The sequence below is a fragment of the Lelliottia sp. SL45 genome, assembly GCF_026672535.1.
GTDB lineage: Bacteria > Pseudomonadota > Gammaproteobacteria > Enterobacterales > Enterobacteriaceae > Enterobacter > Enterobacter nimipressuralis.
The window spans coordinates 1,035,676-1,261,843 of the sequence record NZ_JAPPRH010000003.1; the positions used below are offsets into that span (position 1 = coordinate 1,035,676).

At 54.8% G+C, this 226,168-nt stretch carries 243 protein-coding genes and 3 pseudogenes (2 of these 246 running past the window's edge); 157 read left to right on the plus strand and 89 right to left on the minus strand.

The window, feature by feature from the left end:
• Positions 1 to 19, minus strand: partial view of a YecR family lipoprotein gene (yecR, locus tag OVA10_RS10835; RefSeq protein WP_100779735.1) — the 5' end (the start) only. The gene continues 317 nt to the left of window position 1, outside the view; only the first 19 of its 336 coding nucleotides appear in the window; the start codon lies at positions 17 to 19; its stop codon lies beyond the left edge, outside the window.
• Between the two features lie 479 nt (positions 20 to 498).
• Between yecR and OVA10_RS10840 the strand changes: the two genes are divergently transcribed.
• Positions 499 to 1,137: an RpiB/LacA/LacB family sugar-phosphate isomerase gene (locus tag OVA10_RS10840; protein WP_100779736.1), complete on the plus strand. Its 639-nt coding sequence runs from the start codon at positions 499 to 501 to the stop codon at positions 1,135 to 1,137.
• A 39-nt stretch (positions 1,138 to 1,176) separates the two neighbouring features.
• On the opposite strand, the gene OVA10_RS10845 is transcribed toward OVA10_RS10840, so the two are convergent.
• On the minus strand, positions 1,177 to 2,595 hold the full coding sequence (locus tag OVA10_RS10845; RefSeq protein ID WP_268195907.1) for an MFS transporter: 1,419 nt from the start codon (positions 2,593 to 2,595) through the stop codon (positions 1,177 to 1,179).
• A 213-nt stretch (positions 2,596 to 2,808) separates the two neighbouring features.
• On the opposite strand from OVA10_RS10845, the gene azuC reads away from it, so the two are divergent.
• Both azuC and OVA10_RS10855 read left to right on the plus strand, forming a co-directional pair.
• Entirely contained in the window at positions 2,809 to 2,892 is an 84-nt protein-coding gene (gene azuC / locus OVA10_RS10850; RefSeq protein WP_014832437.1) for a stress response protein AzuC, read from the plus strand.
• A 108-nt stretch (positions 2,893 to 3,000) separates the two neighbouring features.
• Complete coding sequence (locus OVA10_RS10855; protein WP_015959482.1) at positions 3,001 to 3,252, plus strand: DUF2766 family protein; 252 nt, start codon at positions 3,001 to 3,003, stop codon at positions 3,250 to 3,252.
• Positions 3,253 to 3,323: 71 nt separating this feature from the next.
• Here the strand turns inward: OVA10_RS10855 and OVA10_RS10860 are convergent, their stop codons facing one another.
• Entirely contained in the window at positions 3,324 to 4,667 is a 1,344-nt protein-coding gene (locus OVA10_RS10860) for an anaerobic C4-dicarboxylate transporter (RefSeq protein WP_102104005.1), read from the minus strand.
• A 148-nt stretch (positions 4,668 to 4,815) separates the two neighbouring features.
• Positions 4,816 to 5,319: a non-heme ferritin-like protein gene (locus OVA10_RS10865; protein WP_268195908.1), complete on the minus strand. Its 504-nt coding sequence runs from the start codon at positions 5,317 to 5,319 to the stop codon at positions 4,816 to 4,818.
• A 213-nt stretch (positions 5,320 to 5,532) separates the two neighbouring features.
• On the opposite strand from OVA10_RS10865, the gene OVA10_RS10870 reads away from it, so the two are divergent.
• The 6 genes from OVA10_RS10870 to otsA all read left to right on the plus strand — a co-directional run bounded on the left by OVA10_RS10870 (position 5,533) and on the right by otsA (position 12,342).
• Positions 5,533 to 6,090, plus strand: a complete 558-nt coding sequence (locus tag OVA10_RS10870; RefSeq protein WP_107703344.1) for a DJ-1 family glyoxalase III — start codon at positions 5,533 to 5,535, stop codon at positions 6,088 to 6,090.
• A gap of 316 nt (positions 6,091 to 6,406) precedes the next feature.
• Entirely contained in the window at positions 6,407 to 7,396 is a 990-nt protein-coding gene (gene araF / locus OVA10_RS10875) for an arabinose ABC transporter substrate-binding protein AraF (RefSeq protein WP_100780856.1), read from the plus strand.
• A 66-nt stretch (positions 7,397 to 7,462) separates the two neighbouring features.
• The gene (araG, locus tag OVA10_RS10880; protein WP_268195910.1) at positions 7,463 to 8,977 is read left to right on the plus strand and encodes an L-arabinose ABC transporter ATP-binding protein AraG; all 1,515 of its coding nucleotides are present in this window, start codon (positions 7,463 to 7,465) and stop codon (positions 8,975 to 8,977) included.
• An 11-nt stretch (positions 8,978 to 8,988) separates the two neighbouring features.
• A complete protein-coding gene (gene araH / locus OVA10_RS10885; RefSeq protein ID WP_181826512.1) occupies positions 8,989 to 9,972 on the plus strand; it encodes an L-arabinose ABC transporter permease AraH in 984 nt (327 codons plus the stop codon).
• A gap of 164 nt (positions 9,973 to 10,136) precedes the next feature.
• Complete coding sequence (gene otsB / locus OVA10_RS10890) at positions 10,137 to 10,943, plus strand: trehalose-phosphatase (RefSeq protein WP_102104002.1); 807 nt, start codon at positions 10,137 to 10,139, stop codon at positions 10,941 to 10,943.
• Entirely contained in the window at positions 10,918 to 12,342 is a 1,425-nt protein-coding gene (gene otsA, locus OVA10_RS10895; protein WP_102104142.1) for an alpha,alpha-trehalose-phosphate synthase, read from the plus strand. The genes otsB and otsA overlap by 26 nt, the downstream gene beginning before the upstream one ends.
• 20 nt (positions 12,343 to 12,362) lie before the next feature.
• Here otsA and uspC read toward each other — a convergent pair whose 3' ends face one another.
• Entirely contained in the window at positions 12,363 to 12,788 is a 426-nt protein-coding gene (gene uspC / locus OVA10_RS10900; protein WP_100779743.1) for a universal stress protein UspC, read from the minus strand.
• 795 nt (positions 12,789 to 13,583) lie between these two features.
• Between uspC and flhD the strand changes: the two genes are divergently transcribed.
• The 6 genes from flhD to cheW all read left to right on the plus strand — a co-directional run bounded on the left by flhD (position 13,584) and on the right by cheW (position 19,020).
• Positions 13,584 to 13,934, plus strand: coding sequence for a flagellar transcriptional regulator FlhD (gene flhD, locus OVA10_RS10905; protein WP_181826511.1), 351 nt, complete (start codon positions 13,584 to 13,586; stop codon positions 13,932 to 13,934).
• Between the two features lie 2 nt (positions 13,935 to 13,936).
• The gene (gene flhC, locus OVA10_RS10910; RefSeq protein WP_100780858.1) at positions 13,937 to 14,515 is read left to right on the plus strand and encodes a flagellar transcriptional regulator FlhC; all 579 of its coding nucleotides are present in this window, start codon (positions 13,937 to 13,939) and stop codon (positions 14,513 to 14,515) included.
• Positions 14,516 to 14,638: 123 nt separating this feature from the next.
• On the plus strand, positions 14,639 to 15,526 hold the full coding sequence (motA, locus tag OVA10_RS10915) for a flagellar motor stator protein MotA (protein WP_100779745.1): 888 nt from the start codon (positions 14,639 to 14,641) through the stop codon (positions 15,524 to 15,526).
• On the plus strand, positions 15,523 to 16,452 hold the full coding sequence (motB, locus tag OVA10_RS10920) for a flagellar motor protein MotB (protein WP_100779746.1): 930 nt from the start codon (positions 15,523 to 15,525) through the stop codon (positions 16,450 to 16,452). The genes motA and motB overlap by 4 nt, the downstream gene beginning before the upstream one ends.
• Before the next feature lie 4 nt (positions 16,453 to 16,456).
• A complete protein-coding gene (cheA, locus tag OVA10_RS10925; RefSeq protein WP_102104000.1) occupies positions 16,457 to 18,496 on the plus strand; it encodes a chemotaxis protein CheA in 2,040 nt (679 codons plus the stop codon).
• A 20-nt stretch (positions 18,497 to 18,516) separates the two neighbouring features.
• The gene (gene cheW, locus OVA10_RS10930; protein WP_095282421.1) at positions 18,517 to 19,020 is read left to right on the plus strand and encodes a chemotaxis protein CheW; all 504 of its coding nucleotides are present in this window, start codon (positions 18,517 to 18,519) and stop codon (positions 19,018 to 19,020) included.
• A gap of 83 nt (positions 19,021 to 19,103) precedes the next feature.
• On the opposite strand, the gene OVA10_RS10935 is transcribed toward cheW, so the two are convergent.
• A complete protein-coding gene (locus tag OVA10_RS10935) occupies positions 19,104 to 20,363 on the minus strand; it encodes a dicarboxylate/amino acid:cation symporter (RefSeq protein WP_100779748.1) in 1,260 nt (419 codons plus the stop codon).
• Between the two features lie 433 nt (positions 20,364 to 20,796).
• Here OVA10_RS10935 and OVA10_RS10940 point away from each other — a divergent pair, with 433 nt between their 5' ends.
• From OVA10_RS10940 to cheZ, 11 genes are all read left to right on the plus strand, one after another.
• Positions 20,797 to 21,366, plus strand: a complete 570-nt coding sequence (locus OVA10_RS10940) for a Csu type fimbrial protein (RefSeq protein WP_100779749.1) — start codon at positions 20,797 to 20,799, stop codon at positions 21,364 to 21,366.
• Between the two features lie 14 nt (positions 21,367 to 21,380).
• Positions 21,381 to 21,929: a Csu type fimbrial protein gene (locus OVA10_RS10945; protein ID WP_268195911.1), complete on the plus strand. Its 549-nt coding sequence runs from the start codon at positions 21,381 to 21,383 to the stop codon at positions 21,927 to 21,929.
• Between the two features lie 28 nt (positions 21,930 to 21,957).
• Entirely contained in the window at positions 21,958 to 22,695 is a 738-nt protein-coding gene (locus OVA10_RS10950) for a fimbrial biogenesis chaperone (protein ID WP_416079038.1), read from the plus strand.
• Complete coding sequence (locus tag OVA10_RS10955; RefSeq protein WP_268195913.1) at positions 22,671 to 25,055, plus strand: fimbria/pilus outer membrane usher protein; 2,385 nt, start codon at positions 22,671 to 22,673, stop codon at positions 25,053 to 25,055. Before OVA10_RS10950 ends, OVA10_RS10955 begins: the two co-directional genes overlap by 25 nt.
• Before the next feature lie 29 nt (positions 25,056 to 25,084).
• On the plus strand, positions 25,085 to 26,017 hold the full coding sequence (locus tag OVA10_RS10960; protein WP_228483588.1) for a Csu type fimbrial protein: 933 nt from the start codon (positions 25,085 to 25,087) through the stop codon (positions 26,015 to 26,017).
• Positions 26,018 to 26,101: 84 nt separating this feature from the next.
• Positions 26,102 to 27,769 carry a methyl-accepting chemotaxis protein II gene (gene tar, locus OVA10_RS10965; RefSeq protein WP_100779754.1) on the plus strand — a complete coding sequence of 556 codons (1,668 nt, stop codon included), beginning with the start codon at positions 26,102 to 26,104 and terminating at the stop codon, positions 27,767 to 27,769.
• A gap of 43 nt (positions 27,770 to 27,812) precedes the next feature.
• Positions 27,813 to 29,414: a methyl-accepting chemotaxis protein IV gene (gene tap / locus OVA10_RS10970; protein WP_268195914.1), complete on the plus strand. Its 1,602-nt coding sequence runs from the start codon at positions 27,813 to 27,815 to the stop codon at positions 29,412 to 29,414.
• A gap of 20 nt (positions 29,415 to 29,434) precedes the next feature.
• Entirely contained in the window at positions 29,435 to 30,301 is an 867-nt protein-coding gene (cheR, locus tag OVA10_RS10975) for a protein-glutamate O-methyltransferase CheR (protein ID WP_100779756.1), read from the plus strand.
• Positions 30,298 to 31,347 carry a protein-glutamate methylesterase/protein-glutamine glutaminase gene (locus OVA10_RS10980; protein ID WP_100779757.1) on the plus strand — a complete coding sequence of 350 codons (1,050 nt, stop codon included), beginning with the start codon at positions 30,298 to 30,300 and terminating at the stop codon, positions 31,345 to 31,347. The genes cheR and OVA10_RS10980 overlap by 4 nt, the downstream gene beginning before the upstream one ends.
• Before the next feature lie 16 nt (positions 31,348 to 31,363).
• On the plus strand, positions 31,364 to 31,753 hold the full coding sequence (cheY, locus tag OVA10_RS10985) for a chemotaxis response regulator CheY (RefSeq protein WP_095282410.1): 390 nt from the start codon (positions 31,364 to 31,366) through the stop codon (positions 31,751 to 31,753).
• Between the two features lie 10 nt (positions 31,754 to 31,763).
• The gene (gene cheZ / locus OVA10_RS10990; RefSeq protein ID WP_100780859.1) at positions 31,764 to 32,408 is read left to right on the plus strand and encodes a protein phosphatase CheZ; all 645 of its coding nucleotides are present in this window, start codon (positions 31,764 to 31,766) and stop codon (positions 32,406 to 32,408) included.
• A gap of 44 nt (positions 32,409 to 32,452) precedes the next feature.
• On the opposite strand, the gene OVA10_RS10995 is transcribed toward cheZ, so the two are convergent.
• From OVA10_RS10995 to OVA10_RS11010, 4 genes are all read right to left on the minus strand, one after another.
• The gene (locus OVA10_RS10995; RefSeq protein WP_123427564.1) at positions 32,453 to 33,589 is read right to left on the minus strand and encodes a fimbrial protein; all 1,137 of its coding nucleotides are present in this window, start codon (positions 33,587 to 33,589) and stop codon (positions 32,453 to 32,455) included.
• On the minus strand, positions 33,579 to 36,134 hold the full coding sequence (locus tag OVA10_RS11000; RefSeq protein ID WP_268195915.1) for a fimbria/pilus outer membrane usher protein: 2,556 nt from the start codon (positions 36,132 to 36,134) through the stop codon (positions 33,579 to 33,581). The genes OVA10_RS10995 and OVA10_RS11000 overlap by 11 nt, the downstream gene beginning before the upstream one ends.
• An 8-nt stretch (positions 36,135 to 36,142) precedes the next feature.
• Positions 36,143 to 36,835: a fimbrial biogenesis chaperone gene (locus tag OVA10_RS11005; protein ID WP_268195916.1), complete on the minus strand. Its 693-nt coding sequence runs from the start codon at positions 36,833 to 36,835 to the stop codon at positions 36,143 to 36,145.
• Between the two features lie 131 nt (positions 36,836 to 36,966).
• A complete protein-coding gene (locus OVA10_RS11010; RefSeq protein WP_248858658.1) occupies positions 36,967 to 37,572 on the minus strand; it encodes a fimbrial protein in 606 nt (201 codons plus the stop codon).
• A 485-nt stretch (positions 37,573 to 38,057) separates the two neighbouring features.
• On the opposite strand from OVA10_RS11010, the gene flhB reads away from it, so the two are divergent.
• From flhB to bglB, 5 genes and pseudogenes are all read left to right on the plus strand, one after another.
• The gene (flhB, locus tag OVA10_RS11015) at positions 38,058 to 39,206 is read left to right on the plus strand and encodes a flagellar biosynthesis protein FlhB (RefSeq protein WP_100779762.1); all 1,149 of its coding nucleotides are present in this window, start codon (positions 38,058 to 38,060) and stop codon (positions 39,204 to 39,206) included.
• Positions 39,199 to 41,277, plus strand: a complete 2,079-nt coding sequence (gene flhA / locus OVA10_RS11020) for a flagellar biosynthesis protein FlhA (protein WP_123427570.1) — start codon at positions 39,199 to 39,201, stop codon at positions 41,275 to 41,277. The genes flhB and flhA overlap by 8 nt, the downstream gene beginning before the upstream one ends.
• A pseudogene (gene flhE / locus OVA10_RS11025) lies at positions 41,277 to 41,670 on the plus strand (flagellar protein FlhE). The gene flhA and the pseudogene flhE overlap by 1 nt, the downstream one beginning before the upstream one ends.
• A gap of 261 nt (positions 41,671 to 41,931) precedes the next feature.
• Complete coding sequence (locus OVA10_RS11030) at positions 41,932 to 43,515, plus strand: MFS transporter (RefSeq protein ID WP_100779765.1); 1,584 nt, start codon at positions 41,932 to 41,934, stop codon at positions 43,513 to 43,515.
• Positions 43,516 to 43,519: 4 nt separating this feature from the next.
• Positions 43,520 to 44,659 (plus strand): beta-galactosidase BglB, encoded by a 1,140-nt coding sequence (gene bglB / locus OVA10_RS11035; RefSeq protein ID WP_268195917.1) that lies wholly within the window; start codon positions 43,520 to 43,522, stop codon positions 44,657 to 44,659.
• A gap of 41 nt (positions 44,660 to 44,700) precedes the next feature.
• On the opposite strand, the gene argS is transcribed toward bglB, so the two are convergent.
• Complete coding sequence (gene argS, locus OVA10_RS11040; protein ID WP_100779767.1) at positions 44,701 to 46,434, minus strand: arginine--tRNA ligase; 1,734 nt, start codon at positions 46,432 to 46,434, stop codon at positions 44,701 to 44,703.
• Between the two features lie 239 nt (positions 46,435 to 46,673).
• Between argS and OVA10_RS11045 the strand changes: the two genes are divergently transcribed.
• Entirely contained in the window at positions 46,674 to 47,234 is a 561-nt protein-coding gene (locus OVA10_RS11045) for a VOC family protein (RefSeq protein WP_100779768.1), read from the plus strand.
• Between the two features lie 85 nt (positions 47,235 to 47,319).
• Complete coding sequence (cutC, locus tag OVA10_RS11050) at positions 47,320 to 48,063, plus strand: copper homeostasis protein CutC (protein ID WP_102103988.1); 744 nt, start codon at positions 47,320 to 47,322, stop codon at positions 48,061 to 48,063.
• Positions 48,064 to 48,232: 169 nt separating this feature from the next.
• Here cutC and cmoB read toward each other — a convergent pair whose 3' ends face one another.
• From cmoB to OVA10_RS11075, 5 genes are read right to left on the minus strand one after another with little or no spacing between them, the layout of a single operon-like run.
• Positions 48,233 to 49,204, minus strand: a complete 972-nt coding sequence (gene cmoB, locus OVA10_RS11055) for a tRNA 5-methoxyuridine(34)/uridine 5-oxyacetic acid(34) synthase CmoB (RefSeq protein WP_100779770.1) — start codon at positions 49,202 to 49,204, stop codon at positions 48,233 to 48,235.
• On the minus strand, positions 49,201 to 49,941 hold the full coding sequence (gene cmoA / locus OVA10_RS11060) for a carboxy-S-adenosyl-L-methionine synthase CmoA (RefSeq protein WP_100779771.1): 741 nt from the start codon (positions 49,939 to 49,941) through the stop codon (positions 49,201 to 49,203). Before cmoA ends, cmoB begins: the two co-directional genes overlap by 4 nt.
• A gap of 40 nt (positions 49,942 to 49,981) precedes the next feature.
• Entirely contained in the window at positions 49,982 to 50,377 is a 396-nt protein-coding gene (locus OVA10_RS11065) for an MAPEG family protein (protein ID WP_100779772.1), read from the minus strand.
• 49 nt (positions 50,378 to 50,426) lie between these two features.
• On the minus strand, positions 50,427 to 51,245 hold the full coding sequence (locus tag OVA10_RS11070; RefSeq protein ID WP_268195919.1) for a DUF72 domain-containing protein: 819 nt from the start codon (positions 51,243 to 51,245) through the stop codon (positions 50,427 to 50,429).
• Positions 51,242 to 51,808: a hydrolase gene (locus OVA10_RS11075; protein ID WP_268195920.1), complete on the minus strand. Its 567-nt coding sequence runs from the start codon at positions 51,806 to 51,808 to the stop codon at positions 51,242 to 51,244. The genes OVA10_RS11070 and OVA10_RS11075 overlap by 4 nt, the downstream gene beginning before the upstream one ends.
• Before the next feature lie 262 nt (positions 51,809 to 52,070).
• Here OVA10_RS11075 and aspS point away from each other — a divergent pair, with 262 nt between their 5' ends.
• The 6 genes from aspS (at position 52,071) to ruvB (ending at position 57,322) form a co-directional block, all read left to right on the plus strand.
• Positions 52,071 to 53,843 (plus strand): aspartate--tRNA ligase, encoded by a 1,773-nt coding sequence (gene aspS / locus OVA10_RS11080; protein ID WP_268195921.1) that lies wholly within the window; start codon positions 52,071 to 52,073, stop codon positions 53,841 to 53,843.
• A gap of 1 nt (position 53,844) precedes the next feature.
• Positions 53,845 to 54,288 (plus strand): dihydroneopterin triphosphate diphosphatase, encoded by a 444-nt coding sequence (nudB, locus tag OVA10_RS11085; RefSeq protein WP_100779776.1) that lies wholly within the window; start codon positions 53,845 to 53,847, stop codon positions 54,286 to 54,288.
• 26 nt (positions 54,289 to 54,314) lie between these two features.
• Complete coding sequence (locus tag OVA10_RS11090) at positions 54,315 to 55,055, plus strand: YebC/PmpR family DNA-binding transcriptional regulator (protein WP_100779777.1); 741 nt, start codon at positions 54,315 to 54,317, stop codon at positions 55,053 to 55,055.
• A 34-nt stretch (positions 55,056 to 55,089) separates the two neighbouring features.
• Entirely contained in the window at positions 55,090 to 55,611 is a 522-nt protein-coding gene (ruvC, locus tag OVA10_RS11095; protein WP_015964021.1) for a crossover junction endodeoxyribonuclease RuvC, read from the plus strand.
• An 80-nt stretch (positions 55,612 to 55,691) separates the two neighbouring features.
• A complete protein-coding gene (gene ruvA, locus OVA10_RS11100) occupies positions 55,692 to 56,303 on the plus strand; it encodes a Holliday junction branch migration protein RuvA (protein ID WP_102103985.1) in 612 nt (203 codons plus the stop codon).
• An 8-nt stretch (positions 56,304 to 56,311) separates the two neighbouring features.
• Positions 56,312 to 57,322, plus strand: a complete 1,011-nt coding sequence (gene ruvB, locus OVA10_RS11105) for a Holliday junction branch migration DNA helicase RuvB (protein ID WP_100779779.1) — start codon at positions 56,312 to 56,314, stop codon at positions 57,320 to 57,322.
• 101 nt (positions 57,323 to 57,423) lie between these two features.
• Here ruvB and znuB read toward each other — a convergent pair whose 3' ends face one another.
• On the minus strand, positions 57,424 to 58,209 hold the full coding sequence (znuB, locus tag OVA10_RS11110) for a zinc ABC transporter permease subunit ZnuB (protein ID WP_268195922.1): 786 nt from the start codon (positions 58,207 to 58,209) through the stop codon (positions 57,424 to 57,426).
• Positions 58,206 to 58,961: a zinc ABC transporter ATP-binding protein ZnuC gene (gene znuC / locus OVA10_RS11115; protein ID WP_100779781.1), complete on the minus strand. Its 756-nt coding sequence runs from the start codon at positions 58,959 to 58,961 to the stop codon at positions 58,206 to 58,208. The genes znuB and znuC overlap by 4 nt, the downstream gene beginning before the upstream one ends.
• A 77-nt stretch (positions 58,962 to 59,038) precedes the next feature.
• Between znuC and znuA the strand changes: the two genes are divergently transcribed.
• The 3 genes from znuA to lpxM all read left to right on the plus strand — a co-directional run bounded on the left by znuA (position 59,039) and on the right by lpxM (position 62,408).
• On the plus strand, positions 59,039 to 59,983 hold the full coding sequence (znuA, locus tag OVA10_RS11120) for a zinc ABC transporter substrate-binding protein ZnuA (protein WP_268195923.1): 945 nt from the start codon (positions 59,039 to 59,041) through the stop codon (positions 59,981 to 59,983).
• Positions 59,984 to 59,998: 15 nt separating this feature from the next.
• Positions 59,999 to 61,318, plus strand: coding sequence for a murein DD-endopeptidase MepM (mepM, locus tag OVA10_RS11125; protein WP_100779783.1), 1,320 nt, complete (start codon positions 59,999 to 60,001; stop codon positions 61,316 to 61,318).
• A 118-nt stretch (positions 61,319 to 61,436) separates the two neighbouring features.
• The gene (gene lpxM, locus OVA10_RS11130; RefSeq protein WP_268195924.1) at positions 61,437 to 62,408 is read left to right on the plus strand and encodes a lauroyl-Kdo(2)-lipid IV(A) myristoyltransferase; all 972 of its coding nucleotides are present in this window, start codon (positions 61,437 to 61,439) and stop codon (positions 62,406 to 62,408) included.
• A gap of 214 nt (positions 62,409 to 62,622) precedes the next feature.
• On the opposite strand, the gene pyk is transcribed toward lpxM, so the two are convergent.
• Positions 62,623 to 64,065 carry a pyruvate kinase gene (gene pyk, locus OVA10_RS11135; RefSeq protein WP_100779785.1) on the minus strand — a complete coding sequence of 481 codons (1,443 nt, stop codon included), beginning with the start codon at positions 64,063 to 64,065 and terminating at the stop codon, positions 62,623 to 62,625.
• A gap of 105 nt (positions 64,066 to 64,170) precedes the next feature.
• Positions 64,171 to 65,040, minus strand: coding sequence for a MurR/RpiR family transcriptional regulator (locus OVA10_RS11140; RefSeq protein ID WP_100779786.1), 870 nt, complete (start codon positions 65,038 to 65,040; stop codon positions 64,171 to 64,173).
• Between the two features lie 358 nt (positions 65,041 to 65,398).
• Here OVA10_RS11140 and zwf point away from each other — a divergent pair, with 358 nt between their 5' ends.
• The 3 genes from zwf (at position 65,399) to kdgA (ending at position 69,597) form a co-directional block, all read left to right on the plus strand.
• A complete protein-coding gene (zwf, locus tag OVA10_RS11145) occupies positions 65,399 to 66,874 on the plus strand; it encodes a glucose-6-phosphate dehydrogenase (RefSeq protein ID WP_100779787.1) in 1,476 nt (491 codons plus the stop codon).
• Between the two features lie 233 nt (positions 66,875 to 67,107).
• Entirely contained in the window at positions 67,108 to 68,919 is a 1,812-nt protein-coding gene (gene edd / locus OVA10_RS11150; protein WP_100779788.1) for a phosphogluconate dehydratase, read from the plus strand.
• A 39-nt stretch (positions 68,920 to 68,958) separates the two neighbouring features.
• A complete protein-coding gene (kdgA, locus tag OVA10_RS11155) occupies positions 68,959 to 69,597 on the plus strand; it encodes a bifunctional 4-hydroxy-2-oxoglutarate aldolase/2-dehydro-3-deoxy-phosphogluconate aldolase (RefSeq protein ID WP_102103979.1) in 639 nt (212 codons plus the stop codon).
• 79 nt (positions 69,598 to 69,676) lie between these two features.
• Here kdgA and purT read toward each other — a convergent pair whose 3' ends face one another.
• Positions 69,677 to 70,855 carry a formate-dependent phosphoribosylglycinamide formyltransferase gene (gene purT / locus OVA10_RS11160; RefSeq protein WP_268196882.1) on the minus strand — a complete coding sequence of 393 codons (1,179 nt, stop codon included), beginning with the start codon at positions 70,853 to 70,855 and terminating at the stop codon, positions 69,677 to 69,679.
• 177 nt (positions 70,856 to 71,032) lie between these two features.
• On the opposite strand from purT, the gene OVA10_RS11165 reads away from it, so the two are divergent.
• Positions 71,033 to 71,683 carry a tellurite resistance TerB family protein gene (locus tag OVA10_RS11165; RefSeq protein WP_102103977.1) on the plus strand — a complete coding sequence of 217 codons (651 nt, stop codon included), beginning with the start codon at positions 71,033 to 71,035 and terminating at the stop codon, positions 71,681 to 71,683.
• 87 nt (positions 71,684 to 71,770) lie between these two features.
• A complete protein-coding gene (gene ptrB, locus OVA10_RS11170; RefSeq protein WP_268195925.1) occupies positions 71,771 to 73,834 on the plus strand; it encodes an oligopeptidase B in 2,064 nt (687 codons plus the stop codon).
• Here the strand turns inward: ptrB and exoX are convergent.
• The 3 genes from exoX to OVA10_RS11185 all read right to left on the minus strand — a co-directional run bounded on the left by exoX (position 73,831) and on the right by OVA10_RS11185 (position 75,515).
• Positions 73,831 to 74,493 (minus strand): exodeoxyribonuclease X, encoded by a 663-nt coding sequence (exoX, locus tag OVA10_RS11175; RefSeq protein WP_194513913.1) that lies wholly within the window; start codon positions 74,491 to 74,493, stop codon positions 73,831 to 73,833. The genes ptrB and exoX overlap by 4 nt on opposite strands.
• Before the next feature lie 24 nt (positions 74,494 to 74,517).
• Positions 74,518 to 75,174 carry a carbon-nitrogen hydrolase family protein gene (locus OVA10_RS11180; RefSeq protein ID WP_268195926.1) on the minus strand — a complete coding sequence of 219 codons (657 nt, stop codon included), beginning with the start codon at positions 75,172 to 75,174 and terminating at the stop codon, positions 74,518 to 74,520.
• A 110-nt stretch (positions 75,175 to 75,284) separates the two neighbouring features.
• Positions 75,285 to 75,515, minus strand: a complete 231-nt coding sequence (locus tag OVA10_RS11185; RefSeq protein WP_100779795.1) for a DNA polymerase III subunit theta — start codon at positions 75,513 to 75,515, stop codon at positions 75,285 to 75,287.
• A gap of 137 nt (positions 75,516 to 75,652) precedes the next feature.
• On the opposite strand from OVA10_RS11185, the gene yobA reads away from it, so the two are divergent.
• From yobA to OVA10_RS11200, 3 genes are read left to right on the plus strand one after another with little or no spacing between them, the layout of a single operon-like run.
• Entirely contained in the window at positions 75,653 to 76,027 is a 375-nt protein-coding gene (gene yobA / locus OVA10_RS11190; RefSeq protein WP_100779796.1) for a CopC domain-containing protein YobA, read from the plus strand.
• Position 76,028: 1 nt separating this feature from the next.
• Positions 76,029 to 76,901, plus strand: a complete 873-nt coding sequence (gene copD, locus OVA10_RS11195; RefSeq protein ID WP_268195927.1) for a copper homeostasis membrane protein CopD — start codon at positions 76,029 to 76,031, stop codon at positions 76,899 to 76,901.
• Positions 76,902 to 76,916: 15 nt separating this feature from the next.
• Positions 76,917 to 77,255: a YebY family protein gene (locus tag OVA10_RS11200; protein WP_100779798.1), complete on the plus strand. Its 339-nt coding sequence runs from the start codon at positions 76,917 to 76,919 to the stop codon at positions 77,253 to 77,255.
• Positions 77,256 to 77,717: 462 nt separating this feature from the next.
• Here the strand turns inward: OVA10_RS11200 and OVA10_RS11205 are convergent, their stop codons facing one another.
• From OVA10_RS11205 to OVA10_RS11275, 16 genes and pseudogenes are all read right to left on the minus strand, one after another.
• Positions 77,718 to 78,017, minus strand: coding sequence for a hypothetical protein (locus OVA10_RS11205; protein ID WP_268195928.1), 300 nt, complete (start codon positions 78,015 to 78,017; stop codon positions 77,718 to 77,720).
• Positions 78,018 to 78,534: 517 nt separating this feature from the next.
• Positions 78,535 to 79,107 (minus strand): antA/AntB antirepressor family protein, encoded by a 573-nt coding sequence (locus tag OVA10_RS11210; protein WP_268196883.1) that lies wholly within the window; start codon positions 79,105 to 79,107, stop codon positions 78,535 to 78,537.
• A gap of 271 nt (positions 79,108 to 79,378) precedes the next feature.
• A complete protein-coding gene (locus OVA10_RS11220) occupies positions 79,379 to 80,458 on the minus strand; it encodes a tyrosine-type recombinase/integrase (RefSeq protein ID WP_268195929.1) in 1,080 nt (359 codons plus the stop codon).
• Positions 80,436 to 80,720, minus strand: coding sequence for an excisionase (locus OVA10_RS11225; RefSeq protein WP_326493393.1), 285 nt, complete (start codon positions 80,718 to 80,720; stop codon positions 80,436 to 80,438). The genes OVA10_RS11220 and OVA10_RS11225 overlap by 23 nt, the downstream gene beginning before the upstream one ends.
• A 130-nt stretch (positions 80,721 to 80,850) precedes the next feature.
• A complete protein-coding gene (locus tag OVA10_RS11230; protein ID WP_268196885.1) occupies positions 80,851 to 81,570 on the minus strand; it encodes a BRO-N domain-containing protein in 720 nt (239 codons plus the stop codon).
• A gap of 98 nt (positions 81,571 to 81,668) precedes the next feature.
• Entirely contained in the window at positions 81,669 to 81,848 is a 180-nt protein-coding gene (locus OVA10_RS11235) for a DUF4060 family protein (RefSeq protein ID WP_326493403.1), read from the minus strand.
• 113 nt (positions 81,849 to 81,961) lie between these two features.
• Positions 81,962 to 82,210 (minus strand): annotated as a pseudogene (locus OVA10_RS26130) (DUF7740 domain-containing protein); the annotation flags it as partial.
• The gene (locus OVA10_RS11240) at positions 82,189 to 82,416 is read right to left on the minus strand and encodes a hypothetical protein (RefSeq protein WP_268195930.1); all 228 of its coding nucleotides are present in this window, start codon (positions 82,414 to 82,416) and stop codon (positions 82,189 to 82,191) included. The pseudogene OVA10_RS26130 and the gene OVA10_RS11240, both read right to left, overlap by 22 nt.
• Positions 82,406 to 84,289 carry an exodeoxyribonuclease VIII gene (locus tag OVA10_RS11245; protein ID WP_268195931.1) on the minus strand — a complete coding sequence of 628 codons (1,884 nt, stop codon included), beginning with the start codon at positions 84,287 to 84,289 and terminating at the stop codon, positions 82,406 to 82,408. The genes OVA10_RS11240 and OVA10_RS11245 overlap by 11 nt, the downstream gene beginning before the upstream one ends.
• Positions 84,290 to 84,751: 462 nt before the next feature.
• Positions 84,752 to 85,018 carry a hypothetical protein gene (locus OVA10_RS11250; protein ID WP_268195932.1) on the minus strand — a complete coding sequence of 89 codons (267 nt, stop codon included), beginning with the start codon at positions 85,016 to 85,018 and terminating at the stop codon, positions 84,752 to 84,754.
• A gap of 77 nt (positions 85,019 to 85,095) precedes the next feature.
• Positions 85,096 to 85,257 (minus strand): DUF1482 family protein, encoded by a 162-nt coding sequence (locus OVA10_RS26135; RefSeq protein ID WP_442787941.1) that lies wholly within the window; start codon positions 85,255 to 85,257, stop codon positions 85,096 to 85,098.
• 20 nt (positions 85,258 to 85,277) lie between these two features.
• Positions 85,278 to 85,421, minus strand: coding sequence for a hypothetical protein (locus tag OVA10_RS11255; RefSeq protein WP_268195933.1), 144 nt, complete (start codon positions 85,419 to 85,421; stop codon positions 85,278 to 85,280).
• A 2-nt stretch (positions 85,422 to 85,423) separates the two neighbouring features.
• A complete protein-coding gene (locus tag OVA10_RS11260) occupies positions 85,424 to 85,624 on the minus strand; it encodes a hypothetical protein (RefSeq protein WP_268195934.1) in 201 nt (66 codons plus the stop codon).
• 251 nt (positions 85,625 to 85,875) lie between these two features.
• A complete protein-coding gene (locus OVA10_RS11265; protein WP_202713336.1) occupies positions 85,876 to 86,283 on the minus strand; it encodes a hypothetical protein in 408 nt (135 codons plus the stop codon).
• 351 nt (positions 86,284 to 86,634) lie between these two features.
• Positions 86,635 to 87,108 carry a hypothetical protein gene (locus OVA10_RS11270; RefSeq protein WP_268195935.1) on the minus strand — a complete coding sequence of 158 codons (474 nt, stop codon included), beginning with the start codon at positions 87,106 to 87,108 and terminating at the stop codon, positions 86,635 to 86,637.
• A gap of 204 nt (positions 87,109 to 87,312) precedes the next feature.
• Positions 87,313 to 87,714, minus strand: a complete 402-nt coding sequence (locus OVA10_RS11275; RefSeq protein WP_268195936.1) for a helix-turn-helix domain-containing protein — start codon at positions 87,712 to 87,714, stop codon at positions 87,313 to 87,315.
• A 78-nt stretch (positions 87,715 to 87,792) separates the two neighbouring features.
• Here OVA10_RS11275 and OVA10_RS11280 point away from each other — a divergent pair, with 78 nt between their 5' ends.
• The 10 genes from OVA10_RS11280 to OVA10_RS11325 all read left to right on the plus strand — a co-directional run bounded on the left by OVA10_RS11280 (position 87,793) and on the right by OVA10_RS11325 (position 93,153).
• On the plus strand, positions 87,793 to 88,032 hold the full coding sequence (locus OVA10_RS11280; protein WP_202770812.1) for a Cro/CI family transcriptional regulator: 240 nt from the start codon (positions 87,793 to 87,795) through the stop codon (positions 88,030 to 88,032).
• Positions 88,032 to 88,478: a toxin YdaT family protein gene (locus OVA10_RS11285; RefSeq protein WP_268195937.1), complete on the plus strand. Its 447-nt coding sequence runs from the start codon at positions 88,032 to 88,034 to the stop codon at positions 88,476 to 88,478. The genes OVA10_RS11280 and OVA10_RS11285 overlap by 1 nt, the downstream gene beginning before the upstream one ends.
• A gap of 10 nt (positions 88,479 to 88,488) precedes the next feature.
• Positions 88,489 to 89,358 carry a helix-turn-helix domain-containing protein gene (locus OVA10_RS11290; RefSeq protein ID WP_268195938.1) on the plus strand — a complete coding sequence of 290 codons (870 nt, stop codon included), beginning with the start codon at positions 88,489 to 88,491 and terminating at the stop codon, positions 89,356 to 89,358.
• On the plus strand, positions 89,358 to 90,731 hold the full coding sequence (locus tag OVA10_RS11295; RefSeq protein ID WP_268196886.1) for a replicative DNA helicase: 1,374 nt from the start codon (positions 89,358 to 89,360) through the stop codon (positions 90,729 to 90,731). Before OVA10_RS11290 ends, OVA10_RS11295 begins: the two co-directional genes overlap by 1 nt.
• Before the next feature lie 8 nt (positions 90,732 to 90,739).
• On the plus strand, positions 90,740 to 90,892 hold the full coding sequence (locus OVA10_RS11300; protein WP_202713330.1) for a hypothetical protein: 153 nt from the start codon (positions 90,740 to 90,742) through the stop codon (positions 90,890 to 90,892).
• 13 nt (positions 90,893 to 90,905) lie between these two features.
• A complete protein-coding gene (locus OVA10_RS11305; protein ID WP_268195939.1) occupies positions 90,906 to 91,574 on the plus strand; it encodes a DUF1627 domain-containing protein in 669 nt (222 codons plus the stop codon).
• 200 nt (positions 91,575 to 91,774) lie between these two features.
• A complete protein-coding gene (locus OVA10_RS11310) occupies positions 91,775 to 92,035 on the plus strand; it encodes a DUF977 family protein (protein ID WP_268195940.1) in 261 nt (86 codons plus the stop codon).
• Complete coding sequence (locus tag OVA10_RS11315) at positions 92,032 to 92,241, plus strand: hypothetical protein (protein ID WP_187212571.1); 210 nt, start codon at positions 92,032 to 92,034, stop codon at positions 92,239 to 92,241. The genes OVA10_RS11310 and OVA10_RS11315 overlap by 4 nt, the downstream gene beginning before the upstream one ends.
• 1 nt (position 92,242) lies before the next feature.
• The gene (locus OVA10_RS11320) at positions 92,243 to 92,479 is read left to right on the plus strand and encodes a hypothetical protein (RefSeq protein ID WP_268195941.1); all 237 of its coding nucleotides are present in this window, start codon (positions 92,243 to 92,245) and stop codon (positions 92,477 to 92,479) included.
• Positions 92,476 to 93,153 (plus strand): ASCH/PUA domain-containing protein, encoded by a 678-nt coding sequence (locus OVA10_RS11325; protein WP_268195942.1) that lies wholly within the window; start codon positions 92,476 to 92,478, stop codon positions 93,151 to 93,153. Before OVA10_RS11320 ends, OVA10_RS11325 begins: the two co-directional genes overlap by 4 nt.
• A 270-nt stretch (positions 93,154 to 93,423) precedes the next feature.
• Here the strand turns inward: OVA10_RS11325 and OVA10_RS11330 are convergent, their stop codons facing one another.
• Together OVA10_RS11330 and OVA10_RS11335 are read right to left on the minus strand one after the other, a co-directional pair.
• Positions 93,424 to 93,807, minus strand: coding sequence for a hypothetical protein (locus tag OVA10_RS11330; RefSeq protein ID WP_268195943.1), 384 nt, complete (start codon positions 93,805 to 93,807; stop codon positions 93,424 to 93,426).
• Entirely contained in the window at positions 93,808 to 94,275 is a 468-nt protein-coding gene (locus tag OVA10_RS11335; protein ID WP_268195944.1) for a Panacea domain-containing protein, read from the minus strand.
• Positions 94,276 to 94,758: 483 nt separating this feature from the next.
• On the opposite strand from OVA10_RS11335, the gene OVA10_RS11340 reads away from it, so the two are divergent.
• From OVA10_RS11340 to OVA10_RS11385, 10 genes are all read left to right on the plus strand, one after another.
• Positions 94,759 to 94,998 (plus strand): hypothetical protein, encoded by a 240-nt coding sequence (locus tag OVA10_RS11340; RefSeq protein WP_268195945.1) that lies wholly within the window; start codon positions 94,759 to 94,761, stop codon positions 94,996 to 94,998.
• 109 nt (positions 94,999 to 95,107) lie between these two features.
• Positions 95,108 to 95,722, plus strand: a complete 615-nt coding sequence (locus OVA10_RS11345; protein WP_268195946.1) for a recombination protein NinG — start codon at positions 95,108 to 95,110, stop codon at positions 95,720 to 95,722.
• Positions 95,723 to 95,908: 186 nt separating this feature from the next.
• Positions 95,909 to 96,409: an antiterminator Q family protein gene (locus OVA10_RS11350; protein WP_268195947.1), complete on the plus strand. Its 501-nt coding sequence runs from the start codon at positions 95,909 to 95,911 to the stop codon at positions 96,407 to 96,409.
• A 216-nt stretch (positions 96,410 to 96,625) separates the two neighbouring features.
• Positions 96,626 to 97,057 (plus strand): tellurite resistance TerB family protein, encoded by a 432-nt coding sequence (locus OVA10_RS11355; protein ID WP_268195948.1) that lies wholly within the window; start codon positions 96,626 to 96,628, stop codon positions 97,055 to 97,057.
• Positions 97,050 to 97,205 (plus strand): DUF3927 family protein, encoded by a 156-nt coding sequence (locus OVA10_RS11360; protein WP_268195949.1) that lies wholly within the window; start codon positions 97,050 to 97,052, stop codon positions 97,203 to 97,205. The genes OVA10_RS11355 and OVA10_RS11360 overlap by 8 nt, the downstream gene beginning before the upstream one ends.
• Positions 97,206 to 97,241: 36 nt before the next feature.
• Entirely contained in the window at positions 97,242 to 97,514 is a 273-nt protein-coding gene (locus tag OVA10_RS11365) for a hypothetical protein (RefSeq protein WP_268195950.1), read from the plus strand.
• 56 nt (positions 97,515 to 97,570) lie between these two features.
• Positions 97,571 to 98,173, plus strand: coding sequence for a hypothetical protein (locus tag OVA10_RS11370; protein ID WP_268195951.1), 603 nt, complete (start codon positions 97,571 to 97,573; stop codon positions 98,171 to 98,173).
• A gap of 176 nt (positions 98,174 to 98,349) precedes the next feature.
• Positions 98,350 to 98,706 carry a D-Ala-D-Ala carboxypeptidase family metallohydrolase gene (locus OVA10_RS11375; protein ID WP_268195952.1) on the plus strand — a complete coding sequence of 119 codons (357 nt, stop codon included), beginning with the start codon at positions 98,350 to 98,352 and terminating at the stop codon, positions 98,704 to 98,706.
• A 170-nt stretch (positions 98,707 to 98,876) separates the two neighbouring features.
• Positions 98,877 to 99,170 (plus strand): hypothetical protein, encoded by a 294-nt coding sequence (locus OVA10_RS11380; RefSeq protein WP_268195953.1) that lies wholly within the window; start codon positions 98,877 to 98,879, stop codon positions 99,168 to 99,170.
• Between the two features lie 121 nt (positions 99,171 to 99,291).
• Positions 99,292 to 99,921 (plus strand): protease, encoded by a 630-nt coding sequence (locus OVA10_RS11385; RefSeq protein WP_268195954.1) that lies wholly within the window; start codon positions 99,292 to 99,294, stop codon positions 99,919 to 99,921.
• A 906-nt stretch (positions 99,922 to 100,827) separates the two neighbouring features.
• Here the strand turns inward: OVA10_RS11385 and OVA10_RS26140 are convergent.
• A complete protein-coding gene (locus tag OVA10_RS26140; protein WP_442787350.1) occupies positions 100,828 to 101,292 on the minus strand; it encodes an ECs1072 family phage-associated protein in 465 nt (154 codons plus the stop codon).
• Positions 101,293 to 101,604: 312 nt separating this feature from the next.
• On the opposite strand from OVA10_RS26140, the gene OVA10_RS11395 reads away from it, so the two are divergent.
• The 27 genes from OVA10_RS11395 (at position 101,605) to OVA10_RS11525 (ending at position 122,584) form a co-directional block, all read left to right on the plus strand.
• Positions 101,605 to 102,108: a terminase small subunit gene (locus tag OVA10_RS11395; RefSeq protein ID WP_268195956.1), complete on the plus strand. Its 504-nt coding sequence runs from the start codon at positions 101,605 to 101,607 to the stop codon at positions 102,106 to 102,108.
• The gene (locus tag OVA10_RS11400) at positions 102,083 to 103,996 is read left to right on the plus strand and encodes a phage terminase large subunit family protein (RefSeq protein ID WP_268195957.1); all 1,914 of its coding nucleotides are present in this window, start codon (positions 102,083 to 102,085) and stop codon (positions 103,994 to 103,996) included. The genes OVA10_RS11395 and OVA10_RS11400 overlap by 26 nt, the downstream gene beginning before the upstream one ends.
• Positions 103,997 to 104,203 (plus strand): phage head-tail joining protein, encoded by a 207-nt coding sequence (locus OVA10_RS11405; protein ID WP_174340841.1) that lies wholly within the window; start codon positions 103,997 to 103,999, stop codon positions 104,201 to 104,203.
• The gene (locus tag OVA10_RS11410) at positions 104,200 to 105,783 is read left to right on the plus strand and encodes a phage portal protein (protein ID WP_268195958.1); all 1,584 of its coding nucleotides are present in this window, start codon (positions 104,200 to 104,202) and stop codon (positions 105,781 to 105,783) included. The genes OVA10_RS11405 and OVA10_RS11410 overlap by 4 nt, the downstream gene beginning before the upstream one ends.
• Positions 105,773 to 107,281 carry a S49 family peptidase gene (locus tag OVA10_RS11415; protein WP_268195959.1) on the plus strand — a complete coding sequence of 503 codons (1,509 nt, stop codon included), beginning with the start codon at positions 105,773 to 105,775 and terminating at the stop codon, positions 107,279 to 107,281. The genes OVA10_RS11410 and OVA10_RS11415 overlap by 11 nt, the downstream gene beginning before the upstream one ends.
• A 2-nt stretch (positions 107,282 to 107,283) precedes the next feature.
• Positions 107,284 to 107,610: a head decoration protein gene (locus OVA10_RS11420; protein WP_268195960.1), complete on the plus strand. Its 327-nt coding sequence runs from the start codon at positions 107,284 to 107,286 to the stop codon at positions 107,608 to 107,610.
• Between the two features lie 67 nt (positions 107,611 to 107,677).
• Complete coding sequence (locus tag OVA10_RS11425; protein WP_268195961.1) at positions 107,678 to 108,706, plus strand: major capsid protein; 1,029 nt, start codon at positions 107,678 to 107,680, stop codon at positions 108,704 to 108,706.
• Between the two features lie 40 nt (positions 108,707 to 108,746).
• Positions 108,747 to 109,118 (plus strand): DNA-packaging protein FI, encoded by a 372-nt coding sequence (gpFI, locus tag OVA10_RS11430; protein ID WP_202665949.1) that lies wholly within the window; start codon positions 108,747 to 108,749, stop codon positions 109,116 to 109,118.
• Between the two features lie 44 nt (positions 109,119 to 109,162).
• Entirely contained in the window at positions 109,163 to 109,528 is a 366-nt protein-coding gene (locus tag OVA10_RS11435; protein ID WP_268195962.1) for a head-tail joining protein, read from the plus strand.
• Positions 109,525 to 110,178 carry a hypothetical protein gene (locus OVA10_RS11440; RefSeq protein WP_268195963.1) on the plus strand — a complete coding sequence of 218 codons (654 nt, stop codon included), beginning with the start codon at positions 109,525 to 109,527 and terminating at the stop codon, positions 110,176 to 110,178. Before OVA10_RS11435 ends, OVA10_RS11440 begins: the two co-directional genes overlap by 4 nt.
• Positions 110,178 to 110,720, plus strand: a complete 543-nt coding sequence (locus OVA10_RS11445; RefSeq protein ID WP_268195964.1) for a hypothetical protein — start codon at positions 110,178 to 110,180, stop codon at positions 110,718 to 110,720. The genes OVA10_RS11440 and OVA10_RS11445 overlap by 1 nt, the downstream gene beginning before the upstream one ends.
• Positions 110,713 to 111,330 carry a phage baseplate assembly protein V gene (locus OVA10_RS11450; protein ID WP_268195965.1) on the plus strand — a complete coding sequence of 206 codons (618 nt, stop codon included), beginning with the start codon at positions 110,713 to 110,715 and terminating at the stop codon, positions 111,328 to 111,330. Before OVA10_RS11445 ends, OVA10_RS11450 begins: the two co-directional genes overlap by 8 nt.
• A gap of 90 nt (positions 111,331 to 111,420) precedes the next feature.
• On the plus strand, positions 111,421 to 111,765 hold the full coding sequence (locus tag OVA10_RS11455; protein WP_268195966.1) for a superinfection immunity protein: 345 nt from the start codon (positions 111,421 to 111,423) through the stop codon (positions 111,763 to 111,765).
• Positions 111,766 to 111,845: 80 nt separating this feature from the next.
• A complete protein-coding gene (locus OVA10_RS11460) occupies positions 111,846 to 112,184 on the plus strand; it encodes a GPW/gp25 family protein (RefSeq protein WP_174340830.1) in 339 nt (112 codons plus the stop codon).
• A gap of 8 nt (positions 112,185 to 112,192) precedes the next feature.
• Positions 112,193 to 113,089 (plus strand): baseplate assembly protein, encoded by an 897-nt coding sequence (locus OVA10_RS11465; protein WP_268195967.1) that lies wholly within the window; start codon positions 112,193 to 112,195, stop codon positions 113,087 to 113,089.
• Entirely contained in the window at positions 113,079 to 113,627 is a 549-nt protein-coding gene (locus tag OVA10_RS11470; RefSeq protein ID WP_268195968.1) for a phage tail protein I, read from the plus strand. Before OVA10_RS11465 ends, OVA10_RS11470 begins: the two co-directional genes overlap by 11 nt.
• A 2-nt stretch (positions 113,628 to 113,629) precedes the next feature.
• Positions 113,630 to 115,378, plus strand: coding sequence for a phage tail-collar fiber domain-containing protein (locus OVA10_RS11475; RefSeq protein WP_268195969.1), 1,749 nt, complete (start codon positions 113,630 to 113,632; stop codon positions 115,376 to 115,378).
• An 11-nt stretch (positions 115,379 to 115,389) separates the two neighbouring features.
• Entirely contained in the window at positions 115,390 to 115,782 is a 393-nt protein-coding gene (locus OVA10_RS11480; RefSeq protein WP_268195970.1) for a tail fiber assembly protein, read from the plus strand.
• Between the two features lie 43 nt (positions 115,783 to 115,825).
• Positions 115,826 to 117,301, plus strand: coding sequence for a phage tail sheath subtilisin-like domain-containing protein (locus OVA10_RS11485; RefSeq protein ID WP_268195971.1), 1,476 nt, complete (start codon positions 115,826 to 115,828; stop codon positions 117,299 to 117,301).
• Positions 117,291 to 117,800 carry a phage major tail tube protein gene (locus tag OVA10_RS11490; protein ID WP_268195972.1) on the plus strand — a complete coding sequence of 170 codons (510 nt, stop codon included), beginning with the start codon at positions 117,291 to 117,293 and terminating at the stop codon, positions 117,798 to 117,800. Before OVA10_RS11485 ends, OVA10_RS11490 begins: the two co-directional genes overlap by 11 nt.
• Before the next feature lie 61 nt (positions 117,801 to 117,861).
• A complete protein-coding gene (locus tag OVA10_RS11495) occupies positions 117,862 to 118,230 on the plus strand; it encodes a phage tail assembly protein (RefSeq protein ID WP_268195973.1) in 369 nt (122 codons plus the stop codon).
• A 100-nt stretch (positions 118,231 to 118,330) separates the two neighbouring features.
• Positions 118,331 to 119,905, plus strand: coding sequence for a hypothetical protein (locus OVA10_RS11500; RefSeq protein ID WP_268195974.1), 1,575 nt, complete (start codon positions 118,331 to 118,333; stop codon positions 119,903 to 119,905).
• 117 nt (positions 119,906 to 120,022) lie between these two features.
• Positions 120,023 to 120,199: a hypothetical protein gene (locus OVA10_RS11505; RefSeq protein WP_268195975.1), complete on the plus strand. Its 177-nt coding sequence runs from the start codon at positions 120,023 to 120,025 to the stop codon at positions 120,197 to 120,199.
• 14 nt (positions 120,200 to 120,213) lie between these two features.
• Positions 120,214 to 120,756, plus strand: coding sequence for a phage major tail tube protein (locus tag OVA10_RS11510; RefSeq protein ID WP_268195976.1), 543 nt, complete (start codon positions 120,214 to 120,216; stop codon positions 120,754 to 120,756).
• Complete coding sequence (locus tag OVA10_RS11515; protein ID WP_268195977.1) at positions 120,756 to 121,280, plus strand: phage tail protein; 525 nt, start codon at positions 120,756 to 120,758, stop codon at positions 121,278 to 121,280. Before OVA10_RS11510 ends, OVA10_RS11515 begins: the two co-directional genes overlap by 1 nt.
• The gene (locus OVA10_RS11520) at positions 121,270 to 121,443 is read left to right on the plus strand and encodes a tail protein X (RefSeq protein WP_420489092.1); all 174 of its coding nucleotides are present in this window, start codon (positions 121,270 to 121,272) and stop codon (positions 121,441 to 121,443) included. Before OVA10_RS11515 ends, OVA10_RS11520 begins: the two co-directional genes overlap by 11 nt.
• A 43-nt stretch (positions 121,444 to 121,486) precedes the next feature.
• Positions 121,487 to 122,584: a contractile injection system protein, VgrG/Pvc8 family gene (locus OVA10_RS11525; RefSeq protein WP_268195978.1), complete on the plus strand. Its 1,098-nt coding sequence runs from the start codon at positions 121,487 to 121,489 to the stop codon at positions 122,582 to 122,584.
• Positions 122,585 to 122,942: 358 nt separating this feature from the next.
• On the opposite strand, the gene OVA10_RS11530 is transcribed toward OVA10_RS11525, so the two are convergent.
• Complete coding sequence (locus OVA10_RS11530; RefSeq protein WP_100779799.1) at positions 122,943 to 123,884, minus strand: VirK/YbjX family protein; 942 nt, start codon at positions 123,882 to 123,884, stop codon at positions 122,943 to 122,945.
• A gap of 168 nt (positions 123,885 to 124,052) precedes the next feature.
• On the opposite strand from OVA10_RS11530, the gene pphA reads away from it, so the two are divergent.
• The gene (gene pphA, locus OVA10_RS11535) at positions 124,053 to 124,697 is read left to right on the plus strand and encodes a protein-serine/threonine phosphatase (RefSeq protein WP_268195979.1); all 645 of its coding nucleotides are present in this window, start codon (positions 124,053 to 124,055) and stop codon (positions 124,695 to 124,697) included.
• Here pphA and OVA10_RS11540 read toward each other — a convergent pair whose 3' ends face one another.
• The 5 genes from OVA10_RS11540 to yebS form a co-directional block, all read right to left on the minus strand.
• On the minus strand, positions 124,698 to 124,889 hold the full coding sequence (locus OVA10_RS11540; protein ID WP_100779801.1) for a YebW family protein: 192 nt from the start codon (positions 124,887 to 124,889) through the stop codon (positions 124,698 to 124,700).
• 104 nt (positions 124,890 to 124,993) lie between these two features.
• Entirely contained in the window at positions 124,994 to 125,233 is a 240-nt protein-coding gene (locus OVA10_RS11545) for a YebV family protein (protein ID WP_100779802.1), read from the minus strand.
• A gap of 104 nt (positions 125,234 to 125,337) precedes the next feature.
• Positions 125,338 to 126,780 (minus strand): 16S rRNA (cytosine(1407)-C(5))-methyltransferase RsmF, encoded by a 1,443-nt coding sequence (rsmF, locus tag OVA10_RS11550; protein WP_268195980.1) that lies wholly within the window; start codon positions 126,778 to 126,780, stop codon positions 125,338 to 125,340.
• Between the two features lie 75 nt (positions 126,781 to 126,855).
• Positions 126,856 to 129,489 carry a PqiB family protein gene (locus OVA10_RS11555; RefSeq protein ID WP_100779804.1) on the minus strand — a complete coding sequence of 878 codons (2,634 nt, stop codon included), beginning with the start codon at positions 129,487 to 129,489 and terminating at the stop codon, positions 126,856 to 126,858.
• On the minus strand, positions 129,458 to 130,741 hold the full coding sequence (gene yebS, locus OVA10_RS11560) for a membrane integrity lipid transport subunit YebS (protein ID WP_100779805.1): 1,284 nt from the start codon (positions 130,739 to 130,741) through the stop codon (positions 129,458 to 129,460). The genes OVA10_RS11555 and yebS overlap by 32 nt, the downstream gene beginning before the upstream one ends.
• A 131-nt stretch (positions 130,742 to 130,872) precedes the next feature.
• Between yebS and OVA10_RS11565 the strand changes: the two genes are divergently transcribed.
• From OVA10_RS11565 to htpX, 4 genes are all read left to right on the plus strand, one after another.
• The gene (locus OVA10_RS11565; protein WP_100779806.1) at positions 130,873 to 131,370 is read left to right on the plus strand and encodes a GAF domain-containing protein; all 498 of its coding nucleotides are present in this window, start codon (positions 130,873 to 130,875) and stop codon (positions 131,368 to 131,370) included.
• Between the two features lie 97 nt (positions 131,371 to 131,467).
• A complete protein-coding gene (proQ, locus tag OVA10_RS11570) occupies positions 131,468 to 132,154 on the plus strand; it encodes an RNA chaperone ProQ (RefSeq protein WP_100779807.1) in 687 nt (228 codons plus the stop codon).
• A gap of 19 nt (positions 132,155 to 132,173) precedes the next feature.
• On the plus strand, positions 132,174 to 134,222 hold the full coding sequence (prc, locus tag OVA10_RS11575; protein ID WP_100779808.1) for a carboxy terminal-processing peptidase: 2,049 nt from the start codon (positions 132,174 to 132,176) through the stop codon (positions 134,220 to 134,222).
• A gap of 193 nt (positions 134,223 to 134,415) precedes the next feature.
• Positions 134,416 to 135,297, plus strand: a complete 882-nt coding sequence (gene htpX, locus OVA10_RS11580; protein ID WP_100779809.1) for a protease HtpX — start codon at positions 134,416 to 134,418, stop codon at positions 135,295 to 135,297.
• Positions 135,298 to 135,351: 54 nt separating this feature from the next.
• Here the strand turns inward: htpX and OVA10_RS11585 are convergent, their stop codons facing one another.
• Positions 135,352 to 136,725: an MFS transporter gene (locus OVA10_RS11585; RefSeq protein ID WP_100779810.1), complete on the minus strand. Its 1,374-nt coding sequence runs from the start codon at positions 136,723 to 136,725 to the stop codon at positions 135,352 to 135,354.
• Between the two features lie 178 nt (positions 136,726 to 136,903).
• Between OVA10_RS11585 and kdgR the strand changes: the two genes are divergently transcribed.
• Entirely contained in the window at positions 136,904 to 137,695 is a 792-nt protein-coding gene (gene kdgR, locus OVA10_RS11590; RefSeq protein WP_100779811.1) for a DNA-binding transcriptional regulator KdgR, read from the plus strand.
• A 60-nt stretch (positions 137,696 to 137,755) separates the two neighbouring features.
• On the opposite strand, the gene OVA10_RS11595 is transcribed toward kdgR, so the two are convergent.
• Positions 137,756 to 137,995, minus strand: coding sequence for a YobH family protein (locus tag OVA10_RS11595; RefSeq protein ID WP_102103968.1), 240 nt, complete (start codon positions 137,993 to 137,995; stop codon positions 137,756 to 137,758).
• A 160-nt stretch (positions 137,996 to 138,155) separates the two neighbouring features.
• Between OVA10_RS11595 and mgrB the strand changes: the two genes are divergently transcribed.
• The 3 genes from mgrB (at position 138,156) to OVA10_RS11610 (ending at position 139,675) form a co-directional block, all read left to right on the plus strand.
• On the plus strand, positions 138,156 to 138,299 hold the full coding sequence (gene mgrB, locus OVA10_RS11600) for a PhoP/PhoQ regulator MgrB (RefSeq protein WP_100779813.1): 144 nt from the start codon (positions 138,156 to 138,158) through the stop codon (positions 138,297 to 138,299).
• Between the two features lie 73 nt (positions 138,300 to 138,372).
• Positions 138,373 to 138,663 carry a YebO family protein gene (locus OVA10_RS11605; protein WP_107703371.1) on the plus strand — a complete coding sequence of 97 codons (291 nt, stop codon included), beginning with the start codon at positions 138,373 to 138,375 and terminating at the stop codon, positions 138,661 to 138,663.
• A gap of 22 nt (positions 138,664 to 138,685) precedes the next feature.
• The gene (locus OVA10_RS11610; protein WP_268195981.1) at positions 138,686 to 139,675 is read left to right on the plus strand and encodes an MBL fold metallo-hydrolase; all 990 of its coding nucleotides are present in this window, start codon (positions 138,686 to 138,688) and stop codon (positions 139,673 to 139,675) included.
• Positions 139,676 to 139,872: 197 nt separating this feature from the next.
• Here OVA10_RS11610 and OVA10_RS11615 read toward each other — a convergent pair whose 3' ends face one another.
• Positions 139,873 to 140,235, minus strand: a complete 363-nt coding sequence (locus OVA10_RS11615) for a hypothetical protein (RefSeq protein WP_268196926.1) — start codon at positions 140,233 to 140,235, stop codon at positions 139,873 to 139,875.
• Here OVA10_RS11615 and OVA10_RS11620 point away from each other — a divergent pair.
• The 4 genes and pseudogenes from OVA10_RS11620 to rlmA all read left to right on the plus strand — a co-directional run bounded on the left by OVA10_RS11620 (position 140,197) and on the right by rlmA (position 143,383).
• Positions 140,197 to 140,341, plus strand: a pseudogene (locus tag OVA10_RS11620) (DUF2627 domain-containing protein). The gene OVA10_RS11615 and the pseudogene OVA10_RS11620 overlap by 39 nt on opposite strands.
• A 12-nt stretch (positions 140,342 to 140,353) precedes the next feature.
• Positions 140,354 to 140,563, plus strand: coding sequence for a transcription antiterminator/RNA stability regulator CspE (gene cspE / locus OVA10_RS11625; RefSeq protein WP_001062678.1), 210 nt, complete (start codon positions 140,354 to 140,356; stop codon positions 140,561 to 140,563).
• A 219-nt stretch (positions 140,564 to 140,782) separates the two neighbouring features.
• Positions 140,783 to 142,501 carry a peptidoglycan glycosyltransferase FtsI gene (gene ftsI, locus OVA10_RS11630; protein WP_268195982.1) on the plus strand — a complete coding sequence of 573 codons (1,719 nt, stop codon included), beginning with the start codon at positions 140,783 to 140,785 and terminating at the stop codon, positions 142,499 to 142,501.
• 66 nt (positions 142,502 to 142,567) lie between these two features.
• Positions 142,568 to 143,383, plus strand: a complete 816-nt coding sequence (gene rlmA, locus OVA10_RS11635) for a 23S rRNA (guanine(745)-N(1))-methyltransferase (protein WP_123427605.1) — start codon at positions 142,568 to 142,570, stop codon at positions 143,381 to 143,383.
• On the opposite strand, the gene mntP is transcribed toward rlmA, so the two are convergent.
• From mntP to manX, 5 genes are all read right to left on the minus strand, one after another.
• Positions 143,380 to 143,946, minus strand: a complete 567-nt coding sequence (mntP, locus tag OVA10_RS11640; RefSeq protein ID WP_102103963.1) for a manganese efflux pump MntP — start codon at positions 143,944 to 143,946, stop codon at positions 143,380 to 143,382. The two genes, rlmA and mntP, sit on opposite strands and share 4 nt — an antisense overlap.
• A 402-nt stretch (positions 143,947 to 144,348) precedes the next feature.
• On the minus strand, positions 144,349 to 144,807 hold the full coding sequence (locus tag OVA10_RS11645) for a DUF986 family protein (RefSeq protein ID WP_100779819.1): 459 nt from the start codon (positions 144,805 to 144,807) through the stop codon (positions 144,349 to 144,351).
• Positions 144,808 to 144,861: 54 nt separating this feature from the next.
• Complete coding sequence (locus OVA10_RS11650) at positions 144,862 to 145,713, minus strand: PTS mannose transporter subunit IID (RefSeq protein WP_154125742.1); 852 nt, start codon at positions 145,711 to 145,713, stop codon at positions 144,862 to 144,864.
• Positions 145,714 to 145,725: 12 nt separating this feature from the next.
• The gene (gene manY, locus OVA10_RS11655) at positions 145,726 to 146,526 is read right to left on the minus strand and encodes a PTS mannose transporter subunit IIC (RefSeq protein ID WP_022648448.1); all 801 of its coding nucleotides are present in this window, start codon (positions 146,524 to 146,526) and stop codon (positions 145,726 to 145,728) included.
• A gap of 48 nt (positions 146,527 to 146,574) precedes the next feature.
• Positions 146,575 to 147,537, minus strand: coding sequence for a PTS mannose transporter subunit IIAB (manX, locus tag OVA10_RS11660; protein WP_102103961.1), 963 nt, complete (start codon positions 147,535 to 147,537; stop codon positions 146,575 to 146,577).
• A gap of 317 nt (positions 147,538 to 147,854) precedes the next feature.
• On the opposite strand from manX, the gene OVA10_RS26145 reads away from it, so the two are divergent.
• Together OVA10_RS26145 and yoaE are read left to right on the plus strand one after the other, a co-directional pair.
• Positions 147,855 to 148,013, plus strand: coding sequence for a protein YoaL (locus OVA10_RS26145; RefSeq protein ID WP_371923348.1), 159 nt, complete (start codon positions 147,855 to 147,857; stop codon positions 148,011 to 148,013).
• Positions 148,001 to 149,560, plus strand: a complete 1,560-nt coding sequence (gene yoaE / locus OVA10_RS11665; protein WP_268195983.1) for a CNNM family cation transport protein YoaE — start codon at positions 148,001 to 148,003, stop codon at positions 149,558 to 149,560. Before OVA10_RS26145 ends, yoaE begins: the two co-directional genes overlap by 13 nt.
• A gap of 6 nt (positions 149,561 to 149,566) precedes the next feature.
• Here yoaE and OVA10_RS11670 read toward each other — a convergent pair whose 3' ends face one another.
• The 4 genes from OVA10_RS11670 to pabB all read right to left on the minus strand — a co-directional run bounded on the left by OVA10_RS11670 (position 149,567) and on the right by pabB (position 154,843).
• Positions 149,567 to 151,165 (minus strand): EAL domain-containing protein, encoded by a 1,599-nt coding sequence (locus tag OVA10_RS11670; RefSeq protein WP_102103959.1) that lies wholly within the window; start codon positions 151,163 to 151,165, stop codon positions 149,567 to 149,569.
• A gap of 189 nt (positions 151,166 to 151,354) precedes the next feature.
• Entirely contained in the window at positions 151,355 to 152,719 is a 1,365-nt protein-coding gene (sdaA, locus tag OVA10_RS11675; protein WP_100779824.1) for an L-serine ammonia-lyase, read from the minus strand.
• A gap of 183 nt (positions 152,720 to 152,902) precedes the next feature.
• Entirely contained in the window at positions 152,903 to 153,481 is a 579-nt protein-coding gene (locus tag OVA10_RS11680) for a CoA pyrophosphatase (protein ID WP_102103958.1), read from the minus strand.
• 3 nt (positions 153,482 to 153,484) lie between these two features.
• The gene (pabB, locus tag OVA10_RS11685) at positions 153,485 to 154,843 is read right to left on the minus strand and encodes an aminodeoxychorismate synthase component 1 (protein WP_268195984.1); all 1,359 of its coding nucleotides are present in this window, start codon (positions 154,841 to 154,843) and stop codon (positions 153,485 to 153,487) included.
• Positions 154,844 to 154,904: 61 nt separating this feature from the next.
• Here pabB and OVA10_RS11690 point away from each other — a divergent pair, with 61 nt between their 5' ends.
• The gene (locus OVA10_RS11690; RefSeq protein WP_100779827.1) at positions 154,905 to 155,090 is read left to right on the plus strand and encodes a YoaH family protein; all 186 of its coding nucleotides are present in this window, start codon (positions 154,905 to 154,907) and stop codon (positions 155,088 to 155,090) included.
• Positions 155,091 to 155,095: 5 nt separating this feature from the next.
• Here the strand turns inward: OVA10_RS11690 and OVA10_RS11695 are convergent, their stop codons facing one another.
• The gene (locus OVA10_RS11695) at positions 155,096 to 155,440 is read right to left on the minus strand and encodes a RidA family protein (RefSeq protein ID WP_107703380.1); all 345 of its coding nucleotides are present in this window, start codon (positions 155,438 to 155,440) and stop codon (positions 155,096 to 155,098) included.
• Positions 155,441 to 155,567: 127 nt separating this feature from the next.
• Between OVA10_RS11695 and OVA10_RS11700 the strand changes: the two genes are divergently transcribed.
• The 5 genes from OVA10_RS11700 (at position 155,568) to rnd (ending at position 161,950) form a co-directional block, all read left to right on the plus strand.
• A complete protein-coding gene (locus tag OVA10_RS11700; RefSeq protein ID WP_268195985.1) occupies positions 155,568 to 157,478 on the plus strand; it encodes an ATP-dependent DNA helicase in 1,911 nt (636 codons plus the stop codon).
• Positions 157,479 to 157,543: 65 nt separating this feature from the next.
• A complete protein-coding gene (gene tsaB / locus OVA10_RS11705; RefSeq protein ID WP_268195987.1) occupies positions 157,544 to 158,239 on the plus strand; it encodes a tRNA (adenosine(37)-N6)-threonylcarbamoyltransferase complex dimerization subunit type 1 TsaB in 696 nt (231 codons plus the stop codon).
• Positions 158,240 to 158,276: 37 nt separating this feature from the next.
• The gene (locus tag OVA10_RS11710; RefSeq protein WP_100779831.1) at positions 158,277 to 158,861 is read left to right on the plus strand and encodes a Slp family lipoprotein; all 585 of its coding nucleotides are present in this window, start codon (positions 158,277 to 158,279) and stop codon (positions 158,859 to 158,861) included.
• 203 nt (positions 158,862 to 159,064) lie between these two features.
• Positions 159,065 to 160,750, plus strand: coding sequence for a long-chain-fatty-acid--CoA ligase FadD (fadD, locus tag OVA10_RS11715; RefSeq protein WP_268195989.1), 1,686 nt, complete (start codon positions 159,065 to 159,067; stop codon positions 160,748 to 160,750).
• A 72-nt stretch (positions 160,751 to 160,822) separates the two neighbouring features.
• Complete coding sequence (rnd, locus tag OVA10_RS11720; RefSeq protein ID WP_100780862.1) at positions 160,823 to 161,950, plus strand: ribonuclease D; 1,128 nt, start codon at positions 160,823 to 160,825, stop codon at positions 161,948 to 161,950.
• 51 nt (positions 161,951 to 162,001) lie between these two features.
• Here rnd and minE read toward each other — a convergent pair whose 3' ends face one another.
• The 3 genes from minE to minC are packed head-to-tail and all read right to left on the minus strand — an operon-like array spanning position 162,002 to position 163,818.
• The gene (gene minE / locus OVA10_RS11725; protein ID WP_010432714.1) at positions 162,002 to 162,271 is read right to left on the minus strand and encodes a cell division topological specificity factor MinE; all 270 of its coding nucleotides are present in this window, start codon (positions 162,269 to 162,271) and stop codon (positions 162,002 to 162,004) included.
• Positions 162,272 to 162,274: 3 nt separating this feature from the next.
• Entirely contained in the window at positions 162,275 to 163,087 is an 813-nt protein-coding gene (gene minD / locus OVA10_RS11730; RefSeq protein WP_100779834.1) for a septum site-determining protein MinD, read from the minus strand.
• 23 nt (positions 163,088 to 163,110) lie between these two features.
• Positions 163,111 to 163,818, minus strand: a complete 708-nt coding sequence (minC, locus tag OVA10_RS11735; RefSeq protein ID WP_102103953.1) for a septum site-determining protein MinC — start codon at positions 163,816 to 163,818, stop codon at positions 163,111 to 163,113.
• Positions 163,819 to 163,941: 123 nt separating this feature from the next.
• On the opposite strand from minC, the gene OVA10_RS11740 reads away from it, so the two are divergent.
• The 3 genes from OVA10_RS11740 (at position 163,942) to OVA10_RS11750 (ending at position 165,461) form a co-directional block, all read left to right on the plus strand.
• Entirely contained in the window at positions 163,942 to 164,217 is a 276-nt protein-coding gene (locus OVA10_RS11740; RefSeq protein WP_123427625.1) for a YcgL domain-containing protein, read from the plus strand.
• Between the two features lie 47 nt (positions 164,218 to 164,264).
• Positions 164,265 to 164,924 (plus strand): fumarylacetoacetate hydrolase family protein, encoded by a 660-nt coding sequence (locus tag OVA10_RS11745; protein WP_100779837.1) that lies wholly within the window; start codon positions 164,265 to 164,267, stop codon positions 164,922 to 164,924.
• Positions 164,925 to 165,017: 93 nt separating this feature from the next.
• Positions 165,018 to 165,461 carry a YcgN family cysteine cluster protein gene (locus OVA10_RS11750; protein WP_100779838.1) on the plus strand — a complete coding sequence of 148 codons (444 nt, stop codon included), beginning with the start codon at positions 165,018 to 165,020 and terminating at the stop codon, positions 165,459 to 165,461.
• A 43-nt stretch (positions 165,462 to 165,504) separates the two neighbouring features.
• Here OVA10_RS11750 and dsbB read toward each other — a convergent pair whose 3' ends face one another.
• Together dsbB and nhaB are read right to left on the minus strand one after the other, a co-directional pair.
• Positions 165,505 to 166,035 (minus strand): disulfide bond formation protein DsbB, encoded by a 531-nt coding sequence (dsbB, locus tag OVA10_RS11755; RefSeq protein WP_100779839.1) that lies wholly within the window; start codon positions 166,033 to 166,035, stop codon positions 165,505 to 165,507.
• A gap of 144 nt (positions 166,036 to 166,179) precedes the next feature.
• Complete coding sequence (gene nhaB / locus OVA10_RS11760) at positions 166,180 to 167,718, minus strand: Na(+)/H(+) antiporter NhaB (RefSeq protein ID WP_268195990.1); 1,539 nt, start codon at positions 167,716 to 167,718, stop codon at positions 166,180 to 166,182.
• Positions 167,719 to 167,919: 201 nt separating this feature from the next.
• On the opposite strand from nhaB, the gene fadR reads away from it, so the two are divergent.
• Positions 167,920 to 168,639 (plus strand): fatty acid metabolism transcriptional regulator FadR, encoded by a 720-nt coding sequence (fadR, locus tag OVA10_RS11765; RefSeq protein ID WP_100779841.1) that lies wholly within the window; start codon positions 167,920 to 167,922, stop codon positions 168,637 to 168,639.
• Between the two features lie 104 nt (positions 168,640 to 168,743).
• Here the strand turns inward: fadR and OVA10_RS11770 are convergent, their stop codons facing one another.
• A complete protein-coding gene (locus OVA10_RS11770; protein WP_268195991.1) occupies positions 168,744 to 170,276 on the minus strand; it encodes a SpoVR family protein in 1,533 nt (510 codons plus the stop codon).
• A 323-nt stretch (positions 170,277 to 170,599) separates the two neighbouring features.
• Here OVA10_RS11770 and OVA10_RS11775 point away from each other — a divergent pair, with 323 nt between their 5' ends.
• Positions 170,600 to 171,898 (plus strand): D-amino acid dehydrogenase, encoded by a 1,299-nt coding sequence (locus tag OVA10_RS11775; protein WP_268195992.1) that lies wholly within the window; start codon positions 170,600 to 170,602, stop codon positions 171,896 to 171,898.
• 12 nt (positions 171,899 to 171,910) lie between these two features.
• Positions 171,911 to 172,981, plus strand: coding sequence for a catabolic alanine racemase DadX (gene dadX, locus OVA10_RS11780; RefSeq protein WP_268195993.1), 1,071 nt, complete (start codon positions 171,911 to 171,913; stop codon positions 172,979 to 172,981).
• Between the two features lie 41 nt (positions 172,982 to 173,022).
• Here dadX and OVA10_RS11785 read toward each other — a convergent pair whose 3' ends face one another.
• Both OVA10_RS11785 and ldcA read right to left on the minus strand, forming a co-directional pair.
• Positions 173,023 to 174,759: a potassium/proton antiporter gene (locus OVA10_RS11785; protein WP_100779845.1), complete on the minus strand. Its 1,737-nt coding sequence runs from the start codon at positions 174,757 to 174,759 to the stop codon at positions 173,023 to 173,025.
• Between the two features lie 97 nt (positions 174,760 to 174,856).
• Entirely contained in the window at positions 174,857 to 175,771 is a 915-nt protein-coding gene (ldcA, locus tag OVA10_RS11790; RefSeq protein ID WP_123427632.1) for a muramoyltetrapeptide carboxypeptidase, read from the minus strand.
• A gap of 111 nt (positions 175,772 to 175,882) precedes the next feature.
• Here ldcA and emtA point away from each other — a divergent pair, with 111 nt between their 5' ends.
• A complete protein-coding gene (gene emtA, locus OVA10_RS11795) occupies positions 175,883 to 176,494 on the plus strand; it encodes a membrane-bound lytic murein transglycosylase EmtA (RefSeq protein WP_100779847.1) in 612 nt (203 codons plus the stop codon).
• A gap of 36 nt (positions 176,495 to 176,530) precedes the next feature.
• On the opposite strand, the gene ycgR is transcribed toward emtA, so the two are convergent.
• Positions 176,531 to 177,262, minus strand: a complete 732-nt coding sequence (gene ycgR / locus OVA10_RS11800) for a flagellar brake protein YcgR (RefSeq protein WP_100779848.1) — start codon at positions 177,260 to 177,262, stop codon at positions 176,531 to 176,533.
• Positions 177,263 to 177,469: 207 nt separating this feature from the next.
• Between ycgR and OVA10_RS11805 the strand changes: the two genes are divergently transcribed.
• Both OVA10_RS11805 and OVA10_RS11810 read left to right on the plus strand, forming a co-directional pair.
• The gene (locus OVA10_RS11805) at positions 177,470 to 177,724 is read left to right on the plus strand and encodes a GlsB/YeaQ/YmgE family stress response membrane protein (RefSeq protein ID WP_100779849.1); all 255 of its coding nucleotides are present in this window, start codon (positions 177,470 to 177,472) and stop codon (positions 177,722 to 177,724) included.
• Positions 177,725 to 177,842: 118 nt separating this feature from the next.
• A complete protein-coding gene (locus OVA10_RS11810; protein ID WP_268195994.1) occupies positions 177,843 to 179,945 on the plus strand; it encodes a TonB-dependent siderophore receptor in 2,103 nt (700 codons plus the stop codon).
• 60 nt (positions 179,946 to 180,005) lie between these two features.
• Here the strand turns inward: OVA10_RS11810 and OVA10_RS11815 are convergent, their stop codons facing one another.
• A complete protein-coding gene (locus OVA10_RS11815) occupies positions 180,006 to 181,703 on the minus strand; it encodes an alpha,alpha-trehalase (RefSeq protein ID WP_268195995.1) in 1,698 nt (565 codons plus the stop codon).
• A gap of 415 nt (positions 181,704 to 182,118) precedes the next feature.
• On the opposite strand from OVA10_RS11815, the gene OVA10_RS11820 reads away from it, so the two are divergent.
• Positions 182,119 to 183,501 (plus strand): carbohydrate porin, encoded by a 1,383-nt coding sequence (locus OVA10_RS11820; RefSeq protein ID WP_268195996.1) that lies wholly within the window; start codon positions 182,119 to 182,121, stop codon positions 183,499 to 183,501.
• An 11-nt stretch (positions 183,502 to 183,512) separates the two neighbouring features.
• Here OVA10_RS11820 and OVA10_RS11825 read toward each other — a convergent pair whose 3' ends face one another.
• Positions 183,513 to 184,469 (minus strand): AraC family transcriptional regulator, encoded by a 957-nt coding sequence (locus tag OVA10_RS11825; protein WP_268195997.1) that lies wholly within the window; start codon positions 184,467 to 184,469, stop codon positions 183,513 to 183,515.
• Between the two features lie 116 nt (positions 184,470 to 184,585).
• Here OVA10_RS11825 and OVA10_RS11830 point away from each other — a divergent pair, with 116 nt between their 5' ends.
• Positions 184,586 to 185,773, plus strand: a complete 1,188-nt coding sequence (locus OVA10_RS11830; RefSeq protein ID WP_268195998.1) for an MFS transporter — start codon at positions 184,586 to 184,588, stop codon at positions 185,771 to 185,773.
• A 45-nt stretch (positions 185,774 to 185,818) separates the two neighbouring features.
• Here the strand turns inward: OVA10_RS11830 and gap are convergent, their stop codons facing one another.
• From gap to hpaX, 3 genes are all read right to left on the minus strand, one after another.
• Positions 185,819 to 186,829: a type I glyceraldehyde-3-phosphate dehydrogenase gene (gap, locus tag OVA10_RS11835; RefSeq protein WP_107703389.1), complete on the minus strand. Its 1,011-nt coding sequence runs from the start codon at positions 186,827 to 186,829 to the stop codon at positions 185,819 to 185,821.
• A 78-nt stretch (positions 186,830 to 186,907) separates the two neighbouring features.
• Positions 186,908 to 187,888, minus strand: a complete 981-nt coding sequence (locus OVA10_RS11840; protein WP_181826483.1) for a GlxA family transcriptional regulator — start codon at positions 187,886 to 187,888, stop codon at positions 186,908 to 186,910.
• Positions 187,889 to 187,919: 31 nt separating this feature from the next.
• Positions 187,920 to 189,284 carry a 4-hydroxyphenylacetate permease gene (gene hpaX / locus OVA10_RS11845; protein ID WP_268196887.1) on the minus strand — a complete coding sequence of 455 codons (1,365 nt, stop codon included), beginning with the start codon at positions 189,282 to 189,284 and terminating at the stop codon, positions 187,920 to 187,922.
• A gap of 268 nt (positions 189,285 to 189,552) precedes the next feature.
• Here hpaX and OVA10_RS11850 point away from each other — a divergent pair, with 268 nt between their 5' ends.
• The 19 genes from OVA10_RS11850 (at position 189,553) to OVA10_RS11940 (ending at position 205,323) form a co-directional block, all read left to right on the plus strand.
• Complete coding sequence (locus OVA10_RS11850; protein ID WP_100779858.1) at positions 189,553 to 190,026, plus strand: MarR family winged helix-turn-helix transcriptional regulator; 474 nt, start codon at positions 189,553 to 189,555, stop codon at positions 190,024 to 190,026.
• A 333-nt stretch (positions 190,027 to 190,359) separates the two neighbouring features.
• The gene (locus OVA10_RS11855; RefSeq protein WP_268195999.1) at positions 190,360 to 191,484 is read left to right on the plus strand and encodes an amidase; all 1,125 of its coding nucleotides are present in this window, start codon (positions 190,360 to 190,362) and stop codon (positions 191,482 to 191,484) included.
• A 96-nt stretch (positions 191,485 to 191,580) separates the two neighbouring features.
• Entirely contained in the window at positions 191,581 to 192,708 is a 1,128-nt protein-coding gene (locus OVA10_RS11860) for an acyl-CoA dehydrogenase family protein (RefSeq protein ID WP_268196000.1), read from the plus strand.
• Between the two features lie 22 nt (positions 192,709 to 192,730).
• Entirely contained in the window at positions 192,731 to 193,090 is a 360-nt protein-coding gene (locus OVA10_RS11865; protein ID WP_100779861.1) for an IacB protein, read from the plus strand.
• 4 nt (positions 193,091 to 193,094) lie between these two features.
• Positions 193,095 to 193,625 carry a nuclear transport factor 2 family protein gene (locus OVA10_RS11870; RefSeq protein WP_107703394.1) on the plus strand — a complete coding sequence of 177 codons (531 nt, stop codon included), beginning with the start codon at positions 193,095 to 193,097 and terminating at the stop codon, positions 193,623 to 193,625.
• 2 nt (positions 193,626 to 193,627) lie between these two features.
• Entirely contained in the window at positions 193,628 to 194,941 is a 1,314-nt protein-coding gene (locus OVA10_RS11875; RefSeq protein ID WP_268196001.1) for an aromatic ring-hydroxylating oxygenase subunit alpha, read from the plus strand.
• Entirely contained in the window at positions 194,941 to 195,420 is a 480-nt protein-coding gene (locus OVA10_RS11880) for an aromatic-ring-hydroxylating dioxygenase subunit beta (RefSeq protein ID WP_100780863.1), read from the plus strand. The genes OVA10_RS11875 and OVA10_RS11880 overlap by 1 nt, the downstream gene beginning before the upstream one ends.
• A gap of 10 nt (positions 195,421 to 195,430) precedes the next feature.
• Positions 195,431 to 196,165 (plus strand): SDR family NAD(P)-dependent oxidoreductase, encoded by a 735-nt coding sequence (locus tag OVA10_RS11885; RefSeq protein WP_268196002.1) that lies wholly within the window; start codon positions 195,431 to 195,433, stop codon positions 196,163 to 196,165.
• Between the two features lie 9 nt (positions 196,166 to 196,174).
• Complete coding sequence (locus OVA10_RS11890) at positions 196,175 to 197,107, plus strand: PDR/VanB family oxidoreductase (protein WP_268196003.1); 933 nt, start codon at positions 196,175 to 196,177, stop codon at positions 197,105 to 197,107.
• 10 nt (positions 197,108 to 197,117) lie between these two features.
• The gene (locus tag OVA10_RS11895; RefSeq protein ID WP_100779866.1) at positions 197,118 to 197,612 is read left to right on the plus strand and encodes a flavin reductase; all 495 of its coding nucleotides are present in this window, start codon (positions 197,118 to 197,120) and stop codon (positions 197,610 to 197,612) included.
• Between the two features lie 92 nt (positions 197,613 to 197,704).
• Positions 197,705 to 198,961: an MFS transporter gene (locus tag OVA10_RS11900; RefSeq protein ID WP_164971771.1), complete on the plus strand. Its 1,257-nt coding sequence runs from the start codon at positions 197,705 to 197,707 to the stop codon at positions 198,959 to 198,961.
• Positions 198,958 to 199,644: a 3-oxoacid CoA-transferase subunit A gene (locus tag OVA10_RS11905; protein WP_268196004.1), complete on the plus strand. Its 687-nt coding sequence runs from the start codon at positions 198,958 to 198,960 to the stop codon at positions 199,642 to 199,644. Before OVA10_RS11900 ends, OVA10_RS11905 begins: the two co-directional genes overlap by 4 nt.
• On the plus strand, positions 199,641 to 200,303 hold the full coding sequence (locus tag OVA10_RS11910; protein ID WP_268196005.1) for a 3-oxoacid CoA-transferase subunit B: 663 nt from the start codon (positions 199,641 to 199,643) through the stop codon (positions 200,301 to 200,303). Before OVA10_RS11905 ends, OVA10_RS11910 begins: the two co-directional genes overlap by 4 nt.
• Before the next feature lie 10 nt (positions 200,304 to 200,313).
• Positions 200,314 to 201,093: a 3-oxoadipate enol-lactonase gene (pcaD, locus tag OVA10_RS11915; RefSeq protein ID WP_268196006.1), complete on the plus strand. Its 780-nt coding sequence runs from the start codon at positions 200,314 to 200,316 to the stop codon at positions 201,091 to 201,093.
• Positions 201,077 to 202,192 carry a muconate cycloisomerase family protein gene (locus OVA10_RS11920; protein WP_268196007.1) on the plus strand — a complete coding sequence of 372 codons (1,116 nt, stop codon included), beginning with the start codon at positions 201,077 to 201,079 and terminating at the stop codon, positions 202,190 to 202,192. Before pcaD ends, OVA10_RS11920 begins: the two co-directional genes overlap by 17 nt.
• A gap of 11 nt (positions 202,193 to 202,203) precedes the next feature.
• On the plus strand, positions 202,204 to 202,494 hold the full coding sequence (catC, locus tag OVA10_RS11925; RefSeq protein WP_123427662.1) for a muconolactone Delta-isomerase: 291 nt from the start codon (positions 202,204 to 202,206) through the stop codon (positions 202,492 to 202,494).
• 38 nt (positions 202,495 to 202,532) lie between these two features.
• Positions 202,533 to 203,459: a catechol 1,2-dioxygenase gene (gene catA, locus OVA10_RS11930; protein ID WP_268196008.1), complete on the plus strand. Its 927-nt coding sequence runs from the start codon at positions 202,533 to 202,535 to the stop codon at positions 203,457 to 203,459.
• Positions 203,460 to 203,579: 120 nt separating this feature from the next.
• The gene (locus OVA10_RS11935; protein WP_268196009.1) at positions 203,580 to 204,542 is read left to right on the plus strand and encodes a fatty acid desaturase; all 963 of its coding nucleotides are present in this window, start codon (positions 203,580 to 203,582) and stop codon (positions 204,540 to 204,542) included.
• The gene (locus OVA10_RS11940; RefSeq protein ID WP_268196888.1) at positions 204,535 to 205,323 is read left to right on the plus strand and encodes a phosphate/phosphite/phosphonate ABC transporter substrate-binding protein; all 789 of its coding nucleotides are present in this window, start codon (positions 204,535 to 204,537) and stop codon (positions 205,321 to 205,323) included. The genes OVA10_RS11935 and OVA10_RS11940 overlap by 8 nt, the downstream gene beginning before the upstream one ends.
• 7 nt (positions 205,324 to 205,330) lie before the next feature.
• Here OVA10_RS11940 and OVA10_RS11945 read toward each other — a convergent pair whose 3' ends face one another.
• The 4 genes from OVA10_RS11945 to OVA10_RS11960 all read right to left on the minus strand — a co-directional run bounded on the left by OVA10_RS11945 (position 205,331) and on the right by OVA10_RS11960 (position 209,663).
• Complete coding sequence (locus OVA10_RS11945) at positions 205,331 to 205,651, minus strand: AzlD domain-containing protein (protein ID WP_100779875.1); 321 nt, start codon at positions 205,649 to 205,651, stop codon at positions 205,331 to 205,333.
• On the minus strand, positions 205,651 to 206,391 hold the full coding sequence (locus OVA10_RS11950) for an AzlC family ABC transporter permease (RefSeq protein ID WP_102103928.1): 741 nt from the start codon (positions 206,389 to 206,391) through the stop codon (positions 205,651 to 205,653). The genes OVA10_RS11945 and OVA10_RS11950 overlap by 1 nt, the downstream gene beginning before the upstream one ends.
• 13 nt (positions 206,392 to 206,404) lie before the next feature.
• On the minus strand, positions 206,405 to 208,681 hold the full coding sequence (locus OVA10_RS11955; protein ID WP_268196010.1) for an FdhF/YdeP family oxidoreductase: 2,277 nt from the start codon (positions 208,679 to 208,681) through the stop codon (positions 206,405 to 206,407).
• Positions 208,682 to 208,826: 145 nt separating this feature from the next.
• On the minus strand, positions 208,827 to 209,663 hold the full coding sequence (locus tag OVA10_RS11960; protein ID WP_102103926.1) for an alpha/beta fold hydrolase: 837 nt from the start codon (positions 209,661 to 209,663) through the stop codon (positions 208,827 to 208,829).
• 278 nt (positions 209,664 to 209,941) lie between these two features.
• Here OVA10_RS11960 and OVA10_RS11965 point away from each other — a divergent pair, with 278 nt between their 5' ends.
• Positions 209,942 to 210,247 carry a cupin domain-containing protein gene (locus tag OVA10_RS11965; RefSeq protein ID WP_107703405.1) on the plus strand — a complete coding sequence of 102 codons (306 nt, stop codon included), beginning with the start codon at positions 209,942 to 209,944 and terminating at the stop codon, positions 210,245 to 210,247.
• 22 nt (positions 210,248 to 210,269) lie between these two features.
• Here OVA10_RS11965 and OVA10_RS11970 read toward each other — a convergent pair whose 3' ends face one another.
• Both OVA10_RS11970 and OVA10_RS11975 read right to left on the minus strand, forming a co-directional pair.
• A complete protein-coding gene (locus OVA10_RS11970; protein WP_268196011.1) occupies positions 210,270 to 211,160 on the minus strand; it encodes an oxidoreductase in 891 nt (296 codons plus the stop codon).
• 142 nt (positions 211,161 to 211,302) lie between these two features.
• Complete coding sequence (locus OVA10_RS11975; RefSeq protein WP_268196012.1) at positions 211,303 to 211,788, minus strand: DUF2938 domain-containing protein; 486 nt, start codon at positions 211,786 to 211,788, stop codon at positions 211,303 to 211,305.
• A 71-nt stretch (positions 211,789 to 211,859) separates the two neighbouring features.
• Here OVA10_RS11975 and OVA10_RS11980 point away from each other — a divergent pair, with 71 nt between their 5' ends.
• Positions 211,860 to 212,270, plus strand: coding sequence for a helix-turn-helix domain-containing protein (locus OVA10_RS11980; protein WP_268196013.1), 411 nt, complete (start codon positions 211,860 to 211,862; stop codon positions 212,268 to 212,270).
• Positions 212,271 to 212,295: 25 nt separating this feature from the next.
• Positions 212,296 to 212,706, plus strand: a complete 411-nt coding sequence (locus OVA10_RS11985) for an ASCH domain-containing protein (RefSeq protein ID WP_268196014.1) — start codon at positions 212,296 to 212,298, stop codon at positions 212,704 to 212,706.
• Here the strand turns inward: OVA10_RS11985 and OVA10_RS11990 are convergent.
• The gene (locus tag OVA10_RS11990) at positions 212,699 to 213,232 is read right to left on the minus strand and encodes a GNAT family N-acetyltransferase (protein ID WP_268196015.1); all 534 of its coding nucleotides are present in this window, start codon (positions 213,230 to 213,232) and stop codon (positions 212,699 to 212,701) included. The genes OVA10_RS11985 and OVA10_RS11990 overlap by 8 nt on opposite strands.
• 292 nt (positions 213,233 to 213,524) lie before the next feature.
• Between OVA10_RS11990 and OVA10_RS11995 the strand changes: the two genes are divergently transcribed.
• A complete protein-coding gene (locus OVA10_RS11995; protein WP_268196016.1) occupies positions 213,525 to 213,974 on the plus strand; it encodes a GNAT family N-acetyltransferase in 450 nt (149 codons plus the stop codon).
• 140 nt (positions 213,975 to 214,114) lie between these two features.
• Here the strand turns inward: OVA10_RS11995 and OVA10_RS12000 are convergent, their stop codons facing one another.
• From OVA10_RS12000 to OVA10_RS12010, 3 genes are all read right to left on the minus strand, one after another.
• A complete protein-coding gene (locus OVA10_RS12000) occupies positions 214,115 to 214,567 on the minus strand; it encodes an acyltransferase (protein WP_103946465.1) in 453 nt (150 codons plus the stop codon).
• 143 nt (positions 214,568 to 214,710) lie between these two features.
• The gene (locus OVA10_RS12005) at positions 214,711 to 215,772 is read right to left on the minus strand and encodes a membrane-associated sensor domain-containing protein (protein WP_442787944.1); all 1,062 of its coding nucleotides are present in this window, start codon (positions 215,770 to 215,772) and stop codon (positions 214,711 to 214,713) included.
• A gap of 616 nt (positions 215,773 to 216,388) precedes the next feature.
• The gene (locus OVA10_RS12010) at positions 216,389 to 217,249 is read right to left on the minus strand and encodes a LysR family transcriptional regulator (RefSeq protein WP_268196018.1); all 861 of its coding nucleotides are present in this window, start codon (positions 217,247 to 217,249) and stop codon (positions 216,389 to 216,391) included.
• 97 nt (positions 217,250 to 217,346) lie between these two features.
• Between OVA10_RS12010 and OVA10_RS12015 the strand changes: the two genes are divergently transcribed.
• On the plus strand, positions 217,347 to 217,853 hold the full coding sequence (locus OVA10_RS12015) for a phenolic acid decarboxylase (protein WP_102103914.1): 507 nt from the start codon (positions 217,347 to 217,349) through the stop codon (positions 217,851 to 217,853).
• 73 nt (positions 217,854 to 217,926) lie between these two features.
• On the opposite strand, the gene OVA10_RS12020 is transcribed toward OVA10_RS12015, so the two are convergent.
• Positions 217,927 to 218,418, minus strand: coding sequence for a DMT family transporter (locus tag OVA10_RS12020; protein ID WP_100779897.1), 492 nt, complete (start codon positions 218,416 to 218,418; stop codon positions 217,927 to 217,929).
• Between the two features lie 9 nt (positions 218,419 to 218,427).
• Positions 218,428 to 218,862 (minus strand): DMT family transporter, encoded by a 435-nt coding sequence (locus OVA10_RS12025; protein ID WP_268196019.1) that lies wholly within the window; start codon positions 218,860 to 218,862, stop codon positions 218,428 to 218,430.
• A 99-nt stretch (positions 218,863 to 218,961) separates the two neighbouring features.
• Here OVA10_RS12025 and OVA10_RS12030 point away from each other — a divergent pair, with 99 nt between their 5' ends.
• Both OVA10_RS12030 and OVA10_RS12035 read left to right on the plus strand, forming a co-directional pair.
• On the plus strand, positions 218,962 to 219,900 hold the full coding sequence (locus OVA10_RS12030; protein WP_268196020.1) for a LysR family transcriptional regulator: 939 nt from the start codon (positions 218,962 to 218,964) through the stop codon (positions 219,898 to 219,900).
• A gap of 167 nt (positions 219,901 to 220,067) precedes the next feature.
• Positions 220,068 to 220,670: a LysE family translocator gene (locus OVA10_RS12035; RefSeq protein WP_268196021.1), complete on the plus strand. Its 603-nt coding sequence runs from the start codon at positions 220,068 to 220,070 to the stop codon at positions 220,668 to 220,670.
• Positions 220,671 to 220,795: 125 nt separating this feature from the next.
• Here OVA10_RS12035 and OVA10_RS12040 read toward each other — a convergent pair whose 3' ends face one another.
• Positions 220,796 to 224,419, minus strand: a complete 3,624-nt coding sequence (locus OVA10_RS12040; RefSeq protein ID WP_268196022.1) for a DEAD/DEAH box helicase — start codon at positions 224,417 to 224,419, stop codon at positions 220,796 to 220,798.
• Between the two features lie 432 nt (positions 224,420 to 224,851).
• Here OVA10_RS12040 and OVA10_RS12045 point away from each other — a divergent pair, with 432 nt between their 5' ends.
• Positions 224,852 to 225,391, plus strand: coding sequence for a hypothetical protein (locus OVA10_RS12045; RefSeq protein ID WP_268196023.1), 540 nt, complete (start codon positions 224,852 to 224,854; stop codon positions 225,389 to 225,391).
• Positions 225,392 to 225,734: 343 nt separating this feature from the next.
• Positions 225,735 to 226,168 carry the 5' portion of a phenolic acid decarboxylase gene (locus OVA10_RS12050; protein ID WP_268196024.1) on the plus strand. Its footprint extends 91 nt past the window's final position, so 434 of the gene's 525 nt are visible here — the first part of the coding sequence; the start codon lies at positions 225,735 to 225,737; its stop codon lies off the right edge, out of view.

A 226,168-nucleotide genomic window follows, 5' to 3' on the forward strand; every position in this document is an offset into this window, starting at 1 on the left:
CTACGAATAATCTCTTCATATTTCGCTCTGATTCAATGTAAACACGCTATTTTACCGCCTGCCAGAACGGTCAATGCCGCGAATAGCCAGACGAATTTCCCTCTCTCTTTTCAACGACATGATTTGGTGGGAGAGCCTGTCGAAGATTATGCAAAACGCCAGTGATGCTGGCGGCACGGGGCAAAAACGGCGCTGACCCAGGAAAGTATCCGCAAAAGGGATGCGAGGCGTCCGGCAGCTCCTCACAGGTCGGGTGTTTCCCAAAGTTTTTTACTGTCTTTCAAAAACAGTCTAGCCAACGGCTGGATTGGTGAGCAGGTATTTCTGAACATTGAGCAACCGCATCTCATTTCTTCTCCATTGCCTGATTATGTGAAGCGGCTTTCGTTTTTTAAAACATTTTTTCAGTTAATTTGAAAGTGCGTTTGTTAGATAGTAAGGTTGTCTGGATTCGCTATCTTTGGCGGCAACACCCGCAACGTATTCAGGAGATGAAGAATGAAAATTGCACTGATGATGGAAAACAGCCAGGCTGGCAAAAACGCCACTATCCTCAACGAATTGAAAACCGTCGTTGATGAGAAAGGTTTCCCGGTCTACAACGTCGGGATGAGTGACGAGAACGATCACCATCTGACTTACATCCACCTGGGTATCATGGCCAGCATCCTGTTAAATTCTAAGGCGGTGGACTTTGTGGTCACCGGTTGCGGGACAGGCCAGGGCGCGCTGATGTCGCTGAACATCCACCCGGGCGTGATCTGCGGTTACTGTATCGACCCGGCAGATGCGTTCCTGTTTGCTCAGATCAACAACGGTAACGCGCTCTCTCTGCCATTCGCCAAAGGCTTCGGCTGGGGTGCTGAGCTGAACGTGCGCTTTATCTTCGAAAAAGCGTTTACTGGCCGCAAAGGCGAAGGGTATCCGCCAGAGCGTAAAGAGCCACAGGTGCGTAACGCCGGTATTCTGAACCAGGTGAAAGCCGCCGTAGTGAAAGAGAACTATCTGGATACCCTGCGCGCAATCGATCCTGAGCTGGTGAAAACCGCCGTTTCCGGTCAGCGCTTCCAGCAGTGCTTCTTCGAAAACTGCCAGGACAAAGAGATCGAAGCATTTGTTCGCGGTATCGTAGGCTAAACGGCTATCTGAATGAAAAGCCAGCTATGCTGGCTTTTTTTATGCCTTGTTCGATACTGCGCTCCCCGCATCTTTCGTCAGCCGCAGAGTATCCACCATCCCCACCAGGCAAATCAGCGCGATAGCGACAAAGGCCAGCCGAAAGCTGATCCCTGGCACGCTGGCCATGTTCAGCAAATCGCCCATTTTCTCGCCAATCCGGATTCCAATTGCCCCGAGCGTGATCCCAAGCCCGACCGCCAGCTGCGTCGCTGTGGAAAACAGCGTATTGGCGTAGCTCATTTGTGCCGATGGTACATCCGCAAAGGCCAGCGTACTGACCGCCGTAAACTGAATCGAACGGAACACCCCGCCCAGATAAAGGATCAACATAATCAGCCAGACCGGCGTCTGCGGTGAGATAAACGCGCAGGCCAGCAGGGACAACACGTTCAATGCCCCATTTATCAGCAGCAGTTTTCGGAAACCCAGGCGACGGATCAGCGGCGTGGTGGCAGGTTTAATCGTCAGGTTACCGACAAATACTGCCAGCACCAGCAGGCCAGAGTGGAAAGCATCCATCCCAAAGCCTACCTGGAACATCAGGGGGAGCAGGAAAGGAACCGCGCTTATGGAGGCGCGAAACAGTGAGCCGCCGTACATCGTTACTCGAAACGTCGGAACCTGCATGGCGTCGAGGCGAATCATCGGCCACTGGGTGCGCTGAAAATGGCGCAGGGCGTAGATAAGCGTGACCGCCCCCACAACCAAAAGCCCCAGGGTGAGTAAGCCTTGTGAATGCTGCGCACCCATCGACTCCATGGCATACACGAGGCTCACCATCGCAATCGTGGTGGCGATAAAGCCGGGCGTATCGAAGGGACGACGTTCATCGTCGTGCAGATCGGGAATAATCCTCAGCGCCAGAATAATCGCCACGATCCCGAGGGGTACATTAATAAAGAAGATCCAGCGCCAGTCGGCGTAGCTGGTAATAAAGCCGCCGAGGGGCGGCCCGATAATGGGTGCCACCAGTGCGGGCCAGGTGAGGGTGGCGATAGCGGTGATCAGCTGATGTTTAGGCGTCGTGCGCAAGACCGCCAGCCGCCCGACCGGGACCATCAGCGCACCGCCCATGCCCTGCAGCACGCGCATAGCGACAAACTGATCCACCGTGGTGGATAGCCCGCAAAAGACGGAGGCGAGGGTGAAGATCGCCAGCGCCACGGCAAACACTTTGCGGGCGCCAAAGCGATCGGCGATCCAGCCGCTGGCAGGGATTAAGACTGCCAGCGTGATCAGATAGGCGCTGATGCCAATATTCAAATCCACGGCTTGTACGCCAAAGCTTTTCGCCATATCGGGAAGCGCGGTGGCAATCACGGTTCCGTCGAGAAACTCCATAAAGAACGCCCCGGCAACCAGCAGTGCCGCTGGCGACAGCCCGCGGTTCTCCTTCCCGGTGATGTTGTCAGTCATCGTTACCCTGCCATATCAAAAAAATTTATAAAAATTTACTGGAACTTATCGATTTCTAAGCTGCGGATTTGTCATGGATTTTTGTAACAATCCCGCAGCATTGCTGATTTTGTAACCGTGATTTGCGTCACATAATCATTGATTTTTGTGACGCTGGTCATATTATATGCGCATAGACAATAACACCTGCATAACACATTACCGGAGCATCAAATGAAACTGCGCAAAATCCTGAAAAGCATGTGGGCTAACTACTGCAATACGTTTAAAGACGTACCGCCAGGCGCAATGTTCTGATGAAAAAAACCTGCTTCGGCAGGTTTTTTTATGCCTGCGTTCGACGAGAGGGAAGATGAAAGGGCTATCGTTTTGCTACTATGGCGCTCTTTATGTAAGGAGCTTCCTATGTCTCAAAATCTGAGCGCCGATCAGGAACTGGTATCTGACGTCGTCGCATGCCAGTTGGTCATCAAACAAATCCTGGATGTGTTAGACATTATCGCGCCGATTGAAGTGCGTGAAAAAATGTCTACCCAACTGAAAAACATCGATTTCACCAGCCATCCTGCTGCAGCGGACCCCGTTACGCTTCGCGCCATTCAAAAAGCCATCGCGCTTATCGAACTCAAGTTCACACCGCAGGGTGAGTCACACTAAAATAAACCGATGTTTTGAATTTAGAAACAAGTTTATGCGAAAGGGCGACAGCAATGTCGCCCTTTTGACGTTCAGAAGAAGGTCTGCACCAGCAGATAGCTGGCGGCACAGGCACAGCTGACGCCGATAAGCCCCGGCAGAATAAAGCTGTGGTTGATGATGAATTTGCCAATGCGGGTGGTACCGGAGCGGTCGAAACCGATACAGGCCAGGTCGCTCGGGTAGGTGGGCAGCACGAAGTAACCGTAGGAGGCCGGGAAGAAAGCAATCAGCATTTTTGGCTCAATGCCCAGCATCAGGCCCATCGGTGCGACGGCGGTCAGTGCTGCGGCCTGGCTGTTTACCAGTTTGGAGACCAGGAACAACACGATGGCGTAAGTCCACGGATGGCTTTTTACTACCCCTTCGAGCGCCATTTTCAGCTCGTCGAGGTGCGCCTGGAAGAAGGTATCGCTCATCCACGCAACGCCGAAGACCGAGAAAATCGCCACCATTCCGGCCTTAAACACCGCGCCGTTCGAAATGGCAGAGGCGTTAACCTTACAGGCAATCAGCATCACGGCACCGGCAATCAGCATCATCATCTGGATGACGAGATTCATGGAAAGTGCTGTCATTTTGCCTTTGATTTCAAAGGCAGGACGCAGCTCGGGCAACGCCCCCAGCAGCACCACGACAGCAATGCCGGCGAAGAAAATCCACGTCGACCAGTACGCCTGTTTCGGAAAGCGCTGGTTCATCAGCGTTTCGGTGCTGCCATAGATAAATTCGCGCTGTTTCGGGTCGCTGAGTTTTTCCTGGAATTCCGCATCGTCAGCCAGATCTTTTCCGCGACGCAGGCTCCAGAGTGCGGCAATCATCACTCCAAACAGCGAAGCGGGTACGGAGACGGCCAGAATCTCGAGGATCCCCCACGCCTGACCGATGCCGTGCTGGGCGCCAATAATTGACACCAGCGATACCACGGCAACAGAGACCGGGGACGCTGTAATCGCCATCTGCGAGGCAACAGAAGCAACGGCCATTGGGCGTTCCGGGCGAATACCTTTTTTTAGCGCGATGTCGGCGATAATCGGAAACATGGTGTACACCACGTGACCGGTCCCGCAGAGAAACGTCAGCATCCAGGTGGTAAAGGGAGCGAGGAGGGTGATGTGCTGCGGATGTTTTCTCAGCAGGCGCTCAGCAAACTGCATCATGACATTCAGGCCACCCGCGGTCTGCAGGGTCGCCGCGCAGCCGATCACGGCAAGGATCGTCAGCATGACGTCCACCGGCGGTTTACCGGGCTGGAGTCCAAACACAAAACTTAAAATGAAAAGACCGATACCGCTTATCAGCCCAAGGCCCATCCCGCCGAACCGCGTTCCTACCAGCAGGCAGAGGATAATGACAATAAACTCGATGGTGATCATGAAGCTCCCTCGTCAATCAAAGTGAAATGAAATAAATCATTTCACTTTGTAAGGTTATTGGCTGGGAGCCAGATCTGATTTGTTAAATTTCAATAAAAGCAGTTACTTGGTAACTATTATTTAACAATTGTGGATAACTAGCCGGGTATCAGTGGCGCTGACAGTTCACCAGATTAAGCAGATGCTGGTCAGTCTGCGTCATACACAACCCGGCACGCTTCGCGCTGCGCACCTCATCCAGAATGGTTTTCAGCAATAGCCCATCCTGCTGCTGTTCTTTTCTCATATCACGCAAGAAATCGAGTGTGGTGTCATCATTCAGCGCTTTGGCTTCTCCGGCGAGCGTTTTCAGCATGTTACAACGCTGCTCGTACTCGTCGAGGGTTTTCTGGAATATCTCTTCCAGCGATGAACAGGCGTCATCGGAGTTCACACGCGCTTTGACAATCGGGTTAGCCCCGGCCTGTTTCATATAGTCAAAGACCCGCATCATGTGGGTGATATTGCATTGCGCCTGGGTGCGCAGAAAGGTGGCGGTTCCGTTGAGGCTGTGCTCTGAACACCAGTCGCTCAACTGCAAATAGAGATTGGAGGCATTGAACTCAAGGTTCATCTGGGTGTTGAGTTTCTGAATCATTCCTGAAGTTGTCATTATAATATCCTTATTCAGAGGATGGATGATTAACAACAGAATAAAGCCGTTCTGTACCGTCGTTATGTGACCCACTTTTCATTTCCCGTCATGCAATTAGGAATAATGCCCGTAATTTGTAAAAAGAATGAACTGTGATCCACGCACAGGTTTGACGGATGACTTCTTGTAAAATGAAACGATGTTTTATCTATTTCATTTGTGAGGATCAAAATGGCCAGAGTGGCGGTATTGTTGGCACCAGGATTTGAAGAAGCGGAAGCAATTATCACGATTGATATCTTGCGCCGTATGCATATTGACGTCGAAACGCTGGCCTGCGCGGAGTCGCGCGCGGTGGTGAGTTATCACAACATCCCGATGGTGGCAGACAGCACGCTCACCGAGCGCGCCGATACGCTGTACGACGCAGTGGTACTGCCGGGCGGGCCGCAGGGCAGCGTCAATCTGGCTGCCAGCCAGGAAGTGGTTCGTTTTGTTAAGGCACATGACGACGCGGGCAAATTGATCTGCCCAATCTGCTCTGCCGCGGCGCGCGTGCTGGGCGGCAACGGCCTGCTGAAAGGGCGTCGCTATGTCTGCTCAGGCGATTTATGGGAAACGGTCAACGACGGGGAATACGTCGATGCGCCGGTGGTAGAGGATCAGAATCTCCTCAGCGGCAAAGGCCTCGGCCATGCGTTTGATTTTGCCCTGACCCTGGCCGCCCGTTTACTGGGGGACGAAGCACCGGTTCGCGATCACGCGGATCATATTTACTACGCCTGGTAAATTCTTACGCGGACGCTACGGCGTCCGTATTACAGGGACGTCTTAGCTGACCTTATGGATAATTCTGCTTAATCCCCTCCAATTTGTCCGACAATATCTGCCTTTTTTATGTCATTTATCGCTGAATATATGTACGCAATTACTGTAATTCTGCGGTGTGATGCCGCTCTCTTATGGATGATTAATTTCCCGCTAAAACTATCTCCAGCACCATCACTTATTCAAGGGTGAGCGCTAATACCTTGTTTTACGTCCGATAAAATAAAAAGCACGACACTATACCCTACATAAAAGAATGCTAATGCTGGAGTTAACCATGCACAAATTTACTAAAACGCTGGCGGCCATCGGCCTGGCTGCCGTTATGTCACAATCCGCTATGGCAGAGAATTTAAAGCTCGGTTTTCTGGTGAAACAGCCTGAAGAACCCTGGTTCCAGACTGAGTGGAAATTTGCGGATAAAGCCGGGAAAGATCTCGGCTTTGATGTCATCAAAATTGCCGTACCCGATGGTGAAAAAACACTGAACGCCATCGACAGCCTGGCGGCCAGCGGCGCGAAAGGTTTTGTCATTTGTACGCCAGATCCGAAACTCGGTTCGGCCATTGTGGCAAAAGCGCGGGGTTACGGCATGAAGGTGATTGCGGTTGACGATCAGTTCGTCAACGCCAAAGGCAAACCGATGGATACCGTTCCGCTGGTGATGATGGCGGCCACCAAAATCGGTGAGCGTCAGGGCCAGGAACTCTATAAAGAGATGCAAAAACGCGGCTGGGACGTGAAAGAGACTGCCGTTATGGCGATCACCGCAGATGAACTCGATACCGCGCGTCGCCGCACGTCCGGTTCGATGGACGCGCTGAAAGCGGCCGGGTTCCCGGAAAAACAGATCTATAAAGTCCCGACGAAATCGAACGATATTCCAGGCGCCTTCGACGCCGCAAACTCCATGCTGGTGCAGCACCCTGAAGTTAAACACTGGCTGGTGGTCGGCATGAACGACAACACCGTGCTGGGCGGCGTGCGCGCGACAGAAGGTCAGGGCTTTAAAGCCGCGGATGTCATCGGCGTCGGCATTAACGGCGTGGATGCGGTGAGCGAGCTGTCTAAAGCGCAGGCGACCGGCTTCTACGGCTCGCTGCTGCCAAGCCCGGATGTGCACGGCTATAAATCCAGTGAAATGCTCTACAACTGGGTGACGAAAGACGCTGAGCCTCCGAAATTCACCGAGGTGACGGACGTGGTGCTGATCACCCGCGACAACTTCAAAGAGGAACTGGCGAAAAAAGGGCTGGGCGGTAAGTAATTTGTTGTGATTGCGCCCCTCGATGCGGAGGGGCCAGACGTACACTACTCGAATCACGGAGACGTTATGCAACAGTCTGACCCGTATCTCTCTTTTCGCGGCATCGGGAAAATATTCCCCGGTGTAAACGCGCTGACCGATATCAGTTTCGACTGCTATCCCGGTCAGGTCCACGCCCTGATGGGGGAGAATGGCGCAGGGAAATCCACGCTGTTAAAAATCCTCAGCGGAAACTACGCCCCGACGACCGGCACGCTGGCGATTCGCGGCGAAGAGATGGTGTTTGCCGATACCACGGCGGCGCTGAATGCTGGCGTCGCTATCATTTATCAGGAGCTGCATCTGGTACCTGAAATGACGGTGGCGGAAAACATCTATCTGGGGCAACTGCCTCACAAGAGCGGGATCGTCAATCGCTCGCTCCTCAATTATGAAGCCGGACTGCAGCTGCAGCATCTCGGGCTGGATATCGATCCGCAAACGCCGCTGAAATATCTGTCGATTGGTCAGTGGCAGATGGTGGAAATTGCCAAGGCGCTCGCGCGCAACGCAAAAATTATCGCCTTTGATGAGCCGACAAGTTCGCTCTCGGCACGTGAGATCGACAACCTGTTCCGGGTGATCCGCGAGCTGCGCAAAGAAGGCCGCATCATTTTGTATGTTTCGCACCGTATGGAAGAGATTTTTGCCCTTAGCGACGCCATCACCGTGTTCAAAGATGGCCGCTACGTGCGCACCTTCACCGATATGCAGCAGGTCAATCATGACCAGCTGGTGCAGGCGATGGTCGGACGTGAGCTGGGGGATATCTATCACTGGCAGCCGCGAGAATACGCTGCCGAGCGTTTGCGTCTGGAGAGCGTCAAAGCGCCAGGCGTGCGTACGCCAATCTCCCTGTCGGTGCGCAGCGGCGAAATCGTCGGTCTGTTCGGGCTGGTGGGAGCAGGGCGCAGCGAGCTGATGAAAGGGCTGTTCGGCGGCACGCGAATCACCGCAGGCCAGGTGTATATCGACGGTCAGCCGGTGGATATTCAGAAACCGGCTCACGCGATCCGCGCAGGGATGATGCTCTGTCCGGAAGATCGTAAAGCCGACGGGATTATTCCGGTCCACTCTGTGCGCGACAACATTAACATTTCGGCACGCCGAAAATTCATTCGTGCCGGATGCCTGATCAACGACAGCTGGGAAAACATTAACGCCGATTACCATATTCGCTCCCTGAATATTAAAACCCCCGGTGCCGAACAGCTCATCATGAATCTCTCCGGCGGGAACCAGCAAAAGGCCATTCTGGGCCGCTGGCTGTCGGAAGAGATGAAAGTCATTTTGCTGGATGAACCGACGCGCGGCATCGACGTCGGGGCCAAGCACGAAATCTATAACGTCATCTATGAGCTGGCAAAACGCGGCGTGGCGGTGTTGTTCGCCTCCAGCGATCTGCCCGAAGTGTTGGGCGTTGCCGACCGCATCATCGTGATGCGCGAAGGGGATATCGCCGGTGAATTGCTACATGAACAGGCGAATGAACAACAGGCGTTGAGCCTCGCCATGCCTAAAGTCAGCCAGGCTGTCGCCTGAGCAAGGAGTGAATGATGTCCTCTGTAACTACCTCTCGCGCACCGAAATCGGCTTTTAGCCTGGGGCGCATCTGGGATCAATACGGGATGCTGGTGGTCTTTGCCGTCCTGTTCCTGGGCTGTGCGATTTTCGTGCCGAATTTCGCCAGCTTCGTCAACATGAAAGGGCTGGGGCTGGCGATCTCTATGTCCGGTATGGTCGCCTGCGGGATGCTGTTCTGTCTGGCGTCCGGCGATTTCGACCTCTCCGTTGCGTCGGTCATCGCCTGCGCAGGGGTGACGGCGGCGGTGGTGATCAACCTGACGGAAAGCCTGTGGATAGGGGTTTTTGCTGGGCTGATGCTGGGTGTGCTCAGCGGGCTGGTGAATGGTTTTGTCATTGCCCGCCTGAAGATCAACGCCCTGATCACCACGCTTGCCACCATGCAAATTGTTCGCGGCCTGGCCTATATTATCTCTGACGGGAAAGCGGTGGGGATTGAAGACGAGCGCTTCTTTACCCTCGGCTACGCCAACTGGCTGGGTCTGCCAGCGCCTATCTGGCTGACGGTGGGCTGTCTGATTATTTTTGGCTTCCTGCTCAACAGAACCACCTTTGGCCGCAATACGCTGGCGATCGGTGGGAATGAAGAGGCCGCGCGCCTGGCCGGGGTCCCGGTGGTGCGTACTAAGATTATTATCTTTGTGCTCTCCGGTCTGGTGTCGGCGGCGGCGGGGATTATTCTGGCTTCGCGTATGACCAGCGGCCAGCCGATGACCTCGATTGGCTATGAGCTGATTGTGATTTCTGCCTGCGTATTGGGTGGGGTTTCGCTAAAAGGCGGCATCGGAAAAATCTCATATGTGGTGGCCGGTATCCTTATCCTCGGCACCGTTGAGAACGCCATGAACCTGCTGAATATTTCCCCCTTCTCGCAGTACGTCGTACGTGGCCTAATCCTGCTGGCAGCAGTGATCTTCGACCGTTACAAGCAAAAGGCGAAGCGCACCGTTTGAGCAAAATCTGGCCCAACTTTTAAGTCTAGTCCTACCTCCCTGCCGCCTGCCAGCAATGCTGGCAGGCGGTTTGCTAAATGGCGAGCAGCGTCACACTGTCTATACTTACATGGCTACTGAGATGTTAAATGTCTGACATCTCGAAAACCGTAAGGAGGATAAGGGTGGCAGACTCGTTAAACGTACCGCCTGCACTGACCGGAGAATTCGCATTCTTTTTCGATCTCGACGGGACTCTCGCCGACATCAAACCGCACCCCGATCAGGTGGTGATACCTGCCGATATTCTCCGGGTGTTACATCAGCTCTCCAGCATCAATCATGGGGCACTGGCATTGATATCAGGGCGCTCAATGGCCGAGCTGGATCAGCTTGCCAGGCCTTACCGCTTTCCGCTTGCCGGTGTGCACGGAGCGGAGCGCCGCGACATCCATGGCAACGCGCATATCGTCTCTCTTCCCGATTCACTGATTCAGTCGCTCACGGTACAACTGACCGCGGCGCTAGAGCATCTGCCGGGAACGGAGCTGGAAGCGAAAGGGATGGCCTTTGCGCTGCACTATCGTCAGGGGCCGCAGCACGAAGCTGCCATCACGGCGCTGGCAACCTCCATCGTCGCGGCACACCCTCAGCTTGCACTGCAGCCGGGAAAATGTGTGGTGGAGATTAAACCAAGGGGCATTAATAAAGGGGAGGCGATCAAGGCCTTCATGACCGAGGCGCCTTTTGCGGGCAGAACGCCGGTGTTTATCGGCGACGACCTGACGGACGAAAGCGGTTTTAGCGCCGTCAATCAGGCCGGAGGGGTATCAATTAAAGTCGGACAGGGTGAAACCTGCGCCGAATGGCGACTGGCGAATGTCGCCAGCGTCTGGCAATGGGTCACCGAAGTCGCTAACCAGCAACAAGAAGAAAAAATAGCGCATAACAACAGGAGAAAACATGATGGGTCGCTTAGTCGTAGTCTCTAACCGAATTGCGCCACCGGACGATAAAAAATCCAGCGCGGGTGGTCTGGCGGTAGGGATTTTGGGTGCCTTAAAAACAGCTGGCGGTTTGTGGTTTGGCTGGAGCGGTGACGTCGGGAATGAAGACCAGCCGCTAAAAAAGGTGACACGGGGCAACATCACGTGGGCATCGTTTAATCTGGGTGAGAAGGACTACGAAGAGTATTACTCGCAGTTCTCGAATGCCGTGCTGTGGCCGGCGTTTCACTATCGTCTGGACCTGGTTAAATTCGAGCGCGATTCGTGGGAAGGGTACACACGTGTCAATGCGCTGCTGGCGGATAAACTGCTGCCGTTAATCGAGGAAGACGATATTTTGTGGATCCACGATTATCACCTGATTCCGTTCGCCAGCGAGCTGCGCAAACGTGGGGTGAATAACCGGATCGGCTTCTTCCTGCACATCCCGTTCCCGACGCCGGAGATTTTCACCGCGTTGCCGCCGCATGAAGAGCTGCTGGAAGGGCTGTGCGATTACGATCTGCTTGGCTTCCAGACGGAAAACGACCGCGTGGCGTTTCTCGATAGCGTCTCCGGTAAAACGCGCGTGACCACCCGCAGCGGCAAGTCTCATACCGCGTGGGGCAAGACTTTCGAGACCGAAGTCTATCCTATCGGTATTGAACCTGATGAAATCGCCGCTGACGCCTCTGGCCCGCTGCCGCCGAAACTGGCACAGCTCAAAAGCGAGCTGAAAAACGTCAAAAACATCTTCTCCGTGGAGCGTCTGGATTACTCGAAAGGGCTGCCGGAACGCTTCCAGGCTTATGAGAGACTGCTGGAAAAATTCCCGCAGCATCACGGTAAAATCCGCTATACGCAGATTGCCCCGACCTCACGTGGTGAGGTGCAGGCCTATCAGGATATCCGGCATCAGCTGGAAACTGAGGCCGGGCGCATCAACGGTCGCTACGGGCAGCTGGGCTGGACACCGCTTTATTATCTCAACCAGCATTTTGAGCGCAAAATTCTGATGAAGGTATTCCGCTATGCGGAAGTGGGGCTGGTAACGCCTCTGCGCGACGGGATGAACCTGGTGGCAAAAGAGTATGTCGCCGCGCAGGACCCGAAAGACCCTGGCGTGCTGGTGCTTTCACAGTTTGCGGGGGCAGCGAACGAGCTGACTTCGGCGCTGATCGTCAATCCCTACGACAGCGATGATGTGGCAAATGCCCTCGACAGGGCGCTGACCATGCCGCTGACTGAGCGTATCTCGCGCCATGCGGAGATGATGAAAGTGATTCGCGAGAACGATATTAATCACTGGCAGGAGCATTTTATTCGCGATCTTGAGCGGATCACTCCCCGTAGCCGGGAGAGCAATCTGCAAAAAAAGGTCGCAACCTTCCCTAAACTGGCTTAACGAGTCCCCCCTCGGCGGCATCAGTTGCCGAGGGGAACCAGCAGCACGTCCACCTGACTTGAGCTGACAATCGCTTTGGCGGAGCAGGCGGCGCGTGAGAAGAAGCTGTGGTTATGGTTACCGCAGATCACCAAATCGGCCTGCTCTTTGCGGCAAATATCCAGAATATGTTCGCTCAGTTCGCCGGTGGCGATAAAGGTCCGCGCAATAGGATACTGGGCTTTATCCTCCAGCTCCTGCAAAAACTGCTGCGTCTCTTCCTGCAACAGCCCACGAATATCTTCCAGCATCGGTGCCGCCAGCTGGTTATACATTTCCGGCTCGGCCGCCAGCGTAACCAGACTAATCCGCGCATTGAGCGGGCGGGCGATAGAGACCGCTCGCGCCAGCAGCTGATGGCTTTCCGGGGTAACAGCAACGCATACCAGAATGTGTGAGTAACTCATCGCTCACTCCTTTGATGTCCAGAGACAGAGGATTCATCACCATTAGCGCGATTCGTACCGCTTCGCAAGAGGGCAATACGACATTGGTGTGACGTTTATCATAATTATTCATTAATTATTCTTATAAAACGAATAGTGTCATAACCGAGCTTATCAACGTAATAGCGTTACTTAACCAAAACATCCCCCTTTTAATATTGAACCCGTCATCAGATATCCGCCGTTTTTGACCAGCAAGTTATCGTCACGAACAGAAATTTGTTACATTTTTTAATTTTATAACTTCATGATTTTAAATGAAATTAATGATGTGTTACTGACTATGGCTTAATATGTTAAGCAAAAGATCATTAAGGATAATGCTCTCTGGCGAGGAGTAAGCTGGTCGGATAAGCCACTGCATGAGTATTCGTCCATTCAGAATAGAAAAGAGCCTCATTTGGCTAAAAATCAACCAACTTACAAGTCACGCTGATGGATTAATGCCTGCTTATCGCTTAATTTTTGTGACTTAGATCACATTTTTTTTAAAATTTGGGCGGGGCTGCATTGTATGTGGGAAAACGGACGAGTAGAGTTGCCTCGAATTAGGAAAAATCTTAGTTATTTGTAAGTAATGATAAGACGCAATGGTCAGGGATCACCATTTAAAAACCGCGCGTTTTATCCAGTTTAACCTTAATTCGACTATGCATTTTCGCCTTTTCTTTTTTTTTACCGGGGTTTTCTCGGCGACATCACGGGGTGCGGTCTTACCGCATAAAAAATTATAGTTGGTTATTCTGGATGGGAAAAATGCATACATCCGAGATGCTTAAACACGTCTATGACATCAATTTGTCATACTTATTACTTGCACAGCGTTTGATTAGTCAGGACAAACCGTCCGCCATGTTCCGCCTGGGTATCAGCGAAGAAATGGCAACAACGCTCGGTGGATTAACTCTCCCTCAGATGGTCAAACTGGCGGAAACCAATCAGCTGGTATGTCAGTTCCGCTTCGACAGTCATCAGACCATTACGCGTCTGACTCAGGATTCACGCGTTGACGATCTGCAACAGATCCACACCGGGATTTTGCTTTCAACCCGCCTTCTCACCGAAATCAGCCAGCCTGACGACGTGGCCCGCAAGAAAAGGGCTTAATGATGAGCGAAAAAAGCATTGTTCAGGAAGCTCGCGACATTCAGTTGGCAATGGAACTGATCACGTTGGGTGCTCGCTTACAAATGCTGGAAAGCGAGACTCAGCTGAGCCGCGGTCGACTTATCAAACTGTATAAAGAATTACGCGGTAGCCCGCCTCCGAAAGGGATGCTGCCCTTTTCCACGGACTGGTTTATGACCTGGGAGCAAAACATCCACGCATCGATGTTTTGCAATGCCTGGCAGTTTCTCTTAAAGACGGGCTTGTGCAGTGGCGTGGATGCTGTCATCAAAGCCTATAAACTCTACCTTGAACAATGTCCGCAGCCGGAAGAGGGGCCACTTTTGGCGCTGACCCGCGCATGGACGCTGGTGCGCTTCGTTGAGAGTGGATTGCTGCAATTGTCGCGCTGTAACTGCTGCGACGGCAACTTTATCACCCATGCTCATCAGCCAGTTGGTAGCTTCGCCTGCAGTTTATGCCAGCCGCCTTCCCGTGCGGTAAAAAGACGTAAACTTTCCCCGGAAGCTGCCGATATTAATCCACAACTGCTGGATGAACAGATCGAACAAGCTGTTTAACCCGAACGTGTGGGAAAGATTCCAGCAGCGGTAAGAAATTACCGCTGCTTTTTTTTACCCCGCATTCCGGTAACGCCTTCGAACTCAACATCCTGTCATGGTCTCTAGCGGAAGGATGATGTCGTGCTTATCTTATTAGGTTACCTGGTTGTTATCGGTACAGTTTTCGGCGGTTATATGATGACCGGCGGGCACCTGGGAGCACTCTATCAACCGGCTGAACTGATTATTATCGGCGGCGCAGGGGTAGGTGCTTTTATCGTTGGCAACAACGGTAAATCGATTAAAGGAACGCTCAAAGCGCTCCCATTACTGTTTCGTCGTTCAAAATACACCAAAAGCATGTATATGGACCTGCTGGCGCTGCTCTATCGTCTGATGGCAAAGTCGCGTCAACAGGGCATGTTCTCGTTGGAACGTGATATTGAGAACCCGAAAGAGAGCGAAATTTTCGCCAGTTATCCACGTATTCTCGCTGACGCGATGATGCTGGATTTTATCGTCGATTATCTTCGACTCATCATCAGCGGCAACATGAACACCTTCGAGATTGAAGCGCTGATGGACGAAGAGATCGAAACTCACGAAAGCGAGTCCGAAGTGCCGGCTAACGCCCTGGCGCTGGTGGGGGATTCACTGCCGGCATTCGGTATCGTCGCGGCGGTGATGGGCGTGGTACACGCACTGGCCTCCGCCGACCGTCCGGCCGCAGAGCTGGGGGCACTGATTGCCCACGCAATGGTTGGGACATTCCTCGGTATTCTTCTCGCCTACGGTTTTATCTCGCCGCTGGCAAGCGTGCTACGCCAGAAGAGTGCAGAAACCACCAAGATGATGCAGTGCGTGAAGATCACCCTGCTGTCAAACCTGAACGGCTACGCACCGCCAATCGCGGTGGAATTCGGGCGTAAAACCCTGTACTCCAGCGAGCGTCCATCGTTTGTCGAGCTTGAAGAACACGTCCGCGCTGTGAAGAACCCTAACCAACAGACGACGACTGAGGACGCATGAAAAATCAGTCCCATCCCATCGTCATAGTTAAAAAGCGCAAACACAAAGGCCATGGGGGCGGTTCCCATGGCTCGTGGAAAATCGCTTACGCGGACTTTATGACCGCAATGATGGCGTTTTTCCTGGTGATGTGGCTGATTTCCATCTCCAGCCCGAAAGAGCTGATTCAGATCGCGGAGTATTTCAGAACACCGCTGGCGACGGCGGTGACGGGTGGGCAGCGAATCGCGAACAGCGACAGCCCAATCCCTGGCGGGGGTGATGATTACACCCAGCAAAAGGGTGAAGTGAAGAAAGAGCCGAATATCGACGAGCTGAAAAAGCGCATGGAGCAGGCGCGGTTGAAAAAACTGCGTGGCGACCTCGACCAGCTCATCGAGGCTGATCCGAAACTGCGCGCGCTGCGTCCACATTTGAAAATCGATCTGGTGCAGGAAGGGTTACGCATCCAGATTATTGATAGCCAGAACCGCCCAATGTTCAAAACCGGCAGCGCGGACGTTGAGCCTTACATGCGCGATATTTTGCGCGGTATTGCGCCGGTGCTGAACGGTATTCCGAACCGCATCAGTCTCTCTGGTCATACGGATGATTTCCCGTATGCCAACGGCGAAAAGGGATACAGCAACTGGGAGCTTTCTGCCGATCGTGCCAACGCCTCGCGTCGCGAGCTGGTGGTGGGTGGGCTTGATGAAGGCAAAGTCCTGCGCGTCGTCGGAATGGCCGCCACCATGCGGGTGACCGATCGCGGCCCGGACGATGCCATCAACCGTCGTATCAGTCTTTTAGTGCTCAATCAGCAGGCGGAGCAGACCATTCTGCACGAAAACGCCGAAAGCCAGAATGAGTCACTGGATGATTTAAAACAGCCAGGGGCAGTGCCTTCGGCTGCCGTTCCAACATCGCCACCAGCCAATCCGAGGTGATAGCGTGAGCATGGATATTAGCGATTTTTACCAGACGTTTTTTGATGAAGCCGACGAGTTGTTGGCGGACATGGAGCAGCATCTGCTGGATTTAGTGCCTGAGGCACCGGATTCAGAACAGCTCAATGCCATTTTCCGTGCGGCACATTCCATTAAAGGTGGCGCCGGAACATTTGGTTTTACCATTTTGCAGGAAACTACCCATTTAATGGAGAACCTGCTGGATGAAGCTCGTCGCGGTGAGATGCAGCTCAACACCGACATTATTAACCTGTTTTTGGAAACCAAAGATATTATGCAGGAACAGCTCGACGCCTATAAAAGCTCGCAAGAGCCAGATGCTGCAAGCTTTGAATACATCTGCAACGCTCTGCGCCAGTTAGCTCTGGAAGCGAAGGGCGAAGTCGCTGCACCTGCGGTCAGCGCGGCAAAATTAAGCGTGGTTGATGCACTGGCGTCAGAAGACGCGACCCCGCCTGCAGCCGAAGCAAAGCTGCGCGTGGTGCTCTCTCGTCTGAAAGAGAGTGAAGTGAATCTGCTGGAAGAAGAGCTGGGTAACCTGGCGACCCTGAGCAACATCGTTAAAGGCCCCGATAGCCTGGCAGCTACCATCGATGGCGGTATCGGTCAGGATGATATCGTCGCGGTGCTGTGCTTCGTGATTGAAGCCGACCAGATCACCTTTGAAACTGAAACAGCGGCTGCAGAAGCCCCCGTTGAGGTCGCGGAAGTGGTGGCAGCGCCTGACGTGAGCGTGCCAGCGGTGGTTGCCCCGACGCCCGTGCTGAAAGCCGTTCCCGGCGAATCGGCTGCGCCTAACCGCGCTGAACGTGAAAAACCGGCGGCCCGCAGCAGTGAATCCACCAGTATCCGCGTGGCGGTAGAGAAGGTTGATCAGCTGATTAACCTGGTGGGTGAACTGGTGATTACCCAGTCCATGCTGGCGCAACGTTCGAACGAACTGGACCCGGTCACCCACGGCGATCTGATTACCAGCATGGGTCAGTTACAACGTAACGCCCGCGATCTGCAGGAATCGGTGATGTCCATCCGTATGATGCCGATGGAGTACGTCTTCAGCCGCTTCCCGCGTCTGGTCCGCGACCTGGCCAGCAAGCTGAACAAACAGATTGAACTGACCCAACTGGGGAGTTCAACCGAGCTGGATAAGAGCCTGATTGAGCGCATTATCGATCCGTTAACGCACCTGGTGCGTAACAGCCTCGATCACGGCATTGAATCCCCGGAAAACCGTATTGCGGCAGGGAAATCCCCGGTCGGTAACCTGATTCTGTCCGCAGAACATCAGGGCGGCAACATCTGCATTGAAGTCACCGATGACGGCGCAGGCCTGAACCGCGAGCGCATTCTGGCGAAAGCTCTTTCGCAGGGCATGCAGGTGAATGAGAACATGACCGATGAAGAAGTCGGCATGCTGATCTTCGCCCCGGGCTTCTCGACTGCCGAGCAGGTGACTGATGTGTCGGGCCGTGGCGTGGGTATGGACGTGGTGAAGCGTAACATCCAGGAGATGGGCGGCCACGTTGAGATCAAGTCTAAGCAAGGTTCAGGCACCACTATCCGTATCTTGCTGCCACTGACGCTGGCAATCCTCGACGGGATGTCCGTGAAGGTCGCCGACGAAGTATTTATTCTTCCGCTGAATGCGGTGATGGAATCCCTGCAGCCGCGTGATGAAGATCTGCATCCGCTGGCCGGTGGCGAGCGCGTGCTGGAAGTGCGTGGCGAGTATCTGCCACTGGTGGAACTGTGGAAAGTGTTTGAAGTCGACGGCGCGAAGACCGAAGCGACTCAGGGCATCGTGGTTATTCTGCAAAGCGCGGGGCGCCGCTATGCGCTGCTGGTCGATCAGCTGATTGGTCAGCACCAGGTGGTGGTCAAAAACCTCGAAAGCAACTACCGCAAAGTGCCTGGAATTTCAGCTGCCACCATCCTTGGCGATGGCAGCGTCGCACTGATCGTCGATGTGTCGGCGCTTCAGGGTTTAAATCGTGAACAACGTGTGGCGTACACAGCCGCCTGATTAGTTAAGAAGGTATAAACATGACCGGTATGAGTAATGTAACGAAACTGGCCGGCGAGCCATCAGGGCAGGAATTCCTGGTTTTCACTTTAGGCGATGAAGAGTACGGCATCGATATTCTTAAAGTGCAGGAGATTCGCGGCTACGATCAGGTGACTCGCATTGCCAACACACCTTCCTTTATCAAAGGTGTGACCAACCTGCGTGGCGTCATTGTCCCTATCGTCGATCTGCGCGTGAAGTTTAGCCAGGGTGACGTGGAGTATAACGACAACACTGTGGTAATCGTCCTGAACCTGGGCCAGCGCGTAGTGGGTATCGTGGTCGATGGCGTTTCTGACGTGCTGTCGCTGACCGCCGACCAGATCCGCCCGGCACCGGAATTCGCGGTGACCCTGTCTACCGAATACCTGACCGGTCTGGGCGCGCTGGGCGACCGTATGCTGATTCTGGTGAACATCGAGAAACTGCTGAACAGCGACGAGATGGCCCTGCTGGATATCGCGGCGAGTCACGTGGCGTGATGTGATGCCGGGGAGACCCGGCAGAGAATGGCATTAACAGAGAAAGCCGGGTGAGCGTCAACGCTACCCGGCTTTTTTACCTCTTACGCTTCCTGCTCAATGAGTTCCGGCTCTTCTTCCAGCAGCCCTTCGTTTTGCGCCAGCATCGCCGTTGCAATCCCGTTGCCCAGCACATTAATCGCTGAACGACCCATATCGAGGAAATGGTCGATCCCCATCAGCAGCAAGATCCCTGCGACAGGAATGTTGAAGCTTGGGATGGTCGCGGCTAATACCACCAGCGCGGAACGTGGGACGCCTGCGATACCCTTGGAGGCCAGCATCAGCGTCAGCATCAGAACGGTGACTTCGGCGAAACTCAGATGAATATTGTAAGCCTGCGCGATAAACATCGACGCAAAGGAGCAGTACACCATCGAGCCGACCAGGTTAAAGGAGTAACCAATCGGCAGAACGAAGGAGACGATATTGCGGGAACAGCCGAAGCGGGTGAGCTGCTCCAGGGTTTTCGGGTAGGCCGCTTCGGAACTGCTGGTGGTAAACGCGACCAGGACGGGATCTTTCAGCATGCTGACCAGGCGGAAAACCTCTTTTTTCAGCACCATGTATCCCACCGCCAGCAGCACCAGGCAGGTGAGCATAATCGCCACATAATATCCGCCGATAAAGGAAGCGTAGTTGAGCAAAATCCCCAGCCCCTGAGTAGCGATGACTGACGAGATGGCCGCGAAAATCGCCAGCGGCGCAACGTACATCACATAGCCCGTGACTTTCAGCATGATGTGAGACACCACATCCAGCGCAGCGACGAGTGGGGCATTGAACTTCTCGCCCAGAGACGCGCCGCCGATGCCAAAGAACATCGAGAAAACGACGATTTGCAGAATTTCATTATTCGCCATCGCCCCGACAATACTCGTCGGTATGGTGTGCGACAAAAAGCCCTTCAGTGACATCCCGCTCACTGCCAGCCCGGTGTCGACAGAACCGGCGGGGATCGTCAGGTTCAGGCCCGTACCCGGCTGTTCGAGAGTGACAATAAACAAGCCGACCAGAATCGACAGCACGGAGGAGCTGATAAACCACACCATCGCTTTACCGCCCACGCGGCCAATGGTGGAGGTTTCGCCAAGCTTCATGATGCCCACCGTCAGCGTACTAAACACCAGCGGCGCGATAACCATTTTGATCAGTCGGAGGAAAATATCGGTGAGGAGTGTGATGTTGTCTGCCCAGGTCGCGATCGCGTCGGCAGACGCGTACTCGTGAATGACTGCCCCTGAAAGAATACCCGCCAGCATGAAAATCACGATGAACAGCGTGAGTTTGTTTGCACTTGCCACGAAAAAAGACCCTCTGTTATGCGCTTAAGTTTCATCAGTGCGCTGAGTCATATAATTTTTTAATTTCAGCGCACAAATACATTCATCGCATAAATTGAAGTAAAGCGGATACAGATACAACTATTTTTTAAGTTTTATTGATTTTGTTATCTCTATGTGACCGATATATTGTGACCTAAATCACGGTATTATGAATATATCCTCCCGATGCCAACATTTAAACCTGCCAGGCAAGTAATAACTGTCTGTTTTATATGATAATAAAGTGTCAATACCGCAAAGGCATGAGGCGAAGCGGAGCAGGTGGTTGAACCCCGATCCATAAACTAAATTCACAATGAGTGCTCATTGGGAAGGTTAAGTGCTGCTAACGGATTGAGTACTCTCAATAAAATACGAAAAAACGAAGGGCACACTTCCTGGAGGGCTGTAAATGAAAAGTAAACTCCTTCTGATCTGTACGGGCGGCATGCTGGCGTTAGCGGCACATCAGGCGATAGCGGTGACCAGTAGCGGAACCATCGGCGCTACCCTGACGCTAACCAACGGTTGCCTGATCAACGGCTCTCCGACGCAAAACGGTATTAATTTCGGTAGCCTCGACTTCGGGACGCATCCCGCAACCTTCTCCACTCTGACTACCCAGCTTGCGGGGGCCAGCGGCGGGAATACCTTCACCATCCAGTGTACGACCGCCAGTTATACGGTGGCGATCACCGGAAACACTAACTCCACTGCGCCAGGCACAGTCGTCGGAACGCCGGGCACGCCCGCACGTTATCTGGTGAATACCGCCAACACCGCGCAGGGTGTGGCCTATAGCCTGTTTAGCGACAGCGGATTTAATAACATCATTGCCAACAACGCACCGCTCCCGGTGGCTTCCACCGCAGGCGGCGTCGACAGTTACACCCTGTATGGCCGCATCACCGGGGGCGGAAACAGCGTCACCGTGGTACCGGGAACCTATACGGACACCATTAACGTCAGTGTGACCTACTAGTTCAAGCGCCGGAAATGACCGAAGTCATCGCACGTCTGCGAAAAATCGCAGAGGGAAAACTGCGCCTTTTTTTTGCTCTCTGCGCCGGGTTAGTGACGGTGGGAACGGCGCACGCGGTCACCTCGCAGTCGTTTCAGGTGTCGGCGACGATAACGCCCGGCTGCTCGGTGACGACAGGCACCGGTGGGGTGCTCGGTACGCTCAACTTCGGTACGCGGTCGGGCGTCGCCACCGGGCAGGTCAGCACCAGTTTTGTGCCGAACGGATCCTTGTCGATCGCCTGCACACCGAATGTTGCGCTGAGTATGAGTATCGACGGGGGGCAACATTATTCATCCGTGCGCCGAATGCAGCGCGCCAGCGGCACGGAAATGGTGGCCTACCGGCTGTACAGCAGCAGTTCGCTGGCGGCAAACAGTGAGATCGGGGTCAATCAGGCGGTGCCGGTGACCTATACCAATAGCAACAATATTGCGCTGCCGCTGTTTGGTGTGGCGCTTTTGACAGGGTTTAGCCCTGCCGGAACCTATTCAGATCAACTCACCGTGACGTTGTCATGGTGAAACAGGGAGAAGGGCAATGAAGGCACCAATGATTCGCTATGCCGTACTGGGGATGTGGGCGATGCTGGCCATGATGTCGGGACGGGCCAATGCGGCGGCGACCATTTTGCTCTGGCCGATTGACCCCTGGCTTTCGGCCGACACCAAAGCCACCGAGCTGTGGATTCAGAATCAGGGGAACAGCGCCACCACCATGCAGGTGCGAATTATGCGCTGGAAACAGGAGAACGGATTTGAGCGCTACACCGCTCAGCAGGATGTGGTTGCCAGCCCGCCGATTGTGACCATTGACAAAGACGGCAAGCAGCTAATTCGCCTAATCAAACAGGGCAACGTTCCGATGGGCGTTGAGCAAGCCTACCGCATAATCGTCGATGAAATTCCCCAGCCCGCTGACAAATCTCAGCCTGAAATTGGCCTGAAAATCCAGATGCGCTACTCCATTCCGCTGTTCGTTTACGGACAAGGCATCCCAACAATAAAAGAGGGGGCGCATCACGCGCTGGCCGATACGCAAAATCTGAGCTGGAAGATTATTCAGGAAGGAGGAAAACCCGCGCTGCAGGTACGTAATCAGGGGGACGTTCACGTCCGTTTAAGCCAGGTGGTGCTGGATAAACGCACCATCGCTGACGGTCTGCTCGGCTATGTTCTCCCGGACAGCACCCGCAGCTGGCCGCTTCCGGCGGGCGTGCATCAGGCAAGCCAGATGAGTGCGCAAATTAATGCCGGGAATACGCAATGGCAGTCGGCGCCCGTCCACTGAAACCGGCGATGATTATCCTGCTTTGTGTCTCGACCAGCGCCTGGGCCGAATCTGGCGATGACAGTTTACCGCTCCCGCCAGATGCGCAGGCGATAAATAGCGAAGCAGTGTTTCAGCTCTCGGTGGTGATCAACCACTATGACACTGGACTGGTGGTCCCCGTCACGCAGCGCAACGGGACCTTTTTTATCTCCAGTGCGGATCTGCTGCGCGCGGGTTTACCGCCGGAGCAGGTGCCCAACGGTGAGGTTGATCTCTCCCGTCTCTCAAAGGTGCGCGTTGAATATGACAGCGCCGCCCAGCGCCTGCTGCTTAACGTCCCCCGCGACTGGATATCGGCCCGCGTTACCCCTTTTAGCGGGCAGCCGACCCAAAGCAAACCGCAGTACGGCAAAGGGGCGCTGCTCAATTACGATCTCTACACCAACCACACGGAGCATATTGGCGGCCAGGCGTCGCTCTGGCATGAGTTCCGCTATTTCAATGAAAACGGATCGCTCTCTTCAACGGGGTATACCCGCAAAAGTTTTGCCGGTGACACGGGCCAGCAGGAAGGGTACGTACGTTACGACACCACGGTGATGATCACCAACGAAGACGACGCCACAACCTGGACGGTCGGAGATGTGATCAGCGATGCCCTGAGCTGGAGCAGCAGCGTGCGCATGGGCGGGATCAGCTACGGACGCGACTTCTCCCTGCGCCCGGATCTCGTCACCTGGCCGCTGCCGGAGTTTTCCGGTGAAGCAGCGGTGCCGACCTCCGTGGATCTGTTTATCAACGGCTACCGCTCCGGCTCCACGCAGCTCCAGCCTGGCCCATTCACCCTGACCAATCTGCCCTACATCAATGGCGCAGGGGACGCCGTGCTGATCACCACCGATGCGCTCGGGCGTCAGGTCAGCACCACGATGCCGTTTTATGTCACCAGCGATCTGCTCAAACAGGGGCTGAGCGACGGGGCGGTGACGCTTGGCAGCCTGCGCCGCAACTACGGTATTGAGAATTTTGACTACGGCCCGGCGGCGGGCAGCGGCTCCTATCGCTACGGGTTAACCGACTGGCTGACGCTGGAAGGGCACGGCGAAGCCGCCGAGGAGCTGGCGCTGGGCGGTGCAGGAACCGTGGTGAAACTCGGGCGCTACGGCGTGGTGAATTCTTCGTATACCCACAGCCGGATGCGCGGAGACGATGGCGGGCAGATCAACTGGGGCTATCAGTACAGTACCAGCGCGTTCAGCCTGGCGACGCAGCACTCCCGACGCGATCGCGGCTACGGCAACCTGGCGCTGTACGATCAGCCGACAATCTATGATGAAAACGATCAGCCGATCGCCAGCCTCAGTCGCAACACGGATCAATATTCCCTGACCTTTAATCTCGGGGAGTACGGCAATATCGGCGCGGCGTGGATTGGCGTCGAGAGTTTTGATAGCCAAAAAACTGAGCTGCTGAATCTGTCGTGGAGCCGCAACCTGTGGGGAAGCAGCAGTATCTATCTCGCCGCCAGCCGCGATCAACAGCGCGGCGACTGGACGGTGGCAATGTCCCTGCAAATTCCGATTGGCGAACGCGACAGCGCCGCCGTTACCCTCGAAAACACGCCAGATTCCGGCAGCACCCAGCGCATAAACTACAACCACTCGATGCCGTCCGACGGCGGGCTGAGCTGGAATATGGCGTGGGCCAATCAGTCAAAATCACGCAACTACCAGCAAGGGACGCTGGGCTGGCGCAACAACAATATTGAAGTGCAGGGCGGCGGTTACGGCGAACAGGACATGATGACCTGGTGGGGCGAGGCGATGGGGTCCATCGTGCTGATGGACAACGAGCTGTTTGCCGCCAACAAGATCAACGATGCCTTTGTGGTGATCAGCACCGATGGTCACCCGGACGTACCGGTCAATTATGAAAACCAGCCGGTCGGGAAAACCAACCGCAATGGCTATTTGCTGGTGAGTGGCGTGTCGGCCTACTACCCGGCGAGTTACAGCATCAATACCCTGAATCTGCCCGCCGATACGCGGCTTAAGGAGACGGAACGCCGGGTGGCGATTCGCCGTCATAGCGGTTTTCTGGTGGATTTCCCGATGGAGCAGGAGCGGGTGGCGAGCGTGATTTTGCACGATCCGCAGGGGCTGGCGATTCCGGTTGGCAGCCAGGTGCGGCGCGCCTCGCGCAGCACGGCGGTGGTCGGCTATGACGGTATCGCCTGGCTGGAAAATCTGACCGATGTGAACCCGCTGGAAGTGATTTTGCCGGAGGGGAAACGTTGCTACGCCACGCTGACGGTGGGCGCCAATCCGGAGCATAAACTGCAAACTTTCGGGCCGCTGACCTGCCGGGAGGCCCCGTGAAACGTCTGCTGATCGCCCTGGTGTTCCTGATGCTCTCGGGCGGAAGCTGGGCGGCCTGTACCGTCAGCACCGTCAACGCTTCGTTTGGCAGCGTGACTTCGTTTGCGCTCAGCGGAACGGGCGAAGTTGAAACCACCGGCACGCTGGTGGTGAGCTGCGATGCGATCCTGAATTTACTCACCAATGACTCGGTCACCCTGAACTACACGGCGGCGACCGTCTCGGCCAACAGCCGCGCGACAATGAAACGCACGGACAATGCGGCCATCACCGACGTCATCCCCACGCGGCTGTGCGGGCTGTCGGGCTGTTCCGGCAGCAGCGAAGTGCAGATCGCCAAAGCCTATACCTGGAGCGGCAGTACGCTGTTAAATCTGCTGGGTGCCAAGCAGTACAACATTCCGCTCTATTTTCGCACGGTGGCGGGGCAAAACGTGACGGCGGGGCCTTATCAGGTGGTGCTGACTTTCAGCATCAACTACAACGTCTGCTCCGTGGGGGCCGTGGGTTTATGCCTCACGCCACAAACCGGTACGGCGACGACCAGCATTACGCTGAACATGAACGTCACCAATAACTGTAGTGCGATGACCACGCCCAACGTCAACTTTAACAGCGCGCCGCTGGTGCAAAATTTCCCCACCGTCTCGCAGGCCATTGCTGTCACCTGCACCAAGGGCAGCGTCTATACCATCGGCATCAATAATGGGGCGAACGCCCTCAACGGCGTGCGGCGGATGGTGAGCGGCAGCAACTACATGAGCTACGACATCTATAAAGAGGCGACCACCAACCGCTGGGGAGGCAGCGGCACCGAGCGCTGGACCAGCGCCACCTCATCGCTGCTGAGCGCTGACGGGCTTTTGCGTACCTATAACTACACCGCCAAAGTGCTGACCAGCCAGACTACGCCCCCCGCCGGAACCTATAACGACACGTTGATCGTCGACGTCGCATTCTGAATTGACGCTTTTCCCTTTCGCAAATGTAAAGTTCCCTCAGCCTTTGCCGATAACACCGTTAATAAATCTTAGAGAAGGTGTTGTATGTTGAACCGTATCCGCGTTGTCACAATGCTGATGATGGTGCTGGTCATTTTCGCACTTCTTCAGCTTATTTCCGGTGGGCTGTTTTTCTCATCCTTAAAAAATAATCAGCAGAGCTTTGCTGTTTCGAACGATTTACGCCTCCAGCAAAGTGAACTGACGTCGACCTGGGATCTGATGCTGCAAACGCGCATCAACCTGAGCCGTTCTTCTGCGCGCATGATGATGGACCCGAACAACCAGCAAAGCAGCGCGAAAACGGATCTGTTGAAAAACGCCCGCGCCACCCTGGCTGACGCCGCAAAACATTACGACGCCTTCAAAAAGATTACGCCGCTGCCTTCGATGGTAGAGGTGAGCGAGAACATTGACGAAAAATACACCGCCTATGCGGCCGGGCTGACGGAGCTTATCCAGTTCCTTGAGAGCGGAAACATGGACGCCTATTTCGCCCAGCCGACGCAAGGGATGCAAAATGCCCTCGGTAAAGCGCTGGGGGAATACGCCTCGGCCAGCAGCGAGCAGTATCACACCGCCTTTAACGAAAGTAAGGACGACTACCGCTTTGCCAAATGGCAAATGGCGATCCTCGCGCTGGCGCTGGTGATCGTGCTGGTGGGTGTCTGGTACGGCATTCGCGCGATTCTGCTGAATCCGCTGGGCCGGGTGATTGGTCACATTCGTGAGATTGCCAGCGGCGATCTGACAAAAACGCTGGTGATCTCCGGTCGCAACGAAATCACCGAGCTGGCGAGCAGCGTGGATCACATGCAGCGCTCTCTGACCGATACGGTGACGAATGTGCGCCAGGGTTCGGATGCGATTTACACCGGTACCAGCGAAATCGCCATGGGCAACAACGATCTCTCCTCGCGTACTGAAGAGCAGGCCTCTGCGCTTGAAGAGACCGCCGCCAGCATGGAAGAGCTGACCGCTACCGTGAAGCAAAACGCCGATAACGCCCGTCAGGCGGCACATCTGGCTGAAAGCGCCTCTGAAACCGCCCAGCGCGGCGGCAAGGTGGTCGATGGTGTGGTGAAAACCATGCACGAAATTGCCGGTAGCTCGAAAAAAATCGCCGACATTATTAGCGTGATCGACGGAATTGCCTTCCAGACAAATATCCTGGCCCTCAACGCCGCTGTCGAAGCCGCACGAGCGGGCGAGCAGGGGCGCGGATTTGCGGTGGTGGCCGGTGAAGTGCGCAACCTGGCAAGCCGCAGTGCCAACGCGGCAAAAGAGATTAAATCCCTGATTGAAGATTCCGTGGCGCGCGTTGATACCGGCTCGGTGCTGGTGGAGAGCGCCGGGGAAACCATGACCGACATCGTCAACGCGGTCACGCGCGTCACTGACATCATGGCGGAGATCGCTTCGGCATCCGATGAGCAGAGCCGTGGGATTGACCAGGTGGCACTGGCGGTCTCGGAAATGGATCGTGTGACACAACAAAACGCCGCGCTGGTGCAGGAGTCCGCTGCGGCGGCCGCTGCACTGGAAGACCAGGCGAGCCGTCTGAAGATGGCCGTCTCGGCGTTTCGCCTTACCTCTACACCTCAAAATACGGTGGCGTCCAGGGCAGCACCTGCCGGGACCGCGCCTGCCGCAAGGGTGAAACACACTCGTGCGTCGGCAGCCGGACAAGAAGAAAACTGGGAAACATTTTGACTGATAGTTAACCGCGGCTGCTGGCCGCTTGATGGGAGCGTGGATGTTAAATCGTATTCGTATCTCGACCACACTGTTTTTGATTCTGATCCTTTGCGGTGTGTTGCAGGTTGGCAGTAATGGATTGTCTTTCTGGGCTTTTCGCGATGGCTATCAGAACTTACAGGAAGTTGAGACGAGTAATCAGCAGCGTTCCACGCTTGCACAAACGCGCGCAGTGCTTCTGCAGGCCAGTACTGCGCTGAACAAAGCGGGCACATTAACGGCATTGAGCTACCCGCCAGACGATATCAAGGCGCTGATGACCACCGCGCGGGACAGCCTCAAGCAGGCCGACGCGCAGTTTAAAGCCTTCAGCGCGCAGGAAGCGGTTAGCGATAAAGGGAAAGCGCTGAAAGCCGAAATGCAGAAAGGCTATGCCCAGTGGCACAGCGATCTGGAGCATCAGGCGACCTGGCTTGAGAACAACCAGTTGTCAGACTTTCTGACCGCGCCGGTGCAGGACTCGCAGGCCGTGTTTGATAAAGGTTTTAACGCCTGGCAGCAGGACATCAACCTGTTTGTCCAGCAGGCGAGCAGCGACAGCCAGGCCAGCTACCACATGTCGGGCGTGATTTTCGCCACCATGGTGATTCTGGCGGCCCTGTTGACCGGCGGGGCGTTGCTCTGGTCGCGCAAGATGATCGTATTGCCGCTGGCAATCATCAGCAGCCACTTTGACAGTATTGCAAAAGGCAACCTGGCGCGTCCGGTGGCGGTATTTGGAAAAAACGAAATTTCCGCCATTTTTGCCAGCCTGAAAGCGATGCAAGGCTCGCTGCGTGAAACGGTGACCGATGTGCGTCAGGGCAGTTACGCCATGCATACCGGGATTTCTGAAATCGCGGCCGGGAACAATGATTTGTCGTCGCGCACCGAACAGCAGGCGGCCTCTCTGGCGCAAACGGCGGCCAGCATGGAACAGTTAACGGCGACCGTCAGCCAGAACGCCGACAATGCCCGTCAGGCGTCGGACCTGGCAAAACAGGCTGCGCTGACGGCGAAGAAGGGGGGCGATCAGGCCTCTAACGTCGCCACCACGATGCAGCAAATCGCCACCAGTTCGCAGAAAATTGGCGACATTATCAGCGTGATTGACGGTATCGCGTTCCAGACGAACATTCTGGCGCTGAACGCCGCGGTCGAAGCGGCACGGGCCGGTGAGCAGGGGCGTGGATTTGCCGTCGTGGCGGGTGAGGTGCGTAATCTCGCCAGCCGCAGCGCCAACGCCGCGAAAGAGATTAAGGTGTTGATTGAAGAGTCCGTTTCCCGCGTACAGCAGGGATCGGAGCTGGTTGATACCGCCGCTCACACCATGACGGAGATTGTTACTTCCGTAACGCGTGTGAACGACATTATGGGCGAAATTGCTTCCGCCTCAGACGAACAACGTCGCGGCATTGAGCAGGTTGCTCAGGCTGTCACGCAGATGGATCAGGTAACGCAACAGAACGCTTCTCTTGTCGAAGAAGCGGCTGCCGCTACTGACCAGCTCGCCAGTCAGGCCGATCATTTGACCAGCCTGGTGGCAGTTTTTAACGTGAAAGAGCAAGTCGAAACAGTAGCAGAAGTCGGGCGGTCGCAGGCCGTGCCAGTTGTATCCTGAAAGTGAATTAAGAAGGCGCTATGACCTCACCAAACCCCTCGGGGCAATCGTCATTATTGCAGCAAATGACCCAGCGCCTCGCGCTGTCCGACGCGCATTTTCGTCGGATATGTCAGTTGATTTACCAGCGTGCGGGGATTGTGCTTGCCGATCATAAGCGAGACATGGTCTACAACCGGTTAGTCCGGCGCTTACGCACACTGGAGCTGGATGATTTTGGCCGATATCTGGGCATGCTGGAGGCCAATCCCAACAGCGCAGAGTGGCAGGCGTTTATCAACTCCCTGACCACTAACCTGACAGCGTTTTTCCGTGAAGGTCACCACTTCCCGGTGCTGGCGGAACATGCCCGCCGTCGTAGCGGGGAATACCGCGTCTGGAGCGCAGCGGCGTCGACCGGGGAGGAGCCGTATTCGCTGGCGATTACCCTTGCCGATACGCTGGGCATGGCGCCCGGTCGCTGGAAGGTCTACGCCAGCGACATCGACACCGAAGTGCTGGAGAAAGCGCGCAACGGCGTCTATCGCCAGGACGAACTGAAAACCCTGTCGCCTCAACAGCTACAGCGGTACTTCATGCGCGGGACAGGCCCGCACGAAGGGCTGGTGCGCGTGCGCCAGGAGCTGGCAAATTGCGTGGAATTTGCTCCGGTGAATCTGCTTGATAAGCAGTACAACGTGCCGGGTCCTTTTGATGCAATTTTTTGCCGTAACGTGATGATTTATTTTGATAAAACGACGCAGCAGGAGATTCTGCGCCGTTTTGCTCCGCTGCTTAAGCCTGACGGCTTACTGTTTGCCGGGCATTCGGAGAACTTCAGCAACCTGGCCCGCGAATTTGTGCTGCGCGGGCAGACGGTTTATGCGCTGAGTAAGGAAAAAGCATGAGTAAGATCAGGGTGTTGTCTGTCGATGATTCCGCGTTGATGCGCCAGATCATGACTGAAATTATCAATAGTCATAGCGACATGGAAATGGTGGCGACAGCCCCGGATCCCCTGGTCGCGCGGGATTTAATCAAAAAATTTAACCCCGATGTGCTGACGCTGGACGTGGAGATGCCGCGCATGGACGGCATTGATTTCCTTGAGAAATTAATGCGCCTGCGTCCGATGCCAGTGGTGATGGTCTCCTCGCTGACCGGTAAAGGGTCAGAGATTACCCTGCGTGCGCTGGAGCTGGGGGCGGTGGATTTTGTCACCAAACCGCAGCTGGGCATTCGCGAAGGGATGCTCGCTTACAGTGAGATGATCGCCGAGAAGATCCGCACCGCGTCACGGGCGAAGCTGGCGGCGCATAAACCCGCAGGCGTGCCTGCCACGCTCAAAGCCGGGCCGCTGCTCAGTTCGGAAAAACTGCTGGTGATTGGGGCCTCAACGGGAGGAACAGAGGCAATTCGCCATGTACTCCAGCCATTGCCGCTCTCAAGCCCAGGTATTCTTATTACTCAGCATATGCCGCCGGGCTTTACCCGCTCATTCGCCGAACGTCTGAACAAGCTGTGTCAGATTAGCGTGAAAGAGGCAGAGGATGGCGAACGCGTCCTGCCGGGGCATGCCTATATCGCGCCGGGTGATAAGCATATGGAGCTGGCGCGCAGTGGCGCGAACTATCAAATCAAAATTCATGACGGTCCGCCGGTTAACCGGCACCGTCCGTCAGTGGATGTGCTGTTTCATTCGGTGGCGAAACACGCGGGGCGCAACGCCGTTGGGGTGATCCTGACGGGGATGGGTAACGACGGGGCCGCCGGAATGCTCGCTATGCACCAGGCTGGCGCCTGGACGATTGCGCAGAATGAAGCAAGTTGTGTGGTGTTCGGCATGCCGCGCGAGGCCATCAATATGGGTGGCGTGAGCGAAGTGGTCGATCTTAGCCAGGTTAGCCAGCAGATGCTGGCGAAAATCAGTGCCGGACAGGCAATACGTATTTAATGAGGAGTAGTTTTTTATGGCGGACAAAGAGCTCAGATTTCTGGTTGTGGATGACTTTTCCACCATGCGTCGTATCGTGCGCAACCTGCTGAAAGAGCTGGGTTTTAATAACGTTGAAGAAGCAGAAGATGGCGTTGATGCCCTGAACAAACTGCAGGCCGGTGGCTTTGGTTTTGTTATCTCTGACTGGAACATGCCTAACATGGATGGTCTGGAGCTGCTCAAAACAATTCGCGCTGATGGCAATATGTCCTCTCTTCCGGTTCTGATGGTGACTGCAGAAGCGAAGAAAGAGAACATTATTGCGGCAGCACAGGCGGGCGCAAGCGGTTATGTGGTGAAACCATTTACGGCGGCGACTCTGGAAGAGAAGCTCGGCAAGATCTTCGAGAAACTCGGCATGTGAGGTGCTGGTGATGATGCAACCTGCTATGAAACCGGTTGAAGAACATTCAGCCAACGAGATTATTGCCCGCATCGGCAGCCTGACGCGTATGCTGCGCGACAGCCTGCGCGAACTGGGACTCGACCAGGCGATTGCCGAAGCGGCGGAAGCGATTCCCGATGCGCGCGATCGTCTGGACTACGTTGTGCAGATGACCGCACAGGCAGCAGAGCGCGCCCTGAACAGCGTGGAAGCCTCTCAACCGCATCAGGATGAGATGGAAAAGGGCGCAAAAGCCCTGAGCAAACGCTGGGATGAGTGGTTCGAGAATCCGATCGAACTGGCCGATGCCCGCGAGCTGGTCACGGATACTCGCCAGTATCTGGGCGATGTCCCTGGACACACCAGCTTCACCAACGCGCAGCTGCTGGACATCATGATGGCGCAGGATTTCCAGGACCTGACAGGTCAGGTTATCAAGCGCATGATGGATGTGATTCAGGAAATCGAACGTCAGCTGCTGATGGTTCTGCTGGAAAACATGCCAGAGCCTGCTGCGCGTCCGAAACGTGAGAATGAAAGCCTGCTCAATGGCCCGCAGCTCGACACTTCCAAGGCGGGCGTTGTCGCAAGCCAGGATCAGGTGGACGATCTGCTGGACAGTCTCGGCTTCTAATCGCGACGGTTTTTCTCAGGCTGCAGCTGCAGCCTGAGAATCACTCAGCGCAAATCCATTTTTACCGTCACGTTCCCTTCAAATTTACCGGGTGCCGGCGTGGCATTCGTGGTGCTTACCGGTGCGGCTTTGATCTTCACTGATCCATTACCCTGCTCATCCATCGTCACCGGAAATGCGTAGCTGCCGTCGAGCTGGACGTCTTTATTGTCGTCTGTGAAGACCCTGACGCCGACGTCATCGCGGTTGAGCATTTTCGCGATCAGCGGATCGCTACTGTCGAGCACCCCCTGATCGGCGCTGAGGGTCATTCTGATGCGATCGTCGTTGCCAACCGCGTTATCGTCGCAGTGATAGGTAATATCCACATTTTTCAACGCATAGTTCATCGGCGGCTGACCTTTTGCCCGAAACTGCTTACTGACAATATTGCCCAGATCAACCTCAATGGTGCTGCCTTCATTGATGGTGCAACTGAGTGGGGCGGAGAGTGAACCACTCAGCCAGATAGTGGAGACCTGCTGGGCATCACCTGGATCACATTTCCCTGTGCCGAAATAGAGACAGGCATAGTTCTGCACCACGGCGGTAGGGGGGATGATCTCTTTGCCAAGAATCGGCTTTTTGACATGAAAGATCACGCCGATAACGTTCCAGCGGAACTGGCGTTTAACCGGAGCGGAATCCTCAGGTCGCGTGCTCTCGCTGCAGACGCTCGCGGTGCCTTCCGTCGCTTTGAATTTCTCTATCGTTTTTGACATCGAGCTCTGAGGCGTGGGGTACTCGTTAATATTGAGTCCCTCCAGGCCGGAACCATCCGGGGAATTACTCGCATCGACATACCCCTTAACGTTAATGTCCAGTTTATCAGTGAGAGCACCGTAGCCACTCGTGCCCTGTGGAAGCGGACTGCCTGCCAGGGTTAATTCATAAATCGTCGTCGATTCCATCATGTTTTTAGGGCAATCACAGTTGGCTTCCATGACTGTACTTTCCCCGACCAGGTGTTCGGGTATATCCACATCCTGTCCCGCTTTATTGTCGCTGGCGTTGAGATCGCCGTCATAAGCAACGTGATAATCCTGAGGGACAAAGCAGTTGCGCAAAATGGTCGCAGCCTGCGTGGTGACAGGGACGGACAGGCACAGCAGTACCCAGAGGGATTTGGCGTTAATTAACATGTTTTTCTTCCTGCTTACAAAGCGCGCTGACGGAGCGGATACCCGCCGGGTTGGACGTGGCTACTCTCGTGCTAATCGGGACGCTGGCCGTACATTGCTGATCCGCACCCTCGCCCCATTTCACCTTTAACTGAACGGTGTCCGAGACCCCGGCGAGATAAACGGTGCCCGTATCGTCGACAATGCCGCTGATGACCGGAGATACAGCGGTGGCGATGGCGGCAAAAGGCACTGTGCTGCCATCGGGGCGCGTGAGGGTAATCAGCGCGCGATAGCCGACATGGGCATCAAAGCTTGCTGTTACGGCGGCGTTACGGGAGGGAATGACCGTGACGGCGGTTTCGCTGGTGTCGACATCCTCGGGCAGGCTGGTGGTATCGACGCGGATGCTGTTTTCCTGATAAGGGGTAAGTGAAGGAATCACGGCATTTCCCTGCCAGTCAGTCTGAATACCGCGCTGGTTCTGGAAACGTACGCCAGAGGCATGGTTAGCATTGACGATGGCAAACTGGCTACCCAGCGGCTGAGCCAGGGTAATTCCATGAGGGTGGGCGACCACCGCACCGCTCATGCCGTAGCTCAACTGCTGCGATTTGTCGGATGAAGTGTAATACCCGGCGTTCAGATTGGCGTACTGCGAGCGATAGCTGCCGTACAGACTGCTGGTGTCATCGCCGTCATGGTTGGAATGACTTTGCTGCAGCGAATAGTTGAGCCGTTCGTCATCCAGCAGCGTCCCGTTTAGCCCGATGTTTTGCCGCGTGTACCCGTGCTTGCTGTTGCTCAGGTTATAGCTGCTCCAGGCGCGCGGCAGCCATTTGCTCAGCGGGACGCTAAAGCCAAGGGAGACCATCTGATCGCTCTCGTCTTCCTCGGTTTTGCTGTAGGTATAGGCCAGGTGAATGCTGATGCTTTCCACCACGGTATTGAGACCCGCTGAGAGGCTGCGCTCTTTCTGGGACGTCTGCCAGAAGTCCTGCTGATAACCATTGAGATAAAAACTGACGCCAGCAATATTCTGGCTGATGCTGGCCTGAATGCGGTTACGTTTGTTGTACTGGAAGAGCAGATCGTTTTCATGCTGATCGTATTTCTGGTTGGCGTCGGCAAAGCTGTAGTAGCCGCTGGTGGAGTAGCGATAGCTGGCGAGGGTGAAGTTGGTGTCGGTGGTATCAATTTTGCCTGAGTAGAGCAGGCGGTATGACTGCCCGGAACGCTCGGTATGATTATCGAGCTGGGTTTTCGCGGTTGTCACATCCGCCGACACCGTACCGAAACGTCCCAGCGCAACCCCTGCACCGGTATTGACCGCCTGATAGTCCTCTGACGCCGTAACACCGCCAAACAGCGTCATGCTGTTGTTCACACCATAGATCGCGCTTCCCTGCACAAACAGCGGTTCATTCTGATCGCTCCCGCTGTCTGCGCGATAGCGTGCGGCGGTGAATTCATACTTCAGATGTCCAGGTCGCTGCATGACGGCGATGCTGGAGTAGGGCAGGGTGAAATGATGCTCGGTGCCATCGGCCTCTTTGACGGTGACATCAAGATCGCCGCTGTTGGTGGTGGAGTAGAGGTCGTTGATTTCAAACGCACCGGGGGCAACGTTCTGCTGATAGATCAGATAACCGTTCTGGCGCACCGACACTTCGGCATTGGAGCTGGCAATACCGCGGATAACCGGGGCGAACCCGCGCTGGCTGTAGGGCAGCATCTCTTCGTCCGACGCGATGTTAATGCCGCGATACTGCAGGCTGTCGAATACCTCGCCCTGAGTGCTGCTTTCGCCGCCCGTAAACTGTGCTTTCAGGGCATCAAGATCGTGCTGCACGAAGGTGTTAACCGTGTCCCAGCTGTTGTCGTCGTCGGTTTTGCTCCAGGTGGAATAGTTACGCACGCGCCAGCCGCCCAGGTTCGCGCCGCTGCGCATATTGAGGTACTGATTGCTGGTCGTGTTTTTGTCGCTGTCCTGATTTTGCGAGCCGGAAAACGCGTAATCCGTGAACGCCACCGGCACGCCATCATCCCAGCGGGAAGGGGCGATGTAGTCTCTGCCATTAGCCGCAATGGCGGCCTGCGGAATGCTCAGATGCAGCGTCATGGCGGAAAAGTCGAACGTCGCCGAGGCCTGTGGAATGTATTCTCCTAAAGGCTTAGGGAGCGCAGACGACGCATCCAGAACCGTCAGCGCCGGAAACTTATCAATATCGACGCCCCATTTTCGCAGCATATCAGGGGTCAGCTGCGCCACCAGTTCACCCCTTTTGCCGCCAAGATAAGTGATACTGGCGTCGCCCACACGCAGATCGTTGAGCAGAATGCGGGAAGGGTAAACGCCGGGTAGCTGGGTGTTTGAGTGTGAAAAGAGTGACAGGTCGATATCCTGCTGCGGCAGCTGATCGCCTTCCAGGGCGGAAGGTGAAAAATGGTACTCTCGGGTATGTGCGGCGGATGAAAGCATCAACGCCACGCCGCCAAGGCAACGTACGAGCGCATTTATGCGCCAGGCGCGCTGCCTGGAAATAGAAGCGAGTCCTTTGGCCATGGCGTTTCCTATCCCTGACCCAGGGTGGCAATGTATTTGGCGGAAGCGTTGCCATAATCGGTGATGCATCGCCAACTGACCTGGCTGCCAGCCGCACTCTCAGGCACGGGGATCTCCACGCTCGACTGAGGCGTGACCATATCGGCTTTCTCAAGCGTTGCGTTACCCAGTTTCAGGTTGTCAAAGGTGATATGAAAAGCCCCCTCGTTGGTCACCGTCAGCTGCTTGCCGTGACGGGAAAAACGCAGGTTTTTGCAGGTTTCATCAGGGTCGCCCTTCAGCCCTTTTGGACGCCAGAACAGCTTGATACGCGTTTTGTAGATCAGGCGTAACACATTCTTATCGTCGTCCTCCGCCGCGGTGGCAGGAATGGTACGAACGTTCATATAAAACAACGACTCTTTGTTCTCGGGGATTGCTGTTCCGTTCCAGGCGATCCTCAGACTTTGTTCTTTCTGGGGCTCAAGACGAAATAACGGCGGGGTGACGATAAAAGGCGCGCGAGTTTTACCGTTTCCCGTATCCGTCCAGGATTGAATCAACCAGGGAAGTTCGGTTTCTTTATTTGTCAGCGGAAGTGAAACCTCCTTTTTACCGGCATCGTAGACGATCCTCGTACGCCCAACCTGGATGCCTGCCGCATGGCTGAATGAAGAATATATAACAGGTGTCAGTAATAGAATTAGCGGATAAATACGCATGCGTAATATTTGTCCTGATCTAAAATAATGGCTCAGAAGTATGGAGTGAGTTAGGTATTTCTTATAAATGCCCATTCGAGAATATACTTCTTTGCGGAAGTATTGATATCAGGAATGGGCTGGACGGACGATTAACGATAAATAATATTAACCGTCATATCCGCATCGGCAGGGCCGGGTGTGACCTTTTCAGCAAACGATCGATAGCGCGCATTGAAATTGGCGCTAATTGTGTCGGTGGTTTTGGTAGGAAGTTCGATATAGACCTGATCTTCCGCTCCGTCCATTGTGATAAGGTCTTCATCCGCGCCATCAAGGCTCACAGCGATACCCACACCCGTAGCGGCTGTTGCCCCGGCTGTCGTTATCTTGCTGACATCAAGCAGGTTTTTCGTCTTTGTCAGGGTGGTGGCACCGGTAAAGGTCAGTTGAATAGACGGAAGGCCATCACTTTTCAACGGACAATCTTTCAGGGTTATTTTGAAGGGCGTCAAGGGTGACTCAACACCGGGCGCTGTAAATAAAGTCGTGGTATAGGTGCCCAGGGGAACGGTACTGTCTGTACCATCATCGCCGTCAATGACACAGCTTGGCTCAATAATTTCCCCTGTGAAATGAATCTTTCCTGCATTCATTTCTGCAGCGAATGTACTTACTGAAGTCAGCGCCATCAATGCGCCAGAAATAATAGGGTACCTGAGTTTCATAATCAGAACGTCCTTAACAATAAATTCCATGTTGAGATTACTGGTGAAAGTGAACTTAATAAATAACGTTATTTCACACGCCAGTATAAAAGGTATTTGCTTCGGACGGAAGTATGGCTTAATTGATATTATATAGGGTAATTTATTCGAACTTGACTGTAAAGTGTTCACCGGTTTGTGTTATTAAATAATTCTCAGATTAATAATGTTAAGCATGATGACCATTATAAATGTGTTGATATTTATTGTTATTTTGGTGTTATGAGTGCTTTGTGGTTAATCGAGGTAAAGCGTTTGCAAGACGCGTTTAAACAACACAAAAGACGTTTATTTCATTTTATAAACCACATTAACCGTGCGCTGAAAAGTCTAAAATTAGACACAAAATTTTTAAGCCTGGTGAGTTTTGGCCGTTAAACAGGCTAAAAACGGCAAGTTATACAGGCTTTTCCGTCCATTGAGTTGGGTGTGCTCTGGCATGATACGCGTGACGAAATGGGCAGAGAGCGCGCACTGTGGCAGAAGACAGCGACGACAAAACAGAAGCCCCCACACCCCACCGACTAGACAAAGCGCGTGAGGAAGGGCAAATCCCCCGATCCCGAGAGCTGACATCCCTGCTGATTTTAATCGTAGGTGTATGCATTATCTGGATGGGCGGGGAGTCGTTTGCCCGCAGACTGGCGGGAATGCTCTCGGCCGGGCTGCGTTTCGACCACAGTATGGTGAATGATCCCAACCTGATCCTCAGCCAAATCATTTTGCTGATTAAAGACGCGATGATCGCGCTGTTGCCGTTGATTACCGGTGTGGTGATTGTGGCCCTGGTCTCGCCCGTTATGCTGGGCGGCCTGGTGTTCAGCACGAAATCTCTGCAGCCCAAATTTTCCAAACTCAATCCGTTTCCCGGCATTGCCAAAATGTTCTCGGCGCAAACGGGGGCGGAGCTGCTCAAAGCGATTCTGAAATCCGTTCTGATGGGGAGCACCGCCGGGTTTTACCTCTGGCACCACTGGCCCGATATGATGCGCCTGATCAGCGAATCCCCTTTGACGGCCATGAGCAACGCCATGAATCTGGTCGGGCTGTGCGCGGTGCTGGTGGTGCTCAGTATTATTCCGATGGTGGGATTTGACGTCTTCTTCCAGATTTACAGCCATATCAAAAAATTACGTATGTCGCGGCAGGATCTTCGTGACGAATACAAACAGATGGAAGGCGACCCGCATGTGAAGGGGCGTATTCGTCAGATGCAGCGTGCGGCCGCGCGTCGTCGCATGATGGAAGATGTTCCGAAAGCGGACGTGATCGTCACCAACCCGACCCACTACTCCGTGGCGCTGAAGTACGACGAAAACAAAATGAGTGCGCCAAAAGTGGTGGCGAAAGGGGCGGGACTTATCGCCCTGCGCATCCGTGAAATTGGCGCTGAACACCGCGTGCCGGTCCTGGAAGCCCCGCCGCTGGCGCGTGCTCTGTATCGTCATGCTGAAATTGGACAGCAAATTCCTGGTCAGCTCTACGCCGCTGTGGCGGAAGTGCTGGCCTGGGTCTGGCAGCTGAAACGCTGGCGTTTGGCAGGCGGTCAACGACCTGTGAAACCTGAAAATCTGCCGGTGCCTGAGGCACTGGATTTTATGAACGAGAAGGACACTGATGGCTAATCTGGTGGCAATGTTGCGCCTGCCCAGCAACATGAAATCGACGCAATGGCAGATCCTTGCCGGGCCGATTCTCATCCTGCTAATTTTGTCGATGATGGTGCTGCCGTTGCCAGCATTTATCCTCGACCTGCTTTTCACATTCAACATTGCGCTCTCGATTATGGTGCTGCTGGTGGCGATGTTCACCCAGCGTACCCTTGAGTTTGCGGCGTTCCCGACCATCCTGCTGTTCACCACCTTGCTTCGCCTGGCGCTGAACGTGGCGTCAACGCGTATCATTCTGATGGAAGGGCATACGGGCGGTGCAGCGGCGGGTAAAGTGGTTGAGGCCTTTGGTCACTTCCTCGTCGGTGGCAACTTTGCTATTGGTATCGTGGTGTTCGTTATCCTCGTTATCATTAACTTCATGGTTATCACCAAAGGTGCGGGCCGTATCGCTGAAGTCGGCGCCCGTTTTGTCCTCGACGGGATGCCGGGCAAACAGATGGCGATTGACGCCGATCTCAACGCCGGGCTGATTGGTGAAGATGAAGCGAAAAAGCGCCGTTCCGATGTTACTCAGGAAGCGGACTTCTACGGTTCGATGGACGGTGCGAGTAAATTCGTGCGCGGGGATGCCATCGCCGGGATCCTGATCATGGTGATTAACATCGTCGGCGGTCTGCTGGTGGGTGTACTCCAGCATGGCATGGATATGGGCCATGCGGCGGAAAGCTATACGCTGCTGACGATCGGTGACGGTCTGGTGGCGCAGATCCCGGCGCTGGTGATCTCGACCGCGGCGGGTGTGATCGTGACTCGCGTAAGCACCGACGAAGACGTCGGTCAGCAGATGGTCAGCCAGCTGTTCACTAACCCGAACGTGCTGATGCTCTCTGCGGCGGTACTGGGCCTGCTGGGCCTTGTCCCGGGCATGCCAAACTTTGTTTTCCTGCTGTTTACTGCCGCTTTGCTGGGGCTTGCCTGGTGGCTGCGTGGACGCGACACCAAACCGGCAGCTGAACCGGCACCGGTCAAAATGCCGGAAAATAACCAGTCGGTAGAAGCCACCTGGAACGACGTCCAGCTGGAAGATTCCCTCGGGATGGAAGTGGGCTATCGCCTGATCCCGATGGTTGATTTCCAGCAGGACGGCGAGCTGCTGGGCCGCATCCGCAGTATCCGTAAAAAATTCGCCCAGGATATGGGCTTCCTGCCGCCGGTGGTGCACATCCGCGACAATATGGATCTGCCGCCTGCGCGCTATCGCATTTTAATGAAAGGCGTGGAGATCGGCAGCGGCGATGCCTATCCGGGGCGCTGGCTGGCGATTAACCCAGGCACAGCGGCGGGTACTCTGCCGGGCGAACAGACCATCGATCCGGCCTTTGGCCTGGCGGCAATCTGGATTGAAAGTGCGCTGAAAGAGCAGGCGCAGATCCAGGGCTATACGGTGGTAGAAGCCAGTACCGTCGTGGCGACACACCTGAACCACCTGATTGGGCAGTTCTCGGCGGAGCTGTTTGGCCGTCAGGAAGCGCAGCAGTTGCTCGACCGCGTCACCCAGGAGATGCCGAAGCTGACAGAAGATCTGGTGCCGGGCGTGGTGACGTTAACCACGCTGCACAAAGTGCTGCAAAACCTGCTCGACGAAAAAGTGCCGATCCGCGATATGCGCACCATTCTGGAAACCCTGGCGGAACATGCGCCATTGCAGAGCGATCCGCACGAACTCACCGCCGTGGTGCGTGTGGCGCTGGGCCGTGCCATCACCCAGCTGTGGTTCCCTGGCTCCGGCGAAGTGCAGGTGATTGGTCTCGACACGCCGCTTGAGCGTCTGCTGCTGCAGGCGTTGCAGGGCGGTGGCGGCCTGGAGCCGGGTCTGGCAGACCGTCTGCTGGCGCAAACGCAAGAGGCACTGGCGCGTCAGGAGATGCTTGGCGCTCCGCCGGTTCTGCTGGTGAATCACGCGCTGCGTCCGCTGCTCTCTCGCTTCCTGCGCCGCAGTCTGACGCAGCTGGTGGTGCTGTCGAATCTGGAACTGTCGGATAACCGTCATATTCGTATGACGGCGACCATCGGAGGCAAATAATGCGTCACTGGCTGTGGATTTTACTGTTCCCGATGTTGGCTCAGGCCGCCGGGGAAGGCACCTGGCAGGCGAGCAGTATTGGTATCACCCTGAGCAATCGCGGGGGTATCGGCTTCGTCGCGACCGCTTTCCGCCTCAGAACCGGCCTCCGGGCTGATGACGCTGGTGGTCTGGCGTTATCAGCTAATTGGCCCGACGCCTGCGGGCCTGCGCGTACGCCTGTGCTCGCAGACGCGCTGCACTGAACTGGACGGTGAAAGTGGCACCACGCACGCTTTCAATGGCGTGCCTGCCGTTGAGCCGCTGCGTTTTGTCTGGGAAGTCCCGGGCGGAGGACGTCTGATCCCCGCACTCAAAGTCCAAAGCAACGAAGTGATTGTGAATTACCGCTAATTGCCTGCCTTTTCACCAGCCGTCAGCAGAAACTGACGGCTGGCTCCCAAAAAATGACCCCGCCTTTTGATGCAAGAGAAACGCTGTTTTATAAATCAGTGACACGCGTACGGAATCTCTTTGCATTATTGCCATTCGCTCTCAGGCAGTGGCAGAAACAGAAAGGTATCAATAGAACGATACTTTTACTGTAGCCGTGTAAAAACTCCCGGACGAGGTTTGCATACAGGGAGTCTCCCAACATTCAAAGGGTTGACGGCAATGAAAACACGTAAAATTGGACTCGCAAATTACCTTGCCTACGGGTCAGGCGATTTTCTTGGGGCAGGCACAACCGCGCTGACGGCGGCCTGGCTGTTATATTTTTATACGACGTTCTGTGGGCTTTCGCCGATTGAGGCGACCTTTATTTTTGCGGCCGCCAGAGTGCTGGACGCGGTGGTCAGCCCGTTAATGGGCTTCCTGACCGATAACTTTGGCACCACCTGGCTCGGCAAACGCTTTGGCCGCCGTAAGTTCTTTATCCTGCTCGGTATTCCCTGCGTTTTCAGCTACTCGATGATGTGGGTAGGGGATATGGGCTTCTGGTACTACCTGGTCACCTACCTGATCTTCGATATCGTGTACACCATGATTCTGGTGCCTTACGAAACCTTAGTCCCGGAAATGACGGACGATTTCAAACAGAAAACGAAATTCTCCGGCGCGCGTATCTCTATGGCGCAGATGTCGGCGATTCTGGCCTCTTTCCTGCCGGGTATCCTGCTGACTCACTTCGGTAAAGACAACGCGATCTCCTTCTTCTACGCGAGCCTGGTCTTCTCCGTGCTGTGCGCAATGATGCTGACTTTCGTCTGGATCTTTACCTGGGAGCGCCCGCGTGAAGAGTGGTCTGAAGCGGCACTGCGCGCAGAAGAAGAGAAGAAAAAACTCAATCTGAGCCAGAGCCTGAACCGTCTGTTTGTCGAGTTAAGTTCAACCCTGCGAGTGAAAATTTTCCGCCAGCATCTGGGGATGTATCTCGGCGGCTATATCGCGCAGGACGTCTTCAACGCAGTGTTCACCTATTACGTGGTGTTTGTGCTGATGCAGGAAGCGTCGATGGCGTCGAACTTACTGGGCACCATGGCCATCTTCCAGTTCATCGCTGTAATCGCCATGATCCCGCTCTGCATCCGCTTTGGACCGGCCCCGTCGTACCGCATGGTGGTCGTGCTGTTTGGTCTGGCTTCTATCTCTTACGCGGTGCTCTATTACGCCGGGCTGAGCGACGTCTATTCGCTGTTGCTGCTGATCTCAGCCGTGGCAGGTTTGGGTCGCGGGGGCATCAACTACGTTCCGTGGAATATCTACACCTATATTGCTGACGTGGATGAAGTGATCACCGGCCAGCGCCGCGAAGGGATTTTCGCCGGGATTATGACCCTGACGCGTAAAGCCTCGCAGGCCGGAGCCATCATGCTGGTGGGGATTGTGATGCAGATGTCCGGCTTTGTCAGCGGCCAGAAAACCCAGCCAGCGGAAGTGAGCCACACCATTCTGATGATCCTGAGTGTGGGCACCATTCTGGTGCTGGCCTGCGGTTTCCTGGTCTCCCTGCGCTTTAAACTGAACCTGGAAACTCACAGTACCCTGCGTGAAGAGACCGCCAAAATGCGCGAGTCCGGACACGCGATGCCGGAAACAGCGACCCCACAGGCCCGCGCCACCGTTGAGCTGCTGGCCGGGATGCCGTACGAATCCTTGTGGGGCAACAACAATATTGGTTATCTGAATCGCAATAAACCGGCGGCACCTTCCCTGAAGGATCGCGCGGTACTGAATTCGACATATCACAGAGGTTAAGATTATGAAGGTTTGGCCTGTCAAACATAGCCCGTTACTGCGTCAGCCTGAGCATTTTATTGCCAGGGATGAACTGAAATCACTGATTGAAAAGGTGACGCACAATCTGGTGAACATCCACGATAAAACCGGCGAATTTTTGCTGCGGCTGGACGACGGGCGCGTGATCGACACCAAAGGCTGGGCGGGATGGGAGTGGACGCACGGCGTGGGCTTATACGGCATCTGGCAGTATTACTGCCAGACCGGTGACAGCCACATGCGTGACATCATCGACGGCTGGTTTGCCGACCGCTTTGCCGAAGGTGCGACCACCAAAAACGTCAATACCATGGCCCCGTTCCTGACTCTGGCGTACCGCTTTGAGGAGACGCAAAACGCCACCTATTTGCCATGGCTGGAGAGCTGGGCAGAGTGGGCGATGAACGACATGCCGCGCACGGCGCACGGCGGCATGCAGCACATCACCCTGGCGGAAGAGAATCATCAGCAAATGTGGGACGACACGCTGATGATGACTGTCCTGCCGCTGGCGAAAATAGGCAAATTGCTCAATCGCCCTGAGTATGTGGAAGAGGCGGTGTATCAGTTCTTGCTGCACGTTCAGAACCTGATGGATCGCGAAACCGGGCTGTGGTTCCACGGCTGGAACTACGACGGGCAGCACAACTTTGCCAAAGCCCGCTGGGCGCGCGGCAATAGCTGGCTGACGATTGTCATTCCCGACTTCCTTGAGCTGGTGGATTTGCCGGAGAACAACGCGGTGCGCCGTTATCTGGTGCAGGTTCTGAATGCGCAAATCGCCGCGCTGGCAAAATGTCAGGATGAGAGCGGCCTGTGGAATACGCTGCTTGACGATCCCGAGTCGTATCTGGAAGCATCCGCCACGGCAGGCTTTGCCTACGGGATCCTGAAAGCGGTGCGCAAGCGTTACGTTGGCGCGGAATACGCTGAAGTGGCGGAGAAAGCGATTCGGGGAATTGTGAACAACATTTCGCCGGAAGGGGAGTTGCTGCAAACGTCGTTTGGCACGGGGATGGGCAGCGATCTGGAGTTTTATCGCCAGATCCCGCTGACCTCGATGCCGTACGGTCAGGCGATGGCGATTTTGTGTCTGACGGAGTATTTGCGTAAATACTTCTGATAATAAAAAACCCGGCAATTGCCGGGTTTTTTGTTTCTGTATTACATACGCTCGACGGTTTCGATCCCGAGAGTATCCAGCCCCAGCTTCAGCGTCTTCGCGGTCAGCTGCGCCAGTTTCAGACGGCTGTTGCGGATCGCTTCACTTTCGGCGGAGAGGATAGGGCAGTGCTCGTAGAAGCCAGAGAACAGGCCCGCCAGATCGTACAGATACGCACACATGACGTGCGGCGTGCCTTCACGGGCAACCACCGCCAGTGTCTCTTCAAACTGCAGCAGACGGGCAGCCAGCTGCGCTTCGCGGTCTTCATTGATCACCACGGTAGCATTCGCCAGCGCGCTTTCATCAATGTCGGCTTTACGGAACACAGACAGCACGCGGGTATAGGCATACTGCATGTATGGCGCCGTGTTGCCTTCGAAGGCCAGCATGTTGTCCCAGTCGAAGATGTAATCGGTGGTACGGTTTTTGGACAGATCCGCATATTTCACCGCGCCGATACCGACGGCAGTCGCCAGTTTTTCCAGCTCGTCGGCTGGCATATCCGGGTTCTTCTCGGCGACCAGGCGGCGCGCGCGTTCCAGCGCTTCATCCAGCAGATCGGAGAGTTTAACGGTACCCCCGGCGCGGGTTTTGAACGGCTTGCCGTCTTTACCCAGCATCATGCCGAACATGTGGTGTTCCAGCGGAACCGAATCCGGCACGTATCCGGCTTTACGCACGATGGTCCACGCCTGCATCAGGTGCTGGTGCTGACGGGAATCGATGTAGTACAGCACGCGATCCGCATGCAGCGTTTCGTAACGGTATTTCGCACAGGCGATATCCGTCGTGGTGTAGAGATAGCCGCCATCCTTTTTCTGGATGATCACGCCCATCGGTTCGCCTTCCTTGTTTTTATACTCATCAAGGAACACAACCGTTGCGCCTTCGCTCTCTACCGCCAGATTTTTGGCTTTCAGATCGGCCACGATGCCCGGCAGCATGGGGTTATAAAGGCTTTCGCCCATCACGTCGTCGCGGGTCAGGGTGACGTTCAGACGGTCATAGGTGATCTGATTTTGGGACATCGTGATGTCAACCAGCTTGCGCCACATTTCGCGGAAGTAGGCGTCGCCGCCCTGGAGTTTCACCACATAGCTACGTGCGCGCTCGGCGAAAGCTTCATCTTCGTCGTAATGTTTTTTGGCTTCACGGTAGAAACCTTCCAGATCCGCCAGCGCCATTTCGCCCGCATTTTCCTGCTGCTGCTTTTCAAGATAGGCAATCAGCATTCCGAACTGGGTACCCCAGTCGCCAACGTGGTTCGCGCGAATCACTTTATGGCCCAGGAACTCCAGGGTGCGCACAGCGGCATCGCCGATGATGGTGGAGCGCAGGTGGCCGACGTGCATCTCTTTTGCCACGTTTGGCGCAGAGTAATCGACAACGATGGTTTGCGCTTGCGGCTGAGTCACACCCAGACGGTCAGATTTCAGCGCCGCGTCAATGTGACCCGCGAGGAAGGCCGGATCGAGGAAAATGTTGATAAAGCCTGGACCTGCAATCTCAACCTTGTTGGCAATGCCGTTGAGATCCAGATGAGTCAGTACCAGCTCAGCGAGTTGTCGCGGCGGCATGCCCAGTTTTTTAGCCACTGCCATCACGCCATTAGCCTGATAGTCGCCAAACTGTACTTTTGCTGACTGACGAACCTGCGGTTCGCAATCCGCAGGCGCACCTGCGGCAATCAGTGCCTGACTGACTTTTTCGGAGAGAAGAGCCTGAATATTCACCTGGATACCTTACTTTTTTGCTGCGGGGGAGTTGCAACCCGCACCAGTTTGAGAATTTAGGGCCGGAGTATACTGCAAATGCCCTCTGGCGTCAGCATTGCGCAGGCTGAAGAGCGCTCAGAAAACAGGCGATGAAATAGTGCATAAGCATGCAGCCGGAAAATCGTGAAATCTGCAGTTGGTTGCAGGCATCCAACAGAGTAAATTAGCGGCTTTGCGACAGGATAAGAGAACCGCTGATGACGAACTGGCACTCCATTGATGAACTGCATGATATTTCCGCAGATTTACCGCGTTTCACCCAGGCGTTCACAGAACTTGCCACCCGTCTGGGGCTGGATATTGCCCCACTCGATGCCGATCACATTTCCCTGCGCTGCCATCAGAATGCGACGGCGGAGCGCTGGCGTCGTGGATTTGAGCAGTGCGGTGAGCTGCTGTCAGAAAACGTGATCAATGGGCGTCCCATTTGTCTGTTTAAACTCCATCAGCCGGTCTGCGTGGCGCACTGGCAGTTCAGCGTGGTCGAATTACCCTGGCCGGGCGAAAAACGCTATCCGATTGAGGGCTGGGAGCACATCGAAATTGTGCTGCCGGGCGATCCGGAAACTCTGAATGCGCGCGCACTGGCGCTGCTGTCTGACGACGGCCTGAGCCAGCCGGGAATTTTCGTGAAAACCAGCTCACCTAAAGGGGAGCGCGAGCGTCTGCCAAATCCGACGCTGGCGGTCACCGACGGTAAAGTGACGGTGAAATTCCATCCCTGGACGATCGAGCAGATTGTCGCCAGCGAAGGATAAGCCGCAAAAGAGTGTGAACTCACGCTAAGTCCGCCCTCGGGCGGCGTGGCATGATGGTCTATTACCGTGGATTTTAGGAGGAAGTGTGGCGCTACTGGAGATCTGTTGTTACAGCATGGAGTGTGCTGTGACTGCGCAACAAAACGGGGCCGATCGCGTTGAACTGTGCGCGGCACCGAAAGAGGGCGGATTAACCCCGTCATACGGTGTGCTGAAGTCCGTTCGCGAGGCGGTGACGATCCCCGTTCACCCCATCATTCGCCCACGCGGCGGTGATTTTTGTTATTCAGCGGGTGAGTTTGACGCCATGCTGGAAGACGTCGTCCGGGTTCGCGAGCTGGGTTTCCCAGGTCTGGTGATCGGTTTGCTTGATGAAGACGCAAATGTCGATATGCCGCGTATGCGCCAGATTATGGCGGCAGCAAAAGGGATGGCGGTGACTTTCCATCGCGCGTTTGATATGTGTAAAAATCCCATTCAAGCTTTTGAAAATTTAGCAGAATTAGGCGTTGCACGTATTCTGACATCCGGCCAGCAATCAACGGCGGAAAAAGGACTGCAATTAATTATGGAACTAAAAGGGCATTCCGGTGTTCCAATAATAATGGCAGGTGCTGGTGTTCGAGCCAGCAATCTGAAAACGTTTTTAAACGCAGGGGTAGAAGAGCTTCACAGCTCAGCAGGCAAGTGGACGCCTTCGCCTATGCGATATCGCAATACAGGATTGTCAATGTCGACAGATGCAGAAGCGGATGAGTACTCCCGCTACAGCGTAGATGGAGAGTCGGTTGCGGTAATGAAATCCATGATTGACCAGTTTCACGTGTAGCAACGATTTTTACCGCGCATCATGTCGCCCAATATGATGCTTGCTTGTACCAGGCCCCTGCAATTTCAACAGGGGCCTTTTTTTCACTTTTATATTTTAAGCCCAGCGGCGTTGCCGGGCCTTGAACTGTGTCTTGAGGAAAGGTAGTGCACCTGTTTCGCCAGGGACATTACGGCTTCGTTGCGATTAACACTGCACGCATCGGCGCGGGATACCCTTCGATGGTTTTGCTGCTGTCGTTCGGGTCGAGGAATTCTGCCAGCGACTCGGTGGTCAGCCATTCTGTGCGACGCTGCTCTTCGGTGGAGGTCACGCACACATCCACAATGCGGATATCGACAAAGCCACACTTCGCCAGCCAGTTCTTCAGCGCCAGCGCGGAGGGAATGAAATAGACGTTACGCATCTGCGCGTAACGATCGCCCGGCACCAGTACCGCGTTTTCGTCACCCTCGATCACCAGCGTCTCCAGCACCAGTTCGCCACCGCTGACCAGCTGATCTTTCAGCTGCCACAGATGCTCCAGCGGCGAGCGGCGGTGATACAGCACGCCCATCGAGAAGACGGTATCAAACGCGTTCAGGGCAGGGAGTTGCTCAATGCCCAGCGGCAGAACGTGTGCGCGCTGATCGTTGCCCAGCAATTTGCGCACCGCTTCAAACTGGCACAGAAACAGCTGCATCGGATCGATACCGACCGCCAGATGTGCCCCGGCGCCAATCATGCGCCACAGGTGATAGCCACTCCCGCAGCCCACATCCAGAATAGTGCGACCGGTCAAATCAGACAGATGGGGCAGAACGCGATCCCACTTCCAGTCAGAACGCCATTCGGTATTAATGTTCAGACCATAAAGAGAGAAGGGGCCTTTACGCCATGGCATCAGATTGCGCATCAGCTTTTCAAGACGCAGCAGCTGGCCTTCGCTCAATGGCTCGGCGCTTTCAGCCGTCACGCTGTGCAGCAGATCCAGTTTGTAGGGCGTCATGTCCGGCAAAAACTCAACGGCATTGCTCCACTGCTTAAACTGACCGTGCAGAGAGTCACGCTGCCAGGCGGCCACCTGTGCAGGCAGGGTTTCCAGCCAGTGGGAGAGATGGTTTTTGGCGATAAGCTGGTAGAAATTACTGAAGTCGATCATGCGTTGTCCCCTTTCAGTGCCACCAGGGAACCAAAGTTAAAGCACTGGAACCACAGCTCGCTGTGCTCAAAGCCGGCGTTATGCAGGCGAGCTTTGTGTGCTTCGACGGAGTCGGTGAGCATCACGTTTTCCAGCATGCTGCGCTTTTGACTGATTTCCAGCTCGCTGTAGCCGTTAGCGCGTTTAAAGTCGTGATGCATGTTAAACAGCAGCTCGCCGACCTTTGCGTCTTCAAAACTGAATTTTTCCGACAACACCAGCGCGCCGCCGGGATTCAGCCCCTTGTAAATTTTGTCCAGCAACAACTGGCGATCTTCGGGCACCAGGAACTGCAGGGTAAAATTCAGTACCACCATGGAGGCGTTTTCGATCTCGATATCGCGAATATCGCCTTCGATGACGTCAACGGGCGTGGGCGCTTTATAGGCATCAAGATGACGACGGCAGCGTTCCACCATCGCGGGGGAGTTATCGACGGCAATGATTTTGCAGCCTTCATGATGCACATTACGGCGAACGGACAGCGTCGCGGCGCCCAGTGAACAACCCAGGTCATAAACCTGCGTACCGGGTTGAACGAAGCGTTCAGCCAGCATGCCGATCATAGAGATAATATTGGAATAACCTGGAACAGAGCGCTGGATCATATCCGGGAAGACTTCGGCTACCCGTTCATCAAAGGTCCAGTCGCCCAGACTGGCGATAGGCGCGGAAAAAAGCGTGTCGCGATCAGACATAACGTAAAAATCCGGGAAAAATAAAGTGGCGTATTGTGCGCTAATGGAAAGAGAAAACCAACTCCCACGGCATATACCAGAGGTTAGCCAGCACCATCAGCAAAAGCGAACACCAGGTTGCGCTCATGCCGGAACGACGCCAGCGGAACAGGCGGTGGTGAAAACCGTAATAATGCATCAGGCGTCCGGCAATCAGCAGCAAGCCGCAGACGTGAACCATCCAGGTTTCCGCGCCGTCCATCTCCATTAACAGCAGCAGGATCAGTGCAATGGGGATATATTCCACCGCATTACCATGAATGCGGATGGCGCTTTGTAACTCTGAAAACCCACCGTCACCGTAAGAGACGCGGTACTGCATTCTCAGGCGCACAACATCAAACGAAAACTTAATCAGTAATAATGCACCTAACACCGCGTACAGTGCGCTGACCATACAAACTCCCTGTTTTTGGCAGATGGCACTTCTATGATAGGGGCTGATGTCAGAAAAGAGAAGATTGTTGTGGGATAGAAGGCGCAGGGCCGAGGGACGGAACCGCAGCCAGCAAGGCTTGCCAAAGAACATCGACCAGTTCAGGCGCCTGGGCGATATCCGGCGTATGCAGGAAAAGATAGGGGGTCGTCGTTTGCTCCCACTTTGGCAACGTTTGCAGCCACACGGCGAACATATCGCGATTTTGCTGCATGTTGTCGCTGCCGATAAACCGCACCATCGGATTATTCGACGTGACCACCGCATGCACCGGCACTTTCGGTTTTTTGCGCTGGGCATCGATTATGGCTTCGCTGTGCGGGACGGCGCTATGAACAGGGCGACTGTCGAGGATCACCCGATTCACACTGCGCGCATGCAGCCCACGATTGAGGGCTTTTTCCGCCTCGCCCTTGCTGAAAAATTCCGGATGACGGACTTCCACACCGTAGGTGAATTCGCGCGGCAGAGCGTCGAGAAAATGCCACAGCGCAGGCAGGTCGCGCGGGCCGAAGGTGGCCGGGAGTTGCAGCCAGTACTGACCGATGCGGTTGTCCAGCGGCGACATCCGCTCGAAAAACTCTTCGGTTAAATCCCCGCACTGGCGCAACGCCGCCTGGTGAGAGATGGTGGCCGGGAATTTAAAGCAAAAGCGGAAATCGTCGGTGGTCTGCTCGCGCCAGCGCGAAACGATTTCCGCACGGGGCAGGGCGTACAGCGTTGTATTGCCCTCCACGCAGTTAAAATGGCGGGCATACTCTTCAAGGCTGGTAATGCCAAGGCGCACCCATTTCGGGTGCGACCATTGGGGAAGACCCAGATAGATCATAACGCGTGTAAAATCTCGTCGGTGCTGCGCACGCGACCAATACGCGGGAAGATATGGGTCATGCTGCCCTGATGCTGATCTGCGGAAGCAGCACTGCATGCGTCTTCGGCAATGACCAGGTTAAAGCCCAGTTCCCATGCGTTACGCGCGGTGGATTCCACGCCGATGTTCGTGGAAATACCGCACAGGATAATGGTGTCGATCCCGCGACGGCGTAGCTGCAGCTCCAGATCGGTGCCGTAAAACGCGCCCCACTGGCGTTTGGTGACTTCGATATCGCTATCCTGTTTGCCAAGCGTTTCAGGGTAAGTCCACCAGTTTGCAGGCAGCGCAGCGGCAGGAGCTTTCGCATCCACAGGCTGTTTTAGCGCTTCGGCGAAGTCGGCTGACCAGCCAACGCGCACCATCACCACCGGCGATCCGTTGGCGCGACATTTATCCGCAAGACGGGCGCTGCGGCTGACTACATCTGCCGCTGTGTGCGGGCCACCGGCGAACGGCAGTATACCTTCCTGTAAATCGATCACGACAAGCGCGGTTTTGGTGGCATCAAGTGTTAACATCGTTACTCCAGTCAAAAATTAGCGTCCGTTACACCTTACGATGATAAAGGCAGGTCAGTTCGGACAATTTTGTTAATTTTTGTGAGAATGCGCAATAAGAGCGCAGCAATCGCGCGTCTGGCAAGCTTCTCTCTTATCGTACGGCGGAATTTCCAGTATAATAGCCGCCTTTTTTCATCCAGTTGTGACATACAGAAAGCTGCGACATAGTAGCCTGTAAATCAGGCGACATTTAGCCTGCGGCTAAATTAAGGGATATCTCATGCGTACAGAATATTGCGGGCAGTTGCGTCAGTCCCACGTTGGACAGCAGGTGACCCTGTGTGGTTGGGTCAACCGCCGTCGTGATCTTGGTAGCCTTATCTTCATCGATTTGCGTGACCGTGAAGGCATCGTGCAGGTGTTCTTCGATCCGGATCGTGCGGACGCGTTAAAGCTGGCCTCCGAACTGCGTAATGAGTTCTGCATCCAGGTCACCGGCACCGTGCGTGCGCGTGACGAAAAAAATATCAACGCCGATATGGTGACGGGTGCCATCGAAGTGCTGGCGTCCGACCTGACTATCATCAACCGTTCAGAATCGCTGCCGCTTGACTCCAACCACGTCAACACCGAAGAAGCGCGTCTGAAATATCGCTATCTGGATCTGCGTCGCCCGGAAATGGCTCAGCGCCTGAAAACCCGTGCGAAGATCACAAGCCTGGTGCGTCGTTTCATGGACGACCACGGTTTCCTCGATATCGAAACCCCGATGCTGACCAAAGCCACGCCGGAAGGTGCGCGCGATTACCTGGTTCCGTCGCGCGTACATAAAGGCAAATTCTACGCGCTGCCACAGTCTCCTCAGCTCTTCAAACAGCTGCTGATGATGTCTGGCTTCGATCGCTACTATCAGATCGTTAAATGCTTCCGCGACGAAGACCTGCGCGCTGACCGTCAGCCTGAATTCACCCAGATCGACGTCGAGACCTCCTTCATGACCGCACCACAGGTGCGCGAAATTATGGAAGCGCTGGTTCGTGGTCTGTGGCAGGACGTGAAGGGCGTGGATCTGGGCGAGTTCCCGATCATGACCTTCGCAGAAGCAGAACGTCGCTACGGTTCTGACAAACCAGACCTGCGTAACCCGATGGAGCTGGTGGACGTCGCGGACCTGCTGAAAGCGGTTGAGTTTGCGGTCTTCTCTGGCCCGGCTAACGATCCGAAAGGCCGTGTGGCTGCCCTGCGTGTTCCAGGTGGCGCACAGCTCAGCCGTAAACAAATTGATGACTACGGCAATTTCGTGAAAATCTACGGCGCGAAAGGCCTGGCTTATATTAAAGTCACCGAACGTGCGAAAGGCATCGAAGGCATCACCAGCCCTGTTGCGAAATTCCTGAACGCTGAGATCGTAGAAGCAATCCTTGAGCGCACCGGCGCGCAGGATGGCGACATGATCTTCTTCGGCGCGGACAACAAAAAAGTGGTGGCCGATGCGCTGGGCGCACTGCGTCTCAAACTGGGTAAAGACCTGAACCTGACTGACGAAGCCAAATGGGCTCCGTTGTGGGTGATCGACTTCCCAATGTTTGAAGATGACGGTGAAGGCGGCCTGACGGCGATGCACCACCCGTTCACCGCACCGAAAGATATGACGGCGAGCGAGCTGAATGCGGCACCGGAAGACGCAGTGGCCAACGCCTACGATATGGTGATCAACGGCTACGAAGTGGGCGGCGGTTCCGTACGTATCCACAGCGGTGAAATGCAGCAGACCGTATTTGGAATTCTTGGCATTAACGAGCAAGAGCAGCGCGAGAAGTTTGGCTTCCTGCTGGATGCCCTGAAGTACGGCACTCCACCGCACGCGGGCCTGGCGTTTGGTCTGGATCGTCTGACCATGCTGCTGACCGGTACTGATAACATCCGTGATGTGATTGCCTTCCCGAAAACCACCGCCGCTGCGTGTCTGATGACCGAAGCGCCAAGCTTTGCTAACCCGGCCTCTCTGTCTGAGTTGGGTATCGAAGTGGTGAAAAAGGAAGAGAAAAACTGATATGGCATATAAGCGTCCCGTTTCTGTTCTGGTGGTCATTTATGCAGAAGACACGAAGCGGGTGCTGATGTTGCAGCGTCGCGACGATCCCGATTTCTGGCAGTCGGTTACCGGCAGTCTGGAAGAGGGAGAAACCGCGTCGCAGGCCGCCGCGCGCGAAGTAAATGAAGAGGTCACCATTAATGTTGCTCAGGAGCAACTGACCCTGAAGGACTGTCAGCGCACGGTGGATTTTGAAATTTTTAGCCATTTACGTCATCGCTATGCGCCGGGAATTGAGCGCAATACGGAATCGTGGTTCTGTCTTGCGCTCCCCCATGAACGGCAGATCGAGTTCACCGAGCATTTGACCTACCGCTGGGTTGATGCGGCGGAAGCGGCTGCCTTAACCAAGTCGTGGAGCAACCGGCAGGCGATTGAAGAATTTGTAATTCATGCCGTCTGAATTGACGGTTTATTGGAGATATTTTTATGGCAGGTCATAGTAAGTGGGCCAACACCAAACACCGTAAAGCGGCACAGGATGCCAAACGCGGTAAAATTTTCACCAAAATCATTCGCGAGCTGGTTACTGCAGCCCGTCTGGGCGGCGGCGACGCGGGTTCTAACCCACGTCTGCGCGCAGCGATTGATAAAGCACTGTCAAACAACATGACGCGTGACACCCTGAACCGTGCAATCGCACGTGGCGTGGGCGGCGATGACGACGCGAACATGGAAACCATCATTTATGAAGGTTACGGCCCTGGTGGTACTGCGGTCATGGTTGAGTGTCTGTCCGACAACCGCAACCGTACCGTGGCTGAAGTGCGCCATGCGTTCACCAAAACCGGCGGCAACCTGGGTACTGACGGTTCCGTGGCATACCTGTTCAGCAAGAAAGGGGTGATCTCTTTCGAAGCGGGCGACGAAGACGCGATCATGGAAGCTGCGCTGGAAGCCGGTGCTGAAGACGTAGTGACCTTCGACGACGGTGCGATTGACGTTTATACCGCGTGGGAAGAGATGGGCGCAGTGCGTGATGCGCTGGAAGCTGCCGGTCTGAAAGCCGACAACGCGGAAGTGTCGATGATTCCATCGACCAAAGCAGACATGGATGCAGAAACTGCACCAAAACTGCTGCGTCTGATCGACATGCTCGAAGACTGCGATGACGTTCAGGAAGTTTATCATAACGGTGAGATCTCTGATGAGGTCGCAGCGACGCTCTAATGAGCGCGTTTGAACCTCTAACCGGAGACGCGTGATGTCGATTATTCTCGGTATAGACCCCGGCTCACGCATTACCGGTTACGGCGTTATCCGCCAGGTGGGTCGCCAGTTGACCTACCTGGGCAGCGGCTGTATTCGCACCAAAGTTGATGATTTGCCGTCGCGTCTGAAATTAATTTACGCAGGCGTGTCGGAAATCATTACCCAGTTTCAGCCCGACTTTTTTGCCATCGAGCAGGTCTTTATGGCGAAAAATGCTGACTCGGCGTTAAAACTGGGCCAGGCACGCGGCGTGGCGATTGTCGCGGCGGTGAACCAGGATTTACCGGTGTTCGAATACGCCGCGCGTCAGGTTAAACAGACGGTGGTGGGCATTGGTAGCGCGGAGAAAAGCCAGGTGCAGCACATGGTGCGGACCCTGCTTAAGCTCCCGGCAAACCCACAGGCGGATGCCGCCGATGCGCTGGCCATTGCGATAACGCACTGCCATGTGAGCCAAAACGCCATGCAGATGAGCGAATCAAGGCTCAATCTGGCGCGAGGTCGGTTACGATAATCACAAATCAGGCTGGATAAACATCCAGCCTTTTTTTATGATGGCGGAAGTTAATTTAGCATCTCACGCAGGAGCATCATGTGATTGGCAGACTCAGAGGCATCATCATTGAAAAACAACCCCCGTTAGTTCTGCTGGAAGCGGGAGGCGTGGGGTATGAAGTCCATATGCCGATGACCTGTTTCTATGAACTTCCGGAGTCCGGCAAAGAGGCGATTGTCTTTACCCAGTTCGTGGTGCGTGAAGATGCCCAGCTTCTGTATGGTTTTAATAATAAGCAGGAACGCATGCTGTTCCGCGAGCTGATTAAAACCAATGGCGTGGGGCCTAAGCTTGCGCTGGCGATTCTGTCCGGCATGTCGGCGCAACAGTTTGTGAATGCCGTTGAGCGCGAAGATCCCGCTGCGCTGGTCAAGCTGCCAGGCATCGGCAAAAAAACTGCAGAACGTCTGATTGTGGAAATGAAAGACCGCTTTAAAGGGCTGCACGGAGATCTGTTTACGCCGGCGTCCGATCTGGTGCTGACGTCACCGAACGGCCCGACGGATGACGACGCAGAGCAAGAAGCGGTGGCTGCGCTGGTGGCGCTGGGCTATAAACCACAGGAAGCCAGCCGGATGGTGAGTAAAATCGCCAAACCGGATGCCAGCAGTGAAACCCTGATTCGTGAAGCGCTCCGCGCGGCATTGTGAGGTAGAGGATGATTGAAGCAGACCGCCTGATTTCGGCAGCCAGCAATGTTCCAGAGGATGTGGTGGATCGCGCGATCCGCCCGAAACTGCTGGAGGAGTACATCGGCCAGCCGCAGGTTCGCTCACAGATGGAAATTTTTATCCAGGCGGCGAAACTGCGCGGGGATGCGCTCGATCATCTGCTGATTTTTGGCCCTCCTGGTCTCGGTAAAACGACGCTTGCCAATATCGTGGCGAATGAAATGGGCGTGAATCTGCGCACCACGTCAGGCCCGGTACTGGAGAAAGCGGGCGATCTGGCGGCGATGCTGACCAACCTTGAGCCGCACGACGTGCTCTTTATCGATGAGATCCACCGCCTGTCTCCGGTAGTGGAAGAGGTGCTTTATCCGGCGATGGAAGACTATCAGCTGGATATCATGATCGGAGAAGGTCCGGCCGCGCGCTCAATTAAAATCGATCTGCCGCCCTTTACCCTGATTGGCGCCACCACGCGTGCCGGGTCACTCACGTCACCCCTTCGCGATCGTTTCGGAATTGTGCAGCGCCTCGAGTTCTATCAGGTCGCCGATCTGCAGTACATCGTTGGCCGCAGCGCGCGCTTTATGGGGCTTGAATTGAGCGATGAGGGGGCCTTTGAAGTGGCCAAGCGTTCGCGCGGTACGCCACGCATCGCCAACCGTCTGCTGCGCCGTGTGCGCGACTTTGCGGAAGTGAAGCACGATGGCACCATTTCACTGGATATCGCCTCGCAGGCGCTGGATATGCTTAACGTCGATGCTGAAGGTTTTGACTATATGGACCGCAAGCTGCTGCTCGCGATTCTGGATAAATTCTTTGGCGGGCCGGTTGGGCTGGATAACCTCGCCGCAGCGATTGGCGAAGAGCGCGAAACCATCGAGGACGTGCTGGAACCCTATCTGATTCAGCAGGGCTTTTTGCAACGCACTCCGCGCGGGCGAATGGCGACGGTACGAGCCTGGAATCACTTCGGGATAACACCACCGGAAATGCCGTAGTACGCGACCGGGGTAAGTGCCGGATAGCGCCAGGCGTGATCCGGCCTACAACGACTCAGGTGTTTCCCCGGTAAGCGCAGCGCGCCACCGGGGGGGAATGTTCAGCTGGCTGGTTTCTTCATCATACTGAAGATAAACATCAGCGCCGCACACAGCACCACCGACGGGCCGGCAGGCGTGTCGTAAAACGCCGAGAAGGTGAGTCCGCCGGTAACGGCGATAATACCGACAACTACTGCCACACCCGCCATCTGTTCAGGCGTACGGGCAAAACGGCGTGCAGTAGCGGCCGGGATAATCAGCAGTGAGGTGATAATCAGCGCACCCACAAACTTCATCGCCACCCCAATCGTCAACGCGGTCACCAGCATCAACAGCAGCTTCACGCGCTGTAATTTAACGCCATCGACAAAGGCCAAATCGGCACTGACGGTCATCGCCAGCAGATTGCGCCACTGCCACAGCAAAATTCCGAGAACGATCACCACGCCAATGGCGATTGAGATCAGGTCTTCCGGCGTCACCGCCAGTAAATCGCCAAACAGATACGCCATCAAATCGACGCGAATGTTCGACATCAGGCTCACCACCACCAGGCCAAGCGACAGCGCGCTGTGCGCCATAATCCCGAGCAACGTATCTACCGCGAGGTGAGGGCGCTTTTCAAGCCAAACCAGACCGGATGCAAGCAGCAGCGTCACGGCAATCACTGCGTAAAACGGGTTAACGTCGAGCAATAAGCCAAAGGCCACGCCCAGTAAGGAGGCGTGCGCCAGCGTATCGCCAAAATAGGACATTCTTCGCCAGACGACAAAAGAGCCCAGCGGACCCGCGGCGCAGGCAAGCATAACCCCGGCAAACCAGCCGGGTAATAACAGTTCAATCATGAGTGTCCATTTCCCCGACGCAGGACAATTCGTCCCTGTAAATCATGGCGATGATTATGGTTATGGCGATAAATGCCCAGCTGTTCTGCTCCACGAGAGCCGAACATAGAGATAAATTCCGGATGCATCGACACCACTTCAGGCGTGCCGGAGCAGCAGATATGGTGATTCAGACACAGCACTTCGTCGGTTTTCGCCATCACCAGATGCAGGTCATGCGAGACCATCAGAACGGCGCAGTCCAGCTCACGACGCAGCTGATCGATGAGATCGTACAGGGCGACCTGGCCGTTCACATCCACGCCCTGAGTCGGCTCATCGAGAACCAGCAGCTGTGGCTTACTCAACAACGCGCGTGCCAGTAGAACGCGCTGGGTTTCACCCCCAGAAAGTTTCTGCATAGGGGCTTCGACCAGATGGCCTGCCTGAACGCGTTTCAGAGCGGGGAGGATATCGTCTTTACGCGTGCCTGGACGCAGTCGCAGGAAACGGCCTACCGTTAAGGGCAGCGTGGCGTCAAGATGTATTTTTTGCGGGACGTAGCCGATTCTTAACTTGTCGTCGCGCTTGATGACGCCTGCATCAGGTGCTACCAGCCCGAGAACCACCCGAACCAGCGTCGATTTGCCCGCGCCGTTTGGGCCGAGCAACGTTAAAATTTTGCCGGGTTTGAGGACCAGCGATACGTCAGAGAGGACGCGGCGCTGACCAAAAGATACCGAGATATTTTCAAGAGAAACTAAATTCGTCATGTCAATTTAAGCTTGCAGAAGTCAACGAATGTTATAATATCACATTCCACGCATTCATTACGATCATAAGTTGCATTATGTTACATAAAAATACGCTTCTTTTCGCAGCATTATCCGCTGGCCTTTGGGGTTCAGCAGCACAAGATGTTAACGCCGCCGTTGTCGCTTCGCTTAAACCACTGGGATTCATCGCTTCGGCCATCGCCGATGGTGTCACAGAAACCCAGGTTTTACTGCCTGACGGGGCATCTGAGCACGACTATTCGTTGCGCCCATCTGATGTAAAACGCTTACAGAACGCGGACTTAGTGGTCTGGATTGGTCCAGAAATGGAAGCGTTCATGCAAAAATCCGCGAGTAAAGTTCCGCCGCAAAAACAGGTCACCATTGCCGAACTGGCAGGCGTGAAACCGCTGCTCATGAAAGGGGCTGACGACGACGAGCACGAAAGTGACCATGACCATCCCAATAGCGAAAAAGGTGACGACCATCACCATCATGGCGAGTACAACATGCATCTTTGGCTCTCGCCAGAGATAGCGCGGCTCTCAGCGGTTGCAATCCATGACAAATTAGTGGAACTTATGCCGCAAAGTCGAGCCAAACTAGACGCCAACCTGAAGGATTTTGAGGCACAATTAGCCGCAACCGATAAGCAGGTAGGTAACGAGCTGGCACCGTTGAAAGGTAAAGGGTATTTCGTTTTTCATGATGCCTATGGCTACTATGAAAAACACTACGGGCTGACCCCGCTGGGTCATTTCACCGTCAACCCGGAAATTCAACCTGGTGCGCAGCGTTTACATGAAATCAGAACACAGTTGGTTGAGCAAAAAGCAACATGCGTTTTTGCTGAGCCACAGTTCAGGCCAGCGGTCGTTGAAGCCGTGGCCAGGGGAACGTCCGTGCGCATGGGAACCCTGGACCCGCTTGGAACCAATATTCAGTTGAGCAAGGCGAGTTATTCGCAGTTCCTCAGCCAATTGGCGAACCAGTATTCGAGCTGCCTGAAAGGAGATTAACGAGGAAGTGAACACGTGCAACAGATAGCCCGCTCTGTCGCCCTGGCATTTAATAATCTGCCTCGACCCCACCGCGTTATGCTGGGGTCCCTTACAGTTCTTACCTTAGCGGTCGCCGTCTGGCGGCCCTATGTGTATCACCCACATTCAGCCCCCATCATTAAAACCATCGAACTGGAAAAGAGTGAAATCCGCTCCTTGCTGCCCGATGCCAGCGAACCTATCGATCAGGCCGCTCAGGAAGACGAAGCGATTCCTCAGGATGAGCTGGATGACAAAACCGCCAATGAGGCGGGTATTCACGAATACGTTGTCTCCACGGGCGATACGCTGAGCAGCGTGCTCAATCAGTACGGTATTGAGATGGGCGATATCAGCCAGCTCGCCGCATCAGACAAAGAGCTTCGTAACCTCAAGATTGGTCAACAGCTGTCCTGGACGCTTACCAACGATGGCGATTTGCAACGTCTGACCTGGGAAGTCTCCCGTCGCGAAACCCGTACCTACGATCGTACCGAAAACGGTTTCAAGATGACCAGCGAAATGCAGCAGGGCGACTGGGTTAACAATGTGCTGAAAGGCAAGGTTGGCGCCAGCTTTGTCGCCAGCGCGCGCGACGCGGGTTTGACCAGCGGCGAAATCAGCTCAGTCATCAAAGCCATGCAGTGGCAGATGGACTTCCGCAAACTGAAAAAAGGCGACGAATTCTCGATCCTGATGTCCCGCGAAATGCTGGACGGCAAGCGTGAGCAAAGCCAACTGATGGGCGTGCGTTTGCGCTCCGAAGGCAAAGATTACTACGCCATCCGCGCGGAAGACGGCAAGTTCTACGACCGCAACGGTACGGGCCTGGCGAAAGGCTTCCTGCGCTTCCCGACGGCGAAACAGTTCCGCGTTTCATCCAACTTTAACCCGCGTCGTCTGAACCCGGTCACTGGCCGTGTCGCGCCGCACCGTGGCGTTGACTTTGCGATGCCGCAGGGCACGCCAGTGCTCTCTGTCGGTGACGGTGAAGTGGTCATTGCAAAACGCAGCGGCGCGGCAGGGTATTACGTTGCCGTTCGTCACGGTCGCACCTATACCACCCGCTACATGCACCTGCGTAAGCTGCTGGTTCAGCCGGGGCAGAAAGTGAAGCGTGGCGATCGCATTGCACTTTCTGGCAACACCGGGCGTTCCACCGGCCCGCATCTGCACTACGAAGTGTGGATTAACCAGCAGGCGGTGAACCCGTTGACGGCGAAACTGCCGCGTACCGAAGGTCTGACCGGCAAAGATCGCACCGATTATCTGGCCCAGGTCAAAGAGGTCATGCCGCAACTGCGCTTCGACTAGATTTTTGTCATCTAAAAGCCGGTGCAGAGATGCGCCGGCTTTTTCTTTTGTGCGATACACTCTGCCTCGCTACACTATCTCAAGATTATTTTTTGCTTCACCAGACCCTGGAACCCGCATGGAAACCCAAAAAAACAACAGTGAATACATTCCCGAGTTTGAGAAATCTTTTCGCCATCCGCGTAACTGGGGCGCCTGGCTGGGTGTCTACGCATTTGCGGGCCTTGCGCTGCTTCCGGCATCTTTTCGCGATCCGGTCCTCGGTAAAATTGGCCTGATTGCCGGGCGACTCGGCAAAAGTGCGCGCCGCCGTGCGCAGATCAATCTGTTCTACTGTTTTCCGGAAAAAAGCGACGCGGAACGTGAAGCGATTATCGACGCTATGTTTACCACCGCACCCCAGGCAATGGCGATGATGGGCGAGCTGGCGCTGCGCGGGCCAGAGAAGGTCAAAAATCGCGTGGACTGGAAAGGGCTGGAGATTATCGATGAGATGCGTCGCAACAACGAGAAAGTCATTTTTCTCGTGCCGCACGGCTGGGGCGTAGATATTCCGGCGATGCTGATGGCGTCGCAAGGCCAGAAGATGGCGGCCATGTTCCATAATCAGGGCAATAAAATCTTCGACTACGTCTGGAACACCGTCCGCCGCCGTTTTGGTGGCCGTCTGCATGCGCGTAACGACGGTATCAAACCTTTTATTAAGTCAGTTCGCGAAGGCTACTGGGGCTATTACCTGCCGGATCAGGACCACGGTGCCGAGCACAGTGAATTCGTGGATTTCTTTGCGACTTACAAAGCGACGCTACCTGCGATTGGCCGCCTGATGAAAGTCTGCCGCGCCCGCGTCGTTCCGCTGTTTCCGATTTACGATGGCAAAACCCATCGTCTGACCATCGAAGTACGTCCACCAATGGACGATCTGCTGGACGCCGACGATCACACCATCGCGCGCCGCATGAACGAAGAGGTCGAAATCCTCGTCGGACCGCACGCCGAGCAGTACACCTGGATTCTGAAACTGCTCAAAACCCGCAAGCCCGGCGAGAAAGAGCCGTATAAGCGAAAAGAGTTGTTCCCGAAGAGATAATTTTTGCTACCCATCAGATAACGTTCGGTTTACGCGTACAGGAGGAGTCTTTCTGTACGCGTTGTTACGTCAGTGAGTAGCTCTGGGTTTTCCATTCTCACCATTGGCCGTAAGGGTAGGTTTTAGCTTTAATCAAAAGAGAGAAAAACAGGCAGAGCAAGAAGAGGAAAAAACTGTCGGGAGCGAATCCCCCGACAGTATGGCGTGAATGCAGTTACTCGACAGTCATCACACGCGTGGTGTTCGTTGAGCCGATGGTGCTCATCACATCGCCCTGGGTGACGATCACGATGTCACCAGAGACCAGATAGCCTTTATCGCGCAGCAGATTGACGGCATCGTTGGCGGCTGCAACGCCGTCGTTGGTGCTGTCGAAGTACACCGGCGTCACGCCACGGTACAGGGCTGTCAGGTTCAGAGTGCGCTCATGACGCGACATCGCGAAGATTGGCAGGCCGGAACTGATACGGGATGTCATCAGCGCGGTGCGGCCAGATTCGGTCATGGTGATGATCGCGGTGACACCTTTCAGGTGGTTCGCCGCATACATGGCAGACATGGAAATCGCTTCTTCCACGTTATCGAACTGAATGTCCAGACGATGTTTAGAGACGTTAATGCTTGGGATCTTCTCAGCGCCCAGACACACGCGCGCCATCGCCGCGACGGTTTCAGCAGGATATTGGCCCGCTGCCGTTTCAGCAGAGAGCATTACCGCATCGGTACCGTCCAGCACGGCGTTTGCCACGTCCATCACTTCCGCACGGGTTGGCATTGGGTTGGTGATCATCGACTCCATCATCTGGGTCGCGGTAATCACGGAGCGGTTCAGTTGACGTGCACGACGGATCAGCGCTTTCTGGATGCCGACCAGTTCCGGGTCACCGATTTCAACGCCCAGATCGCCACGGGCAACCATTACCACATCAGACGCGAGAATCACATCGTCCATCGCTTCCTGGCTGCAGACGGCCTCTGCACGCTCAACTTTCGCGACAATGCTCGCGTCACAGCCTGCATCGCGCGCCAGACGGCGAGCGTAGTTCAGGTCTTCGCCGCAGCGCGGGAAGGAGACAGCCAGATAGTCGACGCCAATCTGCGCGGCAGTGATGATGTCAGCTTTGTCTTTTTCGGTCAGGGCTTCAGCGGAGAGGCCACCGCCAAGTTTATTGATGCCTTTATTGTTGGAGAGCGGGCCGCCAACGGTCACTTCGGTGAACACTTTCATGCCCTGAACTTCAAGCACTTTCAGCTGCACGCGACCATCATCAAGTAACAGGATATCGCCCGTTACCACGTCAGCAGGCAGACCTTTATAGTCAATACCCACACGCTCTTTATCGCCTTCGCCTTTACCCAGGTTGGCGTCGAGGAGGAATTTATCACCGATGTTAAGGAAAACTTTGCCTTCTTTAAACGTCGAGACGCGGATCTTAGGACCCTGCAGGTCGCCGAGGATAGCCACGTGACGTCCCAGTTTTGCCGCGATCTCACGGACCTTGTCTGCACGTAATTTGTGATCTTCTGGCGTCCCGTGAGAGAAGTTCATGCGTACCACGTTGGCGCCCGCGGCGATAATTTTCTCGAGGTTATTATCGCGGTCAGTTGCCGGACCTAAGGTGGTAACGATCTTGGTTCTGCGAAGCCTTCTGGACATGTAATACTCCGTTGACTGAAACAACTTTGGTGTTGCGTGAACATAGATTCGGTGCTGTGTAGAAATTACCGAATACCGAAAAAAGTAACAACCTTATAACAACATTTAGGGTACATCGCCCTTAATGAGCAATTCTTTATCAAAACGCGATTCCTTGAGCGCTTCTTTGACACGCTTCAAGTTATCTCTGAATTTCGCGCCACGACGCAGCGTAAAACCCGTGGCCAGCACGTCGATGACGGTTAATTGCGCAAGCCGCGACACCATCGGCATATACATGTCGGTATCTTCCGGCACATCCAGCGTAATAGCGAGCGTTGATTCTCGCGCCAGCGGCGTGCCAGCGGTGGTGATCGCAATCACCATGGCATCGTTTTCACGCGCCAGCTGTGCCAGTTCCACCAGACTTTTGGTCCGACCTGTGTGAGAGATCAGCACTACCACGTCATCTTCGTTACAATTCATACAGCTCATGCGTTGCAGCACTATGTCATCAGAGTAGATGACCGGGACATTGAAGCGGAAAAATTTGTTCATCGCATCATGGGCAACCGCAGCGGAAGAGCCCAGCCCGAAGAAGGCGATTTTTTTCGCCTGGGTGAGCAAATCGACGGCGCGATTGAGTGATGCTTTATCCAGCGATTGACGCACATGGTCGAGCGTCGCCATTGCCGATTCAAAAATTTTGCCGGTATAGGCCTCTACGCTGTCGTCTTCATCGACATTACGATTTACATAGGGCGTGCCGTTTGCCAGACTCTGGGCCAGATGTAGTTTAAAATCGGGAAAACCGCGCGTCTCAAGACTGCGACAGAACCGGTTGACGGTAGGTTCACTGACCCCCGACTCCTGCGCCAGAGCGGCGATGCTGGAATGGATGGCCTGAGTGGGCGAGGCGAGAATTACTTCAGCCACTTTACGCTCGGATTTGCTAAGGTGTTCCAGTTGAAACTGGATTTTTTCCAGCATGTTCATGATGACAAGACACTCATGGGTGGAAGCGATTTCATAAATTGATGAAATCGTGATTCGAATTAGGAAGAATATACCCCTCTGACCTGGTCAAAGGGTAATGAACAACAGCAAATGTTGTTGTTTTTTTTCATTACTTGATCGCGGTCGGGTTTTGGCGACGGCCCGGCGGCACAAAGAATCTACGAATTTGTGGTCATTGCTGTCACTGAAGCGTGCAATCATCGAAAAATCGCGTTATCGCACGCGACGTTAAGCGCTAATGGTTTCGGGAATGACGTAAAAGCAGTACAGTGCATTGTAATAAAATTACAACGATATTCTGGCAAAAGCACCAGGATATCCAACTGAGGAGAATGACATGGCGGTAACGCAAACAGCCCAGGCATGTGACCTGGTCATTTTCGGCGCGAAAGGCGATCTTGCACGCCGTAAATTGCTGCCTTCCCTGTATCAACTGGAAAAAGCAGGCCAGATCCACCCGGACACTCGCATCCTGGGTGTGGGCCGCGCTGACTGGGATAAAGACGGCTACACCAAAGTGGTGCGTGAAGCGCTCGAAACATTCATGAAAGAGAAAATTGATGAAAGTTTGTGGGATGCGCTGAGCGGTCGTCTTGATTTCTGCAACCTGGATGTTAACGACACCTCTGCGTTTGGTCGTCTCGGCGAGATGCTGGACCAGAAAAACCGTGTGACCATTAACTATTTCGCGATGCCGCCAAGCACCTTCGGCGCCATCTGTAAGGGCCTTGGCGAAGCCAAACTCAACGCCAAACCGGCGCGCGTAGTGATGGAAAAGCCGCTGGGCACCTCGCTTGCGACCTCTCGCGAAATCAACGACCAGGTGGGCGAATACTTCGAAGAGTGCCAGGTCTACCGTATCGACCACTATCTCGGTAAAGAGACGGTACTGAACCTGCTGGCGCTGCGTTTTGCGAACTCCCTGTTTGCCAACAACTGGGACAACCGCACCATTGATCACGTGGAAATTACCGTGGCCGAGGAAGTGGGCATCGAAGGCCGCTGGGGTTACTTTGACCAGGCCGGTCAGATGCGCGACATGATCCAGAACCACCTGCTGCAAATTCTCTGCATGATCGCCATGTCTCCGCCGTCTGACCTCTCAGCGGATAACATTCGCGACGAGAAAGTGAAAGTGCTGAAATCTCTGCGCCGTATCGATCGCTCGAATGTGCGTGAGAAAACCGTCCGCGGTCAGTACACCTCCGGTTTCGCGCAGGGCAAAAAAGTCCCTGGCTATCTGGAAGAAGAGGGCGCGAACAAGTCCAGCAATACCGAGACTTTCGTGGCGATCCGTGTCGATATCGACAACTGGCGCTGGGCGGGAGTGCCGTTCTATCTGCGCACCGGTAAACGTCTGCCGACCAAATGCTCTGAAGTTGTGGTCTATTTCAAGAACCCGGAGCTGAACCTGTTTAAAGAGTCCTGGCAGGAGCTGCCGCAGAACAAGTTGACGATCCGTCTGCAGCCTGATGAGGGCGTGGATATTCAGGTGCTGAATAAAGTGCCGGGCCTGGATCACAAGCACAACCTGCAAACCACCAAACTGGATCTGAGCTACTCCGAAACCTTCAACGAAACGCATCTGGCCGATGCTTACGAGCGTCTGCTGCTGGAAACCATGCGTGGGATTCAGGCGCTGTTCGTGCGCCGCGACGAAGTGGAAGAAGCCTGGAAGTGGGTCGACTCCATTACTGAAGCCTGGGCTGCCGATCAGGATGCGCCAAAACCGTATCAGGCAGGTACCTGGGGACCGGTTGCGTCCGTGGCGATGATCACCCGCGACGGCCGTTCCTGGAACGAGTTCGAGTAAACCGGCAGCTAATCCAAACGGGTTATTTTACCGGTAACATGATCTAACACAGATTGTGGCACAATTTTTAATCATTTAAGCTCCACGTGGATTCACCCGTGGAGCTTTTTTTATTACACTGGCTGAAGCGATTTTGCCCCCGAGCTACGGACTGCAAGCGTTTCAGCCTTGTTAATACAAGCGATTCATCTTGTTAACTCCCGAGCCTGGACAGATAAATTAGAGGAGCTTTTATGAATCCTGTATTGTTACGCGTAACACAACGCATTGTTGAGCGCTCAAAAGAGACACGTTCTGCCTACCTCGCCCGCATCCAGCAGGCGAAGACCGACACGGTACATCGTTCGCAGCTCGCCTGCGGTAACCTGGCCCACGGTTTCGCCGCCTGCCAGCCGGACGATAAAGCCTCGCTGAAAAGCATGCTGCGTAACAATATTGCGATCATCACCTCCTACAACGACATGCTCTCCGCACACCAGCCGTACGAACACTACCCGGAAATTATTCGCAAAGCGCTGCACAGCGCTAACGCGGTCGGGCAGGTGGCGGGTGGCGTGCCCGCCATGTGCGACGGCGTAACCCAGGGCCAGGATGGAATGGAACTCTCTCTGCTGAGCCGCGAAGTGATCGCCATGTCTGCGGCCGTAGGCCTGTCCCATAACATGTTTGACGGCGCCCTGTACCTCGGCGTGTGTGACAAAATTGTCCCGGGCCTGGCGATGGCTGCGCTCTCCTTTGGTCATCTGCCTGCGATTTTTGTGCCATCAGGCCCAATGGCGAGCGGTCTGCCAAATAAAGAAAAAGTCCGTATCCGCCAGCTGTATGCCGAAGGCAAAGTGGATCGTATTGCCCTGCTGGAAGCCGAAGCCGCGTCGTACCACGCCGCGGGAACCTGTACGTTCTACGGCACCGCCAACACCAACCAGATGGTGGTGGAATTCATGGGCATGCAGCTTCCGGGTTCCTCTTTCGTACAGCCAGATGCTCCGCTGCGCCAGGCGCTGACCGAAGCCGCTGCGCGTCAGGTCACGCGTTTGACCGGCAACGGCAACGAGTGGATGCCGCTCGGCAAAATGGTGGATGAAAAAGTGGTGGTAAACGGGATTGTCGCCCTGCTGGCAACCGGCGGCTCAACTAACCACACCATGCACCTGGTGGCGATGGCACGCGCGGCCGGTATTCTGATTAACTGGGATGATTTCTCTGAGCTGTCTGAAATTGTGCCGCTGATGGCGCGTCTCTATCCGAACGGCCCGGCGGATATCAACCACTTCCAGGCGGCGGGCGGTGTGCCCGTGCTTATCCGCGAGCTGCTGAAAGGCGGCCTGCTGCACGAAGACGTCAACACCGTAGCCGGTTTTGGCCTGCAGCGTTACACCCTGGAGCCATGGCTGAACGACGGCCAGCTCGACTGGCGCGAAGGCGCGCAGAGTTCTCTCGACGCACAGGTTATCGCCACGTTTGCGAAACCATTCTCACACCACGGCGGCACCAAAGTGCTGAGCGGCAACCTGGGTCGCGCGGTGATGAAAACCTCCGCTGTGCCTGTTGAAAACCAGATTGTAGAAGCCCCTGCGGTGATTTTTGAAAGCCAGCACGACGTGCTGCCCGCGTTCGAGGCCGGCCTGCTGGACAAAGACTGCGTCGTCGTGGTTCGTCATCAGGGACCAAAAGCGAACGGCATGCCAGAATTACATAAACTTATGCCACCACTTGGTGTATTATTGGACCGCTGTTTCAAAATTGCGTTAGTCACCGATGGACGACTCTCTGGCGCATCAGGTAAAGTGCCATCAGCGATTCACGTCACCCCCGAAGCCTATGACGGTGGGTTACTGGCGAAAGTACGCGATGGCGATATCATCCGCGTCAATGGCCAGACAGGCGAGCTGACCCTGCTGGTGGATGAAGCCGAACTGGAAGCCCGTAAGCCGCATATTCCTGACCTGAGCGCGTCGCGTGTGGGAACAGGGCGCGAAATGTTCAGTGCACTGCGCGAGAAACTCTCCGGTGCTGAGCAGGGCGCAACCTGTATTACGTTTTAAGACGACAAGAATTATCGATCTGGCGAGAGAAAAACACTGATGAAAAACTGGAAAACAAGTGCAGAAGCAATCCTGACAACTGGCCCGGTAGTGCCGGTTATCGTGGTGAACAAACTGGAGCACGCTGTACCAATGGCGAAAGCGCTGGTTGCAGGTGGTGTTCGTGTTCTGGAAGTGACGCTGCGTACTGCCTGCGCGATGGACGCGATCCGCGCTATCGCAAAAGAAGTGCCGGAAGCGATTATCGGTGCCGGTACAGTGCTCAACCCGCAGCAACTGGCGGAAGTGACCGAAGCAGGCGCGCAGTTTGCAATCAGCCCAGGCCTGACTGAGCCACTGCTGAAAGCGGCAACCGAAGGCACCATTCCGTTAATCCCGGGTATCAGCACCGTGTCTGAACTGATGCTGGGTATGGATTACGGCCTGAAAGAGTTCAAATTCTTCCCGGCTGAAGCTAACGGCGGCACCAAAGCTCTGCAGGCGATTGCAGGTCCGTTCTCTCAGGTGCGTTTCTGCCCGACTGGCGGCATCTCTCCGGCGAACTACCGTGACTACCTGGCACTGAAAAGCGTGCTGTGTATCGGTGGTTCGTGGCTGGTTCCGGCCGATGCGCTGGAAGCGGGCGACTGGGATCGCATTACTAAGCTGGCGCGCGAAGCTGTGGAAGGCGCGAAGTAATTTTTGCAGTGGCGGGTGTCAACCCGCCCGACAAAACCGAAAATACTGGCCGGGCAAACACGCGTTGCCCGGCTTTTTTTTATGCTTTCACACTCACGGCTTGCGCCGCATTGATCGCCCGCTCAACCGCTGCTTCCACGCTATCGCCGGTGGCTAACGCCACGCCCAGGCGACGAGTTCCGTCGATTTCGGGTTTACCAAACAGACGCAGCTGCAGACCCGCGCCGACGGCGGCCTCCACATTACCAAACGTGACATTCTGGCTGGTCAGCCGGGGCAAGATCACCGCAGAGGCCGCCGGGCCATACTGACGAATTCCGCCCACCGGCAGCCCCAGAAACGCGCGAACGTGCAGGGCGAACTCCGAGAGATCCTGGGATATCAGCGTCACCATTCCGGTGTCGTGAGGACGCGGAGAGACTTCGCTGAAAATCACCTTATCGCCGCAGACGAACAGTTCCACGCCAAACAGACCGTAACCGCCCAGCGCCAGCACCACTTTGCGGGCAATCTCCTGCGCGCGCTCCAGCGCCAGCGCGCTCATCTGCTGCGGCTGCCAGGATTCACGGTAATCGCCGTCTTCCTGACGATGGCCAATGGGATCGCAGAAGTGAACACCGTCAACGGCGCTGACTGTCAGCAGGGTGATTTCGAAATCAAACTTCACGACGCCCTCGACGATGACGCGCCCGGCGCCCGCGCGGCCACCCTGTTGGGCATAATCCCACGCCTTATCAAGCGTGGTTTCGTCGCGGATAAAGCTCTGGCCTTTACCGGAGGAGCTCATCACCGGCTTAATGATGCACGGGTAGCCAATTTGTTCGACGGCTTGCAGGAAATCCGCTTTTCCATCGGCAAAACGATAGCTGGAAGTCGGTAGCGCCAGCTCTTCGGCTGCCAGGCGACGAATGCCTTCGCGGTTCATGGTCAGTTTGGCTGCGCGGGCACAAGGCACCACACGCTGACCTTCCTGCTCAAGGGCAATAAGCGTGTCGGTGGCAATCGCTTCGATTTCCGGGACCACAAAGTCAGGTTTTTCCTGTGCAATCAGCGCGCGAAGTGCGTCGCCATCGAGCATATTGATGACATGCGCGCGGTGCGCGACGTGCATCGCCGGTGCATCCGCATAACGATCGACGGCAATCACTTCAATGCCGAGACGCTGGCACTCAATGGCCACTTCTTTTCCCAGCTCGCCAGAACCCAACAGCATGACGCGCGTCGCGGATGGACGCAAAGCAGTTCCTAAAAGAGTCATCATATCCCCCTAAAAAAGTTGCGCGCAGTATAAACGAAAACGTTTGCGTCTGTCTTCCACCAGGCGCAGATGTCCTGAGCGCAGGGGGAAATTTGCGCTTCTTTAGTGCGGGCAGACATTTCCTGACATCGCCTCGCATAGGCTGTAACCATAACGAACCGTAGAGTGAGGAATATTATGTCAGGCTGGTTAAATCAACTGCAGTCCATGTTAGGTCAGAAAGCGTCGTCGTCCAGTGAGCAAGGACTGAGCAAGCTGCTGGTGCCAGGGGCGCTCGGCGGGCTGGCGGGTCTGCTGGTCGCCAATAAATCCTCCCGCAAACTGCTGGCGAAATACGGCACTGGCGCACTGCTGGCGGGCGGCGGGGCAATCGCCGGAACGGTTTTGTGGAACAAGTACAAAGACAGAGTACGCACTGCCCATCAGGACGAGCCGCAGTTTGGTCAACAGGCCTCGTCGCTGGATGTGCGCACTGAACGGCTGATCCTGGCGCTGGTGTTTGCCGCCAAAAGTGACGGTCATATCGACGATAATGAACGCGCCGCCATCGAACAGCAGATGCGGGAAGCGGGCGTTGAGGCGCAGGGACGGGCGCTGGTGGCGCAGGCGATTGAACAACCGCTCGACCCGATGCGTCTGGCGCAGAGCGTGAAAAACGAGGAAGAGGCGCTGGAGCTCTATTTTCTGAGCTGTGCGGCTATCGATATTGATCATTTTATGGAGCGCAGCTATCTGAACGCGCTCGGCGACGCGCTGAAAATTCCGCAGGACGTACGCGACGGGATTGAGCAGGATATTAAGCAGCAAAAACAGGCCTTACCGGGCTAGTAATATTTGGCGGTTGTCACGTTTCGCTTGCATCGTGCGTGTGTTTTGCCACCCTTATAGGGTGTAAAACCAAAAAGAAAAACTGACATGCTGCCAAAAGCCCGACGCATTCCCAAAGCGATTACCACCCATGGTGATACGCGCATCGATAATTACTACTGGCTGCGGGACGACGATCGCTCGCAGCCGCAAGTGCTTGATTACCTGCATCAGGAAAATGACTACGGCCGAAAGGTGATGTCTTCACAGCAGACGCTTCAGGACAGCCTGCTCGGTGAAATGGTGGCGCGCGTGCCGCAGCGCGATATTTCCGCCCCTTGGACCAAGAACGGCTACCGCTATCGCCATCTCTACGAGCCGGGCAGTGAGTATGCGATTTACCAGCGTCAGTCGGTGCTGAGCGCCGAATGGGATGAGTGGGAGACGCTGCTCGATGCCAATCAGCGCGCGGCGCACAGCGAGTTCTATACGCTCGGTGGGCTGGGCATTTCACCTGATAACACCATTATGGCGCTGGCGGAAGATTATCTGTCACGCCGCCAGTACGGTCTGCGGTTTCGTAATCTGGAAAGCGGAAACTGGTATCCGGAAATGCTGGATAACGTCTCGTCTGATTTCGTCTGGGCGAACGACTCCGAAACTGTCTATTACGTTAAAAAGCACGCCTCAACGCTGCTGCCTTATCAGGTCTGGCGGCACACGGTGGGCACATCTTCAGGCAACGATGAGCTGGTGTACGAGGAAAAAGACGAAACCTTTTACGTCAGCCTGCATAAAACCACATCGCGCCACTATGTGATTATCTCCCTGGCCAGTGCGACGACCACCGAAGTCTTGCTGCTGGACGCCGAACTGCCCGACGCGCAGCCGCTCTGTTTCCTGCCGCGCCGCAAAGATCACGAGTACAGCCTCGACCATTTCCAGCACACCTTCTACCTGCGCTCTAACCGCGAGGGCAAAAACTTTGGCCTGTATAAAACCAAAGTACGCGATGAACGCAAATGGGAAGTGCTGATCCCGGCGCGCGAGCAGGTGATGCTCGAAGGTTTCACCCTGTTTACCGACTGGCTGGTGGTGGAAGAGCGCCAGCGCGGGCTGACCAGTATTCGCCAGATCAACCGCAAAACCCGCGAAGTGGTGGGGATCGCCTTTGACGATCCGGCGTATGTCACCTGGATTGGCTACAACCCGGAGCCGGAGTCGTCGCGGCTGCGCTACGGCTATTCGTCGATGACCACTCCCGATACGCTGTTTGAACTCGATATGAATACCGGGCAGCGGCGCGTGCTGAAACAGGCTGAAGTGGCCGGTTTCGATGCCAGCTGCTATCGCAGCGAACACCTGTGGATCACTGCGCGCGACGGCGTGGAAGTCCCGGTGTCGCTGGTGTATCACAAAGATCATTTCCACAAGAGTAAAAATCCGCTGCTGGTGTACGGCTACGGCTCGTACGGCGCCAGCATGGACGCAGATTTCAGCAGCAGCAGGCTGAGCCTGCTCGACAGGGGATTTATCTTCGCCATTGCCCATGTGCGCGGCGGCGGCGAGCTGGGGCAGCACTGGTACGAAGAGGGGAAATTCCTGAAGAAGAAAAATACCTTTAACGACTATCTCGACGTGTGCGACGGGCTGATTGCGCAGGGTTACGGCGATCCGCACCTGTGCTTTGGCATGGGCGGCAGCGCAGGCGGCATGCTGATGGGGGCGGTTATTAATCAGCGTCCCGAGCTGTTTAAAGGCATCGTCGCGCAGGTACCGTTTGTCGACGTCGTCACGACCATGCTCGACGAATCCATTCCGTTAACCACCGGTGAATTTGAAGAGTGGGGTAATCCGCAGGACGAAACCTATTACCGCTACATGAAGGAATACAGCCCCTACGACAACGTCGAAGAGAAAGCCTATCCGCACATGCTGGTGACGACGGGCCTGCACGATTCGCAGGTGCAGTACTGGGAGCCGGCAAAATGGGTGGCAAAACTGCGGGAGCTGAAAACGGACGATAATCTGCTGCTGCTGTGTACGGATATGGATTCCGGCCACGGCGGGAAATCGGGGCGATTTAAATCTTATGAAGGGGTGGCGCTGGAATATGCCTTTCTGATTGGCCTGGCGCAGGAGACGCTGCCAGGCCATGTTGCGACAGATTAAGCATTGTCGAGGTAGTGACGAAGTGTAAGACGCAACTCCGGGCTCATGCGGTCAAGGTTATTGTATAACCAGCGCAGATAGCCCGGATCGCGCTCAGCCACTTCGGACACCGGTTTGCCGCGGTATTTACCAAAGGTAAACGTGGTCAGCAGCGCCGGACGGCCGGTAATGGTCGCCATATCATCCGGCGTCCAGCCGGTAGTATTCATGATATCAATGAGCAACGCCGCCGTGATATAGCAGTCATACAGGGCACGGTGGTGGTGCAACCCTTCCGGCGTTTTCACACTGAGCTTACGGGATTTATACAGCGCCATATTGCTGTATTTAATCCCCGGCCACGCCCGACGCGCCAGTTTCATGGTGCAAATCCACTCGCCTGGCATCTCCGGCAGCACGCGCCGGTCGAAACTGGCGTTATGTGCCACGTACCATTGGCTGCCGAAATAGTTCGGGATGACATCCTCAATCCAGGGTTTGTCGGCCACCATCGATTCTGTGATGCGGTGGATAGCCATCGCCTGCGCGCTGATAGGGCGGTCAGGCCGAACCAGATGGCTCATGGGGTTGACGATCTGTCCGTCAATAACGTCAACAGACGCCACCTCTACAATCCCGCCCTGAAGGTCACAGGTTTCGGTGTCGATTACACGCAGCATGGCTCACTCCTGGCCGTAAAAACGTTAGCGTAATGGAATGATATCACCTTGCCAACCCTGCTTACCCCATGTTCCGGTTAATAACAGCTCGCCCCGATCCGCGCGAACAATGAGCTGGCCGCTCGAATCCCACAGCGCGCTGTGCCCGTCTGAATTCGCCATCAGTACCGTGATCGCATATTTATGCGCAAAGCGTTGCAGGCGGTTGATAGCGTCTCGCCAGCGCGTTTCGCCTACCGCCTGGCTGCAAGTATACAGCGCAGCCAGCGGATCGATATTCAGCAGCTCCGTTTTCCCCTCAACAATCGTCAGCTGCGGATCGCCGGGGATCAGGCACGCGCCGCTGCCCTGCGGGTAACGCATGGGCTGGCGTTGATTAGGGCAAAAGAGCGCCAGACCTTTCTTACGCGCGCCGTCGGTCTCAAGGGTAATACCTGCAATCACCGTGATTGCCAGGGCGTGCGCGGCGTCAGCTATCGGCTGCAGGGCCAGCTCGCTGGGCGGTTCGGGTAAGGTGGTGTTATCTGTGGCTGGGCCGGTCAGTGAAAGCTCAGGGAAAACCAGCAGATTGCACTGCTGGCGGGCAGCAGCGTCGATAAAGCGAAGATGATGCTGCACGTGGGCATCGATGCAGTTATGCCGGGAGGCATACTGCGCGGCGGCAATATTCCATTGGGACATCGTGACTTCCTTATACACTAGTCGCAGGGTTATTGATAATACACCTGAATACTTCAGGGTTTTCTTATCCTGCCATAATCCATGTAAGGAAATGTAACGACGCGCCGGGTTTACTTAACTTTAGGTTCGTACGGCAAACGCGACAGGGTCACGGATTTCAGGCGATGGGCGATCAAGCGCTCGCGAAACCAGTCGCGCAGATGAGGGGGCTGTTCGCGCTCAACCACTTCGGCGATCACCGGCATGTTATAGCGCTCTTTAAATGCCACGCCCGCAGCGGCGAGATCGACATTCACTTTGTCCATCTCATCCTGGGGGAGGGTAGCCAGATTAATGTTCATTGCCTTCTCCTGTTTATGCGGCGCCAACGTTACCGCGGTTACCCTGCGTTGACAAGCCCGCGCAGGATCATCCTCGACTCCGATATTATACAGCGTTATCCTCTGTCATATAGACATAACCAAAAGGAATGATTGATATGGTATTCACCGCATCCCGCGCGGCTTGCGCTCTGGCATTTCTGCTTTCCGTCGCAACGGCTCCTGCTGCACTGGCTCATGCCCACCTGAAACATCAGTACCCGGCCGCCGATGCGGCGGTGACGGCTGCGCCGCAGGCGTTGACGCTCAATTTCTCGGAAGGCATCGAACCGAAATTCAGCGGCGTGTCGATCACCGGCGATAAACAGCAGATCGTTAAAACCGGTGTCGTGAAGCGCGCAGAGAATGACAATACCCAGCTGATTGTTCCCCTCGAACAGGCATTAACGCCGGGGACCTATTCCGTGGACTGGCATGTGGTCTCGGTCGACGGCCACAAAACCAAAGGCAGCTATCACTTTAGCGTGAAATAACATGCTGGCGTTCAGTTACGTCGCCCTGCGCTTTGTCCATTTTGCGGCGCTGATGCTGATTTTTGGCAATGCGTTTTACAGCGCGTGGCTGGCTCCCTTTTCCCTGCAACGGCTGATGACGCGCCGCTTTCAGAGGCAGCAAAAGATCGCGGCGCTGGTGAGTTTGTCGACGGCGCTGCTGATGCTGGCTGTGCAGGGCGGGCTGATGGGCGACGGCTGGGGTGATGTTATCCAGCCGCAGATCTGGCACGCAGTGGCCAGCACCCGCTTTGGCGGCGTCTGGCTGTGGCAAATCGTCTTTGCGGTCCTGACCGCTTGCGCGGCGTGGATCGCACCTGCGAAAAGCGCGCGTCTGCTGCTGTTGCTTGCTATCGGCCAGTTTATTTTGCTGGCGGGAGTCGGCCATGCGGCGATGCGTGATGGAGTTGCGGGGATCGTGCAGCGCCTGAACCACGCAGTCCATCTGCTCAGCGCTGCCACCTGGGTGGGCGCGTTGCTGCCACTCGTCTTTTGTATGCGGCTGGCGAAAGGGCGCTGGCGCGTTCCGGCTATCTATACCATGATGCGTTTTTCCCGCGTGGGACATTATGCCGTGGCGGGCGTGATCCTGTCCGGGGTCATCAATATGCTGCTGATCATCGGGCTGAACTGGCCGTGGCGCACGGAATACGGGCAACTGCTGTTGTTGAAATGTGCGCTGGTGGCGATGATGGTGGTAATTGCGCTGCTGAATCGGTATTTTCTGGTGCCACGATTTCGTCCTGAATCGGGGCGCGAACAACAATTCTTTATCTGGATGACACAGGCTGAGGTGGTTCTGGGCGCGCTGGTGCTGGCAATCGTCAGTCTTTTCGCGACCTGGGAGCCTTTCTGACAAGGTTTAAAACGTATGAAAAAAACAGTCCTTTCTCTCGTATTGCTGGCGTGCGCCGGTTCCGCATTTGCCGCCCCGCAGGTGATTACCGTGAGTCGCTTCGAGGTGGGTAAAGACAAATGGGCCTTTAACCGTGAAGAGGTGATGCTGACCTGCCGTCCGGGCCATGCGCTGTATGCCATCAACCCGAGCACGCTGGTGCAGTATCCGCTGAATGACGTCGCCGAGAAGCAGGTCGCCAGCGGCAAAAGCAACGGTCAGCCTATCAGTATCATCCAGATTGACGACCCGCAAAACCCGAGTCAGAAGATGAGTCTTGCACCCTTTATCGAGCGAGCTGAGACGCTCTGCTAGTCTCTGCTTTCCAATAAAAAAACCGCAGTCTTCTTACAGGAAGTACTGCGGTTTTTTCGTTTCAGGATGCTCGAACGTGAAATTTTCCGGCCACTTTTGCTGCGGACTGGAAAACCTGGCGTCGTCATCTATTCTTAAAGTGTCAGGCGACTTGAGCCTGCATTAATGCCAACTTTTAGCGCACGGCTCTCTCCCAAGAGCCATTTCCCTGGACCGAATACAGGAATCGTATTCGGTCTCTTTTTATCTGTCTTCTATTTCAGTTACTTACGGCGCTATGTCCGAAAATGTCCGAAAATTGTCCGAACTTCAATATTCGGTATTTCTCGTTATACCACACCGTTTTTAACATTCACAATTCATTTACACCATTAAATTTCGAAAGCGGGTTGATAGATTCCATGTCGTAAAAGATGCTTGAATTACCAACGCGGGGCGCATTTTTGCTTGCCAGGGTGGATGTTATAGACTTTCTGAATGAGTCAAGATTTCCTCTGAAGCAAGTACCAGCAACGCCTTAAAAGTGGCTGGGTAAAATACTAATTCAGTTTTCTCACTGTAAGGGGATGACTTGTTCATACCAAACTTCAATCCATCTTCTGTAAGAGAGTGATAACGTTTGATTTCCCCACTTCCAGTGGAGGATACATATTCCTTTTCTTCTAATAAACCAGCCAAATGCATCGCATTAAATAAACTTAATGAATCGAGTGGGCTTGAGTTTTGGGTGAGTAAAGCTTTTGCTGCAAACAATTTCTTCATTCCTTTGATTCTCTTCACTACCAAATATGAAATGTTAAAGGCGCGCCCAGTCGGTAAACTGAGCGCGCCTTAGGTACGTTTTGAACTGTTATTTGATCAGCTCAATCAACTGCAAAATTGCAGCAACAATCTCGATCACCATCTTAAAGATGGAGAGGATCTCAATCATCCGCCATTCCTCACGTGAGGATTGCAGCCTGCCAGATTAGCTTTTACATTTCCCCGAATCCGGCGGGTTGATTGTCATATCGAATTCGGCTGCACTCCAGGCCTAAGCTTTGACGGCACCACCCGTTTCAACGGGGAAAATCTTTCCGCAAGAGACCATTCGCGCTGCAACGATAAGACGCGCGGATTTTACTTTAGTAAGTTAGGGAAGGCTAACAGTTTCTTGAAAACCTGAAAGCATTGAGTTAACTTAGTAGTGTCATATCGGGTTCGGCTGCAGCAATCCATGCTACCTGCGATTCCCCAACCACAAAAACCCCAGGCCACCAACCTGGGGTTTTTTGTATTTTTATCTGGCGACAGCCAGCAGCTGCTGAACGGTCATGTTTTTTAGCTCATCCCGTGTGAAGAATACCAGTCCGCGCATCTCCAGCCACTCCATCATTCCCTCCGGCGTGATCACAATGTCACGACTAGAAAGCGCCCTGCTAAAGATCGGTTTGAAATCCTGGTAGTAAATTATCTCGGCGCGATTGGGGTAGTCGTCGCAGAAGGGTGGGTAGGTTGGTACTGCTGATGTAGTGAACTGCTGGCGCACCTGCTTTTCGCACTCGATAAAGTAACGGCGGATCTGCCGACCCCTTTCGTTGCGTTCGACCATGGATAGCTCTTTGGCTGTATCGATTGTCAGGTGGTAATCTTTTCGGTTGTGTCCGCCACGCCCTTTTCTTTGCTCACCAAAATGGGTGAGCAAAATAAAATCCTCGTTTTCGATAAAACCATAATCAGCAATTCTTTCCCGAATCCATGAGGAAAAATCTTTTCGCACACCCAGAAAAAGATGTAGTTCACGCGCATCGCAAAGGAGTATTTTTTCGTTAGAGATGGAACCGTCGAAGACAGGAATAAGTTGAGTAGTCATCATGACACCTCTTGGTGATATCAGTGTAATCACCACCGTCGAGGCTAATCGAGAGGTGGTGAACTGTGCGGGGTTAGCCTTACCGGATCACCTACCGGCGCGGATTGCTCCGCCCCCACACAGCCCACCATAATGCGAAGATGTGGCAATGCAAACGACAATAAAAAACACGCTCGCGGCGTGTGGTTGTCGCGGTGATTATCCGGGAGGCTAATCCCGACGACCGATTTTGCGGCCGTGCGCGGACTATAATCCCGGACGTCGATTTCTGTCAAATCATCACGTATTCTTTTTTTCTGCTGTCCAGATACTTCTCTGTCATTTTTTCCGACTTATGTCCCAGCAGTCTCTGCGCAAACTCCTTCCCAAAATCCTTCTCGTACATCCTTCCTGCCAGGCTCCTGATCTCATGAAAAGAGGGTGGGTTGTCGGTAAAAATCACGCCTGAAAAATTTCTCGCCTTCACAAAGCCTTTCGTCAGGCTGTCCAGGTTAATGCTGCCATCTTCGCTATTTTTTCTGCTTCCAGGGCTGATCAGAAAATCGCAGCGGCTGACCAGCTTGCAGCGATCAATGACCGTACCCAGACGCAGGCCAGCCTGTTTCAGCGTTAGTGACAACGGGAGCGCCAGGCATGCGCCAGTTTTCTGCTGCTCGATGTACAGTCTATCGTCTTTAATGTCGGTGAAGCGCATGCGGGCAACGTCTTCGCGGCGCTGGCCGGTGACGAGTGCCAGATCCATCGCCAGACCAAACCATGCCGGCATACGCTCGGCACCCGCGCGAACCGCTAAAAATGATTCGTACTCCAGGCGTTCACGCAGCACCTCTATTTTTGGTGCGCGGGTCGGCGTTACCGGGTTCGCATCAACGCGTCCCTCAACTACCGCCTCGCGGAATACATCAGACAGCACCGATCGCATGGTGCCCGCCATTGTGGTTTTGCCGCACGCCGTCCAGCGCTCCAGGAACTCGGCTACGTCACGGGTGGTGATGTTCGCCAGCACCAGTAGGCCGAAGTGCTCGCCGATCGTCGCCAGCTGCCCGGCGCGCACTTTGTAGGTATTGGCCGCCAGCTTACGGCGCTGAAGGATGACCTCATACCGATCCAGCCAGTTAGCCATGGTGTATTCGTTGGTGCCTTTCAGCTGCTCGAGCAGGGCGATCGGGGTGTAATTTTTTTCGATGTAGTGGTTGGCTTCAATTGCCTGGGAAATCGCTTCCCTGCGCGATATTTTTCCAAGCGGGATCTCTTTTCCATCGAGAGGATTGCGCCAGGCATAAGTTTTCCTGGCCTTACGGTAGGTCAGATTTTTTGGCAGATTTGCATCATATTTTTCCGGCCTCGCCATCTCTAATCCTCTCTATCAACCGTCCCTTTAACGGGAATCTTCCCTGGTTGGTGTTCAGGGTTTTGCAGCATTTGTTGGGCCTGATATAGACGGCATCCGGCCTGACTCTGTACTGCGTGCCTTCCTTTTCCGGCGCCGGGTAAATGTTTCCGTTCCGCGCCCATTTTCTCAACGTTCCAATCGGAGGCGGATCCTCGTATCGCGCCTTCGCCCAACTTTCGAGAGACATCAGTTTCACACTCACCTCAATAACCAGCTGCATAATACGAAATGCAGCTGGCGCAGGTTGATTTTCAAAAATCAGTTATGAAGAATCACAGCAATCCAGACTGCTGCAGCGCAAATGCACGAGATCGCAAACGCAAAAGCCTCAGGCCATTTCATACTCAACCTCACAGCCCTGAAATATCGATGTTATAAATCGCCATCCATGCCTCTGCTGGATACGAGTTCAGCGGAACAGACCGGTAATGTGGCGTCAGGATCTCTACTGGCAGATTGTGATAGCTGCAGTAGTTAGCCAGGTTCTGCCAGCGATACTTGCCAGGAATCGTCGCCTTTACATGGGCGATGGTGGCATGCCGGAAGCCTTCGCCTTTGCTGTGCTTGTATTTGTTGTGCTGCATGACGTGATTGCCGTAAGAACCGCGAACAGACTTGAATTGATCGTCTTTTTTCTCCAGCAATTTTTCAGCATCCTCCGCCCGCCGGGCCTGTTGGGCCGCCTCAAGGAGCGCGTCAGAATAGGTCTGCGGTATCAGGTTGTACCCGCCGGTTTTACGAATGGTCGGCAGCACTTCCGATGTAACCCATTTTTTAAAGCGCTTTGCTTCAGGCTTTTGCGAACCCAGCACGGCGTTATAGAGTCCAGACTCAGTTATAAGCACCTGATTATTCTGGGAACAGCGATCAAAGCGGGTCTGCTTTTCATCGTCATCCAGCCGACGGGTCATGTCGGTAGCTTGCCCATAACCAAGAATTTCAGCCACGTCTTTTGCAACAAACCACACCTCACCAATCCCATCGCTCATAGTGCGAATGGCGTGCCCATCGAAATCAAAATCTTTCACTACAGTTAATTCGGTCATTTTTTCTTCTCTAAATTTAGTCATCAATCAGACGATCCATAACGCACACAGCGATACCGGCAACGGCTATAACAATAATGAGAACGGACATCACAATTAACGGAACCAGCAAATCTTCCATATCACCCCCTGATACCCGGCAGCCGGTAAAGCCGCCTGGCACCATTCATGGCCCTGGCGACGTAACTTTTCCGGCGGGTTATAACCTCAACGGTAATTTTCTTTTTTCCGACCTGTACCGTGTACATGGTCTGTGTGTACTGCCTGGCGTAGTCACCGAATCGACAGACATGCTGCTGCAGGGCTTCGTTGCACGCAGTAGCTTCGTCAGTGTTTTTTTACGCTTCTGTTTATCAATCGCATCCGGAAGACCCCTTATCACAGCCGTTTCCATTTTCCTGATGCAGTCGCGTATCTGGCTTATCTGCGTCTCCGGAAAAAGGCTTTTGCTCATCGTCTGCAGCGCGGCGCGCAGCCTGTAGTTTTCTACTCTATCCGCCAGTACCCTGGCGCAGCCCCGCAATGATGCCGGCACGCTGCGCTTATCCCTCTGAGCAAACACCCTGCACAGCTCAAGCGTTATCAGCACATCAGGAAATTCCGCCCACATTCCGCTGGCGATCACCTCTTTTGCTTTGCTCATCAGCGGTTCACCTCCCTCCATGCGGCCTTATGCGTCCGGAACATGGGAAAAATTGGCCCGCTCAGTATTGTGCGCTTCACCCAGAACCCTCCTTCGTTGCGCCAGGTGATGCAGGGTGATTCGATAAGCGCGGCATCCACCGCGCGAAAGTGACGCCTGACGCGCCAGAAAGGGCTGCTGATCACCATATGGCCAACAGCGCCTTTATCGATAAATTCAATCCGCATCGACGCCGTCCTGCATATCAATTACATCGCTAGCCAAATCAATAGCCATCAGCGGCAGGTCGTGGCGTGCGTGGCAATAAGCAGGGTTTGCGCACAGGCCATTCAGCGCGGCGATGGTGAGCTGCTGGCGGTAGGATAGGCCGCTGAGCGCTGGTGCAGTAATTTGCTCTGGTTCCGCGTCATTGCTGGCCTTGGCGGTGCTTATCGGTGCTGCGCTTTTTGGTGGCGCTGGTTTGCGAAACTCTACAATGGCATCCAGCGCAACCTTCTGGCGGACGTTGATATCATCAGACCAGTTCTCCAGAATCGTAGTGGCGACATCCTGAATCTCCAGCTCGCTAAAGTCGGGAGACAGGCAGAGTTCAGTGGTGGCAATATCCTGCATCAGCAGCGGGATAACGTCGGAGGTTTTCAGGCTGGCCGCCTGCAGCAGCTCGCTGACATCCGCCTTATCCATAATCCGCGTGCGCTCGGCGAGAAGGTCATTCAGCGCAACCGCGATTTCCAGCTCTCGCTCACTCAGTGCTGGCGGCACTTCCTGTTTTTCTCCTTCATTTGAGGCACTGCCGCCGATCAGCGCATCGACTGAGAAAATACCACCGCCAATGTTTTCGATTTTTGGCTGGTCATTATTCCCTGCGCTCTGTGCAAATGCCTCGCTGAGTTCTTTATCGAGCTCAGCAACGCGCACCGGGCAGACTGCTGGTATTTCAGTTTCGACTGATACAGACGGTTGGGTTTCATCATGAGATGCATTCTCTTTAATGGCATGAGGCATTGGAGAAGAGGATCGGCCACAGGCAATATCGACGATTAGCGGATCAGGGTTCGCGTGATCTGATTCTGTCATGACGCGGTTGAAATACTCGCGGTGTTTAACCGGGTCTTTCCAAAGGTCCTCTGGAGCCGTTTTAACCACGGCAATATTGCTTGCTCGTGAGAAGTCCATCCCACCAGGAGTGGTAATAAACATGCGGTACCAGGCATTGAATTCTTCATTGGTTCCTGACAGGCGGATATTCTCAGCCTGCTGATATAACGGCAGGCCTACTGTGTAGATGTTGAATTCATGTTCACGCGCCAGCATCCCTAAAGCGATTTCGTTACCCAAGCTATCTTTGCTGTGCTTGAAATTGCGGTCTGTAGGCGCTCCGGTGCACAGGCGAGCACCTGTGTCAGTGCGAACAAACTCGACCCCTTCATTATCGGGACGAGCTGCCTGTGGGCGCTTATCAACTGGAGTATCCAGCCACTTAGCCAGTAGCTTGACTAAATCAGTCCATTGAGCCGATTCTTTCGCTGTTTCACGCACCCAGGCCAGCAGGGCGATCTGACGCTCTGTAGCCAGCGCCAGTACGCGGGATTCTCGACTTACGGCTTCCGCCAGCTCGCGATCAAAATGCCCATCTTCATCGCTAATCAGATCAACAATCTGACCGTACTGCGCCGAGCTGATTTCAGTGACAGGCCCAAACAGGACAAGAGCTGCTGCGCGGGAGGCTTTGTCCAGCGCACTGACGAGTTTAAGCGCCGGTTCATCCTTCCGTTCTTCATAGTCAGCTTCAGGCGCAGCCACGGGCTCACCAGCTTCAGGGTTCCATACAGCTATGTTGCTGAAAAAGTCAGAACAGAACACACCGTACTCAGCAGTAATGCGCGGCAGCCCTTCCCGGTGCTCCCACACCTTTACTTTGAAATAGTCGTCGATGTTAGCCGGGTAATGCTCTGCCAGCTTACCGGCAATGATAGCCTCAGCCGTGGCCTTGTTTGTGGTTTTGACTTTAATAGCCAACGGTTTTAAATCCGGATCTCTTTTCAGTGCTTTGTCTTTTACTAATGACGCACCGCTAAATTCCTTTAATTCAACAGTCATATGTGGCCTTTTTATTTAAAATAGTGAGTATTTAGAATTGGTCGTACTTTTTCTTGGTGCTGTATTCCTGAAATTACGCTGCGCGGCCCTGAGATTGGCAAATTTCTTTCTTTCTTCGTTGCAACTGTGACAGTAATATCTGGATATTCCCTTTTTTTGGCTGTAATGCATTTTTGATTTATCATGCACAACCCTGCACGCTTCACATCTAATAGATTCTTCCATATCCTCTTCCAGCATTAATGAACTTTGTAGTGCGGTGCCGGGTGCCTCCCGGTTCCTGTAACCAGCCAGCAATTACAGGAGACAACAATCTTCCCAACCCATAATGACAGGTATTATTTCTGGCTGTGCCGCGTGCGCAGAGCCGCATTCACCGCACTACAGAGTTCACTAAAAAGGTCGGTGCCAGTAAGGAATACAAAAACCTGACACCGACAAAACTACGCGCTGCATACTTTATTAATTGAGGTAGAGGCGCTTATAGTCGCTGTAATCAATGCCGCAAGAGAAACGCTCTCTCATATACTGAATAGCTACCGAACCAATCTTTTCTATTGCGCAGGCAGAGCAGTCAGCCTTACCCATTACATAACCACCATCAAGAACAATGGTCACTGAGTTATCGCTGTGGCGGTGAAATGCCCCTGAAATAACGTCAGATAAATTAAATGTTGCAAGGTTCTTGCTTACGGTATTTAGGGTTAAATCAGCCATTAATACTTCCATTACTCACTCCTTTTTTTTGATTGCAGTAATCCCCACCAGAAAAGGCGCAGGGTAAAACGGATTAATTAAATTACAGCTTATTCAGATTCATTCTGGTGAATGATTTTATCCACCTGGTAGCACGCGCCGTTAAATACTCGCTCTTCAAAAATAACCTGATTACATTTTTCTTTCGTTTCGAATATATCTTTCACCACATCAACCCTGCTTCCGTCGGCGGCTAAAAGAGTGATTACCAGGGCCTACGTTTCAGCCATGATTACTTCCTTTCAATAAAATCGTAAATGTAGGGGCCGTTATCGCAGGACTTAAAAGACTCCAGCATTGAGCTATCGCCAAACTCCTCAATCAGGTATTCCGCTCGCTTATATTTGCTGATTAAGACCTCTAAATACTCCGCCATAACTACCCCTTAATTGCTGCGATTAATGCAGTCTCTTTCTGCTGAAGGTTGCGCTGAGCCTGTTCGTATTCTGCCAGTGCTGCCGCTATTCGTTTTTCTCTTCCCTGATTGTGCTTGCAGCTATGGTCATCACACTCGCTGCACTCCACTACCGGGCAGAACGCCGGAACCTCTAACACTGCAATGCTGATGTATGCCGTCATAGTGTTTTCCCTAAGCTATTAGTGCGCCTGTCTTTTATCCACTTCAGGCTCGGTGGCATACTGGAGCTCTCACACAACCAGAAAGGAAATTTCAATGTCTCAAAAACAATGCCCTGCCTGTAGCGCCACATCAATTGTCGAAGAAATTCGCGCCGGATACTTCACCTTTAATTGCCCAAATCATCTCGAATTCAGCATTATGAAAAGCGATGGCATATTTGCTACACAGAATGATTATCTTATTGGCATGCTCAACGACTTCCTGAATAAAGAGAGGGCGTCGGGCAATTTGAGCCACATAACATTAAGGGAGCGACCTCACGTCGAGTTTTCCCGGAAAACCACGCAAGGTGAATGGCACAAACTATAGTTTTTGGGTCATCGGCATTCCCGCTAATGCTTAAAGTTGGCGGTAATGCCTTTCCGTTTTCCGCATTCCAACCGCTATAAACGCTATCTACCAGAAGCCCCCCCTTATGCACAAAACCATACTCATCCAACAGGTTGAAAAGAGCATGCACTGACGGGTTATTAAAATCATCGAACGGGCGATCAGCAGGGCTTGAAATCAAAGCTTCTTCGGTGATTTTTTGCACCTGCTGCCAGAATTTCCGCTGTGAAAAGTACGCCCCTTCAGCACTAATTTTTCTCTCACCCATTTCTCTCTCCTGTTAAGACCTTGATGCTGTTTAGCTTTAAATGCGCCCGCCCTGTTTCATGCTGGGGTAGGCTGGTACTATGTTTTCGCCGGATGCTCACCCGTGTCCGGCGCACGAACTCCACACAGCACGTGGAGAACTCCATCAAATACAACACCCCATGGAGGGTAAAATGTCTTTTTATCCAATGACCGTAGCCGAATTCAAAAAACGAATTGCTGATCCACTGTCCGAATTACCAGATGATCATGAGATCTACTTCGGCCATGGAGACCTGTGCTTTTACAGAATTAAAATCAGGAACAGCGAAGGAACTCTGCACCAGATAGAGTTCAATCAGACATACTCCGTTTACAATCCTGACAAATAACCCGCACCAAGAAGCTGGTTGCGAATTGATTTGTTCTCTTCTATACCAGCGAAAAAACACTCAATTGAATACATGGCTGCCGCCTTATTTGAAGGAGCATAAATAGCGTCCATCATTCCGTCGGTGTAGGTTTTCAATCCCCATTCACCTGCGCCATTTGCATGGCAGACGATATATTTACCTGACTGAGGCGCTGCCACCTGCACCTCTTTCGGCAGCCCAGCAAATGGAATAGGATCTGCACAATCGCGCCCGGCACTTGCAATATCTACCGCCGCTTCCACTGAAAGCTGCTCAATACGTAACTCAACATCACCCAGCGCTTTAAAAAGATAAGCCTTCTCGGTGAGCGCTGCTTCCAAAAGCGCAGCCTTCTGCACCTTGCACTTCATCCATTCCATGACTTCTTCGCTCGAAAGCCCGTCGCACACGATACTGATTTTTCGCTCACTCATATCTCTCTCCTGTTAAGCCCTGTATCGCCGGACCAGCGGAACGTTTTGATTCCGAGTAATCACTGCTTGTGATTGCTTGATGGGATGTAGATTAGTTTTCTCATTGGTTTGCGTCAACAAAAATATTGAGAAAACTCATAGCAAATGGCGAGTTTTATCACAACACATTGATAATGCTGTGATAATTTTCTTATTGGTGCGCAGTTATTGCTCTAGTCTTTTTCTTGCTTCGAGTAGTTCATCAAACAGCTTGTTGAAGTTTTTAACTCGCGCCCTGAGGTTTTGTATCTGAGCCTGCTGCTCGGAGGCGGGGAGAGATCTGAAAAGCTTTAGCAGTTCGGCCTCTTCATCGCTGATTGGCTTAATGGCTGGTTCTTCCGGCTCGTCTGGAGTCTTGTCCTCGTCACCGAAAAGTATCCAAGTCGGCGAGCACTGAAGCGCCGACGCGAGCCTATGAAGGTTCTCACCGCGCGGGGCAGTGGTATCACTTTCCCACAGTGAAATTGATGATCCAGAAACCCCAGATGCCTTGCTGAGCTTGCTTTGGCTCAGCCCCATATCCTGGCGTCTCTGTTTGATTCTCTGGCCTGGCGTTAGCTTATTCATGTTTAGAAATCTTAATATTACTTGACCTGAGATTCCTCATGATATTAGTATTGAGAAAACTCAATAACAGAGGTGAGTATGTTGAAGTCAGAAGTGGTCAATTTTTTCGGCACCAATACCCGCGTGGCGTCGATTGCAGGAGTTGATCCATCGGCAGTAAGCCAATGGAAACTCCTGGTTCCTGAGCGTTGTGCTCAGCGTTTGTCAGACGCATCAGGCGGAGTGCTTGTTTACGACAAAGACGTGTATGACCGTCACCGCCAGTCAAAGCGATCTGGCACGAAGAATACCGGAACGATTAAGGGAAAGTCTGATTAATGGAAATCAAACACGAGCACATCGCTGCAACGCTGCAAGCCTGGAAGGTGAAAACCAAACCAGAGGAAATTGCCCGACTGATCGCAGTTGAAGAGCACGCCATTAACCCAGCCTCAACGAGGCTTTATGACCCTGAAGAACGAGGCTCGCGCGATAAAAACAGACAGCGACTGTTCCGCACACCTGGCGGGTGGATTTACGGCGAAACAGCGTATCAGCGAAAAAATCTCATGTCGTTACTTCCGGCGATTGAGAACGCACTGAAGAACAGCAAAAACGCGCGCCTGCTGGCTTACATGCAGAGTTTTTCATCCGAGCCAATGCGTGAGCTTACGCAGCGTGCGAAGCGCCTTGAGAGCGAGATTGATGCCATGTTTGGCGCGATTATTTCGATGATTGACCGCCATCAGGGCAGCGGCCCGGCGGGCGGTAATTTGTTCCACTGAGGTAGTTGTTATGAGCATGGAACTGATGGTTCAAGTCATGAAGGTTAGGGTCGGCAATCCATTGCGAAAACTGGTTCTGCTTAAGCTGGCCGATAACGCCAGCGATAAGGGCGAGTGCTGGCCTAGTTATCAGCATATTGCCGATCAGTGCGAGATTAGCCGCCGCTCCGTCGTGAGTCATATCGCTGCGCTGTGTGCGTGTGGTTTTCTCAGTAAAGAAACGCGCAAAGGGCTGAATGGGAACGCCAGCAATGTCTATCGCCTTACCCTGGCAAAGGGTAAGGCGGAGATGCTGGAGAGCTTCAAGCCTGCTAAAGCTTTGGAAAAAAACGCACCTAGTGCAAATGGTGCATCAGCTAGTGCAAATGGTTCACCAGATGGTGGTGCAGGAGTTGCACTAGGTAGTGCAAACGGTGCATCAGCTAGTGCAAATGGTTCACCAGATGGTGGTGCAGGAGTTGCACCCGAATCAGTCACTCTTTTGAATCAGTCAGTTAATCAGTCAAAACACTATAGTCATCCTGACAAGCAGTCTGACGATTTGCCTGGCAAAACTGAAAAGCAAAAAACAAAACAGCCTCGCATCGACTACCAGGAGTATTTCGACACCTATAACGAAATCCTCGGCGACCGACTGCCATGGGCGAAGGTGATCACCGACAAGCGCAGGGCGGCACTGAAACGCCTTCTGCCAAAGCTAAAAACGGCGAATGTCGAGGGCTTTAGGGCATACCTGAAGGCGTTCTCGAAAATGGCCCGCTCGTTCTACTTCGGCGAAAACGAGCGCGGCTGGCGGGCTGATATTGATTACATCCTGAAAGAACAAACCCTCGTTGCGGTGCGTGAGGGGTCAATTGGTGATTCTGAGGTGCAGGCATGATTGTTCAGGATCTGGAAGCCAGCGTTATCGGCGGTTTGCTGATTGGCGGCCTGACGCCTGATGCGGATGACGTGATCAGCACGATGGCACCGGATGCGTTTTCGATTCCGGCGTACAGGACAATTTTCACGGAAATTCAGCGCCAGGCAAAAACAAGAAATTTAATCGACCCAATGCTGGTGGCAGAGAGTGTCGGTGACGAACTCTTCGCAACGGTGATGGAAACATACAGGGCCTGCCCAAGCGCAGCAAACCTCCGTGGTTATGCCGGACAGGTTATGGCGAACCATGAGCGCCGCCAGATCCTCAGCGCGATAAGCGAGACGCATAGCCGCATTGCTGATGGCTCGATATTCGTGGCTGAGACGGCCATAGACGAGATGCTGAGTCGCATCCAGGCAATCAGGACGCCAAGGGATGAAATTCGCCCTGTGCACACGTCTGAGCTTCTTGACGCATACGTCGAGCTGCTGGATGAGCGCAGCAGTCGCCAGGAGGATAACTACAACCTGAAAACGGGCATCGAAGAGCTGGACGACCTGATGGGTGGGATTAACCCAGACTCGCTGATCGTCCTGGCTGGAAGACCTGGCATGGGCAAGACGGAACTCGCTTTGTCGATTTCACAGGGCGTTGCACAGCAGAGAGCTTCAGCGGATCAGCGACGCGGAGTGTTGATTTTCTCGATGGAAATGAGTGCACAGCAAATCATCGAGCGCCAGATTGCTGATGCCGGAAACCTCTCTGTATCGACGCTGCGCAATCCGTCAAAGATGCGTGACGAGGAGTGGGCGCGAGTTTCTATGGGGGTGGGCATGCTTCAGGGTATTGACTGCTGGGTTGTGGATATTTCCAGGCTGACCGTTGAGCAGGTCAGGGCTATAGCAACGCGACACAAGCAGCGCCACCCAGGGTTATCCCTGATTGTTATCGACTACCTGACGCTGATGGAGCTACCTAAAACCGAGCGCCATGACCTTGCCGTTGCACATGTTACCGGCACGCTGAAGAGAACAGCCATGGCGCTCGGAACGCCAGTGCTTTTGCTGAGCCAGCTTTCACGAAAGGTTGAGGACAGGGCCAACAAGAGGCCAACAAACAGCGATCTGCGCGACTCCGGGAGTATTGAGCAGGATGCTGATTTTATCCTCATGACCTACCGGGATGCGGTCTACAACGAGCAGTCGGCCGCCGCACCTTACGCTGAAATAATTGTGACAAAAAACCGCCACGGCAAGCTGGGGACGGCATACAGACGATTCACAAACGGTCATTTCAAACCATGTGACCAGGACGAGGCGAGAGAGGCTTGCGCAATCACGCCTCAGGCTCAGAAAAACCCCAGGAGATATGCATCTGGCGCGGATGTTTGAGGTGAGGCATGAAGAAAACCGAGCAGGTTCTTGAGAGAACGATTCTGAAATTTGGCAGGGGTCTCACCGCAGAGCAGAGACAGCGAAACCAAAAGAATCTGGTGGCAATCAGGAAAATGATTGACGCGGCAAAAGTCAAAAACGAATTAAACAAAATTTAATCAGGAGAGCAACATGGAAAATATTCTGGACGTACTGAAAGCGATGAAAAAGGCCACTGCGCGCGATATTGCCGCCCGTATGAAAATCGAACCTGCTGCTGCGCTGGACATGCTGCGCGAGCATGAAGACCGATTTGAGGTGGCACAGGCCAACGGCTACTGGTGGTTTACCCAGGCAGGCGATGCTCCGGCAAAGCCCGAAAAAGGTCAGAAAGCTGTACCGCCCGTCCGCATCACTGCGTTTGAGCTGAAGGGGATGCTGGTGGAGAAGGGGCCAATGCCTGCCGACCAGCTGGCAAAAATCACCGGCGCCACAGCGAAGGGCGTCGCCACGATGCTGACCAACCTTGTCACCAAAGGTGAGGTAAGCCGGGAGAAGGTGGGGAACAAGTTTGTTTACTCTGTGCCTGCTGCGCCAGTCGATAGCGTTCCGGAAACCGCTGCGCCGCCGGTAGACCTTGCCACCGCGCCTGAGGTCTCCACCAAAACCACCGCCGAAATCGTGCAGGACATCCCGGTATTCACCGCCCGCGCCGACGACCTGGTGATCCCGTCATCCCGCTTTATCTCCCAGGAGATTCGCCGCACCAAAGCGAAGCTGTCCAGCCTGCAAAAGCTTCAGGGTGTGGTACGGCAGCTGCGCCGCCATAAAAACCTGCTGGTGGGTCTGCGCGATGCATAACTTACCTCGCTGCCCTGACTGCGGTATGCAGCCATCAATCACTGTCCGTAGTCGCGGTATTAACTGGGGTTCTGCGCAGGTGCGTTGTTCAAACGGATGCGCAGGGCGTAGCAAGGGGTTTTCATTCCCGCCTGGCAGTGAGCAGTCTGCCCGGACGGCATTAATCGAAAAATGGAAAGAGCTGGTGGAGGGTGTCGCCGATGGGCAGAAAAAAATCACTTGAGGAGCGCACGCTGATGATCGGAAAAATCATCGAGCTGGTGAATGAGCGTGGCCGCATCACGACAAAAGACGTAATTGCGATGTTCGGGCTTCACCGTTCCACAGCTGAAAAGTACATGCGCATGGCTACAGAGCGCGGCCAGCTGGTTCGCCACGGTCGGTGCGGCATTTTTCGCGACCAGCGCGCTACGATTGATTTTGATTTGAAGCGTTTTTCATACAACAGGAATGCAGCATGACAACGAATAAGCAGGCAGTCGACAAAAAGGCGCTGAACTACGATCCCACTGACCCTGACAAAATGCGTCTGCCTGTAGGGGTGACCTGCGGGATTTGCCAACACATCCGCCGCTGTAAAGCCATCTTTGGACACGTAGAAACGGACACTTACTGCGACTGGTCGCCATCGCGATTTGTCGCTGGCATCACCACCAAAGGAGAGTGACATGGGTAACGTAAAAAAAATGGCGTGTGTACATTCAGAGAACCCGGAATGGTTCCTCCCTGGTGAAATCTACGACTCTGAAAAGCGCGGGCCTGATACCTGCATATGCGGTGATAACCTCGTTTCCGATCTGAATCCTGAGGACTGGTATGAAATGAGTCTGCGTGCTGATGGGATCTGGTTCCTGACGGGATTTCAACAATCAGTATTATTCCGTGAGGTAGGAGCGACAGCATGACCACAATCACCAAAGAGCAGACAGGTAAAACGCATAACCTGAAGATTTGGCCGGAATACTTCGCAGCGGTTCGCGACGGCCTTAAGCGCGCAGAACTGCGCTGTAATGACCGAGATTATCAGGCTGGCGATACTCTTGAGCTTTGCGAGTGGGACCCGAACGAGGAGGAATTCACCGGGGAATACCTCAGCGTGACCGTAACGCACGTCGCTGAACTTGGCCAGTTGAGGCCGGGTTACGTGCTCCTGAGCATCGCCCCGCCAGCGCCGGTACCGATGAAAGACCATCATATACGCGAGCTGGTAAACGAGTTGCGCGATATAGCTGTTCAATATCACGCAACACAACAACTTCGCGAGCGCATCGCACGAGCAGTGCGCGCCGCCATGCAGGGTAAAGCCGAACCTGTAAGCCAGCCTTACAAGTTGAGCGATGGAGTTGAAGCCTTACGTAACGCTGGCATAGCAATCGACGCCGAGAAAATCCTTGCAGAGCGCGATTCTCTCAACTCTCCGGTGATTCCGGATGGTTGGGTAATGGTTCCGGTAGAGCCGACATGGGACATGCTATCCGAGAATGGCTGCAAAGAGCATCATAACGGGGAGGAGTGCTTGCACCACGATAACCGTCGGCGCATCTGGCGGGCCATGCTCGCAGCAGGTGGAGCGAGATGATCCGAACAAGGCCTGAGCGCAGGCACCACGCCCGTCGAATGAAGCAGAACAGAAAGAGCTATCACACCGCCGGGGCACACACACCGTCCCACATCGGAAAGGCAGCGCGCACACCATGCCTGTGCAGCTGCTGGATGTGTGGCAACCAGCGTGAGAGGTTCGGGCAGAGCATTTGTGAGCGGCGTAACCGGGAGCTTCACGCGGATGCTGAAATACTCACAGGCTAACCCGCTTCGGCGGGTTTTTTATCCACGACGCAAGTCGGGGCGATCACTTCTCCGATGATCCTTTAGGGAATAGACCTCTAATCACACCGAGGAACGCTGCAAAAAGATTGAGCGTTGATGCGGAGGTAATTGCTATCAGAACGGAATCGGAAATCACCTCTTTTCCCGTCGCTTTTCCTGCGGCGGCCAGAAGTATCACCGACCCCCACCAGTAGAGACCGTATTTAACGACCTTATAGGCTTTGTCGGCGAATTTCTCACGTAGCTGCCGGTTGGCGATGCGATCGGCAACATCCTGCTCTCTTTCGTCAGGGTGTTTTTGGTTTGCCGTTTCGGGGTTGGGTATGGCGCCAACGGGAGGGAGCCAGTCAGGGACTGAAGATATGTCGGGCGCATCCTTGCCAATTTCATCCAGTTTTTCGAACATTTATTTTATGTGTTTTGCCAGCATGTCGTTTGGGATAACCGCACCCTCTTTCTCGGTTTCAGACCAGGCCGTTCCTTCCTGGTGGGTGAGATAAGAGAGCTGGGTGCCACGGAGTGGGCCGTACACCTCAATGATTTTATCAATCAGCGCAGTGGTTTTCTGATCGCAGTGAGGGATTGTTGGCGTGACAATGACCATGTCGTCACCTTTCCAGCTCACATTGGAAATTAAATTGGTTATTGGCTTTGAGCCGTAGCGCTTAACTTCGTGGTACAGGGACGGTATTACCGGCCCGTAAGGCCATTTGGCGAAGAAATCATCCACGAGCGGCTCATTGTATAGCCTGAGGTGCCACGACTGAGCGTAGAAGATTAGCTTCTGAAGTTTCATGGGGTCGAGGTCTGGCAGAAAGCCTTGCTGTGCCTTCTCGATAAAGGCGTTGGCTACAGCGATAGTTGGGTATGCCATAACAAGCCTCCTTTTTTATGCAGCGCATAGTCCATTTGATGATATTCCGTGAGGGGGCGCTGAATGTGTCAATCCAGCTTGGCACATATTAGCCTAAAGAATTAGCACGCAACAGAGATTCCTTCATTTTGTTGTGCGCTAAATCTGGTCGAAAAATGCGCGATAAGTGTATTTATCAAGCGTTATCTGGCGCGGGCTGGCGGGGCGCTTTGTAACAAATATTACAGCCAACTCATCGGATGAGCTTTCGTTCGTAAGTTAAATATATTTATTTATTAGTGATTTAAATCACGTAAGCCACGTTAAGAACAGTGTCAAAATCATAAGGTTGTAAATTGATCGTTAAAGCAGATTGAAACCACAAGTTCGATCTATAAAACCTATTAACCATATGAAAAACTGGAACCTAAAATGAAACTTCAGCGCTGAAAGGTAAAGCCAAAACCGGGATGAAGGCTTTTTACAACCTTTTGGATAAAACACATGCACACAGATGAAAGTATGATTGCGATTTATGTACCTGAGTCACTGATACCAGGCATTCGCGAGTTCTCTGGTTCAGTTTTGCTCTATGTAGAAAGGATGCACGTTGAAGGTGGTTTTGCGCTGACCACCGATGAGTTCGTGGCGAGTTTAAAGGTTTTGCGTGAGGCTGGAATATTGGCTGGAAATTGCTGTCATTGTGATGCTACAATTTCCAACAGGGCTGAACACCCTTCCTGAGTAATTTCTGCGCCAACTGAGATGACGAGATGGCGCACAAAAGCAGTACCAATCTGAACACTTCCACCGCACACCGTTGCGGTGTTTTTGCTTGTGCTGGCGGTGCCGCATGAGCAAAAAGCCTGCCCGTCGAAAATGCGCAAACAAAGCCTGCCGCCAATGGTTTGAGCCTGCCCGTTCAGAGCAGACCGTCTGCAGCTACGCCTGTGCCTGTGAATATGGCAAAGCCCACGTCACTAAAACCAAAACCAGAGAGCAGCAGGCAGAGGCCCGTCAGGCCAAAGCAAAGGCAAAGCTCGAGCGCGCTGAATGGCGCCAGCGTAAAGAAGCCGTCAAACCCCTCAAGCACTGGATAGACCTCACTCAGCGTGCAGTTAACGATATCTGCCGTGAAACAGAGCTGGCAGCCGGTAAGGGGTGTATTTCCTGCGGTACGCGCACGGCTTTCGCCTGGCATGCCGGGCACTACAGAACAACCGCTGCCGCCGGTCATCTCCGATTTACCCGCATCAACATCCATCTCCAGTGCGACGTCTGCAATACCCACAAATCAGGAAATATCGAGGCTTATCGCGCTTCGCTGGTGGCGTTTTACGGTGAATCTGCCGTGCAGGAACTGGAGAACGACAACACCCCGCACCGCTGGACGCCGGAAGAACTGAAAACTATCCGATTGCAGGCGCTGGCCGATCTGCGCGCACTGAAAAAGATGGTGGCCGCATGACCCGAGAACAAGCCACTCAATATGAAGCTGAAAGCGTAGCCCGAGCAAAGCTTCCACCAGTCCACAGTCACAGACTAATAAAACAGGAGCCAGCCCGATGACCCCACGCCAACGCAGAGCACAACAAACAGCACTGGAACGAGCAGCAGATGCACCCCGTAAAATCTGGATCGACGGGGAAATGGCATGAAACTCGAGCTTACCAAAGAGCAGCACCAGTGGATTGATCAGTGGCTTCAACTCTGGGGTGCATGGTCTCAAAGTGGAAAGATAGACAAAGCAATGATCAACATGATTGCTAAATTTATGTCCACAGTCGAGCCGCAGGAAGCGTCGCGCCCGGTTTGTAGTGATGATGACGGAATGCTGATTGACGCAGTTATTCGTCACTACTTGAAAAATATCGATGAGAACGCATGGAGGGTTATTTTTGCTTACTACGTCTGCAATGCCAGCGAGATCCGGATCGCCTCATGGCAACATGCCGTGTCAAAGCCTCGCGTAATGAAGACCAGGGCTGGCAATCAGTATAAGCGACCTAGCCTTTCAACCATCCGTCGCGAAGTGAAGGATGTCATCAACGCATCCCTCTACTGCCTGCATCAACCGCTGCAAAATGCGTTTAACGAGCGGGAAATTGCAAAGAAAATGACAAATAACCCACACATCATGCTTGCTTTTCAATGAACAAATGAGCAAACTTATTCATATATGTTGCCATCTTTGCGAGTGACATCTTCTTCTACACAGCCCTGGCATCCGCCGGGGCTTTTTTATTCCCGCGCCACGCTCGGCGCACATCAACCGCAGAGTCTTTCAGGGTGAGTCTTAGCAGTGGTCAGTGTGACTACATCTGCGGGCTGTCCACTCTGAGCGTAAGGCTCACCACTAAAGGAAGTCACTATGTTTGGTTTTGGTAAAAAAGCACGTAAAGCAGTAGCTGAAGTAAAGAAATTTGAGAAACGCGATCTGGCTCAGGCGGTGATCAATGCCGCCTGGCTGGTGGCGTATGCCGATGGTGAGTGCTCCAACGTGGAAAAGGCCTCCGTGGATCAGGTTCTGCGCGCCAATCCGGTGCTGGGCGCGTTCACTTCTGAAATTCAGGGTATTAGCCAGACCATCATCGCGCAGCTTGATGCTAACTATAAAGTTGGCCGCCTGGCTGCGTACCGTGAGATTGAAGACTGCAAAGGCGATCAGCGTGAAGCTGAAGATGTGCTGGTGACGGCGATTGCGATCGCCGAAGCGGATGGCGATATCCAGGAAGCTGAGAAGAAAGTCCTGGACGAAATCGCCAACCGTCTGGGCCTGCGTCTGGAGACGTACCTTGATTAATCAGGCAAGACTCGTGCTGGCGGCTTTGCTGCTGGCGCTGGTGGTGATGGTCGATTTTACCAGTAAGCTGATGTCGGTTCTTGCCGATGGCGTGCTGGTGGCGATGGTGGTCATTGTAATGTGGCCGCTGGTTAAATCCGAAAAATAACCAGCCTTCGTGCTGGTTTTACTTTGAGGCTTCATCATGTTTGGATTAAAGAAAAAGAAAAAAGACGAGAAAAAAGGCTCTGGCAAACCAGTGGCTTCCTCTTCTGGTTCTTCATCGGCTTACAATCCTTTGCGCGACCCATTCAGCCCATTAAATCCTGCAAGCCCCGCGAGTATTTTTAACGCGCCTGATGATGTAACCACGCATCACCATTCACACCACAGCAGTGACTGCGGTTCATCCAGCTCCAGCAGCAGTTATGACAGTGGTTCATCATCATGCAGTGACGGCAGCTCCGGGGGCTGGTGAGGGCAGCATTTAACAACTAACGCCGCCGGAGTGCCGGTCAGGCACAACGGAACCCTATGGACGAAACACAAAAAGAGGCTGGCCGTGCGCTGGCGGTCATTCGCTACGTCAATACCTGGAAGAAGCTGATTATCTTTATGGTGCTGGTAACGTTCTGCGCATCCGGGTATGCGGTATGGGATTACCGGCGCGAGCTTGCCTTCTGGGCGATGGCGAGTTTTGGCAATCCACGCATTGATGAGGAGCGCGTAGAGCCTGAGGTCACATCGCTGATGGCTGATACGACTGCGCTCAGTGCGGCGGTGTGGTCGGTCAACCTTGAGAGCAACCAGCGCCGTGCGATATTCGTGCGTGTGCGTAATGAGCGCCTGACAAATCAGGAGGGGACGGGAGACCTTGCCCTTCGCCCACAGTCAAAGCTTACGGGTGAGATTATCGAGCTCATCAACAGCAAAACGAAATGCTGGCCGCACGTGGCAAATACCGTGGTTGGAAAGACGGCGCGCGAAGCGGGGGTGAAATGGGTGTGTGCAGCGGCTATCCCTCCTCAGTTCGGCACAATGATTGGCATGCTGGCTGTGGGGTTTGCGGAGCAGCCAGAAAATGAGGATTACGTGAAGATGCGTATCCGGGATGCTGCGGAGAGGATTATTAAGTGATGGTTGAAGAGATTTGCTGGGGTGTTGTCTGTGCCTTCGCGATTGTCATGTGGGTTTTAATAATCAGGTCGCTATGGTGAGTTCAGAAGATGATCAGCATGCTTTTCTCTTTCTTGCTCTCGATGGCTGTCTTTTTTTTGCTTCTGGCATTTCTTTGTGATTTTGAGGATTGAATTGTGGGTGATTTAAGCGAGCACTTCAGCAGGAGTGAGTTTGCATGTCGTTGCGGTTGTGGATTCGACAGCATCTCTCCTGAATTAATCACTGTGCTGGAAGATGTGCGCATGCACTTTGGCGCGCCGGTGAAAATCAACAGCGGCTGCCGCTGCGAAAAGCACAATGCTAAGGTGGGTGGCGTGCCGAACTCCCAGCACGTACAGGGCATTGCTGCTGACATCGTTGTTTCCGGTCGTACGCCGGCGCTGGTGGCCGACTACCTCGAACGCAAATACCCGGACCGCTACGGCGTTGGCCGCTACAGCAGCTTCACACACATCGATGTTCGCCAGGCCAAAGCGCGCTGGCGAGGATGATTTTATTTTCTGCTGCCGCGTGACGATGGCCAACAGAAAAATCAGCATAAACAATCTGTTTTAATAGGGCGTGGTATCGGGTTTTCCCGTAAATATATTCCACCACTCAGCACAAAATTCTAAACAAGCCTCGCCATCGTGCGGGGCTTTTTCATTTAAGAGAGACGCAAATGCAAAAAGAGCAAAATGGCTGCCAGATTATCCCGGAAGCAAAAGATTTTAAATTTCACCTTGGTCAGCTGGTGAATATCCGTATCAGTGATGAATGGGGAGAGGTACAGGCTCGCGCTCAATACCGTAGTGACGAAAATCAGTATTTCATTCACTACCAGGCTGCCGATAAATGTGCGACCACGCGCTGGTATTCCGAATCTCAACTGGTGGCGGTAGAAGATGATCGCTCACCGGGTATGCCTGTGTTTGGTTGTGTTGAGCTTCCGCCGGGTGCAGTAGTCGAAGAGTAATCATTACAAAGCCCATCGACTGGTGGGCTTGATAATTATTATCTGCAAAATCCACATTTAGCAGCACATCCTTTTTTATCGCAACGCGGCAAAACTTCATTTATCAGAGGATTATTCTGTTATGGCAATTATTCCCGGCGGTATGGGCGGCGGTGGCGCTGGTGCGCCTGGCCCTCAAGGGCCGTCAGGTCCACCCGGGCCAAAAGGTGAAACCGGCGCAACTGGGCCCGCGGGCCCACCTGGTCCTGCCGGAACGCCAGCGCCCATTGCCGATACCTTCCTGATTGATATTTTCAACTGGTCAGGGAATCAGGTTGTAGCCAACGCCGCGTTTCTGAATTTCCTCTCCCTTGCTGGCATTACGCAACGGACGGATGGGACTGCGGGCATAACGTTGGTTTCTACCCCTTCTGGCGCCGCTGCTAAGTTTCCGGCAAAAACGAAACCATCAGGTGTGACCTTCTCGTTTCGAATTACTGGAACGGTAGGTGGTTCATCCGGTACGGCTCGTGAATGGAAGTTCCAGACGCGCCGTGCAAACGGAACGACCATTATCGCCTCTACTGACGCCAGCAAGACGACCGGGAACAGCATTGATAATCGTGATTCGGTGCTGGAGTCCCACACGTCCGGAGCGGCTGACCCGTTCACAACAGAGGGCGTCATTGTTGGTCTGCAAAACGACAGTGGCACGACACTCACCCTGACATCAGTATCTGTGCGCATTTATCGCCAGGTTAACGCGGAGTAATTCATGACAGTAGGCACTCGAATCATTTCACTCAGCGGTGAATGGCAGCAGATAACAGACGGTGCAACAACCTCGTTTATCCAGGTAAAGTCTGGCGTGCTCGAGTACGTTGATGCCGATGCCGCTCCACTTGAGGAAGCTGAGGGGCACACAGAAGGCGCGGGTGGGAAATTCAGTGTTACCCCTCCTACGCAGATTTGGGGGCGGAGTTCATATGCATCCGGGGCTGCTCGCATTGTTGTCACGTCACGTTAAAACACGCGAACCGGTTATAAATAAACCGCCAGAGTTGGCGCAGTAACGGATTTTAATAAGAGGTTGGCATTATGTTGAGAATGTATGTTTATCCGGATCTCGTTCGCATAACCAGAGAGATAAATCGCGCGCTTTTTAATGACATCACCGATCTTCTCAGCAGACACAACATTCAACCTGCCACACCTGACTTCATGGACATAGGTGGCGGGCTGGGTATGGCCCAGTGGGCTTTTGTGTCTGAAGCGGGAGCGATTGAGGCGGGGGATCTCATTGCTGATTATTTCCGGTCGATCCCCCGCAACGATTTAATCGCACGGTATTGTGTTAGTGGTTGCGGGTCGGAAATCGTTGAACGCTTTATGGCACAAGACGCCGCACCAGCCGCAGGGATGGTTAAGGTAGCCGCTGTGACCTCTGGCAATAAAAAAAATGAGATGCACAAAAAAGGAAAAGACATACGCAACGAAAATGTGCTTCTGGAAGTGTCAAAAGACAGTCCGCACATCTGGGGTGGCGGACTGGAGGATACTGACCTGGCAAAATGGCTTATTGGAAAAGCCAATGCCATTATGAGCCAACAACAACGCTTGGTTGAACTTGAAGAATTAAAAGCGAAAGTGTCCGACTTTGAAAACTCAAGTGAAATGTTTAGTGCGTACGTAAGCCTTGGGCTTTCTCGGCAAGAGTGTGATCCCATTCTTGCTCCGAGCAAGGAGGCAATTCAATTCGATATTGATCTTGTAGATAGATTGCCGCGGATCGCGAGTTGCGAACAGCATCGGGCAGTTCAAATATTTCCTGTCGGATATTCACAGCTTTCAGATCTTGCTGAAGAACGAAAAGCATATCGGGAAAAGACAATTTATCAATCTGCTCAAGTGTCCAACCCGTGCGAATGAATACTAAATGCCGAAGTGCTGTTTTTCCGGATAGATGACACCAATCGGACTCGGACTCTTTACGGTGGTTAATGATGAGCACGTCGAGCCTTACCAACATTTCAGCTCTTATCCAGGCTTTGAGTGATGGGATGCCTTCTCCATCAAGAACCCAGTTATTAACGACTGAAACTTTAAGTGCATGAGAATGGAAAAGGCTATTTAGAAAATGCATGTCGAACCTCCTTGGTTCTTTGTTTGTGAGAAATCAAAGGGTAACACCTTGGATGGTTCGGCTCCAATGCAGGTATTGTGGCGTGCGGCGTGGCGTTCTCTCGTGCGGAACGCCGCCAGCCAGCGGCCCGTCGGACCCCTCCCCCCCTCTGAAAAGGTACTTTCCAGCATTTGAGAGCACCGAGGGTGCAAAACTCGCACGGATTCACTATTTATGAAAATTTTTAAGGGGGTGGTTGTTGTTTTGTCATTTCACTCCAGCCCTTGCCCTGTGCGGACTTCAAAAATAAATACAACAACCTGAGGTGCTTTTATGGCAGTTCTGCTGAACAAGCGGGATATGGCTGCCTCTATTGGAATATCAGTTCAGGCATTTGATAAATGGGGGGTGGAACCAGTAGAGCGGCGCGGTCGTGAGGTTTTTTATGATGTACGGGTCGTTCTTGAGCACGACAGAAAAAAGCGCATGCAGCAAATGCCGGACGAAGAAGATGGTGAGGATCTCGAAAAAAAATTGCTGCTAGCCAGAATTTCCCTTACTGAAGAGCAGGCATCGGCTCAGCACCTAAAGAACCTCAAGGAGGAGAAACTGGTCGTCGACACCGCCTTCTGTACTTTTGCGCTTTCCCGCCTGGCAAATGACATCGCTTCGGTGCTGGACACGATCCCGCTGTCGATGCAGCGACGCTTTATCGAGATGGATGAAATCCAACTCAACTACCTGAAAGCCCTGATCGCGAAAGCAATGAATGCCGCTGTTATGACCAGTGAAAAAATACCGGAAGCCCTTGATGAATATCTCAGTAGCACAGATTGAAAATATGGTCCGGGCATCCCGTGACGGCCTGGCTGGTTTGAAACGTCCGATCCCGATGGTTGTTGTTGAATGGGCCAACGAATATTACTACCTCCCGAAGGAGTCCAGTTATAACCCGGGCCGATGGGAGACCCTGCCGTTTCAGGTTGCGATTATGAACAGCATGGGCAACGACAGGATCCGCACCGTCAACTTCATTAAATCAGCCCGTGTCGGTTACACAAAAATGCTGCTGGCAGTGATGGCCTATTTTGTTGAGCACAAAAATCGCAATTGCCTGATGTTTCAGCCGACGGATGGCGATGCCGAGAACTTCATGAAGTCTCACGTCGAGCCGACGATCCGTGAAGTGCCGGCGCTGAAAATCCTTGCACCCTGGTACGGCAAAAAACACCGTGACAACACGTTATCCATGAAGCGATTTTCTCATGGCATTGGCCTGTGGTGCCTCGGCGGTAAGGCTGCAAAAAACTACCGAGAAAAATCCGTTGATGCCGTGATGTATGACGAGCTGGCGGCCTTTGATGCAGATATCGAGAAAGAAGGTTCCCCCACACAACTCGGGGACAAACGTATTGAAGGCTCTGTCTGGCCCAAATCCATACGCGGCTCCACCCCCAAAATTAAAGATATCTGCCAGATAGAGAAGGCGTCGCGTGAGTCCGAACACCTGCTGCGCTTCCACGTTCCCTGTCCGCACTGCGGTGAAGAGCAATATCTGAAGTGGGGCGAAGATGACACTCCTTTTGGTCTGAAATGGGAGGAGGGCAAGCCCGCGACCGTCTATTACCTCTGCGAACATAATGGCTGTGTTATCCGCCAGCCCGAGCTGGATCAGAAAACGGGGCGCTGGATATGTGAAAACACACAGATATGGACGAGGGATGGGCTGGAATGGTTTGGTGGTAGTGGTGGCGAAATTCCGGCGCCGCGTTCGGCCTCCTTCCACATTTGGACGGCCTATAGTCCCTTTACCACCTGGGAACAAATTATCTGGGATTATCTCGCCGCCCTGAAAGATCCGAACGGGATGAAAGGCTTCTGGAATACGACGCTGGGCGAGACCTGGAGTGAGTCCATAGGCGAAAAACTGGAGCACGATACTCTTCTGGAGAAGAGAGGGGCTTACAAGGCACAGGTTCCGGCCCGCGTCGTGTACCTCTCGTGCGGCATAGACTCACAGCTCAACCGCTATGAGATGTACGTCTGGGGATGGGCACCGGGTGAGGAGGCGTTTCTCATTGATAAAAAGATCATCATGGGACGACACGACGCAGAAGAAACCCTTGCGAGGGTCGATGAGGCTATCAACGTGCGTTACCGTCATGAGGACGGTTCAGACATGACCATCGGCCGCATCTGCTGGGATACAGGCGGTATCGACCCGACAATCGTCCATCGCCGCTCCCGAAAGCATGGTCTGTTCCGGGTTATCCCGATTAAAGGGGCCAGTGTTTACGGAAAAACGGTTATTTCCATGCCAAAAACCCGTAACGAACATGGCACCTATCTCTGCGAAATTGGTACGGATACCGCGAAAGAGATCCTCTATGCCCGCATGGCGGCTCAGCCGGTTGATTTCAGCGAGCCGACGCCGTGCGCAATAAGGTTCCCCTTAAACCCGGACGTTTTTGCCGAAGAAGAGGCGAAGCAGCTGGCGTCAGAGGAACTCACTGAAAAATATGAACGCGGGAAGATGCGTCGCTTGTGGGACAAAAAGGGGCGCCGCAATGAGGCGCTGGACTGTTTTGTCTACGCCTATGCCGCTTTGAGGCTGTCGATGCAAAGATGGCAACTTGATTTAGATGTGCTTGCCGCGTCCCGAACGCGTCCCGACACGGAAGCGACCGACATGAAAGCGGTTTATGCCCAACTGGGCGGGGGTTAAATGTACACACAAGAGATGCTAAACGAGGCCAGAAAGGCGCTGCACGAGCTTTTGCTGGGTAAAAAAGCGGTATCGATTTCTAAAGACGGGCGTCAGGTGCAGTTTAATCAGACGACTATTGCCGACCTTCGCCGCTACATCAATGAGATTGAAACCGGGTTGGGCATGGCCTCGCGCCGTGGGCCCCCTGCGGGAGTCAGACTATGAAGGAAGGTGTTCTGGTCGACGTCCATGGTCGTCCACTGCGCGCATCGATGGGGTACAGCGGTGGCGGCGTGGGTTTCGGTGGTCAGCTTGCCGACTGGATGCCCCCACTGCAAAGCGCCGATGCGGCGCTGCTGCCGACGCTTAAGCTGGGCAACGCGCGTGCTGACGATCTGGTGCGAAACAACGGCATTGCCACCAATGGCGTGCGCTTACATCAGGATCACGTAGTCGGCAACATGTTCCGGCTCAGTTACCGACCAAACTGGCGCTTCCTGGGCATGAAGGAGCCCGACGCACAGGCATTTGCCGATGACGTCGAGGCTGCATGGACAGAGTTTGCTGACACGGTAATGAGCGCGATAGACGTTGAGGGAAAGCGCAATTTCACGGAGTTCATTCGGGAGGCGGTTGCTGTGCACGCCTTCAACGGCGAGGCGTTCGTCCAGCCCGTCTGGGGCGGCGGGCGCGGCAGTATGTTCCGCACGCAATTTAAAATGATCAGCCCCAAGCGGATCGAAAATCCGTTTAACGGTGCAGATACTTCTCAGCGTCGTGCGGGTATTGATATCGACAGCAGCGGGAGGGCGGTTGCCTATCATATTCGTCAGGGCGATCCGCATTATCACGGCTCCTCCCGTTATCTGCGGGTAGCGCAGCGCAATCGCCTTGGAAGGCCTGGGATTATTCATATCTTCCAGCCAACGGAGGACGGGCAGACGCGCGGTGCCAATCAGTTTTATTGCGTGATGGAGCAGTTAAAAATGCTCGATACGCTTCAAAAAACCCAGCTCCAGAGCACAATCGTTAAATCGATGTATGCAGTTACGATTGAGTCTGATCTCGATACCAAAGAGGCGATGGCGTTTATCGGTGGTGCAGAAAAAGGCACTCAGAGTGCGCTTGATAAAATGCTGATGAAGCGGGCGGCCTATTACGCCAACACCAATATCAGGCTGGGCGGTGTCAAAATCCCGCACCTGATGAGTGGCGACTCGCTGAACCTTCAGTCAGCCCAGGACTCGGACAACGGGTTTTCGGTGTTTGAACAGGCTCTGCTGCGCTATATCGCTGCCGGGCTCGGTGTTTCTTACGAGCAGCTTTCCCACGACTACAGCCAGGTCAGTTACTCCAGCGCCCGCGCTTCGGCGAACGAGTCGTGGCGTTACTTTATGGGGCAGCGCAAATTCATTGCTGCGCGTCTGGCGTGGCAGATGTTCGACTGCTGGCTCGAGGAGGTGCTGTTGCGTGGTCTTCTCGTTCCGCCTGCTGCGCGTCTTGGGTTTTATGAGGCCCGCAGCGCCTGGAGCCGTTCCGAATGGATTGGGGCAGGACGCATGGCGATCGACGGCCTTAAAGAGGTGCAGGAATCCGTCATGCTGATCGAGGCCGGACTCAGCACCTACGAGAAGGAGCTGGCGAAGTTGGGCGAGGATTATCAGGAAGTGTTCCGCCAGCAGACCAGGGAGTCGAAAGAGCGCGAAAATGCTGGACTCCGATCCCCGAGCTGGATTGCGCAGACCTACAATCAGCAAATTGCAAACAGCCAACAACAGAGTGAGGGCAATAACAATGCCACGTAATTTGGCCCACATCGCCAGTACGGCGTTTAACGAACCCCTGATGTTAGAACCCGCCTATGCGCGGGTTTTCTTTTCTGCGCTGGGAAAAGAGACAGGCACCGAGCGCCTGATCATCCCGCAAGAAAACGCCCTGCTGAGCGCGCAGGACATGGAGGCGGTCACTGCGTCATTTATGTCGGGCGATCGCAAGGCTGCGCGGTTCTACGAAGTACGCAACGGTATCGCCGTGCTCCCCGTGACGGGATCGCTGGTCCATAAACTTGGTGCAATGCGGCCTTTCTCGGGCATGACCGGCTACGACGGAATTATCGCGCGGCTCACACAGGCGATGGCTGATCCGGAGGTGCGAGGCGTCATGCTGGATATCGACAGCCCTGGCGGTCAGGTGGCCGGTGCGTTTGACTGTGCCGATTTGATAACCCGACTGCGTGCGCAGAAGCCCATCTGGGCATTAACCAATGACATGGCCTGTTCAGCGGCGATGCTGATGGCATCGGCCTGTACCCGCAGGCTGACGACGCAGACGGGGCGTATGGGCTCGGTGGGTGTGCTGATGGCGCACACCAATATTGCTGGCGCACTGGAAAAAGAGGGGCGCGAAATAACGCTCATCTTTGCCGGAAGCCACAAAACTGACGGCAATCCCTACTCACCGCTTCCGGATGCCATTCGCGCTGCCTTCCAGACGAAAATGGAGGACGTTCGCCTGATGTTCGCACAGAAAGTGGCGCAGGGGATCGGGGTGTCCGTTGAGGCTGTGCTGGCAACGGAGGCCGCCGTATACGATGGCGCTCAGGCAGTGGCGGTGGGATTTGCCGATGAGCTTGTTAACAGTGCTGATGCTGTCGAACTGATGGCTGCCGCACTTACCAATAAAACTTTACCGACAGGAGATAGCATGACAACACCACAACAGGCGGCAGAGCTGGCCGCACAGGAGCGTCAGCGTGTGATGGGGATTCTGGGGAGTCCCGCCGCAAAAGGACGCGAGGCACTGGCGAACGCGCTGGCCCTGCAGGAGGGCATGACGGTAGTCCAGGCTGAGGGGATCCTTAACGCTGCACCGGCATCTGCTGAGGGCTCACCGACAGTGGCCGAACGTATTATGGCGCTTCCGGCGGCGAAGGGACGCGAAACGCTTGCATCACTGCTGGCAGACGATCCGGGAATGACACTGGATAAAGCCGAGGCGCTTTTAAGCGCATCTCCGGCCGCTGCCGTAGAGACTGCATCGCTTCGCGATCAGCTGCTTGCCTGCCCTGTCGCTAAGGGACGTGAAGCGCTGGCGGAGGCGCTGGCCTCTGATCCGGGCATGACACACGATCGCGCGGTTGAGCTGCTGTCTCTCGCACCAGTTGCAACCGGCACCGGCGCCCTGGCAGCCAGCTTTGAGCGCTTTATGACTTCAGACGCCGCCCCTTCAGCCGGGAATGATGTTGACGGCGGGGATGAAGAGACCGCGCGCTTAGGCTCATTTATCGGACGACAGGAGCAATAACCATGACCTTTGAAACACGCAGTGAACATCGTATTTTCGCCGGCAGTGATCCGGCACATACCGCACTGGGGGAAGCTTACATTACGGAACCTGCACCGGCGCTCACACCACTCATGCTTGAGTCAACCAATGGCGTTCTTGTGCCCTGGGATGGTGCGAATGCTGGTGCAGCCGTGGGCGTTCTGGCACTTGACCACGATGGTATCTCGACGATGGCGTCGTATTACAAAACCGGCACCTTTGACATCAACGAGCTGGTTTGGCCTGAAGGCGTTTCCGGGGCTAAAAAACGGAATGCATTTGCGGGTACAGCCATCAGCGTGGCCTGACAGTTCGCTGCTATAACCCATTAAATCAGGCTGCTTCGGCAGCTTTTTTGTTTCCTGAGGAAAATACATGTCTCTCTTCACCACCCGACAGCTTATCGCTGTCACGCAGGACAAGCTTAAATTCAACGCGCTGTTCCTGAATATGTTTTTCAAGCGTGAGATCACCTTCGATACCGCAGAAGTGATGCTGGACAAAATCACAGGTAAGGCACCGATCGCCGTGTACGTATCCCCTACGGTACAGGGCAGGGTGCAGCGTAACCTTGGCGGATCGACGCGCACTCTTAAACCCGGCTACGTGAAGCCAAAACACCAGGTTACGCCTGACATGGTGGTGGAGCGTCTGCCGGGCGAAGATCCGGCGATGCTGAATGACCCCGCGTATCGCCGTGAACGCATCATTGCCCAAAATCTGCAGCTGGAGGAGCAGTCCATCGTTCAGGTTGAGGAAATGCAGGCCACCCAGGCGGTTCTGTATGGCCGGTTTATCATGGAAGGTGAGGAGTTTGCGCCGGTTGAGGTGGACTTTGGCCGAAATCCTGAAAACAACATCACTCAGGCCGGTAGCGCAGCGTGGTCCGTTCAGGACACTGAGACCTTCGACCCAACGTATGATCTCGATTTATACGCAGATCAGGCCAGCGGCACCATTGATATTGCCATTATGGACGGGCAGGCCTGGCGCACGCTGAACAGCTTTAAGCTGTTCCGTGAGAAAATGGATACCCGTCGCGGGTCGACTTCCCAGCTGGAAACTGCGCTGAAAGACCTCGGGTCTCTTGTGTCCTTCAAGGGGTATTACGGCGATCTGGCTATTGTGGTTACAAAGGCACAATACGTGGATGAGGGTGGCGAGCAGCAGCGCTATATGCCTGAAAATACCATCGTTATGGGTAATACCCAGACTGGCGGCATCCGCTGTTACGGCATGATCCATGATGCTCAGGCATTTGCTGAAGGCGTCACCGCAGCGAAGCGTTACCCTAAAAACTGGATCACTCAGGGCGATGTCAGCAGCGAGTTCACCATGACGCAGTCTGCGCCGCTGATCGTTCTGCCAGACCCGAATGCCTTTGTGGTTATCACCCTGGCGTAACCCTCCCTGACGGGCGGCGCTTGCCGCCCAGAGAAAACCTATGACAAAGACAGAAATGATTGCCCGCCTTGGCGAGCTGTCGGCCCTGCTCGGGCGCGATATTGATACATCCGGGACTGTTGCTGAACTCGAAATCCGGCTGCTTGAGGCTGAGGAAGAGCTGGCTTCACTGACGGACGATCCGGATGTGGTAACCGGCGCCGCGTCGACATCTGTGGTTTCCGGCGTGGAAATTCAGCCTGGTACTGACGATGATCCGTCCGGTGTGGTGCTTATCCGCACGACCAAAACCCTGCAGCTGAATATCTTCAGTAAAGGCCGCTGGAAAGGCGACATTGTTAAACCCGGCCGTGAGGTTTTTATCTCTGCTGATGATGCAGGCAGCCTCGGGACGCAGATTATTCGCGTTTAAGTGAGGATGGACTGACGTGTCTGGCCTGAACTTATGGAGGCGCTATGGATTTTGATAACCTCTTTGATGAGGCGCTCAGCGATGCGGACGATCGCATCATTGATACGATGGGAAAAAATATCATCGTGTCGATTCATGGCGTGGACACCCCGGTCAGGGCGGTCTTTGACGAGCCTGCCGCTGATTCCTCCCTGCCCGGTGGTGCGGCGACAGTTGAAGATGTCGCCCCCACGCTATTTGTTAAAACCGCGCTTATAGCCGAACTTAAAAAGCGCGATGCGGTAAGCGTTGCCGGTGAACCTTTCTGGGTGGTGAAAGTAGGGCCTGATGATACCGGCACGTGCACTGTCACGCTTGCGCGTGGTCAGCCCGGTGACCCGGCCCCCCTGCGCGAGGGACGCACGCCATGACCTCAGAAAATAAGCCTTTAATTGACCTCGGCAATATATCCAATCTCGCTGTTTATCTGAAGGCCACTGAAAAGCAGATGCTGCAGGCGTATGGACGCGCGCTTGGCCGCACGGCGACATGGCTTAAAACCCGCTCCGCCAGAATGGCCGGAGAGGGTATCAAGGTCAGAAAGCTCGACGCCCTGCGAAAGCGCATGGGGTATTACCGAAGGAAGGCGGCGGCGGGCGATCCTGACGCCCTGAAGTTCTGGTTTGGCCTGAACGCCATGCCTGTCAGCGACCTGAAAGGGAAGATTGCTGGCAAACGTGGAAAGCGCCACGCCCGGCGGGATAAAAAAACGGGGCGCTTCATTAAGCGGCGCAAAGGCAGCGCTGCGCCCGTTTTCTCACCTGACGGAATGAGCCTGCCCGATACCGCCTTTGAGGATGGTTATGTGACCCGGCCTGATGCCGGCAGGCGAACCATTTTTGTGCGCGGGAAATACCGCACCCGTGAGGCAACGATAGACATCCAGGAGCCGATGGAAAGGGATGTCATTTCCGATTTGATCCGCGAAATGCCTGCTTATTTCATGAAGCAGTATGAGCATGAGATTAAGTATCGCGTGGCTACTAATCTGAGAACAGACGGAAGAGGAAGGAGAATTTAATGGCCAGAGTGGCAGTGTTTGATCTTCATAATGCCGTCCTGACGCACCTTAAGGGCGTCTCCTGGCAGCGTGATGTCGGCGCATACCCGGAGCTAAAAACTGCTCTGGTGACCCCGGCGCTTTATTTTGCAATTAACGCCTGGTCCCGGGCGGACGCGGGCACCGATCAGCTTCATGTTGATACTGACTGCTCCGTGTATCTTGCCGTCAACCGCAGCCTTGAAATTGCCGGAAACATGTCGGCAGAGCTTTATGCGCGCGACCTTGCCGATGAACTCACCTGCCTTGTGGATGCGCAGACTTTTGGTCTGAACATTGAGCCCTCTGTCTTCGTGAGCGCTGAGGTGGACGAGTTCGACACGGAAATGGACGACTATCACCTGTGGCGAATTGATTTCAGCGTGCAGCTGCCCGTCGGTGTCGATCCGCATGATATTGCCCGCGCGCCGCTGAAGCAGGTGTGGCTGGGCAAAGCACCGGACATTGGTTGCGAGCACGAGGAGGATTATCTCGCCCTGCTGCCGGAGGTGCGCCGTGAGTGAGGCGATTCTGGCGGATCTGCAGCGCAGGCTGAATAACCTGGTCACCTCCGGAGTGGTGCACTCCGTCCAGGCAAAACCACTGCGCTGCCGTGTGCAGATCGGCGATTTGCTGACTGACTGGTTACGCTGTCACATGCCCGCTGCGGGCGATGTTAACGAGGCGCGCCTGCCAGTGAAGGGGGAGGCGGTTCAGGTGTTCAGTGAATCGGGTGATTTGCGAAACGGCGTGGTCTATCCCGGTCTGCACAATGACGATAACCCGTCACCGGTTAGTGAGCCAGGCGTGCACACCACCCGTTATGCTGACGGAACGTACTTCACCTACGACATCAACACGAAAGCGTTCGGTATATCCCTGGTTGATGGTGCTGTCAGTCTGACGGCGACGCCGGACGGCTGGGTCTTTAAGGGGAAAGTGACTTTTGAGGATGAGACCACCCATAAAGACGCGGTGACATGCGAAAAAACGCTGGCGGCGGAGGGTAATATCTCTACGCAGGCGGAGCTGTCAGACAGTCAGGGCAGCCTGAGTGGGGTGCGTGAGACGTACAACGAGCACGACCATGACGAAACGGACAGCGTCACCCGCAAGCCGAACCAGGCGATGTAGAAAAAGCTTTATCCTCAGCACGGAATCATTAAGAGCGCAATAAGATTGGCAGCATAATTCGAACTCTATGTTAACAATATGGATTTTTCTGTGGCTGATATTATTTACTTTTTATTCAGTATGTCTGCGGTATTTGCGTTTATCGCCGCCTTAATTTCACTTGCAGGGTATTTTGTCCCTTCAATTATTGCCTGCTCACGAGGCCATCAAAGCGCGTGGGCAATAACATTGTTGAATCTTTTGCTGGGCTGGACGTTTTTCGGCTGGGTTATTGCCCTGGTCTGGTCTGTGGGTGTTGTTGATGAGCCAGCACCTCAGCCAGTTGAGCCAAAAAATAATCTCAGGCTGGCCAAATGTAATCACTGCGATGAGATGATTGATACGAGAGCTACAGCCTGCTATTTCTGCAACGAAGTACAATGGCCTGAACAATAAAAACTTCAGCTCCATGAACTGACGCTGATGCAATGCACACAAGCCCGCCTTCCGGCGGGTTTTTTTATGGGAAAAATCCGATGAAAGGTATGAATGCCAGGACGGGGCGAGCGCTGTCGGGAAACGACCATTTACGTCAGTCCATTCTGAATATTCTGACCACCCCTGTCGGCACCCGCGTTTTGCGCCGCGAGTACGGAAGCGAACTTCCTGAACTGGTGGATGCACCTGTCGATGCCGCCCTGGTCGGCCGTATTCGCCGCGCTACCGCTGACGCCCTGAACCGCTGGGAGCCAAGAATTCGGGTAACGCGGGTGTATGTGACTGGCGCAGGTAACGGTTTTATCGAGATTGTGATCGAGGGGCGAAGCCTGGAAAGCGGCGCGCAATTTCGCACTAGCGGAGTCAGGATAACGTGAGCACAAAAATGATTGATTTGTCCCGCATTCCACCGCCGGACATTGTTGAAAATATTGACCCTGAGAAAATACTTCAGGAGTGGATCGCCGCGCTTGTTGCAGGTGACGCCGCTTACGATGGCCTGCTGGAGTCCGACCCTGCCCATATTCAGGGGGAGGCCATCAGCAATCGCGAAAGTCTGCTGCGCCAGCGCGTCAACGAGGCCATTCGCGCCGTTTTGCTCGCCAGCTCCAAAGGTGATGACCTTGACCAGCTTGGCGGTAATTTTGGCGTGGAGCGACTGATAACCGCGCCAGCCCAGCCTGATGCGATCCCCCCTGTCGATGCAGTATATGAAAGTGACGATGCATATCGCGAGCGCATACAGCTTTCCTGGTCTCGCCTGAGCACGGCGGGGGCATGGGATGCCTACAAATATTTTGCCAGTGGTGCTGATGGGGATGTGCTGGACGTTGAGGCCTACGGCCCGGAAACGCATGGCATGCCGGGCCAGGTACTGATTTACGTACTTTCGCGCACCGGAGACGGCACGGCCTCGTCTGAGCTGATAGCGGCAGTGCATGCAGCGGTTAACTCAAAGGAAGTGCGCCCCATCACGGATTATGTCACGACGCAATCCGCAGGCATCGTGCCTTACGGCGTGGTGGCCGATGTGTACATTCCCTATGGTCTGGATGCCGATGTCGTGATGGACGCGGCCAGAAAGGCGCTGGATACGTACACAGAGAGCGTGCACCGCGTGGGTGGCGTAGTGGCTCATTCCGGCATTGACGGCAGTCTGCATCAGCCTGGTGTCGTGCGCGTTGTCATTCATGAGCCACCGGACGACATTCTCTGCAATATGGGGGAGGCCCCCTGGTGCAACGGAATTGAGCTTAATAAGGTGATCTTCAATGGCGACTGACATTCCCTCCATTCTGCCGCCCAATGCCTCCTCACCGGAGCGCGCTCTTGAGCTTACGCATGCAGGACGCATTACCGGCGTTCCCGTCCCGGTACGCGATGCGAAGAACCCTGACGCCTGCCCGGCGGATCTGCTTCCCTGGCTGGCGTGGGAGTACGGCGTCGATACCTGGAACACGGACTGGACTGAACAGGAGAAGCGTAGCGCGATTAAACGTGCAGCGTATATCCACCGGCATCGCGGCACACCGGCGGCAGTCGAAATGTCGCTGTCTGACAGCCCGTTCAGCACACATATTACCGAGTGGTTTGAGCAGACACCACGCGGCGAACCCTACACCTTCGGCCTGGAGGTCATTCAGGACGGCAGACCCATCACGCAGATGGATCACCAGGATCTGAAAAATGCGGTGCTGCGGGCAAAAAACCTGCGCTCATGGTTCAGCGTATCTTTCCGGGGGGAGGTCACCGGCAAGGCGATTCTGTCCGGCTACATTGTTGCATCTGAAACCGTGGCCTATATCAATTCAGGGGAATAAAAGTGACAGCAGGACTTATTCTAACCTTTTCCGGTGCGAACGAGATCGAAGCCGCATATCAGGCAGGGGAAACCGTAAAAATCACACTGTGCTCATTCGGCGACGGTGGCGGCGAGCCGGTAACCGCCGACCCGTCAGCGACGGCGCTCAAGGGGCGATTTGGTGAAGTTCCTCTTTCTGCCGGTGATGCGTTTGACGGAATGATTGGCGGGATGGCTATCATTCCCTGCGCTGATTATCCGGGGAAAATAGTGCGTGAGTTTGGCCTGGAGAGCGAAAGCGGGACGCTGATTGCGTACGGTGCCTATCCAGAGACCTATCTTCCGGCACAGGGCGACAGCGTTATTAAAGAGCTTATCGTTAAGTTCGTCATGCCCCTTGTGCATGCTGAAAATGTGACGCTGATTGTTGACCCCAATATTGCGATCATCACGCAGGAGGAAGGTGATAAGCGCTACTACCGTCGTGCACTCAGGCTGCAGGAAGTTCAGGATGAGGGCGCAGCAGCGCAGCAGGAGCTGCGGGAGAACATCGGCTGCGGTACGTCAGCCACAAAAGACATCGTCACATCCACTTCAGATACAACTGCAGGAAGGGTGCTGAATGTTGGGGCCGGGGGTCTTCTCGGCATGGCCCTTCCGGTTACAGATGCCAATCTGACGAACAAAGATGGCCTCGTCTCAATGATGTTTAATCAGGGGGGCGGGTCAAACAGTATTCATTTCGGTGGTTATGGCTGCGGTGTTCATCTTTTCTACGGTGATAGCGGCGATGGCACGCAAGCCCTTAGTGCAAATATATTCGTCGATTCAGCCGGAAATTTGTGGGCTGAATGGCTCGCAATTAAAAAAACTGATGGTTCGGTAGTTGCACAGAGAAAACAGAAACTGTGGGGGCCATTTAACAAGCCCACCCCCGGTGATATAGGCGCATTGCCAGCCTTTCCTAACGTTCTGGCGGTTGACCTCAATACACTGGGTGACAGGAGCGACCATGGCGTTTACTACCAGGCGAGTAATGCAGGTGCTACGGCTGCTTATCACTACCCGGCACAGGTTGCGGGCACGTTGTTTGTGACGCAATCCGCCTATGGCTGCCAGCAGATGTATACCACTTACTCCGGGAGGATGTTCCTCAGGGCGGTACAGGGAGCATGGACAGGTTCTGGCCCGTGGTCTGAGTGGGTTGAGATGTATGGGCCGAACCACATCCCTACGGCGGGAGATGTTAAGGCCTTGCCAATAACCGGGGGGACGCTTACCGGTAATCTGGAAATTGCAGATACCGCGCCAATTATAACGCTCACAGATACAAACCAGGTGCCGACAAAAAAATACCTCCTGGTTAACGACGGTGGGGATGTTCGACTTGATGAGGACAGCACCGTCGGAAACAATGTCTGGACGTGGCGAAGCGCAACTAATGTTTTTACTGTAAATGGTCAGGTAGTTCCCGTCGATTACGGAAACTTTGATGCCCGCTACGCAATGAGTCCAAGTCTTGCAGGTTTCGGCGGTGTCGGCACATATGCGTTCTTGAGCTGCAACGCCGCAGTAGCTAATGGCGCGACCGTAGCTGGCGCTTCGCTGTTTTCTTCCGGTATCGCGGCGCAGAAAAGCAGCGTTGGCTACGGCGATAAATCAATGGTCATTCAGGGTTCAGCGATGGCCGGAACGTGGAAGTGTCTGGGGAACCAGCCTGCACCGTCAGGAAGCGACGTTGGCGCGACACTTTATTACAGGATTGCGTGATGGAAAAAGTGATGAAGCCCGTATGGGCTAACGAAGAGCACACTGCGATTAACGTTATGGTGTTTTCCGAAGAATACGGTCTGATACCGTTTACGGCGACACCGGATGACCCGATGGACTATGGGCGCGAAATCTACGATTCCTGCATCAATGGAGAGCATGGGGAGATTGCTGAGTACGTCCCGCCTGAAATTGACTACGTAGCCGAAGCGGAGCGAATGAAGGCGCAGCTGATGGCTGTTGCTGAGGCCGCTATTGCCCCACTTAAGCGTGCAGTGAAGTACAGCCTGGCTATTGACGAAGAAAAAGCCCTGCTTGAGGAGTGGGAGGTTTACACCGTCCTGCTGAGTCGGGTGGATACATCTCAGGCGCCAGATATTGAATGGCCGCCAGTTCCAGCATAAACCCGCTTCGGCGGTTTTTTTTCATCTTAAATCAGGAGGCCAGATGGGTGGCTTGCACGGAATAGATATGGTGTCCGCCGGTGGCGGGCTGCGAAGCATTACAACAGTATCCACGGCGATTATCGGGCTTATCGGCACCGCGCCTGATGCCGAGGGGGCGACGCCAGCCTCTGTTAACCTCGGGTCTGCGCTGCTGGATAATGCCTTTACGCTGACAGCGGGAGAAAGTTACCCAGGGCGTGCAGGCAACGCACTGGGTGTGAAGGCGGTGGCGGGATCTGAAGTGGGTAGTTTGATTACCGTTGTGCTGGATAAGGGCGAGCTGATCATCACGCTGCCAGTGGACGAACAGGGCGAAGTGACCTCGACGGCGGCTGCTGTGGTTGAGGCTATCAACCAGTCCGACATTGATGTCGCAGCACAGCTTAACGGGAATGCCGGAAGTGGCGTGCTGACGCCTTTTTCCCGTCAGTCTTTCACTGGCGGACAGGATGAACCTTTTCCCCTGAATACACCCTGGGTCATTGCCGGGAGCGAAACACAGGCTGCCCGACTGGGTGAGGGCGGAACATTAAAAACGGCGGTGACTGAGATCCTGAGCCAGACTGGTGCACTGATTGTTGGTATCCGCGTCAGCGATATCACATTGGCAAAGGCCGGAACGACGGTGATCGGCAACATCATCAGCGGGATGCAGGGTTTTTTGCTTGCCCAGACAAAGACCGGCAATCAGCCCCGCGTGTTCATCGCCCCGGGCTTTTCTGAAGATGATGGTGTCGGAAAGGCACTTGAAGTAATTGCAGACAGAATGAAGGGTGTCGCTTATCTCGACAGCCTGTCTATGGCGACGCCTCAGGAAGCTGTTGCGCGTCGCTCTATGTACGGCGAGCGTGTAGAAATCCTGCGACCGCGCGTGCTGACAACAGACGGTAGCGGTCAGATGGTTTACCGCCCATATTCGGCATTTGCTGCGGGCCTGCGCGCGCGGATTGACAGCGAGCTGGGGTACTGGTGGTCTAAATCGAATCAGGTGGTTAAGGGGTTCTCCGGCGTTGAACAGCCGGACAGCTGGTCTATCGGGGATGAAAACAGCGTGGCGAACCAGCTGAACATGAATAATGTCAGCACCATCATCCAGTATGGGGGCTTCCGCCACTGGGGCAACCGCAACTGCAGTAACGATCCCCTTCGCTGGTTCGAATCTGCGGTGCGCACGGATGATGTGCTGCGCGCGTCGATTCAGGTTGGCCTTTTCCCGTACGTGGATGCACCACTGGATATCATGCTGGCGCGGGATGCGGTCGAATCAGTTAACAGCTATCTGCGCGAGCAAAAGGCGCTGGGTGCTATTCATGGCGGTGAGGCCTGGCTCGATCCCGAGCTGAACACAGAGGCAACGCTTGCCGCCGGGCATCTGTATATCGATTACGACTATGGCTTCAAATCACCGGCGGAGCGCATCACCTGCCGCGTTCATGTCAATACTGAATATGCTGAGGAGGCTTTTAGTGGGCAATAATTATTTAAAAAGCTGGGCGCTTTGGGTGAATGGCTCACATATTCCCGCAGCGATGGAATACACGCCGCCAGCGCTGGCGATTGTTGAATCGGAATTCAGGGCAGGCCACATGGACATGCCGACGATTCTCGATGACGGTATGGAGGCGCTGTCTGTCACCATGAAGCTGAAAGGGGTGGATGAGCGCGTGCTGGCGCTTTTTGGTTTTCAGGCCGGTGGGCGCCCGCGCTTCGCTGTGCGTGAGGGGTATATTGGCGGGAGCGGTAATGAATTTCTGACCGACGAAATGAGTGGCCTTATCACCCGCTACGAGTCAGATGCGCGCACGGAGTCCGAGCGCGCGAAGTGTGGCGTGACGATCACCCTCCGTCCTGATGTCTACAAGCGCACATTTAATCAAAAAGAGCTGATCTACATTGAGCCCCTGCAGGGGATCCGCCGCGTTAATGGCGTGGAGCCGTTTGGCGATATTACGAAGTGGGTTATGGGCAGAAGCTGATCCTGACCTGAAAACCTGAACATCACGGGCGCTGCGGCGCCCTTTTTTTTCCGGAGAAAACATGACCTACCCTGTTGAGACTGTCACCATAACGCTGTACACCCCCATCAAAGACGCCGCAAGCAATGAGATCACCCAGCTGTCTATGCGAGAGCCGAAAGTATTTGACCGGATCCGCCAGAGCTATCTGAAAGGCACGCCAGAAGAGAACGAGGCGGACATGATTGCCGGGCTGTGCGAAGTCCATCCGGACATTATCAAAAATCTGACGACCGCTGATTATCGTCAGCTCGAGGATCAGTTCATCGTTTTTACGGCACCTCCGTCCGCACGCGCCGAAGCCAGGAAAGCACTGGCATCCATGCGCGCGGACATGCGGGAGGCAGCGATGACTCAGCACCTGGCGAGCGGGATATTCAGCGCGGAATAGTTCTGCTATCGCTGCGCATCCCCGGATGGACGGTGGACAGCATTATTAATCTGCCTTTCCGGGTGTTGATAAATTTCCTTGAACTGACGGAAAAAGAATCATGAGTGTCATATCCAGTTCGCTTAAATCGACCATTACCTTTGGCGGCGTTGTCAGCCAGAGCTTTACGCGTTCAACAAAGACCCTGGACGCGTCGCTAAAAGGAACCGAGCGACGAACCGCAGACCTGACGCGTCAGCAGCAGGAGCTGGCAAAGCAAATCGCAGCGGGTGTCATGGCGGGCCAGTCAGTCGAAAAACTCCGAAACCGGTACGCCAGACTGACGGAGCAAATCCGCGAAACCGAGCGGGAGCAGAACAGACTTAACCTTTCGATGCGCATGCGCGGAGCCGGAGCCGCCACGCTTAAGGGCGGTTTATGGACCGGGAAAGCGGCGCTTGCCGGTGGGGCTATGGGGCTGGGTGGCATCATGGCGGCGGGGACGGCTGCTGCGGCGCTGAACGCCCACACGGCAGAGCAGGCCGGAATGGCTCGCTCTTATGGTGTCAGCACCAACACTTTCCGCGCCTGGGACGGCATCGGGAAACAGATGGGGCTCAGCGGCGAGAATCTGGGCGATCTGGCCGAAGAGCTGGCAAACAAGGTGGGGGAAATTAATTCTCTGGGCGAGCAGTCGTCGGTAACGGACGGTCTGAAAATGATGGGCCTTAACCTCTCAGACCTGAAGGGAAAGAGCAACGAAGACCAGATGGCAACCGTCCTCAACCGCGCCCTGAAAATGAATGATGAGCAGGCAGCCCGCTCTGCCGTTGACATGATCATGGGGGGCGAAGCCAACAAAATTGCCGCCTGGATGAGAATATCCGGCAAAACCTATGAAGAGCTGATGGCGGTACAGAAGCGTTACATTCTGACCACAGAAGACTCAGACGAGGCGGCGGCGAAAGGGCAGTTTGCGCTGTCAAATTTGTGGGTGTCTGTCTCCACGGCGGCCCAGAGTGTGCTGGGTACGCTGGCTGGCGAGCTCGCCCCCTCCATCACCAAATATGCCGATGATTTCTCGGGGTGGTTTAAGGGGGGCGGAAAACAACTTCTGATTGATGGTGTGATGAAATTTAGCTCTGGTATCAGCGATTTCTGGTCAAACAACCTTCAGCCCGTACTAAAGGCCCTGTGGAGGGGGCTGGAGGTGCTGGCCGAAAAAATAAACGAGTGGTTCCCAAGTGTTGAACAGGAGTTGAAAAGAACCAGAACCTCAGAGGATGCGTACGAAATTGGCTGGCGAGAATCTGAATCAACTCAGCGCAAGCAGGCGGAGGGGCGCGGGGAAGACTTCATTTTCGATACCTCAAGAGCAAGGCAGGATGCGCTGGCAATGCAGGAACAATGGCGCGAAATTCAGAATGACAAGCAGGTCTCGAAAGCACGTGATATTCGTGATTACGCCAGACCAGAGTCAAGAGACAGTGCATTTATGGGACTCCTTAAGCCTGAAAATAATCCAAAGGCCCCCGTCACACCCCTGCAGCAAAGCAATAACCTGAGCGTGACCGTCATTACGCAGCCTGGTGCGGATGCGCAGCAAATTGGTGACTCGGTAGGGGCAAAAGTTTTTGATGTATTTGCACCCACGGCGGGAGGTGGCATGTATACCCCTGCGTCACTGGGCGGGTGACAAAAAGACAGTGCGCGAAAACTGGCCGCAGATGGTGGCCTTTTTATCCCCAAAAAAAAGCCCCAACGTTAGCCGCGTCGGGGTTTTTTTGTATCTACAAGGAAATGATATTAGCGAATGAATAATAGCAAACTGGATATCAAAATCCATCCCAAAGAGGGCTTAAAAATGACGATCACATCAAGTCCATGGCTGCGCCTGTGCGCGGGCCTCTCCATGCTTCTGTGTGCGGCCAGCGTGACTGTGCTGGCTGCCGTACCAATGGTTAAAGTGGTCATTGGTCTGTTTCATTAAAAACAGGTGAAAAAATGTCATACCTGAAAAACTGGTCTGTATGGCTTCGCGGGCGGCAACTGCCCTGCACGGTAGAATATCGCCCGCCCACCATGGCACTGCGGCAGGCTAATTTTCTGGCTTCGGATATGGATGCACCGCAGGGAATTGACGACGGGCTTGAGGCGATGACGGTTTCCCTGAAAATGACCGGTACGGCATCTGAGTTGCTTTTCCTCGGACTCAATACCCGCTTAACCGTGCGTGAGGGCTATACCGAATATGGCGGCGGATACACTGGCGTAGAGGACGTTATTGAGGGGCGTGTTATCCGCCTGGAGCCTGATGCGAGGCCTGCTATGACGCGCGCTGAAACCGGAACCACTGTGACGCTGAATATCGCGTTTTATAAGCGCTCAGTGGACGGGCGTGAGCGCATCCTGCTTATCCCTGGTCAGGGCATCAGGCGCGTCAACGGCATTGATATGCTGTCACTGACCAGCCTGATGGTGCTTGTGAGCTCCACGCAGGCCGACTCAGGCTTTGAGCTGATTGATTTTTTGTCGGAGGGTAACTGATGGATGATTTACTTGAATTTGCACGCGTCCTGCCGGATCTGGGGCTTGCTGCGCTGGACCTGGGCGTAAAGTATCATTTTAAAACAATGATGACGCTCGGCTCCTTTCAGTTCTGCGTGGATGAGGCGGCTTACCAGAGCTTTCAACGCACACTCAGCTGGCGCTGGGGCGAGCAGCAACGCTTCGGTCAGATGGATTCGCTGCAGTACGTCGGTCAGGCCGTGCCGGTGATTAGCTTTTCGGGTGAGGTATTCACGGACAGGCGGCGCGTTTCCGTTCGTCCGCAAGAGTGGGCGATCGGCACCGCTCCGGTGCGCGAGATGTCGCTCATCGGGGACACTGCTTCGCCGCAGTTACTCATCTCCGGCATAGGGGAGATCCTCGGATACTGGGTCGTGACGGATTTTTCAGATACGGCAGATCGCTTTTTGATGGCCGGTTTACCAAAACATCAGCAATTTACGATGACGATTAAATACTATGGCGAAAATATATACGACGCGGGCGGGGGATATGCTGGATGAGATTTGCTGGCGCTTTTACGGAGCAGAGCAGGAAATGATCGCCGTGCTTGAGGCTAATCCTGGTCTGGTTGAGCTCGGCGAAGTCTATCCCGCAGGCATAAAGATAACCCTCCCGGATAAGGTTGCCGCCCCTGCTGCTCAGCCCGCATCACTCTGGAGCTGAGTAACCCCCTGCAATTTTGCAAATTCAGAATGGAGACGATTCGGTGACAAATTCTCGCCCCTGGCTGCCCGCATTTTCCCTTAAGGCCGAAACTAATGACATTACCACTGAAATCAGCCGCTACCTGACCAGCCTCACGCTGGTCGATTATGGCGCAAATGACGAAGATCCTCAGTCTGACAGTCTCACTATTAACCTTGTTTCCCCGACCCTCAAACTCCCGCCGAAGGGAACGCGGCTGACTCTGGCGCTGGGGTTTGATACGAACCTTGTCGAAAAGGGTGTGTTTGTGGTGGATACGGTTGCCCTGCAGGGACCGCCCCGCACAATGACTATTACCGCCCTGGCCGTGCCCGGCGACAACACCAAAGGCGCCGGAACCATGCAGTCCCAGAAGGTGCGACACTGGGAGGGGGTGACGCTGGGCGAGATTGTCACAACTATCGCGAAAGAGAACGGCCTGACACCAAAAATCAGCGCATCGCTGGCATCAGTGAAGCCTGGCTATCTTGATCAGCACAAAGAGAACGATGCGGAGTTTCTGGCGAGACTTGCCAGGCAGTTTGGGGCTGTCAGCAAGGCTGGCGGCGGGTGCTGGATATTTGCGGAGCGGGGTAGCGGCGTCAGTCCTGGCGGCAAAACTCTGCCATCTCTGACCATCACCCCTTCAGGCCAGACGCACTGGCAGTTTTCGCACCGTAGTAAATCAAAAACAAAATCGCGCAGTGCACAGGGAAGCGGTAAGGGGACGATGACTATCAGCTACCTGGATGCGGCTACCGGTAAAACCAGTACGATCAGTTCGGGCAGTGGCGATCCGCATGCTCGCCCCGGCTTTACCCACCCGAGCCGTGCTGCGGCAGAGCAGTACCTTCAGATATTCCAGCGCGAGAGCGTTGCTGCTGATGCACAAAAAGATGAGGGCAAGGAGAAAAAACCGAAGAAGCCAAAGCCTGAATATCTGATGAGCATGTCTGTTTCGATGCCTGCGACCCCGGAATTAATGGCGCTGAGTCCTGAATGCAAAATTACTACAGATGGCTTTGACGAGCAGGCTGACAAGGAATGGGTGGTGGAGAACGTGGCGTTTCACCTTGAGCCCGGCAGCGGGATGAGTATCAGCATGGAGTTGAGGCGATAAAAAAACGCCAGGGAAGGTAAATTTTTTGTCCGAAGCTCGTCCGAATATGTCCGAAATTTTAGGTAACTATATGATTTTTAGTGCATGAAGACGCACCATTAGATGTGTGTTTTTTAATCTTGCTGGTGCGTATCTGTTTGATTATCAATAAAAAAATAAAATGCAGGCATAAACAGGAATCGTATTCGGTCTCTTTTTATCTGCATGAAAGTAAAAGTCTTTTCCTGCTCTCACTCATGACAGATGAGGAACGTCCTGCGCCTCTGATTTAACCATACCACAATCAGACGGGCGAAAGTCCAGCGCTTTTTGGCGGTTTTGTTAAATTTTTGTGCGAAGGCGAACGCCTCCACCCAGATTAAAAGCGAGCGTTAATCGCATCGGCAATTTCATCCAGCAGGCCAAAACGGCGGCGATATTCTGCGCGTTTTTTGCTGGCAATCTCTTCCAGAGATTTACGCTCCATCTGCAGCGGCAACTGCCAGCGGAAGCTGGAGACTTTCTGCCCGTCGATGGAGGCCCAGAATTCGTCGTAGCTGGCGTGGAAATGGCGGCCTTTGCTCAGGCGATAGCGCAGGGCGCGGAAGACGTGCCCTTCGTCGCTGACGCCGTAAATGGATTTTATATCGCTATGAGCGGCGAGGTTAAAAATGACCTCCATCAGCACCCGTTTCGGGAACAGGCCGTGGCAGGCGCGGGTCGCTTTCTTGATCGTTTCACGCGTCACGCCGCGACGCGGGCCTTGCAATCCGCCAATGACCAGCGCCGAATGCTCACCCTCAGGAACCACGCTGAAGGTGAGACTTGCCAGCAGGGTGTCCTCTTCATCACGCAGCCACAGGGTGCTTTCGCCTTCGCGCTCCGCTTTGCTGGCGGACGAGGCATAAACGCTGTAGCGCGCGTCATCTTTGGCCTGGAAGTGAACCACCGGCTGAGCCACCGGATGAGTGAAGGCATTCGCCAGACGGGTATCCGGCAGGGCATCGATCCACTCATAGTGGCGGACGATCGCCTCGGCACGCTGATTCGCATTTATCCCGCGCGTCAGGTACTGACGATGGGTTTTGCTCGGCAGGGTGACCTGCGCTGCCAGCAAACGGTCAAAATCGGCGCGATGAGCCAGCGCACTTAGCATGCGGTTTGTCGAAGACCAGAACAGCAGTGAGCGCAGAAAGAACTTAATCCGATAATCGCGCTTTCTCCAGATTGGGCCAGGGATAAGCTGACCCGTTGTCAGAGAGGAAATAATATTGGCAGGCTGTGCCTCTGGCACATCAATTTGCAGGCTGGTGTTCGACACGATGGTGACCTCTTTAGAATTCTGATTCTATTCTAAGGGCCAGGATGTAACGATTTAAGAGTTGCTAAACCTTTATTTCGACTTCGTTTAATTTCGATTGAAGTTAGCAACATTATGACGCCAGATCCTGAAAATCGGGTATTCGCTATACTTCTTTATGGAGGGGCTATGTACCAAATGCTTGATGGTCAACAGTGGCGTCATATCTGGGTCGTGAGCGACATTCATGGTTGCTACCACCCGCTTATGGATGAATTAAAACAGCGCCATTTTAATCCTTATAAGGATTTGCTTATTTCGGTGGGCGACCTGATCGACCGCGGGCCGGAGAGCGTTAAATCTCTGCAACTTATACGCGAAAAATGGTTTCGCGCGGTGCGAGGGAATCATGAGCAAATGGCGATTGACGCGCTCAATAATAACGATTTTGCTCTCTGGACCCTCAATGGAGGTATATGGTTTTCCCGTCTGACGAACCCGCAAAAATTAGACGCTATTGCATTGCTCGACGCGTGCCGGCAATTACCGCTAATTATTGAAATAATCTGCACCCGCGGGATAAATGTGGTGGCTCATGCCGATTACCCAGCGGACATCTATCTGCGCGGTAAGCCCGTTAATCAGCACCGTGTGCTGTGGGATCGCTCGCGGTTAACGGGCCTGATGGCGGGCAAAGGTGAAGGGATTAGCGGCGCGGATCATTTCTGGTTTGGTCACACGCCGCTTGCGAAGCGCTGTGATTTCGACAATCTGCACTATATCGACACCGGTGCCGTGTTTGGCGGCACGCTGACGCTCGCCCAGCTCCAGTAGCTAAAAGTCACTGTACTCCTGAGCCGGTGTCCAGAAGCTATCGATAAACTCCTCGACAGGGTAACAACCGCCGTGACGAATTCGCTGCTCTTTTTTCGAGGCAACGCACTGCATCTCGGTGTTGTAGACATCAATCACGATGTCGTCGCAGCCGCCGTCCAGGTAACAAACAAACAGTACCAGTGCGAACATCTCATCCTCTGAATCTGGCTTCCGAATGGTTAGTGTAGGGGAGGATTTGTCGCAGGGGAAATCGGGGGCATAAATAACCCGCCTTCGGGCGGGTTCTATTGGTGTCAGGCAAGGCGCATGACCCAGGCATCGGACTGCTGATCGTAATGTTCACGGTATAGCACGGAATGTTCGCCATCCAGGATAGCCGGAATGCTGGTGTCAGCGTCCCAGGCATCAAGCTGCATACATAAATCGGGATCGGATTTACAGGGAATGGTTAACGTTCGATCGCCCTGATTATCGCCGCGCAATTCTGCATCGTCGATCTCAAAAGCGCCAATACGCACGCTGGTTTTCGTCATAATGCTCTCCGCAGGTTTGCTGAAAATCTGGTACGACCAGTGTTGTCGCCCATTTTTCAGCGTAGTGCAGGAGAGCAAAAGTGCCAGTGAAAATGTGCTGTTTTTTATTCGCTGAGATCGTTACCGGTAAACAGGCGACCATCGCGAACCAGTTCACGCGGGTAGCTGTTCTTCAGGCGTGAGCCGACTTTCTTCGCCAGACCCAGCGGGAAACCCTGGTAAGTGACGATCATTTCGTCAGCCGGTGGCGTCTGTTCCGGATAGACGTCGCGGCCGCGATACCACTCTTCTGCCTCTTTGTGGGTCAGTGCAAATGTATTGTCGCTACCGGCGAGGGCGATAACGGCCTCATGCTGCCAGCGATAGCCTTTGTTATGCACTTCGGCCAGGCGCATGCCGATACGGGAGAAGCGCACTTTGCCAATCAGCGGTTCGATCTCGACCGGGAAGAGCCAGATCTCTTTGTCGCGCTGCCACAGGCGAAGGTTTTCATCCCAGTGAAGGCCAACGTTTTGTGCCGCTTCGGTAATCTGCGCGGTTTCACGGCCCTTTAACGGGGCGAATGGGAAATTGCCAACTTTAAATTTAGGTGCCGGTAAGGCGTCGATCGCCGCTGTTTTACGCAGTCGCGCGACGAAGAACCCTTCGCAGTCGAAAATCTGCGGGAACACGTGCAGGAAACCTTCGGGAGTCAGCGCCGCTTTGGCACCCTCGAAAAGCGCATCCAGTGGCAGGAATTCGACGGCCTGCGGATACTGCTCTCTAAGCCACAGACATACGGATTCGTTTTCATCGCGGTTCAGGGTGCAGGTGGAGTAAATCAGCGTTCCACCCGGGCGCAGAGCGTGAAAGGCGCTGTCAATCAGCTCGCGCTGGGTGGCGGCGATCTCCTGATTGCTGGCGACAGACCAGTTTTTAAGCGCATCGGGATCTTTACGCACCACGCCTTCGCCCGAGCACGGGGCGTCCAGCAGGATGGCATCGAAAGATTCTGGCACGGCGGCACCAAAGACGCGGCCATCGAAGTGGGTCAGGGCGACGTTGCTGATCCCACAGCGGCTGATATTCGCATGCAGAACTTTAACCCTGCTCGCTGAAAACTCATTGGCGAGAATTGCGCCCTGATTGCCCATGCGGGCGGCGATCTGTGTGGTTTTAGACCCTGGTGCGGCGGCCACGTCCATTACGCGCATCGGCTGATTTTCGTCGGCAAACAGCGCGGCAACGGGCAGCATGGAGCTGGCTTCCTGAATATAAAACAGCCCGCTTAAATGTTCGGCGGTGCTTCCCAGCGGCAGGGCATCTTCGTCATCACGCTCAATCCAGAATCCTTCCGCACACCAGGGCACCGGCGTGAGTTGCCAGCGGTAGGGCGAAACCAGTGCCAGGAAATCGGCCACGCTGATTTTAAGCGTATTGACGCGGATGCTGCGACGCAGCGGACGCTGGCAGGCGGCGATAAAATCATCCATTGAGAGATGAGCGGGAAGTGCCTCGCGCATGTGCGCCAGGAATTCGTCAGGAAGAAAAGCAGAATGTTGAGCCACGGGCGTACCACAGGGAGTAGATAAGGCGCGCAGTGTACCATAAAGGCTCCGGTGCGTTGACACCGGAGCTGATGATTAACGTGGCAGTGCGGTGCCCCATTCACGCCACTCTTTCGGTTCGCTTTCGAGCAACAGGAAGTGTTTGCCCGGCTGCGCTTTCGGTGCGAGCGGTGTGCCTGGTGGAGTCGCAAAGGCGATCCCGCCGCGAATGAACTGATTAAAGGTCCCAGTTTTCACCACGCCGCCGGTCAGACCGAAATCGAGGGAGTATCCCGATGCCAGCCAGAAGACGGAGTTGTTGCGCACCAGATGCTGGTAGCGCTCGCTGATGCGCAGACCCACCATCACGCGATCTGACAGGGTGCCCAGCGTCAGGCCGGTGACGGTACCCACTTCAATTCCACGGAACAGCACCGGCGTGCCGATACTCATTGAACCGGCTTCCGGGACTTCGACCACAATGCTCAGCCCGTCCAGATAACGCGAGTCAGTGATGGTCGCTTCCTGCAGCTCAAAGTCGCGGCGCACGTTTCCGTTACCCGGCTCGACGTTAATGTACGGCTGGAGAATGGTATCGAGATGTTCAACGCCGGCGGCAGAGATCTGCGGTGTCACTACCGAGAAGCGCGTGCCGTTGCGGGCAAAGTTTTGCATGTACTCCGGATACAGCACCGCAGTGGCCTGCACTTCGTTACGCGCGGTAATCAGGGTCAGCTTCTGGAGCTGCCCGATATCAATGCCCAGATAGCGAATCGGCATCCCTTCAGAGAGCTTGCCCGCATCAAAGGCGTGGAGCGTAATCTGGCCGCCCACTGCGCGCGCCGCCGTTTCTGATGGATAGAGAATGCGTTTATCGCCTTTACGCTGATTGGCCCCTGCGCCGCTTAAATTATCGAAGCTAATGGCACCCCGCAACGCGCGGGAGAGGGGAGAGGCCTGCACGGTCAGGCCGCTACCGTTAAGCTGCACTTTCGCGCCGCCTTCGGCCCAGAAGACGCTGTTGGCGGTCAGCAGATTGCGGTACTCCGGCTTGATATGCAGTTCGATATCAAATGCGTCGGCGCGTGGGCGCACGGTGATCACTTCGCCCACTTCAAACTTGCGGTACAGCACCACGGACCCGGCCTGCACGTCCGGCAGCGTGTCGGCGCGCAGGGTGAGGGTGGTGGTCGGCATATCGCTCAGGCTGTTTTCAATCGCTTTGTCCAGATTGGCGTACAGTGGATAGCTGTCGCGCATCTCACCTTTCTGGCCAGGCAGAATACGAACACCGCCGTTGATCCATTCGCTGGCGCTGGCCCCGAGGAACTCGACGCCGTCCAGCCCGACTTTAACGTCTACCCGGCTGTTAACCACAAATTTGCTGTCGCCGTGTACCAGATCCCGGTATTGCGGATCGATGGCGACGGAGAAAGTGACGCCTTTTTCCGTCAGCTTGCGTTCCAGAACCTGGCCGACCTGCACGCCGTGCAGAATCAGCGGCTGACCGGCTTCGATACCGTAGCTTTCAGGTGCCGTCAGGGTCAGTGTCATTACACCAGGTTTTTGCAGTAAGGCTTTATCGGCAGGGGCGATAACGAAATTGTTGTTAGGCTGGCCTTCCCCTGGGATCAACTCGAAGGTGCTGCCCGTCAGCAGGCTGCTGATGCTGGCGTCACTCAACGAGATTTTCGGGTTCCGCAGCTCGATGCGCGTTTTTTCACGCAGAAGGTCGACCACGCTCGGGTCCACCGTCATTTCGCCGGTCACGGAGCCGCCAGGGTTCAGCGTCAGTTTGGTGAGCTGGCCCACCTGCAATCCCTGATACATTAATGGCGTTGAACCGGCGTTCAGCCCTTTGGCGTCTGAGAGAGCCAGTTTGACAATGACGCCGCGCTGGCTGTGGGCCAGATCGGCGTACAACCCGAAGTTATCATCGGCAGTGGCTGCATCAGAGTTCTCCGGTGAGTCGAAGGCGATAGCCCCATTAACCAGCGCCGCCAGGCTTTCGAGCTTCACTTTCGCGCCGCTGAAACTGACGTCGGCATCCACGCCTGACACATTCCAGAAGCGGCTGCCTTTTTTCACCAGGCCGGTGAAGCGCCGCTCGATCAGCACGTCGATAGTCACGCCCTGTTTGTTGGGGTTAATGGCGTAGTCATACACGCGCCCAACCGGGATTTTTCGGAAGTAGACGATCGATCCGCTGTTGAGCGAGCCTAAGTCCGGCGAATGCAAGTGGATCATCAGATCGCCATTGTTCAGCCGGTATTTTGGCTGGGTGTCCAGCGCGGTGAAATGGTCCTGCGGCTCACCTTTACCGGGCATCATGCCGATATAGTTCCCGCCGACCAGCGCGTCCAGCCCGGAAACGCCCGCCAGAGAGGCCTTAGGTGTCACCAGCCAGAACTGCGTATCACTGCGCAGGGAATCTTGCATATCGGCTTTAATACTGGCGCGAACCTGAATTTTGTTCAGATCTTTACCGAGCCGGATATCCTCGACGGTTCCCACTTCGACGCCCTGGAAGCGCACAGGGGTACGCCCTGCGACGATGCCGTCCGCCGTCTGGAAGTCAATGGTGATGGTATTGCCGCGATCCTGATAGCTCGTCCAGATCAGCCAGCCCGCAATCATCAATGCGATGACGGGCAGCAACCAGAAGGGCGAAATGCGGCGTTTTGTTTTAATTCTCGCTTCAGTCGTCGAAGCGGGCGTTTCCTGACTCATGTGCATCCCAAAGTAAGCGGCTATCCAGCCATTCCACTGCAAGAATAGTCAATATCACCGCAGAGCCGAAATAAAACGCCGCGGGTCCCATGGTAAAAGCGAGTAACTGATCGCGATTGATCAGCGACATCATCAACGAAATAACAAACAGATCGAGCATCGACCAGCGGCCAATCCAGGTCACAAACCGCAGTAACAGGATCCGCGTGCGTAACCCTTGCTCACACTTAAACTGAATGCTGATGAGCAAGGTGAACATAACCAGAACTTTGGTAAAGGGCACAAGGATACTGGCAATAAAGACCACTCCCGCCACGGCAAAGTTACTGCTCGCCAGTGACACAATCCCCGACATGATAGTGTCTTCCTGCCGCGCACCGTTAACGTAAATGATCGAAATCGGTAACAGGTTAGCGGGAAGCAGCAGCACGATGGAGGCAATCAGTGCGGCCCAGCATTTTTGCAGGCTCTGCTTACGGCGCAGACGTAACGGAATGTGACAGCGCGGGCAGCGACCTCGTGCGTCGGGCAGGCCGGTAAAATGACAGCCGAGGCAGACGCGCAGACTGGGATCAGGCCGCGTCGCAGGGCGCTGAGGATAAAAGCGCTCCCAGAGTTGTTCCACATTCAGATGGATCAGCGTCATGATGCTCAGTAATACCAGCGCGACAAAGGCAAACAGGCCGATGCCGGGCTGTAAAAAAGCGTAGTCCTGTACCTTGATCGACGCCACGCCGATGCCGACCAGATAGATATCCAGCATCACCCACTCTTTGAGCTTCTCGAGCATCAGCAGGACCGGGCGGAGATTCATGCCCAGAATATTGCCAAACCAGAGATAGGCAATGGCAGCCACCAGCACTAACGGCGCGCCGACGGTGCAAAACAGCACCATTGCGCCGGTAAGCGGATCGCCCTGCTGGGTCATTTGCCAGATCCCCATCAGCAGGTTGGCGTCGATACGCACGCCGAGCAGGTACAATTTGAGCAGCGGTTCGCCCCAGGCGAAGGGCATCAGCAGGAGCATGGTGACGGCCATCGCCGCCAGACGGGTGAGAGACCAGTCGCGTCCATCGCGAATTTTAGCGTCGCAGCGCGGGCAATACGCACTCTGATGCGATTTCATCTTCGGCAACATAAAAAGCGTATCGCACTGCGGACAACGCTGATAATGTTCACGAGGCAGCGCATCGCTGACCGAGTGGACAGTGATCTTTTTTGCCGGCGTAATTCTTGGAGTATTGAGTGCCATCAGTCGCGCATTAAAGGATTAATTAACGTTATATTAACTCATCTTGGGATTCATCTTGAGAATGAGCGCATTTAATGTTTATTTTATTAGGCTATGCTCTCTTTTTTGTACGACAACCAAGTGATTGATTAATGAACAAAACAGAATTCTACGCGGATTTGAACCGCGATTTCCAGGCATTGATGACAGGTGAGACCAGTTTTTTAGCGACACTGGCCAACACCAGTGCGCTGCTGTTTGAGCGTCTGTCGGATGTGAACTGGGCTGGTTTCTACCTTCTGGAAGGGGAAACGCTGGTGCTCGGGCCCTTCCAGGGCAAGCTTGCCTGCGTGCGGATCCCTGTGGGGCGTGGTGTATGTGGAACTGCGGTGGCGCAAAATCAGGTTCAGCGTGTTGAAGATGTGCATGCCTTCGACGGGCACATTGCGTGCGATTCGGCGAGTAACTCCGAAATCGTTCTGCCGCTGACCGTGAAAAATCAGATTATTGGCGTACTGGATATCGACAGCACGGTCTTTGGACGCTTTAGCGCCGAGGACGAACAAGGGCTGCGCGAACTGGTCGCTAATCTCGAAAACGTATTAAACGCGACCGATTATCAAAAATTCTTTGCGAGCGTCGCAGGATAATCAACGGATAACGTAGCATTTACTGATGGCGTCATTATAATGTCGCCTGTTCATGCCTGCGGCTAGTTGGCAACGTCCGTTGTAATCAGGAAATTTCATGGAAAATCAACCTAAGTTGAACAGTAGTAAAGAAGTCATTGCCTTTCTGGCTGAGCGTTTCCCACAGTGTTTCACTGCTGAAGGCGAAGCTCGTCCCCTGAAAATTGGTATTTTTCAGGATCTGGTAGCGCGCGTTGAGGGTGAGATGAATCTCAGCAAAACTCAACTGCGTTCTGCCTTACGTCTTTATACTTCAAGCTGGCGTTACCTTTACGGTATCAAGCTGGGCGCGACCCGTGTCGATCTCGACGGCAACCCTTGCGGTGAGCTGGACGAGCAGCACGTTGAGCACGCACGTAAGCAGCTTGAAGAGGCCAAAGCGCGTGTTCAGGCACAGCGTGCTGAGCAGCAGGCGAAAAAACGCGAAGCTGCTGCGGCAAATGGCCAGGAAGAAGCGCCTCGCCGTGAGCGTAAACCGCGTCCTGCTCCACGTCGTAGTGAGAACAGCGATCGCAAACCGCGTGCTGATAAACCAGCCGCTAAAGCACAGCGTGCGCCTCGCGAAGAACAACGCCACACTCCAGTTTCTGACATCAACGCCCTGAGCGTCGGTCAGGCTCTGAAGGTGAAAGCGGGTAACAATGCGATGGACGCCACCGTACTCGAAATCACCAAAGATGGCGTTCGTGTACAGCTGACTTCTGGTATGTCAATGATTGTACGCGCAGAACACCTGGTGTTCTGAAACGGAGGCCAAGCCTGGCATGAACACTCTTTTTAAGATCACCGCGCTGGCTGGCCTGTTTGCGATAACAGGCCACGCCTTCGCAGTGGACGATATAACGCGTGCGGATCAAATCCCGGTTTTAAAGGAAGAGACCCAGCACGCAACGGTCAGTGAGCGCGTCACTTCGCGCTTCACCCGTTCACATTATCGTCAGTTCGATCTCGATCAGGCCTTTTCGGCTAAGATTTTCGATCGGTATCTGAACCTGCTGGATTACAGCCACAACGTGCTGCTGGCCAGTGATATTGAACAGTTCGCAAAACGTAAAACCGACGTGGGCGATGAGCTGCGCAGCGGTAAACTCGACCTGTTCTACGATCTCTACAACCTATCCCAGAAGCGTCGTTTTGAACGTTATCAATACGCGCTGAAAGTGCTGGAACGTCCAATGGACTTTACCGGCAACGACAACTTTAATCTTGACCGCAGCAAAGCACCCTGGCCGAAAGATGAAGCCGAGTTGAATGCGCTGTGGGACGGCAAAGTGAAATTCGATGAGCTGAGCCTCAAACTCACCGGTAAAGATGAGAAAGAGATCCGCGAAACGCTGACCCGTCGTTACAAATCAGCCATTCGTCGTCTGGCACAGACCAACAGTGAAGACGTGTTCTCCCTGGCAATGACCGCCTTTGCTCACGAAATCGATCCGCATACTAACTACCTCTCCCCACGCAATACCGAACAATTCAACACTGAGATGAGCCTGTCTCTGGAAGGGATTGGTGCGGTGCTGCAAATGGATGAAGACTATACGGTCATCAACTCCATGGTGGCAGGCGGCCCAGCGTCGAAAAGCAAAGCGATTAGCGTAGGGGATCGTATCGTCGGCGTCGGTCAAACGGGCCAGAACATGGTCGATGTGATCGGCTGGCGTCTGGATGACGTGGTCGCGCAGATCAAAGGCCCGAAAGGCAGCAAGGTTCGCCTTGAGATCCTGCCTGCGGGTAAAGGCACCAAAACCCGTATCGTGACCCTGACGCGTGAGCGCATTCGTCTTGAAGATCGCGCAGTGAAAATGTCCGTGAAAACCGTCGGCAAAGAAAAAGTCGGCGTGCTTGATATTCCGGGCTTCTACGTTGGCCTGACAGACGATGTCAAAGTCCAGCTTCAGAAGCTTGAAAAGCAGAATGTCAGCAGTGTGATCATCGACCTGCGTACCAACGGCGGTGGGGCACTGACCGAAGCGGTTTCGCTTTCTGGTCTGTTTATCCCATCGGGTCCGGTTGTTCAGGTTCGCGATAACAACGGTAAAGTGCGTGAAGACGCCGATACCGATGGCGTCGTGTACTACAAAGGCCCGCTGGTGGTGCTTGTCGATCGCTTTAGCGCCTCAGCATCAGAAATCTTTGCCGCGGCGATGCAGGACTATGGTCGTGCGCTGATTGTGGGTGAACCAACCTTCGGTAAAGGCACGGTGCAGCAGTACCGTTCCCTTAACCGTATTTACGATCAGATGCTGCGTCCTGAGTGGCCTGCGCTGGGTTCCGTACAGTACACCATTCAGAAGTTCTATCGCGTGAATGGCGGCAGTACGCAACGTAAAGGCGTGACCCCGGACATCATGATGCCGACCGGTACCGAAGAGACGGAAACGGGCGAGAAGTTTGAAGACAACGCGTTGCCGTGGGACAGCATTAATGCTGCCACCTTCGTAAAAGCGGGCGACATGACCCAGTTTGGTCCTGAGCTGCTGAAAGCGCATAACGATCGCATCGCGAAAGATCCGGAATTCCAGTACATCATGAAGGACATTGCTCGCTTTAATGCCCTGAAAGAAAAACGGAATATCGTTTCGCTTAACTTCGCTCAGCGTGAAAAAGAGAACAACGAAGATGATGCCACGCGTCTGGCACGCATCAACGATCGCTTTAAACGTGAAGGCAAGCCGTTACTGAAAAACCTGGATGACCTGCCGAAGGATTACCAGGAGCCCGATCCGTATCTGGATGAGACGGTGCATATCGCTCTCGACCTGGCAAACCAGGAAAAGAGCAAGCCCGCCGTTCAGCCCGCTCCGGCAAAATAACACCTCAACAGGCACAAGAAATTGTGCCTGTTTTTTTTAGTTCTGCATCCTCCCGTCAGCAAGCCCATAAACAATGTAAAGTTGTGTCTTTCTGGTGACTTACGCCCCCTGAATCCTTGAAAATGGCCACAATACCCATACGATGTGGGTAATCGCATAGTGCGTTTTGTTAAACAGAGGTTAAAAGAAAATTATGATGCGAATCGCGCTCTTCCTGGTCACCAACCTTGCGGTTATGGTGGTTTTCGGGCTTGTGCTAAGCCTGACAGGGATCCAATCGAGCAGCGTTCAAGGTCTGCTGATTATGGCGCTGCTGTTCGGTTTTGGTGGATCGTTTATTTCGCTGCTGATGTCCAAGTGGATGGCACTGAAATCGGTCGGTGGGGAAGTGATCGAGCAGCCACGTAACGATATGGAACAGTGGCTAATGAATACGGTGGCACAACAGTCTCGCCAGGCGGGTATTGCTATGCCGCAGGTGGCGATTTACCACGCGCCGGACATTAACGCCTTTGCCACCGGTGCACGCCGCGATGCCTCGCTGGTGGCCGTGAGCACCGGTCTGTTGCAGAACATGAGCCGTGACGAAGCGGAAGCGGTTATTGCCCATGAAATCAGCCACATCGCCAACGGTGACATGGTCACCATGACCTTGATTCAGGGCGTGGTAAACACCTTCGTTATCTTCATCTCTCGTATCCTGGCGCAGATTGCTGCCGGATTTATGGGCGGAAATCGTGATGAAGGTGAAGAGAGCAACGGCAACCCGCTGATCTACTTCGCTGTCGCGACAGTGCTGGAGCTGGTATTCGGTATTCTGGCGAGCATTATTACCATGTGGTTCTCCCGTCATCGCGAGTTCCATGCGGATGCGGGCTCGGCAAAACTGGTGGGCCGCGAGAAGATGATTGCTGCGCTGCAGCGTCTGAAAACCAGCTACGAACCGCAGGAAGCAACCAGCATGATGGCATTCTGCATCAATGGTAAATCGAAATCGCTGAGCGAACTGTTCATGACTCACCCGCCGCTGGATAAACGTATCGAAGCGCTGCGCAGTGGGGAATACATCAAGTAAGCGAGCAGTATGAGAAAGAAGCCGGGTTGAGCAGACATTGCCGCCCGGCTTTTTTTATGCCTGAGCTCGGGGTTGCGTCACGCGCAGGCCGCTGATAATGGCGGCGATAGTCGCCAGCGTTCCGGCGGTAAACAGGGCCAGATGCGTGCCATTCTGCCCGGCAAGGTTAAACATCAGCGCCACCAGTGCGGCACCAGAGCTTTGACCTAACAGGCGCGCGGTGCCGAGCATTCCACTGGCGCCGCCGCTGCGATGGCGCGGTGCGGCAGTAATGATGGTGTGGTTGTTCGGTGACTGGAACAGACCAAAACCGGCTCCGCACAGCACCATTCGCCAGATAATATCCAGATCCGTTGGCGCAGAAGGCAACATCGCCAGCGCGAATAGCCCGGTTGCCATCACCACCAGTCCTAACGCACCCAGTAAACCCGCATGAACGCGTTCAATGAGATAGCCCGCAAGCGGTGCCATCACCATGGTTGCCAGCGGCCAGGGGGTCAGCAGCAGCCCGGTCTCCACTTCCGTTCGTCCAATCACGCCTTGCAAGAAAAAGGGCAGCGAAACCAGCGCCAGCATCTGGGCGCAGAACGAGCAGATGGACGTCCCGATGGAAAGAGAAAAGAGCGGAATACGCAGCAGATCAACAGGCAAAAGAGGGACGGGCAACGCCAGCTGACGGCGCACGAAAAAGTAGCCGATGATCAGCATCGCAACGATTTCAGCCGCAATGAGCGTGAGCGATTGTCCCTGAGCAAATCCGCTCAGCGCCGTGATCAGCAGACCAAAGGTCAGGGCATTCATCACTGCGCTGGGAAGATCGAAACGTGGCATAGCACTCTTAGCACTGTTTTCAGGCAAATAGCGCAGGGCAAAGAGCAGGGCGATAATCCCCAGCGGAACGTTAATCAGGAACAGCCACTGCCACGACGCCACCGAGAGAATCGCGGCCGCGATAGTCGGCCCGGCGGCAGACGAGACTGCGACAATGAAAGAGTTAATCCCCATCCCGCGCCCAAGCTGGCGCTGAGGGTATATCAGGCGGATCAGCGCGGTATTGACGCTCATCAGCGCAGCCCCGCCAAACCCCTGCGCAATACGCGCAAATGTCAGGGTGTGCAGTGAGTCAGACAGGGCGCAAAAAAGAGAGGTCAGGGTAAAGACGACCAGCCCGCACTGGTAGACGCGGCGATAGCCGAACATGTCGCCGAGAAACGAGAACGAAAGCAGAGAAACTACGATGGCAATCTGGTAAGCATTGACCACCCAAATGGAACTGGCGGGAGACGCGTGCAGGTCGCTGGCGATGGTCGGGAGCGCCACGTTGGCTATGGCACCATCAAGCACCGCCATTGAAATACCAATGATAATGGTCGCGATCGCGCCGTACCGTTGCGGTAAGGGCAAGCCATCAGAGGACAGTTTTTCCATGGGAAATGAAACGCTCAGAGTGATATTATTATCAGAATCACTATTTTAGCACTGTTATTTCGGTTTTATGTCGCAGATTTGTAACGAAGTAAACGCAGATTGATTGCAGCATCTCGGTCACGAATTTATAATAAAAACCGGTTCTGATTTTTATAAAACACTCTCAATGAGGTGATAAATGGCAATCGCAGATTTGGATAAGCAGCCAGATTCTGTTTCTTCCGTGCTGAAGGTGTTTGGCATCTTACAGGCGCTGGGTGAAGAGCGCGAAATTGGTATTACAGAGTTATCGCAGCGTGTGATGATGTCAAAAAGCACCGTTTATCGCTTTCTGCAAACCATGAAATCCCTGGGTTATGTTGCACAGGAAGGTGAATCAGAGAAATATTCTCTGACCCTGAAACTGTTCGAACTCGGTGCCCGCGCGCTGCAAAACGTCGATCTGATCCGCAGCGCGGATATTCAGATGCGCGAGCTTTCACGCTTAACGAAAGAGACCGTCCACCTGGGCGCGCTGGATGAAGACAGCATTGTCTATATCCATAAAATCGACTCTATGTACAACCTGCGCATGTATTCGCGCATTGGTCGTCGTAACCCGCTCTACAGTACCGCCATCGGTAAAGTGTTGTTGGCGTGGCGCGATCGCGAGGAAGTCAAAGAGATCCTTGAAGGTGTGGAATACAAACGCAGCACCGAGCGCACTATCACCAGCACTGAAGAGTTGCTGGCCGTGCTGGATCACGTGCGTGAGCAGGGTTACGGCGAAGACAATCAGGAGCAGGAAGAGGGGCTGCGTTGTATCGGCGTTCCAGTGTTTGACCGCTTCGGTGTCGTCATTGCAGGCCTGAGCATTTCATTCCCGACGCTGCGCTTCTCTGAAGAGCGTCTGCACGAGTATGTTGCCATGCTGCACACCGCAGCACGCAAGATTTCCGAACAAATGGGTTACAACGACTATCCGTTCTGAATCCGACAATAAAAAACGCCGCTGAAAATGCGGCGTTTCTGTATCTGTGAGTCAATCGACTTATCCGTTGTCGACTACTGTCTGGCTTTTGCGCAGAACCGGGCAGTTTGATAAACCAATAATTCCGCTGTCACTGTGGAGATATTGCGCGGTGCTGGTGCCTCTGGCAGTCAGATATTTACACTGAATCCCCAGTCCTGCCGCATTTTCTGTGCTCCCCACCAGCACGCCGTATCCCGTCAGTAACAAACCAATCCATAAAATGGCCAGGACAATAATTGTCCGAATAATGATGCGCATGAATGCCTCATTTTTTTGCTAATAATGCTGTTAAGCGTAATAGTTTTACTCTATGAAACAAGTGCATGATTCCGAAAATTTTCTGATGCAGGTACAGTTAGCCCTTGTTTAAGATAACCGTGATAACCTGGTCATATCAGGTCAAAAGACGGAGTGTGGAGTGAAAAAGTTTCGCTGGGTAATTCTGGTTGTTGTACTGATTGCCTGTGTCATTTTGTGGACACAGACGATCAATGTCATGTGCGATCAGGATGTACAGTTTTTTAGCGGCATTTGCGCAATAAATCAATTCATCCCCTGGTAGTATTCATTTTTCTAACAGATGGTACCCTTCCTCTGCGTCAGTGCTAAAATGGCGTTTTTATTGAGGTGGTAAAATGGGTGAGTTACTGAATTCGGGGCTACTAAACGTAGCCTCACTGGCGATCTCTCTGGTCGTGATGATTATCGGCCTGGCGCTGTGGTTCTTTGTGAATCGCGCCAGTTCTCGCACGGATGAGCAGATTGAACTGCTGGAAGCGTTGCTTGATCAGCAGAAACGCCAGAATGCGTTGCTGCGTCGTCTGTGCGAAGCTAACGAGCCGGAAGAGAAAGAAGTCCCAAAAGCCGCTGAAGCAGTGGTAAACGAAGACGAAGATGATTTCATTCGTCTGGTGGCTGAACGCTAACGGATGAGCGGGGGAGGTGGCTGTGGTCTGGAAAAATCCCTGGTATAACCCCTCCCTGAAACATCATGCTCCCGATGGGTTTCGCAACCTCGACTTTACTGGCCATCAGCCCGGTGACGTCGAGCGGTGGCGCAAGGAGCGCAAAGCGGCGGGATTACCCAAACCGCCCACGCAGGGTTATGACGAATTTATTCGCCAGTGGTGGCAGCCTGCCGAACTGAACGACCGGCCAGAAGATGGCGTCTGGTGGCTGGGGCATGCCAGTGTGCTGCTGCGTTTAAGCGGGCAATATTTGCTGACCGATCCTGTTTTTTCCCGACGCGCCTCGCCGCTCCCCTTTTTTGGACCGCAACGCAAGACACCCCCGGTTTTAACCGTCGACACGCTTCCACACATTGATGCGTTGGTGATTTCCCACAACCATTACGATCATCTCGATTCCGCTACTGTCCGCCACCTGTTGCGGCGTTTCCCTGAACTCACTGTATTTGTGCCGCTGGGCCTCGGCGACTGGTTTCGTCGTCGCGGTGCTAAAAATATTCTTGAGCTGGACTGGTGGCAGAGCGCTGTGTTTCAGGGGATTACGCTTACCGCCGTTCCGGCCCAGCACTGGAGTATGCGCACTTTCTGGGACAGAAATCGCTCATTGTGGTGCGGCTGGGTATTTGAGGAAGCAGATCAGCGTTTTTGGTTTAGCGGTGATACGGGTTATACGCCAGATTTGCTCGCCATCCCGCAGCGCTTGGGGCAGATTACCGCCGCCGCGCTGCCCGCCGGGGCGTATGCACCACGCTGGTTCATGTCGGCCCACCATATGGATCCGCAATCTGCCATCAAGCTCTGGCAGCAAATGGGAATGCCGCTCGCATTTCCGATCCACTGGGGTGTGTTCGAGCTGGCCGACGAGTCCCTCGACGAGCCGGTGATGGAGCTTACTCAGGCGCTGGAAAATGAAGCGGGGATTAACGACAAGTTTAGAATATTGAAAATTGGTCAATATTTATCCCTGTGATCTAATACCGCCTCGCTGAATATATTCTCTATTCCAACCCTGTCCCTCAGATGTATTTCCATCGAAACGTTTTTCTTGCTTTCTTTTGCACCAGGATGAAAGACGTTTCATTATTTTGGTGCAATACACCAAACTGTCATCTCCGACATATATGATGAAGCCGCACAATTTATAGCCGGTTTATTTCAGTGTAAAACTCAAAACCTTACGTTGATTTCAGCATAACTTTTCGCAAATTGTTCTAACTCAATCATTGCATTCATTAAACTTTCGGCACTGGCTGGATCTATATCAAAGATTGAGCTAAGGTAAAATTGCTTTAGATTACAGGCGCTACGCTGGCGCCTGTCTTGCGGTTCGCTTTGGTCTGTCGGCGGCAGTGCGCGCATGCAGTTGCGCATAATGTCGCAGGCTGAGATCGGAGTTTGTGCGGCGGATCTAGACACGTTTAAAAATGGCTTGCCATAATTATCGTTGTATGTAATAACACGTTTTGGGTCAAACGAGGTACAGTTCTGTTTATGTGTGGCATTTTCAGTAAAGAAGTCCTGAGTAAACACGTTGTCGTTGAATACCGCTTCTCTGCCGAACCTTATATTAGTGCCTCAAGCAGTAATGTCTCAGTTTTATCTATGTCAATGCCTGCGGGCTAAGAAAACAATCTAAGGAATTTTGCAAATGGCAAAGATTAAAGGTCAAGTTAAGTGGTTCAACGAGTCTAAAGGTTTTGGTTTCATTACTCCTGCTGACGGCAGCAAAGACGTGTTCGTACACTTCTCTGCAATCCAGGGTAACGGCTTCAAAACTCTGGCTGAAGGCCAGAACGTTGAGTTCGAAATTCAGGACGGCCAGAAAGGTCCGGCTGCTGTTAACGTAACCGCTATCTGATCGAATCCCTGCTGACTTAGAAGCGCTACGGCGCCTCACACTCAGACATCAAGCCTCGCGTATGCGGGGCTTTTTTAATCCTCTTTTTTCAAAATGTTACCCCGTTCGCTTCTGTTCGTAGTTTGTTGCAAAGCTGCGAGATTAGAAGCATTGTTTTCGCACCTAATGTCACGTTTTTCCCGTTAAATCAGGGCGTTGTTAATCTGACCTGGAGTCCGGGTGAAAAAGAAAACCTCTGATCCTGCCGGAAACTTCACCCCGGCGCGTTTTGTCCTGCTGTGTATCGCCATTTTAGGCAGTCTGGCCTTTCTGCTGGGACGCGTCGCATGGCTGCAAATCATCAAGCCTGACAACCTGGTAAAACAGGAAGATATGCGATCTCTGCGCGAAGTGGCGATTAACGCTCCGCGTGGGATGATCACCGATCGCGAAGGCCGTCCGCTGGCGGTGAGTGTGCCGGTACAGGCCGTGTGGGCCGATCCGAAAACGGTGCTGGCGAAAGGCGGCGTCGGTTTTGATGACCGCTGGCAGGCGCTTGCCAGTGCGCTGCATATTTCGCTGAGCAGCCTGGCTGCGCGGATCAACAGTACCCCTCAGGGGCGCTTTATTTACCTTGCCCGTCAGGTTGACCCTTCTCAGGCGCAGTGGATCGATAAGCTCAACCTGCCGGGGATCAATCTACGCGACGAATCGCGCCGTTTTTATCCCGCCGGGCATGTGGCGGCCAATTTGCTCGGATTCACTAACATCGACGGGCAGGGGATTGAAGGCGTAGAAAAGAGTTTCAACGCGCAGCTGACCGGTAAACCTGGTGTGCGGCGGGTGAGGGAAGATCGCTACGGTCACGTGATCGAGAATCTAACGGAGGTCTCGCCGGTTCCTGCGCACAATATCCAGCTGAGCATCGACGAGCGACTCCAGACCATCACCGAAGACGCACTGGACAACGCCGTCGCGTGGAACAAAGCTGAGTCGGGCGCGGCGGTGCTGATCAATGTACAAACCGGGGAAATTCTCTCAATGGCGAGTTTCCCGGATTTCAACCCGAATAACAGGGAAGGGGCCACGCTGAATGATTTCCGTAATCGGGCGATCAGCGACACCTTCGAACCGGGATCAACCGTCAAACCGCTGGTTTTAATGACCGCGCTACAGCAGGGCCTCGTCCAGCCCGACAGCGTAATTGATACCCATCCCTATACGCTCGACGGCCACCGCATTCGCGACGTCGGCTACTATCCGGAGCTGTCCCTTACCGGCATCCTGCAAAAATCGAGCGATACGGGCGTCTCCCGTCTGTCACTGGCGATGCCGATTCAGCATCTGCTGGATACCTATCAGGGCTTCGGTTTTGGGACGTCCACCGGGCTGGGGCTGACCGGGGAGAGCAGCGGCCTGTTACCGCAACGTAAATTCTGGAGTCAGCTCGATCGCGCCACCTTTGCGTTTGGCTATGGCCTGATGGTCACGCCGCTGCAGCTGGCGCATGTGTATGCCACTATCGGCAGCTATGGCCTGGAGCGGCCGCTGTCGATCACGCGAATCGATCCACCGGTTATGGGGCACCAGGTGATGCCGGAAGATATTGTGCATCAGGTGGAACATATGATGGAAAGCGTCGCGCTGCCGGGCGGTGGCGGAATTAAAGCGGCGGTACGCGATTATCGGGTGGCCATAAAAACCGGTACCGCGAAAAAGATTGGTGATGACGGAAAGTATATCGATAAATATGTCGCATACACGGCAGGCGTGGCGCCAGCCAGTCATCCGATGTTTGCCCTGGCTGTGGTGATCAACGATCCACAAAACGGGAGCTATTACGGCGGGGCGGTCTCTGCACCGGTATTCAGCCAGATTATGGGAGATGTTTTGCGCATTGAGAACGTTGAGCCGGACGGTTTGCCGCCTGATTCGAACCATCTTATCCTGATGCGTTAAGCCAGGCGTTTTATACCAGGGCGAATAGCGGTACACTTTCGCCCTTTGATATTGTCTGGAGTTACCATGTCATTCAGTTGTCCCTTATGCCACGCGCTGCTGACGCACGACGAAAATAGCTATACCTGTCCGCAGGGGCACCGGTTTGACAAGGCGAAAGAAGGGTATGTGAATTTGCTGCCCGTTCAGCACAAACGCTCGCGCGATCCGGGTGATTCCGCTGAGATGATGCAGGCGCGCCGCGCGTTTCTCGACGCCGGGCATTATCAGCCGCTGCGCGACGCTGTCGCTGAGTGGTTCGCCACAATACTTGAGCAGAATGCCACTTCTGTGCTCGATATTGGCTGCGGAGAAGGCTATTACACGGCGGCATTTGCCCAGGTAGCCAGCGAAAAAGGCGCGCAAACAGTCGGCCTGGATGTGTCGAAATCAGCGATCCGTGCGGCGGCGAAGCGCTATCCGCAGGTCACTTTCTGCGTCGCCTCCAGCCATCGATTGCCGTTTGACGATGCCAGCCAGGACGCCATTATCCGTATCTACGCCCCGTGCAAGGCAGAAGAGCTGGCGCGAGTGGTTAAACCGGGCGGATGGGTCATTACTGTAACCCCAGGGCCAAAACACCTGATGGAAATGAAAGGGCTGATTTACGATGAGGTTCGCCTGCATGCGCCGCATTCTGAACAGCTTAGCGGTTTTACACTGCGCCACGCGCAGTCATTGGGCTATGAAATGAGCCTGACGGGTGAAGAGGCAGTGGCGCTGTTACAGATGACGCCATTTGCGTGGCGGGCCAAACCGGAAGTGTGGGAAACCTTAGGAAAGCAAGACGTGTTCCGCTGCCAGACAGATTTTAGTCTTCACTGCTGGCAGCGCGAGAGTTAACCGTAGAAGTGCGACCAAAGAATCTGACCGCCAATCCCGATTAAAACAATACCGCCCAGAATTTCGGCTCGCTTACCTAACAGCGGGCCGATAAATCGCCCGACCATCATTCCCAGCGTCGACATAATCAACGTCGCGCAGCCGATAGCCAGCGCTGTGGCGATAATATTGACCTGCAAGAATGCCAGACCGACGCCGACTGCCATCGCATCCAGACTGGTGGCGATCGCGGTGGTGACCAGCAGCCAGAAGCCGTGGCGATGGATCGGCGCGTCATCTTCATCGGAATTACCGCGGCAGCCTTCGATAACCATTCGCCCGCCGAGGAACGCCAGCAGAATAAAGGCAATCCAGTGGTTCCATTCCAGCACAAACTGACTGGCGAGCATGCCAAGCGCCCAGCCGATCAGCGGAGTGAGGGTTTCGATAGCGCCAAAGATAAGACCTGTACGAAGGGCTTCTGAGAATTTAGGTTTGTGGAGTGTGGCACCTTTACCGATGGAAGCAGCGAAAGCGTCCATGGACATGCCGAAAGCGAGAAGGATCGTTGCAGAGATATTCATTTAAAGCGTCCAGACCGGGGATATCCATATGACACATCACTGCCCCCAGTAAACAGCAGTTGATGTCTCAATGGTCTCGCCTGATCACAGTGCACATGAACTGACTGTGCAGAAAACGATCCGTACGCACCACGTTTTTCAACGAGTATGTTGACACGTACATTTCCCGGGGACGGGAAATCGGCTACTCCCCAACGACGGCGCAACCTTAACATATTTTGAGAATATAAAACAACAACAGGAAGGTATTATTCCATTAACCAATTGATAACGATTTTCATTTAGATTTATTGGTGAGAATAACGTTAAGGAATATAAGTTAATTCTGAAGGGAATATAGCTGTGGCTATATATTGTGCGTGTGAGCTGGAGACAATATATAGCCATTGCTATAATGATAACCTATTGAGTTTTAACCATTAGTTTGTATATTTTCTCAAGGTCATCAATATTTTTCACCCGAATGAGCAACCGGCGCTGCTCTAATTGCATTACCAATACGCCGTCCTCGGATAAATTCATCTCTTTAATACGGTTATATTCTATCCATACATTGGCGAAGAAAAAGCCATGACTTTTGAAGAGGATCTTTGGCACTCTGATCCAGAAGAGATAAATCGCCATTAATGCCAGCGCACATAATAACCATGTGGTTAATAAAGCACCGTGGCTCATCGCATTGTTGTAAATCAGAATGGCGAGCAGACCGGCGAAGATAAACGCATCAACCCGACCGCGTCGCAGAAGAGGGATGGCAAGCAGTGTCTCGCCGTGGCGGCGCGGCATGATGAATTCGTCGTAAATGGCGTACGCCAGAAGGGCAACAATAAACAGAACCAGTACGATGTCCGTAACCGTCATTCGTCCTCCAGAATAAAAAACCGGGGGCAAGCCCCCGGCGGATAAAGCTAAAACTTACAGACCCAACAGGCCGATAGCGTAGCCCACGATACCGATGACGAAGAAGCCAACGATAATCCACAGGGCGTTCACTTTCTTACGCAGCAGCCACATACAGGCGAAGGTCAGCAGCAGCGGCACCAGGCCCGGCATTAACTGGTCAAGGATGGTCTGCACGGTAGTCACACGCGTTTGTCCGTCCTGACCGGTAATGGTCGAGACGACAAGCGGGATGTTAACGTGCGTCCACTTGTTAACCAGTGCCCCCATGACAAACAGGCCGAGAATTGACGCCCCCTCGGTCAGTTTTTGCAGGAAGCCGCCGCCCATATCAGAAACGATATCGACACCTTTGCGATAGCCGTAAGCGACGCCGTAGTAACGGGTAGCCAGACGAACGGCGTTAAACAGAATGAAGAACAGCAGTGGACCGAGCAGGCTGCCGCTCATCGCGATGCCCGCGCCGAGAGCCGCGAAGACCGGACGCACGGTACCCCAGAAGATTGGGTCGCCCACGCCTGCCAGCGGCCCCATCAAACCGACTTTGATACCGTTAATGGCACCATCGTCAATCTCTGCGCCGTTCGCACGCTGCTCTTCCATTGCCAGCGTTACGCCCAGAACCGGAGCCGCAACGTAAGGATGGGTGTTAAAGAATTCCAGGTGACGTTTAATCGCCTGGCGACGCGCTTCGTTGTTTTCCGGATACAGGCGTTTGATGGCCGGTACCATGGAGAAGCAGAAGCCCAGCGCCTGCATACGTTCGAAGTTCCATGACCCCTGGAACAGGTTAGAACGCAGGAATACGCCACGAATATCACCCGGAGTGAGTTTTTTCTCAGTGGTAGTTTTTGTCATATCAACCATTTCGCTCACCTGCTAGTCCAGTTCGTTATCGAGATCGTTGTTACCAGCAGCCTGCGCTGGTGCACCCGCGACGCGGTTATATTTCGGGCTCAGCTGGATGTACAGAATCGCCATCACCGCACCAATCACACCCAGAGCAACCAGGTTGAAGTTAGTGAACGCCGCAGTAACAAAGCCGAGGTAGAAGAATGGCATCAGGTAGCCTGCGCGCATCATGTTGATGACCATCGCGTAACCGACTACCACGATCATGCCACCCGCGATGTTCAGACCGCCGGTCACGACTTCTGGAATCGCGTTCAGCATGCTCTGGACTTCGCTGGTACCTACAGAGATCGCCACGATAACCGCCGGGATAGCAATACGCATGGCCTGCAGGAACAGAGAGGAAACGTGGATCCACGAGAGGGCCGTCAGGTTGCCATTATCGGCCGCCTTATCCGCCGCATGCTGGAAGGCCACGGTGATAGTACGAACGATGATGGTCAGAACCTGGCCTGCTGCTGCCAGTGGGATGGCCAGTGCGATACCTGCACCGATGCTTTGGTGACCGGCAATAACCAGAACCGTTGAGATGATAGATGCCAGCGCTGCATCAGGTGCAACCGCCGCACCGATGTTCATCCAGCCCAGGGCGATCATTTCCAGCGTACCACCGATGATAATACCGGTTTTCATATCGCCAAGAACGGCGCCAATCAACGTACAGGCCACCAGAGGGCGGTGGAACTGAAATTCATCAAGTACGGATTCCATACCCGCAATACACGCGACGATGAACACCAGCACAATCTGAAGAGTGGTAATCTCCATTGTACTTCTCCTATTACATAAGCTTTATGTGAAAAATCAGCGCCTGGGTTATTTCCCAACTTTGCCGATCAAATCCATCATTTTCAGTTTCTGATCCGTGGAAACCTTACGGGCTTCCAGCTCAATACCGCGTGCATTCAGCTTATTGAAGGCTTCGATATCTTTTTCATCGACTGAAATCGCGTTATTCACCTGCGTTTTGCCCTGACGGAACGCCATACCGCCAATGTTGACGGAGGTGATCTTCACGCCGCCTTCAACAATGCGCTCGACGTCTGTCGGGTTGGTGAACAGGAGCATCACACGCTCGCCCGCATATTTCGGGTTGTTATACACGCGGATCATCTTGGCGACGTCCACGACGTGTGCGGTAACGCCCGGAGGAGCAACCTGGGTGAGAAGGGTTTTACGCACGTGATCGGCAGCCACTTCGTCGCTGACGACGATAATGCGTTTCACGTTGGTCTCTTTGGTCCAGCGTGTTGCCACCTGGCCGTGGATTAAACGGTCATCGATACGCGCAAGCCCGATCACCATGTAATCGTTCGCGCCCATCGGTTTTGTCGGGACCGCTGCTTTCACTGCCGCTGCGACCGGAGCCGGTTTCTCAACCGGTTGTGCTTTCAGCGCTTTCACGCCTTCGCGACCGGTTTCGACTGCCAGAGCGACCAGTTCGTCAAAGCTCGGGTTATCATCACGGGCCATCAGCGTTTCCACCAGCATCGGGATGTTTACGCCAGCGACAACTTCATGATGCTCTTTATCGACGACAATGCGGCTGGCGGCGTTAAACGGACTGCCACCCCATGTATCAACGAGAAACAGCACGCCTTTGCTGGTATCCAGTTTCTCCAGCTGAGCAGTGTATTTTTCAATCAGCGTTTCAGCGTTTTCGCCAGGGACGAAATCGATCCAGCCAACGTTTTCCTGCTCACCCAACAGCATTTCTGCGGTTTTGAGTAACTGCTCTGCAGCCCAACCATGTGTGCCTATCACAATAGCAATGGTCACTTGCTACCTCCTTTTATTATCATGAATACATCTGCCAGGCAGATGTACTGAGAATCTTCCCCGGCGTACCGAATCGATTCAGATAAAGGGTTAGAGTTAAATTAACGAAGACTTCCGTGAATTATTTTAGATAGTGAAAAAATAATTTATGTGATGAAGATCCGTAATTTAGCTTCACAGAGGAGATTTATCCCAAATGAAAATCGACTCTGTTACAGATCTTTGCAAAGGAAAGTAAATCTTTGCTAAAAAGCCATTGTCTCTGATATGTTTAGCCTCCGTTTAATTACCAGGAGTATAGGGCTACAGCCCACTGTATGGACCGTCACCGACGTCAGTCATCTTCCAGGCCATTTTGCGCCTCGCACGCCGGCGATCCTCGCCACTCGTTGAACATGTCTACCGCCATTTCGCCCACGCTTTCCGGGGCGCCGTTTTGTCATTCCTTTAGCAGGAGCTTGTCATGGAATTCTTAATGGACCCGTCAATCTGGGTGGGATTACTCACGCTGGTTGTTCTCGAGATTGTTCTTGGTATCGACAACCTGGTGTTTATTGCCATCCTTGCGGATAAGCTGCCGCCTAAACAGCGCGACAAAGCGCGTTTAATCGGTCTTTCGCTGGCGCTTATCATGCGTCTTGCACTGCTGTCCGTTATTTCGTGGATGGTTACCCTGACCAAACCGCTGTTTACCGTCTGGGATTTCACCTTCTCCGGTCGTGATTTGATCATGCTGGTGGGGGGGCTATTCCTGCTGTTCAAGGCCACCACCGAGTTGCATGAACGGCTGGAGAACCGCCAGCACGACGACGGGCACGGTAAAGGCTATGCGAGTTTCTGGGTTGTTGTCGCACAGATCGTGGTGCTCGATGCCGTGTTCTCCCTGGACGCAGTAATTACCGCCGTCGGTATGGTGAACCACCTACCGGTGATGATGGCTGCGGTTGTGATTGCGATGGCCGTGATGCTGCTGGCCTCGAAGCCACTGACTCGCTTTGTGAACGAACATCCAACGGTGGTGGTGCTGTGTCTTAGCTTCCTGCTGATGATTGGTCTGAGCCTGGTCGCAGAAGGTTTCGGCTTCCATATTCCGAAAGGCTACCTATACGCCGCGATTGGCTTCTCGATCATTATCGAACTGTTTAACCAGATTGCGCGTCGCAACTTTATTAAGCAGCAGTCGAATCAGCCGCTGCGTGCGCGTACCGCTGACGCCATCCTGCGTCTGATGGGCGGTCGCCGCCAGACGACCGTCCAGCCGGAAAATGCGAACGGTAACCCAGTGCCGGTTCCGGAAGGGGCGTTCGTTGAAGAAGAGCGTTACATGATTAACGGCGTGCTGTCGCTGGCCTCCCGCTCATTGCGCGGCATTATGACGCCACGCGGTGAAATCAGCTGGGTCGATGCCAACCTGAGCGTCGATGAAATCCGCCAGCAGTTGCTCTCCTCACCGCACAGCCTGTTCCCGGTGTGTCGCGGTGAGCTGGATGAAATCATCGGTGTCGTGCGTGCCAAAGAGTTGCTGGTGGCGCTGGAAGAGGGCGTTAACGTCGAAGCGATTGCGGCGGCTGCACCGGCGATAGTGGTTCCGGAAACGCTGGACCCGATCAACCTGCTAGGCGTGCTGCGTCGTGCGCGCGGTAGCTTTGTGATTGTCACTAACGAATTTGGCGTAGTACAAGGCCTGGTCACGCCGCTGGACGTGCTGGAAGCCATTGCCGGTGAATTCCCGGACGCCGATGAAACGCCAGAAATCGTGGCGGATGGCGACGGCTGGCTGGTCAAAGGGACAACCGATCTACACGCTCTGCAGCACACGCTGGGTCTCGATAACGTCATCAACGATGAAGAAGATATCGCGACCGTTGCCGGATTAGTGATTGCCGTGAACGGCCAGATCCCGCGCGTTGGCGATATCATTGAGCTGCCGCCACTGCAAATCACCATCATGCAGGCAAATGATTATCGCGTAGACCTGGTGCGTATTGTTAAAGAGCAGTCCGCCCACGACGAAGATGAGTAATCAGGCTTAGCGTAAGGGCATAATCGGAACGATATGCCCATTCCGCGGTGCTGGTGGAGGCGAGCTCTCCGCCAGCCACCGCGGAAAATCTTTCAGCGGCATCGGCCGCGCATACAAAAATCCCTGCAAAATCGTCACGCCGTGATCGCGCAAATAGCGCGCCTGCTCCTGCGTCTCCACCCCTTCCGCCACCAGTTCAAGATTCAGCCGCTGGCCCAGGGCGATAATCATATCTGTCACCGTCGAATTCACCGCATCCGTCCCGAGCGCCGTGGTGAAAGATTTATCGATTTTCAGCACGTCAGGGCGCAGTTTCTCCAGCCAGGAGAGCGAACTGCTGCCGGTGCCAAAATCATCAATCGCCAGTTTGACCTCTTTGCGATGCAGTTCTCGCACAATGCGATAATCCATGTCCAGCAGGGCATCCCGTTCGGTGAGTTCAACAATCAGCTGCTGTTTGGGATGCGCGCTGAACCAGTAGCGGTTCAAATCCTGTAACAGCATCCCGTTGCGAAAATGGCTGGCCGCCACGTTAATCCCGATATGAAAGCCTTTATTAGCGGGAAAATAGCCAATCTGACGGACGGTTTCTGCGATCACATAGCGCGTCAGAGGAACAATCAGATTGTGTTCCTCCGCCAGCGGAATAAAAACATCCGGGGAGATCCACCCCTGACGGGGGTTATTCCAGCGCAGCAAGATCTCCACGCCGACGCATTTCTGCGTGCGGGCATTGAGTAACGGCTGGCAAAACAGCTCGAACTCGCGTGCAGCCAGGCCGAGATTAAGCTCCCACGTAAAGCTCATGCGACTGGCGGTGGCAAGCCAGGCGATATAGCCCAGCAGCAGGCTCAACAGCACCGCCAGTGGGAGCTGGGAGGGCAGATTTTTCAGCGCCAGCTGGCTCGCGCCAGGCCCGCTGACGGTAATGGTGAAGGGGAAATGGGCCGAAGACTGACGCAGGATCATCGCGTCATCGGTATAGGTGAGCGTGTCAGTCACATTCTGACCGTAGCGAAGAAATTTATTGCCCGCGCTTAAGCTCACGTCAGTGATCAGCGGAGGCTGCGGCTCAAGCATCATGCGGGTGATAAGCTCGATATTCACAACCTGCATCACGCCGTCTTCGCCGCTGTCAGAGACGGGATACCACTGGATTAAAATCGGGCTGCCTTTCAGCAGCGATTTATCCGTCGACAGCACCAGCTGCGGCTGGCTTGAGGGTAATGCCGGTTGTATCTGCCGGATCGGCACGTCGCGGATGCCAAAAATACTGGAGCAGTAGAGGATCCCGTCTTTGATCAGTCCAATAGAGCGCACGGTTTGCAGAGTTGCAGCCTGTTTTCGTAGCGACAGGTGGATATCAACGCAGGGGGCACCCACCAGGGATTGCAGTTTTTCGCGTCCACTCTCAAGGGGAATAAGGATACTGTCCAGCGCATTCACAGAGTGGTTTGCAAAAGCGTGAATACGGTCCTGATTGACATTACGCTGTGAAATAAACCGAAAGCTCAGGGTCAAAAAGAGCGTAAAAAGCGCCACCAGCACACAGACAATAATGCGGTTTCGGCGATAGCTTTTAATGATCCTTTGCGCAGTTTGCATGAAAAGGACGCTCGATAAGCCGCCAGCACCAGGCGCCGGGGCAACACAGAAAGTGTAGTGGGGAAATGTTAAGGTGACGAGACAGCGGAGAAAATTCGCCCATCCGTTGCAGATGGGCATATCCCCGTCATACTTCACGCCGCATTAAACGTCCTGCGGCGTGACGTATTCAGGGTACAGTCGAAATGGTTAGTCGCACTGCACCTTGATCGCCAGGCCGCCGCGAGAGGTTTCACGGTATTTGGCGTTCATGTCTTTTCCGGTTTCGTACATGGTCTCAATGACCTTATCCAGCGACACACGCGGCTCGCTGGTGCGGCGCATGGCCATACGCGAGGCGTTGATCGCTTTCACGGAGGCGATGGCGTTACGCTCGATGCACGGTACCTGCACCTGGCCGGCGACCGGGTCGCACGTCAGACCAAGGTTATGTTCCATCCCGATTTCCGCTGCCACGCAAACCTGTTCCGGGCTGGCACCCAGCAGTTCAGACAGACCGGCCGCCGCCATGGAACAGGCTACGCCCACTTCACCCTGACAGCCCACTTCAGCACCGGAGATGGACGCATTCATTTTGTACAAGGCGCCCACGGCACCCGCTGCGAGGAAATAGCGGATGTAAATGTCAGGCGTCACCGGCTCGATAAAGTGATCGTAATAGGCCAGCACCGCCGGAACGATACCGCATGCGCCGTTAGTGGGTGCCGTCACCACGCGGCCACCGGCGGCGTTCTCTTCGTTCACCGCCAGCGCAAACATATTCACCCAGTCGACCACGTTCATCGGGTCGTTGGAGAATTTATCGGTCGTCACCAGCATACGGCGCAGGGCAGAGGCACGACGCGGTACGCGCAGTGGCCCAGGCAGAACGCCCTCGGTGTTGATCCCACGGTCGATACAGGCCTGCATGGTCTGCCACACATTAGCAAAATAGTCTTCGATCTCTTTTTTGCTGTGCAGCGCCAGTTCGTTTTGCATCACCATGCCGGAGAGCGACAGGCCGGTCTGTTTGCAGTAGTCGAGCATTTCCTGCGCAGACTTGAACGGATAAGGGACGTTAACGTCGCCCGCCGTGTCTTTGCCAAAGTGCTCTTCGTCGACGATAAAACCGCCGCCGATGGAGTAATAGGTTTTGCTGTAGATCACTTTGTCGCCGTTGAAGGCGTGGATCTGCATGCCGTTTTCGTGCAGTGACAGGTTATCACTGCGAAAACGCATGCCGTCGTCGTGGGGGAAATCCACTTCGTGCTTGCCGTTAGCCAGCAGCAGACGACCGCGTGTTTCAGTGTCGCGGATAAACGCCGGAATGGCGTCAATATCCACGGTGTCCGGCATGTTACCTGCCAGACCCATAATAATGGCGATATCGGTGTGGTGGCCCTTACCCGTTAATGAGAGTGAACCGTAAACGTCAACGGCTACACGGGTAGTGCTTTCCAGTAATCCTTTTTCGACCAGATCATCGACGAACTGTTTACCGGCCTTCATCGGCCCTACAGTGTGGGAAGAAGACGGGCCAATCCCCACTTTGAACATGTCGAATATACTAATCACTTTCTTACTCCTGACAGGGTTACCGGGGTTCCAGTAACGATGTTATAACTGCGCATAGTGTAAGAGGGAAGTTACAGGTCGGCTGAACTATTCACATGAATTAAACTAATGAATAACCCCTGTTTTGCTAATGGTGCGACGCCCCTCGCAAACCCGAAGAAAAATTCAGAATGTAAAGTATAGTCAAGGCTTCAGGCCGATTTGCAGTGCCAGCTCACGAATAATGCCCGCCGTCATGCCCCAGACAAAATAATGCTGATACCACGACAGCCACACCCGGTGATCGTGTCCACGCCGTTGAATATCCAGCGGATGATATCGGCTAAGTCGCAGGGCTTCCGCCAGCGGCATTTCGAACACCGCCGCCACTTCATCTTCGCTGGCGTGATAGTGCAGATTGGGCGGGATAATCCCGACGACCGGCGTTACCTGAAAGCCGGTCACACTGTCCACCGGCGGTAACACGCCAATCACCTCAACGGATTCTGGCGGGATCGCCACCTCTTCCTGGGCTTCGCGCAGGGCAGCGGCAATCAGTGAGGCATCGGAGGCATCGACTGCACCCCCGGGAAACGCCACCTGGCCTGCGTGCTTACGTAAATGCGACGAGCGTTTGGTCAGCAACAATCCTGGCTGCTCGCGGCGTACCACCGGGATCAACACCGCCGCCTGGCGGCTGTTCAGCGCATCACGATTCACCTGCGGGCGCAAAAGCTGAAAGCGCGACAGAAAATCATCCAGGGTCAGATCGTGGGTATCCAAATGTTAGCTCTCCAGTTGATGCAGGATGCGGTTCACTTTATCAAACGTTTCCTGATATTCCGCGTTTGCCTGGCTGTCGGCCACAATCCCGCCGCCTGCCGAACAGTAGAGCTGCCCGTCACTGGCGGTCAGGGTGCGGATGGTTATGCTGGTATCCATCGTGCCACACCGGCTCAGGTAGCCGATGCTGCCGCACCAGGCGTTACGGCGATGCGGTTCCAGTTCGTCAATGATCTGCATGGCGCGCACTTTCGGCGCGCCGGTGATCGACCCGCCAGGAAACGCCGCACGCAGCAGATCGCAGGCAGAACGGCTTGCCGGGAGACGCGCGGTAATCGTGCTCACCAGATGATGCACCGCCGGAAATGGCTCCACCACGAACAGCTCGGGAACGCGCACGCTGCCCGGCTCCGCGACGCGGCCAATATCATTACGCATCAGATCGACAATCATCAGATTCTCGGCGCGATCTTTTGACGAGGCGGCGAGTTTCTCCGCCTGCAGCCGATCGGCGTCAGGGGCCGTGAGGCGCGGCAGGGTGCCTTTAATCGGGCGCGTCTGGATAGTGCCATCGGCAAGATGAATAAAACGCTCCGGCGAGAGGCTCAGGACTGCGCCCTGTTCCAGGCGCAGGAAAGCGCTGAATGGCGCGCGGTTACTGGCGTTCAGGTGCGTAAACGCCTGCCACTCATCGCCCGCGTAAGTCGCCTGAAAACGCTGGGCGAGGTTCACCTGATAGCAGTCACCGCTGTGCAGATACGCCTGCACCTGCGCAAACTTCTGCGCGTACTCATCCGCGCTCATATTGGAACGCCACGCGGAGGTGAGCGCAAAATCAATGGCCGGAACGGGCTGCTGCGCGTCGAGCCACGCCAGCCGCGCGTCAGCGTCGCTGTGGCTGAGCAGTGAAACCCGTTGTTTATGGTGATCAACAATCACCGCCCAGTCGTACAGCCCAACGGCCATATCCGGCAGCGTAATATCCTTCTGCGCGTGCTCTGGCAGCGTTTCAAATCGGCGGCCCAGGTCATAGCCAAACAGCCCCAGCGCGCCCCCCTGGAAAGGCAAATCAGGATCCGTTGCGGCGCCGAACGGCAGGGCGTTCAGTTCGCGCTCAAGCAGGGCGAGCGGATCGTCAGTGGATGTGACAACGTCACTTGAAGATATCTGCGTAGAATCACCACGGGTCGTCAGGGTGGTGAGCGGATCGGCGACCAGAATATCAAAGCGGCTGTAAGGGTGATCGGCATGTCCGGAGTGCAGCAGCATCGCCCACGGGAGATGGCTTAAGCGCGCAAACCAGAATTCGGCGGCGTCATGACGCCAGGGTAATGAAATGACAGTAGGGGGTAACTGGTTCATGTGTGGCATACTACCGGGCAGCGTGAATTTATTAGCGCAGATAATTTAGCAGGAGTTGATAATGTTTGCAGGTTTACCTTCCCTCAGTCATGAACAGCAGCAAAAAGCCGTCGAGCGTATTCAGGAACTGATGTCCCAGGGAATGAGCAGCGGACAAGCGATTACGACCGTGGCCCAGGAAATTCGCGCCACCCATACCGGCGATCGGATTGTGGCGCGTTTCGAGGATGACGAAGACGACGAATAATCGTCTTACACTGCCGCGATTATCTTGATTTCAACTTTATACTGCGGCTTCATCAGCGTGGCCTGTACCGTACAGCGTACAGGCGCGTGACCCGCTACCACCCACGCATCCCAGGCTTTGTTCATCGCAGCAAAGTCGTCTTTATTCGCCAGGAAAATGGTCGCATCCAGAATGCGGGATTTATCGCTGCCCTGTTTTTCCAGAACCGCGTCAATTTGCGCCAGCGTATTGGCCGTTTGCTCGAACGCATCAGCGTCCAGGTTTTCAGGGACACCCGTGTAGTAGAGCGTCTGATTATGAATCACAACGTCAGACCAGCGGGCTTCCGCATCAATGCGCACAATTGTCATAAACCTTTCCTCATAAATGGTTTCAGGCCGCAAGACTGCCATAATGTTCCGTCAACGTCTATTTCGACTGGCACAGGAGAGGGCGGGCTGACATAATCCCTGTGCAAAAATACAGTGAGAGAGCAACGTGGCAGACGATTTTTCAGCAGACGGTCAGTTAGCGCAGGCGATTCCCGGTTTTAAACCGCGCGAGCCGCAACGACATATGGCGGAAGCGGTCACCCGCGCCATCAAAAATACCCAGTCGCTGGTGGTCGAGGCAGGCACCGGGACGGGCAAAACTTACGCCTATCTTGCCCCTGCGCTGCGCGCGAAAAAGAAAGTGATCATCTCAACCGGCTCGAAAGCGTTGCAGGATCAGCTCTACAGTCGTGACCTGCCGACAATGGCAAAAGCCCTGAACTATAAAGGCCGCCTGGCACTGCTGAAAGGGCGCTCAAACTATCTCTGTCTGGAGCGCCTCGAACAGCAGGCGCTGGCTGGCGGCGATTTGCCGGTCCAGACCCTGAGCGATGTGATCATCCTCCGCGCCTGGGCGAATCAAACCATCGACGGGGATATCAGCACCTGCGCCAGCGTCGCCGAAGACTCTCAGGCGTGGCCGCTGGTGACCAGCACCAACGACAACTGCCTCGGCAGCGACTGCCCGCTGTATAAAGATTGTTTTGTCGTCAAAGCGCGTAAAACTGCGATGGATGCCGACGTGGTGGTGGTGAACCACCATCTGTTCCTGGCGGATATGGTGGTTAAGGACGGCGGTTTTGGTGAGTTGATTCCGGAAGCGGAAGTGATGATCTTCGATGAAGCCCATCAACTGCCGGATATCGCCAGCCAGTATTTTGGTCAGTCGCTCTCCAGCCGTCAGCTCCAGGATCTCGCCAAAGATTTCACCATTGCCTATCGCACCGAACTGCGCGACACCCAGCAGCTGCAGAAATGCGCTGACCGGCTGGCGCAAAGCGCGCAGGATTTTCGTATGCAGCTGGGCGAACCCGGCTATCGCGGGAATCTGCGCGAACTGTTAGCCGACAGTAATATCCAGCGCGCGCTGCTGCTGCTCGATGATGCGCTGGAGCTGTGTTATGACGTGGCTAAGCTGTCCCTCGGGCGCAGCGCCTTGCTCGACGCCGCTTTTGAGCGCGCCACGCTGTACCGCACGCGCCTGAAACGTCTTAAAGAGATCAACCAGCCCGGCTTTAGCTACTGGTATGAATGCACCGCACGTCAGTTCACCCTGGCGCTCACGCCGCTGACCGTGGCCGATAAATTCAAAGAGGTGATGGCGCAGAAACCGGGAAGCTGGATATTTACCTCCGCGACGCTCTCCGTGAACGACGATCTGCACCACTTCACCGAGCGACTGGGGATTGAGGAGTCAGATTCGCTATTGCTGCCCAGTCCGTTCGATTACGAAACCCAGGCACTGCTCTGCGTGCCGCGCAACTTACCGCTGCCGAACCAGCCGGGCGCGGCGAAACATCTGGCGGCAATGCTCAAACCGATGATCGAGGCCAACAATGGCCGCTGCTTCATGCTGTGCACCTCCCACGCCATGATGCGCGATCTGGCCGAACAGTTTCGCGCCACCATGACCTTACCCGTGCTGTTGCAGGGGGAAACCAGTAAAGGCCAGCTGTTGCAGCAGTTTGTGACTGCCGGTAACGCGTTGCTGGTGGCAACCAGCAGTTTCTGGGAAGGGGTGGACGTGCGCGGGGATGCGCTCTCCCTGGTGATCATCGACAAACTGCCCTTTACCTCTCCGGACGATCCGCTGCTCAAAGCGCGCATGGAAGACTGCCGTCTGCGCGGGGGCGATCCTTTTGACGACGTACAGCTCCCGGACGCGGTTATCACCCTGAAGCAGGGTGTCGGGCGTCTGATCCGTGATACGGACGACCGCGGCGTGCTGGTGATCTGCGACAATCGCCTGGTGATGCGCCCTTACGGCGCGACATTCCTCGCCAGCCTGCCACCCGCGCCGCGTACGCGGGACATTAATCGCGCGGTGCGTTTCCTGGCGAACCCAACGGCGGAGTAATTTGCCCTGGAGTGTGCTAAGATGCGCGCCATTTTGTGACTACCCATTGCGAGAGCGCGAGACCCATGCGAATTCTGGCTATTGATACCGCTACAGAGGCCTGCTCCGTTGCCCTGTGGGATAACGGTACCCTCTTTGCCCATTTTGAAGAGTGCCCCCGGGAACATACCCAACGTATTCTGCCGCTGGTGAAAGAGATCCTTCACCAGGGCAACTCCACTTTAACTGAACTCGACGCGCTGGCCTTTGGCCGTGGGCCGGGCAGCTTCACCGGCGTGCGTATCGGCATTGGTATCGCGCAGGGCCTGGCACTGGGCGCCGATCTGCCAATGATTGGCGTTTCCACACTCGCCACAATGGCGCAGGGCGCATGGCGCACCACTGGCGCGACGCGAGTGCTGGCCGCGATTGATGCGCGCATGGGCGAAGTCTACTGGGGCGAGTATACGCGCGATGAGCAGGGCGTCTGGCACGGTGAAGAGACCGAGTCGGTGCTCAAACCGGACGCCGTTGCTGAACGGTTGAAACAACTTTCCGGCGAGTGGGCTACTGTGGGTACAGGCTGGCCAGCCTGGCCGGATATGGCAAATGACAGCGGTCTGACGCTGGTTGATGGTCAGGTGTTACTCCCCCATGCAGAAGATATGCTGCCGATCGCCTGTCAGCTGCTGAGCGCGGGAAAAACCGTGGCCGTTGAACACGCTGAGCCGGTTTATTTGCGAAATGAAGTGGCCTGGAAGAAACTTCCGGGCAGGGCGTGAATCTCAGTAATAAGCACTGAGAAAAGGGAGTCGCATCATGGCGGTTCAAACAAAGGTTGTACGCCTCTTCATAGCGGGCGCTATCGCTGTGGCATTAAGTGGATGTGTCACCGTTCCTGACGCGATAAAAGGAAGCAGTCCGACACCGCAGCAGGATCTGGTGCGGGTGATGAATGCGCCTGAGCTTTACGTTGGCCAGGAGGCACGCTTCGGCGGCAAAGTGGTGGACATCCAGAACCAGCAGGGCAAAACCCGTCTGGAAATTGCGACGGTGCCGCTGGACAGCGGCGCGCGGCCAGTTCTGGGCGAACCTTCGCGTGGGCGAATTTATGCAGATGTGAACGGTTTCCTCGATCCGGTCGATTTCCGTGGCCAGCTGGTGACGGTCGTTGGGCCAATCACCGGCACGGTACAGGGGAAAATCGGTAACACGCCGTATAAATTTATGACCCTGCAGGCCACCGGCTACAAACGCTGGCACCTGACCCAGCAGGTCATGCTGCCACCGCAGCCTATCGACCCATGGATGTGGGGACCGCACCCGTACCGTTACGGCGGCTACGGTGGATGGGGCTGGTACAATCCAGGCCCGGCTCAGGTTCAGACCATCGTTACAGAATAACTTACTGTTATTATTAGATAAGAGACAGCGGCTCAGCCGCTGTCTCTGTTTTTTACGGATATAACACAAAAAAAAGAGTGACGCGCTTCGCAACCTTAAATTCGAACAATTAATAAACTGGTACGCTGAGTTAATATAATGTTAACGAACTGTTTATTATCGGGGTTGTGATGACGACGAACACTCATTTCAGAGGTGATGCATTGAAAAAGGTTTGGCTTAACCGTTATCCCGCAGATGTGCCTGCGGAGATCAATCCTGACCGTTATCAATCCCTGGTTGAATTATTTGAGCACTCGGTCGCGCGCTACGCGGATCAGCCTGCGTTTGTGAACATGGGCGAAGTGATGACCTTCCGCAAACTGGAAGAGCGCAGCCGGGCCTTTGCCGCCTATTTGCAGGAAGGCCTGGGCCTGAAGAAAGGGGACCGCGTCGCGCTGATGATGCCAAACCTGCTTCAGTATCCGGTGGCACTGTTCGGTATTTTGCGGGCGGGGATGATCGTGGTTAACGTCAACCCGCTCTATACTCCGCGCGAGCTGGAGCACCAGTTGAATGACAGCGGCGCGGCGGCGATTGTGATTGTCTCCAACTTTGCCCATACGCTGGAAAAAGTGGTCGATAAAACTCAGGTCCGCCACGTGATCCTGACCCGCATGGGCGATCAGCTTTCCACCGCCAAAGGGACGCTGGTTAACTTTGTCGTCAAATACGTGAAGCGTCTGGTGCCGAAATACCATCTGCCGGATGCCATCTCTTTCCGCCGTGCGCTGCAGAGCGGCTATCGCATGCAGTATGTGAAGCCGGAAGTGGTCTCAGACGATCTGGCTTTTCTGCAGTACACCGGTGGTACGACCGGCGTTGCGAAAGGGGCGATGCTGACCCACCGCAACATGCTGGCGAACCTTGAGCAGGTGAATGCGACCTACGGCCCGCTGCTGCACCGCGGCAAAGAGCTGGTGGTCACGGCGCTGCCGCTGTATCACATTTTTGCTCTGACCATGAACTGCCTGCTGTTTATCGAGCTGGGCGGACAGAATTTACTGATTACCAACCCGCGTGATATTCCGGGGCTGGTGAAAGAGCTGGCGAAATATCCGTTCACCGCCATGACCGGAGTGAACACGCTGTTTAACGCACTGCTCAACAATAAAGAGTTCCAGCAGCTCGACTTCTCCACGCTGCACCTCTCTGCGGGCGGCGGCATGCCGGTTCAGCAGGCGGTGGCCGACCGCTGGGTGAAACTCACCGGGCAGTATCTGCTGGAGGGTTACGGCCTGACAGAGTGCGCGCCGCTGGTCAGCGTTAACCCGCATGATATCGATTATCACAGCGGCAGCATTGGTCTGCCGGTGCCGTCAACGGAGGCCAAACTGGTCGACGACGAAGGTAATGAAGTGCCTCACGGTGAGCCGGGCGAACTGTGCGTCAAAGGCCCGCAGGTCATGCTCGGCTACTGGCAGCGCCCGGATGCGACGGATGAAATCATCAAAGACGGCTGGCTCTACACGGGCGACATCGCGGTGATGGACGACGAAGGTTTCCTGCGCATTGTCGATCGTAAAAAAGACATGATTCTGGTCTCCGGTTTTAACGTTTATCCTAACGAGATCGAAGACGTGGTGATGCAGCACGAGGGGGTGCAGGAAGTGGCTGCCGTCGGTGTGCCGTCCGGCAGCAGCGGCGAAGCGGTGAAGATATTCGTGGTCAAAAAAGCCCCCTCGCTGAACGAAGATGAACTGATCGCGTTCTGTCGTCGTCAGCTTACCGGTTACAAAGTGCCGAAGCTGGTGGAGTTCCGCACGGAGCTGCCAAAATCGAACGTCGGGAAGATATTACGACGAGAATTACGTGACGAAGCGCGTTCCAAAGTGGACAATAAAGCCTAAGCTTCGAGTGAGTCGCCACCACACGCCGGTTAGCCGGCGTTTTTTATGGGCGCAAACCAGAGAGAAACCGTTTTGAATTACCAGATGATCACTACCAACGACGAGCTGGCAACGCTGTGCAACGTCACCCGCGACTTTCCCGCTATTGCTCTGGATACCGAGTTTGTTCGCACGCGAACCTACTATCCCCAGTTGGGTTTGATCCAGATGTACGATGGCAAAAAAGTCTCGCTGATTGACCCGCTGGGTATCACGGACTGGGCGCCGATGCGTGAACTTCTGCTCGATACCGCCGTGACCAAATATCTGCATGCGGGTAGTGAAGATCTGGAGGTATTCCTCAATACCTTTGGCGTGATGCCGGAACCCCTGATTGATACGCAAATTCTCGCCGCTTTCTCCGGCCGTCCGCTCTCCTGGGGCTTTGCCGCGATGGTCGAAGAGTATACCGGGATTGCGCTGGATAAGAGCGAGTCGCGCACCGACTGGCTGGCGCGTCCACTGACTGAACGTCAACTGGACTACGCCGCTGCCGATGTCTTTTACCTGTTGCCAATTTGCGGCCAACTGATGAAAGAGGCTGAAGACGCCGGCTGGCTGGATGCAGCGCTCAACGAATGCCGTATGACACAGCAGCGCCGTCAGGAAGTGGTCGACCCGAAAGACGCCTGGCGCGATATCACCAACGCCTGGCAGCTGCGTACCCGTCAGCTTGCCTGCCTGCAGCTGCTGGCCGACTGGCGTCTGCGCAAAGCGCGCGAGCGCGATCTGGCGGTCAATTTTGTCGTACGCGAAGAGCATCTGTGGGCGGTTGCGCGCTATATGCCGGGCAGCATGGGCGAACTGGACAGTATCGGATTATCGGGCAGTGAAATTCGCTTCCACGGCAAAACGTTGCTGGCACTGGTCGCCAAAGCCCAGCAGTTGCCGGACGATGAACTGCCGGAGCCACTGTTGAACTTGATGGATATGCCAGGCTATCGCAAAGCGTTCAAAGAGATCAAAGCGCTGGTGCTGGAAGTGGGAACGGAAAACAAGATAAGCCCAGAGCTGCTGGCGTCACGCCGTCAGATCAATCAGCTGCTGAACTGGCACTGGAAGTTAAAACCACAAAATGGCCTGCCGGAACTGATTGCGGGCTGGCGCGGGGAGTTGATGGGCGAACGTCTGAAAACCCTGCTGGCAGACTATCCGCAGTAATAAAATTGCCGGGTAAGCGAAGCGCTACCCGGCATTAATACGTTCATAATGCTATGGACGTGACTCTTCCGCTTCCGGCAGCGTCACGTTCAGCTCCAGAATCGAAATATCCCCATCCTTCTGCTCCAGCTGCACGGTGACCATCTCCGGGTCGATCTGCACATACTTACAAATCACTTCCAGGATGTCTTTGCGCAGCTGCGGCAAATAGTGTGGTTCAGCATCGCTGCGGCGACGTTCCGCAACGATAATTTGCAGTCGCTCTTTCGCGATGTTGGCGGTGCTTTTTTTCCGCGAGAGAAAAAAGTCCAGTAATGCCATAACTTATCCTCCGAACAGGCGTTTGAGGAAACCTTTCTTCTCTTCTTCAATGAAGCGGAAAGGACGTTCTTCTCCCAGCAGACGGTCAACGGTATCAGCGTAGGCTTTACCCGCGTCTGCCATCGTATCGAGGATCACCGGCTCGCCCTGGTTAGAGGCGCGCAGCACGGATTGATCTTCCGGAATGACGCCAACCAGTTTGATGCGCAGGATCTCCAGCACGTCTTCCATGCTCAGCATGTCACCCTTATTAACGCGACCCGGATTGTAACGGGTCAGCAGCAGGTGCTCTTTAATCGGGTCCTGACCATTTTCCGCGCGACGAGATTTAGACGCCAGAATGCCCAGAATACGGTCAGAGTCACGTACAGAGGAGACTTCCGGGTTGGTGGTGATAATGGCTTCGTCAGCGAAATACAGCGCCATCAGCGCGCCCGTTTCGATACCGGCAGGGGAGTCGCAGACCACAAAGTCGAACTCCATCTTTTTCAGTTCGTCGAGCACTTTCTCCACGCCTTCGCGGGTCAGCGCATCTTTGTCGCGCGTCTGAGAAGCAGGAAGAATAAAGAGGTTTTCCGTGCGCTTATCTTTAATCAGCGCCTGGTTAAGGGTGGCATCGCCCTGAATGACGTTAACAAAGTCATACACAACGCGACGCTCACAGCCCATGATCAGGTCGAGGTTACGCAGGCCGATATCGAAATCGATAACAACTGTCTTCTTTCCCTTCTGGGCCAAACCAGTAGCGATGGCCGCGCTGGAGGTGGTCTTGCCAACGCCTCCTTTACCCGAAGTCACAACAATAATGCGTGCCATAGAAATTCCTTGTTAAAAAGGGATCAATTCAACGGTTGAACAGTCAAAGCGTTCTCTGCGAGTCGCAGGCGTGCCGCTTTGCCATAAAATTCGGCTGGGATCTTGTCACTCAGCCAATATTCACCTGCGATGGAAACCAGTTCCGCCGTCAGATGGGTACAAAATATTTGTGCTTCCCGATCGCCACTGGCACCGGCCAGCGCGCGTCCTCTCATCATACCGTAGACGTGAATATTGCCATCGGCAATCAGCTCAGCGCCAGCGCTGACGTGGCTTGTCACAATCAGATCACAGTTTGGTGCATAAATGCGCTGACCGGAACGAACCGGCACATCAATCATTCGCGTTTTTGTGATAGGAGTAACAGTTTGCGCGGGCGGTGGAGGCGTCGGGGCGGCTTTCGCCGGAGAACGGACGGTTTTTTCTTTGCCTTCAGTCAGAAGGGGCAGACCGGCACGCTCGATTTCATCTTTGAGACGGGCATCTTTGCAGCCGCTAATGCCAACAATACGCAGCCCGGTCGAGGCGACCGCCTGCTGAAGATGCTGCCAGTTCACAGGCGCGTCGAGACCGCTGACATTCACCACCACTGGGGCGTGTTTCAGAAAAGCGGGTGCCTGCGCGATTTTGTCTTCTAACGCCTGACGAATAACCTCGGGTTTTGCATCATGCAAATGAACCACTGATAAGGTGAAGCTACTGCCTTTAAGCTCGATGGGCGTGTTTGACATCCTGGCCTTACTCAATTTGCTGTTAATCGCAGCACATTCGTTGCGATATTCCGAAGAGTATCAGGCATGTTATAGTCACTGGTATATTGAGGCAAGCAACCACCGATAATTCAGAGTAAAAACATGTTTTGTGTGATCTACAGAAGTACTAAACGCGACCAGACCTATCTTTATGTCGAGAAAAAAGACGATTTTTCCCGCGTACCGGAAGAATTAATGAAAGGCTTCGGCGCGCCGCAGCTGGCGATGCTGTTGCCGCTGGACGGTCGTAAAAAACTGGTGAATGCCGATCTGGATAAAGTGAAAACCGCCCTGAAAGAACAAGGCTATTATTTACAGCTTCCGCCACCTCCTGAGAATTTATTAAAACAGCATCTCGCAGGTGACGGAAAAAAATAACCCCGGCCAACTCCGTGGGTGACATATCAACCGTGTAGGGGACGAGCATGTATCAACATCACAACTGGCAAGGCGCATTACTGGATTACCCTGTAAGCAAAGTGGTCTGCGTAGGCAGCAATTATGCGAAGCACATTCAGGAAATGGGCAGTGCCGTGCCAGAAGAGCCTGTGTTGTTTATCAAGCCGGAAACCGCTATTTGCGATATTCGCCAGCCGCTGGCGCTACCGCAGGGGCTGGGTTCGGTACACCATGAAGTCGAACTGGCGGTGCTGATTGGCGGCACGCTGCGTCAGGCATCCGAGGATCACGTGCAGAAAGCCATCGCAGGCTACGGAGTTGCATTGGATCTGACCCTGCGCGATGTGCAGGGCAAAATGAAAAAAGCCGGCCAGCCGTGGGAAAAAGCCAAAGGCTTTGATAATTCCTGCCCGATCTCCGGTTTTATTCCGGCCGCCGAATTCCACGCCGATCCGCAAAACACCCCGTTGAGCCTGAAAGTGAACGGCGAAATTCGCCAGCAGGGGAATACCTCTGACATGATCCATAAGATCCTGCCGCTTATCGCCTACATGAGCCGTTACTTCACCCTCAAGCCGGGCGATGTGATCCTCACCGGTACACCAGAAGGCGTTGGGCCACTGCTGAGCGGTGACGAACTGGAAATCGGTTTTAACGGACAATCCGTTAAGACGCGCGTGCTGTAAAATGCCGTTGCCGCTGTTAATCGGCGGCAAAACTTGCATCCACGTGCCAGACTGGTTATAAGGTGCGCTTTCTTTTGACGTGTGGACATCCTTATGAGCGAAACCCCTTTCTGGCAAAGCAAGACTCTCGACGAAATGACCGACGTGGAGTGGGAATCGCTGTGCGACGGCTGCGGGCAGTGCTGCCTGCATAAGCTGATGGACGAAGACACGGATGAAATCTACTTCACCAACGTCGCCTGCAAGCAGCTGAACATCAAAACCTGCCAGTGCCGCAACTACGAGCGCCGTTTCGAGTACGAGCCGGACTGCATCAAGCTGACCCGCGACAATCTCCCGACGTTTGAATGGCTGCCTCACACCTGCGCCTATCGCCTGCTGGCGGAAGGGAAAGGTTTGCCGGACTGGCATCCGCTGCTGACCGGCTCAAAAGCGGCGATGCACGGCGAGCGCATTTCGGTGCGACATATCGCGGTGAAAGAATCCGAAGTGCAGGACTGGGAAGACCATATTCTCAACCATCCCAAACACGCATAAAAAAACCCGCCGAGGCGGGTTTTTTGTTGGGTGCTGTTTGTGCTTATCGACCGAACAAATCGCGTTTTTTCGGTTTGAACGGCTGGGCAATCAGTACCAGCAGCGCCACCACGAAGTAGGCGACGAAAATACCGACCAGCCACTGCGGCATCTCCAGCGTCAGGAATTCCCACTGACGAACAGAGCAATCACCGGAGGCCACAAACACCTGCGGCAGCCACTTGTCCAGCGGCAGCCAGCCTGGGAAGCGGGCGGCAAAATCACAGGTCTGGAACGGGGAGGGATGCAGCTGCATCATGGTGTGCTGCCACGCCAGCTCAATGCCTTTCCAGGCACTGTACAACCAGAGGGCGATCCCGGCATAACGCAGCGGGGATTTTGGCGCAATCGCACCCACCAGCCCTGCACCCATAATACCGAACAGCGCACAACGTTCGTAAATACACAGCACACAGGGTTTCAGCAACATCACATGCTGGAACCAGAGCGCTACCATTTCCAGCGCAAAGGCGGTCAGGGCCATCAATAACCACGCTCCGCGACCGCGAGAGCATTGGTTCAAAAATCGCAACATAATCATTTCCCTGGAACAGGCTTAGAAAGCGCAGTGTAAACCAAAACGATTTTAGCGCCAGATGCTCCTGGCAAAATAAAACGTAATTGGATGTTTATAATGCAGAAAGTCAAACCGGGCAGCGAACCACCCGAATTCAGGGACTTAATGCGCGGCCAGTATACCTATTTGCAACAACCATTGCGTATAAGGAATGAGGGTAAATTTGACGCACAGCAAGCCGACAACGGTTGATACCAGCGTATACGGCAGCGCCATCCACACCATCCGACCGTAAGACAAACGAATCAGGGGAGCCAGCGCCGAGGTCAGCAGGAACAGAAACGCCGCTTGTCCGTTTGGCGTCGCCACCGACGGCAAATTGGTGCCGGTATTAATCGCCACGGCCAGCAGCTCAAACTGGTTAATATTAATGGCCCCGTGTTCAAGCGCCGCTTTGGCCTCATTGATATACACCGATCCAACAAATACGTTATCGGAAATAGAAGAGAGCAGGCCGTTAAACAGATAAAAGAGTGACAGCTGAGAGTCGGGTGACGCCTGCAGGACAAAGTCGATAATCGGCGAGAACAGTTGCTGATCGATAATCACCGCCACAATGGCAAAAAACACCGCCAGCAGGGCAGTAAACGGCAGCGCTTCGGTAAATGCCTTGCCGATCGCATGTTCGTCGGTCACACCGGTAAACGACGTCGCCAGAATAATCACCGACAGGCCAATAAGCCCCACTTCCGCCAGGTGGAATGCCAGCGCGACGATAAGCCACACGCCGATGATACCCTGGGCGATCAGCGCCAGTTTTTCCTGACGGGTGCGCTGGCTGCGGCTTTTCAAATCAAATTCATGCAGCACATCGCGAACCGGGCCGGGCAACTGGGCGCCATAGCCGAAGCTTTTGGTTTTCTCGAGCAACACACAGGTCAGCAGCCCGCAGACAAAGACCGGGACGCTCACCGGCGCCACGCGCAGGAAGAATTCGGTAAAGTTCCAGCCCGCGGCTTTCGCAATAATGAGGTTTTGCGGCTCGCCGACCATCGTCATCACGCCGCCGAGTGCCGTGCCGACGCCCGCGTGCATCATCAGGCTGCGCAGGAACGCACGAAACTGTTCCAGAACGTCGCGCTTCGGCACGTCAATCTGGCTGTCATCCTGCAAATCGCTCTCGGTTTTCGTTGAGGCCACGCGATGATAAATGCCGTAAAAACCGACGGCGACGCTTATCACGACTGCAACGACCGTCAGCGCATCGAGGAATGCGGAGAGAAACGCAGCGGCCAGACAGAAGGAGAGGGAAAGCACCGTTTTGGAACTAATACTCAGCAGCAGCCGCGTGAAGATAAACAGCAGCAGTTGCTTCATAAAGTAGATCCCGGCCACCATAAACATCAGCAGCAGGAGCACTTCCAGGTTAGTGGCCAGCTCGTCTTTCACGCGCTCTGCGCTGGTCATGCCGATAAACACCGCTTCAATCGCCAGCAGCCCGCCGGGGAGCAGGGGATAGCATTTCAGCGCCATCGCCAGGGCGAAGATAAACTCGGCCACCAGCAGCCAGCCGGCCACAAACGGCGAGAAGATAAACACCACAGGGTTAGCGATCAGAAAAATGAGCAGCGTCAGCTTGTACCAGTCGGGTGACTGGCCTAAAAAATTGCGCCACAGGGCGCGTCCGTAAGACATTTCCACCAGAGAGTTCCTTCCTCGCCAAAGTTAAGCAAAACATTATTATACGCACAATTTGCATGAATAACGGCTGTCGACCAGGATGCTGTATTTGATAAAAATGAAACGGTGATCCCTTTTTTCCCGCGTCGCTGCGCTATCTGCCACTGTCAGCCTCTGGTATGATGAGTGAATTAGTTAAAGCTGTGTAATGGAAATCTCACTATGGTCATAAAGGCGCAAAGCCCGGCGGGTTTCGCTGAAGAGTACATCATTGAAAGCATCTGGAATAACCGTTTCGCTCCTGGAACGATTCTTCCCGCTGAACGTGAATTGTCTGAACTGATTGGCGTAACACGTACCACTTTACGCGAAGTTCTTCAGCGTCTGGCGCGTGATGGCTGGTTGACGATTCAGCACGGCAAACCGACCAAAGTGAATAACTTCTGGGAAACGTCGGGTCTGAACATTCTTGAAACGCTCGCCCGTCTCGATCACGAGAGCGTTCCACAGCTGATCGATAATTTGCTGTCGGTGCGCACCAACATTTCTACCATCTTTATCCGTACTGCCTTCCGTCAGCATCCTGAAAAGGCGCTGGAAGTGCTGGCGACGGCGACGGCAGTTGACGATCACGCGGATGCGTTTGCGACCCTCGATTACAACATCTTCCGTGGCCTGGCGTTTGCGTCGGGAAATCCGATTTATGGATTGATCCTTAACGGCATGAAAGGGCTGTACACCCGCATTGGTCGCCACTATTTCGCCAATCCGGAAGCGCGCAGCCTGGCGCTCGGTTTCTACCACAAGTTAAGCCAGCTTTGCACCGAAGGCCAGCACGATCAGGTCTATGAAACGGTGCGTCGTTACGGCCATGACAGCGGCGAGATCTGGCACCGGATGCAGAAAAATCTGCCGGGCGATTTAGCGATTCACGGTCATTAACAGAAAAAGCCTCTCGACTGAGAGGCTTTTTTTGCCCGTATAAAAGGGCCTGAAGCTGAGTCATACGAAAGCCGGGGAAGGTGCGTCGCCACCCGGCAATGCGATTACAGCGTGTTTCCCCGCGCCGGGCAGCGCTCCAGCAGTTCCACGCTCCCGTCCTCGTTTTGCTGCTCCATCAACACGTCAAAGCCCCACAGGCGATGCACATGCTTGAGCACCTCTTTGCGGCCTTTATCCAGCGGCGCACGGTTATGCGGAATATAGCGCAGCGTCAGAGAGCGATCGCCGCGTAAATCCACGTTCCACACCTGGATATTCGGTTCCAGATTGCTCAGGTTGTACTGAGAGGAGAGGCGCGAGCGGATCTCACGGTAGCCTTCCTCGTTGTGAATCGCCGATATCTCCAGATAATTATTACGATCGTCATCCAGAACGGTAAAGAAGCGGAAATCACGCATGATTTTCGGTGACATGAACTGGCTGATAAAGCTCTCGTCTTTAAAGTCGCGCATCGCGAAATGGAGCGTCTCCAGCCAGTCGGAACCGGCGATGTCCGGGAACCAGTATTTATCCTCTTCCGTCGGGGACTGACAGATGCGTTTGATATCCTGGAACATCGCAAAGCCGAGGGCATAGGGGTTAATCCCGCTGTACCACGGGCTGTTATACGGCGGCTGGAAGACCACGTTAGTGTGGCTGTGCAGGAACTCGAGCATAAACCGCTCGGTCACTTTGCCTTCGTCATACAGGTGGTTCAGGATGGTGTAATGCCAGAACGTCGCCCAGCCTTCGTTCATCACCTGCGTCTGTTTTTGCGGATAAAAATACTGACTCACCTTACGCACGATGCGTAAGATTTCACGCTGCCACGGCTCCAGCAGCGGCGCATTTTTTTCCATAAAGTAGAGTAAGTTCTCCTGCGGCTCAGACGGATAACGCCGCGCTTCGGCGATCGTTTTCTCCTCTTCGCGTTTCGGCAGGGTACGCCACAGCATATTCACCTGGCTTTGCAGATACTCTTCGCGACTTTTCTGCCGCGCTTTCTCCTCCTGGAGGGAGATTTTTTGTGGGCGTTTGTAGCGATCCACGCCGTGATTCATCAGCGCGTGACAGGAGTCGAGCAGTTTTTCCACCTCGTCCACCCCGTAGCGCTCCTCGCATTCGGTGATGTACTTACGGGCGAAAATCAGGTAATCGACAATCGAACTGGCATCGGTCCAGCTGCGGAACAGGTAGTTATTTTTGAAGAACGAGTTGTGCCCGTAGCAGGCGTGCGCCATCACCAGCGCCTGCATGGTAATGGTGTTCTCCTCCATCAGATAGGCGATGCAGGGATTGGAGTTAATGACGATCTCATACGCCAGCCCTTGCTGGCCGTGCTTGTAGAGTCGCTCGGTCTCAATGAATTTTTTACCGAACGACCAGTGCGGGTAGTTGATCGGCATCCCGACGCTCGAGTAGGCGTCCATCATCTGTTCGGAGGTAATGACTTCGATCTGGTGCGGGTAGGTGTCCAGTCGATACAGCTTAGCCACCCGGTCGATTTCGGCCAGATAGACATCCAGCAGCTCGAAGGTCCAGTCGGGTCCATCGCTGAGACGAGTGCTGTCCTTGTTCATTGAGTCAAGTGTAGCCATTAGCGCGCCCTCGTTGTTGATAGCTCTCTCTAGTCTGGAGAACCTCTTTTCAAGCATAGAACAACGCGTTGAAAAGCGTGCTGACGCAGAAATTTTTTCTTTGCGATTTCCGATTTTCGATCCCGGAGAAAACGGCTGTCTCGCAGAATTTTCTGCTGGTTAAAAAGAGCGCGCAGTAAAAGATCCTAAATAAGCGCCATCCCCGCTGGCTGGGGAAGATGTGAGTTAAGTCACCATAAAAAAGTCGTATGTTGAATAATATTTTCAACTAGGTTATCAATCTGTAATTAGAAGATTGTTCTTTTGCACATAACGGAGTGGCTATGCGTGTTGTCATACTGGGAAGTGGGGTTGTCGGCGTCACCAGCGCCTGGTATTTAAGTCAGGCGGGACACGAGGTGACGGTCATCGATCGCGAACCGGGATCGGCACTGGAGACCAGCGCGGCCAACGCCGGGCAGATCTCCCCAGGCTATGCGGCGCCGTGGGCGGCACCGGGCGTGCCGCTGAAGGCCATCAAATGGATGTTCCAGCGTCACGCGCCGCTGGCGATTAGCCTCGACGGCACGCAATTCCAGCTCAAGTGGATGTGGCAGATGCTGCGCAACTGCGACACTCGCCACTACATGGAAAACAAAGGCCGCATGGTGCGCCTGGCAGAGTACAGCCGCGACTGCCTGAAAGAACTGCGCAACACCACCGGCATCGAATACGAAGGGCGGCAGGGCGGCACATTGCAGCTGTTCCGCACCGCGCAGCAGTATGAAAACGCCACCCGCGATATCGCCGTGCTGGAAGATGCAGGCGTGCCGTATCAGCTGCTCGAAGCCAGCCAGCTGGCGCAGGTTGAACCGGCGCTGGCGGAAGTGTCACACAAACTGACGGGCGGGCTGCGCCTGCCAAATGACGAAACGGGCGACTGCCAGCTCTTTACTCAGCGTCTGGCGAAGATGTGTGAACAGGCGGGCGTGACATTCCGCTATAACACCTCGGTCGATAAGCTGCTGTCAGAAGGCGAAAAAATCTACGGCGTGAAGTGCGGCGACGAAGTGATCAAAGCCGACGCCTATGTAATGGCATTTGGCTCCTACTCCACGGCGATGCTGAAAGGCTTGCTCGATATTCCGGTCTATCCGCTGAAAGGCTACTCCCTCACCATTCCGGTGAAAGAGGACAACGGTGCGCCTGTTTCAACTATTCTTGATGAAACCTACAAAATCGCCATCACCCGCTTTGATAACCGGATCCGCGTCGGCGGAATGGCGGAAATTGTCGGCTTTAACACGGAACTGCTGCAACCGCGCCGCGAAACGCTTGAGATGGTGGTTCGCGATCTGTTCCCGCGCGGGGGCTTTGTCGAGCAGGCCACGTTCTGGACCGGGTTACGTCCTATGACGCCGGACGGCACGCCGATTGTCGGCCGTACGCCGTTCAAGAATTTATGGACTAACACCGGCCACGGCACGCTGGGCTGGACCATGGCCTGCGGTTCAGGGCAATTGCTGAGCGATTTGATCTCGGGCCGCACCCCGGCAATTCCGTTTGATGATTTAAGCGCCGCGCGCTATCAATCCGGATTTACGCCATCTCGCCCGCAGCATCTGCATGGCGCGCATAATTAACAAGGAGCTGTCATGTCCCGTCCTATTCTGGCTCAGCTGGATCTGCAGGCGTTAAAAAATAACCTGCAGATTGTCCGCCGTGCTGCGCCGGGCTCTCGCGTATGGTCGGTGGTGAAAGCCAACGGCTACGGCCACGGAATTGAGTCCATCTGGAGCGCGCTGAGCGCCACCGATGGTTTTGCGCTGTTGAATCTGGAAGAGGCGATCCTGCTGCGCGAACGCGGCTGGAAAGGGCCAATTCTGCTGCTCGAAGGCTTCTTCCACGCCGACGAACTGCCGCTTTTGGACAAGTACCGACTCACCACCAGCGTCCACAGCAACTGGCAAATCAAAGCGCTGCAAAACGCAAAACTGCATGCGCCGCTGGATATCTATCTCAAGGTCAATAGCGGTATGAACCGCTTAGGTTTCCAGCCCGAGCGCGTACATACGATGTGGCAGCAGCTGCGCGCCATGAAAAATGTCGGTGAGATGACACTGATGGCGCACTTTGCCGATGCCGAAAAACCGGACGGCATTGCCGAGGCGATGGTGCGTATCAATCAGGCGGCAGAAGGGCTGGAGTGCGCCCGTTCGCTGTCGAACTCCGCCGCCACGCTCTGGCACCCGGAAGCCCATTACGACTGGGTACGTCCAGGCATTATTCTCTACGGCGCGTCGCCGTCCGGCCAGTGGCAGGACATCGCCAACAGCGGGCTGAAACCGGTTATGTCCCTGCGCAGTGAAATCATCGGCATTCAGACGCTGAAAGCGGGCGATACGGTGGGCTATGGCAGCCGCTATCGTGCGTCAGGCGAACAGCGTATTGGTATTGTGGCGGGCGGTTATGCTGACGGCTATCCACGTCTAGCGCCAACCGGCACGCCGGTGTGGGTCGATGGTGTGCGTACCGGCACCGTTGGCACCATTTCAATGGATATGATGGCGGTGGACTTAACCCCATGCCCGCAGGCAGGCATCGGTTCGCCGGTAGAGCTGTGGGGGAATGAGGTGAAAGTCGATGACGTGGCGTCGGCAGCGGGAACGGTAGGCTATGAAATGTTAACGGCACTGGCCCCGAGAGTGCCAGTAGTGACGGTGTAACGTTATAATGCCGGGTGGCGTTGCTGCCACCCGGCAAAATATCATTCTGAACCCTCGTCCTCCATCGGACGCACGCCCACCTTGCGCACCGCGTTATCCTCTTTCTCGGCCACCGTCCAGATCATCCCGGCAAACTCCACCTGGTCGCCCACGACCGGCGCGGCACCCAGCAGCTGCTGCACAATCTCACCCAGCGTCTGCTGTTTATCGCGATACTCCAGCCCCTCGTCCAGGCCGTAAATCAGCGCCACGTCGGCAAATTTGGCGTTCGCTTCCAGAATAAAATCACCGAAGAACCGCTGATCCAGCGCCACGGGCGGTGACTGGCTGAACAGCTTCCCGAGGGCAGGCAAATCGGTCTCACGACCAATGACGCAGAGAATGTCGCCCTCACGCAGGCGAGTGCTGCCCGTCGGGTGCAGCAGAGCGTTATCGCGAAACAGCGCGGCAATCCGCGTTTCCGTCGGCATATGCAGGTCGCGCAGCGACGCGCCCACGCACCATTTATCGGCGCTCAGCTGATAGACAAACTGCTCCCACGGGTTTTCCGGATGAATATCCAGCCCCACGCGTGAAACGGGCAGGCCAACCGGTGGCACCACCACTTTGGCCTTTTTCGCCGCCCAGCCGAGGGACGTACCCTGGAACAGCAGCGACACCAGCACCACGAAGAACGCGACATTGAAGAACAGCCGTGAATTATCCAGCCCCGCCATCATCGGGAAGACCGCCAGAATGATCGGCACCGCCCCGCGCAGGCCCACCCAGCTGATAAAAATACGCTCGCGCAGGTTAAACCCACGGAACGGCAACAGCCCGGCAAACACCGACAGCGGACGGGCGAAGAAGATCATCCACGCCGAGAGGAGCAGCGCCGGAATGGCAATCGGCAGCAGATCGGACGGCGTCACCAGCAGCCCCAGCACCAGGAACATGCCGATTTGCGCCAGCCAGGCCAGGCCATCGAAATTCTGCAAAATGGCGTGGCGGTTGCGAATCGGGCGATTTCCCAGCAGGAAGCCGCAGAGATAAACGGCGAGAATACCGCTGCCGTCCATCGCCGTTGTCAGGGCGAAAATCAGAATACCGCCGCTAAGCGCCAGCAAAGGGTACAGCCCGGCAGGCAGGGAGATGCGGTTAATCATCTGCTGCAACAGATAGCCGCCGGAAAGGCCGATGATAATCCCGAGGCCAAACTGCTGGAGAATATGCCAGGCAAACATCCAGCTCAGGCCGGATTCGTGCTGCTGGATCATCTCAATCAGGGTGATGGTCAGGAACACCGCCATCGGGTCGTTGCTGCCGGATTCAATCTCCAGCGTCGAACCGACACGCTCGTTCAGCCCTTTGCCACCGAGGAGGGAGAACACCGCCGCCGCATCGGTCGAGCCGACAATCGCGCCAATCAGCAATCCTTCCATGATATTCAGATGAAACAGCCAGGCGGCCATCATACCGGTCAGGCCGGAGGTGATCAGCACGCCGACGGTTGCCAGCGACAGGGCCGGGCCTAAGGCGACGCGAAACGAACTGGCCTGGGTGCGCATCCCGCCGTCCAGCAAAATCACTGCCAGCGCGAGGTTACTCACCATGTAGGCGAAAGGATAATTATCGAATGGAATCCCGCCGACGCCATCGATGCCCGCGAGCATGCCGATGGCCAGGAAGATAACAAGGATAGGTATGCCGAGACGCGATGAAAATGAACTTAATAAAATACTGCAGGTTACTAATACGGAACCCAGAATGAAAAGACTGATTATCGCTGCGGCATCCAATGTTGTCTTACTCCCACCTCAATGTTGTTGCTGATAATAAAACCCTATCATATTAACGACAAAAACAGCGTTTTATTGAGGTGGTTAAACCGCTTTTTTATGCCTTTAAGACAGGATGGCCGCGCAGGGTTAACCGGCTGCCCGCCTGCGAGTGCCAAAGCGTCGCCTGAGCGCCCAGCGGCAGGGTGACGGTTTGCTGCTCATGGCCAAACGCCAGCCCGTCGATCACCGGAATGTCGAGGCGCGAGCGCAGGTAATCGATCATGGTTTCCAGCGTATAACCCGCATCGTAATCGTTCGGCGTCGCGCCGCTGAAGCTGCCTAACACAACCGCGCGCTGACGCCCGAGAATACCGGCGTGCATCAGCTGCAACAGCATCCGTTCGACGCGGAACGGATGCTCGTTGATATCCTCCAGCACCAGAATGCCGTTCTCAATTTGCGGCAGCCACGGCGTGCCGATAAGCGACACCAGCATCGCCAGATTGCCGCCCCACAGCTGGCCTTCGCACTCACACTGCGGGCCGTTGCCTTGCCACTCCACGCTGAACGTCGGATTTTTCAAGGCGCGCCAGAAATGCTCCTCGGTAAAACGGTTCAACTCCGGTGCGCCGAAGTTCCCCGCCAGCATCGGCCCGCTAAAGGTGATGACGTTATGCAGGGCCAGCAGACCAAGCTGAATCACGGTGAAATCGCTGTGACCGCAGATCAGCAGCGGGTCCTGCTGCTGGCGTCGGGCAAGCCCGGCCCAGTCGATGGTCTCCAGCAAACGGCTCGCGCCATACCCGCCGCGCACCGCCAGAATAATCTGGTTTTCGCCTTCGAGGGTGACCAGGTCGTTGATATCAGCCACTCTTTGCTGCTCAGTCCCGGCAAAACGCTGCAGACGGCGGGGGATGATCGTCTGATTATCCACCCGATGGCCGGATGCCTCTAAACGCGTTACGCCAAGCCGGGCGGCGTCCTGATTAATGCAGTAGCCGGACGGGGCAACAAGATGAAACTGAGACATGGCAAATCCTTGCTGAATGAGAAACTAAATGCCTATATCATGCCGCCTGTATGCGGTCTGCTTCAAGGGGCGGATGCGTAACCGCGATGATCGGCTATAAGGATAGATGACGTGAAATTGAGATGGTTTGCTTTTTTGATTGTATTGCTGGCGGGCTGTAGTTCAAAACAGGATTATCAAAATCCGCCGTGGAACCCGGAAGTCCCTGTCAAACGTGCCATGCAGTGGATGCCGATCAGCGAAAAGGCCGGGAAAGCGTGGGGCGTCAGTCCGCGACTGGTGACGGCCATCATTGCAGTCGAATCCGGCGGCAACCCGACGCTGGTCAGCAAATCAAATGCAGTGGGCTTAATGCAATTGAAAGCCTCCACCGCCGGGCGTGAAGTCTACCGCTACATGGGCTGGAGCGGGCAGCCGTCCACCAGCGAGCTGAAAAACCCGGAGCGTAATATCTCCATGGGTACCGCGTATCTGAGCATTCTGGAGCACGGTGTGCTGAAAGGCATCGAAGATCCCGAAGTGATGCAGTATGCGCTGGTGGTGTCGTATGTGAACGGGGCGGGGGCGCTGCTGCGAACCTTCTCGTCGGATCGCAAAAAGGCCATCAATGAGATCAACGGCATGGACAAAGACGAATTCTTTGAGCATGTGGTGAACAACCATCCGGCACCACAGGCTCCACGCTATATCTGGAAAGTACAGAAAGCGATGGACGCCATGTAATGCCCAGGCCGGGCAGCGAGATGCTGTCCGGCGCCTTCAGAGAACCTTATTCGCGCGTTCTCGCGCTTCTCGCTCTAACGAGAAGATAATTCGTTGAAGCTCCCTTTCGGCCCCAGGCCCGACATTCAGAAAGCGAAAACTGAGTCGTGGTGTGGTGATGGTCTCATTTTTGCTGTCCACCACTTTGCGTTCACTGATGGCAATCAGCTGCGCATCAAAGTAGAAACGCCCCCAGCCGCCCATATCCAGTTCGATTTGTGAAAAACGCATCCCTTCCACCAGTCCGTCCGGTCGGGGTGTGTCCATCAGTGCGCCCATCCCGCCGAGCGACAGGTCGAACAGGCGAAAGCGAATCTCTTTTTTGTCCGGCATTCTGGCCTTACAAAAATAGGAAGGATGCAGCGGGGCGTTAATCCGAAAATATTCCCGACGCTGGACAAACCACAGGCTCTCCGGCAGCGGGGTGATAAAAGCGGGCAGATTGAGATAATCACCTTGTTCCACATGAGGCAGGACAAACTCAACCTTTGCCCCTTTGGTTTCCGCCATCACAGAAAGATTTTTTGCGCGCAGTACCGCCCGGTTTTCATACTCCTGGCTACCGAGGTCGATGACCAGACGCTCCGGAGTGGCTTCCAGAATCTTACTGATAAACTGGTTCGACGCCCAGCTGATGCGCACCGGCACTTCGCCCTTGTGCAGGTCGCGTAATACCCCTAATACAGCCAGCGGATTTTGCTTCAGGAACTGCTCACTGTAATTACTCACGCCGAATGGCTCCTCGGTTGTCTGACGGACTGTCCCTGAAGTATCGGCAATGGGCGTCAGAACTTAATACAAACCGGTGATTTTTTTTCAAAAATGAGAGGGAATTAAGTCGGTGAGAAAAAACGGTTTTAGCGCAGTGACCTATACTTAAGTCACTTGCGCGAAACATTTTCAGCGCATGCATTTCATCTGCAAGAGGGCATCGCTATGGGTATTATCGCCTGGATTGTTTTTGGTCTTATCGCCGGCGTGATCGCAAAATTCATTATGCCGGGGCGTGATGGTGGCGGCTTCATTCTGACCTGCGTGCTGGGGGTTATCGGTGCGGTTGTCGGCGGCTGGCTGGCGACCATGTTTGGCGTCGGCGGCAGCGTCAGCGGATTTAACCTGCACAGCTTCCTGGTGGCGGTGGTCGGTGCCATCGTCGTCCTTGCCATTTTCAGACTGCTCAGACGCACATAAACCACTAAAAACGCAAACGGCTCTCCCTGAGGGCCGTTTTTTTTGTCCGCATATTGCTTTGTTAATCGAAATGAGAATAATTGTCGTTCTTTATATCATCTAATAATAAGACGACACTATGAACACCTCGCGTTTTGCAGTATGTGCGTTGGCAGGCGCGGTCACACTGGCGTTGCAGACTTGCGCGTTTGCGGAAGAATCAACCATTCTCGTGACCGGATCGGAACAGGGCAGTCAGCTTCCTGAGTGGACGAACAGTGCCACCAAATCAGCCGTTGCCGAGAGTAAAACCCCACAGGTCATCAACACTATTTCCGCCACGGAGATCGAACAGCGTCACGCGAATTCGATCAACGAAATCCTGCGCTATGCGCCGGGCGTGTCGACGGAAGTGCGCGGCAATACCTCCTATATGAGTGAATATAAGATCCGTGGGTTCACCGTCGAGCAGGAGTATTACAACGGTCTGCAGCTGCCCTACAATGTCACCGGGAACACCAAAGCGCGCATCGATCCGCTGCTGATCGAGAGCGTGGACATCCTTAAAGGCCCCGCCTCTGTGCTGTACGGCGGCGGCTCGCCGGGCGGGCTGGTCAATATTCAGGGCAAAAAGCCGCAAAACACCGCGCAAACGGAAGTGGGCTTCAACACCGGGACGCGCAATCTGACAGAGGGCTATCTCGATTCCACCGGGCAGATTGCCGACAGCGACTGGGACTATCGTCTGCTGGGCAAAGCGACGGAAGGCGACGATCAGCCGCACACCACGCGCACGGAAAACTACCTGGTGGCACCGTCCGTGACCTGGCAGCCAGACAGCAAAACGCGCCTGACCCTTGATGCGCTCGCGCAAAACAGCCCGAGCCTGACGCCGTCTAACCCGCTTCCGCTTTCATATCTGCGTTCCAAATATGCCGATCGCCGCGATTATGCAGGCGACGAATGGAGCGGCTTCAAACAGCGCCAGTGGATGCTGGGCTACAGCTTTGAACACCAGTTTGATAGCGGCTGGGGCTTCAGTCAGAAAGCGCGCTACTTCGACGTGGATACGCACCAGCGCAGCATTTACTCCACAGGGCCGGGCGCAAACGTGTACGAGCTAAACCGCTTTGCTTACACCACCGACGAAGACCTGCAGAGTTTCAACATGGATAACCAGGTCACCAAAACGCTGGAGCTGGGCGACTGGAAGCACCATTTGCTGGCAGGCTTCGACTACCAGAAGCTCAATTCCCACTTCCACTATCGCTATGCGGCAAATACGCCGGGTATCGATATGCGTAACCCGGACTACACGCAGGTCAACGACGGTTCCCTCGGTCTCTACACCGCGCAGAAAAATCGCCTGAGCTATCAGCAAAACGGGTACTACCTGCAGGATCAGATCGAATTCGGCGGGCTGAATCTGCTCGGAAGCCTGCGCTACGATGACTATCGCTCCGTCACCACCGACTATCTGCAAAACGGTGATAAAGCCTGGGTATCGCAGGATCGCGTCACTAAACGTCTGGGGGCGTTGTACGCCTTTGAAAACGGTATCTCGCCGTTTATCAGCTACTCCGAAGGCTTTGCGCCCGTTTCACCGCAGGGCACGCTGACCGCTAAAGACGTCAAGCCAACCACCAGCAAACAGGTGGAAGGCGGGGTGAAATACCTGCTGGAAGAGTACGCGACCACCTTTACCGCGTCGGTGTTTAACATTCGCCAGAAAAATGTGGTCACGACCGATCCGGGCTTCCTGAACTATCGTCAGACCGGTGAAGTGGAATCGAAAGGGGCGGAATTGTCTGCCGTCAGTCGTCCGACGGATAACCTGACGCTGATCGCCAATTACGCCTACACCCACGCGATCAACACGGAAGATGACAAATACCAGGGGAAACGCCCGACGCAGGTGCCAGAAAACGCCTTTAACCTGTGGGGGGACTACACCTTCGACAGCACGCCACTGAGAGGGCTGAACCTCGGTGCAGGCGCACGCTACACCGGGCCGATGGAGATCGCGCCGACCAACGATCAGGGTAAACTGGGCGGCACGACGCAGTACGATCTGGCCGCCTCTTATCAGATGGGTGAAGTTCTGCCGTCGCTGGCTGGGCTGACCCTGAAAGCCAGCGCGCAGAACATCACCAACAAAGAGACGTTTACCTGCTACGACGCGACAAACTGCTGGATTGGTCGCGACCGCACAGTTCAGGTGGGAGCAAGCTACAGCTTCTGATTTTCCTTTGATGTCTCACCCTCTCTTGCGTGAGAGGGTGAGAGCACCAGCCGCACAATCCTACTGCGCGGCACTCTTCTGCACAGGCGCCACATCATCGTTCGCCGCAGGCTGAGTCGCCGGCAGGCTGTCGCACGGTTTCTCTTTCGGACAGACTAAATCAAGCATTTTCAGCGTCACGCCGTTGGTCCAGCCGAAACCGTCCTGCAACGGATACTCACCGCCGCCTCCGCCGGTGCCGGTGGTCGACACATCATATTTCTCCACCAGCTTCTGCTCGCGGTCGTAGGTATGCTGCACGTTCGTCAGGAAGCGCCAGGTGACATCCATCGCCACTTTCTTATGACCGTAGTTTTGCAGCCCTTCGGCCGCCACCCACTGCAAGGGTGCCCAGCCGTTTGGCGCGTCCCACTGCTGGCCGCTGTTGATGGTGGTGGTAGTCACGCCACCCGGTTTCAACAGGCGTGACGCGGTGGCACTCGCCACTTTATCGGCCCGCTCTTTGGAGGCGGCGTTGACGTACAGCGGGAACAGGGCGGCGGCAGTCAGCTGATTACGTACCTTTTTGCTCTTCAGATCGTAATCGGCGTACCAGCCCTCTTTGTCATTCCACAGGTGGCTCTCGATCGCTTTTTGCCGCGCGTTGGCCAGGGTTTCATAGCGGTTTGCGCGCTCGGTATCACCTGATTCCTGGCTGGCCTTGGCGAGCAATTTTTCCATTTTGAACAGCAGGGCGTTCAAATCTACCGGCACAATGCTGGTGGTACGAATGGTGCCAAGTTTTTGCGGATCGTCCATCCAGCGGGAGCTAAAGTCCCAGCCGGAGGCGGCAGCGGAGCGCAGGTCACGGTAGATTTCCGTCGCCGGACGGTTCGGGTTGTTTTTGGCGGTGGTCACGTCATCCAGCCAGGACTCCGGACGCGGCGTGTCGCGATCGTCCCAGTAGCGGTTCAGAATCGCGCCGTCATCCAGTTTCACCGCCCGCTTGTTGGCCTGACCCGGCTGCAGCGTCTCCACACCCTCCATCCAGTAGGTGTACTCTTTTTCCATCTGCGGCAGATAGGTTTTCAGCGCCTCTTTATCGTGCGTGGCGAGCAGTTCGACCATCAGGGAGAAAAACGGCGGCTGCGAACGGCTCAGATAGTAGCTGCGGTTGCCGTTGGGAATATGGCCCCAGGTGTCGATCTCATAGCCGAAGTTGGCCACCATATCGCTGATTTTGTCCCAGTGATCGCTCTCGGCCAGCCCCAGCATGGTGAAATAGCTGTCCCAGTAATAGACTTCGCGGAAACGGCCACCCGGTACTACATAAGGTTTCGGCAGCGGCAGCAGCGAATCCCACTTATCGGCTTTATCAGTGGTGCGCGTCAGCACCGGCCACAGGCCATCAATATGCTCGCGCAGGCTCTGTCCGGCAGGCGGAACGTATTTTTCGCCTTCAGCAGGAAGGGTAAAATTCATCTCGACGAAATGGCGCAGGTCAAATCCGCGTTGCAGATGCTGCATACGGTAATCCGCCAGAATCATCAGGGGATCGCTTTTCGGCACCGCGTCGGCGAAGGTTTTTTGATCGGGGAACAGCTTAGCGCTTTGCACGTCACTGAACAGGGGACCGAGCAGAATATCCGGCGACTGTTTTTGTGTGGAAGGTAACTCATCAGCGAAGCTCAGTGCGGCGACGCTCAGCATCGCGCCCCCCAGTGCCACACGCAGCGCCAGCGGCAGGCGTGCAGGACGGCGCATTTCAGTTTTCGTCATCGGTTTTTCTCCTTTTTATTCTCGCGAGCAGCGTCGCCGCTGCCGTCAATCACCTGAAAACCTTAGACGAATATGGCCGTTTTCGCGTGTCGAATATCCCATTTTTCGCAAAACCAGACACTTTACCCACACAGGAATAATCAGTAATAAAGCGTTAATATATATCTGCTGTTTATTGTTTTTAATTTCTTAATAGGTAATGTGATTGAATAAGCCTGAATCAATTAAGGCTCTCACTAATTACAAATGTGATCGCGTGCATTATTTATTGCCGATTTTATGAAGAAACACTTCTTAGCGATCACATAAATTAAAAAACATAATTAACGGATGAAAAAACGTAATGGAACCGTCGGGCACAATTAGGCGAAATATCGCTGTTTATTGGCCGCAGTAATTTATCAGGAAGGAATCCATGAGAATAAAGTTGATTGTGTTAGCCGTCAGCGTAATTTGCTCGGCGGGAGGATATGCTGCGCAACATGCGCCCACTCTGGAAGAGAAACTTGCACAGCTGGAAGCACGTCTGGAAAAGGCTGAAAGCCGGGCGGAGAAGGCCGAAGCGCAAATTGAGCAATTACAGCAACAACAGACAGTCGTCGCCAAAACAGAGCCGACCGTGACGGTGGAATCAGCCGAGCCGGTCACCGCGTCGGCGTTACCGAAACTGACGCTTTCTGGCTACGGCGATATTAAATTTTACGGCGACGTCGAATTTAACATGGATGCGGCCAGCAGGAGCGGTGCACTAACGTCGATAAAAACCAGTGCGAATAAAGACTGGGCATCGGGAAATAATGAACGCTGGGATATTAACGGGCGTCTGCTGTTAGGCTTTGACGGTTATCGTCGAATGGATGACGGTAATTTTTCCGGATTCTCAGTGCAGCCGCTGGCAGATCTCACCGGCAAAATGAATCTCGATGATGCCGTATTCTTCTTCGGCAATGAGAATAACTGGAAGATCAAAGTCGGACGTTTTGAAGCCTACGATATGTTCCCGCTCAATCAGGATACCTTTATCGAATATTCCGGGAATACGGCCAACGATCTCTACAGCGACGGCTATGGCTATATCTACATGATGAAAGAGGGCCGGGGACGTAGCGACAGCGGTGGCAACTTCCTGATGAGCAAAACCCTGGATAACTGGTATTTCGAGGTCAACACGCTGCTGGAAGACGGCAGCACGCTGTTCGTCGACAAGCAGTATCACGGCATCAATCTCGATAACGACAAAAATGTGGCCTATATCCGCCCGGTCATCGCCTGGCAGAGCGGACGCTTCTCAACGGCGGTGGCGATGGAGAGTAACCTCGTCAACAACGCCTACGGCTATCGCGATGCGTCAGGGCAGTGGGTCGATCAGTCCGATCGTACCGGTTACGGTTTCACGATGACCTGGAATGGTCAGCAAACCGATCCGCAAGACGGCGTTGTGGTGAACCTTAATACCGCTTATATGGATGCCACGGATGAAACCGACTTTACCGCGGGGACTAACGCCCTGTGGCACAACATCGAGCTGGGCTACATTTACGCCCACAACGAGGTGGATAAATTTAACTCCGCGAATGTGTACGATAACTGCGATAACGACTGCTGGATAACCGATCCGGGCGATTACGATATTCATACCCTTCACGCGTCGTATCTCATCCCGAACCTGATGAATATGAAGAACTTTAATATCTATCTCGGGGCGTACGCCTCCTGGGTGGAAGCGCATCCGAATAAGGGCGCTGATAATAACGACGATCGCTACGGCGGCCGCGTTCGCTTCAAATACTACTTCTGATGCCTCGCCAGTCAGACCTCTTCGGGGGTCTGGCTGGTTTCCCGCAGGGTTCCCGGCGCATGGCCGACGATGCGTTTAAACGCCCGGCTAAAGGCCGCGAGCGATCCATATCCCAGCCGCAACGCCACCGTTTCAATCGCCTGATGTTCATGCCGAATGTAATGAATGGCGAGGCGCATCCTGAGTTCACTCAAATATTTGGCAGGCGTGGTGCCGGTGGCGGATAAAAACCGCTCGGCAAAGACCGAACGTGAAGTACCAGCCTCTTTTGCCAGCTCCGCCACGCTCCAGTTGACGCCCGGCTGCTGGTGCATGGCATAAATTGCACGGCTCAGACGTGGGTCGCGCAGTACCTGCACCCAGCCCGTGGCTTTTCCGCAGCCCGCTTCCACCCAGCCGCGCACAATTAAAGCGGCCACCACATCGGCGAGACGCGCCAGAATCCCGGCGAAACCGACCTGCCGGGTCATGGATTCCCGCTCCATCGCCGCCAGCAGTGGGTGGATCTCCGGCCAGGTCGACATCAGACGGCTCACCATCATCACTTCCGGCATGGCTTTGATCAGGGGCTGCATCCCGCCCAGCTCAAAATCCATACATCCGCTGAATATCACCACGTTTTCGCTTTCCGGGCACGCCTCGCAGGTGATGGCGCACACAGAGTTGCAAATCGGCTCGCTGGGAAACGCCGACACCGGGGTGACGGTGGCATTTTCATCCGACAGCAGGGCGTGGGCATTGCCGTTGGGAATAAACAGCGCATCGCCGCTGCTCAGGGTAAACACCGCGCCGCTCTCCATGCTCAGCACCGCTGAACCGTGGCTGACGAAATGAAACTGCGCCTTGCCGGGGGCCTGGGTGAACGCCACGCCAAAAGGGGCGCTGGCCTCGATGCGGCGGTACTTCACGCCGGAGAGACGCATTCCACGTAAAAGCTCACTGATTAAATCGGGCGACTGAACGGTCATGGGCACAACTCCGGACGAATTATCAATAAGTGAAGATTATATGTCATAGATCGTCCAGGGGGAACGCTCTATGCTTTTGCGACGGTTGTCACATTTTTCTAACGGGAGAGCAACAGATGAATTCAACTATCGCGGCGAGCGAGGCCATAGCGCCCGCAAAACCCGCCTGGCGAGCGGTCTATTCACTGGGACTGGGGGTGTTTGGCCTGATTACGGCGGAGTTTTTACCGGCCAGTTTGTTAACGCCGATGGCTGCCAGTCTCGGCGTCAGCGAAGGGATGGCCGGGCAGGCGGTGACCGCAACGGCGCTGGTCGCGCTGGTGACCGGGCTGCTGATTACGCCCGCCACCAAAAGCATCGACCGCCGCTGGGTGCTGATGTTTTTCTCTGTGCTGCAAATTATCTCCAGCCTGCTGGTGGCCTTTGCGCCCAATTTGCAGGTACTGCTGATGGGGCGCCTGCTGTTAGGTATCGCTATCGGCGGCTTCTGGGCAATGTCCACGGCCACGGCGATGCGGCTGGTTCCGGCCGATAAAGTGCCGAAAGCGCTGGCGGTGATCTTCTCCAGCGTGTCGATCGCAACTGTGGTCGCTGCGCCGCTCGGCAGCTATCTGGGCAGCCTGATCGGCTGGCGTAACGTCTTTATCCTCTGCATTCTGCCGAGCATGCTGGCGCTGCTCTGGCAGCTGTGGGTGCTCCCGTCAATGAAACCGGAGAGCAGCGGCAGTCTCGGGACGTTACTGCGCGTGCTGCGCCGCCCTGGCATGATCGGCGGGCTATTAGCCACGGTGCTGATTTTTAGCGGTCACTTTGCCTTCTTTACCTACCTGCGCCCGTTCCTTGAAACCGTCGGGCAGGCGAGCGTCGAGAGCATTTCGCTGATCCTGCTGGGCTTTGGCCTCGCCAATTTCGTCGGCACCTCGATTGCCGGGCATCTGCTGGCGCGCAATTTACGTCTGACGCTGGCGCTGGTGCCGTTTGCAATGGGCGTTCTGGCGCTGATCATGGTGGCATACGGCCATCTGGCGATGCTGGACGGACTGCTGGTGGCGCTGTGGGGCTTTGCCTTTGGCCTGGTGCCGGTGGGCTGGTCGACCTGGCTTGCGACCACGGTGCCGGACGAAGGCGAAAGTGCGGGTGGTTTGCTGGTGGCGTCGATTCAGTTTGCGATTGGTGCAGGTGCGGCAGGCGGCGGGGCGGTGTTTGACCTCAACGGTGCCAGCGGGGTATTCGCCGGAAGCGGCTTGCTGCTGGTGAGCGCAATGGTGATTGTCTTGATGGGCGTTCGTGTCAAAGCGGAATAACGATTAAAAGCCGGGTGGCGGCGATGTCGCCACCCGACGCGGTTTTTACACCCCTTTGCGATCCATCAGCAGCGCCAGATCGACCAGGCGGTTCGAGAACCCCCACTCGTTGTCATACCAGGCGAGGATCTTCACCATATTGCCGCCGATGACCAGCGTAGAAAGCCCGTCGATAATCGATGAGCGCGGATCGCCCTGATAATCACTCGATACTAACGGCTCGTCGCTGTAGCCCAGAATGCCCTGCAATGGCCCGGCAGAGGCCGCTTCACGAAACGCGGCGTTCACCTCATCCACCGTTACCTCCCGGCTCAGGGTGACCGTCAAATCGACAATTGACACCACCGGCACCGGAACGCGCAGGGAATACCCGGTCAGACGTCCGTCCAGCTCAGGAATCACTTTCCCCAGAGCCTTCGCCGCGCCGCTGGAGTAGGGGACAATCGACAGGGCCGCCGCGCGCGCGCCGCGCAGATCTTTCTCCGGCTGGTCGTGCAGTGCCTGGCTGTTGGTGTAGGCGTGAGTGGTGTTCATCAGGCCATGTTCGATGCCGAAGTGCTGATGCAGCACCTGCGCGGCGGGTGCCAGACCGTTCGTGGTACAGCTGCCGTTGCTCACCACAAAGTGCTGAGCCGGATCGTACAGCCGATCGTTCACGCCCATCACCACGGTCAAATCGTCGTTTTTACCCGGGGCGGAGATGATGACGCGTTTTGCGCCGCCGCTCTCAATATGTACCGCCGCTTTCTCGCGGTCAGTGAAGAAGCCGGTCGCTTCAATCACCACGTCCACTTCAACGTTACGCCACGGAATAGCGGCCGGATCGCGCTCGCTAAAGACCCTAATCTGTTTGCCATCCACCTGCAGATGATTATCGGCAGCCTCAACGGATACCGGCAGCGTCCCTAACAGGGAATCGTATTTCAGCAGATGGGCGAGGGTTTTGCTGTCCGTCAGATCGTTAATCGCCACGATCTGAATCTCCGGGTTACCGAGGGCGGCGCGTAAGAAATTGCGACCGATTCTGCCGAAACCATTAATACCGACCTTAACCATAATGCACTCCTTAACTGTGGTGTCTGGAGTCACTGTAGGCTTCAGGTGAAATGGCGTAAATGACAAAAAAGGATCAGATTACGCCATTTTTCGGCAGTGGAATCGCTGGCGATATTCGCTGGGAGTAAGGTGGAGCTGTTTCTCAAACACCCGGCGCAGGTTGATGCTGCTGCCAAATCCGCTCTGCCCGGCGATGCGGTCCAGCGGCTCGCTTGTCTGCTCCAGCAGCTGACGGGCGGCGGCGAGACGGGCTTCCATCACGTAGCGTGCCGGAGAGGCGCCCGTTTCACGGGTAAAGACGCGGGTGAAATTGCGCGGACTCATGGCCGCCTGCTCCGCCAGTTTTTCGACGCACAGATCGGCCGTGAGATTGTTAAGTATCCAGGTTTGCAATTCGCTGACCGGCCCGGCACTGGCGGATGAATTCAGGTTGTAGCGGCTGAACTGCAGCTGCCCGCCGGGACGGCGCAAATACATCACCAGATCCTGGGCCACGTCTCGCGCCAGGGTAAAACCGTAGTCCTCTTCAACCAGCGCCAGCGTGAGATCAAACCCGGAACTCACCCCGCCGGATGTCCAGATGGGACCATCCTGAATATAGAGCGGGCCGCCTACGACGTTGATGGCAGGCCAGCTTTTTTGCATCGTCTCCAGCAGCCGCCAGTGGGTAGTCGCGCGACGTCCGTCCAGCAGGCCGCTTTGTGCCAGCAGCATCGCGCCGCCGCAAATTGAGGCGATGCGCCGGGCATGGGGCGCGGCCAGATGCAGCCAGTCCACCACGGCGGTGCTCTCCAGCTCGTTCATCCCACGTCCGGTGATGATAATGGTGTCGAGCGGCTCACGCGGATCCAGCTCCGGCAGACGATAGTCCGCCAGCAGGTTTAGCCCGGACTGACCGTGGATCACCTGGTGTGGCTGGGTGGTGGCGATAATAATGCGATAGCGAGGCTGGGCGAGGCCTTCCGGATGGAGCTGGTTGGCCTGCATCAGAATGTCTGCGATACCGGCGGCTTCGAACAACATGCCGCCGTCAGGGACGATAATCAGGATTTTCTTCATGTCCTGAAAAGTATCTTTATTACACAATAAGTCAAGTCGAGAGTGGGGCGGCAGCGTTCTGCGGCTGGGTTTTGCTCATCGGGATCAGCGCAATGATCAGCGCGCCCAGCACCAGGAAACCGGCCACCATGAAGATCCCGGCGTTGAAGTTTCCGGTGACGTCTTTCATCCAGCCCATCAGCAGCGGCCCGAGTGCCGCACCGGTCATCCCGGTGGCGTTAATCACCGCAATCCCGACGGCGCGAGCGCGCAGGGAGATATAGCGATCCGGCGTGGTCCAGAAGATCACCATCGCCGCGAACGCACCTGCCGACGCCATCACAATCCCGGTGAACTGCAGCACCGCCTGCGTGCTGGAGGCGGTTAACATCCAGCCCGCCGCGGCAAACAGATAGGGCAGCAGGGTGTGGATTTTACGCTCGTTCAGGCGATCGGAACGCTTACTCCACCAGACCATTGCCACAATGGTACACACCTGTGGAATGGCACTCAGCAACCCGATGGTGACATTGCTGCTGGTTTCGTTGAAGCTGCGCAGAATCAGTGGCGTCCAGACGCTCAGGGCGCTGAGGGTATTGGTGAGACAGAAATAGGCCACCGTGTAGAGAATAATGATGGGGGTAAACAGTTCGCGCGCCACGCTGCGCTGCGGCAACAGCGACGTGCTCGCATCCAGCTGCGTTTTGCGGGCAGCGATTTTATCCGCTTCCAGCATCTCCGCCAGGCAGGCTTTGTCATCTTCCGTCAGCCATTTGGCCTTCGACGGGCTGTCATCCAGCCAGAACCAGACCACCAGACCCAACAGCACGGACGGGAAGCCCTCCAGCAGGAACAGCCACTGCCAGCCTTTGAGATTCAGCAGGCCGTCCATGTTCAGGATATACCCGGAGGCCAGCGAACCGAGCGCCATAGTGACCGGCATCGCAATCATAAACAGCGCGTTAGCACGCGCACGATAATGGGCCGGGAACCAGTAGGTTAAATAGAGCAACAGGCCCGGTAAAAAGCCCGCTTCCGCAATCCCGACCAGCATACGCAGCACGTACAGGCTGTTCGGTCCGGTGGCGAACATGGTGGCGGTGGACGCGATCCCCCACACCACCATCAGCACCGCGATCCAGCGTCGCGCGCCGACGATACTCAGCATAATATTGCTGGGGATACCGCAAATGACATACATCACGTAGAACAGGGTGGTCGCGAGGCCAAACATGGTGCTGGTCAGACCCAGATCTTTGCCCATTGTCAGGCCGGCAAAGCCAATGTTGATGCGGTCGAGGTAGGAAAAAACGAACAAAATAAATAAAAACACAATCAGCCGACGGAACAGCTTTTTGATCACGGCCTGCTGGCGAGGGTCCAGAGCGTCGGGCGCAGACGACGGCGGGCGCGTCATCTCCACAGAAGAACGTTCGTTCATGAATAGCTCCACATTGCGATTATTAGAATTAGCGTACAGGTCGGCTAAACGTATAGAAAACAGCCACCACAACCGTCAATGCAATGTGTAAAAAATGATACGTAATTGTTAATCAGTTAGCATTTTTGAATCATAATGCGATCGGGATCTCTTATACGTTTCAGCACCCGTTCAGATAGGCTTAGTCGCCGCAGATTCGCAGGGTATAATCGTTCACTCTGACGCTTTTTTGGTAAGGAAACGCATGACAACAATAAAAAATACCCCGGACGGCGCACCTGACGATCCCGCCTTTCATCGCGAAGAGTTTCCGTTCTACTGGATCGTGAATGTGTATGCGCGTTACACGCAAATCATGGAAATTACACTAAAAAAAGCCCAGTTGGATGTTTCTCGCTTCCGGGTGCTGATGGTGACTCACCAGTACGGCAAGGCCAGTATTTCGCAGATTTCCGAGTACGCGATGGCGAAAATGCCCACGGTCACCAAAATCGTCGGACGGCTGCGCGATGACGGCCTGGTCACCACCGCAAGCAGCGAACAGGACGCGCGCGTCACGGAAGTGATGCTCACGGAGGCCGGTCGCAAAAAAGTGGAAGAGGCCTACGCATACACCAGCAAAGTGTTCGAAAAAGGCTTCAAGGGCATGACGGCCAGTCAGGTCGAAAAAATGAATCTCTCCCTGGCAAAGGTACTGGATAACCTCAACGAACTGTGAGGTCAAAATATCCGATGACAAATTTGTGAACTCCGTAGTCTTTCTTTCTAACTCTCTGTAATTTCATCATTAATTTTCTTATGCCGCGCTGAATGCTCAGGGCGGCATTCCTTTCTGATTCCCGCCATTTTGTCTTATTTTTCATCACCCTGAATCAGTAACCTTATTGAAGTAAAGGTTAATTAAATGTTGCATCCACGTGAAATTAACGTGAAAGATTACTTGAATTTTCATCTAATTCTTCCATGATTGACCTAACGTTAGTCAGGACAAAAAGGCAGCACTGACTGCCCACCTGAATATGATTCATTTTTTCTGGTTAAGGTATCAATCATGAAGCCAGTTTATGAGAGCAATGGTTACGTTGAGCAATTTACCCTCGGTGAGGGCGACCTGCGATTTGCGGTCAAAGACACCCTGGATATTGCCGGGCACCCGACCCGCGCAGGCTGCCCGGCGCTGGAAAACGCACCGCTGGCCCGCCAGCACGCCAGCGTGGTTGCGACGCTACTGGAAAAGCACTGCCAGCTGACGGGTAAAACCACGCTGCATGAGCTGGCGTTTGGTGTCACCGGGATCAACCCCTGGAGCGGTACGCCGGTAAACCCGCGCTATCCGGCGCTGATTCCGGGCGGTTCATCCAGCGGATCTGCCGCCGTTGTCGCCTCCGGTGAGGTCGATTTCTCCCTCGGCACCGACACCGGCGGCTCCGTCAGAATGCCTGCCGCCTGCTGCGGCGTGCTGGGCTTCAAACCGGGCTACGGCGTGCTCAGCCGTCACGGGGTTATGCCTGCCCAAAGCTCGCTCGACTGCGTGGGCGTCTTTGCCCGCAATGCCACAGTGCTGCGCCAGGTGATGACCCGGCTTTCCGTCGCCGTAGGGGAACCGCTCAGCGAACTGCCGCCGATGGCCTTCATCTCTGCCGCGTTACCGGAAATCGATAACCGCATTCTCAAGGTACTTGCCGCGTGCGGCGTACGCCCTGAGCAGGCCGGGTTGCCTGCCCTGAACGATGCGCATCGCGCAGGTTTAACCCTCATCAGCCATGAAAACTGGCAGGCCTTCAGCCCGCTGCTGGCGAGCAACGCCGTCTCCGCGGATGTGGCCGCCCGTATTCGCGCCGGGGCAGATATCAGCGCCGAAGCGCTGGCATCAGCTGAACAGGTGCGCAGTGAATTCACCGCACAGGTCGACGCACTGCTGGCAAAAACACCGCTGCTGGCGCTGGCGACACTGCCTGAACTGCCTCCTACCCTTGAGGAGGCCGCCGATCCCCTGAGCGTGGTCAATCTCACACGCCTGGTCCGCCCGTTCAACCTCAGCGGCCATCCGGCCATTACCCTTGCGGTAGATGAACTGCATAGCCGCCCGGTATCGCTCCAGCTGGTGGCTGCCAAAGGCCACGACGGGCTGCTGGTGCAGGCCGCCGAGTGGCTCACCGGACGACGACAGCCCTAAACATTCCGTTTTTCTTTGCCTGATGACTCAGTGAGTTCGACTCATTGCGGACGCGCTCGCCTCGCGCACACCGCACAACCCTTTTCGGAGGACGCTATGTCTGCCATCCATGTTCGTGAGGAGCTTGTTCCGCTATTGAGTGATGTTGCGACTCGCAGCGGCGATTTTGAGCATCAACGTCATATCTCTGACGACATCATTACCCGATTCAAGCAGGTGGGCGTCTACCGCGCCCTGGTGCCAAAACAGTACGGCGGAGACGAGTGCTCCCCGGCGCAGTTTTGCGAGCTGATTGAGCAGATCTCCACCGCCGACGGCTCGGCAGGCTGGGTAGCCAGTTTCGGCATGAGCCCGTTTTATCTCGGCGCACTGCCACCGGAAACTCTGCAGGAACTCTATCGCGACGGGCCGGATGTGGTCTTTGCGGGCGGGATTTTCCCGACGCAAAAAGCACGGCAGGCCGACGGCGGCTACCGCGTCAGCGGACGCTGGAGTTTTGCCAGCGGCAGCATGGGAGCCTCGGTGCTCGGCGTCGGGATCTTGCCCGAGGGCGATCAGACCCTGCCGCGCATGGCGGTTCTGCCACGGGCGAGCGTGCAGATCGATCCCGTCTGGGACACCGTCGGCCTTGCCGGAACCGGCAGCCACGACCTGGTGGTTAACGATGCCTTTGTCCCGCAGGAGTGGACCTTCATTCGCGGCGGCGCGCTGAATTTCGACGGGCCGCTGTACCGTTACCCGGTGCTGTCACTGGCGACCCAGGTGCTCTCCGTGGTGGCACTTGGCGTGGCCCGCGCGGCGCTCAACGAAATCTACGCGATCGCCCATCGTCAACAGTCTGTCACCGGCGCACCGCGGCTGGCCGATCGCCAGCAGGCGCAGATGCAAATTGCCCGCTGCGAAGCCGAACTGCGCTCCGCCCGCGCCTGGTTCTATGAGGCCATCGACGACGTCTGGCAGTGCCTGCTGGCCGGAAACGAGGCGAGCTGCACGCAGATCAACGCCCTGCGACTCTCTTCCACCCACGTCACCCGCGTGGCTGCCGACGTGGCGCGTCAGGCGCTGGCGCTGAACGGCATGGGTGGCGTCACCATGGCCAGCCCGCTGCAACGTTTTGTGCGCGACACCATGGTGATCACCCAGCACGCCTTTATGGGCGATCTCTCGTACCTGAACGCCGGTACGGTCTTTTTCGGCGGAAAACCGCTGCCCGGTTATTTGTGATTTTTAACGAAAGGAGCAACAGATGAGCCAGTCAACAACCTTACGCGTGCTGTTTTGCATCGGCGTAAACCAGAACTTTTTCGACGCTAGTCCGGCGGAAGCCAAACAGGTGTGGGGCGCATTCGGCGTGATGATGAAAGGGATCGAAGAGACCCAGGGCATCCGCGTCATCGGCAATATGGATGACGACCAGCTGATGGTCGGCCCGTCCACTACCGCCCCCTGGACCACCTACGTGCTGGCAGACGCGGAGAAACTGGAAAATGTGGCGGCGGTCTGCAACCTGTTCCGCACCACGCCGGTGGGTGAGAGCGGCAGCAAGCTGTGGAAGTACTGCAAAATCGAAGCCCGCGTGGGCCGTGAACTGATTATTCAGGGCTAAGACCATGAACGCACAGGATGCGCTGCGCTTACAGCAGCTCGAAGACAGCCAGGCGGCCCGCGTGTGTATCAGCGATTACATGCGCCTGTGCGACCAGCTTGACAGCCCTGAAACCGTGCAGTCGATTGGCGCGCTCTTTACCGCCGACGCCTGCTGGGAAGGGCTGGGCGAACCCTACGCCTCGCGGCTCGGTAAACATCAGGGCCGCGAAGCGATTATCACCCTGATGGCGAGCTACGTGCGACAACCCGCCCATTTCGCCATGAACGCGCACTTTCTCTGCTCGGAGGCGCTAAGCCACACGCCGGACGGCGAACTGCGGGGGCGCTGGCTGATGCTGCAAACCTCGGCCTTTACCGCCGGTGGCGCGCACCTGAACGCGGCGGAAATCTGCGTCACCTTTGCGCGCGACGCGAACGGCATGGCGATGCGCCACTTCACTACCCGCAACCTGTTCAGCCGACCGGTGGACCACTGGCATGCGGCGGATGCGTTACCTGTCCCTGAGAAAAATAACGACGTGCAGGAGAAATAGACATGCAATGTGATCACCTGATAACCATCAAAAATATCGACACTTCGCCGCAGGCGATACCGGACGCGGCAGAGATAGCGGCGCTGGTACAGTCCGACCGCGTACACACGTCGCTCTACACCTCGGAGGATCTGTTCCAGCTCGAACTGGATCGCATCTTCAGCAAGACCTGGGTCTGGGTGGCGCACGCCAGTGAAATCCCGGAGACCGGGAGCTTTAAAACCACTGAGCTAGGTACCCAGCCGGTGATCGTGGTGCGCGACCGCAAAGGCAATGTCCACACGCTGCTTAACCGCTGCCGCCACCGCGCGGCGACCGTGTGCGAACACCGCAGCGGCAAAACCAACAGTTTCGTCTGCCCGTACCACGGCTGGGGCTACGCGCTGGACGGCAGCCTGCGCGGCGTGCCGCATCCGGAAAGCTACGCCGACCAGCTGGAAAAAGGCGAGCTGGGGCTGATTTCCCTGCGCACGGAACAGTACGCGGGCATGATCTTCGCCACCTTTAACGATCAGATCGACCCGCTGGAAGAGTTCCTCGGCGCGGCGAAGAAATGGATGGACCTGTTTATGAAGCAAGGGGCGGGCTACCCGATTAAAACCGGACCAGCCCACCGTTTCCGCTTCCCTGGCAACTGGAAAATCCAGCTGGAAAACACCACCGACGGCTACCACTTCCCGGTGGTTCACCGCTCGTTCCTCAGCTCCGTGGATAAGCAGACGGAAGAGATGCTGAATTTCGTTGACGGCAGCGGCTACGTCGAAGACCTGGGCAACGGCCACAGCGTAATGGTGATGATCCCGGAACTGGTGGATCTCGACGCCAACCTCGACGCGCCGATCCCGGAGCGCTTTGAGGCGCTGGCAGAGGCCCTGCGTGCCGACCACGACGAACAGCAGGTGCGCCGTATCGTGCGCGCCGTCGGCGGCTCCGGCTTTAACCTGAATATCTTCCCCAATATCGCCTGTTCGATGGCGTTTTTCCGCGTACTCCAGCCGATTTCCGTGAATGAAACGGAAATACATCACGCGGTGATCACCATGGACGGCGGGCCGGAAATTGCCAACCAGGCGCGTCTGCGTCTGCACGAACACTTCCAGGGGCCGATGGGCTTCGGCACACCGGATGACTCGGAGGCCTGGGAGCGCGTACAGCGCGGGGCAACGGCGGGGGATGATCTCTGGATCATGCTCAATCGCGGGCTGGCGGGAGAGTACCGCACCGACGACGGCCTGCGCAGCGACGTCAGCGCCGAAACCGGGATGCGCGCCGCCTACCAGCAGTGGAAAAAACTGATGATGGAGAGCGAACAATGATGACCCCAGAATCTGAACTCTTTGCCGCCGTGACGCTGATTAACCTTGAGGGCGACCTGCTCGATCAGGGCGAATTCAGCGCCTGGCTGGATCTGTGGCAGCACGACGGTCTGTACGTCGTCCCGATCGATCCGAACGAGACCGATTTCAAAAACACCCTGAACTACGCCTGTGACGATCACCACATGCGCGAAAAACGCGTTCACCGTCTCTACAGCGGGGAGTCGATTTCGACTACGCCGCGCGCACGTACTCTGCGCACGTTGTCGCGTTTTCGTCTGCTGGAATCACAGGACGGCCTGATTGTGGTGCGCGGGGCGCAGTCCCTGTGGGAACACCGCAAAGGTCACAGCCGCCATTACGCGGCGGATATCACCTGGCAGCTGCAGCGCGAAGGCGACCGCCTGCGCATCCAGCAAAAGGTGATCCGTCTGGTCAACAGCGACGATGTGCTGCACAGCATCGGCTACATCCTCTGAGGCATCGCTCATGACGCAAACCGTATTAGTGACCGGCGCGGCAGCCGGTCTGGGAAATGTTATCGCGGCGCACCTGCTGGCGCAGGGGTTCCAGGTGGTGCTGACGGACGTTGACGCCGCGCGTGCGCAACAGGCGGCTGACGCTCTGGACCACGACAACATACTGGCGATCGGGCTGGATATCCGCCAGCCGGGCGATTTCACCCGTGCCCTCGATGCCACGCTCGCCCGTTTTGGCAGCTTACAGGTGCTGGTGAACAACGCCGCGCTGACCCTCGCCACGCCGGTGATGGAGATCGGCGTCGACGAGTTCGACCGGGTGCTCAGCACTAACCTGCGCGGCACCTTTGTCGGCTGCCAGACGATGGGACGCTACTTCGCCGCCCAGGGCTACGGCCGCATTATCAACCTGGCGTCCCTCGCCGGACAAAACGGCGGAACCGCGTCCGGCGCCCATTACGCGGCGTCAAAGGGCGGCATTTTGACCCTCACGAAAGTCTTCGCCCGCGAGCTGAGTCGCTCGGGCGTGACGGTCAATGCTATTGCGCCCGGTCCGATGGATCTGCCGACGGTACACGCCCTGGTGCCGGAAGAAAAAATGGCCGGACTGCTGCAGATGATCCCGGTCGGGAAACTCGGCGAGGCGGAGTTTGTTGCCGAAGCCGTGGCGTTGCTCGCTTCACCGCAGGCGTCGTTTGTCACCGGGGCCACCTGGGACATCAACGGCGGCCTGTTTATGCGCTAAGGAGTTCTCATGCTGACATTACAGGTCATCCAACGTGAACTGCAGGGCGAGGTAGTTCTGCTGACCCTGGCGCGCAGGGATGGAAGCCCGCTTCCGACGTTTCGCGCAGGTGCCCATATCGACCTGCACCTGAGCGCCGATCTGATTCGCCCGTACTCCCTGTGCAGCGACCCGCAAAACAGCCAGCACTACCAGATCGGCGTGCTGAAAGAGATCCACTCGCAGGGCGGATCGCGGGCGGTGCATGCCCTGTGCGAAGGCGATGAAATTCAGGTCAGCGAGCCTCGCAACCTCTTTGTACTGGACGACAGCGCGGCATACAGCCTGCTGATCGGCGGCGGAATTGGTATCACGCCCATGCTGGCGATGGCCGCAGAGCTGCACGCCGCCGGACGCGCGTTTTCGCTGCACTACTGCGCCCGTTCGCGTTCACAGGCGGCGTTTATTCCGCAGCTGGAAAACGCACCGTTTGCCGGGCGAGTGCATCTGCACTTTAGCGATGAGCAGCGCCTGGATCTGGCGGCGGTGCTGTGCGACGTCCCTGACAACACCCACGTCTACACCTGCGGCCCGACGCGGCTGATGGATGCGGTGACCGATCAGGCTAACGCGCAGGGGTACCGCGCTGAGCAAATTCATCAGGAGTGTTTCAGCGCCGAGGTCCAGACCGGCGGCAGCGCGTTTGAGGTGGTGGCGGCAAGTAGTGGGATCACCGTGAAAGTGCTGGAAAACCAGACCATCGTCGAGGCGCTGGCCGGGGCCGGGCTGAAGGTAAATGTGTCGTGCAAGCAGGGGATTTGCGGCAGCTGCCTGACGGACGTGCTGGAAGGCGAGCCGGATCATCGCGACCACTACCTGACCGACGAAGAGAAAGCCGAGGGCGATCAGATCCTGCTGTGCTGTTCCAGGGCGAAATGCCCCCGTTTAGTTATCGATTTGTAAGGAATCACTTATGACACTGCAAACAGAATTTCGTAACGCGATGGCGCAGCTCGGCAGCGCAGTCTCGGTCATCACCACCGACGGCCCGGCGGGGAAATTTGGTTTTACCGCGTCGGCGGTCTGTAGCGTGACGGATCAGCCGCCGACGCTACTGGTGTGTATGAACCGCAACTCTTACGCCCATCAGCATTTCAAACAGAACGGCACCCTGTGCGTCAACGTGCTTTCCGGCGATCACCAGGGGCTGTCCGGCGTTTTCGCCAACGCCAGTCTGCGATCGGAGGAGCGCTTTCTTCACGACAGCTGGCAGGTGATGAGCAGCGGCGCGCCGGTGCTCAGCTCGTCCGTCGCCAGCTTCGACTGCACCATCGACACCTGTCACGAAGTGGGCAGCCACAGCGTTTTTTACTGCCAGGTGCAGGCGATTCGCATCAGCGAGCAGCCGCGCGGGCTGGTCTACTTCAACCGCCGCTATCACACCGTCGGTGGCGATGTGCAGGCGTAAGCCCACCACAACAAGAGGGGACGCGCGTCATGAGTAATGTCGTCACTGAAAGTACCGCTACCACCGCCATCGGCAGCCAGGACGCGCAGCAGATGCGCAAACTGGTTGTGGCCTCGGTGCTGGGGAATGCGCTCGAGTGGTATGACTTTTTTCTGTATGGCACGGCGGCGGCGCTGGTGTTTGGCCCGCTGTTCTTCCCGGTCGGCGGCGATCCGCTTCAGGGCACGCTACTGGCTTTTTCTGGTTTCGCAGTGGGTTTTCTGGCGCGGCCGCTGGGCGGAATAGTCTTCGGGCATATCGGCGATCGCTACAGCCGCAAAATGACGCTGATCATGACACTGACGCTAATGGGCGCCACCACCTTTGTGATCGGTCTGCTGCCGGTCTACGCGCAGATTGGTCTCTGGGCACCGCTGTCGCTCATCACCCTGCGCTTCCTGCAGGGCGTGGCGTCGGGCGGGGAGTGGGGCGGCGGCGTGCTGATGCTGAGCGAAAACGCGCCCGCCTCGCGTCGCGGGTACTACACCGCCTGGAGCCAGATGGGGGTTTCCGGTGGGTTTGTCCTCTCGGCGTTCGCCTTTTACCTGGTGCAGCAACTGCCTGAATCGGACTTTATGCGCTGGGGCTGGCGCGTGCCGTTCCTGTTGAGCATCGTCATCTTTTTAGTCGGCGTTTATATCCGCAAAAACATCCGCGAGAGCAAGGCGTTTACCCAGGCGAAGCCGGAAGCGCAGCACGAAAAAATCCCGCTGCTGGTGCTGATTCGCGACCACCCGAAAGCCCTGCTGCAGGCGATTGCTCTGCGCCTGCCGGAGAACGGCGCGTCCTACATCTTCTTTACCTTCTCGGTGGTCTACGCCCGCCATATCGGCATCAGTACCGGGGAGATCATCAGCGCCGTAACGCTCGCGATGCTGGTGGAGTTCTTCTCGATTCTGTTCTGGGGCGCGCTGTCGGACCGCATCGGCCTCAAGCCGGTCTACTACATCGGCGTGATTGGCCTGCTGGTGATGGCATTCCCGTTCTTCTGGCTGCTCTCCACCGGCACGTACGGCTGGATCATGCTGGCGATGTTGCTCGGACTGCCGTTCTGCCACGGGGCGATGATCGGCACTCAGCCCTGCATCATGAGCGATCTCTTCCCGGTGCGGGTGCGCTACTCCGGCCTGGCGCTGGGGCACGAAGTGGGATCGATATTTTCCGGCGGTCTGGGACCGATGCTGGCGGTGGCGTTGCTGATGGAGTTCAACGCCTCGTGGCCCGTCTCCCTGCTGCTGGTGGTTTACGCGCTACTGGCGTGGATTGCCCTGCGCAGCCTGCCCGGTAACAACAAAGAGGCTCAGGAATGATTGATAAACGGATTGCCACGCTGGAAGACGCAGTGGCGGATATTTTTGACGGCGCGACGGTCATGGTCGGCGGTTTTGGCCCGGCGGGGCAGCCGTCGGAACTGTTGGATGCGTTAATCCGCCGTCGCCCGCGCGGATTGACCCTCATCAGCAATAACGCCGGTAACGGCGACTACGGCCTGGCGGCGCTGCTGAAAGCCGGATGCGTGAAGAAGGTGATCTGCTCCTTCCCGCGCCAGGTGGATTCATGGGTGTTTGACGATTTGTATCGTCGCGGCGAGGTCGAGCTGGAACTGGTGCCGCAGGGCAATCTCGCGGCGCGTATTCAGGCGGGCGGCTCAGGGTTAGGCGGTATTTTTACGCCCACTGGCTTTGGCACCGCGCTTGCCGAAGGCAAAGAGACGCGTCGCATCGACGGCAGAGATTACGTGTTTGAACTGCCGCTCAAAGCCGATTTTGCGCTGATCAAAGCCCTGAAAGCCGACCGCTGGGGCAACCTGGTGTACGACAAAACCGGCCGCAACTTCGCTCCCATTATGGCCGCCGCCGCCCGCTGCACCATCGCGCAGGTGAGCGAGTTTGTGGCCCTCGGCGAACTGGACCCGGAAGCGGTGGTGACGCCGGGCATTTTTGTGCAGCGCCTGATTAACGCGTCCGCCACGTCACTCAAGGAGACAGCGTGAACATATTGACTCACCAACAGCTTGCCGAGCGCATCGCCCGGGATATTCCCGAGGGGGCTTACGTCAATCTCGGCATCGGCATGCCGACGCAGATTGCTAACTATCTTCCGGCGGATCGCGAGATTTTCCTGCACAGCGAAAACGGCATTCTCGGCATGGGGCCGGCGCCTGCGCCGGGAGAGGAGGACCCGGAGCTGATCAACGCCGGAAAACAGCCGGTTACGCTGCTGGCGGGCGGCTGCTATTTCCACCACGGCGACTCCTTCACCATGATGCGCGGCGGGCACCTGGATATCTGCGTGCTCGGGGCTTATCAGGTGTCGGCGCGCGGGGATCTCGCCAACTGGAGCACCGGCGCGCCGTCCTCCATTCCTGCCGTCGGCGGGGCGATGGATCTGGCGATTGGCGCGAAGCAGGTGTTCGTGATGACCGAACATCTGACCAAAAAAGGCGAGTGCAAAATCGTTGAACAGTGCAGCTATCCCCTGACCGGGATGGCCTGCATCGATCGCATTTACACCGATATGGCGGTGATGGATATCACCCCCGAAGGTGTGGTGGTGCGCGAACTGTTTGGCGATGTGACCGCTGAGTATTTGCAGTCTGTCACGCCGGTAGCGCTGTCCTTTGCGCTGCTGACCGACGACGCGACGGCGTAAAGGAGAACATATGGAAATCGAATTCCGCCTTGATGGCCCTGAGGGCGCGCCGCTGCTGGTGCTGTCGAACTCTCTTGGTACCACCTGGGCGATGTGGCAGGCACAACTCCCGGCGCTGACGCCGCATTTTCGCGTGCTGCGCTACAACACGCGCGGGCACGGGCGCTCAGCCGTCGGGCAACAGCCCGTCACCCTTGAGCGACTCGGACAGGATGTGATTGCGCTGCTGGACCACCTCGACGTGGAGCGGGCCTGTTTTTGTGGGATTTCCCTCGGCGGCCTGACCGGGATGTGGCTCAACCGCCACGCGCCAGAGCGTTTTCATCGGATTGTGGTCGCCAATACCGCCGCGCGCATTGGGCAGGAGGAGGGCTGGCGGCAGCGCGCGGCACGGGTGCGCGAGCAGGGGATGGCCCCCGTCGCCGAGAGCGCAGCCGACCGCTGGTTTACACCTGCGTTTCGCCACAGCAATCCGGAGGTGGTTTATCCGCTGATCGAACAGCTCGCCGTGACCCCAGCCGAGGGCTACGCCGCCTGCTGCGACGCGCTGGCCGTCGCCGATCTGCACGATGACCTCGTGCACATGACCCGTCCGATGCTGGTGATTGCCGGGGAGCACGACCCGGTCACTACGCCCCGTGACGCCGAGACCATCGTGTTGAATGCACCACACGCGCACGTTCTCATTTTACCGGCGTCGCACCTCTCGAACGTGGCCTGCGCGGCGGCGTTTAACCAGCATGTGACCACTTTTCTCACCGCAGGAGCCGCACATGAGCTTAACCATTGAATCCATCACCTGCTGGCTAGTGGATATTCCGACTATTCGCCCGCACAAACTGTCGATGGCGACCATGGGCTGCCAGACCCTGACCATTGTGCGCATGACCTGCGCCGAGGGCGTGGTCGGCTGGGGGGAGGCCACCACTATCGGCGGGCTGAGCTACGGTGCGGAAAGCCCGGAAGGGATCCGCTCGGCGATTGAGACCTATCTCGCGCCGCTGCTGAGTGGCCAGGCATTCAGCGGCGTGGCGGCCCTTGCGGAGAAGATGAATGCCAGCGTCAAAGGCAACACCTTTGCCAAATCGGCGCTGGAAACCGCGTTTCTCGATGCGCAGGGAAAACAGCTGAATGTGCCCGTCAGCAGTCTGCTCGGCGGCGCACTCACTTCCCGTCTGCCGGTGCTCTGGACGCTGGCGAGCGGCGATACCGCCAGGGATATCGAGGAAGGCAAACGCCTGCTGGCGCAAGGGCGGCACAACACCTTCAAACTGAAAATCGGCGCGGGCGAGCTGAACAGCGATATCCGCCAAGCGCTGGCGATCAAATCGGCGCTGGGCGAAGAGGTCAGCATTCGGGTGGATGTGAATCAGGCGTGGGATCTGACGAGCGCGATCAAGGGGATGGCGCGGTTACAGGCGGGCGGCATCGACCTGGTCGAGCAGCCCATTCCGCTGTGGGATACCCGCGGCTTGATCGCCCTGAGCCAGCGCTTTAGCCTGCCGATTCTGGCGGACGAGGCGGTGGCCACCGCTCATGACGGATATGCCCTGGCGAGCGGCGGGTTTACCGGCGCGTATGCGCTCAAAATTGCCAAAGCGGGCGGCCCGGCACAGGCCCTGAAGCTGGCGCACGTGGCGCAGGCCGCAGGCGTTGCGCTGTACGGCGGCACGATGCTGGAAGGTACGCTCGGCACGGTGGCGTCGCTGCACGCCTGGTCGACGGTGAAAATGCAGTGGGGCACCGAAATGTTCGGCCCGCTGCTGCTGAAAGACGACATCATCGTATCCCCCCTCGATTTCAGCGACGGCCAGGTGACCTTACCGCAAGGGCCGGGGCTGGGCGTTGAGATTGACGAAGACAAACTGCGTTATTACGCCAGAAAATAAAGGAGCCTCTCATGCTATTTAAAGTGGAAATGACGGTGAATATTCCCTCCTCGCTGCCTGTCGCACAGGTGGAGGAAATAAAGGCGCAAGAAAAAGCCTATTCGCAGCAATTACAGCGCGAAGGCAAATGGCTGCATATCTGGCGGGTGGTCGGGCAATACGCCAACGTCAGTCTGTTTGAGGTGAAAGATAATCAGGAGCTGCACGACATATTAACCGGCCTGCCGCTTTTTCCTTATATGGAGATTACCGTGCAGGCGTTGTGCGCTCATCCGTCGTCTATTTATTTTGAAAAGTCGTAACAGCGAATAAAAACCTTACCCTACAAGAGGAATACGCAATGTCAGTGAATCCGGCAAAACAAACAGAACTGGAAACGTTACTCGCGATCAGCAGCGGATTAAATGCCACGCAGGGCAACCCGCGTTTTAAAGCGATTATGCATCAGCTGCTCGGCGATCTGTGTCTGACCATTAAAAAGTTTGATATTACCGACGAAGAATTCTGGCTGGCGGTGAACTATTTAAATGAGCTGGGCGAGCGGAAAGAGGCGGCGCTGCTGGCGGCAGGGTTAGGGCTGGAGCACTACCTCGATATGCGCGCCGACGAAAAAGAGGCGGCGGCGGGGAATGACATTGGCACCCCGCGCACCATCGAAGGGCCGCTGTATGTGGCGAACGCGCCGCTCAGCGAGGGCTATGCCCGCATGGATGACGGCAGTGAGGACGCGGAAACCCTGTGGCTGCACGGTACCATCACCGATCTGGAGGGGAAACCGGTGGCCGATGCCATCGTCGATATCTGGCACGCCAACACCCTCGGCGGCTACTCATTCTTTGATGCTTCCCAGAGCGAATACAACCTGCGCCGCCGCGTGCAGACCGGGCCGGATGGCCGCTATGCGGTGCGCAGTATCGTCCCTTGCGGCTACGGTTGCCCGCCGGATGGCCCAACGCAAAAACTGCTGAACGGACTGGGGCGTCACGGTAATCGTCCGGCTCACATCCATTTCTTTGTCTCTGCGCCCGGCTTTAAACATCTGACGACCCAGATTAACCTCAATGGCGATCAATATTTGTGGGACGATTTTGCCTTTGCCACCCGCGAAGAGCTGATTGCCGACCCGGTTAAAATTACCGACAGCAAACTGTCGCAAGCGCGTGATATTAACGGTCCCCATACGGAGGTAAGCTTTAATTTCGCGCTGGTGGCAAGTGACGATAGCCAGCAAGAAGAACGCGGGAAACGCGCCCGCGTGAAAGAATAATACACGGCGCATTGTTATCTATTTCTGGCAAAGCATAGCCATTTAAATTCTTTGTTATTTCCGACGTTATCTCACATCTTCGTGGGATAACGTCTTATTACGGAAATGGCATCGAAACAGATGGCTAAACGGTCGCCTTTATATTTACATCCTCAACAACGCGAGACGATTCGCCACCTCTCCCGGAGTTGGCTGTGGCGCAGCGAATTCCCCACCTGGAGTTTGGTGGTTGTGGTCTACGGCGGCTGGTTTGCCACGCTATTTTACTGGCAAACGCTGGGGCGCCTTCCTGCTACGCTGCTGCTGATCTGGTTCACCGCCTGGTATATGTCCCTGCAGCATGAGCTGATCCACGGTCACCCGACGCGCTGCGCGTGGTTTAATCAACTGCTTGGCACGCTGCCGCTGGCCGTGTGGTACCCGTACGGGCTGTACCGCGATTCGCATCTGGCGCACCATAATCATGATCATCTGACCGTGCCGGTGGACGATCCTGAATCCTACTATTTCACCGACGAAAGCTGGGCGAAATTCTCCCCGTGGCGCCGCAAACTGATACACGCGCGCAATACGTTTCCCGGTCGCCTGCTGTTAGCCCCGCTGTTGGATATTGCCCAGACGCTCGCCAGCGCCTGTCGCGCCTTTCGCCATCTGGAACTCAGGAATATGGCGATGTGGCTTGTCCATGGCGCGCTGCTGGTGCCCCTGTTTATCGTGATGGAACAGCTCGGCTTCTCTGCGCTCTGGTTTGTGATCGGCGTGAGTTATCCCGCTCTGGCGCTGACCAAAGTGCGTTCGTTCCTGGAACATCAGGCGGCGGACGACCCGCTGGCAAGGTCTGTTATCAATGAAGCGGCACTGGTGTGGCGGGCGCTGTTTCTCAATCTGAACTATCATGCAGTGCATCACGATCTGCCCGGCGTGCCCTGGTACGGCCTGCGGGCGATCTATCTGCGTGATAAAGCGCAGTATCAGCAGCGCAACCTGCATTTTGTGGTGCGCGGCTACGGGGAATGGCTGCGCCGGTTCTGGGCGAAAGCTGTCGATGTTACCGTCCATCCTGGCCTGAAAAATGATGACTAACACACTCGCGTTTCCGATGTATGCCGTGAACCCCAGAGACAATGCGCGGCTGTGGCAGGCGGTGGAGGGACTTTTGCAGGCGCGCGGTCTGTCTGTCCGCGACGGGGCCGGAGAGGCGTTGCTCGCACACTGGCGTAGCCCCGAACTGCTGCTCAGCCAGACCTGCGGATTTCCGCTGATGACCCAGCTCCCGGAGGTGCAGACGGTGGGCTGTTTTCACTACACCGCGCCCGGCTGCAAAGGAATTTACTACCGCAGTTTTCTTGTTGCACGTGACACGAACAGCGACAAAACGCTGGCTGATTTTCGCGGCCTGCGCGCGGTGTGCAATTCGGTTGACTCTCAGTCGGGCTATAACGCCCTGCGCAACCTGATCGCGCCGTTAGCGGTCAACGGACGGTTTTTCTCTGCAACGCTTCTGAGCGGCAGCCACCGACAATCGCTGATTACCCTGGCAGAAGGGCGGGCGGATATCGCCGCCATCGACTGCGTGACCTGGGCGCTGTTGCAGCGTCATGAACCCGAATTACTGAAAGGACTCAGCGTGGTGGGTGAAACGCCAGCTGCGCCGGGGCTGCCGCTGATTACGGCGGGCAGCACCTCAGCAGAAACGCTTTCCCTTCTGCGCGATGCGCTGAAAACCCTGGTGACGGCGCCCGACTATCGCGAGGTGTGCGAGGCGGTACTGATCGGCGGATTCAGTGAGGTTTCGCGCCAGCCCTATTCACTGTTGCTGGACTGGCGCGACGCGGCGGAGAAATCAGGGGTTACGCAGCTCTGAAAGGGAATCAGGCTAACAGATAACTCAGCCCGGAAAACGCCACCATCCCGGCGATGACCGTGGCGAACAGGCTGCGGGTGAAAATCCCCGCAACCGCGGCAACGGCTGCCGCCAGCAAAGAAATGCTGATCCCCGACGAAGTCAGCGCCGGTTTGCCTAGCAGCTCGGCGGTGATGATCGCGGCCATGATCGCCGAGGGGATAAAGCTCAGCCACTGTTGCAGGATCGGCGCCAGACGAAAGCGTGAGAGCAGCAGAATCGGCACCGTGCGCATCAGGGCCGTCACGACGGCGCAGGCGACGATCGCCAGTAAAATATTGCGCTCCATTAGTGACCACCTTTATAGAAGAGGCGCAGCCCGAGGGTTGCCAGCGTCGCAGAGACCGATGCGGCGACAATGACCACCACGCTCATGTCCGTGTGGCTGGCGGTCAGCAGCGTGATCACCACCGCCGCCGCGATGCTGAAGGATTCTAGCGCTTTGCGGCGGCTGGCAAACCAGATCATCAGCACCAGCCCGATAAACATCGACACCAGGCTGAAACTCAGCCCTTCCATCAGGGACGGCGGCAGGGCGGAGGCGAGCCAGGCGCCCACCACGCAGGCGAGGATCCAGTTTAGCCACGCGGCCATGTTCAGCCCCAGCATCCACGCAAACGGCACTTTGCTCTGATGGCTGCCCTGTTGAACCGCGACGCCAAAGGTTTCGTCCGTCAGCAACAGCCCGCTGACCACTTTTTGCAGGGTGGTGTAGTCGCGAAAGAACACACTCATGGCGGAGCTCATCAGCAGATAACGCAGATTCACCAGGAATACACTCAGCACCACCGAGGCGATTTCCGCGCCCGTGGCCCACAGGGAATAAAAGAGGAACTGGGCGGAACCCGCGTAGAGCGCGCTCGCCAGCAGGGCGGTTTGCAGGGTGGTAAAGCCGGAGAGCGTACCGATGGCTCCCGCAGCAAAACCGATGCTCCAGTAGCCCGGAATGGTGGGCAGACAGGCGGTAATGCCCGCACGAAACTCGGCGTTGGCCTCATTCCCTGGCAACGTTTTGGTTTTTATCAACATCAATAGGTCTCGTTTATAGTGCGCGGATCTCTTTTGATCGCAGCGTTATCCGGACGGGCACGGATTTATAGGACGGTGTTCCGCTGTCTTTGTCAAGATAATCGAGTGGAACCAGTACGTTAGCCTCTGGATAATAAGCACCGACCGTACCAGAGGCAATGCTGTAAGCGACCACGGTGATGTCTTCCAGTTGCTGAACGCTGCCCTGCAACGCGGTGGAAATGTCCACACGATCGCCGTGCTCCAGACCCAACTGCGCCATATCGCCCTCGTTCATAAACAGAATATCGCGGCGGCCAAACACGCCGCGATACCGGTCATCGAGCGCGTAGATGGTGGTGTTGTACTGGTCGTGGCTGCGCAGCGTTACCAGCCGCAGCACGTTGTCACCGACGCCCGGCTGGTTCTCATCGACGCCTTCAAATACTGAGAACATCGCTTTGCCCGTGGACGTCGGCCAGACGCGTTCGGTTGGCGGAAGCGGCATGCGAAAACCACCGGGAATACGGATGCGCTGGTTGTACTGGTCAAAACCGGGGATGGTTTTTTCGATCAGATCGCGGATCAGATCGTAATCCGACACCAGGGTGGTCCAGTCAATGCGGGTGTGAGGCAACGTCGCTTTTGCCAGCCCGGCGACAATCGCCGGCTCTGAGCGCAGCTCAGGCGAGGCAGGTTTGAGCTTGCCGGACGAGGCATGAACCATCGACATCGAATCTTCCACCGTGATGGACTGGCGGCCCGTTTGCTGCATATCCAGCTCTGTTCGCCCAAGGCAGGGGAACAGCCAGGTCTGTTTCGCCGTCAGGAGATGCGTGCGGTTAAGCTTGGTGCCGACATGGACGCTCAGATCGAGGCTGCGCATCGCCGGGAAGGCGCGCGCGTGATCGGGCATGGCGACGGCAAAATTCCCGCCGAGACAGATCATCGCCCTGGCGCTGCCGTTGATCATCGCTTCGGTGGCCTGCACCGCGTCGTGGCCGTGCGCCGCAGGCGGCGTAAAGCCAAACACCTCGTTAATTTTGCCGAGAAACGCCGCCGTCGGTTTTTCGGAGATCCCAACGGTGCGGTTTCCTTGAACGTTCGAATGGCCGCGCAGGGGGCAAATCCCCGCGCCGGGTTTGCCAATATTGCCGCGCATCAGCAGCAGGTCGGCAATCAGACGCACGTTGGAGGTGCCTTTGTTGTGCTGGGTGATGCCCATGCCATAGGTGATGATGGTGGCGTTGGATTTGGCATAGGCCTCTGCGACCTGGTGGAGGTCCTGGCGCGACAGGCCCGATTCGCGCTCAATCGACGCCCAGCTTGTCGCCTGGATATCCGCCGCAAAATCATCGAAGCCCTGGGTGTGCGTGGCGATAAAATCGGTATCCAGCGCGTTTTCAAACGCCAGCAGATGTTTTGCGATGCCTTTCAGCGCGGCAGCATCACCGCCCGCTTTCACCTGGAAATAGGTCGAGGCGATATCGGTGGAGCTGTAAGTCGCCATCTCCATCACGCTTTGCGGATCGGCAAACCGCTCCAGTGCGCGCTCACGCATCGGGTTGAGCACGATAATCGGCACCTTGCGGCGGGCCAGCTCGTGCAGCGTCCCCATCATTCGCGGGTGGTTAGTGCCGGGGTTATGGCCGATTGAAATCACAAGCTCAGTGTTATCAAAATCGTCGAGCGACACGGTTCCTTTGCCAATCCCAATGGAGCGCGGCAGACCGACGCTGGTAGCTTCGTGGCACATATTGGAACAATCAGGAAAATTATTGGTGCCCAGTTCGCGGGCAAACAGCTGAAACAGGAACGCCGCTTCGTTGGAGGCGCGACCGGAGGTGTAAAACTCGACCGCATCCGGTGGGAGTTCGCGCAGTATTTCGCCAATGCGTGCAAACGCCTGTTCCCATTCGACCGGGCGGAAGGTGTCGCTCTCCCGGTGATACTCCATCGGCTGCGTCAGACGACCATAGCCTTCGAGTTCGAAATCGCTTTTTGCCAGCAGGGAAGTCACCGTGTTTTCGGCGAAAAACGCCGGGGTGACGCGTTTGCTGGTGGCTTCCCAGGTCACGGCTTTGGCGCCGTTTTCGCAGAACTGGAAGGTGGATTTATGCTCTTTGTCGGGCCATGCGCAGCCAGGGCAGTCAAATCCGTCAGGCTGGTTGGTGCGAAGCAGGGTCGCGGGGGCATCGAGGGTGTCCATCTGCGTGCGAACGGCGATGGCGGTGGCTTTCAGCGCTCCCCATCCCCCGGCGGGACCATCATAGTGCCGGATTCCTGGAACCGAGCGGCGTTTGTTATTCATGTAAGCTCCGACTATGTCGATCGATGGATCAATTCTACACCGTTGGAGTTAACGAAATAACAACAAATAATCATCATTTTTATGATGATTGAAGGTGTGCGGATGAGAGGGTCGGTATAGCCTGGGCGGCTATACCGAGGGGGGGTTAGCTGCGAATAAACGCCAGAAGATCCTGATTAATCAGGTCAGCATGGGTGGTGTGCATCCCATGTGGCAGGCCCGGATAGACCTTGAGGGTGCTGTTGCTGAGAAGCTCGTCCTGAAGCAGGCTCGCATTTTTATACGGCACGACCTGGTCGTCATCGCCCTGCAAAATCAGGGTAGGGACGGTGATAGCCTTCAGATCGTCGGTCTGGTCGGTTTCTGAAAACGCCTTGATACCTTCGTAGTGCGCCTTCGCACTGCCGATCATTCCCTGTCGCCACCAGTTCTGGATGGTGCCCTGTGAGATCTCCGCGCCCTCCCGGTTAAAGCCGTAGAACGGGCCTGTCGCGACATCAAGATAAAATTGTGCGCGGTTGGCGGCCAGCGCCTGGCGGAACCCGTCAAAGACCTCAATCGGCGTGCCGCCCGGGTTCTCCGGCGTTTTGACCATTAACGGCGGTACGGCGCTGATCAACACCGCTTTTGCCACGCGCCCCTGCGGCTGACCATATTTTGCGACATAGCGCGCAACCTGCCCGCCGCCCGTCGAGTGCCCGATATGCACCACATTTTTCAGATCCAGATGTTCCACAACGGCGGAGACATCGGCGGCGTAGTGATCCATATCGTGCCCGTCGCTGACCTGGCTTGAACGCCCGTGGCCCCGGCGGTCGGACGCCAGTACGCGATAGCCTTGCGCCAAAAAGAACAACAGCTGGTTATCCCAGTCGTCAGCGCTCAGCGGCCAGCCGTGGTGGAAGAAGACAGGCTGCGCCTCTTTTGGTCCCCAGTCTTTATAGAAGATCTCAACGTTATCTTTGGTGGTGACAAATGACATGATTGAACCTCTCGGGTGGAGTGAAAGGAGATGGATAATTCAGGTTGATGTGCAAGCAGGTGGCAAATAACAACATCCAAGTCTAGTTGAGAATGTCACCGCGTGCCGGAATTCTGCGGCTGGCTCAATGGCTTCGCTTGTGAAAATGTTCTTCAAATTTAGTCCGTTATCTTTGCTTAGTTAAAATCCAGCAACCTTAACCTGATGAATTTATAACGGTAATTCACCTGCGCATGCTAAAGGTGGTAGCGCCGATCAGACTAAACAGAGAGTGCTCAATGAAAACCTCAATCGCGAGCGTGGTGGCGGACCTGCCGGATGTCTGGCGTTCGCGCGTGCTTGGCACCGTCGGGAACGCCAATATTAAAGTGCTAAAGATGGGCGGGGAGGGACTTCCAACCGAGGCGCATGATGATTTCGACGAACTGCTGCTGGTGCTGGACGGTGAGCTGCCGCTGGTGGTGGAGGAGCGGCACTTTACCCTAAAAGCCGGGGAGTTCTTTTTTGTGCCGAAGGGGGCGAGGCATTCCGTGCCGGAAGGGAGTTTTGGGGTACTGGTGGTAGTGGACGTGGGGCGGCAGTAAAAGCCCGCCCCGAGCGTTAACGTCAACCCGGCCCCTCACTTCCCGCCGCCAGCAGCGGAACCACAACGCGGCTGATAGGGACAGGAATACCATGCTTTTCGCCATAACGCTGGATCACACCGTTGCGAATATCCCACTCCAGCGGACGATTGGCCTGACGGTCGGCGAGAATTGACGTGCCTAAATCCGCCGGGGCACGATGAAAACCCTCAACGATCTCGTGCGGAACGTTATCGCCGAGCGATGCGCCTTCTGCCCGCGCCACGGCCAGGCATTCGCGCAGGTACGCCAGTGCCAGCTCCGTGATATCTTGCCGCGAGAACATCCCTGCACGGCGGTTCGCCAGCACCATCAGGCCCGCGACGGCATTCTGCAACAGCTTGCGCCAGGCGATGGAGACAAAATCCGCTGACAATTCTACCGCGCAGCGCGTCTCGCTCAGCGCATCGCTGATCCGTGCTGCCTGCGGGATAGCGGGGAGGGTCAGGCGCGGTTTAGCGCGCAGCCACACGGAGGCGTCCGGCTCGCGCTGAGCCGGGAACCAGACCACCGACGGGACGACCACAGCACCGTTAACGTAAGGTTCGAGCTGCGCTTTTTGCTCAACGCCATTCTGCAACGCACAGACGACGGTGTTTTCATCGCACAGCGCAGCCAGCCACCCGGCGCTGTCAGCGACCTGGGTGGTTTTCACGGCCACAAACACAAGCGCGACCGGGCGGCTGACGCGCGAAGGATCGGTGATGACCGGGCCGGGTACGATGATTTCGCATTCATCGTGGCGCAACACTAACTGTGGATGAGGGGTGCGTCCGCAAAGAAGGGGCGTTCGGCCCACGTCATGCAGTGCCGCAGCAATGGTGGTACCGATAGCACCTGGGCCAATAAGCGCTACTGAGGGATGTTCAGACATTCTTTGTCCTCCTGAATGGGGCAAGCAGACCTGATTTATCATAATACTCCGCCGGCCCATCGCGTCTAACAGGAAAAAATGATGCCGATTCACATCATTTTGGCGGACGCATGGCGGTCAGGCGTAACGATAAGCCCATCCCTTAAACGCTCATCACGCAGGCCGCGATATAAAGCCCGACGCCGTAAGCCAGATGCGTGAGCACACTGAGCAGACGAGCCAGCCACGGGCGAGGCGTGCGTGACGCAGCAATGCCAAAACCCAGCGCAGGCTGCAGAATCAAAAAGGGGGCAAATAACGTTAACAGACCGGCAAGGAGTCCTGTCGAGAGGGAGGGGGTAGTGAACCATTCTGCTCCGCACAGCATCAGCGGCACGACAGCAAAAAGTATCCCGGTGAGATAGTGAAACACCCAGCCCGTCAACAGCTCCCCGCGTAGTGGCGGCGCTGAGACGATCGTGTGATGGCAAAGCGTCCCGCCCGGCAAACCCAAAATCCAGCGGCCCACCAGGGCATAGTTCAGTGGCGGAACCTTAAGAGTGCGTTTCTGAAAGCAGGACCATAGATCCATCACCCCTGTTGCGCCCATCCCCGTTATGACTGTTTTAAGCACCAACATCATATCCATAGTCTTCTCCTTGCTGATGAAATGCTAAGCTGGCAGACAGTGTGCAAGTTAAAGTCAGGTTTAAGTCAACGATGAAAGAACTGGATATCAGAGAAATCGCCGACCTTTCGGGCATTAGCCCCTCGGCGATGCGCTATTACGAGAAGCGAGGATTGATCCAGCCGGTCGGTCGCAACGGTCTGAGAAGGCAGTATCATGAGAATGTGCTTAATAAGCTGCAGCTGATCACGCTGGGACAGGCGGCAGGATTTTCTCTGGATGATATTGCAGCGATGTTTGGTGCGAAAGGGACGATCGCAATTGACCGCGAGGAGCTTCATCAGCAATCACTGAAGATTGACAACACCATTCGCAGATTGCAGCTATTAAGCCGCGGGCTGAAGCATGCTGCACGCTGTACACAACCAGAGCATACCGAGTGCGAAGAGTTCCAAAAAATTGTCTCAAGAGGGCTTCGGCTCGTCCGGTCTGTCAACCGTTAACTCACTAAATGAGAGGGAAATAATCATGACGACGCTGGATGAACTGCAGGTGAAGTATCCGGGAGCAAATGCCTGGCAAATGGGTGACAGCCCTGAGCTGGCGAACGAGCTTGCTGACCTGATTAAAAAAGGGATTAAAACGGCCTCATGTGGCTCTTTTTCATCGTATCAACAGGAGGAAACTGCGCCCCGAATCGGCAGCTATAACATCGTTCTTGATGGTCAGAATGCGCCAGTGTGCGTGATCAGATTGATTTCAATGCGCCTGGTGCGTTTTTGCGATGTGACCGATGAGTTTGCCAGAAAAGAGGGGGAGGGCGATTTGAGCCTTGAGTACTGGCGGAAAGAACATCAGCGCTTTTTCGCCAGCGAAGGGGACTTCTCTGAAGAGATGGAGCTGATCGCAGAGGAGTTCGAGGTTGTTGAGGTCATTTGAGGCGGATTGTAGTTTCCCTGAAAGTCATACACATCGCTGCACGCCGCGCCGGGTTGAAACCTGCCGCGAGTTCTTCAGCAATCAGGCTTACCAGATGCGGCGGGCGTGCGAGACCTTCTACAATTTCAAAACCTAATGTGGCGTAAAATCGGGCATTAAAAGCGGCCATTTTGTCTGTTGTCAGCGAGGATCCCGTCAGACCACGCTGCTGACCAATATTGAGAATAGCCTGCATAAGCCGTCTGCCGATACCGTGGCGTTGCCAGGCCGGATGTACATCCATTTCAGCAACGTGCAGCCAGGACTCTTTAACGTTAGCTGCGACAAACCCTACTGGAACAGAATCAGATGTACAGGCCGTAAGCAGCAGACCGTTACGCCAGAAATCGCTCAATTCCTCCAGACTACACGCGCCCGCCTCGTCGGCTACCGCCCCCGCATTACGCAAGGTTTCAAAAGCCGCCAGTTCAATGGCGCGTAGCCTGTCGAAGTCTTCAGGGTGTGCGTGACGGATAGTGAAATCCATGACAAGGTTCTCCATGCGTGATGGCATTATTTTTACGGTCTTTGATTCGCAATGCACTGGGAATAACGGGGCATTCTTCTGTCCAGAATGGAGCATATCATGATGTTAGCCAGGCTTGCTTCTGGTATGACGAGGACTGGTTAAAGAGCGGGTTGATCCGCTTTGAGCGAGGAACGGACATCGCATCCTCGATAAAGCCAGGGAGCAGCGTTGTCCCATTACCCGTTTCGGCATGATGATTATTCAGGCAGGGTACTTTATGCTGGTTAAACTCCCTTTATAGGATATAACCATGATAACCGTAGAGAAATCAGATCCATTTTCTTCAGAATCTCATCGCTTAACCGAAATGCTGTCCGCTGAACTTGCCGCTATTACTGGCGATAATGGCAAAACCAACTTCACCGTTGAAGCAATGAATGATGACAAAGCATTATGGGTATTGGCAAAGAATGCACATGGGGATGCGATAGGATGCGGCGCAATCCGGCCATTAACTCAAAATACAGCCGAAATTAAAAGAATGTTTTCAGACCAAAGCTTGCCAGGCGTGGGTAGTGCTTTACTTACTTTTCTGGAAACCTCCGCAAAACAAATGGGATATCGCGAGTTGAAACTGGAAACCCGGCATATCAACCGTCGGGCCGTCAATTTTTACGAGAAAAATGGATATGTCCGTACTGAGAATTATGGCCCATATATAGGTAGAGAAGAAGCTGTCTGTTTCGCAAAGGCATTGTGATGATTGTATTTGTCGGCCCTGACTTCCGCTCCTGGCACTAACCTGCCGATAGATTGATCTCACTTGGCTAAGAGCGAGAAGCGGGCGTTAACAGCCTAAGGAGAATATGAGTTTGGGCTAAGAATTTGCAGAGGTGATGCTTAAAGCGTTCTCAAAAGCTGGGCCGGATTACCAGCATACACACCCTTTACCAGCACTGGCTTTGTAACAACGCTACCTGCACCAATCACCGCACCACTGCAAATTTCCGTTGTTAAAATTGTTGCTCCGCTACCCACTATTACTGCGTTGCCTAATACAATATGTATCCAAGTTTCTGCAGAAGCATCAGGACTTCCACACTTGAAAAGATCGTTAGCAAAGGTTACGCCATGGCCTATAAAGCAGTCTTTGCCTAAGGTAACGTTCTCACAGATGAAAGTGTGTGACTGCACTTTAGTTCTGTCGCCTATGACACATCCCTTTTGTATCTCAACAAATGGCCCTACAAAAACATCATCGCCTAGGTCACATTCATAGAGGTTTACAGGCATGACAACTTTTACATTTTTACCTTGTTCAACGTCACGAATCCCGCTTTCAATAATCTTCATATCAACTGAGTCCTTACACGAGATAATTCGGCTCAGAATAGCTTAAAAAGTTTATCTTTACTAAGTAGCTAAACTAACCAGCCCCCAATGATTCGTTCACTGTGATGATTGTAATGTCCGCTCCTGGCACTGAGCGGCTGGTTTTACTTTTCCCAACGATTACGCCCCTGTTGTTTTGCCCGATAAAGGGCTTCATCCGCTCTGGCAATAATGCCAGCAGTACTGTCACCGCTTTTGGAAAGGGTAATGCCCATGCTGACTGTCACCATTTCACTAACCTCCGAAGTGGCGTGTGGCAGTGAAGTTTCGTGCAGGTTCGTCTGAATACGTTCAGCAACCTGCGCAGCTTCATTCAGGGAGGATGCAGGCAGCACAATGACAAACTCTTCGCCGCCGTAACGTGCCACCAAATCTGCTGGAGTACGTACCGACCTCTTCATCAGATCGGCTACTTTTGCCAGGCATTCATCTCCAGCCTGGTGACCATAGTGGTCGTTATAGCGTTTGAAATAGTCCACATCGAGCATGAGCAGCAAAAATTGCTCGGCCTGTAGGAGAGCATCATCAAGAAAGTTTTCCATTGACCGCCGATTAGCCGTCCCGGTCAGCGCATCTTGGTGAGCCATAACATCTAGCCGTGCAATAAGCATCCGGTTCTCCTGATAACGTAACCAGGCTTCATCAAACCAGCGTTGTAGTATAAAGCGACCATAAATGAGAATGGCGGTAAGAGTAAGCCAGACCAATAAAAACCGTACGTTAACACCCTGATTAATCTGCACGCTAGCCAGTAGGGCAGTCAGCCATAATGGGGTGATGAAAAGTAACAGGGCCGTTGGATGATAATAAAGCGCTGCCAGCGCGGTGAGCACTAGGATGACACTGAGGGGCCAGGCAAAAGGCAGTTGCCACGAGACGATAAAGTTGTAGCTACAGTAGCTCCACATCAGGCTGATAGTTACTAGCATCGCCATACAAAGAGGTGTAAATCTGGCAGGGAGGCGATAGATGAAAAGTACTAACAGAAGCGACAAACCAATAATGCCACTCGTAATTTCGTCTATAAACGGCAATATTTCAGTGTGTGCGCCGATCGAGCGATCAAAATTACTGATGAGAATATTGCGAAACAAAATGATCAGCGCAAAACTGACATTCACAAATGTGAACCACGGGATACTCACTGATAGCGCCTGACTGACCATATCACTATGGTTCTGCCACATTCTTACACTATTGAAAGTACGGCGCTTATTGTTCGAATGCTGCTCCATTACTGATTGCCTTACAAATGAATAATTACTATCCAGTGTAATATAGGTATCTATTTCATTGCATGAGTTTCAGGCAGAACAATCAGACCAGGTAAGTATTATTTTCCGATTACCTTTCATGTTAACGCATTGCTTCAAGCAAACATTCAAAAGTTACGACAGTAAAATGCTATCCCCCTCTTACCATCACTGCTCCCATCGAAAAGATAACATGTCAGGGTTAACAACGTCTGCTTGTGGCACTAAGCGGACTTTCATATTTCAAACCCATGGATCCCTGAACACCATCAGAATGGCTGCACTACCCGCGACACCTGACAAGGGCAGGGTGTTTCAAAGCAGCCGATAAAGCCGAAGTTGTTCCGCTACGTAACCAGCACACTAATGAAAAGCACCGAGGTACAAAGGTTAGTGTGATGTTGACGTAAAAAGGCACCCCCAGCAAACAGGCAGCCACCCAATAACAAGCTTATATCGTACTGCAACGGAAGTACGATATAAGAATGTAATCAGTCGCTTACAGGCATGCCGCATTTCGCGGTGTGGTTTACAGCGCCTTTTTCAGGGCTGATATCAGGAAACTGACCGGTTCATCGGGCGGAACATCCCGTCGCAGGATGATATGTAATGGGGTGACGCGGTGCGAGCCGTGGCTGAGGGGCAATGGTTGCAGTATGCCTGCCGCCAGTTGTTGATGAATAGAGGCCTGCGGCAGCCAGCCGTATCCAAGACCGGCCACGATAGCGCCTGCCGCCGCATCCAGAGTGGAGAAATCCCAGTTTTGGCTATCCCCTGTGGCCGCTTTCCCGCTATCTGCTATTTGTATCCGTGGCCAGTTGCTGAGCAGTGCTTCGGTCAACGTGCCGGATACCGACAGCAGCGGATGATCGCGATGTGCCACGGCAATAAAATCCACGTTCATTAGCCACTCTCCCCGGCCGGTAATATTTTGCCGGTCGGTCACGATCATCACATCAGCATCGTCCACAGCGGACATGGTGGGGAACATGCTCTCGGTGACTTCCGTTAGCTTCACCCGAATAGTCGGCCAGAGCTGCTGGAATTGTTGCAGGGCAGAGAACAGGCGCTCCCGAGGATAGATAACGTCCACCACCAAATTAAGCTGCGAACGCATTCCCTCCTGCAGAGTCGCGGCCTGAGCCTCCACATAACTAAATGTTTTCAGGAGCGGGCGTACCTGGCTCAGCAGCGTCGCCCCGGTTGGGGTTAATACCGTACGACGCCCCTCTGGAACCAGCAGCGTCACGCCCAGTTGCGTCTGGAGCTGCGCGAGATTATAGCTAATAGAAGACTGGCTGCGGTGTAGCGTATCGGCGGCGCGGGCAAAGCTGCCAGTAGTGAACACACAGTCCAGGATTGCCCATTGTTCCAGCGTTGTTTTATTCATAATGATTCATTTATTCGATTAATATCATCATAAAATAGCGCTATTCATCAAAATATTAAAGCATTAGACTTGTTTTATCGAACAGAGGAGACCTGAAATGAGCAACTTTGATAAACATGATTTGAGCGGTTTTGTCGGTAAACATCTGGTGTACACCTACGATAACGGCTGGAACTACGAAATTTATGTCAAAAATGAACAAACCCTGGACTACCGTATTCACAGCGGCCTGGTGGGGAATCGTTGGGTCAAAGATCAGCAGGCTTATATCGTCCGCGTGGGTGAAAGTATTTACAAAATCTCCTGGACGGAGCCAACCGGCACGGATGTGAGCTTAATTGTCAATCTGGGGGATAAACTCTTCCATGGCACTATTTTCTTCCCACGTTGGGTGATGAATAACCCCGAAAAAACCGTGTGTTTCCAGAATGACCATATTCCGCTGATGAATCAGTACCGCGATGCCGGTCCGGCTTATCCGACGGAGGTTATTGATGAATTTGCCACTATCACCTTTATTCGTGACTGCGGTGCCAATAATGACGATGTGATTGCCTGCGCGGCGAGTGAATTGCCGGACAATTTTCCAGATAATCTGCGTTAAATAACACCCCGCTAAATTTAAAAGAAACCGGTCACGACGACGGTTTCTTTTTTTTGCTACTCATCCGGGACGTTTATTCGTTAACGGTTGCCTGATGACGCGTTTCTTTAGCCGGTGCAGCTTTGCTTCTGTTGCTGGAGTAGATGAAGAACAGCGCGATACCCAGACAGAGGATGGCACCCAGACGATTCATCGAGAAGGGGATCGCCCCGTTGCCAAGCCAGCCAAAGTTATCAATCAGCATGCTCATTGTCAGCTGACCGAAAATCACCGCAACCGTTGCAACGGCTGTGCCGATACGTTGGACGGCAAAGACCATAATGACGATGTAAGGCACACCAAACATCGCACCTAACAGTTGCCACTTCGGTACATCCAATAGGCTGGTAGCATGTTTAGGCTCAAAGAAGAAAATCAGCAGGGCAGTAATAAGCGCGCCGACGGAGAAGGTCAGGAATGCGCTTTTGAATACACCCACTTTGCTACCCAGTTGGCCATTTATCGCAGCCTGAATGCTGAGCATTGCACCACCAATAACCGCCAACACAATCATCATAAATGTCATCATTTTTTCTTAACCCCGAGCAACAAGAACCAGCGCCAGTACGATAAAAATCAGCGCGATAATGCGTTTATTGTCAATTTTTCGATGTGGCGTGCCCAGCAGACCATAGTGGTCAATGATCAGACTTTTGGATACCTGTCCTGCCAGAATGCCTATCATCGTCATAGCGATACCGATCGCCGGTGTAGCGATGGTCAGAATAATGACGTAAACAGGGCCGAGCACCCCGCCCAGTAGGTTCCAGGAGGGCTGCGAGAAAAAGGTTGGGCTATTACGTGGACTGAAAAACAGCATCAGCAAAAACGTCAGGGCCGCACCCACGCCGAATACGCTGAATGTCGCCCATAAATCGCCGACTTCTCCTCCCAGCGGCCCCAGCAGCCCGGCCTCTACGGACAATCCCATTCCGCCCGCGATAACAATTAAAATCAGTACCAGTTGCATAGCAAACTCTCTACGGTTGTCTAAGCGCAGAAGATTACACCTGGCCTGAGATGTGAAAAATGCCATAATTCAGGAAACACCTTTGCAGGATTTGCATCAATGCATGGCGCAGGCAATATCAGTATCCGTTCTCTTTCAATCTTTATAGACGTGTATGAAACGCAGAATTTTTCCGTGGTCGCGCGCCGCGAAGGAATATCGGCTTCGCAGGTTTCACGCGTTATCCATCATCTTGAAGATGCGCTCGGTCAGCAGCTTTTTTATCGAAACACGCGCGCTGTCATCCCGACTGAAAGTGGGCACCTTTTTATCCGGCACGCACGCGCCATGGCCGGTAATCTTGAGGATGCCCGCCGCGAACTGGATGAACGTGCGCTTGAGCCTTCAGGTTTAATTCGCATTAATGCCCCGGTATTTTTCGGACAGCGGCATGTGGCCCCAGGACTAGCGGGTCTGACGGCGCGTTACCCCCGTCTGACCATTGAGCTGACGCTGACCGATGATTACATCGATCCACACAGGGATGCCGCCGACGTCATTTTCCGGATTGGCGTTCTGGCTGACTCTTCCTTTCATGCGCGCGTTTTCGGGCAGCAGTTTTATCACCTGGCCGCGTCGCCTGCGTATCTGGATAAATACGGTATGCCTGAATGCCCCGAGGATCTCGGACGCCACAAATGCCTTGTCTACAGTGGATCTTCCGGTCCAAACCGCTGGCTGGTTCGCAAGCCAGGTGAGGAGTGGGTGCACTATCCCGTGTCGCCACTGATGTCATCCAATAACGCAGAGACTTTGCTTATTGCGGCTCTGGGCGGGATGGGCATTGTGCTTTTTCCGGACTGGCTGATTGCTGAAAGACTGAAAAGCGGTGAGCTGATCGCGCTACTGACCGATATGGATACCTCTATTAAAACGGAGCCACAGAACATTGCGGCTATTTACCCCCACACCCGCCATCCGCCGCTGAACGTCAGGGCGGTGATCGATTACTATCTTGAGGTGTTTGGTTCACCGCTTTACTGGCAGTCTGAGGGGTAAGTTCAGGCTGGCAATGGAGTACATCCGGCGTCAGTTTTTTCCAGCTTAGAAAGTGAATCGCGGACCTTGAACAGAATCTTACGGTTGTTGATTACAGTGGCAGTGCAGAGGGTTGCGCAGCGCCTCAACTGGCAATCTGTGAGAGTGTCCATTACTATCCAAAATCTATGGATGTGAACATTTTCGGCTTTATGCCAGCACTACTGCCTGTTGCACTGTCCCCCGGCGCAAGCTTCACTCTCGTTATGAACAGTGCTCTGGCTGGTGGTCACAAAGGCCTAATCAGAACGCTCGCCGGAACAGCGTTGGGCATATACACCCATGCGGTTTTAATAGGGCTGGGTGTGACTGCTGTGCTCATCTCGTCCCCGGCAGCGTTTGCAGTGCTCAAAGTTGCCGGAACGGCCTATCTGCTCTGGTTAGGCGCGATGCTTATCCGCAGTGGGATAACGGTCACTACAGACGGGTTTAGGGATTCAAAGCATGTGGTGACGTTAAAAGAGGCGTGGCTTGCGAATGTTTTGAACCCAAAAGCCATCCTTTTCTATGTGACGGTCGTTTCACAGTTCGCAGGGATAAAGGGAGGCGTTAGTAATTACCTGACGCTGGCATCAGTGCATGTCGTGGTGATGAGCGTTTGGCTTTTCTCTGTCAGTCAGACACTGATATTTTCAGTTAAAAAAACGAACCCGTTAATGCTCAAAAAATACGTCAACATTGCCGGCGGGATGTTGCTCATTGCTTTTTCGCTTCATAGCTTGATCCATTAGTTTCTCGGCTATAGGGATCATGCCCGCATTTGGCATAAAGCGGCCAGTCCGTTACTAAGGTAAGTACAAGACTACTCGCGGTGCGCCCTCAAAAATGAGGGCCGCATCGGAGATTGTCAGGCTGATTACGCCAACTGCCGCTGCAGGATCTGCAGGCTAGTTCCTGCCCCCGCCCATGCAGCAGCCGAGCCAACCACATACAGGTTTTGCTTGGCGCGTGAGACGGCTACATTGATTATGTTTGGCGGGCTTGCCGCCCACTGACGCGCCCTTTGCTGACTCGCTTTCGGCGCACCCAGCAACAGGATGACCGTGTCCGCTTCTCGGCCCTGGAACGTATGGATCGTGCCTACACGATCACGGCACCACTCATCCAACTTTACGCCGAACGCCCGCAGCAGATCAGTTTCACTGTCGAGACGCCGACGCATGTTCTGCTCTACGATCTTGAATGGTGTAATGATAAATACGTCCGGATTTGTAATGCCCGATGCTGCCAGCTCTTTGAGCATTCGTATAACCGCTTCGCCCTCGTCGGGGCACCATTTCGTCTCAGCATCGCCATTGATATCCACCCAGTGAGATCTCCCCAATGCCGAGCCGATAGAGCCAGGTCTTTTAGGCCCGACAGCATGGACCATTTGCTTGGCATACGCGATGGAGTTAGAAACGTCGAACATTGGGTTCTGGCAACGCCTGTGAACGAGGAGTGGCAGCCCGACTTCTCGATCACCTACGTCCATGACGAAGGTGGATTTGAAGCGCGATGCCCGATCAGCAAGGGTCTGCGTAGAGGCAGCGGGGGCAGACCATTCGATTTGGTCAATGTCGAAGAACTTGCATATTTCGGCGTTCAGCTTTTCAGGAAGTGAAACCACAGGTGGGATTTGCAACGGGTCGCCTACCACGATGGAGCGCTTTGCCCGCATGATAGCTCCAACTGCTGCCTGAGGAATGGCCTGGCCCGCTTCATCTATCAGAAGCCAGCCAATACTCTCTGATGGCAGATCCCCGAACATGGTTCGTACTGAGGCAAACGTTGTTGACACAGCCGGCACCACCATGAAAAGGCTTGACCAAAGTTCGGGAAGAAGTTCACGGTGAGCAGGAGACTGGAAAGCACCAGCCACCATGCCCGACATCAATAGCCCAAGATTGTGTTGCAAGCGGCTGGCCGAAGCATCGATGAACGTTTTATGCACAGTCAGGGCAGCGGCGAAAAGATCCTCCTCCCGCAGGCGATGAACCTCATCGGGAAGCCATGGCGCAGTCAGGTGGATAGCCTCGTGCTCACGCTCGAAGAATCTCTCATCAACGACCCTGTCTCCCATGCGGTTTCGTGCCTCTGCCTCGGTTGCCTTCAATTTCGAGACAGCGTGACGTTTGATGGAAATTTCCTGGTCGAGTTGCTGTAACTGGGACTCAGTATTGCTCCACTCAGTCCTTGCAAGCTCCAGGGCACCGTCCGTCCCCTGCGCCCGTAAGACTGATTGCTGCAAGGTCGCCGAGAGCTTCTGCAGTGTCGATCTCCACGATTTCCAGACCGCAGTCGCGAACAAACGGGAGAAGAAACCTGGACGGCCAGCAAGATGGCTGTCGAGCATAATCTTGTCCTGCTCGATCTGCGATTTTGCCTTCTCATGTTTCCGTTGGCAGGATTCAGCAATCTGGTGCGCCTCTTCGACGGCTTCAATCAGACTCGGACGACGCTGTTCCACACTTTGAAGTTCGGTAGTCGCTCCCTTGAGCGCCTGGATATCCCGTCGCATCTCTTCGATGCTGGTGATTTCGGCGTCTACCGTCTCCTTGAGTTTAAGAAATGCGGTTCGCGCTTTCAGCCAGGCCGCTAAAGCATCCGCTTCGTTGGTGCTGGGCCGCTCATTGACAACCACGCTGGGCATCACGCGATCGATGATTTCGCCAGTTTGTTCGTCCTTGATCTCACGCAAGACGTTTATGCCGCGAGCTGCCTTCAGGTAGGTAAGGAAACCACCGTCTTCATTCCACCAGAAACTTTGCTGGAACGCGCCTCGGTTGCTGCTCTTGCCGAGAGCAGCGGCGATCAACCCCCAAGTTTCGACAGGGTCGGAGGGGATGTCGGCCTCGGCCTCGGCTTCGAAATAGCCGGCGCGTTTGGGATTCGCAATCAGGTCGCTGATGGACCGAAAATAGGCGATTTGTTCATGGCGACCATTGGCTTCCTTGAGAGGAAGCTCTTTACTGACGTTTTCGACCGCTTTGTTATTGGAGGAGGCTACGACGATCTCATGGCCCCTCAAGGATGCATGTAACTTGTAGAAGTGTAGGAAGGCATTGGAGCCGAATGCCAGCTTCTCGCCTGTTGTGGAAAAGGCATCCTGCGGTTTGTTGAAGCCGCACATCGCTGTGGCCCGATCAAGAATGCACCCAACGACAATATCTCGCAGAAGAGTGGTTTTTCCAGTACCCGGTGGCCCATTGACACCTATCATACCAGGAGCATCATTCAGCTCAGCACGCGCCGCATTCACGGCAGCCTGTTGAAGCAGTACCAATGGATGGCCGCCTTTCGAAGGCCAACGAGCCTGCGGCATGAGCGACGGTGCTACGAAAGGCTCAACTGCGGAAATGGGCGATAGCACGTCGATTTTTTGGTCAGGCCTGCCAATTCCCATATAGCGGCGCAAACCTGTTCCGGCTTTGCCCGTCTCGAGCAATTTGGTTGCTTCACCGAGATCTTCAAGATAGAAGGAGTTCAGTAACGAAGGTTCAGGGGGCGCCTTGGCCTTGAAATGATGAAACACCTTAATCGCGAATGTGGGTGGCTCAACCAAGTGCTCGGGTACACTGAACTGCGATACAAGCCATTTATAAGCGTTATGAACAACATTCAGATCGATCGGTATGGGTTCTCCCTCTTCGTTGTGGCGGCGAACCATTCGATCCAGATGCTCGATAATGCGCGGCTCAACATTCGGCCAATTCCCTAAGCTCCCAAGCTTCAGATCGAGAGCCAGCTTGAGTGCCCAGGCAAAACTGGAAACGGCAACGCCTTTGTCCTCAAGCACATAGCCTTCTTTGTCGATCAGGATAGAGCCGATGGCCGCTTTCTTTCCGTCCGGGCGTGAACGCTCCTCATCTTCACCAAAGACCTTGACCAGTTCGTCCGTCGCCTTGTCGAGAGCGATTGAGCCGAGGACGACCTCGAAATAAAGCTTATAACTGGGCTTGCTGCGGGCATTTGGTCCCCATGGAACACCTCGCTCCAATAGAGCAACCCTGGAGCGATCGCCGGTTGCCATATCCTCTGGGCGTTTATAACCTTGAGGCGACAGTGCTTCGAGGGCAGTCCATGCTGCCAGTATCGCGCGCGCATCATTCGCCTTGCCTGACGTAGAGAAAGAGGGGAGCGAACCTGGGTCGAACTGCTCGTTACCGAATTGCTGTTGCGTAACGGGAGCTGAAGAAGCCTTCTGCCGTAGTTGCACTACCGCTGTAGGCGCATAGCGGGGCACGACTTGGGAAGATTGCCTGGACGCCGAATCGTGATGATGCTCTGATGGACTGGAGCCAGACATGGAGACCACGCTACAACAGTTAAGTGCGGTTAAGGCTTGCTCAATTTTTATCGTCAGCGTTCGCGCCCTGGCAGTGTTGCGAAAGGTCAGCTCGCTCAACAGCTGTTCAAGTTCATCAGCATTGTTACGCGACTGCTCGAAGATTGCTTCCAAATCGAAAATTGATTTTTGCGCATACTGCCTTGTCGTCATTTATTTCTGCCTCTCCGTTCCATCAGTTGAGAGATTTTATGCTCATTAGCTTGATTTCTAAAACTGTAAACTTCCTCTCCTGACACAAAATCGATTGATATAGGGCGCGCATGTCAGCTGTGAGCGAGAAGCGGACGATACCCTAGGCCGCAGCTGGAAGTTTTGTAATGTAATGGATCGAGTAAATTGAGATTTTGCTTAAGGTTAATAACAGGTTCCAAGTGTGCGTAAAGATCGAGCGGAAGGTGCGCCTAACATGTTCAATCAGATGTTGATTCAGCTAAAGAAAACAGCAGGTTTACCGATAATCATGTTTAACCAGTTTACAGGTAGGTGAATTGTCTTTTTGATAGATTTATCGAGGCTGGGAAGCTTGCCACGTATCATGCTTCAGCGGTTGTATAAACTGAGCATATTACAAGGGATTTTAATATGAAAAAGGCTGCATTTTTTATTGGAATACTATTCATTTCTTTTTTGATGGCTGGTTGTCATTCTGTATATAAAACCTTGCGCATCGAGCCTTTTGATTTTTACAGGACTGATATGGAATATATCAGGGTTACGCCAGATCTTACTATAAAATACCCTGCTCCAGGCCACGCGCTGATCAGAATTGAGGACCCACCAGAATATGCCAGACTAGCAGTCGACCTGGGAAGCAATATGGGTTATCACGGATATACCGATAAGACACTTTTACCCGCATGGGATGCTTTGTTCGATCGCTTCCTGGTCTGGCAATCTTCGCCGGGTGATGTTGAAGTAGTCAGTGCTGTCGTTAAGACGAAAGAGTACAGTGGTTATATTGATAAAGATGTAGAGTTTGTTAATATCAAAGGTGTTAAGTATTTGGTCTTTGTAAGTCATTATTGGTTAACACCGGATGTTCTAATAGCTTATGATGAGGAGAACGTCAGGAAAATGAAAGTGCTTTACAGAAATCTTAACTCAAGTCTAATCGAAAAATAATGCTCCTAACTTGCAAAAGATATGCAAGATATGCAAGATGTGACTCATTATGAATGAATTAAATTAAGTTGAGCGTAGCCGAAAAAGTATTATTAAATAAATTTACATAATTCTGTTTGGCCGTATCGACGGAGCATTAACTCTATTGAAAAGAATTATGTTGCAAATAAGAAGGGCAATACCAGGCATGAAGCGGAAAGGAAGTTCTTCTCTCAGATGTCGCTATAAAAATCAATGAGATAATCTTTTTTCTGCTTGAGTGTGCCCATCTTTACGATTCAGAAGCTGGTAAGCCTGAACTTTAGCGGCTACTTTTGTATATCTATAACTGGAGGATATACAAATGGCAGAAGAAATAAATAAAGAATTTTCTAATGATCTATCTGAGTTTATTGGAACGCATTTTGTTTATACTTATGACAATGGTTGGAAGTATGAGTGGTATGCCCGGAATAATACCACCTGCGATTACCGTATCCATCAGGGACTTGTTGGTGGGCGTTGGGTAACGCATCAGAAGATGAATGCAATCCAGTTTGCGCCAGGTATTTTCAAGGTTGACTGGCACGAGCCTACCGGCACCTGCGTAAGTCTGTTATTCGATATTAGAAGAAAAGTCATTCACGGTACGATTTTCTTCCCCCAGTGGATTGCCGGAGAAGGTCAGCATCCCGAGAAAACCATCTGTTACCAGAACGAATTTATTGATGATATGCATCGTTCTCGTGACGAGGGACCCGCTTACCCTTATATTGTCATTCCTGAATTCGCAAAAGT

Coding starts and splice junctions, on each gene's coding strand:
- OVA10_RS11975 (WP_268196012.1), bottom strand. CDS start 211,788: ATGGATATGATGTTGGTGCTTAAAACAGTCATAACGGGGATGGGCGCA.
- OVA10_RS11435 (WP_268195962.1), top strand. CDS start 109,163: ATGGATTTTGATAACCTCTTTGATGAGGCGCTCAGCGATGCGGACGAT.
- OVA10_RS11890 (WP_268196003.1), top strand. CDS start 196,175: ATGCTGACATTACAGGTCATCCAACGTGAACTGCAGGGCGAGGTAGTT.
- flhA (WP_123427570.1), top strand. CDS start 39,199: ATGGCTAATCTGGTGGCAATGTTGCGCCTGCCCAGCAACATGAAATCG.
- OVA10_RS11960 (WP_102103926.1), bottom strand. CDS start 209,663: ATGTCATTTGTCACCACCAAAGATAACGTTGAGATCTTCTATAAAGAC.
- motB (WP_100779746.1), top strand. CDS start 15,523: ATGAAAAATCAGTCCCATCCCATCGTCATAGTTAAAAAGCGCAAACAC.
- OVA10_RS26140 (WP_442787350.1), bottom strand. CDS start 101,292: ATGCATTTTCTAAATAGCCTTTTCCATTCTCATGCACTTAAAGTTTCA.
- OVA10_RS11400 (WP_268195957.1), top strand. CDS start 102,083: ATGAATATCTCAGTAGCACAGATTGAAAATATGGTCCGGGCATCCCGT.
- gap (WP_107703389.1), bottom strand. CDS start 186,829: ATGGTTAAGGTCGGTATTAATGGTTTCGGCAGAATCGGTCGCAATTTC.
- OVA10_RS11275 (WP_268195936.1), bottom strand. CDS start 87,714: ATGAATAAGCTAACGCCAGGCCAGAGAATCAAACAGAGACGCCAGGAT.
- OVA10_RS11510 (WP_268195976.1), top strand. CDS start 120,214: ATGTCATACCTGAAAAACTGGTCTGTATGGCTTCGCGGGCGGCAACTG.
- OVA10_RS11670 (WP_102103959.1), bottom strand. CDS start 151,165: ATGCAAACTGCGCAAAGGATCATTAAAAGCTATCGCCGAAACCGCATT.
- OVA10_RS11365 (WP_268195950.1), top strand. CDS start 97,242: ATGTTTGGATTAAAGAAAAAGAAAAAAGACGAGAAAAAAGGCTCTGGC.
- OVA10_RS11875 (WP_268196001.1), top strand. CDS start 193,628: ATGCAATGTGATCACCTGATAACCATCAAAAATATCGACACTTCGCCG.
- OVA10_RS11180 (WP_268195926.1), bottom strand. CDS start 75,174: ATGTCCCAATGGAATATTGCCGCCGCGCAGTATGCCTCCCGGCATAAC.
- dadX (WP_268195993.1), top strand. CDS start 171,911: ATGTCCCGTCCTATTCTGGCTCAGCTGGATCTGCAGGCGTTAAAAAAT.
- OVA10_RS11415 (WP_268195959.1), top strand. CDS start 105,773: ATGCCACGTAATTTGGCCCACATCGCCAGTACGGCGTTTAACGAACCC.
- OVA10_RS10960 (WP_228483588.1), top strand. CDS start 25,085: ATGCTCTCGGGCGGAAGCTGGGCGGCCTGTACCGTCAGCACCGTCAAC.
- OVA10_RS11230 (WP_268196885.1), bottom strand. CDS start 81,570: ATGACTAAATTTAGAGAAGAAAAAATGACCGAATTAACTGTAGTGAAA.
- OVA10_RS11900 (WP_164971771.1), top strand. CDS start 197,705: ATGCGCAAACTGGTTGTGGCCTCGGTGCTGGGGAATGCGCTCGAGTGG.
- OVA10_RS11010 (WP_248858658.1), bottom strand. CDS start 37,572: ATGGAATTTATTGTTAAGGACGTTCTGATTATGAAACTCAGGTACCCT.
- OVA10_RS11425 (WP_268195961.1), top strand. CDS start 107,678: ATGTCTCTCTTCACCACCCGACAGCTTATCGCTGTCACGCAGGACAAG.
- OVA10_RS11325 (WP_268195942.1), top strand. CDS start 92,476: ATGACCACAATCACCAAAGAGCAGACAGGTAAAACGCATAACCTGAAG.
- tsaB (WP_268195987.1), top strand. CDS start 157,544: ATGCGAATTCTGGCTATTGATACCGCTACAGAGGCCTGCTCCGTTGCC.
- cspE (WP_001062678.1), top strand. CDS start 140,354: ATGGCAAAGATTAAAGGTCAAGTTAAGTGGTTCAACGAGTCTAAAGGT.
- OVA10_RS11320 (WP_268195941.1), top strand. CDS start 92,243: ATGGGTAACGTAAAAAAAATGGCGTGTGTACATTCAGAGAACCCGGAA.
- OVA10_RS12005 (WP_442787944.1), bottom strand. CDS start 215,772: ATGGTCAGTCAGGCGCTATCAGTGAGTATCCCGTGGTTCACATTTGTG.
- OVA10_RS11470 (WP_268195968.1), top strand. CDS start 113,079: ATGGCGACTGACATTCCCTCCATTCTGCCGCCCAATGCCTCCTCACCG.
- OVA10_RS11445 (WP_268195964.1), top strand. CDS start 110,178: ATGGCCAGAGTGGCAGTGTTTGATCTTCATAATGCCGTCCTGACGCAC.
- OVA10_RS11350 (WP_268195947.1), top strand. CDS start 95,909: ATGAAACTCGAGCTTACCAAAGAGCAGCACCAGTGGATTGATCAGTGG.
- OVA10_RS11245 (WP_268195931.1), bottom strand. CDS start 84,289: ATGACTGTTGAATTAAAGGAATTTAGCGGTGCGTCATTAGTAAAAGAC.
- yoaE (WP_268195983.1), top strand. CDS start 148,001: ATGGAATTCTTAATGGACCCGTCAATCTGGGTGGGATTACTCACGCTG.
- OVA10_RS11255 (WP_268195933.1), bottom strand. CDS start 85,421: ATGGCGGAGTATTTAGAGGTCTTAATCAGCAAATATAAGCGAGCGGAA.
- OVA10_RS11310 (WP_268195940.1), top strand. CDS start 91,775: ATGGGCAGAAAAAAATCACTTGAGGAGCGCACGCTGATGATCGGAAAA.
- OVA10_RS10950 (WP_416079038.1), top strand. CDS start 21,958: ATGATTCGCTATGCCGTACTGGGGATGTGGGCGATGCTGGCCATGATG.
- OVA10_RS11280 (WP_202770812.1), top strand. CDS start 87,793: ATGTTGAAGTCAGAAGTGGTCAATTTTTTCGGCACCAATACCCGCGTG.
- cheR (WP_100779756.1), top strand. CDS start 29,435: ATGACCTCACCAAACCCCTCGGGGCAATCGTCATTATTGCAGCAAATG.
- OVA10_RS10860 (WP_102104005.1), bottom strand. CDS start 4,667: ATGATCACCATCGAGTTTATTGTCATTATCCTCTGCCTGCTGGTAGGA.
- OVA10_RS11480 (WP_268195970.1), top strand. CDS start 115,390: ATGAAGCCCGTATGGGCTAACGAAGAGCACACTGCGATTAACGTTATG.
- OVA10_RS12035 (WP_268196021.1), top strand. CDS start 220,068: ATGGATGTGAACATTTTCGGCTTTATGCCAGCACTACTGCCTGTTGCA.
- OVA10_RS11855 (WP_268195999.1), top strand. CDS start 190,360: ATGAAGCCAGTTTATGAGAGCAATGGTTACGTTGAGCAATTTACCCTC.
- OVA10_RS11165 (WP_102103977.1), top strand. CDS start 71,033: ATGTCAGGCTGGTTAAATCAACTGCAGTCCATGTTAGGTCAGAAAGCG.
- OVA10_RS11385 (WP_268195954.1), top strand. CDS start 99,292: ATGGCAATTATTCCCGGCGGTATGGGCGGCGGTGGCGCTGGTGCGCCT.
- OVA10_RS11210 (WP_268196883.1), bottom strand. CDS start 79,107: ATGACTACTCAACTTATTCCTGTCTTCGACGGTTCCATCTCTAACGAA.
- OVA10_RS11410 (WP_268195958.1), top strand. CDS start 104,200: ATGAAGGAAGGTGTTCTGGTCGACGTCCATGGTCGTCCACTGCGCGCA.
- nudB (WP_100779776.1), top strand. CDS start 53,845: ATGGCATATAAGCGTCCCGTTTCTGTTCTGGTGGTCATTTATGCAGAA.
- azuC (WP_014832437.1), top strand. CDS start 2,809: ATGAAACTGCGCAAAATCCTGAAAAGCATGTGGGCTAACTACTGCAAT.
- OVA10_RS11815 (WP_268195995.1), bottom strand. CDS start 181,703: ATGACGAAAACTGAAATGCGCCGTCCTGCACGCCTGCCGCTGGCGCTG.
- znuB (WP_268195922.1), bottom strand. CDS start 58,209: ATGATTGAACTGTTATTACCCGGCTGGTTTGCCGGGGTTATGCTTGCC.
- OVA10_RS10980 (WP_100779757.1), top strand. CDS start 30,298: ATGAGTAAGATCAGGGTGTTGTCTGTCGATGATTCCGCGTTGATGCGC.
- OVA10_RS11405 (WP_174340841.1), top strand. CDS start 103,997: ATGTACACACAAGAGATGCTAAACGAGGCCAGAAAGGCGCTGCACGAG.
- OVA10_RS11980 (WP_268196013.1), top strand. CDS start 211,860: ATGAAAGAACTGGATATCAGAGAAATCGCCGACCTTTCGGGCATTAGC.
- aspS (WP_268195921.1), top strand. CDS start 52,071: ATGCGTACAGAATATTGCGGGCAGTTGCGTCAGTCCCACGTTGGACAG.
- OVA10_RS11940 (WP_268196888.1), top strand. CDS start 204,535: ATGACTAACACACTCGCGTTTCCGATGTATGCCGTGAACCCCAGAGAC.
- OVA10_RS12045 (WP_268196023.1), top strand. CDS start 224,852: ATGAAAAAGGCTGCATTTTTTATTGGAATACTATTCATTTCTTTTTTG.
- OVA10_RS11860 (WP_268196000.1), top strand. CDS start 191,581: ATGTCTGCCATCCATGTTCGTGAGGAGCTTGTTCCGCTATTGAGTGAT.
- OVA10_RS11825 (WP_268195997.1), bottom strand. CDS start 184,469: ATGACCGTTCAGTCGCCCGATTTAATCAGTGAGCTTTTACGTGGAATG.
- ptrB (WP_268195925.1), top strand. CDS start 71,771: ATGCTGCCAAAAGCCCGACGCATTCCCAAAGCGATTACCACCCATGGT.
- gpFI (WP_202665949.1), top strand. CDS start 108,747: ATGACAAAGACAGAAATGATTGCCCGCCTTGGCGAGCTGTCGGCCCTG.
- OVA10_RS10865 (WP_268195908.1), bottom strand. CDS start 5,319: ATGACAACTTCAGGAATGATTCAGAAACTCAACACCCAGATGAACCTT.
- OVA10_RS11830 (WP_268195998.1), top strand. CDS start 184,586: ATGAATTCAACTATCGCGGCGAGCGAGGCCATAGCGCCCGCAAAACCC.
- araF (WP_100780856.1), top strand. CDS start 6,407: ATGCACAAATTTACTAAAACGCTGGCGGCCATCGGCCTGGCTGCCGTT.
- bglB (WP_268195917.1), top strand. CDS start 43,520: ATGAAGGTTTGGCCTGTCAAACATAGCCCGTTACTGCGTCAGCCTGAG.
- ruvB (WP_100779779.1), top strand. CDS start 56,312: ATGATTGAAGCAGACCGCCTGATTTCGGCAGCCAGCAATGTTCCAGAG.
- OVA10_RS11920 (WP_268196007.1), top strand. CDS start 201,077: ATGAGCTTAACCATTGAATCCATCACCTGCTGGCTAGTGGATATTCCG.
- OVA10_RS11965 (WP_107703405.1), top strand. CDS start 209,942: ATGAAAACCTCAATCGCGAGCGTGGTGGCGGACCTGCCGGATGTCTGG.
- OVA10_RS11805 (WP_100779849.1), top strand. CDS start 177,470: ATGGGTATTATCGCCTGGATTGTTTTTGGTCTTATCGCCGGCGTGATC.
- OVA10_RS11355 (WP_268195948.1), top strand. CDS start 96,626: ATGTTTGGTTTTGGTAAAAAAGCACGTAAAGCAGTAGCTGAAGTAAAG.
- znuA (WP_268195923.1), top strand. CDS start 59,039: ATGTTACATAAAAATACGCTTCTTTTCGCAGCATTATCCGCTGGCCTT.
- OVA10_RS11880 (WP_100780863.1), top strand. CDS start 194,941: ATGACCCCAGAATCTGAACTCTTTGCCGCCGTGACGCTGATTAACCTT.
- OVA10_RS11065 (WP_100779772.1), bottom strand. CDS start 50,377: ATGGTCAGCGCACTGTACGCGGTGTTAGGTGCATTATTACTGATTAAG.
- minD (WP_100779834.1), bottom strand. CDS start 163,087: ATGGCACGCATTATTGTTGTGACTTCGGGTAAAGGAGGCGTTGGCAAG.
- OVA10_RS11460 (WP_174340830.1), top strand. CDS start 111,846: ATGAAAGGTATGAATGCCAGGACGGGGCGAGCGCTGTCGGGAAACGAC.
- OVA10_RS11330 (WP_268195943.1), bottom strand. CDS start 93,807: ATGTTCGAAAAACTGGATGAAATTGGCAAGGATGCGCCCGACATATCT.
- OVA10_RS11895 (WP_100779866.1), top strand. CDS start 197,118: ATGACACTGCAAACAGAATTTCGTAACGCGATGGCGCAGCTCGGCAGC.
- OVA10_RS11370 (WP_268195951.1), top strand. CDS start 97,571: ATGGACGAAACACAAAAAGAGGCTGGCCGTGCGCTGGCGGTCATTCGC.
- pabB (WP_268195984.1), bottom strand. CDS start 154,843: ATGAACCAGTTACCCCCTACTGTCATTTCATTACCCTGGCGTCATGAC.
- OVA10_RS11595 (WP_102103968.1), bottom strand. CDS start 137,995: ATGCGCATCATTATTCGGACAATTATTGTCCTGGCCATTTTATGGATT.
- OVA10_RS11265 (WP_202713336.1), bottom strand. CDS start 86,283: ATGGGTGAGAGAAAAATTAGTGCTGAAGGGGCGTACTTTTCACAGCGG.
- flhC (WP_100780858.1), top strand. CDS start 13,937: ATGAGCGAAAAAAGCATTGTTCAGGAAGCTCGCGACATTCAGTTGGCA.
- manY (WP_022648448.1), bottom strand. CDS start 146,526: ATGGAGATTACCACTCTTCAGATTGTGCTGGTGTTCATCGTCGCGTGT.
- OVA10_RS11520 (WP_420489092.1), top strand. CDS start 121,270: ATGCTGGATGAGATTTGCTGGCGCTTTTACGGAGCAGAGCAGGAAATG.
- OVA10_RS11555 (WP_100779804.1), bottom strand. CDS start 129,489: ATGAGTCAGGAAACGCCCGCTTCGACGACTGAAGCGAGAATTAAAACA.
- OVA10_RS11030 (WP_100779765.1), top strand. CDS start 41,932: ATGAAAACACGTAAAATTGGACTCGCAAATTACCTTGCCTACGGGTCA.
- pyk (WP_100779785.1), bottom strand. CDS start 64,065: ATGTCCAGAAGGCTTCGCAGAACCAAGATCGTTACCACCTTAGGTCCG.
- ldcA (WP_123427632.1), bottom strand. CDS start 175,771: ATGTCTCAGTTTCATCTTGTTGCCCCGTCCGGCTACTGCATTAATCAG.
- yebS (WP_100779805.1), bottom strand. CDS start 130,741: ATGGCACTCAATACTCCAAGAATTACGCCGGCAAAAAAGATCACTGTC.
- lpxM (WP_268195924.1), top strand. CDS start 61,437: ATGGAAACCCAAAAAAACAACAGTGAATACATTCCCGAGTTTGAGAAA.
- OVA10_RS11250 (WP_268195932.1), bottom strand. CDS start 85,018: ATGGAAGTATTAATGGCTGATTTAACCCTAAATACCGTAAGCAAGAAC.
- OVA10_RS12025 (WP_268196019.1), bottom strand. CDS start 218,862: ATGCAACTGGTACTGATTTTAATTGTTATCGCGGGCGGAATGGGATTG.
- OVA10_RS11850 (WP_100779858.1), top strand. CDS start 189,553: ATGACAACAATAAAAAATACCCCGGACGGCGCACCTGACGATCCCGCC.
- OVA10_RS11090 (WP_100779777.1), top strand. CDS start 54,315: ATGGCAGGTCATAGTAAGTGGGCCAACACCAAACACCGTAAAGCGGCA.
- OVA10_RS11200 (WP_100779798.1), top strand. CDS start 76,917: ATGAAAAAAACAGTCCTTTCTCTCGTATTGCTGGCGTGCGCCGGTTCC.
- OVA10_RS10945 (WP_268195911.1), top strand. CDS start 21,381: ATGACCGAAGTCATCGCACGTCTGCGAAAAATCGCAGAGGGAAAACTG.
- catA (WP_268196008.1), top strand. CDS start 202,533: ATGTCAGTGAATCCGGCAAAACAAACAGAACTGGAAACGTTACTCGCG.
- OVA10_RS11285 (WP_268195937.1), top strand. CDS start 88,032: ATGGAAATCAAACACGAGCACATCGCTGCAACGCTGCAAGCCTGGAAG.
- OVA10_RS11305 (WP_268195939.1), top strand. CDS start 90,906: ATGGAAAATATTCTGGACGTACTGAAAGCGATGAAAAAGGCCACTGCG.
- exoX (WP_194513913.1), bottom strand. CDS start 74,493: ATGCTGCGTGTAATCGACACCGAAACCTGTGACCTTCAGGGCGGGATT.
- OVA10_RS10840 (WP_100779736.1), top strand. CDS start 499: ATGAAAATTGCACTGATGATGGAAAACAGCCAGGCTGGCAAAAACGCC.
- OVA10_RS10940 (WP_100779749.1), top strand. CDS start 20,797: ATGAAAAGTAAACTCCTTCTGATCTGTACGGGCGGCATGCTGGCGTTA.
- proQ (WP_100779807.1), top strand. CDS start 131,468: ATGGAAAATCAACCTAAGTTGAACAGTAGTAAAGAAGTCATTGCCTTT.
- OVA10_RS11075 (WP_268195920.1), bottom strand. CDS start 51,808: ATGTTAACACTTGATGCCACCAAAACCGCGCTTGTCGTGATCGATTTA.
- znuC (WP_100779781.1), bottom strand. CDS start 58,961: ATGACGAATTTAGTTTCTCTTGAAAATATCTCGGTATCTTTTGGTCAG.
- OVA10_RS11820 (WP_268195996.1), top strand. CDS start 182,119: ATGAGAATAAAGTTGATTGTGTTAGCCGTCAGCGTAATTTGCTCGGCG.
- OVA10_RS12015 (WP_102103914.1), top strand. CDS start 217,347: ATGAGCAACTTTGATAAACATGATTTGAGCGGTTTTGTCGGTAAACAT.
- OVA10_RS11810 (WP_268195994.1), top strand. CDS start 177,843: ATGAACACCTCGCGTTTTGCAGTATGTGCGTTGGCAGGCGCGGTCACA.
- OVA10_RS11540 (WP_100779801.1), bottom strand. CDS start 124,889: ATGTTCGCACTGGTACTGTTTGTTTGTTACCTGGACGGCGGCTGCGAC.
- cheW (WP_095282421.1), top strand. CDS start 18,517: ATGACCGGTATGAGTAATGTAACGAAACTGGCCGGCGAGCCATCAGGG.
- OVA10_RS11690 (WP_100779827.1), top strand. CDS start 154,905: ATGTTTGCAGGTTTACCTTCCCTCAGTCATGAACAGCAGCAAAAAGCC.
- uspC (WP_100779743.1), bottom strand. CDS start 12,788: ATGAGTTACTCACACATTCTGGTATGCGTTGCTGTTACCCCGGAAAGC.
- pcaD (WP_268196006.1), top strand. CDS start 200,314: ATGGAAATCGAATTCCGCCTTGATGGCCCTGAGGGCGCGCCGCTGCTG.
- OVA10_RS11950 (WP_102103928.1), bottom strand. CDS start 206,391: ATGTTGATAAAAACCAAAACGTTGCCAGGGAATGAGGCCAACGCCGAG.
- OVA10_RS11395 (WP_268195956.1), top strand. CDS start 101,605: ATGGCAGTTCTGCTGAACAAGCGGGATATGGCTGCCTCTATTGGAATA.
- zwf (WP_100779787.1), top strand. CDS start 65,399: ATGGCGGTAACGCAAACAGCCCAGGCATGTGACCTGGTCATTTTCGGC.
- cheY (WP_095282410.1), top strand. CDS start 31,364: ATGGCGGACAAAGAGCTCAGATTTCTGGTTGTGGATGACTTTTCCACC.
- OVA10_RS12040 (WP_268196022.1), bottom strand. CDS start 224,419: ATGACGACAAGGCAGTATGCGCAAAAATCAATTTTCGATTTGGAAGCA.
- OVA10_RS10995 (WP_123427564.1), bottom strand. CDS start 33,589: ATGTTAATTAACGCCAAATCCCTCTGGGTACTGCTGTGCCTGTCCGTC.
- OVA10_RS11840 (WP_181826483.1), bottom strand. CDS start 187,888: ATGAAGAAAATCCTGATTATCGTCCCTGACGGCGGCATGTTGTTCGAA.
- OVA10_RS11970 (WP_268196011.1), bottom strand. CDS start 211,160: ATGTCTGAACATCCCTCAGTAGCGCTTATTGGCCCAGGTGCTATCGGT.
- OVA10_RS10855 (WP_015959482.1), top strand. CDS start 3,001: ATGTCTCAAAATCTGAGCGCCGATCAGGAACTGGTATCTGACGTCGTC.
- OVA10_RS11770 (WP_268195991.1), bottom strand. CDS start 170,276: ATGGCTACACTTGACTCAATGAACAAGGACAGCACTCGTCTCAGCGAT.
- OVA10_RS11420 (WP_268195960.1), top strand. CDS start 107,284: ATGACCTTTGAAACACGCAGTGAACATCGTATTTTCGCCGGCAGTGAT.
- OVA10_RS11335 (WP_268195944.1), bottom strand. CDS start 94,275: ATGGCATACCCAACTATCGCTGTAGCCAACGCCTTTATCGAGAAGGCA.
- OVA10_RS11440 (WP_268195963.1), top strand. CDS start 109,525: ATGACCTCAGAAAATAAGCCTTTAATTGACCTCGGCAATATATCCAAT.
- hpaX (WP_268196887.1), bottom strand. CDS start 189,284: ATGACGCGCCCGCCGTCGTCTGCGCCCGACGCTCTGGACCCTCGCCAG.
- OVA10_RS11345 (WP_268195946.1), top strand. CDS start 95,108: ATGAGCAAAAAGCCTGCCCGTCGAAAATGCGCAAACAAAGCCTGCCGC.
- prc (WP_100779808.1), top strand. CDS start 132,174: ATGAACACTCTTTTTAAGATCACCGCGCTGGCTGGCCTGTTTGCGATA.
- ruvC (WP_015964021.1), top strand. CDS start 55,090: ATGTCGATTATTCTCGGTATAGACCCCGGCTCACGCATTACCGGTTAC.
- OVA10_RS11505 (WP_268195975.1), top strand. CDS start 120,023: ATGAATAATAGCAAACTGGATATCAAAATCCATCCCAAAGAGGGCTTA.
- OVA10_RS11955 (WP_268196010.1), bottom strand. CDS start 208,681: ATGAATAACAAACGCCGCTCGGTTCCAGGAATCCGGCACTATGATGGT.
- catC (WP_123427662.1), top strand. CDS start 202,204: ATGCTATTTAAAGTGGAAATGACGGTGAATATTCCCTCCTCGCTGCCT.
- cmoB (WP_100779770.1), bottom strand. CDS start 49,204: ATGATCGACTTCAGTAATTTCTACCAGCTTATCGCCAAAAACCATCTC.
- OVA10_RS11045 (WP_100779768.1), top strand. CDS start 46,674: ATGACGAACTGGCACTCCATTGATGAACTGCATGATATTTCCGCAGAT.
- rlmA (WP_123427605.1), top strand. CDS start 142,568: ATGTCATTCAGTTGTCCCTTATGCCACGCGCTGCTGACGCACGACGAA.
- OVA10_RS11870 (WP_107703394.1), top strand. CDS start 193,095: ATGAACGCACAGGATGCGCTGCGCTTACAGCAGCTCGAAGACAGCCAG.
- OVA10_RS11710 (WP_100779831.1), top strand. CDS start 158,277: ATGGCGGTTCAAACAAAGGTTGTACGCCTCTTCATAGCGGGCGCTATC.
- OVA10_RS11300 (WP_202713330.1), top strand. CDS start 90,740: ATGAAGAAAACCGAGCAGGTTCTTGAGAGAACGATTCTGAAATTTGGC.
- OVA10_RS11000 (WP_268195915.1), bottom strand. CDS start 36,134: ATGGCCAAAGGACTCGCTTCTATTTCCAGGCAGCGCGCCTGGCGCATA.
- htpX (WP_100779809.1), top strand. CDS start 134,416: ATGATGCGAATCGCGCTCTTCCTGGTCACCAACCTTGCGGTTATGGTG.
- OVA10_RS26145 (WP_371923348.1), top strand. CDS start 147,855: ATGGACCGTCACCGACGTCAGTCATCTTCCAGGCCATTTTGCGCCTCG.
- copD (WP_268195927.1), top strand. CDS start 76,029: ATGCTGGCGTTCAGTTACGTCGCCCTGCGCTTTGTCCATTTTGCGGCG.
- OVA10_RS11935 (WP_268196009.1), top strand. CDS start 203,580: ATGGCTAAACGGTCGCCTTTATATTTACATCCTCAACAACGCGAGACG.
- edd (WP_100779788.1), top strand. CDS start 67,108: ATGAATCCTGTATTGTTACGCGTAACACAACGCATTGTTGAGCGCTCA.
- OVA10_RS12000 (WP_103946465.1), bottom strand. CDS start 214,567: ATGAAGATTATTGAAAGCGGGATTCGTGACGTTGAACAAGGTAAAAAT.
- tap (WP_268195914.1), top strand. CDS start 27,813: ATGTTAAATCGTATTCGTATCTCGACCACACTGTTTTTGATTCTGATC.
- OVA10_RS11140 (WP_100779786.1), bottom strand. CDS start 65,040: ATGAACATGCTGGAAAAAATCCAGTTTCAACTGGAACACCTTAGCAAA.
- purT (WP_268196882.1), bottom strand. CDS start 70,855: ATGACTCTTTTAGGAACTGCTTTGCGTCCATCCGCGACGCGCGTCATG.
- OVA10_RS11990 (WP_268196015.1), bottom strand. CDS start 213,232: ATGGATTTCACTATCCGTCACGCACACCCTGAAGACTTCGACAGGCTA.
- OVA10_RS11645 (WP_100779819.1), bottom strand. CDS start 144,807: ATGACGGTTACGGACATCGTACTGGTTCTGTTTATTGTTGCCCTTCTG.
- OVA10_RS11750 (WP_100779838.1), top strand. CDS start 165,018: ATGAGCGAAACCCCTTTCTGGCAAAGCAAGACTCTCGACGAAATGACC.
- OVA10_RS11740 (WP_123427625.1), top strand. CDS start 163,942: ATGTTTTGTGTGATCTACAGAAGTACTAAACGCGACCAGACCTATCTT.
- OVA10_RS11545 (WP_100779802.1), bottom strand. CDS start 125,233: ATGACGAAAACCAGCGTGCGTATTGGCGCTTTTGAGATCGACGATGCA.
- kdgA (WP_102103979.1), top strand. CDS start 68,959: ATGAAAAACTGGAAAACAAGTGCAGAAGCAATCCTGACAACTGGCCCG.
- araG (WP_268195910.1), top strand. CDS start 7,463: ATGCAACAGTCTGACCCGTATCTCTCTTTTCGCGGCATCGGGAAAATA.
- OVA10_RS10870 (WP_107703344.1), top strand. CDS start 5,533: ATGGCCAGAGTGGCGGTATTGTTGGCACCAGGATTTGAAGAAGCGGAA.
- OVA10_RS11985 (WP_268196014.1), top strand. CDS start 212,296: ATGACGACGCTGGATGAACTGCAGGTGAAGTATCCGGGAGCAAATGCC.
- OVA10_RS11905 (WP_268196004.1), top strand. CDS start 198,958: ATGATTGATAAACGGATTGCCACGCTGGAAGACGCAGTGGCGGATATT.
- OVA10_RS11340 (WP_268195945.1), top strand. CDS start 94,759: ATGCACACAGATGAAAGTATGATTGCGATTTATGTACCTGAGTCACTG.
- yobA (WP_100779796.1), top strand. CDS start 75,653: ATGGTATTCACCGCATCCCGCGCGGCTTGCGCTCTGGCATTTCTGCTT.
- OVA10_RS11515 (WP_268195977.1), top strand. CDS start 120,756: ATGGATGATTTACTTGAATTTGCACGCGTCCTGCCGGATCTGGGGCTT.
- OVA10_RS11650 (WP_154125742.1), bottom strand. CDS start 145,713: ATGGTTGATATGACAAAAACTACCACTGAGAAAAAACTCACTCCGGGT.
- OVA10_RS11260 (WP_268195934.1), bottom strand. CDS start 85,624: ATGACGGCATACATCAGCATTGCAGTGTTAGAGGTTCCGGCGTTCTGC.
- OVA10_RS11885 (WP_268196002.1), top strand. CDS start 195,431: ATGACGCAAACCGTATTAGTGACCGGCGCGGCAGCCGGTCTGGGAAAT.
- flhD (WP_181826511.1), top strand. CDS start 13,584: ATGCATACATCCGAGATGCTTAAACACGTCTATGACATCAATTTGTCA.
- OVA10_RS11220 (WP_268195929.1), bottom strand. CDS start 80,458: ATGGCGAGGCCGGAAAAATATGATGCAAATCTGCCAAAAAATCTGACC.
- OVA10_RS12010 (WP_268196018.1), bottom strand. CDS start 217,249: ATGAATAAAACAACGCTGGAACAATGGGCAATCCTGGACTGTGTGTTC.
- minE (WP_010432714.1), bottom strand. CDS start 162,271: ATGGCATTACTGGACTTTTTTCTCTCGCGGAAAAAAAGCACCGCCAAC.
- OVA10_RS11500 (WP_268195974.1), top strand. CDS start 118,331: ATGAGTGTCATATCCAGTTCGCTTAAATCGACCATTACCTTTGGCGGC.
- dsbB (WP_100779839.1), bottom strand. CDS start 166,035: ATGTTGCGATTTTTGAACCAATGCTCTCGCGGTCGCGGAGCGTGGTTA.
- OVA10_RS12020 (WP_100779897.1), bottom strand. CDS start 218,418: ATGACATTTATGATGATTGTGTTGGCGGTTATTGGTGGTGCAATGCTC.
- OVA10_RS11695 (WP_107703380.1), bottom strand. CDS start 155,440: ATGACAATTGTGCGCATTGATGCGGAAGCCCGCTGGTCTGACGTTGTG.
- OVA10_RS11205 (WP_268195928.1), bottom strand. CDS start 78,017: ATGAAGAAATTGTTTGCAGCAAAAGCTTTACTCACCCAAAACTCAAGC.
- kdgR (WP_100779811.1), top strand. CDS start 136,904: ATGGCAATCGCAGATTTGGATAAGCAGCCAGATTCTGTTTCTTCCGTG.
- OVA10_RS11995 (WP_268196016.1), top strand. CDS start 213,525: ATGATAACCGTAGAGAAATCAGATCCATTTTCTTCAGAATCTCATCGC.
- OVA10_RS11945 (WP_100779875.1), bottom strand. CDS start 205,651: ATGGAGCGCAATATTTTACTGGCGATCGTCGCCTGCGCCGTCGTGACG.
- OVA10_RS11290 (WP_268195938.1), top strand. CDS start 88,489: ATGAGCATGGAACTGATGGTTCAAGTCATGAAGGTTAGGGTCGGCAAT.
- OVA10_RS11775 (WP_268195992.1), top strand. CDS start 170,600: ATGCGTGTTGTCATACTGGGAAGTGGGGTTGTCGGCGTCACCAGCGCC.
- OVA10_RS11070 (WP_268195919.1), bottom strand. CDS start 51,245: ATGATCTATCTGGGTCTTCCCCAATGGTCGCACCCGAAATGGGTGCGC.
- cmoA (WP_100779771.1), bottom strand. CDS start 49,941: ATGTCTGATCGCGACACGCTTTTTTCCGCGCCTATCGCCAGTCTGGGC.
- OVA10_RS11185 (WP_100779795.1), bottom strand. CDS start 75,515: ATGAACATTAATCTGGCTACCCTCCCCCAGGATGAGATGGACAAAGTG.
- OVA10_RS11465 (WP_268195967.1), top strand. CDS start 112,193: ATGATTGATTTGTCCCGCATTCCACCGCCGGACATTGTTGAAAATATT.
- OVA10_RS11745 (WP_100779837.1), top strand. CDS start 164,265: ATGTATCAACATCACAACTGGCAAGGCGCATTACTGGATTACCCTGTA.
- tar (WP_100779754.1), top strand. CDS start 26,102: ATGTTGAACCGTATCCGCGTTGTCACAATGCTGATGATGGTGCTGGTC.
- OVA10_RS11005 (WP_268195916.1), bottom strand. CDS start 36,835: ATGCGTATTTATCCGCTAATTCTATTACTGACACCTGTTATATATTCT.
- OVA10_RS11865 (WP_100779861.1), top strand. CDS start 192,731: ATGAGCCAGTCAACAACCTTACGCGTGCTGTTTTGCATCGGCGTAAAC.
- OVA10_RS11315 (WP_187212571.1), top strand. CDS start 92,032: ATGACAACGAATAAGCAGGCAGTCGACAAAAAGGCGCTGAACTACGAT.
- OVA10_RS11240 (WP_268195930.1), bottom strand. CDS start 82,416: ATGCGGATTGAATTTATCGATAAAGGCGCTGTTGGCCATATGGTGATC.
- OVA10_RS12030 (WP_268196020.1), top strand. CDS start 218,962: ATGCATGGCGCAGGCAATATCAGTATCCGTTCTCTTTCAATCTTTATA.
- OVA10_RS11605 (WP_107703371.1), top strand. CDS start 138,373: ATGGGTGAGTTACTGAATTCGGGGCTACTAAACGTAGCCTCACTGGCG.
- minC (WP_102103953.1), bottom strand. CDS start 163,818: ATGTCAAACACGCCCATCGAGCTTAAAGGCAGTAGCTTCACCTTATCA.
- mntP (WP_102103963.1), bottom strand. CDS start 143,946: ATGAATATCTCTGCAACGATCCTTCTCGCTTTCGGCATGTCCATGGAC.
- OVA10_RS10845 (WP_268195907.1), bottom strand. CDS start 2,595: ATGACTGACAACATCACCGGGAAGGAGAACCGCGGGCTGTCGCCAGCG.
- OVA10_RS11270 (WP_268195935.1), bottom strand. CDS start 87,108: ATGAGTGAGCGAAAAATCAGTATCGTGTGCGACGGGCTTTCGAGCGAA.
- OVA10_RS11225 (WP_326493393.1), bottom strand. CDS start 80,720: ATGCAGCTGGTTATTGAGGTGAGTGTGAAACTGATGTCTCTCGAAAGT.
- OVA10_RS11565 (WP_100779806.1), top strand. CDS start 130,873: ATGAACAAAACAGAATTCTACGCGGATTTGAACCGCGATTTCCAGGCA.
- cheZ (WP_100780859.1), top strand. CDS start 31,764: ATGATGCAACCTGCTATGAAACCGGTTGAAGAACATTCAGCCAACGAG.
- OVA10_RS11380 (WP_268195953.1), top strand. CDS start 98,877: ATGCAAAAAGAGCAAAATGGCTGCCAGATTATCCCGGAAGCAAAAGAT.
- otsA (WP_102104142.1), top strand. CDS start 10,918: ATGGGTCGCTTAGTCGTAGTCTCTAACCGAATTGCGCCACCGGACGAT.
- OVA10_RS11495 (WP_268195973.1), top strand. CDS start 117,862: ATGACCTACCCTGTTGAGACTGTCACCATAACGCTGTACACCCCCATC.
- OVA10_RS10955 (WP_268195913.1), top strand. CDS start 22,671: ATGGCAGTCGGCGCCCGTCCACTGAAACCGGCGATGATTATCCTGCTT.
- araH (WP_181826512.1), top strand. CDS start 8,989: ATGATGTCCTCTGTAACTACCTCTCGCGCACCGAAATCGGCTTTTAGC.
- fadR (WP_100779841.1), top strand. CDS start 167,920: ATGGTCATAAAGGCGCAAAGCCCGGCGGGTTTCGCTGAAGAGTACATC.
- OVA10_RS11485 (WP_268195971.1), top strand. CDS start 115,826: ATGGGTGGCTTGCACGGAATAGATATGGTGTCCGCCGGTGGCGGGCTG.
- pphA (WP_268195979.1), top strand. CDS start 124,053: ATGTACCAAATGCTTGATGGTCAACAGTGGCGTCATATCTGGGTCGTG.
- OVA10_RS11585 (WP_100779810.1), bottom strand. CDS start 136,725: ATGGAAAAACTGTCCTCTGATGGCTTGCCCTTACCGCAACGGTACGGC.